Annotated in this window: 182 protein-coding genes, 2 tRNA genes and 1 pseudogene (1 of these 185 running past the window's edge); 100 read left to right on the forward strand and 85 right to left on the reverse strand. The window is 38.2% G+C overall.

The window, feature by feature from the left end:
- Positions 1 to 704, reverse strand: partial view of an alpha/beta hydrolase gene (locus tag LMC10_RS08645; protein WP_229269551.1) — the 5' portion only. Its footprint begins 262 nt before the window's first position; only the first 704 of its 966 coding nucleotides appear in the window; its start codon is at positions 702 to 704; its stop codon lies beyond the left edge, outside the window.
- Between the two features lies 1 nt (position 705).
- A complete protein-coding gene (locus LMC10_RS08650; protein ID WP_229269553.1) occupies positions 706 to 1,236 on the reverse strand; it encodes a DapH/DapD/GlmU-related protein in 531 nt (176 codons plus the stop codon).
- Between the two features lie 116 nt (positions 1,237 to 1,352).
- Between LMC10_RS08650 and LMC10_RS08655 the strand changes: the two genes are divergently transcribed.
- On the forward strand, positions 1,353 to 2,222 hold the full coding sequence (locus LMC10_RS08655) for a LysR family transcriptional regulator (RefSeq protein WP_229269554.1): 870 nt from the start codon (positions 1,353 to 1,355) through the stop codon (positions 2,220 to 2,222).
- 103 nt (positions 2,223 to 2,325) lie between these two features.
- On the opposite strand, the gene LMC10_RS08660 is transcribed toward LMC10_RS08655, so the two are convergent.
- From LMC10_RS08660 to LMC10_RS08680, 5 genes are all read right to left on the reverse strand, one after another.
- Positions 2,326 to 2,979: a hypothetical protein gene (locus LMC10_RS08660; RefSeq protein WP_228341177.1), complete on the reverse strand. Its 654-nt coding sequence runs from the start codon at positions 2,977 to 2,979 to the stop codon at positions 2,326 to 2,328.
- A 243-nt stretch (positions 2,980 to 3,222) separates the two neighbouring features.
- Complete coding sequence (locus LMC10_RS08665; RefSeq protein WP_229269556.1) at positions 3,223 to 3,708, reverse strand: flavodoxin; 486 nt, start codon at positions 3,706 to 3,708, stop codon at positions 3,223 to 3,225.
- A 106-nt stretch (positions 3,709 to 3,814) separates the two neighbouring features.
- Positions 3,815 to 4,687, reverse strand: a complete 873-nt coding sequence (locus LMC10_RS08670; protein ID WP_229269558.1) for an aldo/keto reductase — start codon at positions 4,685 to 4,687, stop codon at positions 3,815 to 3,817.
- A gap of 101 nt (positions 4,688 to 4,788) precedes the next feature.
- Positions 4,789 to 5,181: an NAD(P)-dependent oxidoreductase gene (locus tag LMC10_RS08675; protein ID WP_229269560.1), complete on the reverse strand. Its 393-nt coding sequence runs from the start codon at positions 5,179 to 5,181 to the stop codon at positions 4,789 to 4,791.
- Between the two features lie 167 nt (positions 5,182 to 5,348).
- Positions 5,349 to 6,161, reverse strand: coding sequence for a MerR family transcriptional regulator (locus tag LMC10_RS08680; RefSeq protein ID WP_229269562.1), 813 nt, complete (start codon positions 6,159 to 6,161; stop codon positions 5,349 to 5,351).
- A gap of 74 nt (positions 6,162 to 6,235) precedes the next feature.
- On the opposite strand from LMC10_RS08680, the gene LMC10_RS08685 reads away from it, so the two are divergent.
- The gene (locus LMC10_RS08685; RefSeq protein WP_229269564.1) at positions 6,236 to 7,087 is read left to right on the forward strand and encodes an arginase family protein; all 852 of its coding nucleotides are present in this window, start codon (positions 6,236 to 6,238) and stop codon (positions 7,085 to 7,087) included.
- A 47-nt stretch (positions 7,088 to 7,134) separates the two neighbouring features.
- Here LMC10_RS08685 and LMC10_RS08690 read toward each other — a convergent pair whose 3' ends face one another.
- A complete protein-coding gene (locus LMC10_RS08690; RefSeq protein ID WP_229269566.1) occupies positions 7,135 to 8,142 on the reverse strand; it encodes an NADP-dependent oxidoreductase in 1,008 nt (335 codons plus the stop codon).
- Positions 8,143 to 8,467: 325 nt separating this feature from the next.
- On the opposite strand from LMC10_RS08690, the gene LMC10_RS08695 reads away from it, so the two are divergent.
- The 5 genes from LMC10_RS08695 to LMC10_RS10555 all read left to right on the forward strand — a co-directional run bounded on the left by LMC10_RS08695 (position 8,468) and on the right by LMC10_RS10555 (position 12,785).
- On the forward strand, positions 8,468 to 8,788 hold the full coding sequence (locus LMC10_RS08695; protein WP_229269568.1) for a carboxymuconolactone decarboxylase family protein: 321 nt from the start codon (positions 8,468 to 8,470) through the stop codon (positions 8,786 to 8,788).
- A gap of 85 nt (positions 8,789 to 8,873) precedes the next feature.
- Entirely contained in the window at positions 8,874 to 9,716 is an 843-nt protein-coding gene (locus LMC10_RS08700; RefSeq protein WP_229269569.1) for a DUF3737 family protein, read from the forward strand.
- A 12-nt stretch (positions 9,717 to 9,728) separates the two neighbouring features.
- Positions 9,729 to 10,889, forward strand: coding sequence for a MalY/PatB family protein (locus LMC10_RS08705; RefSeq protein ID WP_153703035.1), 1,161 nt, complete (start codon positions 9,729 to 9,731; stop codon positions 10,887 to 10,889).
- Positions 10,890 to 11,003: 114 nt separating this feature from the next.
- Positions 11,004 to 11,792, forward strand: coding sequence for an SDR family NAD(P)-dependent oxidoreductase (locus tag LMC10_RS08710; RefSeq protein ID WP_229269570.1), 789 nt, complete (start codon positions 11,004 to 11,006; stop codon positions 11,790 to 11,792).
- 9 nt (positions 11,793 to 11,801) lie between these two features.
- Entirely contained in the window at positions 11,802 to 12,785 is a 984-nt protein-coding gene (locus tag LMC10_RS10555; RefSeq protein ID WP_229269571.1) for an AraC family transcriptional regulator, read from the forward strand.
- A 46-nt stretch (positions 12,786 to 12,831) separates the two neighbouring features.
- Here LMC10_RS10555 and LMC10_RS08720 read toward each other — a convergent pair whose 3' ends face one another.
- The 5 genes and pseudogenes from LMC10_RS08720 to LMC10_RS08740 form a co-directional block, all read right to left on the reverse strand.
- Positions 12,832 to 13,482: a PepSY domain-containing protein gene (locus LMC10_RS08720; RefSeq protein WP_229269572.1), complete on the reverse strand. Its 651-nt coding sequence runs from the start codon at positions 13,480 to 13,482 to the stop codon at positions 12,832 to 12,834.
- A gap of 98 nt (positions 13,483 to 13,580) precedes the next feature.
- A complete protein-coding gene (locus LMC10_RS08725) occupies positions 13,581 to 14,918 on the reverse strand; it encodes a sensor histidine kinase (RefSeq protein WP_229269573.1) in 1,338 nt (445 codons plus the stop codon).
- Positions 14,915 to 15,595 (reverse strand): annotated as a pseudogene (locus LMC10_RS08730) (response regulator transcription factor). The gene LMC10_RS08725 and the pseudogene LMC10_RS08730 overlap by 4 nt, the downstream one beginning before the upstream one ends.
- A 94-nt stretch (positions 15,596 to 15,689) precedes the next feature.
- Positions 15,690 to 16,184 carry a MarR family winged helix-turn-helix transcriptional regulator gene (locus LMC10_RS08735; protein ID WP_229269574.1) on the reverse strand — a complete coding sequence of 165 codons (495 nt, stop codon included), beginning with the start codon at positions 16,182 to 16,184 and terminating at the stop codon, positions 15,690 to 15,692.
- A gap of 36 nt (positions 16,185 to 16,220) precedes the next feature.
- Complete coding sequence (locus tag LMC10_RS08740; protein WP_229269575.1) at positions 16,221 to 16,904, reverse strand: FMN-dependent NADH-azoreductase; 684 nt, start codon at positions 16,902 to 16,904, stop codon at positions 16,221 to 16,223.
- Between the two features lie 141 nt (positions 16,905 to 17,045).
- On the opposite strand from LMC10_RS08740, the gene LMC10_RS08745 reads away from it, so the two are divergent.
- Positions 17,046 to 17,972, forward strand: a complete 927-nt coding sequence (locus LMC10_RS08745; protein ID WP_229269576.1) for an AEC family transporter — start codon at positions 17,046 to 17,048, stop codon at positions 17,970 to 17,972.
- Between the two features lie 101 nt (positions 17,973 to 18,073).
- On the forward strand, positions 18,074 to 18,781 hold the full coding sequence (locus tag LMC10_RS08750) for a dihydrofolate reductase family protein (protein ID WP_229269577.1): 708 nt from the start codon (positions 18,074 to 18,076) through the stop codon (positions 18,779 to 18,781).
- A 183-nt stretch (positions 18,782 to 18,964) separates the two neighbouring features.
- Here the strand turns inward: LMC10_RS08750 and LMC10_RS08755 are convergent, their stop codons facing one another.
- Positions 18,965 to 19,273 (reverse strand): hypothetical protein, encoded by a 309-nt coding sequence (locus LMC10_RS08755; protein WP_003665177.1) that lies wholly within the window; start codon positions 19,271 to 19,273, stop codon positions 18,965 to 18,967.
- A 537-nt stretch (positions 19,274 to 19,810) separates the two neighbouring features.
- Here LMC10_RS08755 and LMC10_RS08760 point away from each other — a divergent pair.
- The 6 genes from LMC10_RS08760 to arsC all read left to right on the forward strand — a co-directional run bounded on the left by LMC10_RS08760 (position 19,811) and on the right by arsC (position 24,303).
- A complete protein-coding gene (locus LMC10_RS08760) occupies positions 19,811 to 20,296 on the forward strand; it encodes a DUF3278 domain-containing protein (RefSeq protein WP_229269578.1) in 486 nt (161 codons plus the stop codon).
- Between the two features lie 558 nt (positions 20,297 to 20,854).
- The gene (locus LMC10_RS08765) at positions 20,855 to 21,916 is read left to right on the forward strand and encodes a GHKL domain-containing protein (RefSeq protein ID WP_229269579.1); all 1,062 of its coding nucleotides are present in this window, start codon (positions 20,855 to 20,857) and stop codon (positions 21,914 to 21,916) included.
- Between the two features lie 12 nt (positions 21,917 to 21,928).
- Entirely contained in the window at positions 21,929 to 22,702 is a 774-nt protein-coding gene (locus LMC10_RS08770) for a LytR/AlgR family response regulator transcription factor (RefSeq protein ID WP_229269580.1), read from the forward strand.
- 11 nt (positions 22,703 to 22,713) lie between these two features.
- Entirely contained in the window at positions 22,714 to 22,920 is a 207-nt protein-coding gene (locus LMC10_RS08775; protein ID WP_324294042.1) for a cysteine peptidase family C39 domain-containing protein, read from the forward strand.
- 142 nt (positions 22,921 to 23,062) lie between these two features.
- Positions 23,063 to 23,557 (forward strand): prolyl-tRNA synthetase associated domain-containing protein, encoded by a 495-nt coding sequence (locus LMC10_RS08780; protein ID WP_124216265.1) that lies wholly within the window; start codon positions 23,063 to 23,065, stop codon positions 23,555 to 23,557.
- A gap of 335 nt (positions 23,558 to 23,892) precedes the next feature.
- On the forward strand, positions 23,893 to 24,303 hold the full coding sequence (gene arsC, locus LMC10_RS08785; RefSeq protein WP_035169933.1) for an arsenate reductase (thioredoxin): 411 nt from the start codon (positions 23,893 to 23,895) through the stop codon (positions 24,301 to 24,303).
- 67 nt (positions 24,304 to 24,370) lie between these two features.
- Here arsC and LMC10_RS08790 read toward each other — a convergent pair whose 3' ends face one another.
- Positions 24,371 to 25,390: a serine hydrolase domain-containing protein gene (locus LMC10_RS08790; RefSeq protein ID WP_229269581.1), complete on the reverse strand. Its 1,020-nt coding sequence runs from the start codon at positions 25,388 to 25,390 to the stop codon at positions 24,371 to 24,373.
- 212 nt (positions 25,391 to 25,602) lie between these two features.
- Between LMC10_RS08790 and hpt the strand changes: the two genes are divergently transcribed.
- The 6 genes from hpt (at position 25,603) to LMC10_RS08820 (ending at position 30,208) form a co-directional block, all read left to right on the forward strand.
- On the forward strand, positions 25,603 to 26,139 hold the full coding sequence (hpt, locus tag LMC10_RS08795; protein ID WP_004562462.1) for a hypoxanthine phosphoribosyltransferase: 537 nt from the start codon (positions 25,603 to 25,605) through the stop codon (positions 26,137 to 26,139).
- A gap of 130 nt (positions 26,140 to 26,269) precedes the next feature.
- On the forward strand, positions 26,270 to 26,947 hold the full coding sequence (locus tag LMC10_RS08800) for an MgtC/SapB family protein (RefSeq protein WP_229269582.1): 678 nt from the start codon (positions 26,270 to 26,272) through the stop codon (positions 26,945 to 26,947).
- A 19-nt stretch (positions 26,948 to 26,966) separates the two neighbouring features.
- Positions 26,967 to 27,599 (forward strand): GyrI-like domain-containing protein, encoded by a 633-nt coding sequence (locus LMC10_RS08805; RefSeq protein WP_229269583.1) that lies wholly within the window; start codon positions 26,967 to 26,969, stop codon positions 27,597 to 27,599.
- Between the two features lie 130 nt (positions 27,600 to 27,729).
- On the forward strand, positions 27,730 to 28,452 hold the full coding sequence (locus LMC10_RS08810; RefSeq protein ID WP_229269584.1) for an ABC transporter ATP-binding protein: 723 nt from the start codon (positions 27,730 to 27,732) through the stop codon (positions 28,450 to 28,452).
- A complete protein-coding gene (locus LMC10_RS08815) occupies positions 28,449 to 29,567 on the forward strand; it encodes an ABC transporter permease (RefSeq protein WP_229269585.1) in 1,119 nt (372 codons plus the stop codon). Before LMC10_RS08810 ends, LMC10_RS08815 begins: the two co-directional genes overlap by 4 nt.
- Positions 29,568 to 29,587: 20 nt before the next feature.
- Positions 29,588 to 30,208, forward strand: a complete 621-nt coding sequence (locus LMC10_RS08820) for a TetR/AcrR family transcriptional regulator (protein WP_229269586.1) — start codon at positions 29,588 to 29,590, stop codon at positions 30,206 to 30,208.
- 45 nt (positions 30,209 to 30,253) lie between these two features.
- Here the strand turns inward: LMC10_RS08820 and LMC10_RS08825 are convergent, their stop codons facing one another.
- The 5 genes from LMC10_RS08825 to LMC10_RS08845 all read right to left on the reverse strand — a co-directional run bounded on the left by LMC10_RS08825 (position 30,254) and on the right by LMC10_RS08845 (position 32,686).
- Positions 30,254 to 30,577, reverse strand: a complete 324-nt coding sequence (locus tag LMC10_RS08825; protein WP_229269677.1) for a type II toxin-antitoxin system RelE/ParE family toxin — start codon at positions 30,575 to 30,577, stop codon at positions 30,254 to 30,256.
- Positions 30,552 to 30,818, reverse strand: coding sequence for a toxin-antitoxin system (locus LMC10_RS08830; RefSeq protein ID WP_182588639.1), 267 nt, complete (start codon positions 30,816 to 30,818; stop codon positions 30,552 to 30,554). Before LMC10_RS08830 ends, LMC10_RS08825 begins: the two co-directional genes overlap by 26 nt.
- A gap of 139 nt (positions 30,819 to 30,957) precedes the next feature.
- Entirely contained in the window at positions 30,958 to 31,611 is a 654-nt protein-coding gene (locus LMC10_RS08835; protein WP_229269587.1) for a glucose-6-phosphate 1-dehydrogenase family protein, read from the reverse strand.
- A gap of 72 nt (positions 31,612 to 31,683) precedes the next feature.
- The gene (locus LMC10_RS08840; RefSeq protein WP_003669460.1) at positions 31,684 to 32,007 is read right to left on the reverse strand and encodes a branched-chain amino acid transporter permease; all 324 of its coding nucleotides are present in this window, start codon (positions 32,005 to 32,007) and stop codon (positions 31,684 to 31,686) included.
- Positions 31,994 to 32,686 carry an AzlC family ABC transporter permease gene (locus LMC10_RS08845; RefSeq protein ID WP_122481644.1) on the reverse strand — a complete coding sequence of 231 codons (693 nt, stop codon included), beginning with the start codon at positions 32,684 to 32,686 and terminating at the stop codon, positions 31,994 to 31,996. The genes LMC10_RS08840 and LMC10_RS08845 overlap by 14 nt, the downstream gene beginning before the upstream one ends.
- Before the next feature lie 105 nt (positions 32,687 to 32,791).
- On the opposite strand from LMC10_RS08845, the gene LMC10_RS08850 reads away from it, so the two are divergent.
- Entirely contained in the window at positions 32,792 to 34,192 is a 1,401-nt protein-coding gene (locus LMC10_RS08850; protein ID WP_229269588.1) for an aminotransferase-like domain-containing protein, read from the forward strand.
- Positions 34,193 to 34,233: 41 nt separating this feature from the next.
- On the opposite strand, the gene LMC10_RS08855 is transcribed toward LMC10_RS08850, so the two are convergent.
- From LMC10_RS08855 to LMC10_RS08870, 4 genes are all read right to left on the reverse strand, one after another.
- Positions 34,234 to 35,805, reverse strand: coding sequence for an amidohydrolase (locus tag LMC10_RS08855; protein WP_229269589.1), 1,572 nt, complete (start codon positions 35,803 to 35,805; stop codon positions 34,234 to 34,236).
- 147 nt (positions 35,806 to 35,952) lie between these two features.
- Positions 35,953 to 36,825: an alpha/beta hydrolase gene (locus LMC10_RS08860; RefSeq protein ID WP_229269590.1), complete on the reverse strand. Its 873-nt coding sequence runs from the start codon at positions 36,823 to 36,825 to the stop codon at positions 35,953 to 35,955.
- A 72-nt stretch (positions 36,826 to 36,897) separates the two neighbouring features.
- A complete protein-coding gene (locus LMC10_RS08865) occupies positions 36,898 to 37,344 on the reverse strand; it encodes a MerR family transcriptional regulator (protein ID WP_229269591.1) in 447 nt (148 codons plus the stop codon).
- 20 nt (positions 37,345 to 37,364) lie between these two features.
- Entirely contained in the window at positions 37,365 to 37,712 is a 348-nt protein-coding gene (locus LMC10_RS08870) for an SDR family oxidoreductase (protein WP_229269592.1), read from the reverse strand.
- A gap of 105 nt (positions 37,713 to 37,817) precedes the next feature.
- Between LMC10_RS08870 and LMC10_RS08875 the strand changes: the two genes are divergently transcribed.
- Positions 37,818 to 38,654: a LysR family transcriptional regulator gene (locus LMC10_RS08875; RefSeq protein WP_229269593.1), complete on the forward strand. Its 837-nt coding sequence runs from the start codon at positions 37,818 to 37,820 to the stop codon at positions 38,652 to 38,654.
- A 236-nt stretch (positions 38,655 to 38,890) separates the two neighbouring features.
- Here the strand turns inward: LMC10_RS08875 and LMC10_RS08880 are convergent, their stop codons facing one another.
- Positions 38,891 to 40,120 (reverse strand): IS110 family RNA-guided transposase, encoded by a 1,230-nt coding sequence (locus tag LMC10_RS08880; RefSeq protein WP_229269594.1) that lies wholly within the window; start codon positions 40,118 to 40,120, stop codon positions 38,891 to 38,893.
- Between the two features lie 363 nt (positions 40,121 to 40,483).
- On the opposite strand from LMC10_RS08880, the gene LMC10_RS08885 reads away from it, so the two are divergent.
- Positions 40,484 to 41,359, forward strand: a complete 876-nt coding sequence (locus LMC10_RS08885) for a CE1 family esterase (RefSeq protein ID WP_229269595.1) — start codon at positions 40,484 to 40,486, stop codon at positions 41,357 to 41,359.
- Here LMC10_RS08885 and LMC10_RS08890 read toward each other — a convergent pair.
- From LMC10_RS08890 to LMC10_RS08980, 19 genes are all read right to left on the reverse strand, one after another.
- Positions 41,356 to 42,201, reverse strand: coding sequence for an alpha/beta hydrolase (locus LMC10_RS08890; protein ID WP_229269596.1), 846 nt, complete (start codon positions 42,199 to 42,201; stop codon positions 41,356 to 41,358). The two genes, LMC10_RS08885 and LMC10_RS08890, sit on opposite strands and share 4 nt — an antisense overlap.
- Entirely contained in the window at positions 42,188 to 43,489 is a 1,302-nt protein-coding gene (locus LMC10_RS08895; protein ID WP_229269597.1) for a PTS transporter subunit EIIC, read from the reverse strand. The genes LMC10_RS08890 and LMC10_RS08895 overlap by 14 nt, the downstream gene beginning before the upstream one ends.
- Positions 43,490 to 43,563: 74 nt before the next feature.
- The gene (locus LMC10_RS08900; RefSeq protein WP_229269598.1) at positions 43,564 to 44,601 is read right to left on the reverse strand and encodes a zinc-dependent alcohol dehydrogenase family protein; all 1,038 of its coding nucleotides are present in this window, start codon (positions 44,599 to 44,601) and stop codon (positions 43,564 to 43,566) included.
- Positions 44,602 to 44,787: 186 nt separating this feature from the next.
- Positions 44,788 to 45,213 (reverse strand): MerR family transcriptional regulator, encoded by a 426-nt coding sequence (locus tag LMC10_RS08905; protein ID WP_229269599.1) that lies wholly within the window; start codon positions 45,211 to 45,213, stop codon positions 44,788 to 44,790.
- Positions 45,214 to 45,251: 38 nt separating this feature from the next.
- Positions 45,252 to 45,599, reverse strand: a complete 348-nt coding sequence (locus LMC10_RS08910; RefSeq protein ID WP_182588500.1) for a MerR family transcriptional regulator — start codon at positions 45,597 to 45,599, stop codon at positions 45,252 to 45,254.
- Between the two features lie 12 nt (positions 45,600 to 45,611).
- Positions 45,612 to 46,064: a flavodoxin family protein gene (locus LMC10_RS08915; RefSeq protein WP_056983723.1), complete on the reverse strand. Its 453-nt coding sequence runs from the start codon at positions 46,062 to 46,064 to the stop codon at positions 45,612 to 45,614.
- A 67-nt stretch (positions 46,065 to 46,131) separates the two neighbouring features.
- Positions 46,132 to 46,794, reverse strand: coding sequence for a flavodoxin (locus LMC10_RS08920; protein ID WP_229269600.1), 663 nt, complete (start codon positions 46,792 to 46,794; stop codon positions 46,132 to 46,134).
- Between the two features lie 211 nt (positions 46,795 to 47,005).
- Positions 47,006 to 48,178 carry an MFS transporter gene (locus LMC10_RS08925; RefSeq protein ID WP_229269601.1) on the reverse strand — a complete coding sequence of 391 codons (1,173 nt, stop codon included), beginning with the start codon at positions 48,176 to 48,178 and terminating at the stop codon, positions 47,006 to 47,008.
- A gap of 117 nt (positions 48,179 to 48,295) precedes the next feature.
- A complete protein-coding gene (locus LMC10_RS08930; RefSeq protein WP_229269602.1) occupies positions 48,296 to 49,582 on the reverse strand; it encodes a ferric reductase-like transmembrane domain-containing protein in 1,287 nt (428 codons plus the stop codon).
- Positions 49,583 to 49,601: 19 nt separating this feature from the next.
- Entirely contained in the window at positions 49,602 to 50,225 is a 624-nt protein-coding gene (locus LMC10_RS08935; protein WP_229269603.1) for a flavodoxin, read from the reverse strand.
- Positions 50,226 to 50,244: 19 nt separating this feature from the next.
- Positions 50,245 to 51,072 (reverse strand): alpha/beta hydrolase, encoded by an 828-nt coding sequence (locus LMC10_RS08940; RefSeq protein WP_229269604.1) that lies wholly within the window; start codon positions 51,070 to 51,072, stop codon positions 50,245 to 50,247.
- A gap of 70 nt (positions 51,073 to 51,142) precedes the next feature.
- Positions 51,143 to 51,733, reverse strand: a complete 591-nt coding sequence (locus tag LMC10_RS08945) for a flavodoxin (protein ID WP_228340919.1) — start codon at positions 51,731 to 51,733, stop codon at positions 51,143 to 51,145.
- A gap of 96 nt (positions 51,734 to 51,829) precedes the next feature.
- Positions 51,830 to 52,708 carry an alpha/beta hydrolase gene (locus LMC10_RS08950; RefSeq protein ID WP_229269605.1) on the reverse strand — a complete coding sequence of 293 codons (879 nt, stop codon included), beginning with the start codon at positions 52,706 to 52,708 and terminating at the stop codon, positions 51,830 to 51,832.
- A 1-nt stretch (position 52,709) separates the two neighbouring features.
- Positions 52,710 to 53,594 (reverse strand): alpha/beta hydrolase, encoded by an 885-nt coding sequence (locus tag LMC10_RS08955; protein ID WP_229269606.1) that lies wholly within the window; start codon positions 53,592 to 53,594, stop codon positions 52,710 to 52,712.
- 40 nt (positions 53,595 to 53,634) lie between these two features.
- Positions 53,635 to 54,810: an oxidoreductase gene (locus LMC10_RS08960; protein ID WP_229269607.1), complete on the reverse strand. Its 1,176-nt coding sequence runs from the start codon at positions 54,808 to 54,810 to the stop codon at positions 53,635 to 53,637.
- A gap of 127 nt (positions 54,811 to 54,937) precedes the next feature.
- A complete protein-coding gene (locus LMC10_RS08965; protein WP_182588490.1) occupies positions 54,938 to 55,258 on the reverse strand; it encodes a carboxymuconolactone decarboxylase family protein in 321 nt (106 codons plus the stop codon).
- A 23-nt stretch (positions 55,259 to 55,281) separates the two neighbouring features.
- Positions 55,282 to 55,698 carry a cupin domain-containing protein gene (locus LMC10_RS08970; protein WP_182588489.1) on the reverse strand — a complete coding sequence of 139 codons (417 nt, stop codon included), beginning with the start codon at positions 55,696 to 55,698 and terminating at the stop codon, positions 55,282 to 55,284.
- A 117-nt stretch (positions 55,699 to 55,815) separates the two neighbouring features.
- Entirely contained in the window at positions 55,816 to 56,802 is a 987-nt protein-coding gene (locus LMC10_RS08975; RefSeq protein ID WP_229269608.1) for an aldo/keto reductase, read from the reverse strand.
- A 66-nt stretch (positions 56,803 to 56,868) separates the two neighbouring features.
- Positions 56,869 to 58,230 (reverse strand): MFS transporter, encoded by a 1,362-nt coding sequence (locus tag LMC10_RS08980; protein ID WP_229269609.1) that lies wholly within the window; start codon positions 58,228 to 58,230, stop codon positions 56,869 to 56,871.
- A 121-nt stretch (positions 58,231 to 58,351) separates the two neighbouring features.
- Here LMC10_RS08980 and LMC10_RS08985 point away from each other — a divergent pair, with 121 nt between their 5' ends.
- Positions 58,352 to 59,230 (forward strand): LysR family transcriptional regulator, encoded by an 879-nt coding sequence (locus LMC10_RS08985; protein ID WP_182588486.1) that lies wholly within the window; start codon positions 58,352 to 58,354, stop codon positions 59,228 to 59,230.
- A gap of 46 nt (positions 59,231 to 59,276) precedes the next feature.
- Here LMC10_RS08985 and LMC10_RS08990 read toward each other — a convergent pair whose 3' ends face one another.
- From LMC10_RS08990 to LMC10_RS09030, 9 genes are all read right to left on the reverse strand, one after another.
- Complete coding sequence (locus tag LMC10_RS08990; RefSeq protein ID WP_229269610.1) at positions 59,277 to 60,137, reverse strand: GRP family sugar transporter; 861 nt, start codon at positions 60,135 to 60,137, stop codon at positions 59,277 to 59,279.
- A gap of 21 nt (positions 60,138 to 60,158) precedes the next feature.
- On the reverse strand, positions 60,159 to 61,313 hold the full coding sequence (locus tag LMC10_RS08995; protein WP_229269611.1) for a low temperature requirement protein A: 1,155 nt from the start codon (positions 61,311 to 61,313) through the stop codon (positions 60,159 to 60,161).
- A 249-nt stretch (positions 61,314 to 61,562) separates the two neighbouring features.
- On the reverse strand, positions 61,563 to 62,231 hold the full coding sequence (locus LMC10_RS09000) for an NAD(P)H-binding protein (RefSeq protein ID WP_229269612.1): 669 nt from the start codon (positions 62,229 to 62,231) through the stop codon (positions 61,563 to 61,565).
- Between the two features lie 24 nt (positions 62,232 to 62,255).
- Positions 62,256 to 63,047, reverse strand: coding sequence for an aldo/keto reductase (locus LMC10_RS09005; protein ID WP_182588482.1), 792 nt, complete (start codon positions 63,045 to 63,047; stop codon positions 62,256 to 62,258).
- 101 nt (positions 63,048 to 63,148) lie between these two features.
- A complete protein-coding gene (locus LMC10_RS09010; RefSeq protein WP_229269613.1) occupies positions 63,149 to 64,183 on the reverse strand; it encodes a lactonase family protein in 1,035 nt (344 codons plus the stop codon).
- 6 nt (positions 64,184 to 64,189) lie between these two features.
- Complete coding sequence (locus tag LMC10_RS09015) at positions 64,190 to 65,125, reverse strand: YczE/YyaS/YitT family protein (protein ID WP_182588480.1); 936 nt, start codon at positions 65,123 to 65,125, stop codon at positions 64,190 to 64,192.
- Between the two features lie 95 nt (positions 65,126 to 65,220).
- Positions 65,221 to 66,009: a glucose-1-dehydrogenase gene (locus tag LMC10_RS09020; protein ID WP_229269614.1), complete on the reverse strand. Its 789-nt coding sequence runs from the start codon at positions 66,007 to 66,009 to the stop codon at positions 65,221 to 65,223.
- Positions 66,010 to 66,181: 172 nt separating this feature from the next.
- Positions 66,182 to 66,925, reverse strand: coding sequence for an SDR family oxidoreductase (locus LMC10_RS09025; RefSeq protein WP_229269615.1), 744 nt, complete (start codon positions 66,923 to 66,925; stop codon positions 66,182 to 66,184).
- Positions 66,926 to 66,944: 19 nt separating this feature from the next.
- Positions 66,945 to 67,805: an aldo/keto reductase gene (locus LMC10_RS09030; RefSeq protein ID WP_229269616.1), complete on the reverse strand. Its 861-nt coding sequence runs from the start codon at positions 67,803 to 67,805 to the stop codon at positions 66,945 to 66,947.
- A gap of 134 nt (positions 67,806 to 67,939) precedes the next feature.
- Here LMC10_RS09030 and LMC10_RS09035 point away from each other — a divergent pair, with 134 nt between their 5' ends.
- Entirely contained in the window at positions 67,940 to 68,815 is an 876-nt protein-coding gene (locus tag LMC10_RS09035) for a LysR family transcriptional regulator (RefSeq protein WP_229269617.1), read from the forward strand.
- A gap of 80 nt (positions 68,816 to 68,895) precedes the next feature.
- Here the strand turns inward: LMC10_RS09035 and LMC10_RS09040 are convergent, their stop codons facing one another.
- The 13 genes from LMC10_RS09040 to rpmH all read right to left on the reverse strand — a co-directional run bounded on the left by LMC10_RS09040 (position 68,896) and on the right by rpmH (position 83,054).
- Entirely contained in the window at positions 68,896 to 69,537 is a 642-nt protein-coding gene (locus tag LMC10_RS09040) for an NAD(P)H-binding protein (RefSeq protein ID WP_229269618.1), read from the reverse strand.
- A gap of 160 nt (positions 69,538 to 69,697) precedes the next feature.
- Positions 69,698 to 70,561 carry an aldo/keto reductase gene (locus LMC10_RS09045; protein ID WP_229269619.1) on the reverse strand — a complete coding sequence of 288 codons (864 nt, stop codon included), beginning with the start codon at positions 70,559 to 70,561 and terminating at the stop codon, positions 69,698 to 69,700.
- A 141-nt stretch (positions 70,562 to 70,702) separates the two neighbouring features.
- Positions 70,703 to 71,200: a GNAT family N-acetyltransferase gene (locus tag LMC10_RS09050; protein ID WP_229269620.1), complete on the reverse strand. Its 498-nt coding sequence runs from the start codon at positions 71,198 to 71,200 to the stop codon at positions 70,703 to 70,705.
- A 37-nt stretch (positions 71,201 to 71,237) separates the two neighbouring features.
- On the reverse strand, positions 71,238 to 71,843 hold the full coding sequence (gene lepB, locus LMC10_RS09055; protein ID WP_003665211.1) for a signal peptidase I: 606 nt from the start codon (positions 71,841 to 71,843) through the stop codon (positions 71,238 to 71,240).
- Positions 71,844 to 72,155: 312 nt separating this feature from the next.
- Positions 72,156 to 73,400 (reverse strand): carboxylate--amine ligase, encoded by a 1,245-nt coding sequence (locus tag LMC10_RS09060; RefSeq protein ID WP_003669474.1) that lies wholly within the window; start codon positions 73,398 to 73,400, stop codon positions 72,156 to 72,158.
- A gap of 17 nt (positions 73,401 to 73,417) precedes the next feature.
- Entirely contained in the window at positions 73,418 to 74,968 is a 1,551-nt protein-coding gene (locus tag LMC10_RS09065; RefSeq protein ID WP_229269621.1) for a UDP-N-acetylmuramoyl-L-alanyl-D-glutamate--2,6-diaminopimelate ligase, read from the reverse strand.
- A 141-nt stretch (positions 74,969 to 75,109) separates the two neighbouring features.
- Positions 75,110 to 77,029, reverse strand: coding sequence for an asparagine synthase (glutamine-hydrolyzing) (gene asnB / locus LMC10_RS09070; protein WP_229269622.1), 1,920 nt, complete (start codon positions 77,027 to 77,029; stop codon positions 75,110 to 75,112).
- Positions 77,030 to 77,227: 198 nt separating this feature from the next.
- Entirely contained in the window at positions 77,228 to 79,171 is a 1,944-nt protein-coding gene (gene mnmG / locus LMC10_RS09075) for a tRNA uridine-5-carboxymethylaminomethyl(34) synthesis enzyme MnmG (RefSeq protein WP_229269623.1), read from the reverse strand.
- Positions 79,172 to 79,182: 11 nt separating this feature from the next.
- The gene (gene mnmE, locus LMC10_RS09080; protein ID WP_229269624.1) at positions 79,183 to 80,571 is read right to left on the reverse strand and encodes a tRNA uridine-5-carboxymethylaminomethyl(34) synthesis GTPase MnmE; all 1,389 of its coding nucleotides are present in this window, start codon (positions 80,569 to 80,571) and stop codon (positions 79,183 to 79,185) included.
- Positions 80,572 to 80,727: 156 nt separating this feature from the next.
- Complete coding sequence (gene jag, locus LMC10_RS09085; protein ID WP_229269625.1) at positions 80,728 to 81,495, reverse strand: RNA-binding cell elongation regulator Jag/EloR; 768 nt, start codon at positions 81,493 to 81,495, stop codon at positions 80,728 to 80,730.
- Positions 81,496 to 81,590: 95 nt separating this feature from the next.
- Positions 81,591 to 82,424 carry a membrane protein insertase YidC gene (gene yidC, locus LMC10_RS09090; RefSeq protein ID WP_229269626.1) on the reverse strand — a complete coding sequence of 278 codons (834 nt, stop codon included), beginning with the start codon at positions 82,422 to 82,424 and terminating at the stop codon, positions 81,591 to 81,593.
- Between the two features lie 3 nt (positions 82,425 to 82,427).
- A complete protein-coding gene (gene rnpA / locus LMC10_RS09095) occupies positions 82,428 to 82,781 on the reverse strand; it encodes a ribonuclease P protein component (RefSeq protein ID WP_003665224.1) in 354 nt (117 codons plus the stop codon).
- Positions 82,782 to 82,919: 138 nt separating this feature from the next.
- Positions 82,920 to 83,054, reverse strand: coding sequence for a 50S ribosomal protein L34 (gene rpmH / locus LMC10_RS09100; RefSeq protein WP_003665227.1), 135 nt, complete (start codon positions 83,052 to 83,054; stop codon positions 82,920 to 82,922).
- A 495-nt stretch (positions 83,055 to 83,549) separates the two neighbouring features.
- Between rpmH and dnaA the strand changes: the two genes are divergently transcribed.
- Together dnaA and dnaN are read left to right on the forward strand one after the other, a co-directional pair.
- Positions 83,550 to 84,872: a chromosomal replication initiator protein DnaA gene (dnaA, locus tag LMC10_RS09105; protein ID WP_229269627.1), complete on the forward strand. Its 1,323-nt coding sequence runs from the start codon at positions 83,550 to 83,552 to the stop codon at positions 84,870 to 84,872.
- A gap of 175 nt (positions 84,873 to 85,047) precedes the next feature.
- Complete coding sequence (dnaN, locus tag LMC10_RS09110) at positions 85,048 to 86,190, forward strand: DNA polymerase III subunit beta (protein WP_229269628.1); 1,143 nt, start codon at positions 85,048 to 85,050, stop codon at positions 86,188 to 86,190.
- Positions 86,191 to 86,255: 65 nt separating this feature from the next.
- Here the strand turns inward: dnaN and LMC10_RS09115 are convergent, their stop codons facing one another.
- Complete coding sequence (locus LMC10_RS09115; protein WP_229269629.1) at positions 86,256 to 87,050, reverse strand: SDR family NAD(P)-dependent oxidoreductase; 795 nt, start codon at positions 87,048 to 87,050, stop codon at positions 86,256 to 86,258.
- A gap of 268 nt (positions 87,051 to 87,318) precedes the next feature.
- Here LMC10_RS09115 and yaaA point away from each other — a divergent pair, with 268 nt between their 5' ends.
- The 16 genes from yaaA to LMC10_RS09195 all read left to right on the forward strand — a co-directional run bounded on the left by yaaA (position 87,319) and on the right by LMC10_RS09195 (position 104,780).
- Entirely contained in the window at positions 87,319 to 87,540 is a 222-nt protein-coding gene (yaaA, locus tag LMC10_RS09120) for a S4 domain-containing protein YaaA (protein ID WP_003665230.1), read from the forward strand.
- A gap of 8 nt (positions 87,541 to 87,548) precedes the next feature.
- The gene (gene recF / locus LMC10_RS09125; RefSeq protein WP_003665231.1) at positions 87,549 to 88,673 is read left to right on the forward strand and encodes a DNA replication/repair protein RecF; all 1,125 of its coding nucleotides are present in this window, start codon (positions 87,549 to 87,551) and stop codon (positions 88,671 to 88,673) included.
- Positions 88,674 to 88,699: 26 nt separating this feature from the next.
- Positions 88,700 to 90,619, forward strand: a complete 1,920-nt coding sequence (gene gyrB, locus LMC10_RS09130; protein ID WP_229269678.1) for a DNA topoisomerase (ATP-hydrolyzing) subunit B — start codon at positions 88,700 to 88,702, stop codon at positions 90,617 to 90,619.
- 42 nt (positions 90,620 to 90,661) lie between these two features.
- Positions 90,662 to 93,166 carry a DNA gyrase subunit A gene (gyrA, locus tag LMC10_RS09135; RefSeq protein WP_229269630.1) on the forward strand — a complete coding sequence of 835 codons (2,505 nt, stop codon included), beginning with the start codon at positions 90,662 to 90,664 and terminating at the stop codon, positions 93,164 to 93,166.
- Between the two features lie 201 nt (positions 93,167 to 93,367).
- Positions 93,368 to 93,664: a 30S ribosomal protein S6 gene (gene rpsF, locus LMC10_RS09140; RefSeq protein WP_003665235.1), complete on the forward strand. Its 297-nt coding sequence runs from the start codon at positions 93,368 to 93,370 to the stop codon at positions 93,662 to 93,664.
- A gap of 37 nt (positions 93,665 to 93,701) precedes the next feature.
- Positions 93,702 to 94,265 carry a single-stranded DNA-binding protein gene (gene ssb, locus LMC10_RS09145; protein WP_003665236.1) on the forward strand — a complete coding sequence of 188 codons (564 nt, stop codon included), beginning with the start codon at positions 93,702 to 93,704 and terminating at the stop codon, positions 94,263 to 94,265.
- Positions 94,266 to 94,298: 33 nt separating this feature from the next.
- Positions 94,299 to 94,535, forward strand: a complete 237-nt coding sequence (gene rpsR / locus LMC10_RS09150) for a 30S ribosomal protein S18 (RefSeq protein WP_003665240.1) — start codon at positions 94,299 to 94,301, stop codon at positions 94,533 to 94,535.
- A gap of 140 nt (positions 94,536 to 94,675) precedes the next feature.
- Positions 94,676 to 95,329: a deoxyribose-phosphate aldolase gene (gene deoC / locus LMC10_RS09155; RefSeq protein ID WP_228341198.1), complete on the forward strand. Its 654-nt coding sequence runs from the start codon at positions 94,676 to 94,678 to the stop codon at positions 95,327 to 95,329.
- A gap of 99 nt (positions 95,330 to 95,428) precedes the next feature.
- Positions 95,429 to 96,364 (forward strand): sugar-binding transcriptional regulator, encoded by a 936-nt coding sequence (locus LMC10_RS09160; protein WP_229269631.1) that lies wholly within the window; start codon positions 95,429 to 95,431, stop codon positions 96,362 to 96,364.
- Between the two features lie 97 nt (positions 96,365 to 96,461).
- Positions 96,462 to 98,480, forward strand: coding sequence for a DHH family phosphoesterase (locus LMC10_RS09165; protein ID WP_153701428.1), 2,019 nt, complete (start codon positions 96,462 to 96,464; stop codon positions 98,478 to 98,480).
- 5 nt (positions 98,481 to 98,485) lie between these two features.
- Positions 98,486 to 98,938 (forward strand): 50S ribosomal protein L9, encoded by a 453-nt coding sequence (gene rplI, locus LMC10_RS09170; protein ID WP_229269632.1) that lies wholly within the window; start codon positions 98,486 to 98,488, stop codon positions 98,936 to 98,938.
- Between the two features lie 33 nt (positions 98,939 to 98,971).
- Entirely contained in the window at positions 98,972 to 100,360 is a 1,389-nt protein-coding gene (gene dnaB, locus LMC10_RS09175; RefSeq protein ID WP_072575215.1) for a replicative DNA helicase, read from the forward strand.
- Positions 100,361 to 100,481: 121 nt separating this feature from the next.
- Positions 100,482 to 101,684: an MDR family MFS transporter gene (locus LMC10_RS09180; protein WP_229269633.1), complete on the forward strand. Its 1,203-nt coding sequence runs from the start codon at positions 100,482 to 100,484 to the stop codon at positions 101,682 to 101,684.
- Positions 101,685 to 101,696: 12 nt separating this feature from the next.
- Positions 101,697 to 102,023 carry a hypothetical protein gene (locus tag LMC10_RS09185; RefSeq protein WP_229269634.1) on the forward strand — a complete coding sequence of 109 codons (327 nt, stop codon included), beginning with the start codon at positions 101,697 to 101,699 and terminating at the stop codon, positions 102,021 to 102,023.
- Positions 102,024 to 102,199: 176 nt separating this feature from the next.
- Positions 102,200 to 103,084, forward strand: a complete 885-nt coding sequence (locus LMC10_RS09190; RefSeq protein WP_019253766.1) for a PPK2 family polyphosphate kinase — start codon at positions 102,200 to 102,202, stop codon at positions 103,082 to 103,084.
- Between the two features lie 394 nt (positions 103,085 to 103,478).
- On the forward strand, positions 103,479 to 104,780 hold the full coding sequence (locus tag LMC10_RS09195; protein ID WP_228341204.1) for a Fic family protein: 1,302 nt from the start codon (positions 103,479 to 103,481) through the stop codon (positions 104,778 to 104,780).
- A gap of 41 nt (positions 104,781 to 104,821) precedes the next feature.
- Here LMC10_RS09195 and LMC10_RS09200 read toward each other — a convergent pair.
- Positions 104,822 to 104,894: transfer RNA gene (locus tag LMC10_RS09200), tRNA-Lys, on the reverse strand.
- Positions 104,895 to 105,043: 149 nt separating this feature from the next.
- Here LMC10_RS09200 and LMC10_RS09205 point away from each other — a divergent pair.
- Positions 105,044 to 105,478, forward strand: a complete 435-nt coding sequence (locus LMC10_RS09205; protein WP_019253763.1) for a MarR family winged helix-turn-helix transcriptional regulator — start codon at positions 105,044 to 105,046, stop codon at positions 105,476 to 105,478.
- Positions 105,479 to 105,565: 87 nt separating this feature from the next.
- Positions 105,566 to 107,287 (forward strand): ABC transporter ATP-binding protein, encoded by a 1,722-nt coding sequence (locus tag LMC10_RS09210; RefSeq protein ID WP_229269635.1) that lies wholly within the window; start codon positions 105,566 to 105,568, stop codon positions 107,285 to 107,287.
- Between the two features lie 95 nt (positions 107,288 to 107,382).
- Here LMC10_RS09210 and LMC10_RS09215 read toward each other — a convergent pair.
- Positions 107,383 to 107,455, reverse strand: a tRNA-Lys gene (locus LMC10_RS09215).
- 175 nt (positions 107,456 to 107,630) lie between these two features.
- Here LMC10_RS09215 and yycF point away from each other — a divergent pair.
- The 13 genes from yycF (at position 107,631) to LMC10_RS09280 (ending at position 120,781) form a co-directional block, all read left to right on the forward strand.
- Positions 107,631 to 108,338 (forward strand): response regulator YycF, encoded by a 708-nt coding sequence (gene yycF, locus LMC10_RS09220; RefSeq protein ID WP_011953351.1) that lies wholly within the window; start codon positions 107,631 to 107,633, stop codon positions 108,336 to 108,338.
- A 13-nt stretch (positions 108,339 to 108,351) separates the two neighbouring features.
- On the forward strand, positions 108,352 to 110,217 hold the full coding sequence (gene walK / locus LMC10_RS09225) for a cell wall metabolism sensor histidine kinase WalK (RefSeq protein ID WP_229269636.1): 1,866 nt from the start codon (positions 108,352 to 108,354) through the stop codon (positions 110,215 to 110,217).
- On the forward strand, positions 110,195 to 111,490 hold the full coding sequence (locus LMC10_RS09230) for a YycH family regulatory protein (protein ID WP_042746399.1): 1,296 nt from the start codon (positions 110,195 to 110,197) through the stop codon (positions 111,488 to 111,490). Before walK ends, LMC10_RS09230 begins: the two co-directional genes overlap by 23 nt.
- A gap of 12 nt (positions 111,491 to 111,502) precedes the next feature.
- Positions 111,503 to 112,345: a two-component system regulatory protein YycI gene (locus tag LMC10_RS09235; protein ID WP_229269637.1), complete on the forward strand. Its 843-nt coding sequence runs from the start codon at positions 111,503 to 111,505 to the stop codon at positions 112,343 to 112,345.
- Between the two features lie 17 nt (positions 112,346 to 112,362).
- The gene (locus LMC10_RS09240) at positions 112,363 to 113,169 is read left to right on the forward strand and encodes an MBL fold metallo-hydrolase (RefSeq protein ID WP_016496352.1); all 807 of its coding nucleotides are present in this window, start codon (positions 112,363 to 112,365) and stop codon (positions 113,167 to 113,169) included.
- A gap of 101 nt (positions 113,170 to 113,270) precedes the next feature.
- On the forward strand, positions 113,271 to 114,548 hold the full coding sequence (locus LMC10_RS09245; RefSeq protein ID WP_229269638.1) for a S1C family serine protease: 1,278 nt from the start codon (positions 113,271 to 113,273) through the stop codon (positions 114,546 to 114,548).
- A 107-nt stretch (positions 114,549 to 114,655) separates the two neighbouring features.
- A complete protein-coding gene (locus tag LMC10_RS09250) occupies positions 114,656 to 115,153 on the forward strand; it encodes a phosphatidylglycerophosphatase A family protein (RefSeq protein WP_011953352.1) in 498 nt (165 codons plus the stop codon).
- Positions 115,154 to 115,460: 307 nt separating this feature from the next.
- Positions 115,461 to 116,363 carry an ABC transporter substrate-binding protein gene (locus tag LMC10_RS09255; RefSeq protein WP_229269639.1) on the forward strand — a complete coding sequence of 301 codons (903 nt, stop codon included), beginning with the start codon at positions 115,461 to 115,463 and terminating at the stop codon, positions 116,361 to 116,363.
- Positions 116,364 to 116,831: 468 nt separating this feature from the next.
- Positions 116,832 to 117,311 carry a 23S rRNA (pseudouridine(1915)-N(3))-methyltransferase RlmH gene (rlmH, locus tag LMC10_RS09260; protein WP_011953354.1) on the forward strand — a complete coding sequence of 160 codons (480 nt, stop codon included), beginning with the start codon at positions 116,832 to 116,834 and terminating at the stop codon, positions 117,309 to 117,311.
- A gap of 143 nt (positions 117,312 to 117,454) precedes the next feature.
- Complete coding sequence (locus tag LMC10_RS09265) at positions 117,455 to 117,673, forward strand: hypothetical protein (protein ID WP_035170446.1); 219 nt, start codon at positions 117,455 to 117,457, stop codon at positions 117,671 to 117,673.
- A 67-nt stretch (positions 117,674 to 117,740) separates the two neighbouring features.
- Positions 117,741 to 118,283, forward strand: coding sequence for an NADPH-dependent FMN reductase (locus LMC10_RS09270; protein WP_065867140.1), 543 nt, complete (start codon positions 117,741 to 117,743; stop codon positions 118,281 to 118,283).
- A 218-nt stretch (positions 118,284 to 118,501) separates the two neighbouring features.
- Positions 118,502 to 119,674, forward strand: a complete 1,173-nt coding sequence (locus LMC10_RS09275) for an iron-containing alcohol dehydrogenase (protein ID WP_229269640.1) — start codon at positions 118,502 to 118,504, stop codon at positions 119,672 to 119,674.
- Between the two features lie 243 nt (positions 119,675 to 119,917).
- Positions 119,918 to 120,781, forward strand: coding sequence for a GRP family sugar transporter (locus LMC10_RS09280; RefSeq protein ID WP_172467919.1), 864 nt, complete (start codon positions 119,918 to 119,920; stop codon positions 120,779 to 120,781).
- Between the two features lie 114 nt (positions 120,782 to 120,895).
- Here the strand turns inward: LMC10_RS09280 and LMC10_RS09285 are convergent, their stop codons facing one another.
- The gene (locus tag LMC10_RS09285; RefSeq protein ID WP_035156678.1) at positions 120,896 to 121,672 is read right to left on the reverse strand and encodes a VOC family protein; all 777 of its coding nucleotides are present in this window, start codon (positions 121,670 to 121,672) and stop codon (positions 120,896 to 120,898) included.
- Position 121,673: 1 nt separating this feature from the next.
- Complete coding sequence (locus LMC10_RS09290) at positions 121,674 to 122,486, reverse strand: pyrroline-5-carboxylate reductase family protein (RefSeq protein WP_035156675.1); 813 nt, start codon at positions 122,484 to 122,486, stop codon at positions 121,674 to 121,676.
- A gap of 300 nt (positions 122,487 to 122,786) precedes the next feature.
- Here LMC10_RS09290 and LMC10_RS09295 point away from each other — a divergent pair, with 300 nt between their 5' ends.
- From LMC10_RS09295 to LMC10_RS09330, 8 genes are all read left to right on the forward strand, one after another.
- Positions 122,787 to 124,160, forward strand: coding sequence for an NAD-dependent succinate-semialdehyde dehydrogenase (locus LMC10_RS09295; protein WP_229269641.1), 1,374 nt, complete (start codon positions 122,787 to 122,789; stop codon positions 124,158 to 124,160).
- Between the two features lie 175 nt (positions 124,161 to 124,335).
- Positions 124,336 to 125,418: an efflux RND transporter periplasmic adaptor subunit gene (locus LMC10_RS09300; RefSeq protein ID WP_229269642.1), complete on the forward strand. Its 1,083-nt coding sequence runs from the start codon at positions 124,336 to 124,338 to the stop codon at positions 125,416 to 125,418.
- A 1-nt stretch (position 125,419) separates the two neighbouring features.
- Positions 125,420 to 126,118: an ABC transporter ATP-binding protein gene (locus LMC10_RS09305; protein WP_229269643.1), complete on the forward strand. Its 699-nt coding sequence runs from the start codon at positions 125,420 to 125,422 to the stop codon at positions 126,116 to 126,118.
- Positions 126,105 to 127,340 carry an ABC transporter permease gene (locus tag LMC10_RS09310; RefSeq protein WP_229269644.1) on the forward strand — a complete coding sequence of 412 codons (1,236 nt, stop codon included), beginning with the start codon at positions 126,105 to 126,107 and terminating at the stop codon, positions 127,338 to 127,340. Before LMC10_RS09305 ends, LMC10_RS09310 begins: the two co-directional genes overlap by 14 nt.
- Positions 127,341 to 127,479: 139 nt before the next feature.
- A complete protein-coding gene (locus LMC10_RS09315; protein ID WP_229269645.1) occupies positions 127,480 to 128,142 on the forward strand; it encodes a hypothetical protein in 663 nt (220 codons plus the stop codon).
- 188 nt (positions 128,143 to 128,330) lie between these two features.
- The gene (locus LMC10_RS09320; RefSeq protein WP_229269646.1) at positions 128,331 to 129,725 is read left to right on the forward strand and encodes a L,D-transpeptidase family protein; all 1,395 of its coding nucleotides are present in this window, start codon (positions 128,331 to 128,333) and stop codon (positions 129,723 to 129,725) included.
- A 289-nt stretch (positions 129,726 to 130,014) separates the two neighbouring features.
- Positions 130,015 to 131,319 carry a GHKL domain-containing protein gene (locus tag LMC10_RS09325; protein ID WP_229269647.1) on the forward strand — a complete coding sequence of 435 codons (1,305 nt, stop codon included), beginning with the start codon at positions 130,015 to 130,017 and terminating at the stop codon, positions 131,317 to 131,319.
- A gap of 7 nt (positions 131,320 to 131,326) precedes the next feature.
- Positions 131,327 to 132,085 (forward strand): LytR/AlgR family response regulator transcription factor, encoded by a 759-nt coding sequence (locus LMC10_RS09330; RefSeq protein WP_229269648.1) that lies wholly within the window; start codon positions 131,327 to 131,329, stop codon positions 132,083 to 132,085.
- A 687-nt stretch (positions 132,086 to 132,772) separates the two neighbouring features.
- Here the strand turns inward: LMC10_RS09330 and LMC10_RS09335 are convergent.
- The 3 genes from LMC10_RS09335 to LMC10_RS09345 form a co-directional block, all read right to left on the reverse strand.
- Entirely contained in the window at positions 132,773 to 133,201 is a 429-nt protein-coding gene (locus tag LMC10_RS09335; RefSeq protein WP_019252088.1) for an OsmC family protein, read from the reverse strand.
- 67 nt (positions 133,202 to 133,268) lie between these two features.
- Positions 133,269 to 134,264: an NAD(P)-dependent oxidoreductase gene (locus tag LMC10_RS09340; protein ID WP_229269649.1), complete on the reverse strand. Its 996-nt coding sequence runs from the start codon at positions 134,262 to 134,264 to the stop codon at positions 133,269 to 133,271.
- A 1-nt stretch (position 134,265) separates the two neighbouring features.
- Positions 134,266 to 135,453, reverse strand: coding sequence for an aminotransferase class I/II-fold pyridoxal phosphate-dependent enzyme (locus tag LMC10_RS09345; RefSeq protein WP_229269650.1), 1,188 nt, complete (start codon positions 135,451 to 135,453; stop codon positions 134,266 to 134,268).
- 504 nt (positions 135,454 to 135,957) lie between these two features.
- On the opposite strand from LMC10_RS09345, the gene LMC10_RS09350 reads away from it, so the two are divergent.
- From LMC10_RS09350 to LMC10_RS09360, 3 genes are all read left to right on the forward strand, one after another.
- A complete protein-coding gene (locus LMC10_RS09350) occupies positions 135,958 to 136,179 on the forward strand; it encodes a hypothetical protein (protein ID WP_003669553.1) in 222 nt (73 codons plus the stop codon).
- Between the two features lie 117 nt (positions 136,180 to 136,296).
- On the forward strand, positions 136,297 to 138,534 hold the full coding sequence (locus LMC10_RS09355; protein ID WP_324294044.1) for an ATP-dependent Clp protease ATP-binding subunit: 2,238 nt from the start codon (positions 136,297 to 136,299) through the stop codon (positions 138,532 to 138,534).
- 891 nt (positions 138,535 to 139,425) lie between these two features.
- The gene (locus tag LMC10_RS09360) at positions 139,426 to 142,281 is read left to right on the forward strand and encodes a hypothetical protein (RefSeq protein WP_229269651.1); all 2,856 of its coding nucleotides are present in this window, start codon (positions 139,426 to 139,428) and stop codon (positions 142,279 to 142,281) included.
- A gap of 82 nt (positions 142,282 to 142,363) precedes the next feature.
- Here the strand turns inward: LMC10_RS09360 and LMC10_RS09365 are convergent, their stop codons facing one another.
- The gene (locus tag LMC10_RS09365; RefSeq protein WP_229269652.1) at positions 142,364 to 142,948 is read right to left on the reverse strand and encodes a GNAT family N-acetyltransferase; all 585 of its coding nucleotides are present in this window, start codon (positions 142,946 to 142,948) and stop codon (positions 142,364 to 142,366) included.
- A gap of 139 nt (positions 142,949 to 143,087) precedes the next feature.
- On the opposite strand from LMC10_RS09365, the gene cls reads away from it, so the two are divergent.
- The 14 genes from cls to LMC10_RS09435 all read left to right on the forward strand — a co-directional run bounded on the left by cls (position 143,088) and on the right by LMC10_RS09435 (position 165,371).
- Complete coding sequence (cls, locus tag LMC10_RS09370) at positions 143,088 to 144,551, forward strand: cardiolipin synthase (RefSeq protein ID WP_229269653.1); 1,464 nt, start codon at positions 143,088 to 143,090, stop codon at positions 144,549 to 144,551.
- A 128-nt stretch (positions 144,552 to 144,679) separates the two neighbouring features.
- On the forward strand, positions 144,680 to 148,462 hold the full coding sequence (locus LMC10_RS09375; RefSeq protein ID WP_229269654.1) for a PD-(D/E)XK nuclease family protein: 3,783 nt from the start codon (positions 144,680 to 144,682) through the stop codon (positions 148,460 to 148,462).
- On the forward strand, positions 148,462 to 152,640 hold the full coding sequence (addA, locus tag LMC10_RS09380; protein WP_229269655.1) for a helicase-exonuclease AddAB subunit AddA: 4,179 nt from the start codon (positions 148,462 to 148,464) through the stop codon (positions 152,638 to 152,640). The genes LMC10_RS09375 and addA overlap by 1 nt, the downstream gene beginning before the upstream one ends.
- A complete protein-coding gene (locus LMC10_RS09385) occupies positions 152,641 to 153,576 on the forward strand; it encodes a LacI family DNA-binding transcriptional regulator (protein ID WP_229269656.1) in 936 nt (311 codons plus the stop codon).
- A 63-nt stretch (positions 153,577 to 153,639) separates the two neighbouring features.
- A complete protein-coding gene (locus LMC10_RS09390) occupies positions 153,640 to 154,818 on the forward strand; it encodes an acetyl-CoA C-acetyltransferase (protein WP_229269657.1) in 1,179 nt (392 codons plus the stop codon).
- A 309-nt stretch (positions 154,819 to 155,127) separates the two neighbouring features.
- Entirely contained in the window at positions 155,128 to 156,477 is a 1,350-nt protein-coding gene (locus LMC10_RS09395; protein ID WP_019252100.1) for an SLC45 family MFS transporter, read from the forward strand.
- 88 nt (positions 156,478 to 156,565) lie between these two features.
- Positions 156,566 to 158,818, forward strand: coding sequence for a glycoside hydrolase family 65 protein (locus LMC10_RS09400; protein WP_029507879.1), 2,253 nt, complete (start codon positions 156,566 to 156,568; stop codon positions 158,816 to 158,818).
- A gap of 18 nt (positions 158,819 to 158,836) precedes the next feature.
- Positions 158,837 to 159,499 (forward strand): beta-phosphoglucomutase, encoded by a 663-nt coding sequence (gene pgmB, locus LMC10_RS09405; RefSeq protein ID WP_003670263.1) that lies wholly within the window; start codon positions 158,837 to 158,839, stop codon positions 159,497 to 159,499.
- 76 nt (positions 159,500 to 159,575) lie between these two features.
- Positions 159,576 to 160,061 carry an Lreu_0056 family protein gene (locus tag LMC10_RS09410; protein WP_229269658.1) on the forward strand — a complete coding sequence of 162 codons (486 nt, stop codon included), beginning with the start codon at positions 159,576 to 159,578 and terminating at the stop codon, positions 160,059 to 160,061.
- A gap of 87 nt (positions 160,062 to 160,148) precedes the next feature.
- Entirely contained in the window at positions 160,149 to 160,769 is a 621-nt protein-coding gene (locus LMC10_RS09415; RefSeq protein WP_228341233.1) for a GTP pyrophosphokinase, read from the forward strand.
- Position 160,770: 1 nt separating this feature from the next.
- Positions 160,771 to 161,436 carry a response regulator transcription factor gene (locus tag LMC10_RS09420; protein ID WP_019253729.1) on the forward strand — a complete coding sequence of 222 codons (666 nt, stop codon included), beginning with the start codon at positions 160,771 to 160,773 and terminating at the stop codon, positions 161,434 to 161,436.
- Between the two features lie 11 nt (positions 161,437 to 161,447).
- Complete coding sequence (locus LMC10_RS09425; RefSeq protein ID WP_229269659.1) at positions 161,448 to 162,695, forward strand: sensor histidine kinase; 1,248 nt, start codon at positions 161,448 to 161,450, stop codon at positions 162,693 to 162,695.
- A gap of 2 nt (positions 162,696 to 162,697) precedes the next feature.
- Positions 162,698 to 163,879 (forward strand): chloride channel protein, encoded by a 1,182-nt coding sequence (locus LMC10_RS09430; protein ID WP_229269660.1) that lies wholly within the window; start codon positions 162,698 to 162,700, stop codon positions 163,877 to 163,879.
- Between the two features lie 151 nt (positions 163,880 to 164,030).
- Positions 164,031 to 165,371 (forward strand): glutamate--cysteine ligase, encoded by a 1,341-nt coding sequence (locus tag LMC10_RS09435; protein WP_003665336.1) that lies wholly within the window; start codon positions 164,031 to 164,033, stop codon positions 165,369 to 165,371.
- A gap of 140 nt (positions 165,372 to 165,511) precedes the next feature.
- On the opposite strand, the gene LMC10_RS09440 is transcribed toward LMC10_RS09435, so the two are convergent.
- Entirely contained in the window at positions 165,512 to 166,240 is a 729-nt protein-coding gene (locus LMC10_RS09440) for a gamma-glutamyl-gamma-aminobutyrate hydrolase family protein (protein ID WP_029507880.1), read from the reverse strand.
- Between the two features lie 117 nt (positions 166,241 to 166,357).
- Here LMC10_RS09440 and LMC10_RS09445 point away from each other — a divergent pair, with 117 nt between their 5' ends.
- Together LMC10_RS09445 and LMC10_RS09450 are read left to right on the forward strand one after the other, a co-directional pair.
- A complete protein-coding gene (locus LMC10_RS09445) occupies positions 166,358 to 167,224 on the forward strand; it encodes an aldo/keto reductase (protein ID WP_122481408.1) in 867 nt (288 codons plus the stop codon).
- A 131-nt stretch (positions 167,225 to 167,355) separates the two neighbouring features.
- Positions 167,356 to 169,143: a glycerophosphoryl diester phosphodiesterase membrane domain-containing protein gene (locus LMC10_RS09450; protein ID WP_229269661.1), complete on the forward strand. Its 1,788-nt coding sequence runs from the start codon at positions 167,356 to 167,358 to the stop codon at positions 169,141 to 169,143.
- Between the two features lie 52 nt (positions 169,144 to 169,195).
- Here LMC10_RS09450 and LMC10_RS09455 read toward each other — a convergent pair whose 3' ends face one another.
- Positions 169,196 to 169,693 (reverse strand): ECF transporter S component, encoded by a 498-nt coding sequence (locus LMC10_RS09455; RefSeq protein WP_019253722.1) that lies wholly within the window; start codon positions 169,691 to 169,693, stop codon positions 169,196 to 169,198.
- A gap of 269 nt (positions 169,694 to 169,962) precedes the next feature.
- Here LMC10_RS09455 and LMC10_RS09460 point away from each other — a divergent pair, with 269 nt between their 5' ends.
- Positions 169,963 to 171,312: an FAD-dependent oxidoreductase gene (locus LMC10_RS09460; RefSeq protein WP_229269662.1), complete on the forward strand. Its 1,350-nt coding sequence runs from the start codon at positions 169,963 to 169,965 to the stop codon at positions 171,310 to 171,312.
- Positions 171,313 to 171,371: 59 nt separating this feature from the next.
- On the opposite strand, the gene LMC10_RS09465 is transcribed toward LMC10_RS09460, so the two are convergent.
- Positions 171,372 to 172,346: a GMP reductase gene (locus tag LMC10_RS09465; RefSeq protein WP_122481405.1), complete on the reverse strand. Its 975-nt coding sequence runs from the start codon at positions 172,344 to 172,346 to the stop codon at positions 171,372 to 171,374.
- 195 nt (positions 172,347 to 172,541) lie between these two features.
- Between LMC10_RS09465 and LMC10_RS09470 the strand changes: the two genes are divergently transcribed.
- The 3 genes from LMC10_RS09470 (at position 172,542) to pyrR (ending at position 175,444) form a co-directional block, all read left to right on the forward strand.
- The gene (locus LMC10_RS09470; protein ID WP_003665344.1) at positions 172,542 to 173,840 is read left to right on the forward strand and encodes an adenylosuccinate synthase; all 1,299 of its coding nucleotides are present in this window, start codon (positions 172,542 to 172,544) and stop codon (positions 173,838 to 173,840) included.
- 109 nt (positions 173,841 to 173,949) lie between these two features.
- Positions 173,950 to 174,735: an immunoglobulin-like domain-containing protein gene (locus LMC10_RS09475; protein ID WP_324294045.1), complete on the forward strand. Its 786-nt coding sequence runs from the start codon at positions 173,950 to 173,952 to the stop codon at positions 174,733 to 174,735.
- Positions 174,736 to 174,907: 172 nt separating this feature from the next.
- Positions 174,908 to 175,444, forward strand: coding sequence for a bifunctional pyr operon transcriptional regulator/uracil phosphoribosyltransferase PyrR (pyrR, locus tag LMC10_RS09480; RefSeq protein ID WP_003670286.1), 537 nt, complete (start codon positions 174,908 to 174,910; stop codon positions 175,442 to 175,444).
- A gap of 94 nt (positions 175,445 to 175,538) precedes the next feature.
- Here the strand turns inward: pyrR and LMC10_RS09485 are convergent, their stop codons facing one another.
- A complete protein-coding gene (locus tag LMC10_RS09485) occupies positions 175,539 to 175,925 on the reverse strand; it encodes a hypothetical protein (protein ID WP_229269664.1) in 387 nt (128 codons plus the stop codon).
- A 716-nt stretch (positions 175,926 to 176,641) separates the two neighbouring features.
- Here LMC10_RS09485 and LMC10_RS09490 point away from each other — a divergent pair.
- A complete protein-coding gene (locus tag LMC10_RS09490) occupies positions 176,642 to 177,283 on the forward strand; it encodes a TetR/AcrR family transcriptional regulator (protein ID WP_219285691.1) in 642 nt (213 codons plus the stop codon).
- A 65-nt stretch (positions 177,284 to 177,348) separates the two neighbouring features.
- Here LMC10_RS09490 and LMC10_RS09495 read toward each other — a convergent pair whose 3' ends face one another.
- Positions 177,349 to 177,753, reverse strand: coding sequence for a hypothetical protein (locus tag LMC10_RS09495; protein ID WP_035153373.1), 405 nt, complete (start codon positions 177,751 to 177,753; stop codon positions 177,349 to 177,351).
- 138 nt (positions 177,754 to 177,891) lie between these two features.
- Between LMC10_RS09495 and asp1 (LMC10_RS09500) the strand changes: the two genes are divergently transcribed.
- From asp1 (LMC10_RS09500) to LMC10_RS09520, 5 genes are all read left to right on the forward strand, one after another.
- The gene (gene asp1, locus LMC10_RS09500; protein ID WP_229269665.1) at positions 177,892 to 179,433 is read left to right on the forward strand and encodes an accessory Sec system glycosyltransferase Asp1; all 1,542 of its coding nucleotides are present in this window, start codon (positions 177,892 to 177,894) and stop codon (positions 179,431 to 179,433) included.
- Position 179,434: 1 nt separating this feature from the next.
- Positions 179,435 to 180,937: an accessory Sec system glycosyltransferase Asp1 gene (gene asp1 / locus LMC10_RS09505; protein WP_229269666.1), complete on the forward strand. Its 1,503-nt coding sequence runs from the start codon at positions 179,435 to 179,437 to the stop codon at positions 180,935 to 180,937.
- A gap of 110 nt (positions 180,938 to 181,047) precedes the next feature.
- Entirely contained in the window at positions 181,048 to 182,889 is a 1,842-nt protein-coding gene (locus tag LMC10_RS09510) for a fibrinogen-binding adhesin SdrG C-terminal domain-containing protein (protein WP_229269667.1), read from the forward strand.
- Between the two features lie 182 nt (positions 182,890 to 183,071).
- Entirely contained in the window at positions 183,072 to 184,754 is a 1,683-nt protein-coding gene (locus LMC10_RS09515) for a glycoside hydrolase family 13 protein (protein ID WP_229269668.1), read from the forward strand.
- Between the two features lie 17 nt (positions 184,755 to 184,771).
- Positions 184,772 to 186,157 (forward strand): SLC45 family MFS transporter, encoded by a 1,386-nt coding sequence (locus LMC10_RS09520; protein ID WP_042746034.1) that lies wholly within the window; start codon positions 184,772 to 184,774, stop codon positions 186,155 to 186,157.
- Between the two features lie 77 nt (positions 186,158 to 186,234).
- On the opposite strand, the gene carB is transcribed toward LMC10_RS09520, so the two are convergent.
- The 5 genes from carB to rlmD all read right to left on the reverse strand — a co-directional run bounded on the left by carB (position 186,235) and on the right by rlmD (position 194,956).
- On the reverse strand, positions 186,235 to 189,405 hold the full coding sequence (gene carB, locus LMC10_RS09525; protein WP_229269669.1) for a carbamoyl-phosphate synthase large subunit: 3,171 nt from the start codon (positions 189,403 to 189,405) through the stop codon (positions 186,235 to 186,237).
- Positions 189,398 to 190,486: a glutamine-hydrolyzing carbamoyl-phosphate synthase small subunit gene (gene carA / locus LMC10_RS09530; RefSeq protein ID WP_229269670.1), complete on the reverse strand. Its 1,089-nt coding sequence runs from the start codon at positions 190,484 to 190,486 to the stop codon at positions 189,398 to 189,400. The genes carB and carA overlap by 8 nt, the downstream gene beginning before the upstream one ends.
- Positions 190,487 to 190,866: 380 nt before the next feature.
- On the reverse strand, positions 190,867 to 192,240 hold the full coding sequence (locus LMC10_RS09535) for an SLC45 family MFS transporter (protein WP_078009425.1): 1,374 nt from the start codon (positions 192,238 to 192,240) through the stop codon (positions 190,867 to 190,869).
- 162 nt (positions 192,241 to 192,402) lie between these two features.
- Entirely contained in the window at positions 192,403 to 193,413 is a 1,011-nt protein-coding gene (locus LMC10_RS09540) for a LacI family DNA-binding transcriptional regulator (protein ID WP_229269671.1), read from the reverse strand.
- Positions 193,414 to 193,549: 136 nt separating this feature from the next.
- Positions 193,550 to 194,956, reverse strand: a complete 1,407-nt coding sequence (gene rlmD / locus LMC10_RS09545) for a 23S rRNA (uracil(1939)-C(5))-methyltransferase RlmD (RefSeq protein WP_229269672.1) — start codon at positions 194,954 to 194,956, stop codon at positions 193,550 to 193,552.
- 255 nt (positions 194,957 to 195,211) lie between these two features.
- Between rlmD and LMC10_RS09550 the strand changes: the two genes are divergently transcribed.
- The 4 genes from LMC10_RS09550 to LMC10_RS09565 all read left to right on the forward strand — a co-directional run.
- Entirely contained in the window at positions 195,212 to 195,784 is a 573-nt protein-coding gene (locus LMC10_RS09550) for an NADPH-dependent FMN reductase (RefSeq protein ID WP_122481389.1), read from the forward strand.
- A complete protein-coding gene (locus tag LMC10_RS09555) occupies positions 195,784 to 197,034 on the forward strand; it encodes an NAD(P)H-dependent oxidoreductase (protein ID WP_229269673.1) in 1,251 nt (416 codons plus the stop codon). Before LMC10_RS09550 ends, LMC10_RS09555 begins: the two co-directional genes overlap by 1 nt.
- 2 nt (positions 197,035 to 197,036) lie before the next feature.
- Positions 197,037 to 197,963 carry an FAD:protein FMN transferase gene (locus tag LMC10_RS09560; protein ID WP_229269674.1) on the forward strand — a complete coding sequence of 309 codons (927 nt, stop codon included), beginning with the start codon at positions 197,037 to 197,039 and terminating at the stop codon, positions 197,961 to 197,963.
- A 232-nt stretch (positions 197,964 to 198,195) separates the two neighbouring features.
- The coding region (locus LMC10_RS09565; RefSeq protein ID WP_229269675.1) for a Rib/alpha-like domain-containing protein at positions 198,196 to 204,178 on the forward strand (5,983 nt) is incomplete at its 3' end.

Below are 204,178 nucleotides of genomic sequence, written 5' to 3' on the forward strand. Positions count from 1 at the left end.
GTGAAATTTCCGCGAGCATGAGCATGAAAACCACGAGGAACAGCATAGAATCGATTCCATTCATTAGTAATCGGATCGGTTTCTGGCAATGCATCAACATTCGGGTAAGGTTTAGTTGGGAAACTTGGCTTATATTCAGGAATCCCGCTTGCATAATCTTCCCAGCGTTGGTTAGCTAACTCTTCTTTCATTTTATTTAACTCTTCATCGCTTAGGTTCATCATCCCACGAACATCAGTAATATCATACATTGATGCGGTAGCAACGGCTTTAATCCGCGGATCTACCGCAGCAGCTGCTAGTGCAAAGCCACCAGAACCACAAATTCCAATAACCCCAATTTTGTTACGATCAACAAACGGAACGTCAACGCCAAGAAAGTCAACCGCTGCACTAAATGATTCTGCAAATAAACCTGGGGAGGAAACGCGTCGTGGCTCGCCAGCAGAATCCCCCATATTGGCTTGATCAAAAGTTAATACAACAAAGCCACGCTGAGCAAGTTCATTACCATACACGGCTGGTCCTTGTTCTTTCACCCCACCATATGGCGCACCAATAATTAGAGCAGGGTGCTTTTCTTTAATATCTAAACCTTTAGCGTAATAAAGGTCACCGGCTAATTCTAAGCCATAACGATTTTTAAAATTAATACTTTGCCGTTCTACGTTTTCTGATAATGGTGTAATGTATCCAAATGACATATTATTCTCCTCCGATTTTTTTAATTACTTTAGCAGGAACGCCTGCAACAACAGTATTGGCAGGAACATCTTTACTAACAACTGCTCCCGCTGCAACAACAGCATTCTCTCCAACTGTAACACCTGGTAAGATTGTAGCGTTTGCACCAAGCCAGGCATTTTCCTTAATAAGGACTGCTTTCAATTCAACACCGTGGCGCTTTTCTGGATCAAGGGGATGATTTACCGAAATAATTGTTACATTAGGTCCGACTAGAACTTTATCTTCCAATTCAATTCCGCCGAGATCAGTAAACATCGCACCACTGTTAATAAATACTTGTTTCCCAATTCTCAAGTTAGCTCCGTAATCGCTACGGATCGGCAAGCGAATTTCAACAGAGTCATCTATTTTTTGACCAGTTACATCATTGAGGATGTGGCGAATTTCTCTTTGCGATGCCGGTCGACTATTCAATTGTTGAAGCAAGTCTTGATTTTTTAAGGCCGTGGCCGTGATTGTCGCAAGTTCTTCTTTTTTAATCTCTTTCATTTTCATCCCTCTTTTGCCTGAAATTATTGTTTATATCTTATCGAGTTTTTATAATAATGTTAAATACTTATATTTAATAACATACTATAGTTAAAAAGCATATCGGGGTGATCAAAATGGAAGTTCGTGTACTGAGGTATTTTATCGAAGTAGTTCAAGAAAGAAACATTTCAAATGCAGCTAAAAGATTACATATTTCTCAGCCGACACTATCACGACAATTAATGGATCTTGAAAAGGAACTAGGGATCACTTTGTTTGAACGAGGACACCGGCAAATCAAACTTACCCAAGAAGGCTACTATTTATATGAACGGGCGCAAGAGATTACTGGTCTCGTTGACAAAACTGAAACAGACCTGCAATCGCAAAAGATCATTAGCGGAACATTAGATATCGGTGCTGGAGAAAGTACAGCTATTCAACCAGTAATGACTGTAATTGGTAACCTGCTCAAAGAATACCCAGATATCAAGATTAATTTAGTAAGTGGCGATAGTGACCTGATCTACCAGCGTTTAAATAACGGTACCTTGGATTTTGGAATCATAATGGGACCAGAAAAACTCCTAAATTATCATTCCATTAGTTTGCCACAAAAGAATATCTGGGGAATCTTAGTCCGAAAAGATCATCCGCTTGCAGAGAAGGAAAAGATTACTCCGCAAGATCTAAAGGGTGTCCCTATTATTACGTCAGCTCAATCAAAACAACAAGACGTTTTTAGAAGTTGGGCCGGTTCATTGATTGATCAGTTTAATTTCATTGGCCAGTACAATTTAATTTTTAATGCTCGTTTATTAGTCGAGACAGGAGCGTGCCTTGCATTAACCTATGAAAATCTGATCAATATCGCTGGAACTAATCTTGTCTTTCGTCCTTTAACCCCTACTATTACAGATCAAAATAATCTCATTTGGAATAAAAACCGTCAATTATCTAACGTTGCGCAGGTTTTCTTGAACCACTTAAAGGAAGTGCAATGAGTTTTACCATTACAAAAAAAAGCAAACGACCTTATCCTAAAACGAATAAGGCCGCTCAAACTTATATGACTGAAACTCTAAAATACCATTAAACTACTGCTGTCTATAGGTCTTGAAGTTCTTCCATATGGTCTGCTGTTTTTTGATCTAAGTCATTATGCTCATCAGTAAAATCATTGTAACTACCACTAATATTAGTTGCATGATTAGCAAAATGTTTTAAGTCTAAGTACGATTTATGGATAGTTTCCTTGTCGGATTTCTTTACAGAATCATTTTTCTGAATTTTTTGATCTAGGTCATGCAGGTCATTAACTTTACTATCAATTTCATCAATCTCGTCGGTATGATTACTTTGGATAGTCTCAACGGCAGATTCTACATCAAAATCATCAGAATTATCTATTGCATCACTCCATTCTTTTCCTTCTTGCTTTGAAAGATCTTCAACCTTAGAACCAAGTGTGCCGTATTGATCAATAAAATCTTCTTTATCGTCCTTATAATTTGATTTGTTCTTTTCCTGTTGTTCTGTAGCTTGTTGTTCTTGAGCTTCATCAATACTTCCCTGTGCCATTCCAGCAATTAATAGTGAAATAATCATTACTATAAGACTAATCCAAAAATATTTTTTATTTTTCTTAAGTGATTCATTCTCTTTATCTTTTCTTCCTTTAAACCACCTAACCCCATAGACAATTGCGACTATAAACGCAACAAAAAACACCAAATCAAATAACGTTACCAACATCTCCATAATATAAATATCCTCCTCAAATATACAAAAATGGTCAACCAGCGTAGCTAATTGCGTCGATTGACCATTTAGTTTTAAAACTCTTACATTTTACCAAAAATTCCTTAAACTGCATATATTTAATACAAGAACCACCACTAATTTGACTAATCGGATAAAATTTTAGATTAATAGTCAAAGTCTTCTTTTATATCATCAAAAAAGCGCTGAATAACTAGATTTCTCCAGCCTCAGCGCTTCTCTTTATTTAAAATTAAGTGAATCAATCCAACCATCAATTTGACGCGGGTTATTTAAAATTGCCCCTTGGTTGACCTTAGTATCATAGCCGTTTTCATTAACCGTTCGTTCAACATAGTTTTGTGAGCGATCATAGCTTGTTCCACCAGAAGTAGCAAATAATGCTAAATTCTTCCCGTTTAAATCAAGATGATCAATCACCGTACTAATCATCCGCGGCGGAATTGCCCACCAAATTGGATGACCAATAACGATATTATCGTAGTTAGTAATATCTGGTAAATCATCCTTAATGTCAACACGGCTATTATGCTCGTGTTGTTCAACCGTTGTCCGACTGTTTTCATCATGCCAATTAAGGTCAGCAGCGGTATATGGTTGCGCCGGATGAATTTCTGCCATATCAGCATTTAGCTTTTGCGCAACTTGTTCTGCAATCTTCTTAGTAGTGTTAGTTGCGGAATAGTATAAAACAAGGGTCTTTGCCATTATTGAGGGCCTCCTTTATCTTAAAACGCTGTATAAATTTTAACGTAAAAAAGCAATGATGAAAAATACTTATAATTAATTATTGTCTATGCTTTAAATGTATTTATTAATCATTAGCATGGATGTCATATGCATTTAATAACATTTCACCAACACCTGGCGCATCTGGATCATGCATTCCCTTACCCTTATCAAGCGCACGGATTTGATCCATTTCTTCATCCGTTAATTCGAAGTCAAAAATATCAAGATTACTCTTAATTCGTGCTTCGTGAACAGACTTAGGAAAGACAACAATTCCTTCTTGATTTTCAAAGCGGAGAATTACTTGACCAGCATTCTTACCGTATTTTTCAGCAATTGCTGTGATTACTGGTTCATGCAGTAAGTCAGCGTTACCTTGACCAAGAGGTGCCCAGGCTTCAAGGCGAACATCATCCTTCGCAAGAATTTCCCGTAATTCCTTTTGTTGGAAGTAAGGGTTAAATTCAACTTGGTTTACCGCAGGAGTTACATCAAAGTTCGGAACAAACTTGTTCCAAAGTTTAGGTGTCATGTTGGAAACACCGATTGAACGAAGCTTACCAGCCTTTTGTGCTTCTTCAACTGCCTTCCACGCTTCGTCAACCGCCCCATATGGTTGGTGAAGGAGGTAAAGATCAATGTAATCAAGCCCTAATTTGTTAAGGGAAGTTTCAATGGCCTTCTTAGCGTCTTCATATTTGTAATCTTGAAGCCACATCTTACTAGTAATCCAAATTTGGTCGCGAGGAATACCACTATCCTTAATTGCTTTGCCAACTTCTTGCTCGTTCATGTAAGCAGCCGCGGTATCGATATGGCGGTAACCAGCAGCTAGGGCATCCTTAACCGCATTGTATGTCGTGCCGTCAGCTGGGATTTGGAAAGTTCCAAAGCCGATTACTGGAATTTCATTACCATCGTTTAATTTGAAAGTAGGTACATTGTATTTAGACATTATTTTTCGTCTCCTTTGCTTTAATCATTGTCTAAATATTAGCACCAAATTTTCTAAACTAACATTACTTGATTATCATATCAGTATACTCTAAATGTATACTAACTGAATTTGATTAGTTTTTGCTGTAATTCTTCAACAACATCCCCCACTAATACAGGTTTAAACTTAGCTGAAAAGATTCCTAAGAACTTAAGTAAGGGAACATTCCGTGTCATTTTATCTTTCCGTCCCGCTCCATATACTAAAGTTGGTTCTACATAGGCTAATGGGACAGAGCTTGACTGGAGATATTTAATCAATTTCTTTTTCACTGTCGTAAATTTCTTAGGTCCCAAAATGCCGCCAATGAAGCCCATCGCTTTTGCATTCTTCTTTTCAGCAACTGCCCGCATTACGTGAGCGGGCTTCTGATTTAACGGTTCAAATTCTTGCGGGTCATTACTTGGCGCACCAACAAAATCTACACACATGTTAACCTCTATAATGCTCACTTTACTGATAAACTTCCTCGTCATTATGCTTTAGTAATGATTGTCGATGGGTTAATTGGCTTGATTGAAGCTTGGCTAAACAATCCGCATCCTGAAAGTGTGGAGCATTTTTCGCAAATTCTAACGGCTAGTCAATTGATTGCGCCACTGAATTTATTAGAAGAGAACTAGTTATCTAGCAATACTCTCAACTCCGCAATATAATTTTTACCCTCTACTAATTCAGTTGTTAGATAATTTAAAGGGTAGGATTCTTCGTAAATAAACTCGCCTTTAATAGGATAAGACAATAACTTTTCTAAATTATTAAGATATTCCCTAGTCGACCACATAAAATTAATACACAAATATTTTCCAGTTACGTCTTTGATTTCTAGCCCTGTTCCTTCCTCAGTTGGAAAAATAAGTTCTTTAAAAATACTCTGGTAGCAAATATCCTCAAGAGTTTGATAGTGAGTAGCTTTAAAACTAAAACCATATTCCAGATTGGGCGTTTGACCTGCTTTCATTAGTAATTGGTCTAATTGCGCAACTTCTTTATCCGGAAGACTTTTTGGTGTGATCTTTTCCTTGGCGGGAATAACGGCAATTTTTTTATTAATTTTCTTAACATAAGGTCCCTTTCCTAAGTGATCCTTCATTATTTCAATCGCATCTAATTGTCTTTGTTGAAACTTCGCGAGTTCTAATTTTTGTTGTTCTTGTTTAATTTGCTCTTGAATTATTTTTTCTTGTTGATTCCAAAAAGTAGTTAAACCTACTGTATCATTTTGCAACATTTCTTTTATTTCTTTCAAAGATAGATTGGTACTCTGTAAATACTTAATAAGGTTAAATAAAAAGATCTGATCTGTGCGGTAATAACGATAATGAGTATGAGGATCAATATAGGCTGCCCTGATCAACCCTTCTTTATCATATAGTCGTAAGGTTTGGACACTTGTCTGACATAGTTGCGCCATTTGTCCTATCGATAACATTTTTCTCCTCCTTGACTCTATACTTACTATAGAGTTTAAGATGAAGTTAATAAAAAGGAAAGGATGTCAAAATTATGAATAAACAAACTTTACGGCTAGTTGTTCCAGATTGGCAAGCAGGTAACAATCCGATCTATGCTTTAGGCGCAAAAATATTAGCAGCAATTGCTCCTGAAAATCCCCACCAAGAAACAGTCACTATTGATGTTCCAAATGTTACTAAAAAATTATCGCAAGAAAATAATGTTAATGGGCAGCCCCTCATTAAAAACACTTTATTGAAAACAAAAAACGCAATTGATTCTGCATCTCCCGCTAGAATTATTGCTCTTGGTGGTAACTGTTTAGTTTCACAAGCCCCAATTGATTATCTAAATGGTAAGTACGATGATTTAGGTGTAATTTGGGTTGATGCGCATCCAGATATTTCAACTCCTGACATTTTTGAAAATGAACATGCCATGGTTCTTGGAAATCTGCTAAAAAAGGGTGACCCCGTTTTTAATAATCTCGTGGCGCACCCTCTTCGTCCTAATCAAATATTTTATGCTGGCCTTCAAGAACCAACTACGATAGAAAAACAACTTCTTCAAAACGATAATCTCGAGTACCAACACCATGACAAGCTTTCAATTGATGAAGTAAAAGAATGGATTAAACAAAATAATTTTACCCACCTTTATATTCATTTCGATATTGATGTTCTCAATCCCCATAATTTTTATGCAACCTACTTTAATAATCCACATTTAACTGATATTCCGGAAAATGCTGCAATGGGACAAGCAAACGTACCAGAAACGTGGACCTTCTTAAAAGCACTTAACCAAGAATTTAATTTAGTTGGTCTCACTATTGCTGAATACATGCCCTGGAGCGCCCAACAGCTGGTTAGCTTAATGAATGGGTTAGAAATTTTTAAATAAAGATAAGAAATAAGACTAAGATTCGCTATCCTAGTCTTATTTCTTATTTACTTTTTACTCATATCGATAATTATTTTACCTTTATTATGTCCTTGCTGAACTTTTTCCATCGCTTGGGAAACTTCATTCAATGAGAATATTTTTCCAACTGCGGGGTGAATTTGATTTTTAACCAAGACCTGGCTTGCATCTGCTAATTGTTGACCATTGGCTGTAACAAATAAAAATTGATAGTCTATTTTCTTTTTGGCTGCTTCTTTTTCAATACTACGGGATGCAATACTAAAAAGGCCTTGTTTAAACTTGCTCATTTTCATTCGTTTAGCAAATTCCTTATTAGGTATTCCACGTAAAGATACGAGTTTCCCATGAGGACGTAAAATCGCCATCTGCTTAATTAACTCGGTTCCCCCTAATGTATCAATCACTAAATCAATTCCTGAAAGAACCTTTGTGTAATCTTCTTTGGTGTAATCAATAAATTTACTTACTCCAAGTTGTTCAACATATTGCTGTTTTTGTGGGCTACCGCTAGTAATTACTTTAAGTCCTTTTGCCACTGCAATTGGAATCGCCATGGCACCGAAACTCCCTGTCCCACCAGAAATAAATAGTGTTTGTCCTGGCTGTGCTTGTAACAATTCAAGAGCCTGAATTGCCGTTAAAGCAGTCAAAGGAACACTAGCCGCTTCTTGATCGGTAAGGTATTCTGGTACATGGGCAACTGCAGATTGATTAACTACTAATTCTTCAGCAAACGCACCAATATTATTTACTGGATTGCGCCCATATACGCGGTCACCTACCTTAAATTTAGTAACATTTTTACCAGCTTGTTGAACAAGTCCTACGAATTCATTTCCCAGTATTTGCGGCAATTTATATGGGGTAACTAATTTCAAATCACCATGCGCTATTAAATTGTCCAATGGATTCACGCCGGCCGCTTTAACTTCAATTAGTAGATCATCAGGTCCGAACGGCGGCAAAGAAGCATTGCTAATTAGTATTTGTGGAGTCTTTTTATTGTATTTAGTAAGTTGCGCTGCTTTCATAATAATCCTCACTTTTTCTTATCTTTATCAACCATAGCGAATTAAGAAAATAGCGTCAATAAAGTAGCTCTAACATGTGTTTCATATTTTAATTTTTATTTTTGCTTCCTAGTATTATATTTTTTAATGTCTTACTAAAAATGCATTAATTGCACTATTATTATTCAAAAGTTTTTGTCTTGCCTTATTTTATTAGTCAAAAATAAAAACTGCCAACTATTCATTTTTTGCATTATTACCTACTTAATATAGGTATTTTCAATTTCTTCTTTCTAGGCTTATAGTAAAAGTAATCAAAAATAACAGTTGAGAAAGGAAGATTTTCATGGCAAAGAAACAAACAGCTGGTCGCGACCAACTTGGTGATTTCGCTCCTAAATTTGCAGAATTAAATGATGATGTATTATTCGGACAGGTTTGGTCACGGGAAAAGGAATTAAGCCTTCGTGATCGCAGTCTTCTAACAGTTACAGCGTTGATTACAAAGGGTGCCTTTGAACAACTCCCTTACCACATGCAAACTGCTAAAAACAACGGCATTACAAAAGATGAAATTGCGGAAATTATTACTCAATTGGCTTTCTACGTTGGCTGGCCAAATGCTTGGTCCGCATTCAACGTTGCTAAAAAAGTATGGGGCGATTAAAAGATTAATTTAAAACGTGTCTTTATGGCGCGTTTTTTATTTTCGGCTTATTATAAAATTAATTAAGGATAGTGAGGTAATTAGGATGGAAGAAATTAAAGAAGCCTATTACGATGGTGAACGTCCACTTTATGGTCTCCAAGATGCTCATTTAGTAAACACTACTTTCGGTAAGGGTGAATCACCATTAAAAGAAACTGCTAACTTAACTCTCGATGGCGTGCTCTTCACATGGAAGTACCCCCTTTGGTATTCCAATCATATTAAAGTAACCAATACCATCTTTGAAGAAATGTCACGTTCTGGAATTTGGTATACCAACGATATTGAAATTACTGACAGTACAATTCAAGCACCTAAAGAATTTCGGCGATGTGATGGGATTGTTCTTAATAACGTTCATTTTACGGATGCTGCTGAAACAATGTGGAATTGTAAAAATATTAAGATGAAAAATGTCTATGCTACTGGTGACTATTTAGGAATGAATAGTGAAAACATTTATGTCGACCACCTTGATCTTGTCGGAAATTATGTTTTTGATGGAGCTAAAAATGTTGAAGTTCATAACTCACGCTTAGTATCAAAAGACGCTTTTTGGAACTGTGAGAACGTCACAATTTATGATTCTAAGATCAGTGGTGAGTACCTTGCTTGGAATACCAAGAACATTACTTTTATTAATTGCACAATCGAAAGCGATCAGGGATTATGCTATGTCGATCACTTAACGATGAAGAATTGTCGTGCTCTGCGAACTGACCTTGCCTTTGAATTATGTACTAATATTGATGCCGAGCTAAAAGGTACTATTATGAGTATTAAGAACCCAATTAGTGGTAAAATCACCGTTGATCACGCTGATGAAATCATTATGGATGATCCCAAAATTGATCCAAGTAAGATTCAAATAATTCAAAAGAAGTAAAGGGTGAAAAATATGAAATATGATTTTGATATAATTCTCGATCGGCGTCACACCAATTCTGAAAAATGGGATGTTAAGCCGAATGAGTTACCAATGACAACTGCTGATATGGACTTCAAAACTGCTCCTGAAATTATGGCCGCAATGAAAAAGAAGATTGATTCAGGTGCTTTTGGTTATGAATATCCGAATGAGGAATACTTTAATGCAGTTGCTTCCTGGTATAAAACCGAGCATAACGCGGAAGCTGATACCTCTTGGATGCAGTTCGCGACTGGTGTCATCCCTTCTATTACTGCCTGTGTTAATTATTTAAGTCATGAAGGTGATAACGTCCTGTTAATGGAGCCGGTTTACAATACCTTTTACAATTCTATCCTCAATAGCGGTCGTCATGCTTTTCCTACCCAACTAAAATACGATCAAGCTACATATACTTATTCTGTCGATTGGGATGACCTTGAAGAAAAAATGAGTAACCCGCTTACTACTCTGATGATTTTATGCAATCCTCACAATCCTACTGGTTATGTTTGGTCACGCGATGAGTTAATTCGGATTATTAAGCTAGCTCAAAAGCACGGCATCATTGTTATTAGTGACGAAATTCATGGTGATCTAGTATTAACAGGTCCAGATTATACCCCTACGTTCTCCTTACCAGAAGATTGTCGCCAAAACGTGGTTACATTAGTATCAACCAGTAAGACATTTAACGTGGCGGCCCTTCATGCCGCGACGGGAATCATTCCTAATCCTCTTTTGCGGGAACACTTTACGCGCGCAATCAATAAATATGAAGTAGCAGAACCAAACCTCTTAGCAATTCCTGGAACAATCGCTGCTTATACACAGGGTGCAGACTGGCTTCATCAACTTAAAAAGTATTTATTAGGGAACCGCGAATATCTTGTTGAATTTATTAAGAAGAACCTTCCTAAACTCCATGTTGTCCCTGGAACGGCAACTTATCTTGTATGGATTGATGTTAGCGCAGTAACTGATAACAGCGCTGTTTTGGCACAAAAGATTCGCGAACAAACTGGTTTAATTATTAATCCAGGAACCTATTATCATGGCAATGGCAGTCAATTTATTCGTATTAACATCGCCTACCCCCGTTCACAAGTCAAAGATGGTTTAGAAAGATTAGCAACCGCCATCAAAAATTAATTACTTGGCGCCATTTGATATCAGTTTGGCATCATATGATATTACTTATTCTCTTCTTCAGCATATACTAGAATCAACATCAAACGAAAGATAAGATTTTGAGGAGGAATTATTATGTCAAAAGAAACTGCTTTAATTACTGGTGCTACAGGTGGTCTTGGAATGGAATTTGTTAAGATCCATGCGCAAAAAGGTGGTAACCTTGTTTTGGTCGGTCGGAACCCACAAAAGCTTGCCCAACTCGAACACGATATTACTAACAAATACCATGTTAAAGTGATGACCATCGCTGTTGATTTCACACAGTTCGATGCTGCCGAAGAAATTTTTGAAAAATTACAAGAAACTAACACCCAAGTCGATTATTTAATTAATAACGCGGGACTTGGGGGACAAGGAAGTTTCCTCGATCGGACAATGGAACAAGATATTAATATGGCTAAGGTTAACATGATTGTTCCTACAAAATTAATGAAGCTAATCTTGCCACAAATGGTTAAACGAGGAAAAGGACATGTCCTAAATGTTTCCTCATCTGCTGCCCTTATTCCTGGACCATTACAAGCTGAATACTATGCGACAAAAGCTTATCTCACATCATTAAGCGCCCTTTGGTATGAATTAAAAGACACAGGGGTAACGGTGACAGCCTTAATGCCGGGCGCAATGGACACTGGATTTGCTAAAGCTGGTGGCTTAACTGATACAAAGATGTTTGCTAATGGGGTTAGTCCACAAAAAGTTGCCGAAGAAGGCTACCAAGCAATGCTCGACGGTAAGTTAAATGTATTTGCGGGTCTCACTAGCTGGCAACGGCCATTTGTTAGCTTGATGCCAATGATGCCTAAAAAGCCAACAATGAAGTTTGTGGCAGACCAGCAATCAAATAATAAAAAGAAATAGGTGAATTAGGTGGAAAAATTTATTATTGATGGCCGTTATGGACAATTATTAGCTGCTAATGGAATTAATCCTCAAGAAATTTTGCGGATTGTAAAACTACCAGTAGATACATTTGCTCGTCAGCAATTAAAATTAACTGAACAAGAGTACTTCGCAATGATCAATGCTATTGATTCGGTAACCGAAGATCCGCTATTCCCGACTAAATTAGTTGCCACTGATAATATTGAAACCTTTTCTCCACCTATTTTTGCTGCATATTGTAGTAAAAATGGTTATCAATTTCTTAAACGGTTGGCGCACTATAAAAAATTAATCGGTCCTGTTACTTATAACGGTACGCAAAAACCCGATACGTTAACAATAACTTTGACATCGCTTAGCGCAACGGAACCCTTACCTAACTTCTTTGTCAAAGGTGAGTTTGCGTTCATGATTCAACTAATGTCAGCCGCCACTGGTCAAAAAATAAAGCCGATTAAAATTACCGCAACTTTCAACGATGACCAGTCAGCAATTATTGATTACTACGGCGTTCCCTTTGAGCTAGGTACAGCTAATTCAATTACATTCAAAATGGCAGATTTGCTTGTCCCCTTCACTACGGAGAACACCTCAATCCTTGAATATCTCGAACCAGAATTAAAGAAAAAATTAGCTGACCTTGACATCGATGATTCATATGGAAAACGAGTTCGGAGTTCCTTAGTAGAATTATTGCCGCGTGGTGAAGCAGCAATTGAAGATGTTGCCAAATCGCTTGGCATTAGTAAAAGAACTCTCCAGCGAAAATTAAAAGCTGAGAATACTAACTTTCAACAACAATTAAATGCAACGCGAGAAATGCTAGCTAAAAATTATCTGTTGAATACAACAATGACAATCGATGATATTGCTTTTCTCTTGGCTTACCAAGAAACCAATTCATTTCTGCGTGCCTTTAATACCTGGACAGGAGTGAGTGCGCAACAATATCGCGAAAATCATCATTAAATATAAAATCCCCCGCATGCGGCTTTGACACATGCGGGGGATTTTATTAATGATCGTTTTCAACGTTTAATACTTTCTTCGAGCCAGCATCAATCTTAACTTCTTTAACTGTCCGGCCGTCTTTTACTTTAACTTCCCAAACAGCTTGATTTTCCTTTTCTTGTTCTAATTTCCATTCAATACTACTACCCTTTTTAGCTGCCTTTTCTGCAATTTGACTCGCCTCATCACGACTAATCGCCTTACTTGGATCTAAGGTGTATTTTTTATCATTTTTATCGAGTTTTTCCGACTTGCTGGAAATTACTTTACCATCCTTGGCATTAACTTTGACCTTATACTCATTTGTATTGTCAAAGCCCTTTACTTTGTATACATATTTTCCATTGTCGCTTTCTAATTCAACTTCATCGATTTGCTTATTTTGATACTTTTGATTAAATTTATCAATTGCTGCTTGCTGATCAATCTTGATATCACTCTTCTTGGCTAATTTTTCATGTTTGATGGCCGCTTCGATTTGGTCATGATGGTCATGCATTGCCACTACTCCAGCTGTTCCACCAACTCCTAAAATAATTCCACCGCAAATGCAAGCTGTAATAAGCATTTTTTTAGTCATTTGAGGAAATTTCCTTGTTTTTTTCTTGTCTGCGTTTGGCTGATGATCTTGTCTTTGTTCGATTTTTTCTGTCATTTTTATCCTTCCCTTCTTAACTTTAGTTGGTAATTTTATTTTACGAAATAATCTGCCAACTAAAACCAAGAACAGGTGAAAGTATGATGAAGAAATCTTCATTTTTGTTTAGGAAGATAAACTGTAAAAATTGTTCCAACTGGCTCATTGTCATGAATCGTAATTTCCCCATGATATTTTTCAATAATCATTTTGACAATTGAAAGTCCAATTCCCGAACCAGCAACCTTATTGGAGTGTGATTCATCTTCACGGTAGAATCTTTCAAAAACTTTTTGACGATTTTCTTTTGCAATTCCCTGACCTTGATCAGCAACTCTTAAAATTATGCGGCGATCATCTGTCGTTAACAGCACATCAATTGGTGAATCAATTGGTGAATATTTGGCCGCATTTTCTAATAAATTATGCACAAGACTTTGAAAGTCACCCTTTGTTATACGGTAAGATATATTCGGGTTTAAGTCCGTAATAAATTTCTGCTGATATGCGCCGTGGAGTGACTCAACTTCAGCAAGAATAATTTTCGATAAGTTAATTTCTGTTAATTTTTTAGTTTGATGTCCTTCTAGGATAAGCAATTCATTTATTAATTGACTCATTCGCTGTGCTTCTTGATCAATGTACTTTAATGATTTGCCAATTAATTCTGGATGTTTATCCCCATGCCTTCTTATCAAGTTTACATGTCCCAGAATTCCGGCAAGTGGTGTCTTCAACTCATGAGATGCATTTGCAATAAATTCTTTTTCTCGTTGCATCGCTTGATACTGCCGGTCTAATAACTGATTAAAAGACTGCGCAACTTTTCGTACTTCTAACGGCTGTTGGGGAACCATCAAAGTTTGTAATCGATCACTTTGAGGCGTGATTGCATCGATTTCATTATCTAAACTAGTCAATGGTCGGGTCCATCCTTTAGCCAACCGATGAATGATTGGGAGAGTAATGATGCTTATTGCAAGGTTAATTAACAAAGTCACTACCAAGAGCCAGCCTGTTAATTTGATTAAATCATCAACATTAATCGCTACTTTTACAATTCGCTGATGATGGACTTTTTGCTGCCGTAAATAATAGACCCCATGCCGGGTTAACTGTAGATTCTTGATCGCTAAATTTCGCTGGTCAATTCGTTTAAAAATTTTACGGGCTTTGGGTGAGGTATATTCTCGTTTACCATCAGTGATCTCGATTGCGTCATCGTCTTGACGAGCAACATAAGCATTCAAAAAAGTTTCGCGATTTTGATTTTCGGGCCAATCTTCCTCAATTGTCTCAATCACTTCTTCTGCCTGATCATCAGCATAACGATAGATTAAATTAGTGGCGGTAACCACAAAAAGAAGATTAATAACTACTAAAATCACTGCAAACAACATTAAGAAAAGACGAGTTAATTGCCGCGATGCAGTTACTGGATGTGTGTTACTCATTGCTCATCACCTAATACATAACCAATCCCTCGCACCGTTTTAATTAAGTCGCGGTATTTGCCTAACTTGTTGCGCAAAGCACGAATATAGACATCAACAGTATTGGTCTGACCATCAAAATCATACCCTCATATTTCATTAAGAAGATCATCACGGGTTTGAACGACTCCTGGTTCTTTAATTAGGGCAACCATGAGGGAAAATTCTTTAGGCGTTAAATGAACCTGCTTGCCATCAACCATAAATTGATGTTTCAGTAAATTAATTTCAAATGGTCCAAATTTATAATCATATTTCTCTGCTTTTTCTTGACCCAATCGTCGTAATACAACCCTAATTCGTGCTAAAAGTTCCTCAATCTCAAACGGTTTAGTAATATAATCATCTAATCCTTGATCAAGTGCCATACTAATATCAGAAGTTTGACTACGAGCCGTAATCATAATAATCGGCACATTACTTGATTGCCGAATTCGGCGTAGAACTGTGAGACCATCATAAATTGGGAGCATCCAATCTAATAAGATTAAGGTTATATCTTTCTCTTTAAAAATATCGAGTGCCTCACGCCCATCTTTGGTCCAGATGACTTCATAGCCTTCAAGTTCTAGTTCGGTTATTAAGAAACTAGCAAGACTTTCCTCATCCTCAACTAACATAATTACAGCTTTCTTCATTATTTTGCCTCCAATTATTTTGTCCTATATACTATTTTAGCTGTTTTGATTGAAGGAAAATAAAAAAGTTTCATATGAAACTTTTTTGCTAAAACTAAAATTTGCTTTCTAAATGATATAAATCATTCAGAAAACGCGCAACAATTTTTAAATCATCCATTGAGTATTTTGCGGTTAATTTATCAACCAATTCTCTCTTTATTGTTTCATGCATCTGATCATGGACTTTTGCTAGTTTCTTTCCTTCATCCGTTAGTGAATAATATATTTTCTTTTTATCGTCAGAATGTTTAGTCGCCAAAATTAAATCGTATTGAAGGAGTTTTTTTGCGGCTCGCGTAACTCCCCCTCGTGTAACATTTATTTTTTCAGCAATTTCTATCCCTGTCTGTTCGCCTGATTCAAGTGCCGACAGAATATGGAATGCGACAATCGACAAATTAAGTACTTCTTGCTTTAATTTTTCATCGGTTAAGTGTTCTTGAATCCACTGCTGTTCTTGTGAGCCATGAATATTACTGTGTTGTACGCGTAATAGTTCAATCGTATGGCGAATCTTAGTTATTGTTTCTTCGTTTACTTTATTCATTACTTGGCCTCACTATTTATTATTAAGGCCATTATATCAAAATACTTTCGCCATCGATTTTGCTTCTGCTAATGCATTATCAAGAATTTTTTGCCGTTGATCACGGTGAGCATCGGCACCCTCAACAAATAATTTTTCAACATCAGTAATTCCGTAGAACTTTAGCATATTCGTCAAATACATATCACCAAGATCCATTAATGCTGAACTTTCTTTGCTCTTAATTCCGAATGCCTTTTTAATTAGGAATTTAACGGTTCCCCACTTTCCACTTTTATGATATTCGCTACCGGCTGCCTGAATGTGAATTGCCTTTTTGCCTGTCAATAAACCAACTGGCCCATTGGAAGTATATTTAAATGTTTTGTGAGCAACTGCTGTAAGGTCTAAATATTGTTTCATTTCTGCTGGTAAGAAATGGTTATACATTGGATTGATAAATACATATTTATCGGCGCTAATAAATTCATCTAACCATTCTTCATGACGCTTTAGAAGATCTTTCTCTTCTTCTGTCATTGGTTCATCAAATTTTTGTTTTCGCCATGCTTCCATCGTCACATCATTTAACGGTGGGACGCCCTTGGCATAAAGGTCACGGATAATAACTTGATCGTTAGGATGCGTTTCCTTATAGGTATCAACGAATTGCTTCCCGACCGTTAAAGAAAGACTATTTTCAATATGTGGATGTGCTTGGATTACTAATAATGTACTCATAAAATCATTCCCTTTTCCATCTTTGTTGCTTATCAACATCTTTTTGATATATTTTACTCGTTTTATGTTGCTTGTCAACAAAAAGGGGAGATTTTTGTTATAAAATAGTAATTGTGATTTTTAACTGAAGGAAGTGGTGCAATGTCAATTGGGCAAATTTTTAACCAAGTCGTCATTATTTTCTTATTAATGCTTTTAGGGGCAGTTATTAGAAAGCTCGGATTTCTCCATCCACAATCAATTAATGACCTAACAAATATTACACTCTACTTTTTATCGCCAATCGTAATTATTAAGGCCTTTGAACAGCCGTTTTCGCGATCACGATTTTATCAATTATTACTATTGATTGCTGGTGTCTTTCTGACCTATTTTGTTTCAATTTTGATTGCAAAACTACTTTTTCATAAAGTAAAGGACCAAAATATTCGTCAAATTGCAACTTATGGAAGTATCTATTCTAATAATGGCTTTATGGGCGTTCCATTAGCACAAGGACTTTTTGGAAGCGTAGGCGTCTTCTATGCTGTCGCCTCAATGATTGGTTTTAATGTCATGTCGTGGACCCAGGGAATTGGAATTTTTCAAAAACGGCAGCCTCATGATTGGAGAACACAGTTAAAGAAAATTATTTTAAATCCTAATATTATCGCTATTATTATTGGCCTTTTCCTATTCATTAGTTCTTTTCGGTTGCCAAAATTAATTGCTGGTTTTATTGATTACACCAGTCCAGCGTTTACTCCACTATCAATGATTGTCATCGGAAGTAATCTTGCCAATCTAAGTATTAAAAATATCAAATTACCAACTGCACTCTGGGGAAGTCTCTTCGTAAGGAATATTTTCTTCCCAATTCTAGGGACAATTATCTTATTATTAGGAATCACCGGTGTTCCACTCTTCACCACAGTAATTCTTAGTGCATGTCCAGTAGCAGGATTAGTCGTTCTTTTTACCTTAGAATCAAATGGAGATGCACGGCCAGCAACCGTCTTAATGAGTATTTCAACCATTTTGAGTTTAGTAACTATTCCATTAGTCTATTGGTTTGCTGGTTTGTGGTAATGATATATACGATTTTTGAATAAAGCATTAAATATAATAAGCATTTCAAATAACAGCCTCCTTAATCTATGATGGAATTAGATATTAAGGAGGCTTTATAAATGAATAAACCATATATTATCGTCCATATGATGACATCAGTTGATGGACGAATTGATTGTGGAATGACGGCCCAATTAGCCGGTGAACCCGAATACTATTCCACATTGGACAGTTTAAATGTTTCTACAAGGATTAGTGGGCGTATTACTGCAGAAACTGAATTGACGCGCGGAGGGAAATTTAATCCGCAAAACAAAGAGATCCTTGGTAAAACTGACTTTGCTAAAAATGCAACTGCTGATAATTATAATATCGTTGTTGATACTAAGGGAACTTTACAATGGGGCACGGAAAATGGTAATAACTTCCCTCACCTCATTATTACGAGTGAGCAAGTTACTAAAGATTACCTTGATTACCTCAATCGGCAAAATATTTCTTGGATCACAACTGGGAAAGATCAAATTGACCTGGCTAAAGCGATGGAAATCCTTGCTGATGAATTTAACATTAATCGTCTAGCAATTGTTGGCGGTGGGAAAATCAATGGCGGTTTTCTTGAAGCTGGATTAGTTGATGAAATCAGCATTTTAATTGGGACTGGTGTCGATGGGCGAACCGGTCAACCAAGCCTTTTTGATGGCCGTCCAGAAAGCAGTCATCCAATCGCTCTGCAATTAAAAGATGTTGCAAGTTTTGATGATGGAGCGGTCTGGTTACGGTATTTGGTTAAGTACCTGAAATTTGAATGCATAGGATCGTGGTAATTTACTGTGATTCTATGCGTTTATGCTTTAAAAACAAGAAAACGCAAGAACTCTCACATATACTTTGAGTATTTAAACTAAAGTAACGAAGAGTCTTGCGTAATGAAATTTATAAAGTTGAAGTGCAAGATAAAAAGGTATGATTCCAGTATCCAACCGAGATCATAACTTTTATTCTCTAGATTATTGCTTTTTAAGTTTCTTTAGATAGAAAAATAAGATAAACAATCCTATTACTATACATGCTACTGCTCCCGGCCATAAATCTGCCCGAATAATTAAAATAAACACGGCATATGAGATTAGTGCTATCCCTCCTAAGAAAGAATATTTTTTCTTCAAACAACTAATCAGCCAAATTATTGCACCCAGTAAGGAATCGCTGGCCATAACAATGTTTTTATCATAAGCATAATATATACAAAGGCCAAAAAATATTAATATTGCAATTATATTCCATTTATTCTTTTTAAGAAAATCAATCAAAATCATTAAAACTCCCCATGATAGTCGAAACAATTTTTCCTCCGACTCTAACTATTCTAAAAGCCAGTTCATCCTCTAAAATAAAATATAAAGAAAATTATTCCAATTATGATCAAAATTACAGAAACTATCCATGTGCTTGGATGAACTATAAAAAGTAATAATCCATATATTATGAACAATAGTGCTTGCAGATATAAAAATTTCTTTCCTAGATTACTAATTAATAATGAAAGTCCACAAAAGATTGACATCGATATCATGCCAAAATTGTAATCAAATATTAAATACATAAAAGCTATGACAAAAAAATATAATGGATCAAACAAAATTTTTTTCATAATAATTTCCTTCTCAATTTCTATACTTTAAGCATAAAGTAAATTAAGACAGCTAAATAAAAACTTCTAATTTGTACAAATTACACTCATATCCTGCTTCAATATCCTAATATGCTAAAATTCCACTAAAATTAGAAGAAAATTATTAAAAAAGATAAATTATGTTATGGTAAAAACCAAACTTTTTAAGAGGAGTAAATTAATGAACAATAAACTTTTTCAATGGTTCTATAATATGCCCAAATTAACAAATCAAGATAATAAAGATTATATGGCGAAGATTAGTCTTAATATCGCTGTTAGCTTATTTCTTTTTAACCTCGTTGCTGTTCTTATTTCCTTTTTCATTGTTACTACAACAGAGAATTATAAATTGTCTTTTAATATTTTAGCTGGAGCGTTACTGATTTTTACTGTTTATATTGTTGGTGGCTATTCTATATATGCAAAACGTAAAATTAATAGAGTCGTGACTCATGATAACACACATATTGTAAAGAATAGTTTTACCTCAGCTGTATATATAACACTGATTATTTATTTACTTAATTCTCTTACAAATGCTCTTAGCTTTCATACTTCACTCATTAGCGAATTAAAAAATCCCATGAGTTATATAATCCCAACTATAATCGGAATTATATATGGGGCGCTTATGGCTATTATTACATGGTATAGGGGCAAATAATAAGTATGTTTTTAATTAAGGAAGATTAACTGAAAGCAATTTCCTTATTGAGAAGTTAAACAAAAATTTAACATTTATTATTTTTTACTAACAGAATAATCGGACTCATTTCTTATAGGATTTGAACCTTAAACAACTACTTTTGATTATTTATGATTTTTTTAATGCATCCTGTTAGAATAAATTACTGATAAAACAATAGGAGAGATGATATATTTATGAAAAAACTATCAATTCATCAACTGTCTTTACTTAAGAGTGGTTATATACTCACTTTTAATGCTGTAAATAATAATACATATACTTACACTAATAAAATTATAAATAACTTGCAAAATATCTTCCGTTAATTTTAATATGAATTTTTTTATTCAAATTATTTCAGTAATTCAAGGACTTACTTTTGAACTTTTCACATTCTTTTATCTCGTAAAAATTAAGATTACTAAACGAGATATATTTTTCTTAACTATTATTTTTACTATCGTATTCCTTATGATTGGCTTAGGTTATACAGGAGCATATCTCTCACCAATATTAGAGGGCGGGTTCCTATATTTGTATTTTAAAAACAGAACCTCTAATCATAAATTAATTGGTGCTATCCTATTAACCTTAACGACATCAATTGTAATTGATTTCTCAACCTTTACAATTGATAAAGTACTTTCACTACCAATCAATTATATTCTATTTATTGATCCATTCTTTTACCTAATCACTTTTATTATTCTCTACTATTATCATCCTCTTGATAAAATAGAAGAAGATAATACAACTATTAATTTATGGATCTTATCCTATCTTTTCATTACCTTAAATATCGCAGGATTTACCATTTTTACAACTCCACGGGTAACCCCAGCTTTTATTCTTATCTTTTGCTTACTGGTTCTTCAATGCAGTTTTACAGTCTTTGTATACCGAGTTAGTAAACAAATTCAACAAAAGAAACTCCAACTTCAAGAAAAGAAGAACTTATTACTTCTTATTCAAAACCTAGAGGAAAATCAATCCAAGCTAAAAAGGTTTAAACACGATTACCAAAACTTATTAAATAGCCTTAAACTAAGTGCTTTAAATGGTGATAATCAAACTTTACTTAATAAATTAGAAGCTTATTCTCGTGATAATCTTGGTGAAGATGCTCTTTGGCAGTTTCAAGATACTAAAAACATTAATAATGAAGTTTTGAGAAGTATTTTTATTAATAAATTAAATTCAATTTATCAAAAAGATATTAACTATCATTTTGAGTGTTTAACTGAAATTACAAGTCTTCCTAATATAGATCTATTTGATTTAATTCGAATAATTGGGATTGCTTACGATAACGCCCTCGAAGAATGCGTAAACTTAAGACACTCAGGAATAAATACTGTCGAAATCAATTCAATGCTATATCAAGACGCTCCTAATAAACTAGAATTTGAAATTAAAAATACCTGTCGAAATCAACTTATCACTAATAAACTCCACCAAGAAGGAATTACAAATAAAGCTAATCATGAAGGGCTAGGATTAGCAACTGTTAAAAAAATAGCTAACAAATACCGTAACGTATACATTGCTTACTCCTCTGATAATGGTTACTTTACATTCACCATCTCAATCGAATAGAAAGGAATAAATATGGACTACCATTTACTTGTCTGCGATGATGACAGGACTCAAGCAAAAAATATCGCTACACTACTTAAAATGTCATCAATTATTCTTGAAGAACAAGATATTCATCCGACCATTGATTTGATTGCAACCGACGCAGAGAGTGTATTAGATTACCTTGAGTTTAATAGTGATTTAAATAATATTATTGCCTTTTTAGATATTCAGTTAGATGAAAATTCTAATTCAAAAGGCGGTCTAGATTTAGCTCAAAAGATAAAAACACTTAGCGAAAAAGCACAAATAATCTTTATTACAACGCATGAAGAACTAGCTTTTCTCACCTTTCAACGTCGAATTAATCCGTTGGACTATATAACTAAAACTACAAACCAACGAGATTTACAAAGACGGCTAACCGAAACCCTAGAACTAGCTATAAGGAAACTGAATGAATTTAACTATATTAAAAAAAATACATTCAGTTATAAAGTTGGTACAAGGATTATAAATGTAAACTTCAGTAATATCCTTTATATCTCTACTACAAAATTCCCTCATAAATTAAAGATTGTTACATCTAATGGTCAAGGGGAATTCTCAGGTGATATTAAAACAATTGAACAAAATTATCCTCTATTTTTCAAGGCCTCTCAGTCTAGCTTAATTAACTTACAAAATGTTGAAACAATTAATACCAAAAAACGGCTTATTAAGTTTTCCAACAATGATTATCTTAAGTATTCTAGAAGCAGAGCTAAAGAATTAAATAATCTATATAAAAATCCAACTTGTTAACGAGGCACTTTATGTATAACTTTAGAAGACACTATATAAATCAAGTTGATGAAGCTGATTGTGGAGTAGCAGCACTAGCAATGATTTTTCATAATTACGGCTCTAAAATTTCATTAGCAACTCTGCGAAAATTTACAAAAACCACTACTGATGGAACTACTGCACTTGGGATTGTAAAAGCAGCAGAAAAGTTAAAAATGGATGTTGAAGCATATTAGTTTATTTGATTCAAAAGATGTAATTTATCCTTTTATTGCTCATCTCATGAAAAAGACAACCTCTCACTCCCTAATTTTGATGGTTTATCCTATAATTAATGTAAGCGTTTCACGACAAAAGATTTAATTAAGGAGCGAAATTATGACATTAGGAACCTATCAGCAAGTTAAAGATGCCCTAAAGAATTTCGGAATAACTGATTATACTGTGATTGATCACCCTGCTGCTCACACCACCGAAGAAGCTGATGCATATATCGCTGGTCATGAAGGTGTTCGCACTAAAACCATGTTTCTGAAAGGGAAGAAAAAGAATTTCTACATGGTTATTATGGATGATAAAAAACCAATGGACTTTCATGAATTTATGGCCCTAACTGGAGCTAAAAGGGTTTCAATGGCTCGACCGGAATATCTGCAAGAACAGCTTGGCTTAGCACCAGGAATTGTTTCACCATTTGGCCTCCTAAATAATGAAGCTCATAATGTAAAGGTATATTTTGACAAGGACATTGTCGACGAACCAATTCAGACTTTCCATCCTAACGAAAATACTCATACAATTTTTATTAAGACAGATGACTTGTTCAAATTTCTTAAGCAGATTGATTTTGAACCAGAAATTATTGATTTGTAACCACCAGTCGATTACTTATCGCGATTAGCCCCCTCTTTTTTGGGGGGAGTTTTTTTGTCTTGTAATGTTCTCACTAATAGCAAATAAGTTCAAGTAAAAAACAGAGCCACCTTCAGATATAAGGTGATCCCCCGTCAGGAAATTACATTGTGACATAACGTACCTATTAGGAATAAGTAACAAGCAATATATAAGTCTATTTTAAGCTCGTGTTCACTTTTACTAGTTTTCAACTTAAATTCCTAACTTTTTCATGTTATTACATCAGTAATTCTGCTTCTCTCTAGTCCCTCAGCCTACTTGATCCTAATTTTATCCCAGGAGATATTACTAAAATGAATAAAATTTATTTCTTATGTACTGGCAATTCTTGTCGCAGTCAAATGGCGGAAGGATATGCAAGAATTTTTCTGAAAGACAAGTACGAAATCCAAAGTGCTGGCCTTGAAGCTCATGGCGTTAACCCCCTAGCAATTGAGGTAATGGCAGAAGACAATATCGATATTAGTCACCAATATTCTAAAACGATTGATCCTCATTATTTTAAGACCGCCAATTTAATTGTAACCTTATGCGGAGACGCCAAAGACCGTTGCCCAGTCATCGCTCCTCCAACGCACAGTATCTACTGGCCTCTGCCAGATCCAGCACAAGCCACCGGAACTCCTGAACAGCAGTTGCAAATTTTCCGGCAAGTACGTAATGAGATTAAGCAGCGGATTTTAGCCTTAGCAAGCAACCCGTAAAATTATACTAATATCTAAAAATGCCTTCTGAGCAAAACTCATTTGTTTACTCAGAAGGCATTTATCGTTATTCCATATAATTATGGAGAATATCGTCCGAAGTTGCCTTTAATTTTAGATAATCAATATTATTAGAAAACAGCATAATCATTCGTTTCGTCTTGTAATCAGCGACAAAGCAACTGTTATATCCAGGAATACTCCCGTTGGCCCGGATTACATCCCCGTCAAAGTAGACCCCACCAAAATAGGCAACTTCTTGATGCTGCGCTTGTTGGTAGTATTCATTAATCATTTTTGGATCTTTCAGCACCTCATTATATACAAACTTCCAGTAATCGTTTGGCGATATAAATAGGTTCCCTGCCCCAAAGTCTGAGGAGGTCGTTACAGTTACCCGGTGCCAATCAACTGTTGGATCCATTGGTTGCGGAATTTCTTTTTTGGAAACCTCAGAAAAATCTTTAATTTGGTGAAGATGGAGCGGTTTAGCAAAGTTTTTTTGAATATAGGCATTATAGCTTAGATGTGTTTGCTTACTAATAATGGCTGCCAAGATTTCATAATCAACATCCTGATAATCCCACGTGTGCGTATGATCATACTTGAGATGTTTAAGCATATAAGCAATTTGTGCTTTTTGACCTCTAAGCGGTTCGAAGGGACGATCATTATTAATCAAGCCACTGGTATGATTAATTAATTCCCGAATCGTAATATCTTTACTACCATCAATCTGCGGATAATACTTACTTAGCGAAGTGTCCCAATCTAATTGCTTCTTTTGCTTTAATTGATAGACAGCGGTTCCCGTTACAATCTTTTGAAGCGATGCCGTGGGAAATAGTCGATCTGCTTTTACAATTTGATCCTTATTCGTGGTTTCATTATTCTCAATAGCAACCGGCTTCCCATCTTTGCCATTAACTAGCATCACCCCATTGATATGATGGTCCTTCATATAATCTTGAAGTTGATGTTGCGTTTGCTTGTCAACCACTTCTGCCTTTACCTTTGATGGCGTGGTTAATAAGAAGATAGCAAAGGAACAGAGCGTCAAAAAAATATATAAATTAACTTTTTTCATAATTATAAGTATCCCTTCCAGGCATCCGTTTAAAAAAATATCTACCTGTATTATACAAATTTTATGCCTCATCTTACAAAGCAGAACAAAAATCTGATTTTTCTTGCTAAAACACTTTAAATTCATTCGATTTATGTTAAAATTCTAACGTCAATAAATAAAAACCGCAAAAATAGTTCGTAAATAACGAACATTATCAAGGGAGAGCTAGAATGAATAACGACGTCGAAAAAGTTTTATATACTCAAGATCAAGTCAACCAACGCTTAGATGAACTTGCCAATACCCTTACTGAAAAATACCAAGGTGAATTTCCAGTTTTAGTTTCCGTAATGACAGGAGCAATGATTTTCACTAGCGAAATGATGAAGCGCCTTAATTTCAAGTTAAACGTTGATTATGTCGACGTTTCTAGTTATGAAGAAAGTTCAGAATCCACCGGAAAAGTTAAATTAATTCAAGATCTTTCCCATGATATTAAGGATCGGCCAGTTCTTATTATGGAAGACATTATTGATACTGGTCATACATTAAAGTATCTCGCTGATCTTTTCGCTAATCGCGGCGCTAAGAGTATTGAGATTTGCTCCTTACTCGATAAGCCAGACCGGCGTGAAGTTGATGTTGAAGCCGATTATGTTGGTTTTAAGGTTCCCAATGAATTTATTGTTGGATACGGCTTAGACTTTGATGGTCTCTACCGCAATCTTCCATTCGTGGGCGTCCTAAAACGTTCCGTATATGAATAATAATTAAAGGCTGAGAGAAAATGTTATTTCTTTCAGCTTTCTTTTTGGCTTTAAACATCTAAACGCGATATAGTACAGTTAGGCTAATAAAATTGATAATAATTGATTTTTGGTAAAGGAGGGGTAATCGTTGCTTAGGCTTGACTGGTGTTTACGAATGCTTATGGCTGCCTTATGTGGTGGAATCATTGGGTTTGAGCGAAAAAGCAAGGCTAAAATGGCGGGAATTCGGACCCATGCCTTAATTGCGGTGGGGGCAGCAATGGTCATGATTATTTCTAAGTATGGCTTTTTTGATTTACTGAAAGTTACCCATAGCAATTGGAACGTCGACCCATCACGGATTGCCGCTCAAGTTGTTAGCGGGATTGGTTTTTTAGGCGCTGGGACAATCATTAATCGCCACGATGAAATAATCGATGGTTTAACTACGGCAGCTGGAATTTGGGTTACCGGCGCAATCGGTCTTGCCTATGGTAGTGGTTTATACAGCATTGGGATTATCGGCACCTGTTGCGTTCTTTTAGCAGAAGTTATCGGAAAATATCTAGATCAGTTTGCACTCAGACAAGGTAAAGGATTCTCCTGTTTTATTCAATTAGAAGGAAATACTGATGATTTGCATGCGCTTATTACTCAGTTAAACAAAAAATATTTTGAAGTTCCGCTCAAATACTCGATCTATGATTATGGAGACGGAAAAATTTCCTGTCAACTTTATGGTGAATTAAGATCTGGCTTCAAATCAGAAAACGTCTTTACTGATCTTACTGAGCTAGGCAACATTAAAAAAGTTGAGCTAGAATAAAAACATAGGAAGTGACAAGATGGCTTATAATTTTAGAAAAGAGCAGAAAGAATTGTATGTCCCCGGAAAGAGTCCTAGCTTAATCAATGTACCAGTGATGAAGTATCTTGCTGTACGGGGACATGGGGATCCTAATCAGGAAAATAGTGAGTATAAAAAAGCAATTGAAAAGCTTTACGCTGTTGCTTATACCATAAAAATGAGCAAAAAAGGCACCTACCAAATTCCAGATTATTTTGATTTTGTTGTTCCTCCACTAGAAGGACTATGGTGGCAAGATGGCATTGTGGGAATTGACTATGCTCACAAAGAAATGTTCAATTTCATTGCGATGATTCGGCTTCCTAACTTTGTTACTCAAGACGTTTTCGACTGGGCAATTCAAGAGGCTAGCAAAAAGAAGCAACTTGATTTACATAACGTAGAATTCCTATCAATACAAGAAGGTCTCTGTGTGCAAGCACTTCATATCGGGTCATATGATGATGAACCTGCAACGATCGACAAAATACATAAATTTATTGAGGAACAGGGTTTACAAGTAGATATTAACGATGACCGTCATCACCATGAGATCTATTTGTCAGATCCCCGGCGGACCAAGGTTGAAAATCTAAAAACAGTATTGCGAATTCCAGTAAAAAACAATTAAAAACACTATTAATAGATAAACCTCTTACTAATAGTGTTTTATTTTTCGCCTTGACTAGTGAGTAAACACTCACTATAATGAAACAAAAAAGTAGGTGTTTACTCACTAGAAAGAAATGAGGGAATTAAATATGGCAGATCTTATTCAACTTAGTCACTTGAGTAAGAAATTCGGTGACCGTACCATTCTTCACGATATTGATTTAACTGTCACTCCCGGTGAAATTGTTGGGCTAATTGGGCCCTCGGGTTCGGGAAAGACGACCACAATCAAGACAATGTTAGGAATGGAAAAAGCTACTCAAGGAACTGCCCTTGTTCTTGGTAAAACGATGCCAAATCGAAAAGTGCTTAGTAAAATCGGCTACATGGCGCAATCGGATGCCTTATACGAAAGTCTTTCGGCTAAAGAGAACCTTGAATTCTTTGGCAAGATGAAGGGGGTAACTGGTAGAAGACTCTCCGAAGAAATTATCCATGTCAGTAAAGTTGTTAATCTTCAAAATTACCTCAATCAGCGCGTTAGTGGTTATTCTGGGGGAATGAAGCGACGACTTTCACTGGCGATTGCGTTGCTAGGCCAGCCAGAACTATTAATTCTCGACGAACCGACTGTAGGAATTGACCCTGCTCTTCGGCGGCAAATTTGGCAAGAACTTCTTAAACTTCGTAATCAGGGACAAAGTATTCTTATTACTACTCACGTCATGGATGAAACGGAACTTACCGACCGAGTTGCGCTACTTTTGCATGGAGATGTAATTGCATTTGCTTCACCAAAAGAACTAGAAAAGCAATATGGCGTGCCAACAATTGAAGATGTCTTTTTAAAGGCTGAGGAGGAAGAAGCATGAGGACCCTAGCAATTACTAAACGCGTTTTAAAAGAATTATTTCGTGACAAACGAACGCTGGCATTGATGTTTTTAGCCCCAATCTTAATTATGTGGTTAATGAACGTAATGTTTTCTGTAACTTCCAACACTAACGTTAATATTTCAACAGTAAATGTCAGCCAATCCATTGAACGTAACCTCAAAAAAGTGGACGGTGTATCTGTTACGCCTAATTCAAGTGAACATGCAAGGAAAAAGCTAAAAGATAATTCTACGGATGCCATCATCGAATATGATCAAGCAAAAAATAGATATAATGTGACCTATGCGAATACTGACACAGGAAAAACAGCATTAACAAAACAGGCATTGAATGCTGCGATTACCAAAACTACCATTAGCTCATTAGCAAATAGTATTCAACAATTACAAACAATTGTTAAAACAACAAATCCTAATCTGCCAATTGCTACAACTAATTCTGGAAGCTCACCAACGATCAGTAATCATTACCAATATGGGGATGCCGACACTGGCTTCTTCGCCAAAATTGTACCTATTTTGATGGGATTCTTTGTTTTCTTCTTCGTCTTTTTAATTTCTGGAATGGCCTTATTAAAAGAGCGGACTTCTGGTACTCTTGACCGCTTACTTGCGACTCCGGTAAAAAGAAGTGAAATCGTGTTTGGGTATATGTTAAGCTATGGGATCATTTCAATTATCCAATCAACTGTAATTGTCCTGGCAACTGTTTGGCTTCTAAAAGTAGAAGTTGTCGGAAACGTTTTTAACGTCATTATCATTAGTGTGCTCCTTGCCCTCGTTGCCCTCGCTTTCGGAATTTTAATGTCAACACTTGCTAATTCTGAATTTCAGATGATGCAATTTATTCCGTTAATTGTTGTTCCCCAAGTTTTCTTCTCTGGGATTATTCCGCTCGACTCCATGGCCCACTGGGTTCAATATATCGGAAAGATTCTCCCGTTAACCTATACTGGAGATGCTCTTACTCAAATTGTCATGGACGGAAAGGGATTAACTAGTCTTGGTGGTGATATTTTAGCCTTACTTATCTTCCTCGTCATTCTTCTATGGTTAAATATTATTGGTCTTAAACGATATCGCAAAGTATAATTTATTAAGAGGTGAATTAAATGACGCAAGTTTTAGCAAATTATGAAGAACAACTCGCCAATGCCAAAATGCCAGCTGGTAAAAAGAAAGTGCTAACCACAGCGTTAAAGCTTTTTGCAAATAATGGCTTTCATGCTACTACTACGGCCAAAATCGCTAAACAAGCTGGTGTTAGTGAGGGAACAATTTATAAATATTTCTCCTCAAAAGATGATTTACTTGCTAAGTTATTGCAACCTATTTTGATAGAAATTAAAAACAACTTTTTTAGTAATCTTGATGATAAAACAAACTTACCTTCATTAATAAGTTTTATTGTTACTGACCGAATTCACTTTATCGAGGTAAATTTTGATTTTATTCGATTAATCTTTCAAGAAATTCTAACAGGTCAATTAACAGATAAATCGTATCAAGACTTCTTTAGTGACAATGATGGCATTCTTGTCAAACTCAAAAAATTACAGGGACAATTCCCTGAAATCAATCCAAAATTAACCCCACTTCAACTCGCTCGTATTTTTATTGGCCCTATTCTCACTTATGTCTTGCAGAACAAATTATTAGGCCTACCAGTAAATAACGATGATCTTGACATTATGCAAGAACAAATTTTAGCGAATTTAACACTTAAATATTAACTAAAAAGGCACCAGAAGCTGTTAGTCATAACTTCTGGTGCCTTTTTAAAACTTTACTTTCACTTGCGCCGTACTGAAAATCGATCCAATTATAATAGAATTATTTTCTTTATCTATTCGATAGAAAATCTCGTAACTATGTCCAATCAATAACCGGTATGTAGTTTGATTAAACTGATAAAGGTCTGTTATATCTGTCCCCATTTGCGGAAAATCTGTTAATAAATCTATCTTTTGGCTAATATGGTCTGTAAAACAGCTAATAGTTATTGAAGACAATTGTAATTTATTTTGCCAATAATTAATAATTTGTTCTAAGGAATCTCCAAATTGACGTGTATACCTAATCTTCATGCTTTCCCCAACCATACTTGCCAAAACGTTCTTTCATTTCCTCAGGAGTAAATAATTTATCACTAGCAAAAGATGCTTCAATCATTTTCCGATCATGTTCAATATCTTCAGAACTGACAATAGGAGAATACATAATTGTTCCATCATCCTTTAACCTAGGTTCGAATAATGCATTTTCACTTACCTTAAATTGAGCAGGAATAGTTAATGTTAAAGACGTCCCTTGTTTTCGCGCTTTTACTGGTTTATATTGCATATAAAACACCTCGACATAATTATATCATAATTATGTCGAGACGTTTTAGCTTACTTAACATCCTTTGGTAGCATCCCCACTGGTTTTTCATTTAGTGCACCTACAATTCCATCTGCGGTGTATAATTCTTCCAAATTTTTCACTTCAATTCTTCGTATAGTGGGGTAAGGTGCCTAATAGCTGAATCGATATATTCTTCCATATCATCAACTTGATCTTTTCCCCGAAATGCAAACTTTCCAAGTAAGAAACTTGTTTGTCGGGCCTCAGTATTAAACTGTTGCTGAACATCATGATTATTAAGATATTTAGACAGTGACAGATGATCAGAAAATTCCATCTCATCCTTATCCCAAAGATACCAGTTAGTGGCGTCAATATTATCAGCCCATTCTGGTACTTTATCCAGTAATTCGTTGTATTCATCTGGTGTACCTTGTCGTTGCTCACTCTTATAATGTTGAAACATGAGGTAGACCTGTAACTGTTTTTTATCAAGCATCACCCCAATACAGGGATTATAGTCTGCTAATGATGCTAAACGATAAGAGGCCCAGTAATGATCACGCAGGTTCCAGCCATTCGTCCAACTCTCAACGTGAACCTTCGCAAATTCGCCCGTTGGCAGTTGACTAGCGACAGTTTGATTTACCTTCTTCCACACTTGCCAAACTGCTTTAGACTTCTCTTTTAGGTCTGCAACTTCTTCTGGCGAATGAGTTTCTTTAATCTTCTTAAAGGAAAATTCTGGTTGGTCAAAGATTGCAAACATATTTTCAGTTAATGCTGTCATATTAGCTCGCCCCTTTTTATTCAAGAATATTATAACTAAAAAAACTAAACTACGGATCATAATTTAGCTTCATTAAAACAAATTCAACATCACCATATAAAAGCCAGTTCCGACTAAGATTGATAGTGGCATATTTCTTTTCCAAAGGTGAATAAATAATGTTACTAAGCCGGCAACGATTTCTAATAATGCCTTACTAGGCTCAGCAAAAGAAATATTCCGATAACAATAGATTACTAATACTCCCATGATTGCTGCTGGGAGGAATTTCCCCAGTTCTTCCAGGTATGGTGATAATTCTTTTGACTGGTCAAAAATCAGAAATGGAATAAAGCGAGTCGCCATAGTTACAACTGCGGCGATTAAAATTGAAATAATTTGTTCAGTTAATGTCATTTTTTCTCCTCGTGATTAAATAATTTAATGAAAACAGCGCGACAAGTGTTACTAATGTCACTAATAGGAAAGCATTCTTATTGCAAAATAGTAAACAAATAATTGCAAATACTAAACCAATTAGAGCATCACGCTGAGTTCGGGCATTTTTCAACTGTTCTGTAAACAAAACAATGAAAAGCGCCGTCATTACAAAATCTAAACCAGCTAAGTTGAGATTAATCATCCCACCAAGAAGTCCGCCTAAGCCTGCACCAACTACCCAACTAAAATAGTTGAACGCGGTTATGTAAAAATAAACATATGAGCGATCGAGGCCAGCTGGTACTTTTAACGTTGCATTTAAGGAAAAAGACTCATCACACATTCCGAAAATAAGAATCGGCTTTAGCTTTCCCGTATTGGAATATTTTTTTAACATCGTAATACCATAAAAAATATGTCGTGAATTAACAAGGGCAGTTAAAATAAGAACAGTCAATGGCTGAAAACTCTGGACTAAAAGATTACCAATTACAAATTCGACTGATCCAGCAAAAATGGTCGCAGCCATTAATAACGGATATAAAAAATTAAAGCCCAGTTTATGCATATATATCCCATAGCTGGCGCCTAAAAATAGAAAGCCAAGCATTACCGGACTAGTTTTTTGAAAAGCGTAACGTACTTCCTTTCTCATGGTCGAATTCTCCCTCCTTAAAATAACTTGAATTTATTTTAAACAGGAGTATTTTATCCATACAAGGAATTAATTGTATGGATTACAATATTGGAGTGATTAACTATGCCTATTAATGATTTCTCCCACTATCAGCTTACCTGGTACCCCGACAAAAATAAGCTGACGCGACCAATTTATAAGAGCTTGCTTGACCAACTAAAGTCAGCGATTGAGCGTGGAATTCTTACACCCGGAACGAAACTGCCTCCGCAACGCGAACTCGCCGATTATCTCGACATTAATTTCACCACCGTTACTCGTACTTACAAATTAAGTGCGCAACTTGGTTTAACTTATGGAATTCATGGTAAAGGAACCTTTGTTAACTCAAATGGTATCGATCCGTTAACTGCCAATTCTCCTTTGAATCGTACCATCGACCTTGGCTTTGTTGCTTCCTTTGAACAGACAAACCACCTCCTTGACAATATTCTTAGCAACACCGTTAAGCAAGGCGCCTCGCAACTTCTAACCTATGATTCACCAACTGGGCGTCCGATTGATAAGGAGGCTTTTCGGCATTATCTTGACTGGCTTGGCGTGAGATTAACTCCTACTCAGCATATCCTTATTACAGCGGGAGGAGAAAACTCACTTACATTACTGTTAATGACCTTATTTTCAAGTGGCGATAAGATTGCTGTCGACGAATTTACCTATGCCAACCTGATTGCAACCGCGCAACTAAACAATCTCCATTTAGTAGCAATAAAAAATGATCAAGGCGGGATGAATATTGAAGCATTAAAACACGCTTGTCAAAACAACAATCTAGCTGGCCTTTATATCATGCCGGAATATAGTAACCCGACTGGCGCTGTTCTCTCGATAGCTCGCCGGAAAGAAATCGCAACGCTTGCGCAAGAATATGGGCTAAAAATAATTGAAGATGACTACTTAAGTTTTCTCAGTAAACTCAATCCAGAACGGCCGCCCAAAATAATGGAATTACTACCAGACCAGACTTGTTACGTTTGCAGCATGTCAAAAGTTCTTGCATCAGGACTCCGTGTTGGTTATCTAGTTTTTCCAGCACAATTAGCCCAGCAAATTAAAAATGGCTTCTTTAATACAACAGTCAAAACATCAACACTCAATACAGCAATTGCATCCACGGCAATAAAAGAGCATGTCGTCCAACAAATCATTCAAAATAAAGTTACCCTTGCCAAACAAGCTAATATCCTTTTTGAACAATATTTTCCGACTGCTCCTACAAACCAATTAACCGATTATGCCTTTTTTCGGCGATTACCGCTTAAAAGTATTCAAAATACAGCCAAGATCGAACAAGCCCTTGCTAATATAAATATCCGTTGTTTTGGCTCTGATCGTTTTCAAATTAACGCTTCTTCAAATGACCATTTTCTCCGTGTTTCGTTGTCCGCAAATAAGTCACTTGATGAGTTAGAAACAGGACTTAAAAAATTACGCAAGTTTTTGCAAAAAGCTAATTTAATTTAAAAAGTGATGTTAAGAATTTTTCCTAGCATCACTTCTACTTTCTATTTAACTCTCTTCCCTGCCATCCAGGTTTCATTAACGTGAATATTTTTAAGTTCGCTATGAGCAACTGTAAAGATATCATCATTTAAGATAACAAAGTCCGCGGCCTTTCCTACTTCAAGGGTTCCATTATCATCAAAGCCGCCAATCTTAGCACCATCCCGAGTATAACCAAGAATAGCTTGTGGAACCGTAATTGCTTCTTCTGCATTAACAACATCGTCATTAGCTGCCTTTCTCGTTACAGCCGCATAAATACTATAAAAGGGACTATCAGGTTCGGCCCATGGCGTACATGGAGCATCAGAACTTAACCCTAACATTGCTTGAGAATTCAGCATTGTTTTGACGCGGTAAGCTAATTTAAACTGGGCCGGTGAAAGATAATGACGATAGGATTCATCCTCCGCAAAGAAAAAGATTGGTTGTGTGACTAACGCATAGTTCATGTCACTATTGGCAATTTCTGCAAACATTTGATCAGTCATTAAAGATGCGTGTTCAATTCGTACGGATGGCATCGTTGTTAGCCACGGCTTCATATCTTTTGTTACATCAATTACTGTTTGAATTGCTTTATCGCCCATCGCATGCACAGCTAGTTGAAGCTTATTATCACGCGCCATCTCAACTGCTCGCTTAAGCTTTTCCACTGAAGTCAAACTAACTCCCATTTTTCCCGATGGATACGGATCAGTATTATAGGCCGTTTCACCAGAAATACTCCCATCCATAAAGACTTTAATTCCAGCAACGCGGAGTTTTTCATCCCCGCTTGGTTGCAGTCCAACCTGCGGATCAATTTCATCAAAAACATAGTAGATCGAAGCTTTAGGACCAAACCCTTGTTTAACTGCATCTTGGTATAGTTTTAAAGAAGTATATGGCTTCATCCGGCCCATCATTTCACCAATTGCCACAATTCCTTCTTTAAGATAGTGTTCGGAACTATTAACCATATTAGCTACGTCATTCTCATAGCTCTGTGCCGATTTAGCCCGAATAAGAAGTTGTGAGGCAGCTACTTCGCGCATAAAACCAGTTGGTCGGCCATCAGCAAATCGTTCAATTTTCCCACCAACCGGGTCAGGCGTATTTTCATCAATTCCTGCAAGTTCCAAGGCTTTAGAATTGCCAACAGAAGAGTGACAGTCAGAGCGATAAATAAAGATTGGTTGCGTTGTTGACACAGCATCTAAATCATCACGGTTAGGACTCCGATGTTCTGCTAATTTTGTCTCATCAAAACCCCAACCTTCAATCCACACATCTTCGCCTTGACCATATGCGGGAGAATTGCGAAGTGCTTCTTGCATTTCCTTGATACTATTAACATTTGGCGGGGTACAAGCAACACCATGGAGGGCATCAGCGATATATTTAGGATGGGTATGACAATCAATCAATCCTGGCAATACTGTTCGTCCTTGGAGATCAATAACTTCGCCTTCATTAGGTAAATTATCACCAATTTGTTTAACCGCTCCATCGTCAACTACCATGCTATTAACAAAATGGTCCTCAGTATCCCCAACAAAGATCTTACCGTTAATAAATGTTTGCTTAGGCATTAAGCTTAACTCCTTTCAGCTTCAGATATCCTTACCAAAGATACTTTTATTATAGAATGAAATCGCTTTAAAAATGACTATTATTTAAATAAAAAACGCCATGACACTTACTTAATCATGACGCTTTTAATCAATAATGTTTAATTTTTATAATTTTTCCTTAAAGAATGGAGTAATGTACTCAAACGCTTCGGTAACATAAGGATCTAGATCATACATATCAAAATGACCAGCTTCAGGAATAACGTGCATTTCCTTATCATCCGTTGGAACGGCATTAAATACTTCAGTAGAAGCATCTTTACTCCAAGCATTTTCACCGGTAATTACCAAGTAAGGTTTCTTCATCTCCTTCATGATAGCTGGCACATTGTAATTAATTAGAGAAAGTTGACTCCACGCTACCACTTGATTGCTCCAACGTGGCCGATTTCCACGCTTTGTAAAGTAATATGCCGCACCTTCAGCAAAATCACGTGGCATAAAGTTTAGACACTTAATCTCACCGTTGCCGTCTTCATAATCTTTTTTGGCTTTTTCAACTTCTTCTTTAGGAAGGAAGAATGAAGACATTGGGGATTTAGCAATATCCGCGATTGCTGGAACAATAGCAGTAATTGCTTTAAGCCGTGGTTCCTTAACACCAGCTACTGACATATATGAGCCTGAACCACAAATTCCTAATCCGCCAATTCGGGCACTATCAACGTATGGCAAACTAGTTAAATAGTCAACTGCCCCTTCAATATCACTTTCTTTTACTTCAGGAAGTTCTTGTTGCCGAGGAGTTCCTTCACTTTCACCGAAATAAGCTCCATCAAAGACAAGAGTTACATAACCGAGCTTAGCTAAACGAGAAGCATATACGCTTTGGGCTTGTTCCTTTACTGAAAGCATTGGTCCAGTTACGACAATGGCTGGATAATTTTCACTAAGATCAAAATCATCGGGTAACCGCAAAATACCCGCCAATCGTAAATTTAAATCCTTATTCGTAAATACAACTTTTTGTTCTTCCATGATAAAATATGCCTCCTTAACTATTTCTTTAATTTTAAACTATGAAGTACACTTCATAGCAAGAATTTTGTCTTATGAGTTACTATCTTTTTTAAACTTCTTCCATTTATTTTGATTTTCTTTAGCTTCAAGATTATTAATCCAACTTAAATACTTATCAAAATTATTAAGTTGCCACTGAAGAATTTTTTTCGTTTCTCTTAAGTCGGTTACCTTTGCCTCAAGCTCTTCTAGTTGTTCTCGTAATATTTCTTTTTGGGCCACATTATTGTTTTGTGATTGATGAAGAGTTAGATGAACAAACTCAGTAATCTTTTCTAAAGATAACCCCGCTTGTTTTAGGCTTAGTGCTATATACAACCAATTCATTTCAACATCTGTAAAAATACGATAGCCATTTTTATCACGACGGATTGGCGGAATAACTCCCTTACGTTCATAAAAACGTAGCGTATCTGGCGAAATCCCAAAATATGCAGCTGCTTCTTTTGAATTAAATCCGGTAATATTCTCTTTCATTTTCCTAATCCTAAAGAAGTTTATTTTAAGTGTCCATTGTTTGACAGGACTGCTAGTTCAGAAATCTCAACGTTATCTGGTTGCGATCCTGCATATAGACCCGTATTTGCAAATAATACATCTATTTTTCCGAATTTTTCTTTAGCAAGTTTTACTAATTGTTTAAGACTATTAAGGTCAGTAACATCTGACTTAAGGTAAACCGCATTATCAGTACCAATTTCATCTACTACTTTTCCTAAGCGTTCTTCACGACGAGCCCTTAACGCTACCATCGCTCCATTGTTAGCAAGCAATTTTGCTGTTGCTCCACCAATACCCGAAGATGCTCCAGTAATTAATACCACTTTATTTTGAACATTTTCCATTATTCACTGACCTCCTATTCTCCTAGTCTTAGTTTAAAACCTGCTAAAAAACCAGTAAAATAGCTAATAGTTAGAAAGGTATAAATAATAGTTATAGGTGAAAAAATGATTGAGTATTATCTCCTTGAACAACTCGTGGCAGTTGCCGATAATCGAACCCTCTCGATTGCCGCCCAAAAATTACATATTTCGCAACCAGCAATTAGTCGCTCAATGCAAAAAATAGAAGACCGAATTGGCGTACCACTATTTAATCGCTCTAAAAGCCACATTGAATTAAACGAAAATGGTAAAGTAGCAGTTAGGTATGCACGACGAGCGATTGCTGCTAATAAGGAAGTCATTCAACAAACTCAGCGATTTAATCGTAATGCACAGATATTGCGAATTGGAGCATGCACTGCTTTTATTGCAACCCACTTCATTACAAATTTACATAAAACATTTCCTGAACAAAAAATCCGCTTAACTGTTGCAGATGATTCAAAATTGCTTGATCAATTGGCTAACAACTCTCTTGATTTAATAATTTTACATAACAATTTAACCAAGTCAGGATTACTCAATAAATACTATCGAGACGAACGCTTAATGCTTACTTTAAAAAAGACTAGTCCACTAGCTAATAAAAATGAACTTCTTTTTGCCGATCTTAACGGGCGAAATATTCTTGGTCATCAAAAAGCAGCATTTTGGCTCGACATTATTAAGGAAAATATTCCTAATTTAAATTTAATTACACAAGAAAAAATAGAAACCCTTGAACAGCTAGTATTTTCCTCCGAACTACCTGTTTTTAATACGTCACTAGTTCGATACCAATATAAAGTTCCGCCTTCTAAAATTACTTTGCCTATTATGGATGACACAGCACTAGTAAAATATTATTTTGCTTTCCGCGAAGAAGAGAAATTACAGCTAAAGCAATTTTATGAATTATAATTTTTTCGATAAGTTTACGTTTTGCGCATCCTAATATAGAAAAATAGTAATTTCAATATTCCTTATTTGTTAATACAATTCTTTTAAATTAACTATAAGTCATGTGGTAATAAGTCAAGATAAAATTATCACTGACAAACTTGTTTTGACCAGATTTTTGACGCACTTAAATAAGCCTTGATCCCAAGGTGTTTTAAAAGCTAAGCGTCGAGAATCAGTTTATCTTCCTATACCAATTACCTCTTTTCCTGATAGATTTGATGATTTTTGAGTAGGAAGAAAATCACCCTAATAAGTTTACGTGCGGTAAGGACGAGAGCGCGTTTTGATGGGGTATGCTTTACTTCTTGATATTTACGCCGATAATATTCACCAAAAACTGGATCTTGGATTCTAACTCTGTTGGCAGCTTCAACCAAATAGTATCTAAGATAAGCATTACCAGTTCTCTTGAGCGGAGTATTATCACTAGCGTAAGCTCCGGACTGCTTTTCTCGCCAGGAAAGCCCAGCATATTTAGCCAATTTAGCTTCATTATCAAATCGTTCGATTTGACCAATTTCAGCTAAAATACCAGCAGCGTATACTGGTCCAATTCCGGGAATGGAGCGCAAAATCTGTTCTTCATCAGTTACTTGAACTACTTTCTCAATTGCTTTGTCGAGGTCTTTAATCATCTTCTGAAAAGCTTTAATTTCCTCGGCATAAACGGAGAGAACTGTATCAACTGAATTAGCAATTACTTTGTCTAAACGATAAGAAGCACGAACTGCCTTTTGAATTGTTTTCGCCAAGGCTTCAGGGTTCGCGAAGCGACCCCGGCCGTGTTCATTCAGATAATCGGCTAAATCAGTAATCGAAAGATTAAGTAAGTCATCAGTAGTCATATCTTCAGTTAGCAGACTCATCATCGTTGAACCAAAGATAGAAGTATTCAGTTCATCAGAAATTACTAATTTATTGAGCTTGTAGTATAGGTTCTCAATAAAGTGTTGCTTAGCCCGAGCTAAGCTTTGAACAAGCTCATATCGGGAACGCGTTAAGCGTTGCAGGGCAATGTAGTTCTCTTGACGAACAATCCCTACTGAATAGCGTCCAACACGTAGGAAGTCAGCAATGTAAAAAGCGTCGATTTGATCATTTTTATCTTCAGCGAAGACATCATGATAGCGCTTAGTTTTCTTAGGATCGATAACCACGGATTGTGTATTGAACTTTTTAAGGTCCGAGTCTTCTTGGAAAAACATTGCTGGGTGAAAGCTGTAAATGGAAGTGGCTTCCATGCCAATCACAACTTGGTCGAGATGATTTGAATTCGCCGTATCGATAATCATGTTTTTTAATTCTGTTGCGCCTTTCAAATCATTAACAAAGTTACCATGGAAAACAACTTCAGTTGTTTCTTCAGAAATCATTGAAGTTACTAAATCTTTTGAGCTAACGTCAATACCGACAAAAAGTTTCATTGGAATGGCCTCCTTTCATTAAAATTTACTGGTCTTAATCTGATCACTGCATGATAGCCCCTAATTACAATCACTAAAAACATCCTCGCAAGTATCAGTATTCATTGGTTAGAGAGTTAAAGCTGCACCTAATCCTACTCTGAATTAGTAAACTATCTAATCGATACAGCATGTGAGTTCGAAAATCAGTAGATTGGCTGGGCGGCAGACTTCATAAGTAGTTAAAAACTACAGGAGGTATTAACCTATACCAGTTGACCAAAGCCAATGATAATTAGAGGTTATCATGCGGTGACCAGAAAACAAGTTTTAATGTAGCAAAATCCGTAAGGATATATTTATAGAATACGAGGAGATATCATTATGAGAAAAAAGTTCTTATTGTTCATAACAAGTTTCTTCTCTTTCATTACTTTCGCCTTTCCGACTTATGCATCAAGTAATCGCCCAGCAGCTACATATACTATTAATAATCGGAAAGTCTATGTTTATGGTCGTCCTTCCACACTTCATCAAAAGCGTAAAGTACCACTAATTCTATTTATGCATGGAACTGGTGGAGATCCTCAAAAAGAAGTAATTGCTTCAGGTTGGGCTGCAAAAGCAAGACAATCTAATTTGATTGTTATCTCACCTAGTTACAACGATTATGTTACATATGATAACGTTCCATCTATTACTAGAGTGGTTCGTTATGCGCAACGTCACTATTCTGTTGACCAACATCGAACCTACTCACTTGGCTTTTCTAACGGCGGCGCAACTTCTATCGCAATGGCAAGTCGACATCCCCGTATGTTTGCCGGGATCGCTGCTTATGGATGGGCCAACAATATGGAAAGATCATCGTCCAATTATCCAATTCCATTTCAATTTATCTCAGGTTCCCGCGAAGCAACTGAACATACAAAAAACGGACATCCAATGGTTCGTGTAGATGTCCGTACTGCTATCCGGTCATTATTCCGTTATAATCAAATGTCCCAAGCAAATCTCAAAACCAACTATCGCCAAACTCCTTATTGGGGATACAGACCTGATAGTTCAACTCAGCAAATAGTTAATAATACTAAATGGACAATTAATAATTATCAAAAAGATGGTTATCGTTCGCCCTTCGCCCAATTTATCCTCATTAATCGAGCAGATCATCGGCCCCACCGCGCAGAGGCAACTTATTCTTGGGATTTTCTCAAACATTTTTCACGTAATTCAGCCGGACAAATTGTTGATAACTAATTATTTGGTCGTGCACGTTCAGGATGCGAATTTAAAATATACCTTCTAATCAAGCTTAAGACTTCTTGATTTTGTGGCAACGCTGAATGTTGAGCTAACTTTCCCGTCACCGTAATTTGTGTATAGTGGCGCACTTCTCCTTGATAAATATATTTTCCAGCAAGCACACTACTTAATGGTACTAACCCATCTTCAACATAATTTTCTGACCCAGCAATCGAGTACATTGTCAGATTGCTGGGTAATTTTTTACGGTTTTTAATGAAATCAGTTAGCATTTGCGTCCGCCGATTTGAGGGTTCTGCAAAGTTATACGGTGTCCCGATTGTCATTAATCGCTTTATCCGAATTTGTCGCTCATTAAAGTAATGCTCTAAGAAATACGTATAGATTAGCCCACCATTAGAATGACCAATGCCCTTAAAATTATTAAAATTATATTGCGCTTTTAACTGGTTAAAGGCTGTATTAAACATGCGGGCTTGCTTTTTGATGTTACTATAGCCATCATGATTATTTTCAAACCCGACGACAATAAAAGGTTCATTATCGCCTTGTCTGATCTGTCCAGTGTAAGTGATTTTACCATTGTTATAAACTTTAACTTTTAGCAAACTATGATTTTGCCGGTCACGTTGGTTAATCTTTGCCACCAGCGTATCAAACCGGTTAACAGTCGCGCTGCTTCCTGGAATCATAATTACTGGAGACATTTGCGATTGTTGCCGCTTTTCAAGAATGCTAACACTTTTTCGAGACCAGCAATAAGAAAACACTGTTAAAAGCACGAGAATGACTATTGAAGAAATAATAATTATTTTATGACGCTTACTTATCTTCATTTTGAAATTCCTCCTGCTCTTTTACTAAGCGTTCCTCAACTGCAAATGCTAATTTGATAAACGGAATATAAATTATTATATCCATAATCACTAATAAGATTGAGATTAAAAGGGCTCGCCAATCTCCACCAGTTCCAATGAATGGGATCAGGATTCCAGGTGTACCATTGGGGACTGGATAAACAATTGGCGGAATCGCATGAATAAAGATAAATACACTCGCAATCAACATATTAGCGATTGGCAAAAGGATAAACGGAAAAACATAAACTGGATTAAGGAAAACACGCGAGCCAAATAAGATTGGTAATCCATGATTAAAGATTGCAGGAAAAACACTTAACTTCGCTATTTCTTGCTGATTATTCTGTCGGCCGACCCATAAAATACCAATGACTAATGCTAAGGTAACGCCAATTCCGCCAAAGTTAGCAAAGCCATTATATAAAGATGACGGCGTAAAAGGATACGGAACAGCAAATGACTTATGGGTTAAAGCATAGATTAGATTATTTCGGACCTCATTACTATAAGCATCATTAGTAATGTTAACTGGCTCCGCAAATCCTAGCCAAACTAAAAGTGTATTGAAAAATGATAAAGTGATATTAAGAAAATAATTACTATGACGGCCAATTAGTGAAGAAATGTTTTGGGTCGTGATTGCGTCAAGATTAAATGTCCGCCAGACTGCATATAGGGTATGAAGGATGAAGGCCCCGCTAAAGGAAATTGTAAACGGCTTAAGATTTCGTAAGACTCTTGCCATTAACTTCCTACTCCCTAAGCGAATATCACTCAAAGTGAAATGATAGCCCCATTTCACAAAAATCAATCCAATGACATAACCCACAAGACTTCCAATAATCAACCACCCTGCGCCAAAATACCGCGTTTCAAGCGTCTGACCACCACGAACACTATGATAAAAGATTAATACATAGCTAATCATTGCACAAATACCCGCAATTAGATTTTCTCGTCGATAGCGGCGGGTGGTCATAATGGCACTGACAAATGCTGCATAAGACGCTAACCAGCCAACAGTAATCATCGTTGCATCATTAAATAATGCCCTAAAAAATTGGCGTTCTGGAAACCACTGCCGAATATATAATACATTCGCCAAAAAGCCATTAGGAGCTAAAAGATTATCGCTAATGATCCAAACAATGGTTCCAATTAAAGCAACGGGGAATAACATTATCATTGTTTCACGAAAGATTTCTACAAATGACAAGCGGTTAAACCACATTGCCCACTTAATTAGTTTTTCATTTTTATTCATAAGTCTTCCTCATTAAAAATTATCTTTAAACCACAAAAAGTCTGAGCCATTTATTTGGTCTCAGACTTTAGTTTTTATTCACTTACGATTACTAATGACTTAATTGCTTCACGCTTATCCATTGCTTCATATGCCTTTTGAATTTCATCAAGACTGAAGCTCTTAGTAAAGACTTTTCCGGGATGAATTTCACCCTTTAATACTGCATCAAGAAGGACATCACGATCATAAGTAGTTACAGAAGCGATTCCTCCCCGAAGGCCAATGTTCTTCCAGAAAAGATTGTTAGATGCAGGTTCAGTTTGTGGAACACCAACACGACCAATAATTGCACCTGGACGAGCTAACTTCCCAGCTTGTTCAATGGCAGATACGGCACCCACACATTCAAGAACAGCGTCGACACCATTACCATCAGTTAATTCAAGAACCTTCTTAACTGCATCATCGCCACGTTCAGCAACAATATCGGTAGCGCCGAATTCTTTAGCAAGCTTTGCCCGGTCTTCGTGGTGACTCAAAGCAATAATCCGCTTAGCACCACGTAATTTAGCACCAATTACCCCACAAAGGCCGACAGCACCGTCACCGATAACAGCAACAGTATCGCCTTCTTTAACTTCAGCGCTTGCAGCAGCGTGGTAACCAGTTGCCATAACATCAGCTAAAGTTAAGAGGTCATTTAATTGTTCGTCTGTGTAGTCTGATGGTTGACCAGGAATCTTTACTAATGCCCAGTTAGCGTTAGTAAAACGAAGGTATTCACCTTGGTAACCACCATTACCACCAGCTTCTTGGTTCATACAATTACCATCAAAGCCGGCTAGACAAGCAGCACAGTGACCACAACCATGAGTAAATGGTGCAATTACAAAGTCACCAGGCTTAACATCTTTAACGTCAGATCCAACTTCTTCAACAATTGCAATTGCTTCGTGACCAACTAATGATCCTTTTTCACGGTCAGCAATTCCACGGTACCACCAAAGATCAGACCCGCACACACAAGCACGGACAATCTTCAAAATTGCATCGGTTGGCTTTTGGATGGTTGGCTTCTCTACTTCATGAACTTCCATCTTACCAGGTTCCATAAATACGGCTGCTTTCATTTATATCTGCTCCTTTACGTTTTATCTAATTAACAATATACAATATAAACCTTCGAGTCGACTACAAGGCAAGAACTTTTTTTAATTAGGCTCTACAAAAATAACAGAATTCATATAGAAAAAGATTTAAAAAATGGCTAGTGAAACATAATCTTATTTTCACCAGCCACATGCTTTATTTATATTTTATTTTGTTTCACTTTTATCATCAAGCATCTTGTCTTTTCTCAGCTCATAGTAATTCTCTTCCTCTAAGAAAGGTATTACATGGTCCTCAAAATGATCAAGCTTATATGATAAGTAATTAAGGGTCTTGTCGAGCTCATTTCGCTTAGCTAAAAGAATATCATATTGTTCTTTTACTAAAGACTTTTGAACTTCACGACTACTTTTATGTTCATTATAAAGGTTAATAAATTCAATTAGCGAATCAACTGACATCCCTGCATTTCGCATGGCTTTAATGAAAAGAGCCCACTTAATTTCATTTTCAGTATAGTCCCGATAGCCACTACTATTACGAGGAACTTCCGGAATCAATCCGCTATTTTCCCAGTAACGCAATGTTTCTTTGGGAATATTTAAACGCTCACTTGCTTCTTTAATATTCATTTAGTTTCCTCCTGTAGTTTATTTTCTATTTTAACACGTTAAGCGAGTTCTTCTTCTTCAATCGTCTTTTCCATTTGATTGAGTTGATCAACTAAGCATTTGTGATCCTCTTTTAATTGGTCGACTTGCTCATTAAGGAGGCTTAGCCGCGCTGGAAGAGCATCCTTACCTAACTTCACTAACTTGACATATTCTATTTGAAAATCAGGAGAAACATTCATCATATTTAGTAGTTTAGCGTATTTAACCCATCGAACATCCGCATCAGTAAAGGTTCTTAACCCGTCACTATCGCGTGTAACAGGTGGAATCATTCCGAGACGTTCCCAACGACGAATTGTATCGGTAGAAATAGATAGTTTCTCCGCTACTTGTTGAATGTTCATTGTTTTACTCCTTTAATTTAATTCTTTAAGCCATGTTGCTAAATTATTTGATCCTTCATGTGCAGGGAGCACATTTAGTTTACCAGCCCATTGCTTAAATGTTTCTTCATATCCATTTGCCATTCCGGCATCAGTATAAAAAGATGCTACTTTACCAGAATAATTTTGGATTTTTTCAAGGAAGGTGTGAACTGGAGTTGCTGGTGCCCCTCGCCATACAGGACTACCAACTAAAATAAGATCATATTGGTCGGTGTTTGGCATTTCATTAACTAAATCAGGATATTGGTTATTGTTAATTTGTGCTGTCGCAATTTCATCAGTCTTATACATATCTTGATCGAAAGTATTATCAGGTGCCTCTATTTTATACATATCAGCGTCATCAATTATCTGTTTTAATTTTTGCGCAACACTTTCAGTTCGTCCTGACCAGGAATAAGTCGCTATTAATACTTTTGACATTATTTCGTCCCCCTTATCTAAACTTTGCTACTACTATAAACCCTGCAGTTAACTTTAAGGCAAGATATTAATTTAAACTTTTTAACCACCGTTCAATTTGATAATCAGAACGGTCAACCTTATTACCATCCACTACTAATGGGCGAGAATACACAGTAGCTTGTACTCCTTTTTGGCGGAGAATCTGTGAAATTCGCTGAACACTATTTCCCTGTCCATAACCGCCTTCAGACATAAAAGGAACAATTTGTTTTTGATTCAATAAATTTCCATAATCAAGCAGGAAGGAAGTCATTGGATGTGATAATGTCATTGCCCAAATCGGATATCCTAAATAGGCACGGTCATATTGACTTAAATCTGGTACCGACATTTTTAACTCTGGATAAGATTCAGTTTGGCGTTCAAAATTTGCTCTTGATAACGTTTGTCGATAATTTCCTGAATATGGTTCATCAACTACAATTTCTAGAATATCAGCTCCGGTAAGTTTAGCCAATTTGGCGGCTAATAACTCGGTACTTCCAGATCGTGAAAAATAAATAATAATCTCTTTTGCGTCTTTTGTTAATCGCCGAGTTGGCTTATTTTGACTATTAGTATCTTTTCCATCCGAAGAAACCCCATAGCCATTTCGCCATTGAAGTGACGGCATTCCTAATTGAGGTGCCTGAATCGGTTGACCATCAATTTTAGCTGTAATTTGTACATTTCGTTTAAAAAGCGCCATTATGTTCACTTCCTAACGTCTATTTGTCGTACCTGTACTCATGATTAAAAGCAGTATAAATAAAACACTAAGTCCAATTAATTGATTTACTATCATTTCCTTTCCTCCTTAAATTTTGCATTGATTCTCATTGATATTATGTAGGTACTATAAACCTTAAAGTTCGCTGTAAGGCAAGTGTTTTTTAGAAAAAATAATATTTTATATGATTTTAGTTTTGATCAACTGCACTATTTAATTTTTGACGATTCAAAATGAAAACCAATAAGATAATTGGAATTAAAATAAGCATTATTGGATAATACCAACGAATTGAGAAAATATTACTAATTAAGCCACCCAGAATAGGGCCTAATGCCATGCCAATATCAAGGCCAAGATAAAAAGTCGAGCTGGCAAGGCCTTGCTCTTCAATTGGTGCAAGCAAGAGTGATGTTGACTGACAAATTGAAAACATTATCCCATAGCCAAGCGCCATCATCCCTGCTGCAATTGCCATTTCGAAATTGTTATTCATAATTGTTAAAAAAATAATGTAGACTACTGTTGCGATAGTACAAATACCAAACCAGATCCCAAACCTAACAGTATCGAAATAATTTTTTAGCGAAATCCGAATAATAAACAAAACAATTGCATAAATCAGAAAATAAAGACTAATGGTAACATGTAATCCGCGTTGTGCAACATATTCTACAATATCAGCTTGCGTTGCAAAATAGGGGATAGAGAACAACGAGACGATTACTGCTACAGGTAAGGCATCACGTTGAAGGATTTTAAAGTGATTTGTCTTTTTTATAGTTGTTACTGGTTGAGCGCGGTTACCAATAAACTGAATCGCAATAACCATTAAAATAACAGCAACAGTTGAAATACTAAGCATCGCCTTATAGCCAATCACTTGGTAAAGACTAATTGCTAATGCTGGTGCTAGTGCCATTGAGGTTGCATTTAACAGACCATAATATCCCATGGCTTCTCCAACATGATTACGGGGCACAAGAAAAGCTAACCATGTAGCCATGCAGACGGTACAAAAGACGAACCCTGTTCCATTAATTAGCCGAAATAAGAGTAGTAATCCCGCTTTTGGCGTAAAAATGTAACCAATATTACCAATTGTACACAAAATTCCTCCAATAAGCGTCAATCGAAACTTTGAAACTCGATCAGTCAAGTTACCGGCAATCGGTCGTAGAAACATTGAGGTGATACTCATTATTCCAACAATAATTCCTGCAAATGCACTACTAGCGCCTAAACTTTTCGCATAACCATTAATCAATGGGTTGACTGACATCACACTAAACTGAAATAAAAATGTAGCAACCATAACTAAAACAATATCTCGCGAAAAGAACGAATCATTCTTTCTTCTCATTTAATCGCTTCTTTCTTTAACTTGTATCTACATGTGCACACCAAATAAGCGCCAATCATCCGAAGCTCCGAATGATTGGCGCTTATTTATAACTATCATTGTGACGACAAGGTTTTATCACATTGTCATCCGTTCATCCATTAACCGATTTTTTTCAAAGCCAAGTTTCCGTAATTTTCGACGTACATAAAGAATCCGTGCTGCAGAGCCAACGATAATCACATTAGCATTTTTTAATTCATTACTACTAATAACTTGAATTAAATCCTTTGGTGTAAAGCGATGAACTTGTGCATCTACCTTTACGCCTTTCTTTCTTAAATCAGTAAGTATTTTTTGATAATAAGGATTATTTACTTGTGGTCCTGACCAGATAAGATGTAACTGTTTTAATCCTGCATACTGTTGCGCCAAACTAATTAATGGTGCAACTCCTGACCCAAGGCCGTATAAGATAAGAGGGTCTTGACTATTTTTTACTTCACGGTTAAATAAGCCAAAAGGTCCTTCTAATTTTACTTCCGTCCCTACTGGAACATTGGCTATTTTTTGCGTAAAGTCTCCTAGACGATGAATCATAAAACTAACTTCATTCGGCTTATTCCGTGGCGCCGATGCAACAGAAAATGGATGCAGTTCTTTAGAGATTCCTTTTGCATTTCTGAATGATAAGAAGTAAAAATCACCAGCTTGGTAACTTTCATTATTATTTTCAAATTGCAGCGTTAACTCTTGCATCGATGGACCAAGTGAAACATTATTTTTTACTTTTGCTGCTGAATGATAACGACCAATTTTTAACTTCCACCAGCAATAGAAAATAACTGTTAGTCCGGTATAAATATCGAAAGTTAACCGAAATCCAGGAACCACGCCAAGTCGCGGAATTACATGTACATGAACCCAAATCAAAGCAATGACGACAAAGTTCAATCGATGAATCCACATTGTTACTTGGTGATTTAACAAATGACGTTCAATCCACACCTTTAGCCGATTTAAATTACGCAAGCGATCTACTAGCCAGCCTGATAAAAAGAGAACAGCATAAGCTAATAAAAAGATTTCCAAATACCAGGCAATATTTCCTGTTTGCTTAATTAACGGAAACATGGAAAAAGATGTAAATCGATGAATTGTTGCAGCAATTAATGCCATTACACCTAATGCCCCATGGATGGCGTATAATGCGGGCATGCCAATTTGTTGTGTTAGCCAATGAGGACGCGTTGACATCAAAATAATCATTAGCCACCAGACGTAAGCAACAACTCCCAAGTCATATGCTAGTAAGTGTCCAGGGGTATCAATTAAACCGCGATTTAAGATAATAATTAACGGAAACGGTGAAATTATTAGTACTAACCACGTTAAAGCTAGGTAAATTCGACGGCTTTTTTTCATCTTTTACTCCTGCCTAGTACTAGTAGCCCAAGTCGTCTAACCAACTATTTACTTGACTCCGTACACGGTTAGGATTGTTCTTAACCGTATTTCCAGTAGCAGTAAATCCTTGGCGAACCTTTGACTTAGGGAATTGCTTCTTCAAGACTTGGCGAGTATTTCCTAATCCTGAACCTTCGTTAGTGGTAAATGGAATTAACGTCTTTCCGTTCAAGCCACTTTCCTTATCAAGGAAGGTCCGAACAACCATTGGATATTCACCCCACCAAATTGGGCCACCAATGAAGACAGTATCGTACTTACTTACATCTGGTAACTTGCCCTTAATTGCGGGACGAGCATTTTGATTTTGTTCACGTTGAGCCACTTGAGTAGTTCGATCATAGCTCTTTGGATAAGCCTTCTTCGGAACAATTTCATAAGTATCAGCGTTAGTTTTTTGTTGAATAAAATCTGCTACCCGGGCAGTATTTCCACGTTTCAACCTGCCACCGTAAACACCTTGAGTTCGTGAGAAATAAACAACTAATACTTTCTTGTTGTTGCTAGCAGCTTGTGCACTACTGTTTGGATTAACCGCAAAGCTAGCTACCGCAGCAAATACAGTTACGACCACAGTAATAACTGACCAAAATTTCTTCATGATTTGACTCCTTCTTTCTTTAATTAAAGATTTGGTTCGCATAGTGATTAAAAATTTGCGCAATTGTTTGCGGACTATGGGTCCCATTTGGCGCTTGATAATACTTTAAGTTTTGCTTATCGAATTCTGATAAGCGGCGCATTGCATTGATCTGCGGTGTCATTGATCCAGACGTTCCATCATCAGCACCAACACCAGCTAAAATCTTAAATTTCATATTTGGATTGTCCTGCACTGTCTTTGCAAGACGTTGTGCAGTTCGTGTACTTGCGGCAGCACCACCGTCATCAGTAATTGTCCAACTATCACCAGCCATTGGAAGATAAGTACTAAAGTATGGCAATTGATATTCAAAAACATACCAAGTAGTGATGCTTCCCATTGAAAAGCCGCCAAATGCACGGTGGTTTCGTGAATTTCTTAATTCTGTTTTACTTGTCCCATTGGCATAAGTACTATAGTGACCTTCGACAGCTGGAATAAGATTATTAACTAATTCATTTTGAGCAAATGCGCGATTTAAACGATTATCGCGATAATAATTTGAAGTAACAAAACTTCTCGATGGATAATAGGTAGGGAATATAACAATCGTATCTTTTAAGCGTCCATTTTGATTTAACCGATCTAATAAGCGTTTAAATCGTCCATCGCGAAAGAAATCTTGACTACTTTCCGTTGATCCATGCAACAAATAAACAACATTATATTTTTTGGTATTGGTATAGTCTGCTGGGAGATAAACTAAAGCCTGCTTATTATATTGACGACCTTGGTATTCAGTCTGATACCGAATCATTTCTGTTCGAGAAGCCGCTTCAGCATGATTTGAATTAATTAAAATCATTAATCCTAAAACACCTCCAACAGTAAGTACTATTTTTAAGAGTCTAGCAAGCATTGGTCTTCCCTACTTTCTAGTTATTATTTTGTAGGAGACCATTACGTTGTAAGAAGCGCCGTAACTGAGCGTTGTTATTATCATAGCGGAAGCCCGACTTGATTGTTGCTCCATCAGCCTTCGCTAACCGACGCATCGTTGGCATTGAATCTTTCATTGGGGTACTCATGCTGGTAGTAAATGGAATTATCGTCTTACCACGGAAGTCATAAGTATCAAATAAGGAGTGGATTACCATTGGCGGTTGTTGCCACCATGTTGGGAAACCAATTAAAACCGTGTCATATCGATTTAAGTTAGGAATATTACGCTTAATTGCTGGGTGAATGTTTCGACGGCGTTCACGATCAGCTACCCGTGCATAATTGTCGTACCCCTTAGGATAAGCTTTCGCACGTTGCAATCGGACAATATCAGCGCCAGTATCACGTTGAATTTGTTCAGCTGCTTCTTTAGTTGTACCGGACATTGAGAAGTAAATAATCAATGTTCGATTATTTGAGGCAGCTTGAACTTGACGAGTTTGTCCAAAGCCAATAATCATTGCTAAAACTGTAACTACTGTTGTTAAGATGGAAATAATCCATCGGTTCTGCATTCGCATCATTACTCACTTCCTAAATTTATATTTGAGATTGTGAGTAGTATAGACCTTAAAGCTGACTTCAAGGCAATACCTTTTTTAAAATTTTTTCATGATATTTTAATCAGGCATATTAACTTCCCAGAAATTGATGGCGTCATTAATCCAACCTTCTGCAACTGTTCCTTCACCTAGTCCAAAACCATGGTTAAGTCCAGAATAGACATGAAATTCAGTTGGAATTCCAAGTTGCTCCAAATAAAAGAGACGTTGTTTCATAGTTCGCCAATTAGCAATCCAATCATTATCACCAACGCTAACATAAGTAGGAGCGTCAGCCGAGGATACCCTACTAAAGCCGGTATACTGCATAATAACTGCATCAGCTTGTGGAATATCTGAGCGACCAGTTAATTGATAAAGCACTTCTTTATTTCCGAGTTCGGCTGCCATTCGCGCTCCAGCAGATCCTCCCCATAACGAATAATGACGTGAATTCACTCCTAGTTCTGTGGCATGATCCTCAATAAAGCAAATTGCTTGGGCCAAATCTTCATACGGATTCGTTGGCCGATAGATTAATGCAAATGCATTGTAGCCATACTTACTAATCTCTAAAGCATGAGGGAAACTATCCTGCATTGCTGCTACATATGCAAAGCCACCACCTGCATTATTAATTGCAAATGGTGCTCCTTCTTTTCCACGAAAGAAATAAAGGCCAGTATTAGCTCGACTCGGATGAGCTGCGATTTCATCTTCAGAATAGATCGGGTAAAAGATTTGGTGCTTCTCTTGTTCTGCTGCCAAATAATTTAAAACTTCTACTGTTTTATTTGCCTTAATATTTGAATACCAAATGTAGTGAGCGCTGTTACTAATTTGCGCTAACGTTTCATTTGGATTAAATGGACGATCCACTGGAAATAGTAATCGGCCAGCAGTCCCAAAATAATTTTCTACATCATTGACTGTTGAGTTAAGGGTAAATTGAGCCATTTTAATTCTCCTTCCATAATTGAATTAAACAATTGTAAAAATCTTCGAGGGCATTTTCCGGACTATGTGTTCCACCAGGGGCAACAAGATAATATAAGTTGCCGTCTTTTTCGTTTCCCGCAAATTTAAACATCTCTTTATAGGATGCCATTGCTTGAATTTGGGCAGTAAACCCCGAATAAGCAAAATCCGCCGTCCCTGAAGCCGCAAAAATATAGAAATCAAAGGAACGATACCCTTGCTTTTTAACAAATTTTGCAAGAAGCTCGGCGTTTGCGGTTAAAGCACCACTAGACGGGAAAAAGTAGCGGAAATACCTTAAGCAGTATTGAAAAACATGCCAAGTAGTTACTGAACCCATTGAAAAGCCACAAAATGCACGATGATCTCGAGAATCAATCAAGCCTTGTTCTGTAACATTTTCAGCATAAGTACTAAATTCATTTTCAATCGCTGGAAGGAGGTCATTAGCAAGTTCATTGTGGTAATTATCAGTTAACTGCAACGCCAACCCATAATCACTACTATCTTGAACGCTTAGATTGTTATAAGTTGGGCATACCACAATCATGGGAGTAATCTTTCCTTCCGCAATCGCATTATCCAAAATATTTTTTAATGGGTGAGGATTGTCAGGAGTACCTAAATACGTAGTTTCGTCGCTCCAACCTCCATGCATTAAATAGAAAACATTGTATTCATTAGCTGAAGAATAGTTGTAAGGGAGGTATACAATAGCACGTTTTGTCAATTTTTGATTCTTCTGTTGATAGCTAAATGATTCATAGGTATCGTAGTTAAAACTAACAAGTTTTCCTGGTTTAGCATTATTTTTCTGTAAATATCGACTAGGAATTTTTTGCAGTTGAGTTGGAAATTGGAGCATTTTTACATTCACCTCTTCTATCAATTATTAAAAATATCGATTAATCTAAACCTGGTAATGGAATCCCATTACGATATGAAACTACTCGTGTTGACCCATCTTTATCTGCATAGTTATCTACGAATCCATCAGGTAGTCCAACAGCTTTAAGCTTTTCAATAGTAGTCGTATTAACAATTTCTTCTGGTCGGTCTTCCGCAATCTTTTGAACAAAATCAGGATCCATTAATAATTCACGACCAACGTATACCCCTTCGGCATCAGTTACAGCCGCCAATGCATCATCAGCTGTTAAAACATTACTTCCGATATAAATTGGACAATATCCGCGTAATGCAGCCCGATAATATTCAGGAAAACTCTTATCAGTTCCCTTTACTTTTACGTCATAACTTGGTCGCACACTATTAGAATAGTCTGCCGATAAGTTCAATGAAATGTTTAGATAATCAATTCCAAGCTCAGCGACCTTTTTAGTTTGGGCAAACATATCATCGACATCATAGCCAATTTCATCACCATGTTTTTCTTGTGGACTAATACGCCAACCCAGAATGAAGTTAGCGTTTCCTGATTCGGCAATTACTTTTTTTACTGCACGTTGGATAGCCAATGGTAGTGCCATTCGTTTTTCGCGCGAACCGCCCCATTCATCATTTCGGTGGTTTGCACTAGCAGAAAAGAATTGTTGCAGTAAGTCATGATTACAATTATGAATCTCAATCCCATCAAAACCGGCAGCAATTGCGCGTTTAGTTGCTTGAGCATAGTCCCTGATTACTTGCTCAATATCAGCAGTCGTCATCTCATCAACATCGTAATCAAGCCAAGGAAATGAAAGCTTACTTGGTGCATATACTCGATAACCTTTTGCTACGGAACCGCCAGCACCACGACCAGCATGCGAAAGTTGCAAAATAGCTTTCGCACCCCCAGCCTTCATTACCGTGGCCAATTTTGCTAAGCCGTTGATGTCTTTATCATGAGCCACGCTAAGTTGCCCCGGAACTTGGTCACCGGAATCATTAACATAGGCATAACCGGTAACTGCAATTCCTACATTAGCTGCACGCGTTTTCATATATTCAAGTTGCTGCTCTGTAACTTGTCCATTTTCTGCTGAATCATCGCACATTGGAGCAAGCATAAAGCGATTTTGTGCTTTAACTCCATTGCTAAAAGTAACTGGTTCAAATAACTTTTCATATTTTGTCATTATTAACTCACTATCCTCAATTTATTTGGTAATAGTGTAGACCTTGTAGTCGACTTTAAGGCAAGCGATAAAAACAAAAAATAGGAGTCTGAGAAACTCTTTACTTTTCTCAAACTCCTATTTTTAATTAATCATTCCAAATATCCTTTGCAATATTAAATGCAGACCAAGCATTTGGCCAGCCAACATAAAAGGCTAATTGAGTAATTACTTCAACAATCTCATCCTTAGTAATGCCGTGTTCTTTAGCTAACTTCATGTGTGCTGGAAGTTGAGTAAATGCACCCTTAGTAATCAATGCTGATACAGTAATCATACTACGATCACGAAGGTTTAATTCCTTTTCACGGGACCAAACTTCACCAAATAATACGTCATCATTTAATTCTGCAAACTTAGGAGCAAAATCCCCTAAGTTATCGCGTCCAGCAGTTTGTTTTTTTGCCATTCGAACTACTTCCCTTCCATATTTTATTTACCTAACTTATCGTATTCTTCATCAGTAACCGGACCAAACCATTCAGCTGTTCCCTTTGTAATCGCAATGTGGGAGAACCAACTATCTTTAGTAGCACCATGCCAATGTTTGATACCTTCGTGGATTGTAACCACATCACCAGGCTTCATTAATTGCGCTGGTTTTCCTTCTTCTTGGTACCATCCTTCGCCCGCAGTACACATCAGGATTTGATAACCATTATGGTGAATATGCCAATTATTACGGCAGCCAGGTTCAAAGTTAACATTAGCAACAGATATATCAATATTATCGTCACTTGGGACTAATCCATTAAGGTAACTTGTTCCAGTAAAGTATTTCGCAAAAGCAACATTCTTTTCGCCCAAACCAAACATATCGTTTTTAACTGCTTCTTCATTCTTACCCATTAAACATCAACTCCTTTATTTATGATCATAATAAACCATTGAGTATAGTCTAAGGCAAGAATTTAATATCATTAAAAATGAGCAGAAAATCTGCACTTTCCCGCTCATCTTAAATAATTACTTTTCAATTTTTGTCCCGCCAAATACTTCTGACATTGGTACAGCATCAAGTGCCTTATCAATTTGAGCAACTTCTTCAGGAGTCATCTTGATTTGGGCTGCCTTTAAGTTGTCTTCGATCCGGTTAAGATGACGACTACCTGGAATTGGCACAATGTACGGCTTCTTGTTGACCATCCATGCCAAGGAAATTTGTGCCGGAGTAGCATCGTGATCTGCTGCAATCTTATCAAGCAATGCTAATAATTCCTTGTTCTTTTCTAAGGCTTCTGGCGTAAATTGTGGCATTTTATTCCGTAAATCCTTATCGGAAAAACTACTTTGCTTAATTTGACCAGTTAATAAACCATTTGCTAATGGTGAAAATGCAACTAAACCAATGTTTAATTCTTCAAGTACTGGGAAAAGAGCTTCGTATTCCCGGTACATCATTGAATAACGGTTTTGCACTGCGGTTACCTTGCAAACTGCATTAGCACGACGGAGGTAATCTTCATTAGCTTCAGAAATACCCCAATGCGTAATCTTACCTTCATCCATCAATTCTTGCATAACCTTGGCAACTGTTTCCGGTTCAACATTTGGATCAATCCGGTGTTGGTAGTAAAGGTCAATATGGTCCGTGTTAAGTCGCTTTAGTGAACCTTCAACTGACTTACGGATCGTTTCTGGACTTGAATCAACTTTAATTCCGGTTCCTTCATGAGCCGCAATTCCAAATTTTGTAGCGATCACAACTTGATCACGCACATCATGGAGAGCTTTCCCAACTAATTCTTCGTTGTAATTAATTGAACCATCCGGATTCGTGCCTCGATAAATCTCAGCAGTATCAAAGAAACGGTAACCCATGTCATATGCGGCACGGATTGTCTTCACAGCTTCATCAACATCTGTTGGCTTACCATATCCATGAGAAAATCCCATACAACCAAGGCCGATTGCTGTTACTGTTAAATCTTTTCCTAATGTCCGTGTTTCCATAAAAACATCCCTCCATTTTTTGATATTGGTATTCTAAACCTTGAAGTCGACTATAAGGCAAGGACTTTATTTATGTGAACCATGTAAAATATTAAGACCAGCAATTAACATAATTACAGCTAGAACGACCATCCACATCTGAGCATGATCTATCATCGTTGCTGGGGAAGCAATTCCGGCAACCATCTCAGAAACGATTGATAATCCCACAGCTCCGCCAATTTGGTGCACGGTATTAACAACGCCAGAAGCTGCACCGGCAATATCGCCGGATGTATCAGCAACCCCGGCAACTGTTAATGGACTCATGATTAATCCCTGACCAATACCAATGAAGACCATTGGTAATGCCACGCCCAACCAATATCCTTGTTGGATGCCAATAATTGCGCCTAATGATAAACCCAATGTATCGATAATTGCCCCACTAATAAGTACAGCTGCATTGGAGAAACGGAAAGTCAAGCGAGCTACTAAGAGGGAAACGCCAAACTGAATTACTGTTAATGGTAAGAAAGCAATGGCAGCTAGCAATGGTGTAATGCCAAAGACTCGCTGTAGTGCTTGAGGCATTAGGAAGAAATAAGACATACTGGCACCCAACATAAAGAACCGGGAAACCAATGCACTTGCCCGTTGATTATCCTTAAAAATAACTAATGGCATGAGCGGATTCTTTGTGTGGGCCTCAATCAATACAAAACTTACTAATGCAACAATAGTAACAATAATTGCTGCACTACGGTATAGACTTCCATTAATACTGTAAACCAAAGCACTAAAGCCAATAATTGAGGTGATGGTACCCCACCAGTCAATCGTTAACTTATTTTGATAGTCAACAGTTGGATGGACGTAGCGCCAAGACATGATGATTAAGATTAATCCCATTACCATATCTAGATAAAAACCATTTCGCCAACTTGAATAGCTACTAATAATTCCACCAACGATTAAACCAAGACTCGTTCCAATACCAGCAGTAGCTCCGTAATAAGCGATGGCTCTTGTTAACATTGGACCAGAATAGTAGTCCATTAGTAAGGCCAATGTTGCTGGGGCTAATAATGCTCCACCAATTCCTTGAACTGCCCGCATTGCAATTAATATCGTTTGGTTTGGCGCGATTCCGACTAAGAATGACGCTATCGTAAAAATCCATAATCCTGTTAATAACACAGCACGTCGGTTTAAAATATCGCCAAGCCGAGCCCCAAATGATAGGAATCCACCAAAAGTTAAAGCGTATGCATTACTTACCCATGCAATCATGATGCTATTCATATGCATATCGCGGCTAATTTGAACAGTACTTGTAAATACTAATGAATTATTTAATAAAATCAAAAAGTAACTAATTAAAACAATCGGTAAAATAATCCCAAATTTACCAGAATCATTTACTAAATCATCGGTTTGATTTTCCAATTTCGTATCCTCCTCACAATTTAATTTATGTTGCTAATTGTAAGAGGATTGAGATTACTTGAAAATTACTACTTAACTATGGTAGGTTACGTGTGACGCAAGCTAAGAAAGGAAAAGAATTATGATCGATAATTATCTCTTAGAATATCTTGTTGCCTTTGCGCAAACCGGAACAATTGCTGGCGCTGCTGAGCAATTAAATATTACACAACCAACTGTTAGTCGAGGCCTGAAAAAATTAGAAACTCTACTGGACGTAAAGTTATTTGATCGTCAGCCACAAAAACTCTCTTTAACTGCCACTGGTAAATTTACCGCGCAACGAGCCCGTATCCTTTTACAACAGCAACATGATTTCAAAAAAGCTGTCCAACATTTTGCTAGTAAGAATGACTATTTACGAATTGCTGGAACTATACCAGGGCCATTATTATTACTAGAAAATATAATTGAACGTCTCGACAACCAGCTTGTTATTGAAACGAAAACAATTCTGTCAAATAACATTGAATCTCTTCTTCATAACCATAATTATGCCTTAATATTTAGTGCCCATGAAATACAAAATGCTGATATCGAATCACGATTTATTGGGATGGAGAAACTAGCAATCAAAATTACTAAGTTCAACCCGCTTTATCATCGGGCGACTGTCAATTTTAATGACTTAAATGGTCATGAATTTGTTCTTTCTGATAACATTGGTGAATGGCGTAAAATAATCGAACAGTATATTTCAAATGCACAATTTCTTTATCAAGCACAACCTGAAGCGCTTCGTGAATTAGTGCGCTATTCAAATTTTCCCATTTTTAAAACGAATATTACTAATTACCTTGATGAAAGATTAGCAATTGTTGATAGAAAGAGAAAATTTATTCCAATTAATGATCCCCATTCTGCGATTGAACTATATGCTACTTATTTAAAAAATGATCGCCAGAAAGTTACCCCTTTGATATCAGAAATGACAAAAATTTTGACACAGATATCAGATTAAAAAATGCCAGACCATGGATGCTTTTCATGATCTGGCGTTTAACTTTTTAAAAGACTGATGTAATAATTGCACCAACAACAATTAATACTAAACCAATACTGGTAAAGATATACCCGCGCTTACTCTTCCGTTCGTGAAGGAAAATAAAGCCACCAAGCGTTGAAATTACAACGGATAATTGTGAAACAACAAAAGCTGTATTAACCCCATTATCTCGAACACTGAGGATATAAGTAAGGGATGCAATTGAGAAGACAAACCCAATGATTAAACTACGCCAACTTGCCGGTTCACGTAATGCTGTAGTCCGGTGAGTAGCAAAGATATAGATCAATACACCAATCACCATCCCAACAGATTCTGGAAAGAAGATAGCGATTCCGGAAGTTGTTAAAGCCCGTGGAATGGCATTGTAAATAATATAACCGATGGTAGTTAAGAGAAGCATCAAAAGCGTTGTTGGCTTGCTACCATGAACATTATTTGCTTCTCCGTGGTCATTAATTGACGTTAAAACAGCACCAACAATCAAAAGGGCAATCCCAACAAAACCAGCAATCCGAGCAGTTGTCGTTGCCCACTCACCAAAAATGAATACCCCAACTAATGAGGTCCCAACTAACTGTAATCCTGTTGAGATCGGCATAGTTTGGGAAACGCCAATTCGTTGATAGGCAGTGTATTGTCCTAATTGACCAACAATCCACATCGCACCGGCAACAGCAGCCATGATAAACGTAGTAACTGATAGTGACGGCCGTAAAATAATCATCACAAAAATACTAACGATTAATGTTCCAACGGCAGTACCAAAAATTTGATTAACAACTTTACTGTTTGTTTTCACAACAATCAAAGGCAAAATACCCCAACCGATTGCTGGTAATAATAACCATAAATACTTCATTTGTATCCTCCTAAATTTTTACTAATTTAATAATCGACCTTGCGTAATCATGATTAGCAAAACAACAACCGCTCCACTTAAGAACCAGATTGTTGGTGCAAATGCAATTCCAACTAAAATAATGCCTTCAATGATTAAATACCCAGTGATTAATTTTTTATTTTCTTGTTTTTCTGTTTCTGTCCCAATAAAGACAATTGCGCGAATAACCGCTAAAAATAAAATCAAGCTCAATACAAAAGCTAAATTACCCATCATTTGACGAACAGTCCCTTCATAGCGAAGCACCATTTGAATCGTGACCCCCATATAAAATGAGAACATTATTGCAAGAATAAAGAGCCAACCAGTCAAAATAGTCGCAATTGATGAAGATAAAATAATGTGGAGTGTTCCAAGAACCTGGTAATAGATTGCGGCGATCAAGGCAATTAAAATAATACAGATGATAAAGCGAATAATTGTATCACTAGTGATTCGGCTATTAACTGTCTCATACAAACCAGCAATAATTTCACCGAGGGCAATCATTGTCATCAAGCCGTATCGCTCAATCATTGAATCTTTAATTTGGTGTTCCATCTCAGCTTGATCATACTCTCTAGCTAAGCGCGGATTGGCCGCAACAACATCAAAAATATTGAGTAATAGGCCGAAGCAAAGACCAATCACTAAGACAACATTACCGATAAAATACGTTATCAACATTATCGCTAATGAAAAAAGATGAACTGATCCCCACACTCGAGAAGCAGGACCATGGATATGATCAAAATAAGCTAAGCCGAACCAAACGGTTGCCATCAATAATTCAATCAGCATTAATACAATACTGATTCGAGTAAATTCACCGTCAATCGCTTCTGAAATAAACAATGACCCAATTCCTGTTAGAATCATTTCTGTATTAATAATGAGCACGTTAATAATTGAGTCATTTCCATGATTATCAAAATAGCCCGATACCTCATTCCAGCCCCAAATAAACCAGCCAAATATAAGTACTGAATACCCAATACTAGTAATCGTTAAATTTTCTAACAAACTATCAGTTAATCTAGCGATAACAACCGCAAAAATTAAATCGTAGAACAATTCTAACCAGCTTACTTTACGATTAGCGATTTGATGATTAATTGTTCGCGGTTTACCCAAAAACGTGAATATCTTATTCAATTCGGCTTCTTCCTTTCTTCCAAATTTGACTGTCAAAAGTATAGACCTTGAAGTCGACTGCAACGCAAGGCCTTTTTTTGTAATTAATTTCCACGATATCGTAACAATATTCGTATAAAAAAAGAGACTGTTGAAAAAACAAAAGTTTTTTCTCAGTCTCTTATGGGGATATGAAAGGTTATTGTATTAATGAATATTTACTATTTTTATTAAGGGAGTATTTATTCTTTTGGGAGAGAAAAATAAATATTAATATACTGGACGGTTGCTACCTTGAGTATCAGGATCAGCAATTCCTAAACTATCATTGCTACCAAACGTTGGATCAGCAACAATCTTCAAAACAACGTCAGCAATACTTTGACGCGAACCAGATACACCAACGTATTCATCATCTTTATGAGTGATAGTGTATTTAATTTCATCGCGGTCGTTAAGCCATGGTAAACGAAGCGTAGTGTAGTCTAATCCAGATTCGGCAGCTAACCGGTCTGATACTACAGCAGCGTTGTCATCTCGAACAGTTCCACCGAAGCAAGTATCACGGTTCCACTTACCAAATTCACCAGGAACTTCATCATAAATTCCAAGTAAGTTGGTAAGGATAAGACGGTTTACACCATCCTTCTTCATGGCATCAATAATGTTATGAGTTGGCCGATTATGACCAGCATCATCATGGTCAATAACAGCATTGAAGACCATATCTTGGCCGTTAACAGCCTTTTCAACATCCTCAGGGTTATTTAAATCTCCTTCAATAACCGTAACGCGAGGATTATCAGCTAGGTCACTGAGCCGACTGCTGTTACGTAAGAATAATGTCAATTCAACATCCTTAAATTTATCTTCGTTAAGAATACGATTTTCAACGATCCGGGCGATTTGTCCGTTTGCTGCTAAAATTGCTAATTTCATTTCTATTCCTCCACATCAAATTGATTAGTAATAACGCTTATTTTTGTTAACCTTGGCAATTTCTGCCATTTCTTCATCAGTTAACTTAAAGTCAAAGATATCGTGGTTGTCGTGAATATGTGCAGGGTTAGTAGATCCTGGAATTACAACAAATCCCATTTGAGTGTGCCAACGAAGAATAATTTGGACGTTGGACTTACCATACTTTTCTGCAAGCTTAGTAAAGATTGGTTCATTGATTAGGGAACGATCACCTGAACCAAGTGGGTACCAAGCCATCAGACGGGTACCATATGGTTCAAGGATTTCCCGCGCTTCTGTTTGTGGGAAGTATGGGTGTGCTTCAGCTTGAAGTACTTGTGGCTTAACTTCCGCAAAATCCATAATATCTTTTAATAATGAAGCACTTCGATCAAAGTTAGAAATACCAATTGCCTTAATTTTGCCATCTTTGTAGGCTTTTTCTAATGTCCGGTAAGCTGTCTTCCAATCACCAGTTGGTTGGTGAAGGAATAACAAGTCGATGTAATCAAGGCCTAGACGATCAAGGGCCTTATCAACTGCATCTGGATCATTATATGAAGTAGTCCAGAGCTTAGTACTTACAAACAAGTCTTCACGGTTTACCCCTGAGTTTTTAATTCCTTGGCCAACACCGTCTTCATTGTAGTAAGCTTCAGCAGTGTCAATTAAATGGTAGCCATCCGCAAGAGCTGCTTCCACTGATTTTTGAGCAGCACTAGATGACATTCTAAAAGTTCCTAAACCAACTTCTGGCATCTTTACACCATTGTTCAAAGTAAATGTTTCTTCCATCATTTTCACCTCATTATTTTTGATATCCTTTCAACAATTTATATCCTAATCCTTGAAGTAGACTATAAGGCAATACCTTTTTTCAAAAAAATCAAAAATATTTAGTAATGTTGAATACAAATAGGCTCGGGGCAAGGAATTTCAGCCTGTAATAAAGTTAATTTACCATTATTTGGATTACGCTGAAATAATGTCAGGCTATCTGAATTTTGATTAGCAGCAATTATAAAGTTTTCGTCCTGACTGAAATTAAAATCGCGTGGGTAGTCCCCTTCAGTATCTATTGACTGAAGATGCTTAACCGTATGATCAAGCAGGATCCGAAATACCGCAATCGTATTCTCTCCACGATTAGAAGTATAGAGATACTTACCATCACTTGAAATTCGAATTGCGCCTGCTCCGTTATGCTTTGTCCAGGTAGAAGGAATTGTCTTTAATATTTGAATCCGTTCTAACCGGGCGGTGTTTTGATCGTAAGTTAATACTTCTAATTCACTACTTAATTCATCAAGAAGATAGACCGTTTTTCCATCAGGATGAAAGACTAAATGACGTGGTCCACACCCAGGATCTGTTTGATAACGTGATACTTCTTTCAATGTACCATCGCTTAATATATCGTAAATCGTAACTAAGTCTAGCCCTAAATCACAGGTAATTAAGCGCCCATCAGGAGTTACGTCTGCATAATGTACATGTGGAATATTTTGTTCAGGACGTGGACCTACTTTACCTGTATGAGTAACACTATCAACTCGTTTTAAGTCACGATTATCTTCACCTAAGTCAAAAACATCAATTCGACTACCATGATAGTTAGCCCCGAATAATAAGTGACGTTTTTCATCTAAACCGACATAAGCAGGGGATGGTCCGTTAAATAATTCTTCTTTTACTAGTTGAGCATTAGCTGGGCCTTCATCCTTAAGTTCGTAAATAGCAACTCCTTTTTGACCGTCTATTTCCTTTTTAATTGTATAGACTAAGTGATTAGCCCCTACTTGTAAATATGATGGTTTTAGTAAGCGAACAGCCAAGCGGGGGAGCTTTAACTGATTATTTTCCAACGTTACACGGTATATCCCTTGACTTGTTTTATTTGTATAAGTACCAATTAGAAAATCTTCTGTCATTATCAATTAGCCTTCTTCTGTTTGATTTTTTACTGCTTTGGGACCAGTAGCTGCTTGCTTCTTTCGCCGTTGCAGTTCTGCTCTTAGCATATCATAACGCCGTTCAGAACTTTGATATGAAGCTTTGGCAATTTCCATGTTTCGACGGGTGATTTTTAATTGGTCTTCAATATCTTTAGGAGAATATTGAGATAATCGCCGTTGCATTAAGTTTGTTAATTCATATGAACGAGATACAAGATCATAACTACTTTTACCAAAACGAGTTAATAGATAACCCACGCGGCGTCCAGCAGACATATCTTGCGCATTATCAATTGTCCGGCGCATTGGTAAACTAACATGGTTATCCCAGAAAGTAATGAGGGGACCAGTAAAGAAGGCAACAATGACAGTACCAACACCAACGGGACCTCCAATAAAGTAAGCGACAATCATAAAGAGAATATCTTGTGCAATCCGAATTGTCCGGTATTGGGTATGCAAACGATCAGATAGAATAGGCGCAATCGCATCATATGGGGCAACCCCTAAATCTGCCCCCATATACATTGAAGCTCCTAACGTAAATAGAATTAATCCAATAATCAAGTCAGAAATAATGACAATGATATTAGCATGTGTTCCAAAGATTTGTTGATAAAGAGCAATAAACCATTGAACTTCAAAGCCAACTAAAACCATGTTTAATAAGGTTCCGATCCCAATTTTGTGCCGATCCATAATCAAAATAAAGATAAAGATCGCAGCATTTGCTAATAATTGATAAACTCCTAGACTCATACTTAAATGTCCAGAAATCCCTGTATTAGTAGCAGTAAATGGATCTAGTCCTACTTGACCACCACGTAAAAATGCTGTCCCTAACGATAAAATTGTAATTCCAACAAATGACATTAAAGTACGCCAGCCTAAATTTGATACTGAATGCTTCTTCTTCATAAATAAACACTTCCCTCTCAATATAAACTTATATGTAGTAAAAGCGCGGCGACTTGACGTCAACCGCACTTTTGATATTAATTAGATTTATGTTATTAACCCCGGCCACCTTCAAATGATGGGTAAAGTGTCATTCCACCATCAACAAACATGGTAATTCCAGTAACGTAACTTGATTCGTCAGATGCTAACCAAGCAGCAGCGGCAGCAACTTCTGATGGGTCACCAACCCGCTTCATTGGAATCATTGAAGTAGTAGTGGCAAGTTGTTCTGGATCAGCGAACTTCTTCGCGTTAATAGGGGTATTAATTGCACCAGGACCGATAGAATTAACCCGGATACCCTTATCAGCATATTCCATCGCAATTGTTTCCGTGAAAAGCTTTACCCCACCTTTACTTGCAGCATAGTGGGCAAATGTTGGCCATGGAATTTGTTCGTGAACAGATGACATGTTAATGATGTTACCCTTTTTATTATTCTTTAAGAAGTAATTCAAGGCTGCCTTGGCACCAAGAAATACACCAGTCAAGTTAACATCAATTACCCGTTGCCAGTCTTTCAGGCTCAACTCATTTGTTGGGTGTTGATTTTCCATTCCCGCATTGTTAATCCAAATGTCCAAGTCGCCAAAAGTATCAACAGCAGCATCTAATAATTTTTGTACGCCTTCTTCAGTGGAGATATCCGCTTGAACAGCAACTCCTTCACCACCAGCATTTTTGATTTGTTCAACTGCTTTATCAGCACCAGCCTTATCTGAATTGTAGTTAATAACTACTTTCATTTGTTCTTGACCGAAACGTTCAGCAATCGCGTTTCCAATTCCCTTAGAACCACCAGTAATTACTGCTACTTTACCTGCTAAATCTTTGTATAGCATACGTTTCACTCTTCTTTCCTTTAGTAATTGACAATAGTTTAATCCTTGCAGTCGACTTCAAGGCAAGAGAAAATTTCAAAAAAGTAGAAATAATTTTTAGAAAAAGTTGAGGCCACGGAATCACCGTAACCTCAACTTTTAAACGCATTGTATCACTTAGATTATTTATATCTTACATTTGTTGACTAGTTGGTCGAATAATTACTTCATTCCAAGCAGCATCTGCTGGTAAGTCGATCGATTGCTTAATGGTTTGAGCAATCCGATCAACGGGAATACTGAAGTTCTTGTAGAATTCTTCTGTTCCCTTCTTAACTTGTTCATCGGTAATTGAATCCACTAAGCCAGTATCAACCGCCCCTGGTGAAATCAAAGTTACCCGAACATTAGACTGAGCTTGTGCCATTTCTTGACGAAGGCCCTCACTGATTGCTCGAACTGCATACTTGGTTCCAGAATATACTGAACTCAATGGACCGACAATGTGACCAGCAATGGAAGCGATATTAATGATTTGACCACTCTTTTGCTTCATCATGTATGGCAAAGCAGCACCAATACCATATAATGTTCCCTTGGTATTGATATCAATCATCATATCCCAATCTTTAACTTTCTTTTGTGCAAGCAATGATTGAGGCATGATACCAGCAGAATTAATCCACACATCAATTCGACCAAACTTATCGATTGCAAGTTTTGCTAATGCTTCAACTTCATCATCATTAGTAACATCTGTAGCGGCATAAACTGCTTCTCCACCAAGCTTTTCAATATCCTTAGCTATTTCTTGAAGGCGGTTTTCACGACGAGCGCCAAGAACTAACTTGTCGCCACCCTTAGCAAGGAGTTTAGCAGTTGCTTCACCCATCCCACTCGATGCACCGGTAATTACTACTACTTTACTTTCTGCCATTTAATTTGCCTTCTTTCTTTTAGTCCCGTAATGCCTTTAAACTTGATCCAAAAATACTCTCAATCGCTGCTGGGTCGCGGTGGTCAAAGAATTGACTCTCATTCTTATCAAGGCTTGCCATTGTCTTCATATCTTCAGGACTAAGCTCAAAATCAAAGACATCAAAGTTTTCAGCCATCCGTGTCTTGTGAACAGACTTTGGAATAACCACGATTCTCCGTTGAATTAACCAGCGAAGAATTACTTGACCGTTACTCTTACCGTATTTTGCACCAATCTTAGCAATTGTTTCGTTGGTAAAGATATCATGTTTACCTTCAGCAAATGGTGCCCATGCTTCTGTTTGAACATCTTGTTGCTGGTTGAATTTAACAGCATTATCTTCTTGGTACCATGGAGAAATTTCAATTTGGTTGACAGCAGGCTTTACATTACTCATCAATTCCAAATTAATTAATTGGTCAGGCGCAAAGTTAGAAACTCCGATTGATTTAATCTTACCAGCCTGTTGAGCTTCTTCTAATGCGCGCCATGCTCCAGCAACATCCCCATATGGTTGGTGAAGAAGATATAGGTCCATATAATCAAGACCAAGCTTAGTTAATGAATCGTCAATCCCTTGTTTTGCTTTTTCATATGTAAAGTGATCAACCCATAGTTTAGAGGTAACAAAAATTTCATCTCGATCAATACCACTCTTCTTAATCGCATTACCAACTGCTGATTCATTACCATAAGCAGAAGCAGTATCAATTAAACGATAGCCAACTTCAAGTGCGTCACTAACGGCTTGCTCTGCTTGACTAAGATCTGGTACTTGGAAAACACCGAAACCTAATTGTGGCATCTTATTTCCATCGTTTAATGTTACATAATCCATATAAATCAATCTCCTTTGCAAACTCTGGTTTAACTTATCAACTTGGTTATAGTATAGTGAGCAAGCTTGAAAAAGAAAATTACTAATTAAGTATGTTACTATACAGATAACGAATAGTAGAAAGGTTGGATATTATGGTCGATTTAGAACTTCTCACCGAATTAGTTGCCTTCCATAAGTATGGGACCTTGAGTGCAACGGCTGAACATCTCATGGTTACACAACCAACCGTCACTCGTGGAATGAAAAAGCTGGAGCAAGAATTAGGCGTTTCCCTATTTAATCGTGAAATTAGTAATCGAATTTCGCTTAACGAAACTGGCCTTCTTGCAGCTGCCGAAGCTCAAAAATTACTTCAAGCAGAGAATAACTTTACCGAAAAAATCCTAAACTTTGACCGCTTAAGCCATAAAATAACAATATCGTCAATTGCACCTGGACCGATTAGACTTATTGATGCCTTTAAGAATCAATTTACAAGTCATTTAGAACTCAACCATCAATTAATAAAACTTGAGAATATCCTTACCAATCTCCAAACACTTAAAGAACGTTTAATCTTTACCGATAAAGAATATAACACTGATGAAGTTGAATCGATGTATATTGGAATTGAGTATATCGGTGTCGGAATTGACAAATTTCACCCATTAGCTCAGCATAAAAGTGTTTCTTTTAAACAGTTAGCTGGCCTTATTTTTTTGGTTGTTCAGGATACAGGACCTTGGGAAAAAATTATCGAAGAACACATTCCCGCTGCGAAATTTCTGTATCAGCAAGATCTCTCTTCAATGCGCGAACTTAGCCAATACTCGAATTTTCCTTTTTTCTATTCCAACCTAACAGAAGAAACACCAGCTACTTTTGAACGATTTAGTAATGGTAATCATACTAAACTACCAATTGTTGATAAAAATAATAAAATTGAGTTTTATGGAACTTATTTAAAAAAGGATCGACAATTAATCCAACCTTTCTTAAAACATCTTATTCAGATTTGGCCTAAATAAATCAACAATACATGAAAAGACGCCAATTATTCGAATCTAAAGTAACTCAATAATTGACGTCTTTTATTAATCATTTATTTTTAGTAAAAACTGGGCTTTGTCCATTCAGTATTTGGTTCACCGATACCAAGACTTTCGCGATGGTAGTCTTGCTTACCTGTAAGAAGTTCAGCCGCAAATTTAGCAACAGCTTCACGGGTAATTTGAGCATCCTTGAATGGTTCACCCTTCTTAGTAACATCTACTTCTGTCTTTGATGGGTCATTATATAACCAGGTTGTCCGCAAAATTACGTAATCAAGGTCTGAGTTTTCAACTGCATCAACGCTATCAACGTAATTAGTTTGCCATACTAAACCAGTGTGTTCACGATACCAAGCTTGGAAAGGACCAGCAACTTCTTGATAAACATCAGGAACTGACATTGCGATAAACCGCTTAACGCCAGCTTCATCCATTGTCTTAATTAGTGGCTTCATAATATCTGGCGTAGCAACATAAGCTAGGAATACTCCATCAACACCATCTATTGCTTTCTTTAAGGTTGCGGTATCCTTTAAATCACCATCAATAAGGGTTACCCGATCGCCAGCAAACTTACTCAAACGACTTTCGGCATTGTGTCCATACAATACCAAGTCAGCATCTGTATTATCTAGTAAATCTTGTGTTGTCATTTGACCGATTTGTCCGGTCGCAGCTAAGATTAAATATTTTGCCATAATTTACTTCCTCCTCATTTCTTTATAACTTATTTTAAGGAAGTAAACGGAATAAATAAATTATCTTTCATGTATATTACTATGCACGTTATGTATAGCAAAAAAGCAGGCCTATTTGAATGTAATCAGCACTCAAACAGACCTGCCATTTTATTTATCTTTACATTTTTCCACCATAAACTGGGAAGACATCAAAATCGCCGTAGTCTAATGGCTTTACTCGCCGTAATAAGTCCATATCAGCTTCAGAAATTTCAAAATCGATTTCAGCATTTTCCTTCATGTGCTCTGGATTAGCAGTCTTTGGTAAGACAATCATTCCTAATTGCCAATCATACCGAATGCATAATTGTGGAACTGAAACGTTGTACTTTTTCGCCATCTTTTCAATTACGGGATTGTCCAAAGCAGCGCCGTGAGCAACTGGTGAATATGCTTCAACCGCAATGTCGTGTTCATGAGTAAATGATAAAAGATTGAATGGAGTATGACCAATATGAGCTAAAACTTGATCAACAGCGGGAACAGTATCGCTATTCTTGATAATATTTTCAAGATCAGCTTTTTCAAAATTAGAAACCCCAATTGTCCGAATCTTACCCTCACTTACAGCATCTTCCATGGCCCGCCATGCCGCAAGATTTCCTTCAAGGTATCGATTGTCAGACTGATTTACTTCTTTCCATGGTTGGGGACTATGAATAATCATCATATCGATAAAATCAAGCCCCATCTTTTCAAGGGTCTCATCAATTGACTTCTTGGTTACATCATAGTCTTTGTGTTCGGCAGCCACCTTTGAAGTAACAAAGATTTTATCTCGATCTACGCCAGCTGTGCGGACACCCTCACCGACTCCCCGCTCATTTCCATATGCTTGAGCAGTATCAATGTGCCGGTAACCAATCTTAATTGCATTGCGAACTGCTTCGGCTGCTTGGTCATCATCAATCATCCAAGTTCCTAATGCAAACTTTGGAATTTTCACACCACTATTAAGAGTAATTGTCTCATCTAAAATCATTGTTCTCCATCCTTTCACATTTCAAGTTATCCCTACAAAGCTATTGTCGTCATTTTTTCCATAAATGTAAACTGGTAAGCCTTGACCAGAATAATAAAAAAGGAGGTTAAAGCTTAAAATTGCTCAACCTCGTAAAGTTTGCTACTCATTAAAATGCCTGCCCATCATATAAAGAGATCGCATTTGACCATTTATTTCAGAAATTTGTGGTAATGTGCCCCATTCTTTGTACCCACAGGAGGTAAAAAGATGATAGCTTGCTTGATTTTCAATATAAATATACGCAATTACGGTTCTTATATCTAGATGATCTTCAATTTGTTTTTGCGCATATGTTAATAAATCACGGCCAAGATGTTGCCGTCGATAGTCTTCATGAATATAAATAGCTATCTGTGCCGAATGATCATAGGCGGGATGCGGATAAAAATACTCAAGAGCACACCAGGCGATTACTTGGTCATCCATTGTTGCAACCCAAATTGGATGAGTACTGTCAAACTGCATAAACCATTCACGTCGATCAGCAACTTCGATCGGTGCACTCTCATCGTTGACTTGCAGCGGAATTGCTTGATTAAATATATCGACAATCGCTGGTAAATCATTTATTGTTGCTAACCGAATTTGGTAATCCATATCAAAGCTTCCTTACAGTATTTTTACCCACTAATTATTACTTATCATAGAAGTGCTGCCATTCTTTATTAACGTTTTCGCGAGTCGTCTTTGTCCCAGTCCATGATGGAACTTTTACAACCCCATCAATCTTACTCTTAGGTACAAATCCCCAGTAACGGCCATCGTTTGAAACGCTCCGGTGATCCCCAAGAACAAAGTATTCACCCTTCGGAACTTTTGTGGCACCATTATTCTTTAACCAACTGTTCTGAACTGAGATACTACGCAGTGTCCAGTTCCCAGTTCCGGTTGTTCGTTGACTCTTGCTAATGTAGTCTTGATTAATCTTTTTGCCGTTAACATAAATGTTTCCATTCTTAGAGCTAACAGTATCACCAGGAAGTCCAATTACTCGCTTAACATAATCAGTCTTGACCGATACTTGCGGATCAACACCATTAGCATCAAATACAACGACACTTCCATGATGGATCTTGGCAGTTTTCAAACAAAATACTCGTTCATTATTTTGTAAGTTTGGTTGCATGGATGGCCCATCAACCCGAACAATTTGGAAGAAAAACTGCTTAATTACTAATGCGATTATTAACCCGATTAAAATGGGAATAATCCAACTCATTGCTTCACGAAATGCTTTCATTATAATTCCTCAATTTCTTTATTTAACTGTTATTAATCATACAACTAGTAATAAAACCTGAAAAGTTATTTATAATAAATAATATATTATTTTCACATTTAATAACATCAAAAAGATATTAAGGGTCAAAAGGGAGCAAGACAGAAGGCACTTGTGACTTCGTTTTTCGACGCGGAGCTAGCCTCTGGGAGCCCCCGCAAGCAACAATAGGCCTCTAACGTTCGGTTTTGCCGGACGTTAGAGGCCATTGTTGTACTGCGTATTTGCTTTTTATGAAAGTAACTTAACTTATGTCACAGTCCCTTTTAATTTTTATTTCTTTTCGACAAAGTACTTTTCGAAGTTCTTTTGATAGTTATGATTAATCCGTTGTTCCATTAACCACCGCATGAAATTCATGTCCTTGTCATAATGGAAAGTTGTTCCATAGCGGCCTTCTTTAATAAGCTTCTCAGCCTGCTTTTTAATTTCATTATTTTTAGCATACTGAAGGAAGGTCTTTTTTGAAACCCCCAGCCATAACTTGTAGTTGCTTTCATCCTTGTTTCCATAAATCGTCTCTTGATCTTTTAAGCTATCAAAAACGTAATCTTCAACGGGGAAAGTAGCAAGTTGATAGCCATTTAATGAAACGAAGAAACTACTACGACCTTGGCGAGGATTGAGGTCAAATACCTTGAATTGGCCATCACGACGGTCATATTTCAAATCAAAGTTAACAAATCCAGTAAATTCAATACTTTCAAGGAAATTCTTGATGTTGTCATAGATTTGTTGATCATATGCTGGCATAATCGCAACATAATTACCAACATTTGCTGGATTACAATCTTCAAGTAGCGGGTGACCAAGACACATCATCTTTACCTTATGATCTTTATCGACATAACAATTGATGGTCCGCATATTACTATCATCACCAGGAATAAATTCTTGTAAAACGAGGTCACCATTGTATGGACTATGCTCATAGATAATCTCCAGAACTTCCGCTAATCTTTCTGGTGTCTTAATAATATAAGCCTTTTCGTATCCTTCAAAGTTTCCCTTATGCCATTGCACCGCATCAGCAGCCTTTAAAGCAATTGGAAATTCAAATGGTGATTTATAGTTCTTGTAATCAAGGTCTGGTTTTAAAATATCGGTTTTAGGATAAGGTAAACCATACTTTTCGCAGACATTGTAAAATTTCTCTTTATCCGTTAATGTTGCGACTTCATCATAATCAGCATACGGGCAGAACATGTGCTGCGAAAGTTCTTTACGATTTTTCGCAACTAATTCAGTATAGTCATCCCCACAACTAATTAAAACGGTCTTCTTACCCTGCTTGGCAAACTCATCTGCCGCTTCAATTAATACCTTCGTAAACACTTCTGGTGATTGTAATTGTTCATTATAGTGCAACTCGACAATTTTTGAATAACGGGTTGGTGCCAATGGTTGGCGCGCATATAATTGCGACTTAATCCCATATTTTTCATACATCGATCGTGCCATTCCGTAAGCGTTGAAATCACTACCTAGAATCAATGGAACAAAAGGTTGTTCACTCATTAGATCCCCACTCCTCTTTATCTTTCTAAATCATTAATATAATCACGTGCAATCTTCACATCAGTTGGGTAAGGGACATCTTCACCATTAATCTTCTGGTAAGGATCTTCACCCTTCCCTGCAAGGACTACAATATCATCATTTCCACTACCATCAATTGCCTTTTTGATTGCCGTTTCGCGGTCCATTTCAAATTGAATATGTTTAACCTTATCATGATCAATATAAGAATCTATTTCCCGGGCAATAGTCATCGGATCTTCAAACCCTGGATCATCAGTCGTCAAAATTACCTCATCTGGTTGTTCTTCAGTTAAAGCTTTTCCAAACCCTGGACGGCGCGAAATGCCTTTATCACCGGTTGCTCCTAAGACAACTGTTACTTTACCAGCATTAGTTTGTCGTTTTAAGAATGCCAAGAGTCGCTTCAAGCTAGCGTAATTATGGGCATAATCAACATAAATTGTTCCATGAGTATTACTGTTAATCATTTCCATTCGACCACGAATGTGAACATGATTCAACGTTTCTACGGCATCGTTAGCACTCGCCCCAGCTAATCCACTGGCAATGATTGCAGCGACCGCATTTCCTTCATTATAATCTCCAGGGACACTCGTTTTATAACGACCATCTAAGTTCAACTGCTTTGCTTTTTCAGTTAAGGCGGTTAACTCAAATTCACTTTCATGAAGATCTTCTAAATCATTTCGATATTCAAAATCTATTTGGGCATTATCAGGTAATTCGATGTTTGCTCCTCGCCGTGCAAATAAGAAAATGTCTTCTGGTTGTGTAGTTGCCTTAGCAGTGTAATAAACATCGGTAAACTTTTCAGTTTCTGCGTTGATTAAGCATTTAGCAGAATTTACTAATAATTGTTCCTTGCAGTGAAGGTAATCAGCAAAAGTTGGGTGCTCATTTCGTCCGATATGGTCTGGCGAAATGTTTAAGAAAATTCCAACATCATACTTCAAACCATAAATCCGGTTTTTCTTGTATGCTTGCGATGATACTTCCATTACTAAGTGTGTCATTCCATTATTAACAGCAACACGCATATCATGGAAAAGGTCTAAGGATTCGGGAGTAGTCAAATCAGATTTAAATTTATCTTCCGGCTTATTGCCTAAAATCCGATCAAGCGTTGAAAAAAGGGCAATATGATTATCTGTACTTTGGGCTAAAATATGGTCAGCAAAATAAGCCGTTGTTGTTTTGCCTTTTGTTCCTGTAATCGCAATAATGAACAAATCATTTTGTGGATAGCCATAAAATGCTGCTCCCAGCAAGGACATTGCTTTTTGTTCGTCGTTCACGATAATAGCTGGCAATCCTTCGCCCTCTGGATATTCTTTTTCAGCCACATACGCAACCGCACCTTTTTCTTTAGCGGATGCTAGGTATTTAGGCAAAAAATTCCCTTTACAAAAGAATAAAGTTCCTGATTTTACCTTCCGTGAATCATAAGACACGCTAGTTGCGGTAAAATCAGTCAAATTACTAACATGATCCAATAAATGGTGCTCGCGCAATAATGCTAAAGCAGGTGTAATATGCAATTCCATCTTGCAAATGACTCTCCTTCAATCTAATCTGCCCTATATTATTTCATTTTTTATCATAAAAATAAATAAGGGTTATCAACTAACAAAAAAGGAGACTTAGAAGAGTCCTACAGCCCTTCGCCAGCCTCCTTTAATATTTTTCTATGCTTCTGTTGTAGCCGTTTTTTGTGCGCGGTCAATTCCTGATTCATCAGGTTTGAAGTTATCAATGAAGTATAACTTATACCACGTTAAGAAAGTGTAGATTGTCCAAATCTTACGACGACCATCCACTTTGCCTTCGAAGTTATCATCGGCAAGTTTTAGAAGCTTTTCTTGATCAAAGAACTCTTTTACGAAGTCTTGTTCAAATAATTCACGTACTTCTTGGTAATACTTCTTTTCCCGAAGCCATGCACGGACCGGAGTTGGGAAGCCCATCTTAGGCCGCGTAGCCCATTCTTCCGGTAAATGCCGATTAGCAGCCATCCGGAATGCCCACTTTGTATCCTTATAGTTAAAGAGATACTTAGTTGGTGTTGTTTCAGCCACTTTCATTACCTCTTTATCAAGAAGTGGTACCCGGATTTCAACAGAGTTAGCCATACTCATCTTATCCGCCTTTAAGCAAATATCGCCAGGCATGAAACGGTGCAAGTCAATATACTGCTTCTTTGCGACTTCATCGATATCTTTATCTTCCATCTTATCAAAAAGTGGATTAAGAATGTCGGCAATACTTGGTCCGCAATCAAATTCTGGTTGCAAGTAGTCAGCAGCTTCTTCAGGACTAAAAATGTATGCTTGGCCAATAAAAGTATCCCGTGCTGGCGCTAAGTTGCGGTACATATGCTCTTGGCCGTGGAAGTGTTTTCCATCTAACCACTTAGCAAACTTATACCGACGTTCACGAGGCATCTTCTTTAATTGATCAGTTACCCAACGGATAAATTTAACTTTCGTATTAAAACCATAATCAATGTATCCCGCAAACAATTCATCGGCACCTTCACCTGAAAGAAGGGCCTTGTAGCCGTTATCCTTTGCCAACTTGTTCAAGAAGTATAAAGGAACAACAGATGGGTTAGAATCGGGTTCATCTAGGTAGTATTGAATCATTGGGAATGCGTGGAAAGCTTCTTCGTTAGTCAACTTTTCATCAGTATTCTTCAAGCCCATCTTAGCTGCTAATTCACGTGCTTGTTTGGTCTCATCGTAAGTACTATCAAATCCGATTGAGAACGTATTATCTGGACGCATCAAAGCCGTTACTAAACTTGAATCAACCCCTGCGGAAAGGAATGAACCAACCTTAATTCCTTTATCTGCAAAGGTATGTGCCTTAACAGAATTCTTAACAACATCGTCAATCTTGTTAACAGCTTCATCAAACGTCTCGTCTTCTGGCTCAAAGTTTTCGTCCCAGTATTGGGTCATTTCAAACTGACCGTCTTTATAAGTGAAGTAATGCCCTTCTGGAAGACGGTAAACACCCTTAAAGAAAGTTTCTTGAGTAACTGGGTATTGGAATGTCATGTATGGTTTAAGCGCTTCTTTATTAAGTTCCTTCTTAAAGTTAGGGTGATCAAGAAATGCCTTAATTTCAGACCCCACAAAGAAAGTACCGTTCATTTTAGCATAATACAATGGTTTAATTCCAAAATGGTCACGGGCACCGAACATTTCTTTAGTCTTAAAATCCCAGATAACAAAGCCAAACATTCCGCGCAGCTTGTTAACAACGTTCTTGCCCCATTCTTCATATCCGTGCAAGATTACTTCAGTATCGGCATGTGTCTTAAATGTGTGACCCTTACTGATTAATTCTTCACGTAATTCTTCAAAATTGTAAATTTCACCGTTGAATTCAATGGCTTTTGAGCTATCTTCATTAAAGATTGGTTGATTACCAGACTTAACATCAATAAAACTCAAGCGCCGGAAGCCAAGTGCTACATCATCATCCACATATTGACCTTCCGCATCAGGCCCCCGGTGAATAATCCGGTCCTTCATTTTTTTGATTAATTGTTCTTTAATTTGTGGTTTTTCATTATCAACAAATGCAACAATCCCACACATTATAAATTTCCTCTTCTTTCTCTTAAATTCACGGATCACAAAATAGTTATTTAAAATTCGTTATTAAAACTCGAACCTAAATTATACCATATAATGCCAAACTTAAGTATATTATCCCTTTGCTTTAAGAAAACCATAATAAAATCTGGAGAGCGGAGCCATTACTCTGTTTCTCCAGATTTTATTTCCCGGGAAATTTTATTTGCGATCCTTCTTGGAAAATTTCCCCTGGCGGACGTAAACACTCAAGATTGCAATATCAGCGGGGTTAACTCCACTAATTCGTGAGGCTTGGGCTAAAGTTTCTGGACGAATCTTTTCAAGTTTTTGGCGTCCTTCAGTTGCTAGACCGTCAATATCACCATAATCGATATCATCCGGAATCCGTTTAGCTTCCATCCGCTTCATCCGTTCAACCTTAACTTCCTCTTTCTTAATGTAACCAGCATATTTTAATTGAATTTCAACCTGCTCAATCACATGACGATCAAGTTCCTGTTCTGGTGCCGGAATGAATTCGGCCAACGTTTGGTAATCGAAGTATGGTCGCTTCAAGAGGTCAGCTGCCGCAATTCCATCTTTTAAGCGATTATCGCCGTGCGCTTCAATAAATTCGTTAACCTTATCATCGCTTGGCTTGAGCTTAATTTCTTCTAATCGTTTAATTTCAGCTGCGACTTGGCGCTTCTTCTCTTCCATTTTAGCAAGCCGCTCATCACTAACTAAGCCAACATGATGACCCATTTCCATTAACCGGAAATCAGCATTATCATGACGTAAAATTAGCCGATATTCTGCCCGACTTGTAAGTAAACGGTAAGGTTCTTTCGTTCCCTTTGTTACTAAGTCGTCGATCATCACACCGATATATGCGTCCGAACGCTTAAGGACAAATGGTTCCTTGCCTTGTGCCCGTAATCCTGCATTAATCCCCGCAATTAATCCTTGACCCGCTGCTTCTTCATAACCTGAAGAACCGTTTGTTTGGCCTGCAGTATAGAGATTCTTAATGATCTTAGTTTCCAGGGTTGGGTGAAGTTGGTACGGCGCAACTACATCGTATTCAATTGCATATCCAGGACGCATCATTTCAGCATTTTCTAACCCCTTGATTGAGTGCACAATCTTTTGTTGGATTTCTTCTGGCATTGATGTTGAAATTCCATCAAGATAGTACTCATCCGTATCCCGTCCTTCTGGTTCAAGGAAAACTTGATGCCGCGGCTTATCAGCAAAACGAACAATCTTATCTTCAATTGAAGGACAGTAGCGTGGTCCAACCCCCTTGATAACACCAGAGAACATTGGTGCCCGGCTAAGGTTTTCCCGAATAATGGCATGCGTCCCTTCATTTGTATAAGTTAACCAACAAGATAATTGTTCGCTAATTGGAATATAGGCACTATCAGAAGTATCAAAACTAAAGTGATGTGGTTCCTCATCCCCTGGTTGTTCTTCCGTTACACTATAATCGATTGTCTTTCCGTTAACCCGTGGTGGCGTTCCCGTCTTAAAACGTTCAAGATCAAAGCCAAGTTCTTCAAGGTTTTCCGAAAGTTTTACCGCTGTCTTAGAGTTATTTGGACCAGATTCATACTGTAATTCACCAATAATGATCTTTCCGCGCGCTGCAGTTCCAACAGTTAGTACAACCGTCTTAGCATGGTAACGAGCTCCTGTATTAGTAATAACACCTTTGCAGACACCATCTTCAACAATTAACTGGTCAACAGTTGCTTGACGGAGAGTAAGGTTAGGTTCTTCCTCAATCGTCTGCTTCATTGCACGGTGATAAGCATGTTTATCTGCTTGAGCTCGTAATGCACGGACAGCGGGACCCTTACCGGTATTTAACATCCGCATTTGGACATAGGTCTTATCAACGTTATGACCCATTTCACCACCAAGAGCATCAATTTCGCGGACCACGATTCCTTTTGCCGGACCACCAACAGAGGGATTACATGGCATAAAAGCAACCATTTCAAGATTAATTGTTACCAATAAGGTTTTATTCCCCATCCGGGCTGCGGCAAGGGCGGCCTCGCTTCCGGCATGACCCGCCCCGACAACAATTACATCGTATGATCCCGCTTCGTATTGAACGGCATCAGATGTTTGCAATGCTTCTGAACTCTTCATTCTTCTATTCCCTACTTTCCTAAACAGAATTGACTAAATAACTGGTCAAGTAACTCATCTTGGTAACTATCCCCAGTAATCTCACCTAATAATTCCCAACACCGGGTCATATCAATTTGAACTAGGTCTACCGGCATTCCATCATTAATTCCTTTTAAGACATCGCTTAAAGCATCATTAGCTTGGTGGAGTAAACCAATGTGCCGAGCATTGGTAACCATTACATTATTCTGGTTACTTTCAATCCCCTCGTTGAAGAACATGTGACCAATCTGTTTACCAAGTTGGTCCATTCCTTCATGGTTAACGATTGAAGTTTCAATAACGGCACTCTTGCCAGCTAGTGATTTCAATTCCTCTAAATCAACCTTGCGTGGAAGATCCGTCTTATTTAAGATGATGATCCGCTGCTTATCCTTGGTTGCTTCCAGTAATTGGCGATCCTCGTCAGTCAATTCATTTGAACTATCAATCAAGAGAAGTACTAAGTCAGCGGCTCCCAAGGCTTTACGACTCCGCTCTACCCCGATCTTTTCGACTTGGTCATTTGTATCGCGGATTCCGGCTGTATCAATTAACTTCAATGGCACCCCGTTGACATTGACGTATTCTTCAATTACGTCCCGGGTTGTCCCAGCAACATTTGTAACGATCGCCTTGTCTTCGTGAAGCAAGGAATTCAATAAACTTGATTTACCAACATTTGGCTGCCCGATGATAGCCGTTGCTAAACCATCTCGCAAAACCTTTCCTTGCTTAGCTGTTTTAAGAAGACCTTGGATTCGTTGTTGAATGTCCTCTGCTTTTTCTTTTAAGAGTTTCGTCGTCATTTCTTCAACAGCATCATATTCTGGATAGTCAATATTAACCTCTACCTGTGCTAATACATCCAAAATGTCTTGTCGCAAATTACGAATTAACCGCGACAAATCACCATCAAGTTGGTTCAATGCAACCTTCATCGATTTATCTGTCTTTGCACGAATTAGATCCATTACTGCTTCTGATTGGGATAAATCGAGACGACCATTTAAGAAGGCCCGTTTAGTAAATTCACCTGGTTCTGCCATCCGGGCGCCAAAGCTCAGTACCAATTGCAGAATACGGTTAGTTGCTAACAATCCCCCGTGACAGTTGATTTCAATCACGTCTTCCCGCGTATAAGTGTGAGGAGCGCGCATTACTGAAACCATCACTTCATCAACTTCCTGATCCGTATCAGGGTCGACAATATGACCATAGTTAATGGTATGAGTTGCTACTTTGGCGAGATCTTTTCCTTTGTAGATCCGTTGAGCAACTTTCACCGCATCATCCCCACTAATTCGGATAATGGAAATTCCACCTTCACCAACCGGCGTCGAAATTGCTGCAATCGTATCATTCTCGCTATTTGCCATCGCTACTTTACTCCTTTCTAACAAAAAAAGTGCCAGTCCATGCATAGTAATAAAAATATCACTAACATGGTCAAAGCACTTTCACTACTTTAACGAATATTAAATTTATAACCGCTCATATTCTAAGATCATTATCAGAAATTGTCAACAAATAAGTTAGTCCTTGGGCGCAATCACGATACTCCGGTAAGGTTCCCGACCGTGGGAGTATGTTTTTACGTGGTGATTATTCTCAAGTTCATGGTGAATTTGTTTCCGTTCGCGGGCGGGCATCGGGTCCATAAAAACTGCTTTCCCACTTGCAACTACTTCCATCGCTGCCTTTTGGGCCAGGCTGTGAACTGCTTCTTGACGCCGTTCGCGATAATTGGAAGTATCAAGTTCAACATTTACTTTTGCCGCTCCATGGTAATCCATGAATATATTACTAAGCTGTTCCATCGCATTGATCCGGCGACCGTGCTTCCCGATCACTCGTCCATTTTCCTCAGTTTGAAGATCAATTTTGAGGTCATGAGCTTCTAAATTAATAATCCGTGGTTCAACAGCAATCCCCAATTCCTTAAATACTGTTGTTAGATACTCAACCAATTCTTTACTAGTTGCTTGAACCTTTTTAAGATTGGCCTGTTGCCGCCGCTTGATTTCAGCAGGGTCGAGCTCATCTTCAGCGGAATTTAAGCTTGCAGGCTTTTGTTCTGGCTCTTTTGCCGGTTGCTCATCTTTTTCTTCCAGTGAGGGCATCGCAATTTCTTTATCTTTTATTACTGCATCCACTTGCGCTTGGCGTCGTCCAATTCCCAGAAAACCGTGCCGCGGCTGTTGAAGAACCGCAAATTCAATTGTCTGATTAACGGTTGGCTTCAATTGCACACGTGCCTTTTCTTTTGCTTCTTCAATTGTTGTTCCAGTAAAAACTGCCATTTTTATCCCCCGTGAATTTAATTAATTTCCACTCTTTAAATTTATTACTAAATAAAAAGGCTCGCAACAACTTTACTTGTCACAGCCTTAATAACTTATTTCCGCTGACTTTGGTAAGCGCGACGTTTTGCTTTTTCAATCTTGCGACGTTTTGCTTTCTCAGCCCGTTGCTTTTCTTCACGTTCACGACGAATCTTAAATGGATTCTGGATGATAAGCGTTTGGACAACTTGGAAGGCATTTGTTACTACCCAGTATAAGGTAATAGCTGAAGAGAATCCCAATGCCATGAAGAATACCATAATCGGCATAAACCACGTCATTGTAGTTGTCATTGAGTTTTTTTCGGGCATTGAAGCCATGGACAACCATGAACTAATAAATGTAAATAATGCCGCTAGAATAGGCATAATGTAGTATGGGTCCGGGTGACCTAACTGAAGCCACAAGAAAGTTCCATTCCGTAAGGCTGAGGTCCGCCAGATTGCTTGATAAAGAGCCCACATAACTGGTAGCTGAACCAGTAACGGAAGCATCGAAGCCCATGGATTAACTCCTGCTTCTTTATAGAGCTTCTGCGTTTCCATTTGCATCTTTTGCATTGACTCGCGATCACGTGATGAGTACTTTTTCTGAATTGCCTTTAGTTGAGGAGCAAGTTCTTGCGTCTTCATCATGGTCTTTGTTTGGTAGAACATCAATGGCAGTAAGATGATCCGGATGATGATCGTAAAGATAATGATCCCCATTCCATATCCGCCAAAGTGCTTTGATAACCAAATGATAAATTGTGAACAGTTATAGATAATGTAGTGGTCCCAGATACCAGTACTATGACTAGTAATTGGCTTATTGGAGCAAGCAGCTAAAAATAGGGTTAAGCTCATGATTGCTCCCAAGCTTAGGAATTTTTTTGTTTTCTTATTCAAATCCTAATCCTCACTTTTTTCATCTAACAAATGTGCTCGCTTTAAAACGTGCACTAGGTTTTTCTTTGTTTCTGCCATTGATAAACCATCTGCCGCTGACCGAGCAATAACCAAGAAATCAACATCAGACCGTAATTGCGGTTTCACCTCTAATAATGTTTGACGAATACGCCGCTTAACCCAATTACGATGCACAGCATTTCCAATCTTTTTTCCAACAGAAATACCGACACGAAAATGTTTTTGTCCTGGCTTTTCCATTTGATATACGACAAATTTGTGGTTGGCCACGGAATTATGGGTTTCAAAAACCCGTTGAAACTCACTTTCCTTTTTTACGCGATATGATTTTCTCATTTGTATAATCCCCAGCCTTAATTTAAGTAGATATAAAAATAGGGCCGGGCATACGACAACTTTAACGATTCAAATTGCTCGTCAAGCTGACTGCCCTGCCCCACACAATAAAAAAAGCCACTATAAAAGTGGCCGTGGTTATGCAGATAATACTTTTCTGCCCTTTTGACGCCGACGTGCTAATACCTTACGGCCGTTACTGGTGCTCATGCGCTTACGGAAGCCATGGACACGTGCACGGTGACGCTTCTTTGGTTGAAACGTGCGCTTCATACAATTGCACCTCCTATTAAATTCGAGTGGTTTGGTTTCTAGAGTCTAAAAGACGATCTCTTCAAACATACTTTGGTAGTATAACACACTTACCGAAATTAATAAACGGCGAATTTTTATTTAAATTTTTTTGATTATTAACAAAATTAGTAAAATAATCCACAGCGTTGTGTAAATTCATAATTTGTGGACAAGTTATCAACAACGTTTTTCAGAGATTATCCCCAGATTAACACCTGTTGATAAAGTTATCCACAAGCAGTCTTTTAGGTGTTGATAACTCTCTAGTTTACTGCTATATCAATAGCATATATCAACACAATTCTGTGGATAAGTGATGACGGAATCTCCTTTTCCCCATTTTTCACAGCAATATTATTAATTTACACACAGTGTTGTGTAAACTTTTTTATTATTATCCACTTGGTTGTGGAAAACTTTCCCATGTAATGATAAAATACCGTTTGTAATTTAATACTTTAGGAGGAAATTATTTTGACTGAGCTCGATTCTCTGTGGGAAGCGATCCAAAATTCATTTCGTCAGGATACCACTCCGGTTACCTTTGACACTTTGATTGCTCCGGCAAAAGCAATTTCTCTCTCTCAAAATCAACTGGAAATCGAGGTGCCCACTCCGGTGCACCGCGATTTTTGGCGCAAAAATTTAAATACGCAGCTTAAAGAATTCGCTCAACGGGAATTGGGACGCAATATTGAGCCGCATTATATTTTAGAGGGAGAATTTACCTATACAAATAAAAAAACAGAAGATGATCCAACTCCTTCTTTTGAGATGGATACTCCTCTTAATCCTCATTACAACTTTGGAACATTCGTTGTTGGAGAAGGAAATAAAATGGCACACGCTGCAGCATTTGCCGTTGCCGAAAGCCCGGGCAGCCTTTACAACCCGCTCTTTATTTATGGGGGGGTTGGTTTAGGAAAAACCCACTTAATGGAAGCGATCGGTAACCATATGCTTCAAGTTAATCCAAATTCGCGTGTCAAATATGTGACGAGTGAGGATTTTACCAACGATTATATTAATGCTATTCGTAACAATACGACTGAACAATTAAGAGAAGAATATCGTAACCTTGATCTCCTATTAATTGATGATATTCAATTTTTAGCCAACAAAGAGGGAACACAGCTAGAATTTTTCAATACTTTTAATGCCCTTCATGATCGCAAAAAACAAATTGTTATGACATCTGACCGGATTCCAAATGAGATTCCTGAACTGCAAGACCGGCTTGTATCACGTTTCAGATGGGGACTTACTGTCGAAATTACTCCTCCTGATTTAGAGACGAGAATTGCCATCTTGCGGAGTAAAGTTGAGGAAGATCATATTGATATTGGAAACGACACCCTTAATTATATCGCTGGCCAAATCGATACAAACATTCGTGAACTAGAAGGAGCCTTAACAAAGGTTCAAGCATTTGCTAATTTAAGCGGTGAGCGAATCACGCCAAGCTTAGCATCTCAAGCATTAAAGGGACTTCATCGCGTAGCCAAAAACGAAATATCAATCGCTACAATTCAAAAACAAGTCGCTGATTTTTATAATATAACTCAAGGAGATATCCTTGGTAAAAAGCGAGTTAAACAAATCGTTATGCCTCGCCAAATCGCTATGTATCTTTCTCGAGAACTCACCGATTACTCTTTGCCAAAAATCGGCAACGAATTCGGCGGCAAAGACCATACCACCGTTTTACATGCTATCGATAAAATCGAGGCAGAACTAAAAAAGGATACTGACTTACAAAACGATATTACAAAATTAAAAGCTAAACTACGATCATAAGCTGTGGATAAGTATAATAATTATCCTCAAACTTATCCACAAGTTATCAACAGGTGGATAACTCGCAATAAAAGGTGTTTAAATAGTTTTCCACAGTATTAACAGGCCCTACTACTACGACTATATTTTAAACTATTAAATATATTTATATACTTACACAAAAGGACTGAAACATATGAATTTTACAATTAACCGATCTGCATTCATTAGTCAATTAAATAATGTCTTACGTGCTATTTCATCTAAAACCACAATTCCAATTCTTACTGGATTAAAGATGGTCGTAAACGAAGACAACATTATGTTAACTGGTAGTAATTCAGATATTACAATTGAAAGTGTTATTAACGCTAATGATGCTGATAATGATTTAACAATTGAAGATACTGGAGCTATTGTGTTACCAGCCCGCTTCTTCAGTGATATTGTCAAAAAGTTACCAGATAAAAAAGTAACTATTGAAGTTACAAGTGGTTTTCAAGCAGATATTACATCTGGTTCAGCTAAATTCCAAATTAATGGTCAAGATGCTGAAAACTTTCCCCATTTACCAGAAATTGAAACTAACAAATCAGTAACTCTTCCTAACGACATCCTTAAAGAAGTAATTCGTCAAACCGTCATTGCGGTATCAAAGCAAGAAAGTCGCCCAATCCTTGCCGGGGTGCATATGACGTTAAAAGATGGCGTCCTAACAGCTGTTGCAACAGATAGTCATCGACTTGCACAACGGAAAGTGGTCCTCGAAAATATAGATAACGGCATAGATTTTGATGTGATCATTCCTGGAAAGAGCATGGAAGAACTTTCCGGAATGATTAGCGATGTCCATGAAGATGTACAAATGCAAGTAACCGAAAATCAAGTATTGTTTATTTTTGGTAATACTCATTTTTATTCGCGATTACTAGAAGGGAACTACCCTGAAACCAGTCAATTAATTCCACAAACTGCTGATACAACCGTTGAGCTAGAAGCTGGGACATTTCTATCATCAATTGAGCGTGCTTCACTTTTATCTCATGAAAGCCGTAACGATGTGGTTAAGTTAAGTCTAAAGCCATCAGAAAATCTTGTCCGAATTAGCGGTGATTCTCCAGATATCGGTACCGTTGAAGAAGAGGTAGTAACGTCTGCTCTTGATGGTAATGATCTTGAAATCTCGTTTAATCCTAACTACATGAAAGATGCTTTGCGTTCTTTTGGTCAGGCAACGATCAAGATTTCATTTACTTCACCATTGCGACCATTTACCTTGGTACCAACAGAAGATCAAGAAAACTTTGTCCACTTAATTACGCCAGTACGGACATTTTAAGCATAAAAAAGAGGGTGTTGAAATTTTTACAACATCCTCTTTTTGTGTAATTGTGAATTTAGATTTTAGAAGAGTGTCGGGACTAATCCACCGTCAAGTCGGAGTGCTTCACCGGAAAATGATGATGAATATGGACTAGCTACAAAAGCAGTAAAACGACCAACTTCTTCTGGACGAATTAATCGTTGAATTTGTGAAAGTGGACGGTGATTTTTCATGAAGTCACTTTCCCATTTATTTTCAGGAACATCTGTATTGCTATACATGTTAACAAGCATTTGTTGGACTCCTTCTGTAAGAGTTGAACCAGGCATTATAGTATTAACTGTTACATGGGTACCTTTAGTCAACTTAGATAAACTTTTTGCTAGTGACAAGTTCATTGTCTTTGTCAAACTATATTGTGGCATTTCGCCAGATGGCATAACAGCTTCTTCGCTGGCAATAAAAATAATTCTCCCAAAATCCTGTTCAAGCATTTTAGGCAAATAGAATTTAGCAAGAGCATTACCTGAATAGAAGTTAACATCGATAAAGTGTTGCCAAGTTTCTTCAGAAATGTCGAAGTAATCCATCGGTTTAAAAATTCCCATATTATTTACTAAAATATCAATCTTTGGGAATGCTGCAAATAATTCTTGACGTTGTTGTGATTGGGAAATATCGTATGCTGCCCCTTGAGGATTAGTATCTGGGAATTGCTCTTTAATTTCGCTAACAATGGTATCAACATCTGCTTTTTTACGACCATTGATAATAACATTTGTGCCTTCTTTTGCCATTTCAATTGCAATTGCTTTGCCAATTCCCTTAGTTGACCCTGTAATTAAAGCTGTTTTTCCTGTTAAACCTAAATCCATATTCATCTACCTCCAATAAATATTTATATAATTATATTTCACTGCTAACTTTTGACAAGTAAAATGCATTAGTATACTCAATTATAGTTAGACTGAGAATAATTTTAATTAACATTTTTGATTTATATTCAGATTTTTGACCATAGAGCAAATTTAACCGAATTTTGATAAAAAAGGCTAAAATAAGTTAATGCGCTCAGAAAGGCTAATAACGCAAAATTAGATCAAATAATGTGGTATAATAGAATTACAAAAGTAGGTGAAAAAAATGGAAGAAAAGTCAGTGTTGATTGATAGTCCATTTATTACACTCGGCCAGTTACTCAAAGAAGAGGGGATTATTCCTACTGGCGGAGCAGCTAAATGGTTTCTAAAAGAAAATACTGTATTAGTAAATGATGAGCCAGATGATCGGCGGGGACGCAAATTGTATCCCGAAGATAAGATTCAAATTCCTGACCACCAATTACTTGTTATTAAGAGTAAGTAGGGATAAGCATGATTCTGACGGAATTGCATTTACATCACTTTCGAAATTATCAGGATCTAACCGTTCACTTCAACCCTGGAGTGAACGTTTTAATTGGTCATAATGCACAGGGTAAAACGAATATGCTAGAGGCAATCTATGTTCTTTCCCTGACCAAGAGTCATCGAACAAGTAATGACCATGAACTTATTAATTGGCAAGAAAAATCAGCCCTAATAAGTGGTACGGTAGAGAAAAGTATTGGTAAGATTCCGCTTGAATTACAATTCTCAAGTAAAGGAAAAAAGGCAAAGGTAAATCATTTAGAACAAGCGCGATTATCACAGTATGTTGGTCAACTAAATGCAATATTGTTTGCCCCTGAGGACTTGTCGTTGGTAAAAGGGTCCCCAGCTTTACGGCGCCACTTTATGGATCGAGAGTTTAGCCAGATGAGTAGCAAATACCTCTACAATGCAGGCCAATATCGCACACTCTTACGACAAAAAAACAAATATTTAAAGCAACTAAAATATAAGCAACAAACTGATCGCGTCCTTTTAGGAGTCCTATCTGATCAGCTTGCTGCTTTTGGTGCGGAAGTAATTATTGCCCGTCAACATTTTTTAAAGCACCTTGAAGGATGGGCAGCTGATTTGCATCAAGAAATTTCACTAAATAAGGAATCATTACGGCTTGAATACGTTAATCAATTAAAGGTTAGTGATGATACTACTGTTGAAGAGGCTTATCAGGCACTTTTTAAGTTATATCAGGATAATGAACAGCGTGAAATCGAGCAAGGAACAACAATTTATGGTCCTCATCGGGATGATATCCGCTTTCTGGTAAATGATAAAAATGTGCAGGCGTTTGGATCGCAAGGACAACAGCGAACGACAGCACTATCAGTAAAACTAGCAGAGATTGATTTGATGAAAGAGCAAACAGGCGAGTATCCATTATTATTATTAGACGATGTGTTATCAGAACTAGATACAATTCGACAAACACACCTGTTAACAGCCATTCAGAATAAAGTTCAAACATTTTTGACGACCACTAGTCTGAGTGATGTTGCTCGCCAGTTAATTAATGAACCCACGATTTTTGAAATTGAGCACGGCACTTTGAATAAGGAGGAAGTAAAGTGAGCAACGAACAACAAAAAGAAACCAAGATGGAATTGGCTAGCGAGTATGATGCTAGTCAAATTCAGGTTTTAAAGGGATTGGATGCAGTTCGAAAGCGTCCCGGAATGTATATTGGTTCCACTTCAGCCCAGGGACTTCATCACCTTGTTTGGGAAATTGTCGATAACGGAATTGATGAAGCCTTAGCAGGATTCTGTGATGAAATTAATGTTGTAGTTAATCCAGATAACAGTATTACTGTTAAGGATAATGGTCGGGGAATTCCAGTTGATACACAAAAAGAAACCGGAAAGTCAGCCTTAGAAACGGTCTTTACCGTTCTGCACGCCGGAGGAAAATTTGGCGGCGGCGGATATAAGGTTTCTGGAGGTCTTCACGGGGTAGGGGCTTCTGTTGTAAATGCCTTATCCACTGAATTGGATGTTAAAGTTGCTCGTCAAGGTAAACGTTACTACATGGATTTTGATCATGGTCATGTTAAGTCTGCAATGAAGGTAATTGAAGAAGGACTTCCAGAAACTGAGCATGGTACAACTGTTCACTTTAAGCCGGATCCAGAAATTTTCCGTGAAACAACGACTTACAATATTAAAACTTTAACTGATCGTTTAAGAGAGTTAGCCTTCTTAAACAAGGGACTTAAAATCACGATCGAAGACTTACGACAAGCAGACCATGAACGGAAAGAATTCCATTATGAAGGTGGGATTCGTCATTATGTTGAATACCTTAATGAAGATCAAAATGTCTTATTTGACCCACCAATTTACGTGGAAGGTAAAGAAAACGATATTACTGTTGAAGTATCCTTACAATATGCAGATTCATATCGTAGCAACTTACTAACTTTTACTAATAATATTCATACTTACGAAGGTGGAACTCATGAGACCGGATTTAAGATGGCTCTTACACGCGTTATTAATGACTACGGCCACAAAGCAGGTGTTTTAAAGTCGAATGAGACCTTATCAGGAGATGATGTACGGGAAGGTTTAACTGCTGTTGTCTCCATTAAGCACCCTGATCCGCAATTCGAAGGACAGACTAAGACTAAGTTAGGAAATTCAGATGCACGAACAGCGACGGACCATGTCTTTGCGGCAACATTTAACCGGTTCTTATTAGAACACCCAGACGAAGCGCGGCAAATTATTGAAAAAGGTCAACTCGCTTCCAAAGCACGAGTGGCTGCTAAACGGGCACGGGAAGTTACTCGTAAAAAGAGTGGTCTTGAAATTAGTAATTTGCCAGGTAAGTTAGCTGATAACACAAGTAAGGATCCTGAAATTTCAGAATTATTTATTGTCGAAGGGGATTCTGCCGGTGGATCAGCAAAGCAGGGACGTTCGCGACTCACCCAGGCAATCCTTCCAATTCGAGGAAAGATCTTGAATGTTGAAAAAGCAACCCTTGATCGAGTTCTAGCTAATGACGAAATTCGTTCTCTATTTACCGCTCTTGGAACAGGTTTTGGGGATGACTTTGATATTACAAAGGCTAATTACCATAAATTGATTATCATGACTGATGCGGATGTCGATGGTGCCCACATTCGGACATTACTGTTAACCTTGTTCTACCGCTTTATGAAACCAATGATTACGCATGGGTATGTTTATATTGCCCAACCGCCGCTATATCAAGTTCGGCAAGGTAAATTTGTAAAATACATTGACTCTGATGAAGAACTAGAACAGGTTGTAAGCTCACTGCAACCAAGTCCTAAGCCAGTTATTCAACGTTACAAAGGGCTAGGTGAAATGGATGCTGAGCAATTATGGGAAACAACAATGGACCCAGAAAATCGGCACCTATTACGAGTAAAACTAGACGACGCAGAACAGGCTGATAAGATTTTCCCAATGCTAATGGGAACCAAGGTCGGACCACGGCGCGACTTTATTGAGCAAAATGCTAAGTTCGTTGAAAACCTTGACCTGTAATTAACTGTTGTTTACTGCTAACGCAAAAAAGGAGGAACGACATTGGGTGAACAAGATATGCCTAATCGGATCACGGATGTAAATCTTACGAGTCAGATGAAAAACTCATTCTTGGATTATGCAATGAGTGTTATTGTTTCACGTGCGCTTCCAGACGTCCGTGATGGATTAAAACCGGTACAACGCCGGATTCTATATGGAATGAATGAATTAGGGGTTACTCCAGATAAGCCTTACAAGAAGTCAGCCCGGATTGTCGGGGATGTAATGGGTAAATTCCACCCTCATGGTGACTCTTCAATTTATGAAGGACTTGTGCGAATGGCTCAAGACTTTAGTTATCGTTACATGCTTGTTGATGGTCACGGTAACTTCGGGTCGGTTGATGGTGATGGAGCGGCCGCTATGCGTTATACCGAAGCAAAGATGAGCAAAATTGCAGTTGAAATGCTTCGGGATATCAATAAAAATACCGTTGATTTCCATGATAACTATGATGGTACTGAAAAAGAACCGGATGTATTACCAGCTCGTTTTCCTAATTTATTAGTTAACGGTGCCTCAGGGATTGCCGTGGGGATGGCTACTAATATTCCAACCCATAATTTAGGTGAGGTTATTAATGGCCTGCATATGTTAATGAATAACCCTGATATTACAACGGAAGGACTAATGAAGGCTATTCCTGGTCCCGACTTTCCAACTGGTGGAGTAGTAATGGGTAAGTCCGGTATTCGTAAAGCTTATGAAACCGGTCGGGGAACTATTATTGTTCGAGCAAAAGTTGATATTGAAGAACAGAAGAATGGTAAGCAACGGATCATTGTTCACGAAATTCCATACATGGTTAATAAGGCAAAGTTAATTGAACGAATTGCTGAATTAGCTCGGAATAAAGATATTGATGGAATTACTGATGTTAACGATGAAACTGACCGTGACGGAATGCGAATTGTAATTGATGTTCGTCGTGATGCCAGTGCTGAAGTTATCTTGAATAATCTTTACAAGATGACCTTGATGCAAACAACTTTTAACTTCAATATGCTAGCAATTGTTAATGGTGCTCCAAAGATTTTAAGCTTGAAACAAATCTTGCAATATTATCTGGAACACCAAGAATCAGTTGTACGGCGACGGACAGAATTTGAATTAAAGAAAGCCCAAAATCGTGCGCACATTGTTGCTGGATTGCGGATCGCTTTAGATCATATTGATGAGATAATTAATATTATTCGTAATTCACAAACAAGTGAAGTAGCGAAAAATGAGTTGATGAATAATTATGGTTTATCAGATCGACAGGCTCAAGCTATCCTCGATATGCGATTAGTTCGGTTGACCGGTCTAGAACGTGAAAAGATAGAGGATGAATACCAAAAATTAATGGCAGCGATTGCCGATTACAAGGATATTCTTGCTCATCGCGAACGGATCAATCAAATCATTTATGATGAATTGATGGAAATTCAAAAACGTTTTGGGGATGAACGGCGGACTGAGCTTCAAGTTGGTGATATTACCAATATTGAAGATGAAGACCTAATTGAAGAAGAAGATATTATCGTTGCCTTGACCCACAATGGATACATTAAACGGCTTCCAGTTGATGAATTTAAGTCTCAGCATCGTGGCGGTCGTGGTGTTAAGGGAATGGGAGTTCATAAAGATGATTTTATTGAACAACTAATTTCTAGCTCAACTCATGATATGTTGCTCTTCTTTACTAATTCAGGAAAAGTATACTCAATGAAAGGGTATGAAGTTCCTGAATATGGTCGGGCTGCGCAGGGAATTCCAATTATTAACCTTCTTGGGATTAATAATAAAGAGAAGATTAGCGCTGTTATCAATGTTTCACATGAAACTAACGATGATGATAAATATCTCTTCTTTACTACCAAGCTAGGAACAGTTAAACGGACAGCAGTAACAGAGTTTAAGAATATTCGAAGTAATGGATTAAAGGCGCTTAATCTCCATGAAAACGATGAATTGATTGATGTAGAAGTTATTAGTGAAGATCAGCCAATGATTATTGGTACTCATAATGGATATGCTCTTAGCTTTAAATCATCAGTTGTTCGGTCAATGGGACGAAGCGCGGCTGGAGTTCGTGGGATTCGTTTACGAGATGAAGACTACGTAATTGGCGCTGCCCCTCTTAATTCTGATAGCAAGGTACTTGTAATTAGTGAAAATGGTTTTGGAAAGCAAACTCCTGCTTCTGAATACCCAATCAAAGGCCGGGGCGGACTAGGAGTTAAGACAGTTAATGTTACTGCAAAGAATGGCCCGCTAGTTGGTTTAACGACTGTCAATGGTGATGAAGATATCATGTTAGTGACCGACCAGGGAGTAATTATTCGTTTTGGCATTGAAAGTGTATCGCAAACTGGACGATCTGCGGTTGGTGTTCACTTAATTAAGATGGATAATGGTGCTCGTGTTGCTACGATTGCAAAGGTGGATAAAGAAGTCGATGAGGAGACTGAAGAAGTAACTAATAATTCCTCACAAGAAGAAAATCAACCAACAGAAAATTAAAAAATAAAGTGAGAAAGTAGATATTTTACGTATATATAGTTATAGTGACCGCAACATTTAGGATTTCTTGTTAGATGTTCCTTGTTTTAAATAGAATTTTATGCTATATTTTATGTCTGTGAGTATACGTAATGACGTCTACTTTCCTTGTTCTTCTCAAATAGCGAGAAGAGCCAGAGTCCATAAGGAGGTGTAACATTCATGGAAACACGCAAATATGAAATTACTTACATCATTCGTCCTGATATCGAAGAATCTGCAAAGAGCGAATTGGTAGACCGATTCGACAAGATCTTGGCGGACAATGGTGCAACTATCGCTGACTCAAAGGATTGGTCAACTCGTCGTTTTGCTTACCCAATCGCTAAGTACACTGAAGGTACTTACCACGTGGTAAACTTAACTACTGATTCAGATCAAGCTTTAAACGAATTTGATCGTTTAGCTAAGTTCAGTGATGATATCCTACGTCACATGATTGTTAAGCTTGATGCTTAATTAATTTGTCAATAAAGTAAAGAGAGGAGAGAGATCTATGCTTAATCGTGCAGTCTTAACTGGGCGTTTAACAAGAGATCCCGAGTTGCGGTACACAACCAGCGGGACAGCAGTTGTTTCATTTACGTTAGCTGTTGATCGGCAATTCCGAAACCAAAATGGTGATCGTGATGCTGACTTTATCAATTGCGTTATTTGGCGTAAATCCGCTGAAAACTTTAGTAACTTTACGCATAAGGGTTCACTTGTTGGAATTGAAGGGCGTATTCAAACCCGGAATTATGAAAACCAACAGGGTAACCGTGTATATGTTACCGAAGTTGTTGTAGATAACTTTGCATTGTTAGAACCTCGTCAAAATGGTGGTATGAACCAATCAGGCGTTCAACAGCCATTTAACAATAACCAACAATCGTTTGGTGCTCAGGCTCCACAATATGGCAGTCAACCACAACCTGGAAATAATGCTCCTCAAAGTAATCCGTCACCAAGTATGGACAATGGTTTCGATCCCAATCAAAATGCTGGCAACCAGTTCCCTGGAAGCAGTGATGATGGTGGTCAATCCATTGATTTAGCTGATGACGAATTACCATTCTAAATAAATTTTTACTCAGAATAGGAGGGTAATTTCATGGCACAACAACGTCGGGGCGGACGTCGTCGTCGTAAGGTCGACTTCATCGCCGCAAACCACATCGAATACATCGATTACAAAGACACTGATTTATTACGTCGGTTCATTTCTGAACGTGGTAAGATCTTACCACGTCGGGTTACTGGTACCAGTGCTAAGAACCAACGTAAGTTAACTATCGCTATCAAGCGTGCACGGATCATGGGTCTTTTGCCATTCGTTGCAGAAGACTAGTTTCCGCTAGTAATATTAATTAAAGAGACCTTTTTATAGGTCTCTTTAATTTTTAAATTATATTTTACAAATGTTCACATATGCTTGAACATTTGTAAAAGTGATATATAATTAAAATATAGAAAAGGAGTGACTCTAAGATGAAACTAAATAAATATATTGATCATACTTTACTAAGTCCCGAAGCAACAGAAGCACAAGTAGAAAAGGTTATTAAGCAAGCAATTGATAATCATTTTCATACTGTTATGATTAATCCATACTGGGTTGCTAAAACTCATAAAGCATTAGAAGGAACTGATGTGGTGACAGCAACTGTTATTGGTTTTCCTCTTGGAGCCACTACAACTGCAACAAAAGTTTTTGAAACTGAGCAAGCGATTAAAGATGGTGTTGATGAAGTCGATATGGTTATGAATATCGGCGAAATGAAAGGCAAAAATTATGATAAAGTAGCTGATGATATTAAGACAGTTGTTAAAGTTGCTCATAATGCCAATAAGGTTGCAAAGGTAATTATTGAAACAGCTTTGCTAACTGATGATGAAATCACTAAGGCATCTAAGATTGTTGCTGATGCAGGTGCTGACTTTGTAAAAACATCAACAGGTTTCTCAACCCGTGGAGCAGCAGTTCATGATGTTGAATTAATGTCAGCAGCTACTAAAGAAACTCCCACTGAAGTAAAGGCTTCTGGTGGTATTCATACAACCGAAGAAGCAGAAGCAATGATTAATGCTGGAGCTACAAGGTTAGGCGTTAGCCATAGTATGCAAGTTATTGGTAAAGAATAGAATAATGTTGAAAATAGTTCAGCGGTTGGTGAAAATCAGCCTCTGGACTATTTTAATGTTATTATAGATTAATAATAAAACATAAATGAGGGATTGCGAGTGGATAGTAAGCAACAAATTAAACAGGCCGTCCAGGTTAGTAAACTTTACTATTTAGATGGCGCTACCCAAGCAGAAATCGGAAAAAAACTAAATTTATCGCGACCAACAATTTCTCGATTACTTCAATTTGCACGCGAGAAAAATATTGTCAAAATTTCAATAAATGATCCGCTTAGCAATATTGAAGATCTGCAGCACCAATTAAAAGAAAAGTATCAACTAAAGGATGTCATTATTAGTACTCCAGAAAGCAATGAAACGGCTGAAATTTTATCATCTTTAGGCAAGGCCACAGCTCGTTACCTTGATAAAAAAGTTAAGGATAATGATGTTATTGGTGTTAGTTGGGGAAGGACACTGGTCAGCGTAGCACGTCAATTGATACCAAATGACCGTAAAAATGTTCAGGTGGTCTATTTGAAAGGAACAGTGGCGAACTCTACTCATAATAATTATGTTGTAGAGGTTACTAAATGTTTTAATAAATGCTACCATACCCAGGCGCAGATTCTTCCGCTTCCTTTAATTTTTGAAAATAAGCAAATTAAAGAGATGGTGATAAAAGATAAATTTATTAACGAGATTTTAGATACTGGTAAGCGGACAAGCGTGGCACTTTTTACGGTAGGAACGACGGAACAAGATTCAACGCTATTTGAACTAGGTTATTTTAATGGTCAGCAAATTAAAAGCTTGCAAGAGAAGGCAGCCGGGGACCTTGTTTCTCGCTTTATTGATGAACGCGGAAAAATCGTTGATGACCAGTTAAATGATCGCACAGTTGCTATTGCTTTAGATGGTCTAAAACAAGCTCGGGAATCAGTTCTTATCGCTGGCGGAATGAATAAATTAAAAGCAATCAAAGCGGCCTTAGCTGGAAAATATGCAAATGTATTAGTAACTGATTCACTTGTGGCTCAACACCTATTATAGTTACCCATTAGATGATATAATCTATTGACTAAGTACTTGATGTGATATGATAGATTTATCCAATTAATAATTTAAAGCTATTTTTAGGAGGACTAGCATGCGAAAAATTTTCAGTCGTGAGAACTGGGAGTTTTATTTTGAACACCCAGCCGTCCGCTGGAATGTCTGCTATATAGTGCTTTTAACAATCATTGGGCTTATTTTAGGGTTTATGGATAACTGGATTATTGGGCTAATTGTTTTAGTAATCGCAGTTATTGGTGGAGCTATTAGTATTCGGCGGTTAAGAAAATTAGTAGTCGATGCTCATGAATATTTAAATGAATTAACGTATAAAGTCCAACGTGGGCAACAAGAAGCATTACTGGAAATGCCCATGGGAATGATTATGTTAAATAAGCGTCATGAGGTTGAATGGATTAATCCATATATGGCGCGTTATTTTAATCTTGAAATTGTTGTAGGGAAGCCGATTGCAGATGTTGATGCAAAATTAGCGGAATTAATAAAAGATCATGCAGATGATAAGCAAACACAAGTAGTGACTTGGCGTGACCATCAATTTGAATTTTTGGTTCAGCATCACGGACAGGTAGTTTATTTATTAGATATTACAAAATATGAACAGATTAGTGCACAATATAAGGATGAACAAATCTTCATTGGTAATATTTACCTAGATAATTATGATGAGCTGATTCAAGGGATGAGTGATTCTGATGTCTCTAATCTTCATAATTACGTAACTTCACAAATAAGCGATTGGGCAGTTGCTAATCACTTATTGATGAAGATCATTGATGATGATAATTACTTGATTATTGGACATCAAGCTTCATTAAAAGAACTTGAAAAACAAAAATTCAAGATCCTTGATGTTATCCGTGAAAATACATCCAAGCAAAATTCGCCAGTTACTCTCAGCGTAGGAATTGCTTATGGCGAAAATGATCTGATAAAACTTGCTGATACGGCACAAAATAACCTTGACCTTGCGTTAGGTCGTGGTGGAGACCAAGTTGTTGTTCGTGCTCAAGATCAGGAAGCACGTTTCTATGGTGGAAAGACCAACCCGATGGAGAAACGAACTCGGGTACGAGCACGGATGATTAGTCAAGCATTACAAGAATTAATGGCCCAATCAGACCAATTATTTGTAATGGGCCATACCAATCCAGATATGGATTCAATCGGTGCTTGTTTGGGGATTCGACGGATTGCGGAAATGAACGGTAAAGAATGCTGGATTGTGATTGATGACGAGCATCCACACTCTGATATTCAACGTTTGATGCACGAGATTGATAATTACCAGACGATTAAGGACCATATTATTTCACCAGTCGAAGCGTTAGAAAAAGCGACAAATAACAGTTTATTAGTAATGGTTGATCATGCTAAGCGGGGAATTACCATTGCTCCTGAATTATATGATAAAATGCAAAACAGACTTGTTATCATTGACCACCATCGTCGTGGCGAGGACTTTCCTGAAAATCCATTACTTGTTTATATCGAACCATATGCCTCATCAACTTGTGAGTTAATTACGGAAATGTTTGAATACCAACCACGTGAAGGAAAAGGACTTAACAAGCTTGAAGCAACGGCAATGCTAACAGGGATTCAGGTTGATACAAAATCATTCACCAAGAGTGCTGGTACGCGAACTTTTGATGCAGCTAGTTACTTGCGTTCTGCTGGTGCCGATGGTTTAATGATTCAATCATTTATGAAAGAAAATCCAGAAACTTTTATGATGCGTAATCATTTGATTTCAAGAGCGGAAATAAATGATAAAATAGCATTATGTACGGGTGAAGAGGGACAGGTTTATGATCCTGTCACGGCTGCCCAGGCTGCTGATATGTTGCTCCAAATGAGTGGAATTGAAGCTTCATTTGTAATTTTTGAACGTGCTGATAACAAGATCGGAATTTCAGCACGCTCAATGGGAAATGTCAACGTCCAGGTAATCATGGAAAAAATGGGTGGTGGCGGCCACCTTGCAAATGCTGCTACACAAATCAGTGATAAAGATATTACGCAGGTCAAGCAAGAGTTAGTCGATATTCTAACTAAACCTGATAAAGAGCAAGACGATACAGAGGAGTGATCATAATGAAAGTTATTTTTACACAAGATGTACGAGGCCGTGGTCAACGTGGTCAAATTAAGGAAGTTCCAGATGGCTATGCTCAAAACTACTTAATTAAGCGTGGATTAGCAAAACAAGCTACTAAGGCGGCGATGAGCCAACTAAAGGGTCAACAGCGTGCTGAAGAAAAACATGCCGCTGAAGAATTAGCTGATGCCAAGCGGATAAAGAAGATCCTTGAAGATGATAATACAGTTGTTGAATTAAGCGGAAAAGCCGGTACAGATGGCCGGATGTTTGGTTCAATTTCAACAAAACAAATTGCAACTGCTTTACAAAAACAATTTGACCTTAAAATTGATAAGCGAAAGATTGAGTTGGCAGCCCCAATTAAGGCGCTTGGTTACGTTAATGTGCCAATCAAGCTTCACCCGGAAGTAGAAGCTCAAATTCGTGTTCACATTGCTGAAAAGTAATGAGGGTTAATAGATTTAAGGAGCGGTATCGTCATGGATAATGCACCAGTGCAAGAAGAGCCACGCGATATTGAAGCAGAAAAAGCAGTTCTTGGAGCTGCTTTTTTAAGTAAAAACGCGTTGGCTGATGCGATGGAATATCTTGAGCCGCAAGATTTTTATCGGAAGGCTCATCAAATCATTTTTGAAAAGATGGTCCAACTAAATGATGCGGACCAGCCAATCGATCCGTTAACGATGAAAAATGTCCTTGATCAGGATAATCAAACGGAAAATGTTGGTGGAGTTGCTTATATTGCTGAACTTGCAACAGCGGTTCCGACGGCTGCTAATGTTGTCTATTACTCAAAAATTGTTCATGATAAGGCGATTTCACGACGGTTGATCAATACTGCAACCAAGATTATCAATGATAGCTATGCTGGAAATGACAAAATTGAAGATCAACTTGACCGGGCTGAGCAAGAAATTATGTCAGTTTCGGAAAATAGTCGTCAAACTGGTTTTAAAAGTATTAGTGACGTTTTACAAGAGTCAATTAATCATGTCAGTGAGCTCTCTAGTCAAGATTCAGAGATTACTGGACTTTCAACTGGATATGCTCAATTAGATGAGATGACAACTGGTCTGCATAAAGACGAGTTGGTGATTATTGCGGCACGGCCTGCTGTTGGGAAGACTGCCTTTGTTTTGAATATTGCTCAAAACGTTGCAACTAGAACCGATAATACGGTCGCAATTTTCAGTCTTGAAATGGGTGCGGAGTCTTTAGCAAACCGGATGCTTTGTGCTGAAGGAAATATTAACGCTAACCACTTACGGACCGGACAGCTTACGCAGGATGAATGGCAAAGTTTATTTATTGCCACTGGTGCCTTAAGTAATGCAAGTATCTATATTGACGATACACCAGGAATCAAGGTAGCAGAAATTCGGGCACGTTGTCGGCGCTTAGCAAAGGAAAAAGGCAATTTAGGATTGATCGTAATTGATTACCTTCAGTTGATTGAAGGGAGTAATCCTGATAACCGACAACAAGAAGTTTCAGAAATTTCTCGACAACTAAAGAAACTGGCAAAGGAATTAGAAGTTCCAGTTATTGCCCTATCACAGTTGTCGCGGGGAGTTGAACAGCGACAAGACAAGCGCCCGGTTTTATCTGATATTCGTGAATCTGGATCGATTGAACAGGATGCAGATATTGTTAGTTTTCTTTATCGTGATGACTATTATGAGCACGATGAAGATTCGGAAGATAATAACCCGGGAAATAATCAGGATGACGATGGATCAAATGCTAGTGAAGTTGAAGTCATCATTGAAAAGAATCGTAGTGGTCCGCGGGGGACAGTTAAATTATTATTTGCAAAGTCTTATAATAAGTTCACTTCGATTTCCTATATTCCTGAAGATAATAATTAAAAACTAAATTTCTAAGAGGGCATTTCAGTAAAAACTGAGGTAGCCCTTTTAGTGCGCTTAAGACATTAAAAATGTTTTTAAAAAAATAAACGGTATGATAGTAATTGAGGAGGCGTAAACAATGAACCGTCAAGGCGTAGAATTAAAATGGCTTTTATTCGGAATGTTCCTTGGAAGTATTGGGAATAGTTTTGTCTGGCCATTAACAACAATTTATATTCACGATCAGTTGCATGAGTCATTAACTGTATCGGGAATCGTTTTACTCTTTTATTCGGGAGCAAATGTTGTCGGAAGTTATATTAGCGGAATGTTATTTGACCGAGCTAACCCGCGGAAATTAATGATTGGCGGGACACTGCTAGCGACAATCGTAATGGCTATTATGATTTTCTTCAATGGCTGGCCGATATATGGAATTCTTTTAACAGTTATTGGATTCTTCAATGGTTGGATCATCACAATGGTTAATTCTTTTGCGACTCGTTCAGGGCGAGATGGTCGTTATGTCTTTAATATGTTGTATTTTGCCAATAACTTGGGGATGGTGATTGGAACTACTATTGTCGGTCCGCTTTATCAGTATGCAGATGGCAATGTTTCACCAATGTTCTTAATTACGACAATCCTTTATACAATGTTCTCACTTGTTGTTATCTTTTTCTTTAAAGACAGTCAACAAACAGTTGCGAAGACCGAAAATACAGAAGATAAAGAAGAAACCAAGACAGTTGATATTAAGATGCCCCAAGCTAACTTATGGATTAACTGGATCTTCTTCATTGCCTTAGTTGTAATCTGGACAATGTATGAACAATGGGCAAGTAACTTATCAGTTTTCATGACTGATCAAGGAATCTCAATGACGAAATATAGTCTTTTGTGGACATTAAATGGGATTTTAATCGTTGTTTTCCAACTAGGAATTACTTGGCTTAATCGTTGGGTTAATCGACCATATGCGCAAGTATTTATTGGGATGTTTACAATTGGTTTCTCATTTGTCCTCTTACTTTACGCTCACTCATATAGCTGGTTTGTTGCGGCAATGGTCGTTTTGACAATTGGTGAAGCTACTGCTCTGCCAACGATGCCTGCTATTGTAAACAGCCTTTCACCGGTTGCTGTTAAGGGAAAGTACCAGGGGATTTTGAACGCATTTTCTTCTTTAGGAAAGGCAATTGGTCCTCTATTTGGTGGATTGATGATTGAAGCGACCTCTTATCATATCCTCTTTATTATTTGTGCGATTTCGATTTTTGTAATGGAAATAATAGTAATCTTTGTTATTAAGATAAAACAGGCAAAAGCAGTTGAATATTAAAGAAGTGATCAAATGTTTTACAATAATTTTGATAATGTCCATGGTGAAGACCGTTACGGAATGGTAGGGAAAACAGGAGATTCTTTTAGGGAAGAATGTGAACTAGGGATTTCTTGTTATCAGTGTCATGAACAGCCGTTAGTAATTGCGGAAAGAAATTGGATGGATACGAATAATGATGACTCGCAACGATACCAAATTGTGGTAGTTTGTGCGCATTGTGGTGCCGTTGATGAATTCATTGTTAATAATGGTCGCGAGCATCAAATTAGTAAATTAAAACGTAGTAAATACCAGCCAACAGAAAAGAATATTATAAATAAGGGAACTGTGGACTAGAATGTTCATGGTTCTTTTTTGATATTATTACATTTAATTAAATAAGCTCCTAAGATTGATATAGTGATCATAGAGCCTTAGCAGCTTATATATCTTTAAAAATTAGCTTTTATTAACCAAAGTTTGCCAGATTTGCTATGATGGTAGTTGAAATCAAATTAAAAGCAATGAGGTGAATGTTGATGAAAACCAAGAAATATCGTTACACTGGAAAAGACTTTGATATTAAGACGGCACCAACTAAGGTAAAAGATTCTGCTGATGACCTTAAGAAGATTAAAAAGAAGATCAAGAAAAATGTAAAGTCAATCAAAAATGCGCAAAAGATGATGTATGCCCGGCGTCATTATGGTGTTTTAGTAGTATTTCAAGCAATGGATGCGGCAGGAAAAGATAGTATGATTTCGCATATTTTTGCGGGCGTAAATCCAGTTGGGTTTAAGGTGGCTAATTTTAAACAACCAACAGGCCGCGAATTACGTCATGATTATCTCTGGCGAATCAATCGTGAATTGCCAATGCGTGGTGATATTGGTGTTTTCAATCGATCTTATTATGAAGATGTTCTTGTTTCACGCGTTCATCCTGCTTTAATTTTGCAATCTAATATTCCAGGAATTGAGTCTGTTCATGACGTTAATAACAAATTCTTTGATAGTCGCTATGAAGACATTCGCCAGTACGAAAGTTATCTAACACGGAACGGTTACTTAATTGTAAAATTCTTCCTCCACGTATCAAAAGAAGAACAGAAGAAGCGTTTCTTAGCACGGATTGATACGCCAGAAAAGAATTGGAAATTTTCAGCAGCTGATATTCGCGAACGTCAATATTGGGACGATTATCAAAAGGCATATGAAAAGGCGATTAATGCTACCGCCACAAAGGAAAATCCATGGTATGTTATTCCGGCTGATGATAAGTGGTACTCGCGTTTAATTGTATCTGATATTTTGACAAAAAAGATTAATAGTTTGCCATTAGCTTATCCTGAGGTTTCGCCAGAACAAGAAATGAGCTTACGCCAAGCACGAAAAGAACTAATAGCAGAAGATAAGTAAATAAAAAGGACGTTCGAATGGCGTCCTTTTTATTTACGTGGTAAAGATGCACTTGTGAGTAAAGAAGTAGATTGCTAATGTAGAACAAAGAATTAGAATGTTAAAGTGTTTGTCAGGTAAGGCTAAGTTCTTTGCATTGAACTGTTCACCAAATGACATATTAATTTACTCATCGTTATTAGTTAAATTAGATTGTTCATTCAAAAAAATAAAAAAACAGTTTTCGAATATATGTTTAAGTATATAAGCCCTCAAAAATTGGTTTTTAGCATTTATATATGAATTTCTAATGATAATAACCCCCGAAAATCGATTTTCAGGGGTTATTATGTTAGTATTTTAATATAATAACACCAAAAAATAGCTTTTTAGCTTTAAGGAGGGAAGATAAATAATGAAATATATACCATTATCTAAATATAAGTATTTTATTGAAGATAAGACGAATGACCCGGCAGCAATTGAAAGTGAATATCAGAGTCGACTGAACGGGTATACAAGCCAGAAGACAACTCTGTTTCCTCTTCTTAACTATCGCGATGGTGCACAAACAAGTAAATATCCAATTTTCTATCTTCCATTACCGGAAATTCAAAACCTGGCGGATCAGCTTAGACGTAATTCTAATATGATTGAGGATATTTCAGTAACGCTTCCCCAAGTTGCGATTAATCAATTTTTGAATTCATTATTACTCTCTGAAATTTTCTACACTAATGATATTGAAGGTGTAAAAACGAGTCGTGTTGAAATTAGTACTGTTATTCAGGAAAATAACCACCAAATAAATGGTGATGATCATATATCAAAGAAAAGGCTTGGTTCAACTATAAAAATGTACCAGCGCACACAATCAGGGAAAAAAGTTGAAATCAATGTTCTTCAAGACTATAGAAAAATCTATGATTCATTGTTAAAAGGCGAACTTAATGAAGATCGACTGCCTAACGGAAAAATATTTCGTGATAAGCTTCCTAATAGCGAAGTGCTTTCGATTGGGGATGGCATTAAAACAGTTCATCGGCCGCCAACCACGGAAACTGCAATCAAGAGTGCCCTTACAGCTTTAATTGAATATATGAATAATGATGATACCCCTTCAATATATAAAGCTCTTGTAACTCACTTTTTCTTTGAAAATACTCATCCGTTTCTTGATGGTAACGGTCGAATGGGGCGTTATCTTTTGTCGTCATATATTGCTAACAAATTTGATCGCTTTACTGGCTTTTCTGTGGCTACTGCAATTCATAATAATGTTCAGCAATACTATAAGGTATTTAAGGATGCCGATAATGCGGAAAATAGAGCTGATTTAACATTTTTTATTCAAAAATTATTAATGATACTTGTTAGTCAGCAGGAAAAAGTAATTAAGATTTTGAGTCAATCTCGTGAAAAGCTTGATAAAGCCAATGAAATTATTAGTCAGTGGGTCAATGAACACCATCATCAATTAACTGCAACGTCTGATAGTTTGTATTGCAATATTCTATATCTTCTTGCACAATCGAAGCTATTTACTAACCAGTTAGATTTAGGAATTAAAGATAACGATATTATTGAAACTTTGAAGAAGAGTAATCGCCGTTATCCAATGACAAAGACTAAGGCAGCCATTGAAGAATTAGAAGCACTTGGCGCAATTGAAATTGTTTCGAAACGTCCTAAACAACATGTAATTACAATTTTATAACAAAAAAAGACCACCGATTACTCGGTGATCTTTTTTTATGATGGGCAGTCAGGGGATCGAACCCTGGACCCACGGATTAAGAGTCCGTTGCTCTGCCAGCTGAGCTAACTGCCCATGTCTTTGACAACATAAATAATAATATCAACTTTCGATCATTTTCGCAAGTGTTTTTCTGAATTTATTTAATAAATTTTCAAATCCATATTTTAATTAGATGCCTAACTGTTATAATTAACAATAAAATTAAAATTGGGAGTAATTTCATGGCATTAAAAAAAGATAAATTTGAGCAAATGAACCGTTTATTGCGGAACTATATGATTAACATGAAGCATTTTTATACTGAACTTGCCCCTGAATTAGATATAACTCCACAGCAAGCTCATACGCTTTTTTATATAGAAAAACACGCTGGTCTTATTCAACGAGAATTAGGTGATCATTTCCATTTACGGAATGCTAGTGTTACCAGTATGGTGAAAAATCTTGAACGCGACGGGTATATTATCCGGAAGGCGGATCAAGAGTCAGCACGAATTAAGCGTATTTTTCTTACCAAAAAAGGTGAAGAAAAGACTAATGAGGTTAAAGAAATATTTGATAAAGCTTATTTGCAGATTATTGCCCGTCTCGATGAAAGAGATATTGATGCAATAGTTAAAGGGATGACTAATATTAATAACAATCTAAAAAAATAAGTTAGACCCTTGACAGTTAGGTATCTACGTGTTTAAATATTCATCATCATTAAAAGTTAGATATTTAACTTTTAGGAGGCTTATGCTTTGAACAGAAATAAATTTAGTTTTCGAAGTTTCTTTAGTTTAATAAATCAATTACATCCGCAGTATATTAAGCTTTTTGTGGGAATCTTACTAGGTTTTATCTCCACGGGTGCTAACCTATTTGTTCCTCAACTAGCGCAAAAGCTAATTAATAATTTTAAGAGTATTAGTCCAACATTGGCAATTTTAACAGTTGTAATTTTTATAGCAGGATTAATTACAAGTGCGTTATCAGGGTTATTATTAGGAATTTTTGGTGAAAATGTTGTTTCTAAATTACGGAAACAATTATGGCAAAAACTACTTAAAATGCCTGTAAAATATTTTGATGATGTTAAAACAGGTGAAATCAGTTCACGATTAGTTAATGATACGTCACAGGTGAAGGATTTACTTGCTTCAACATTACCAAATGCAATGACATCGCTTTTACAATTCGTTGGTGCACTGGTTATTATGTTAGCAATGGATTGGCGAATGACATTGTTGATGTTTGTGGCAGTTCCTTTAGTGATTTTAGTCATGCTACCAGTGATGAATCAGTCGCGTAAGATTGGTCGGGTTCGGCAAGATGAATTAGCAAAATTTGCTAGTGATTCCACCGATGTATTAGGTGAGGTCCGATTAGTTAAGTCTTCAAACGGTGAAGAACATGAACTGGCAAAGGGAAATCGCCGCATCGACAATTTATATCATGTCGGAAGAAAAGAAGCGCTGATTAACTCAGTAACGCAACCAATTACAAACATGCTCATGATGATAATGTTTCTTGGGATTCTTGGTTACGGAGCAATTCGTGTTATGAATGGTGCAATGACAATGGGCGCCTTAGTTTCGTTTTTAATGTATCTTTTCCAGATTATTAGTCCCGTTGTTGTAATTAGTCAGCTCTTTAATAATATGGCAAAGACTAGCGGAGCCACGGAACGTATCCAACAAATCTTAACTGAACCAGAAGAATTTGCTGCTGATAAAGCAGAAAAAGATATTGCGAGCGCACCATTGAAATTTGAGAATGTTGATTTTGCATACGAGGAAGGCAAGCCAGTCTTACGAGATGTTAGTTTTGAAACCAAACCCAATGCAGTGGTAGCTTTTGCCGGCCCATCTGGTGGAGGAAAGTCAACTATTTTCTCATTGATTGAACGATTCTATCAGCCAACAGGTGGAAAAATTTTGATCGGTGAAGAGAATATCGAAAGTGTAGACTTAGCCAAGTGGCGTGAACAAATTGGTCTCGTAGGTCAAGATGCCGCGGTAATGCCAGGAACTATTCGTGATAATTTAACTTATGGGTTACGAAGAGAAGTCTCGGATGAGGAACTTTGGGACGCGTTAAGAATGGCTTATGCAGATGGTTTTGTCAGTGAAATGGAAGATCAGTTAGAAACTGAAATTGGTGAACGAGGGATCAAACTTTCTGGAGGACAACGGCAACGAATAGCGATTGCGCGGGCTTTTCTCCGCGATCCAAAAATCTTAATGCTTGATGAAGCCACTGCTAGCTTGGATGCTGAATCAGAGGCGATGGTTCAAAAAGCATTGGGAGACTTAATGCAAGGAAGAACAACACTAGTAATTGCGCATCGCTTGAGTACGATTGTCGATGCCGATAAAATCTACTTTATCGAAAATGGAACAGTATCCGGCGCAGGAACCCATCAAGAATTATTAAAGACAACACCACTATATGCACAGTATGTTAAGGATCAGTTTAAATAAAAATAAAGACTGCGAAAAGATAAGATTTTCGCAGTCTTTATTTTAAGTATGAAAAAAGCGACTGAGATCAAATCTCAATCGCTGTAAACCTCTGATGGGCAGTCAGGGGATCGAACCCTGGACCCACGGATTAAGAGTCCGTTGCTCTGCCAGCTGAGCTAACTGCCCATATCCTTTAACAGAATACTTAAACAGTTTAACCTGTTATTGATCAAATGTCAAATATTTTTCATAAGTTTTTAGAAAATATTTATGGAACTTTTCCCTGTGCTATAATAGAGGCACTGATATATAGCAGATTTAAAGTAATTAATCAATTAACCCAATGGAGGGAATCATTGATATGGCAAAGAAAATTTTAGTTGTTGATGATGAAAAACCAATTTCTGATATCATCAAATTTAATCTTGAAAAAGAAGGATATGAAGTTGTCGTCGCTTATGATGGCGAAGCAGCTTTAGAACAAGTTGAAGCAGAAAATCCTGATTTAATTATTCTCGACCTAATGCTGCCGAAGATCGATGGACTTGAAGTGGCCAAGCGGGTTCGGGCTAAGCATACCATGCCGATTATTATGGTAACCGCTAAAGATTCGGAACTAGATAAAGTGCTAGGGCTTGAACTTGGGGCCGATGATTATGTTACTAAGCCATTCTCCAACCGCGAACTAGTAGCACGAGTAAAGGCTAATTTACGGCGTCAAGCAACTCTGAAAGCACCAGCAGAGGAAGAAAATAATACCGATATTCAAATTGGCGACCTTACGATTCATCCTGAAGCTTACACTGTAACTAAGCGGGGCGAAAATATCAATTTAACGCATCGTGAATTTGAGCTTCTCCATTATCTAGCTCAACATATTGGACAAGTTATTAACCGTGAACACCTTCTTCAGACTGTATGGGGTTATGACTATTTTGGGGATGTTCGGACAGTTGATGTGACCGTTCGTCGGCTTCGTGAAAAGATTGAAGATAACCCGAGTCACCCCCAATGGTTAATTACCCGGCGTGGTGTTGGCTATTACCTAGCAAATCCTGATCAGAATTAGAGGCTGAACCATTGTGAACAGCAAGTTAAAATTTTATCAATCGATTCGCTTTAAAATCGCTCTCGTATTCGTGTTAATTTTGATGTTAACACTTGAATGCGTTGGGGCGGTTTTTGTGCGTCAATTAGAGCATCAAAACCTTAATACGTTTAAGCAAACCATTGAATTACCGTCTTACGTTGATAATTCTTTAGCAGAGCAGCTATCACGATCAAATACTAAAAAAGCAAACAAACAAATTAACCAAATCCTTTCAGAAGTTAATAACAATAACATTTCTGAAATCCGGGTGGTTGATAGTAAGAGTATTGTACGGGGAACAAGCAACGCTGATAATCGGAGTGCAATCGGTCAGAAAACAACTGACCAAGCAATCAAAGCAACCTTACTAAATAACAGGTCGCATACCGAAAATTTATACGATAATTCAAATCACACGCGCTACTATGTCAATGTGATTCCCCTCGTGGATAACAGTAATAATAACGTTGTCGGAGCTGTTTACCTGCGAGCTAGTCTGGAAAGTGTCTACTCTAATATTAATAATATTACGTTGGTATACTTATCCGCGGCGATGATTACTATTGTCTTGAGTCTGATCTTGGCAATTATTATTTCCCAGGAAATTACCCGCCCAATTGAAGAAATGAGGAAACAAACATTACGAATTGCCCGAGGAGACTATTCTGGTCAAGTAAAAGTATTGGGAAATGACGAGTTAGGACAATTGGCAGGGGCAGTTAATAATCTTTCTGTCCGGGTTGAAGAGGCACAGGAGTCAAGCGATTCTGAGCGACGGCGGCTTGATAGTATTTTATCCCATATGTCAGATGGGGTTTTAGCCACTGATCGTCGAGGGAATGTGACAATTGTAAATAATATGGCGTTACAGTTACTGGGTGTCGAAAATGAAGACGATTTAATTGGTAAATCAATTATTGATGTGTTAGATATTCGTCATGACTATACCGTTCGGCAACTAGTAAATGGTGAACAGCGCGAGATGATTATTGATATGTCAAACTCTGGCAATAATTTGATCTTAAACGCCTACTTCTCGCCAATTCAACGCGAATCTGGCTTTGTCAGTGGGCTTGTGTGTGTCCTTCATGATGTAACGAGCCAGCAAAAAGAAGAACGCGAACGGAAGCAATTCGTTTCAAACGTCTCACATGAGTTACGGACTCCATTAACAAGTGTTAGAAGTTATGTCGAAGCATTAAGTGATGGTGCTTGGCAGGATAAAGAAATTGCCCCTCAGTTTTTAAAGGTTGTTCAGGATGAGACGGACCGGATGATTCGAATGATCAATGACCTGTTGAGTCTATCACGGATGGATTCAGGGACAACGAAGCTCAATCTGGAATACGTAAATATCAATGAGTTATTTAACTATATCTTGGATCGTTTCGATATGATTATTAAAAAAGAAGAAGATCCAAAAAAGAAAAAGTATACCATTGAACGATACTTTACTAAGAAAGATTTATGGGTTGAAATTGATACTGATAAGTTTACCCAGGTAATTGATAATATTATGAATAACGCGATTAAGTATTCTCCAGATGGTGGTGTAATTACAACACGATTACTGGAGACACATAATCATGTTATTTTAAGTATTTCTGACCAAGGCCTAGGGATTCCACGAAAAGATCTTGGACGTATCTTTGATCGATTCTTCCGCGTTGATAAGGCAAGAAGCCGAAAACAAGGTGGAACGGGTCTAGGATTAGCTATTTCCAAGGAAGTTATCAATATGCTTGGTGGACAAATTTGGGTTGATAGTGTAGAAGGCAAGGGTTCAACATTCTATATTTCCTTGCCATATGTACCTTATGAGGAGGAAGACTGGGATGATGAAGAAGCTGAAAAGTAATTGGCAAGCAATCGCCTTAACGGTTGTTGTGCTTCTTAGTTTATTCATTTCATGGATTGTCTGGACCAACCCATTTCCTTTTGAGGGAGCACGACACGAAAATTTCAATAATAACCAATCACAACAATATACACCGCAATCAATGGGCGATGTTTATCTTCCAACTAAAGCAGTTGAGACAAGTGAAAAAGGAACTCAGAATCAGCTTTATAGCCCTAAAGCTAATTTAATTCTGAGCGTGAAAAAAGAGTTAGAGGATTGGAAATTAGGCCGGACAAATGTTGTCAAACAAAATAATAGTGATGTTTACCTGAGTTATTTGCGACGGCGGAACTCGTTAATGCTGACATATCCTGATGAGGTACCAAGCTCAGTCTTCAACGAAACATTTTCCCAGTCAATTGATACTGACCGGGTTAATCAGATTAACCATATTGTTATCCCATTAAACGGGCAACATGAGATTTACTTACTTGGTGACCACCATTATAGTGTGTACCGAGTACGGGTAGAGAAAGGAAAATTTAACCGCATTCGGCAACTCTTAAAGTCGATGGATCGAATCCCGGTTGACCATAAGATTATTAACGGTGTAGCGGTAATGATGTATCCGCGATCCTTTGAATTACCAGCATTAGGATATCAAATTACTGCGCAAAATATTGATACCCTTAGTGCTAGTCTAATGAGTACTAACCAACACACAACAATTACGGCAAATCGGAATGGCAACGAGACTACCTATACGGATGGAACCAATCGTCGGCTGATATTTAATCGCCAAAATGGAACGCTTAAATACGAAAACTACCTTAGTAAGGACGATCGGGAATCAACAAGCCAGATTTTCCCACACTTCTATAATAAGTTGACGACAATTGGAATTCCGCTTGATAATTTGCGCTATGATGAGGTGAGTGAGCATGGTCGTCGGTTAAACTATCGGGCTTATGTTAATAGCTTTCCAATTTTCAATAGTGATGGTTATGGGGAAGTAACGCTTGAATCCACAAGTGGCGGGAATGAACGCTTCTGGCTAAGTCTTTATAGCCTTCAAGTGCCATTGCCAATTGATCACCAGATGGTTAAACTCCCATCAAGCGCAGATGTGATTAACCAATTACATGCAACTAACCGGATGCGTGACATAAAGGACTTGCGTGTCGGATATATTTGGAAAACTGATAAAGATAGTCATGTTGTAAAGCTAGTACCAACATACTTTATTAAGTATCGCGGCCACTGGGTTGAATATACCGAGTTAGAAAAGTAGGAGGGTTAAAGAATGAATTTTAAACGTATTCAATGGATCTTTATCCTTGCCTTTTTGCTTTTTGATATTTTTGTTGGAAGTTCATTAATCTTAGAAACTAAATTTACCGTTTCTAATGGTCAGCAAAATCGCCAATCAACAGTGTTAAAAGAAATGCGTAATGACTCGATTAGTTATGGCGACCTTTCTAACAAGCAGCAAACTGGATATTATATTGCTGGGAAAAAATCATCAGATGGCGGAGTACTAGAACAGGAAGCCGGGAAATTACGTAATCAAAATTTTCGGCTATCTTCAGGAACACTGACTAGTGAGTTTGATAAGCCAATTAAAACGACTAAAAATAATGATATTAGGCGTGTTGATCGGTTGCTAAAAAATAAAAAGATGGTAAGTTTGGGAAATCATTATCGTTATAACAAGGAATTATCGGACAAAAATACCCTTGTTTATACGCAGATGCTAGAAGGAAAGCCGCTATTTTCAAATGATGGGCAAATTCGTTTTCGGATAAACTCTGACCATGAGATAACAGGTTATACACAGACTTACTTGCAAGATGTTGAAATTCTCCGGCAACGGTCAAATACGATTAGCCAGCGCCGAGCAATTACCTGGTTGTATAAACATAATCAGATTCCTAATAACTCCCGCATTAGGTGGTCGGTGCTCAGTTATTCTAAGCTCCTTAACACTACTACTGATGATAAAGCAGTCTATGTGCCAACGTGGACTGTTGAAATCAAAACTAAAAACTCAGGAGCAATTCAACAATTACAAGTTAACGCATTTAATAGTACAGTTATGAAGGAAACGCCAGATAGTGTGAATACGAACTCGTTAAATAATAAATAATTGAGGAGGAACTTTAAGTGACAGAAACGGATCCATTACGTTATAGTGTACTTGCGAGCGGGAGTACTGGGAATGTAACTTATTTGGAAACGCGCAACCACCGGATCTTAATTGATGCCGGTTTAAGTGGGAAGCGGATTGAAAATTTAATGAAGAAGATTGATCGATCATTAAAAGACGTCGATGCAATTTTTGTAACGCATGAACACAGTGATCATACGCATGGTGTTGGTGTCTTGGCACGCCGTTATGGAATGGATGTATATGCCAATGAGGGTACCTGGCAGGCAATGGCCGATAAAGTTGGTAAAATCCCATTAGCACAAAAGCATATTATTGCACCAAATACTGTTAAGGATTTGGGAGACATGGATATTGAAAGTTTTGCGGTATCCCATGATGCTGCGCAACCGCAATTTTACCAAGTTCACCACAATAATAAGACCTTCTGTATTATTACGGATACTGGTTATGTTTCTGATCGAGTTGAGGGAACCATTCGAAATGCAGATGCCTACGTAATGGAATGCAATCATGATACAGAAATGTTGCGGATGGGTCCTTATTCATGGCCATTAAAGCAACGAATATTAGGGGATGAGGGCCACCTTTCCAATGAGGAAGGTGCTGATGCATTGATGAGCGTTGTTGGGCGACGAACCAAAGAGATTTTCCTTGGTCACCGTAGTCAACACAACAACATGCGTTCACTAGCCCACTTAACAGTTGCAAGTTTGATGGAGCAGCATGACTTTGGCGTTGATCATGATTTTAAATTGCAAGATGCTGAACCAGAAGAACCAAGCAAGCTAATGACGTTATAATAAAAGAGATCACGGTTTTTATCGACTTTATTCAATGATTTTTCATATTTAAATTGTAACTTGAAGATAGTGATTCTTTAACTTAGTGGAGGGTTTAATTGATGAATAGGATAAAACAAGCTTTTAAAGATCGGTTGTGGCTAGGCGTAATTATTGTCGGCTTATTTGCTGGTCTTATCGGTGGTGGAATTGCCTTAGGAATTAATAACCTGGTACAACATCATGAAGAAGTAACGAGTACACGGGTCCCAGCTGGCTCTAATAAGTCTGGTGGTACGAAGGTTAATAAGAATAAGGCGGACTTAAACGGGGAAGCGTCCCAAGCTTATAAGTCTGTTCAAGGAGCCGTTGTTAGTGTTATTAATAAACAAAAAGTTCAGCAATCAAGTGGGACACTAGGAATTTTTGGTTATGGCAACAGTAGTAACGGCAGCAGCAGTGATTTGTCTAGTGATAATAAATTAGAAACCGCTAGTGAAGGATCAGGAGTTATTTATAAGAAGAGTGGTAATTCGGCTTATGTTGTAACTAATAACCACGTTGTCAAAGGCTCAAACGCGCTCCAAGTAATTCTAAGCAATGGTAAAAAAGTTAATGCTGATTTAGTTGGTGCTGATTCTGCAACCGACTTAGCTGTATTGAAGATTAACGCTACAAATGTTAAGACAGTTGCATCCTTTGGTAACTCTAATTCGATTGTTCCAGGTCAGGATGTGCTAGCAATTGGTTCACCAATGGGAAGTGAATATGCTAATACAGTAACGAAAGGAATTATTTCTGCCAAAGATCGGACATTAAAAGCTGGTACTGATGGAACTTTGACATCGGTTATCCAAACGGACGCCGCTATTAACTCCGGTAATTCAGGTGGTCCATTAATTAATATGGCAGGTCAAGTTATCGGAATTAATTCAATGAAACTTGCTTCTGATACACAAGGCTCTTCAGTTGAAGGAATTGGTTTTGCCATTCCAAGTAATGAAGTTGTGACAATTATTAACCAGTTGATTAAGAATGGTAAAATAACTCGTCCATCACTCGGAATTAGTATGGTGGATCTTAGTAATGTTACTTCTGATCAACAGCAATCAGTCTTAAAACTACCAACAAGCGTAAGCAAAGGGGTAGTGATTATGGATGTGAATAGTGGTTCAGTTGCTGATACTGCTGGATTGAAAAAGTATGATGTCATTACAAAGCTTGGTGATACTCAAGTTACAGATGCGGGTTCATTAAAGGCGGCCCTATATAAATACAAGGTTGGACAAAACGCTAAAGTCACTTACTACCGTGATGGTCAACAGCATACCGCAACTTTGCATCTAACAAAGAGTGCTGATACAACATCAACTGATGACTCACAACAAGATAATAATTAATGAATGAATTAAGATTGGGGATGGACATTCCTGATCTTTTTTCATTAAAAGCCTCTTAATTAAAAGGGGTATAATATTAGTTATCAATATAAAGGATGGTGGGTAAAATGAATAATCCACGGTTTAAATACCCAGATACAAAGGCATATGAATTTGTAGTACATCGTTTAGAAGAACGCGGAGTAAACTTAGAAGAGCTTGCTAAGATTGTGTATGAGACACAAAAGGGCTTTGAACCAGATTTGACGTTGGAAATATGTCAAAAATTTTTAATTGATACGATGCATAAGCGTGAATTATTAAATAGTGCAATGGTAGCACTTGAACTTGATCGGTTAACCGAAGAGGGAAAAGTAGATGAACCTTTAGCAGGTATTATAAGAAATGATGCTGGGGTGTTTGGGGTAGATGAAACCCTAGCTTTACAAATTGCTAACATTTATGGAACAATTGGGACGACAAACTTTGGTTACTTTGACCGGGTTAAGAGTGGGATTATTGCCAAATTTGACCATGATAAGGTTCATGTAAATACATTTATTGACGATATTCTCGCGGCGATTGTGGCGGCTGTTTGCGGAAAGATTGCCCACCAGTACGCTTGATTAAAAAAATCTCATTGACTTTTAAATGATTTATCATTAAAATGAACGTAATTCGTTTAGAGGAGTAAAGCAAATGAGTTATCAAACTTTACAATTAAATCATAGTTGGCAAAGCCGGTAACTCAGGGATAGCTGTAGTACAGATATGACCTGGGTTTATTCACAGATTATATCTGTACCGGCTGCTTTATCATGTACAAATAAGGCCTGTACGGATTTCACGTACGGGCTTTTTCTATTTCACTGGATAAATAGTGGGAGTTCCGAAACGTGGAGCTCCTTTTTATTTTGAAAGGTGGAGATAGGGATGAAACGAATTATGGGCTATATTATTATTGGAATTGTTGTGATTGGTGGTTATTTTGGGCTTTTAAGGCTTCATCAACAGACCACAAAACCGGTGGTAGGGATTTTAACGATGATGCATCATCCGGCATTAGATCAGATTCAAAAGGGAGTCGTTGCCGGATTAGCAGAAGAAGGATACCAAAACGGAAAGAATATCAAAATTGAATACCAGAATGCGAATGGTGATCAAGGAAACTTAAATACTATGGCGAATAAATTAGTGAATGATCATGCGAAAGTAATCGTTGGTATTACCACCCCAGCTTGCCAAGCACTTGCTAATGCGACCAAGGATATTCCAATTGTGATGGGCGGAATTGGTGATCCGGTTGGTGCCGGTTTAGTGAAGAATGAAAGACATCCAGAAGGAAACGTTACAGGAGTTCATGATGTGAATCCGAGTGAACAGCAGATTGCCTTAGTAAAGAAATTTATACCAAATATTAAGACCCTAGGAGTAATTTACACATCGAGCGATACCTCTTCTGAAAGTCAGTACCAAACGATGGTAAAAGCAGCGCATAAATTACATGTAAACTTAAAAACTTATACAATTGCTGGATCAATGGGAGTATTGGTGAAAAATGCAGATGCGGTCAATAAACCCGTTTTCCCTAGTGCTGATACAATGGTAAAAGATGGTGGAGTAGCTTCGATTAGTCTTAGCCAATATGGACAAGGAAAAGTAGCCGGAAAAATGGCAGCACGTATTTTAAAAGGTGAAAAGCCAGGACAGATGGCAGTTAATAATTACCATCATGGAGAACCGGTTCTTAATTTAAAGCAGGCACGTAAGTTAGGAATAAAAGTTCCAGCAGATTTTCAACGAGAAGCAGAACAACATGGAACAGTTTTTAAGTAAGATAGTGGGAAAATTCCGAATATTAAGAAAAATTGAAGAAGCTAATATTCGCTAGGTAACATTCCGTTGTATATTTGCCACAGATTGTGTTGTAAATCGTTAGAAATACGTTAAAATAATAATGTGAAATTGCTTGTGGATAAGTCAGTGGATAACTAACAGTAAATTTAAAGTAATTTTATAAATGTTGGTATATCAATAAAATTTATTGTTCAAAACTTATCCACAAGTTGAATGTGTATTTGTGGATAAGTGGAATTCTTTATATAATTCCTGCAATAACTCTTACGGGCCCAAGGGATAACGAAATTATTGCTGAACGATTGTTCCTGTAGATAACTGTGGATAAGTAATTTTTAAGAAAACGCTTTTTTAACCAAAAATTAACCGAACATTCGGGAAAAGTAAAAAAATCTACACTGGCTTGTGGATAACTTTGTGGATAAACTGTGGAAGGTAGTGGATATCTTGAATATAAAAATTATTGGTGTGGGTAAGTTAAAAGAAAAGTATTTTAAAGCGGGAATTGCTGAATATGCTAAACGACTTGGACGTTATTGTAAATTTGAAATTGTTGAGGTTCCTGATGAAAAAGCACCTGAATCTTTAAGCCAAGCAGAAATGGATGAGGTAATGGCAAAGGAGGGGGAACGGATTCTTGATAAAATCAAAGATCGCGAATATGTGTATGCTTTAGCGATTAAAGGTAAAGAACGTTCTTCTGAAGAGTTTGCAAAAGAGATCAATAAATTAACAACTTATGGTCACAGTGATATTACTTTTGTGATCGGGGGTTCGTTAGGCTTAAGTCCAGCAGTATTAAAACGGGCAGATGCTCAAATCTCGTTTGGGCGTTTTACCTTGCCTCATCAATTAATGCGTTTAGTTTTAAGTGAACAAATTTATCGTGCTTTTACCATCATCAATGGCCTTCCATATCATAAATAAAGAATTTCTTGAGTTTTGTTTAGATTATTATTTATCGTTGTTAACGATGGTATAGTAGTAAATATAAAGTGTAATGGCATAAGAATTAAAGGATTTGATTTAAGATAGGCATACGAGGTTATCAAGTAATTTTTTTAGGAGTAATGGCAGGAATATGCATTTTAGTGATGCAAGGAAAAGCAAGTGCAAGGATAGTGAATGAAGCACGGCTGACATTGCCTAATGAAAAAAGAATTGAGCATGATGAATTTGAACGTTACCAGTTTCGGGCAAAACAGTTACGAACTTGGTGGCAGTTCAAGCGACCGAAATATAAAATTGATTGGTCATTTTATCATAAGAAACGAGGATACTGGGATTAGCTCAGGTCCTCGTTTTTCTTTTAACTTTTCAAAAAAGCTATTAAAATGAAGATATTAAAAGGAGGCAATGATAATGAAAAAAGTTGGGATTATTGTCGGCAGCGTTCGTCCAAATCGGCGGAGCATGCAAGTAGCAAACTGGTTAAAAGTTCAATTAAAGAAAAGTACAAAGGTGCAATTTGACATCATCGACCTAAAAGAAGTTAATTTACCGATGATGGATGAACCTAAAATTCCTTATTTGGGTTTATATGTTCACGAAAAAACGCGTAAATGGAGTGAGTTAGTACAAAGCTATGATGGTTTTGTGTTTGTTTTTCCGCAATACAATTGGGGCTATCCAGCAGTTTTGAAGAATGCCATTGACTACTTAGGGAAAGAATGGCAAGGAAAGCCAGTTAGTTTAGTAACATTCGGTGGACATGGCGGCTCGCAAGCACAAATTGCAATGAAATTGGTTGTAACCGGCTTAAAGATGGCGGCTCTTCCTGTTGATTTACAAATTAACTTGATGCCGGATGATTCAACTGCGACTGCTGATCGGAAGTTGAATACTTATAATACGCAAGCAGCGTTATTAATGACTGCTTTTGAAAATGAGTTAAGCTAGCTTGTGATTAAAGTAGCAAATTATTGTGGGACATTAATATAAAATTGGTTCAATTTGTGAATATTATGACAAGCATCGTGATATTGTAGCGGATTAGGCAAGATTATTATTACAAATTGGGCGATAATGAATAAAAAATCAAAATGTTTCTATTGCAAAAATAAAACGCTTGCATGATAATGGAATCGTATTCAAATGCCATGAGGAGGGTATTTTTAATGAATAGACAATTTGATTTCTTAGTGCCAAGTGTGAACTTCTTTGGTCCTGGTGTTATTGCTAAAATTGGTGATCGTGCAAAGATGCTCAATATGCACAAACCATTGATTGTTACTACTGAAGGTTTGTCCAAGATTGACAATGGTCCTGTAAAGCAAACTATTGCTTCCTTGGAAAAGGCTGGCGTTGACTATGCCGTATTTACTGGCGCTGAACCTAACCCTAAGATCCGGAACGTTCAAGCTGGTAAAAAGATGTACCAAGATGAAAACTGTGACTCAATTATCACTGTTGGTGGGGGTTCTGCTCACGACTGTGGTAAGGGTATCGGTATTGTTTTGACTAACGGTGATGATATTTCCAAGCTTGCCGGAATTGAAACATTGAAGAATCCACTTCCACCATTGATGGCTGTTAACACTACTGCCGGAACTGGTTCTGAATTAACTCGTCACGCTGTTATTACTAACGAAAAGACTCATTTGAAGTTTGTTGTTGTTTCATGGCGTAACATTCCATTGGTATCATTCAACGATCCAATGTTGATGCTTGATATTCCAAAGAACATTACTGCTGCTACTGGTTGTGACGCGTTTGTTCAAGCTATTGAACCATACGTTTCTGTTGACCATAACCCAATTACTGATAGTCAATGTAAAGAAGCTATTCAATTAATTCAAACTGCTTTACCAGAAGTAGTTGCTAATGGTCACAATATTGAAGCACGGACTAAGATGGTTGAAGCTGAAATGCTTGCCGGAATGGCTTTCAATAATGCCAACTTAGGTTATGTTCACGCAATGGCTCACCAACTCGGTGGTCAATATGATGCTCCTCATGGTGTTTGCTGTGCCTTGCTCTTGACCACTGTTGAAGAATATAACTTAATCGCATGTCCAGAACGGTTTGCTGAATTGGCTAAGGTAATGGGCTTTGACACTACTGGCCTTACTCTTTACGAAGCAGCACAAAAATCAATTGACGGTATGCGTGAAATGTGCCGGCTTGTTGGTATTCCATCATCAATCAAGGAAATCGGTGCTAAGCCAGAAGACTTTGAAATGATGGCTAAGAATGCCCTCAAGGATGGTAATGCCTTCTCTAACCCACGTAAGGGTACTGTTGAAGACATTGTAAAGCTTTATCAAAAGGCTTACGATGGCATCTACTAATAATTAAATAAACACAAAGAGGCTGGAAATCAGCTCAGTCTCTTTACTGTTTTACGTATTAAACTGCCAGCCAACCTTACGGAGGTGGGACTATGAACTAGCCAAGCTAATTCTGTCCCCCTCTTTTTTTGTCTACTTTTAATTCTTAATATTTTGAATTTTTTTCACAAAGTTACTTGCAAGCGTATTCTTTTGAAACTATAATAAAAATTATTCTAAGAGAGAATAAGAGGAAAAGAGAAAATGATATATTTACTTGCTTTAATTCCAGCAATTGGTTGGGGTGCGATGCCATTAATTACTGGTAAAATTGGTGGTTCACCAGTTAATCAAATGTTTGGAATCGGTGCTGGAGCTTCAATTGTGGGAATTATTGCATGTTTGATAACAAAACCAACCGTCAGTGTAACTGCTTTTTGGTTCTCGCTAGCGATCGGTTGTTTATGGACAATTGGACAGGTTGGTCAGTTCATCTCGTTTAAACATATGGGAGTTTCAAATACGATGCCCCTTTCTTCAGCATTTGTGTTAGTTATGACGTCGTTTGTCGGCATCTTTTTCTTTGATGAATGGCAAGGAGCCAGAGCATTAAGTATTGGGTTGACAGCGTGTGTAGTTGTAATTATTGGGGCTGTTTTAACCTCGATTTCGGACGGAACATCGGATAAAAAGGTTTCGACTAAGTGGGTATTATTTTTATTAGTAACAACAATTGGTTACTGTGCTTATTCGATTTTTCCTAAAATGCCACAGGTTGCTCATGAAAGTAGTCAGGGTATTTTCCTACCAGAAGTATTAGGAATTTTACTTGGTTCAGTAATTTATACTATTTGTTCGGGTAACGCTAAAGCATTTAAGCAAAAAGAACAATACTTAAATATTTTAGGAGGACTTTCATGGGGGATTGGTAACTTTGCCTATGTTTTTGTTGGTAAAGCTCTTGGAGTAGTGACTGCTTCAATTTTTGGTCAAATGAATGTTATTATTTCAACATTTGGTGGTATCCTACTTTTGCATGAAACCAAGACCAAGCGAGAAATGATATATACAGTAGTTGGAATTATCCTAATTGTAATTGGTAGTATTTTAACAGTAATTGCTAATTAATTATTGAAGATTTTAGGTAATATCAATAAATGAGAGAGGAAACGCGCAAAATCAGCTTTTTAACCGATTTTACGCGTTTTTTTAGTCTTATATTATTTCCCAGGTTATATTGTGCTATTTCTTATCAAGTAGATCAAACCTAATTTGTCCAAGTTGGAGTTTTTCAGGTTGCTTTGCGCCGTGAAAGATAAGTTTAAATAATCGGTTTTCAACGCCAGCCGTGAAGACAAGTTGCTTATTTCCAATATTGATTGTATAGGTATCACCCTCGCTCACTACTTCTGCTTGTAAGAGGGCTGACCATTGCTTAGCTGCTTCTTCTGGGTCGCTAACATTAAAGATAGCTTGTTTAACAAAGAGGTCGCCAGCTGGGTGGAATTTGATTAATCCCTGTTTCTTTAGGTCTTCGCGACGTTTATCATCATCTTCACTCCATTGAATAAAGAATGGGGCAGGCAAATGATTAACAAGTTCGTCATCAACATAGAAAATCTTCCATTGAATGAGTTTGCCAGCAGGATCAACCCGTTTTCCATCAGTAATATCACCGACATTAAGGCCCAGTCCCTTTAGTCGTCGGTGGGTTTCTTCGATGTTATCAGTCCGAATGGCAATTGTTGTGATTCGCTGAATACCAGCAAAATAATCCTCAACAGCATCATGAATTGCTGAGTTGTTTTCATATGGAAATGCCTTAGCTTTTTCCTTATTGGCAACTGTTAAGAGTTCAATATAGTTAAGTCCAAAATAATCTAGTGCGTTTTTGGTTCCCCAATATTCATGATGACCACCAGGGGTAAAGGCTAAACCTTTAGAGTTGAAATAATCAATTGCATCTTGCAGATTAGTTACATCGACCATTGTATGATCCCAATTTAATGTTTCTGTCATTTTAATCACCCTTATTCTGTTTGCCTAATTCCTTTGTTCGTTTAACAGCAGCAAGGACAGCATTTTCGATTCCGGCTGAAAAAGAGCTTTTGTCTAACTCGTGCTGAGCTGTGATACCCACTCCGCCAGCAGAATTATTAATATCAAGTAATTCGGCAGGGTGTTTACCACTTTGTTCTACAAATGCAGCGGCTGCGCGTAAATTTTCAAGAGCAAGTTTGTTTGCTTGTTGGCGAGGCATTCCGGCAAGCACGCCTGCGTTTGTAAAACTAATTAGAAAGTTATAGATATAGTTTGGCCCGGCCACGCCATATCCAGTAAATACATCTAGCAAGGATTCATCAATGTAATCGACTTTTCCAAAACTATTTAGAAATTCTTCAATGACAGTTTGATTAGCTCGATCGTTTTTAACGACGCCGCTATAACCCATGGCAACGTCAGTCAAGGTATTGGGGATAATCCGTGTAATTGCAAAAAGATCTTCCTGTGATGAAAGTTGCGCAACTGTTACGCCAGCAATAATTGAAAGTACGTCCTTTTGGTAGTGATGGGCGACAAGTTCTTTCATAATCTCTTGCCAATTATCTTGTGGACGCACTCCTAGGATAACAAGATCAGCATTCTCAACAGCAGTCCAATCAGGTTGTTGACTTGCTTGAATATGATAAGTATCTGTTAAATAATTAACTCGATCTACCGAAATATCCGTTACGCCGGTTGTTTCAGGAGTGATTACTCCCTTCTTTAAGGCAGCCCGCAACATTGCTTCCACCATTTGACCACCACCAAATGAGTAAATCTTAAGTGTCATTGAAACATCATCCTTTCTATATGTACCTAGTTCAATCGTAGCGTATTTCAAACTAAGACGCTAATTTAAACACTTCTTTCAAAAAAATAAATTCACAAATTGGTATACTTGAAATTAAATTAACAAGAAAACGTTTCCTGTATAATTAAATTATTAGTTAGAGGTAGAATAAAAGAGCTTTTATTTGTTAAAAAACAAACTTTTCAATATAAGGTAATTTGATTTTGATGGAGTAATATTAGTTGAATTGGTCTATTAAACAGTTGTAAAATGTAAGCGTTTATTTAAGGAGGAACCATAATGGCATATCAAAGTATCAATCCATTTACGAACCAAGTAGAAAAAACGTTTGAAAATACAACTGATGAAGAATTAGAACAAACATTGACTACGGCGCATCAATTATATTTAGATTGGCGGAAATATAATGACCTTGAAGAACGGAAACGTCAAATTTTAAAGTTAGGTCAAATATTACGTGAACGGCGTGTTGAATATGCGACAGTTATGAGTAAGGAAATGGGAAAACTAATTAGCGAAGCAGAAGGCGAAGTTGACCTTTGTGCTTCTTTCTGTGATTATTATGCAGCCCATGCAGATGAATTTATGCAACCAAAAATTATTGCGACGACAAGTGGACGCGCCAAAGTTTTGAAGCAATCATTAGGAATTTTAGTTGCGGTTGAACCTTGGAATTTCCCATTCTATCAAATTGCCCGGGTATTTATTCCTAACTTTATTGTAGGAAACCCCATGATTTTGAAGGATGCATCGAATTGTCCAGCATCAGCCCAAGCGTTTGCCGATGCCGTTAAGGAAGCTGGTGCGCCAGCTGGCAGTTTAACTAATTTGTTCCTTTCATATGACCAAGTAAATAAGGCAATTGCTGATAAGCGGGTAGCTGGCGTTTGTCTTACTGGTTCTGAACGCGGCGGTGCAACCGTTGCTAAAGAGGCTGGGGCTAATTTGAAGAAGAGTACTTTGGAACTTGGTGGTAATGATGCCTTTATTATCTTAGATGATGCAGATTGGGACCTTGTTGAAAAAGTTGCCCCGGCAGCCCGTCTGTATAATGCCGGACAAGTATGTACATCATCAAAACGTTTTATTGTACTTGAAAAGGATTATGATCGTTTCTTAAAGATGATGAAAGATGCGTTTTCTAAGGTTAAAATGGGTGATCCGCTTGATCCATTGACAACTCTTGCTCCACTATCTTCTAAGAAGGCTAAGGAGAAGCTCCAAAAACAAGTAGATACAGCTGTAGAAAACGGAGCCAAAGTTTACTATGGTAATAAGCCGGTAGATATGGAAGGACAATTCTTTATGCCAACGATCTTAACTGATATCACGCCAGATAACCCAATATTTGATACGGAAATGTTTGGGCCAGTAGCTTCAGTTTATAAGGTTAGTTCCGAAGAGGAGGCAATCGAATTGGCTAATAATTCAAGCTATGGGTTAGGAAACACTATCTTTAGCAATGATTCCGAACATGCAGAACGAGTAGCAGCGAAGATCGAAACTGGAATGAGTTGGATTAATGCGGGCTGGGCTTCATTACCAGAATTACCATTTGGCGGTGTTAAGAATTCAGGTTACGGTCGTGAACTCAGCAGTTACGGAATTGATGAATTTACTAACAAACATCTAATTTACGAAGCACGACAATAAAATTTAATTAAACGACGCAAATAAAGGGATCGCAAGTTTGGATTGCGGTCCCTTTAGTATTACCTGGGAAATTATTAAATTCTTTTCAATACAATCTTGCAATATCGTCTCACTGCTTATATACTTAGTTACACAAGTGATTAACTATAAAATTGCTATTTGGAGGAACGTTCATATGACTGCGAAAAGAAACAGCCATCATAAATCTCGATTACGACAATTATTTGCAACACGTCGACGTCGGTGGATTGGCATCGGTGGCCTAATTGTAATTATAATTTTTGTATTAGTTTCAATTCGACATGCAAGTGAGGAAAAAGCAACAGAAAAAAATGAATATAATATTCTACGGGTTACTGAGCAATCAGATTTTAATCTGACAGGAAAGATTGAACCAGTCCAGACGCAAACATTAACCTTGCCATCTGGTAACCTACAAAATCTTAATGTGAAAAACGGGGATCACGTTGCGCAAGGAGAAGCGATTTTGACCATGCATAATGATAGTACACAAGATAGTGTTACTGAACTGCAGGGAGATCTTAGTAAAAGTCAACGAACGATGAATGCCCAACAACAGACGATTAATAATTTACGCCAACAGTTGAATGGGATGGGGCAAGGTGATGAAGGGTACAATGACCTGCGCAATCAGCTTACCGAAGCGCAAAATGCATATGCAGACGCACAAGCAAGTGTTGCTGCCACTCAACAACGGCTTAACACCGCTTCAAGCAAGGTTAATCAAACATTAACAGCACCTTTTGCTGGTTATGTTACGGTTGACCAATCAAAGCAAAATGCTCCTGTAATTACTCTTTACTCAGATACGCTTCAATTTGTCGGTCAAGTTTCGGAATATGATTATAGTAAACTTCATCAAAGTGCTGATCTAAAGGTGAAGGCCCTAGCAACGAACCGGACTGCTAATACTCAGGTAAGTTATCTTTCAACAATTCCAACTAAAAATAGTGGAAATAATACCAAATATGAAGTAACTGCTAATGTTAGTGCTAATAAATTTATGGCTGGGCAAACAGCAAAAGCTTCTATTAAACAAGATGGGGTTCAAATTCCCAAATCGGCAGTTCGTCATGGGAAGGTATTTGTTGTTGATTCAGATAATCGAGTTCGCGAGACAGATGTTAGTGGCCGGGCAGTCAACAGCTCTTATATTGTGACAGACGGTGTTGATGCTGGTGATCGGATTGTGACTAACCCTAACAGTAAGTTGAAAAATAATGCAAAGGTTGATTAATATGATCAAGCTAAAGAACATTAATAAATATTACCGTCAAGGTAGCCAACGTTTTCATGTTCTCCATGATATTAATGTTGACATTGAGCAAGGAGAATTAGTAGCAATTATCGGTGAATCTGGGTCAGGAAAATCAACCTTGATTAATATTGTGGGCTTTCTTGATGATGATTTTGAGGGGACATACTTCTACCAAAATCACCCAATCCATGATTGTTCGCGAAAGCAATTTTCAAATTTACGAAATCAAAATGTCGGTTTCGTTTTTCAAAATTTCAAACTGCTACGTGGATCAACTGTTGCAGATAATGTTGGATTACCCTTGCTATATGCAGGAAAACGACGCCGTGAAATTGGCGAACGTGTTTCTGAAGTCTTAGAGCAAGTTGGTTTAGCCGGATATGAAAGTCAATTTCCTAAAAATATGTCTGGTGGACAACAACAAAGAGTATCTATTGCCCGGGCAATATCAACGAACCCGAAATTTTTAATTGCTGACGAACCAACGGGAGCACTCGATACGGAAACAAGCCAAGAAATTATGAATCTTTTTAAGCGATTGAATCATGAAGAAGGCACAACGATTATTATGGTTACCCATGATCCCCATGTCGCTGAACAATGTGACCGAGTAATTAAAATTATTGATGGTCGAATTGTAAGTGACAGTAAAGGCGGTGAATATCATGCAGACAATTGAGTTGATCAAATCAGCTATCCAGTCATTAAAGGCGAATAAAAAGCGGAGTTTCCTAACGATTATTGGAATTATGATTGGTATTGCTGCGGTTATTGCTATCCTTGGAATTGGGGACGGGATTACGAAAACGATGTATGATAAGTTCGGTAATAATGCTAAGCAGGGCCAGCAAACGACCGAGATCGTCTACAATCCTGATAATATTAATTCGACCGTCAATGGTTTCACTCAGGAACAAATTGCTGATATTAATACTCAATTTGGTGGTGAAATTAAAAAGGCTGAGATTGAGCAGGAATCAGATAATCTGTCAACGCATGCAGATATTGGTGATGCAACTAAATCAGTGACATTAAGCTTATTAAAGGAACCAACCCATACGGTAAAACTTATTGCGGGTCACAACTTTAGTAAACGAACTTTTGAACTAGGGGAAGCTAATGTCCTAATGAGTGAAAAAGTAGCTAAACGACAATATGGTTCAGCACAAAATGCGCTTGGCACAACTGTAACAGTTAATAATGTGACATATAAAGTAACAGGTGTATACAAAACACAGGCACAATTCACTGATGATGGGAACCAAAACTCATATGGGGTTGATCTATTACTACCGAAAAAAGTTTACTATCAAGGAGATAGTGCTAAAGAAGGAAATACGCTTAAATTAACCTTTAGCCAGGGTGTAAATGCCAGTGCTATTTCCCGCAGAGTCGCAAAGTACTTAAAAAATAATAGTTCAGCAGCGACTCAAGGAACCTATCAGTACCTAGACATGGAAAAAGCCCTTAAGCAATTCTCTTCTCAAATGAGTATTATTACTACTTTCATTAGTTTTATTGCGGCGATTTCTCTTTTCATTGCCGGAATTGGGGTAATGAACATGATGTATATTTCAGTTTCTGAGCGGACACAAGAAATCGGAATTCGCTTAGCTGTGGGGGCCACACCATTTAACATCATGATGCAATTCTTAGTGGAAGCAGTAATTCTTACCATGACAGGTGGATTATTAGGCTTTTTAGGCGGCGCAGGATTGGCGCACTTACTAGCACCGCTTTTATCAAGTGCGATTGGTGGTGGCGGCATTCATATTCACGCCCATATTTCGCTTAATGCTTTCTTGTTGGCATTTGGAACATCGGCAGCTGTTGGTTTGATTTTTGGAATCTTGCCAGCACGCCAAGCAGCTAATAAGAATTTGATCGATATCTTGAGATAAGAAAATCCTCAGTTTTTTGCTGAGGATTTTTTACGAATTCTGCAGAAAACACTACGAATCCTGCAAAATGTAAAAAATATCAAATTATCGAGTATAATAAAAAGATAAATTAAAGTGAAATATTAGGAGATAGGAAAAGATGAGTAAAAATAGGGGTAAATTAACGGTTATTTCATTGCTAGTTGTAATTATTGTGGTATGTGGAGGATACATGTTACTACACCCATCTTCATCAAAGAAAGTTGCTAGTGAAAAAGCTACTAAGACTGAGACAATTACAAGTAGCAGTTCATCTAAAAAACATAAAGCAGCCAAAGAAGATAGTTCAGATAAAGTTAAGGACGATGATTCTGATGATACGTCTTCAGTAGCTGATACCAATGATAGTGAGGCAACTTCTGCATCTGCCGCAGTAAGCAGTGGTAATCAAACAGCCCAACCTGCACAAAATCAAAATACAACTCAAGCAACGGCGGTAAGTAATTCTAATCAAACTGCTAGTCCTAAAGCTGCCACGAATAACTATAAGGGAAATCGCAGTGTCGCCAACACAAATAACCGGCGGACAGTAAGTCGAAAGACAACCCAAACTGCATCAACTCAACAACCTGTAACAGTGGAAGATGGGATGAACTTTAGCTACCGGGCTGCGCAAAAAGCTGGTGTGATTGATAATAATACATCTGTTGAAGAGTTTTACAAAAATGCCAAGGAAGGTAATGGTTCTGTAACCTACAACGGTCAAACTATTTACTACAAAGCTAAGGGTAATAATCAATATCAAGTTACAACCGCTAAATAGTTTGGCTACTAAAAAGTGTCCGGTATTTTTGCCAGACGCTTTTTTAGTAAAAATACTATGAAAAATGTAAAATATACTAATTGTTTACGCTTTAGTATATAATGAATGAGCGTAATGAATATGTTTACTGAGTGATCATTCAGTATAGAAATTATACTTAAAGATTTGGATGTTATTGGAGTACTTTTATGCAAAAACTATCTATTAAACAACTAATAATAATCACATTGTGCTTATTAGTGCTGGTGGTTGGCTGCATGACTATTCACCAGCGTCGTCATTTTAATAAGAACGTTAAGATTGATAATGTGTCGGTTGGTGGATTGACTGCTAAGCAAGCATTAAAGAAGTTACAAGATAATCCACAATCACCAAAAATTTATGTTAACAATGAATTAGTATTTAAGGATAAGCAATCAGTAGCAAAGTTTAGTAGTGCTGACGAACAAAAAATTAAAAATGCATTACATAGTCAGTATACTTTCTTCCCATCATCTAAGGCAAAGAACATTGCGATTAAGCCTCAAAGCATTAATCAAGATGAAGTATCAAAGATTGATCAAGCAGTCAGTCAAAAGGTAACAGAATTAAATAATGGTCGAAAAGCTCCTGTTGATGCTTACGCTGTATACGAAAATGACCGAGTACAGGTAAAACCAGCAGTTGGTGGGACTCAATATAGTTTGGATGGTTTGCATGATAAAGTTGAAAATGAAATTGCTGGGGGAACAGTTCACCTGAAGCCAAAATATACGACTCCACTTTCTGCAAATAGTAAAACTGTTCAGAATGAAAAAGCAAAGCTCGAAGAATTATCAAAACGATCTGTAACATACCAAGTACAAAACAAAAAGTATCAATTAAATTGTGGTGAGATTATTACCAGAGCAACATATCAAAATGGAAAATATCACTTTGACACTGGAGCAGCTAATTCAAAGATTGATGAAATTAATAATACCCAAGCAACTCTTGGCAAATCATTTGAATTCAAAACACATGATGGATCAGTGATCAAAACAACAGATGCTGGTTCATATGGTTGGAAGATCAGTAAGAAACAAGCTGGAAAGACTCTTACGAATGCATTGGTTGCAAATAAGCAAACAGTAAACGCCAAAAATGATATCTATGGTAAAGGTTATAATCAACAAGGAACTGGGTATAATACTACAAGCAACAATGGTATAGGGGACACTTACGCCGAAGTTTCACTAGCCGACCAACATGCCTGGTTTTATAAAGATGGTAAGTGTGTTCTTAGTACTGATATTGTTAGTGGGACGAATAATAAAGGAAATGAGACGCCAAAAGGTGTCTGGTATATCATGTACCAGCAAACACCGTCTGTTCTTCGAGGACTTAACGATGATGGTTCAAAATATGCAAGTAAGGTCCAATATTGGTCACCGTTTACTGATAGTGGATGTGGATTTCATGATGCAAGCTGGCGTCACGATTGGTCAAAACAGGCTTATCTTGCTAAAGGCGGTGGATCGCATGGTTGTATTAACATGCATCCAGATGTTGCCGGCCAAGCCTTTCACGACTTACAGAAAAATGAGCCTGTGATTATCTACTAAAGGAGAATTTATTATGCGCCCAAGTGCTGAACGCTCAATAATGATTGCGGTTGTTTGTTTTATATTAACAATTATTATTTCATTCGCCTTGTCTGAGGGATGGATAAAGTAGGGATTTAACGATGGACTTAGAAAAGAAGAAAAATTTGGTAATTATTAATCTATTTTATGTTGGATTAATTTTGATTTACTGCATCTTGCATGCAGGACCACTGAATTTAATGGTGTTTTTGGGTATGTTAGTGGTTGCAAATTTAATGGGGATGTTAATTAAATAATGGTTTAGAAAATGATTGATTTAACTTTACCACAAGCATTCGTTTCGGACTTTTTAAATATTTTTGAACTAATTATTATTTATAGGTTAGTAACGGGTTATTTGAACAGGAAAATTATTTTGATTGATTTCCTTGCAAGTTTAGTTATTGTTTGCGTTCCTTTTCTAGAAACTTCATTAAGATTTCCATTAATAATGATATATTTATGGCTGTTTGATAGGAAACATGATCGTCCGCAAATTATACATGATAATATTATTGCTATGTGTACGATAATTGTAATGGTTTCACTTATTGATTTAGGTGATCATTATATGTATGAAATTTTTTTGGAAGGTAGAAAGAATATTTCGTTATTAGGATGGATATTACCAATTACAGATCTTATCATCACTGTTATAGTAGGAATCTTGATAATACTTTTTATTGCTCCCAAAGTTCGTGAAGTTAGTATACAAATTTTGAATCCCGTTCCACTTTGGAAATTAGTCGGGGTATTCTTTATTTTATATTTTCTTCTTAATGTTGTTGCCGAAAGAGAAGGAATAGCAAATAATTATGCTCCATTACTTTTGCTAGTATCTTTAACGATTATTTTGATAGGTGGGAGTAGTTTATTTAGCATAATTAGAAGCTCTATTCAGATTCAGAATCAACAGCGGTTAATTGATATCTATAAGTTGCAAATTTTAAGCGCACATGAAGTAAATAAACAATATGACCAAATTCGGCGTGAACGCCATGATACGCGTAACATGCTACTTAGTATTCAAGGATATATTCGTGATCATAAAGATAAGGAAGCGGCGGAGTTATTATCAACATTTCTTCAAAATGATATAGCAGAAAAGCATTATAATGAAATTGATAATGCCCTAGATAAAATTAAAATTTCAGGATTACATAATCTTATTAAGGAAAAGGCTTATAAAATAGTAGAAAAAGGTATTCCATTTTCATTTGAAGTTAATGCTGAGATCGACGAGTTGCCGGGTTCAGAAATAAAAACTGCTAGAATTATCGGAATTTTAATGGATAATGCAATTGAAGCAACCTTCAAACAAGCTAAACCATATATCCAGTTTGCGTTGCTTAAGCACAGCTCAGAAGTTTATGAATTGGTAATTGCTAATTCGATTGAGCAAAAACTTAATATTAATACTGCACTAAAATTTGAACATTCGACTAAAGAAGGACATCAAGGGATTGGTCTTTCAAATGTGACACAGTTGGTAGAAAATGATGACCATTATTCTTTTTCAGCGGAAGTTAAAGATAAGGTAATTATTATGACTTGTTTTATTCAGGGAAAGTGAGAATAAAATGTTAAAAGTAATTATTTTAGAAAATGATGATTATCAAGCTGATTATATAGAGCGCCTAGTTTCTCAGCGAAAATTGATTAATCCAACTCCACGTAGTTATGATATGAAAATCTACTTACGAACGAGTGATCCTCAGGAGGTAATTGACAAGATTACAGATGAGGAATATTTAGCGGTCTTAGATATTGAATTAGATAGTCAACTTAGTGGAATAGATGTTGCTGAGCAGATTCGAAAAAAGGCCGAATTTGCCGAAATTATCTTTGTAACTGCTTATCAAGAATATTTACCTTATACTGTTTCACGACGAATAGAGCCATTTGACTATATATCAAAAAATAATCAAATTGAATCTGTTAAGGATCGACTTCGAACAGATATCGATGAAGCATATATTCGCTATCAAAATTATGTAAATGCTAATTCAAAACACCAAGAAAAATTTGCTTATGAACCAATCCATGGTGTAAAACGTCAAGTTAATTTTGATGATCTTTATTATATCGAATCAGTTAAAAATGCTAATCGACGGCTACGAATTGTTGGAAAGAATATGCGGATTGAATATCATGGTGAACTAGGAAAAATAGTAGATGATCGGTTATTTCGAGTAAATCAAAGTACGTTGATTAATCCTTTATCCATACAAAGATTTGATAAAAAAGAAAGAATAATATATTTTGATAGTAATGAAGTGAAAGTTACAGTAAGTTATCGGAAATTAAAGTTACTGACTAACTTTCTGGAAAATAAATAGGAGTGTCTTAGGCTGTGATGCTTAGGATACTCCTATTTTAATTTTATTTTTTAATGGTTAAGCTACTAAATAATGCATAGACTGAATAGATTAGAAAGGCACCGCTAACCAAAAAATCAATAGATGAGATAGGAAAAAGGAAAGAGATAAACCACAGAATAATAGTAAAGACTCCAAAATAAAAATCTAGGCTTCGATAGTATTTCCTGTTGAATTTATAAGACATTAATATCACTCCTTTTACTCTTTCATCTCTTTATTCCGATTTAATTATAATCCTAATGTTATCATTTTTGACATTTTGCAAAGTTCGTTTAATTTTTTGCAGAATTCGTTAATCTTTATTTATATAACTTACGAATTCTGCAAAAAAACCGACAGATTTTGCAGAATGAACCAAATAAGATTTTATCTTTTATACTAACAATATAAAGAACATTAACTTAATAGAAAGATGGTGTCGGCAATGAAAGTAAAGTTTAACCGTAAGTTTTATACTGATCCTAGTTTTTATATCTATTTTATTGTTACATTCTTTTGGATTTTAGATATTCCGGATGCAAGCGATGTTTATGAAAAAAGTATCTGTATTGTTTTTACAGTTATTGGAATTTTTGCTACTATCAAGATTTTATTTAAAAAGTAAATGGCTGGGAAGAATTTTTTTCTCCTCAGCCATTTTTTCAACTAATCAACTTTTACAAATCCATCTTGAACAAATTTCGTTCCGTAGGTCAGAGTGTTCTCCACGGGACACTTTGCGGCAACGTCAGCGAGAAACTTCTTAATGTCTTCATCAGACTCGTTGCTGCGAAGGTGTGGTTGGTAACGGATTTCAGTAAACTTACGAACATTCTTGCCATCAGCAACGTCTTCACGACCAAGATCACCCTCGATTGTTACCCAAAAAGCTCGTAAATCAAAGTTACGCTTTTTAGCTAATGCTTGGGCAGTGATTGCTTGGCAGGCACCAAATGATGCAAGGAGAATTTCTACTGGATTCATCCCCGTATTAGTACTTTCTGGTTCATCAAATGTAATTTCAAAACCACGGGTACCTGCTGAAACCTGCATCCCCGTTGTTGTCTTAGTTGCTGTTACTTTATATTTACTCATAACCGTTCCCTCCTTTAATACCCATAGTGTAATCGAGACGATACTTTTGGTCAATGAGGGTGCTCAATTATAAGGTGATTTCATGTGGTGATTTTTCGCTATTAAGGATTGTCATCACATCATCAAGTGAAATATCCACCATGTTTTTGACTGCTAAATTAGTAAAGAAAGCAATGTGGGGAGTAATAATGACATTATCCATTTCATGTAATTCTTTAACAAGGGGCTGATCATCAAGTCCTTTTTCTCGGCGGTCCGCAGCTGCAACTGTTTCTTCACCTTCAAAGGTATCGAGGGCGGCCACGGCGATTTCACCAGCTTTTAATGCTGTGACGAGGTCAGCTGTATTAACGACTGGACCACGACTAGCATTGACCAAACCAGCAGTTGTTTTCATCATTGCAAAGTCGTTAGCGGTCAGCAAACCTTTAGAAGTTGGGTTTAGATCAACGTGGAGACTAACAACATCGGCTTGCTTTAGTAATTCTTCTTTAGAAACGAACTGGACAATTCCATCGAGGTCAGTGCGCGGATTCGTGTCATAACCAAGAACAGTGGCACCGAGGGCATTGAGAAGTTTAGCAAGTGTTCCGCCGATACGCCCGACCCCAATAATTCCAATCCTTGCCGTGTGAATTTCGATTGACTGTTCATCGCTAAACCAGCGGAAGTCATTTTCGGCGACTTGGTGGTCAAAGCGGTAAGTTTTCCGAAGTAACCGGAAAATCTGCATTAATGCAAACTCGGCGACACTCCGCGGTGAATATGCTGGTACATTGGTTACGACTAAGCCATTTTCGTTAGCCTTTTTGATGTCGACCATGTCAAAACCAGCTGTCCGCGTTGCAATCTGTTTGAGCCCATTGGTATGGAGCTTTTCATAAATATCAGCCGGAACTTTACTGCGTTGCTGAATCACGAGTCCATCAACATCGGCCGTTAATTCAACAGCATCGTCAATCAATTTCGGCGTTGTGATGATTTCGATATTATGTTCTTTCGCGTATTCGTTAATGGCGGTTTGTTCATCGTCCCGCACACTAGTCATCAAGATTTTCGTCATGCTAATCCTCCTTATTAATGAAGGCCGCAATGTTATCAAGAGCTCCGGTTAGATTTTCCATACTGGTGGCGTAACTAATTCGAACATATCCTTGGCCGCCAGCTCCAAAGAAGGAACCAGGAATCACAGCAACTTTTCCTTCATTAGCAAGATCTGTCGCAAATTTAAGGTCATCATTACCATATTGTTCAGGAATCTTAGCAAAAACGTAGAAGGCTCCTCGAGGATTAATCAGCTCGAATCCTAATTTTTGGAGGCTATCAACAACAAAGTCTCGTCGTTGCTCATAGGCATCTTTCATTTCTTGAGTAGCTGCTTTTCCTTCGTCAGTACCAAATGCGGCGACTGCAGCGGCCATTGCTGGATTAGAAGCAGCGGTTACTAACATTGCGTGAATGGCACTGACCGATTTCATCAATTCTTGCGGCCCAGCGATAAAACCAATGCGGTAACCAGTCATTGCGTGTGATTTTGAGGCACCATTTAAAATTAGCGTTTGTTCGGGGATGTAATTAGCGATTGAAGTATGAGTAGCTCCGTAAACAAGTTCAGAGTAAATTTCATCTGCAATTACAATCAGGTTAGTTGATTTAATCGTATCGGCTAGTGCTTTAATTTGATCTTGGGTGTAAGTAACACCAGTTGGGTTGGAGGGGTAGTTAAGAACTAGTCCCTTTGCATTAGGATGTTCTTCTAGTACGCTTTGGAGTCTTGCGGGTGTGAGAACAAAATCATCGCCGCTTGTATCAACTTCAATCGGAATCCCACCAAGAATCTTTGTAACAGCCATGTAGAAGGGGAAAGTTGGGGTTGGAATGATAATTTCGTCGCCAGGATTAATAATAGTAGAAAGAGAAGCGAAAATTCCTTCTGTTGCGCCAACTGTAACAGCAATTTCGTTTTTTGGATCGTATTCCAGTTTGTAACGATCTTGCATGAAGTGAGCGATTGCTTGACGAAGTGCGAAAGTCCCATTTCCCGGAGCATAGTGTGAATCATTGGCATTGATGCTATCGATTGCGGCCTGCTTCATTGCGGCTGGCACATTAAAGTCTGGTTCACCTAATGTTAGTTTAATGATGCCAGGGATTGCGCTGACTTGATAGTCAAATTCGCGGATCCCACCAGGAGTGAGTTTAGCGAAATTATTGTTAAGACGATTGAGAATTTCTTTTTTAGTAGTTGGCATGATAAATTCCTCCTATATAATATGTAGATTTAGAAAAAAGAAGCCCTGAATGCTATAGGAAAAACATCCAGGGCTTCTTGATCAGATTGGAATGAGTATAAAAGAGGCTCTCGGATGTTTGGGGGTCATCCGGGAACATCACAATGATAAAATCACTGCTGGTTAGCGGACGGTAATCGCGCTAAACCAGAAGACATACGCTTGATTCAAGTGAATTGTCGCAGAGCTCATCATTGTGTCCTCCTTTTGATTAACTGATTATTAATTATTCTAATTGTTTTTTAATCTTTGTCAAGGGTTGATTAAGAAAAAATATTAATTACAAAATTATTTATTGATGACAAATGTAAATATAATGAAATGCGAAAATGTTTGTGATTATTAGTTCGCCTTTAATTTAATATTAAATTTATATTCTACAATTTTTTTTATTTTTTTGTGTCTTTTTTGTTGTCTTACTCCACAAATGTGATATAATATTAATCGTAAAGGAAGTGGGTAGCAATGCGGATCGACATCAAACATTATTTGGAAGTTAACCACTTGACCATTTATCAAGTTTCCAAGCGTTCCGGTTACGGCTACACGACTTTACACAAATCGTTTAACAAACCACAGTCTAGTTCGACCTCGCTTAACCTGCGTGATCTTGATGCCTTGGCTCGTGCTCAGGACAAGAGTATGTGGGAGGTCCTTAAAGAACTAGAAGAGCATTACCTCGAATGAGATTGTGGCTTTGCTGTAGCCACAGGAAGTTAAATGCGTTAACTTTTAACTTCTAGAATACTTAGACTACGAAACTTAGAAAATAAAATATTATATTTAATTGAGGAGGGATTGCATATGGCTCAAAACCCAATGAATCCATTTGACAACGACATGAATGACATCTTTAATCAATTAATGGGTGGCATGAATGGTTTCAATTCTGATAATCGGCGTTACCTAATCAATGGTCGTGAAGTAACACCAGAAGAATTTGCTGAATATCGTAGAACTGGTCAATTGCCAGGCGGTGCAAATCCTCAACAAGGTGGGCAACCTGGCCCTCAACCTAATGCAGGTAAGGACAGTATCTTACACAAGTTAGGTCGAAACTTAACTCAAGAAGCTCGTGAACATGAACTTGATCCTGTTATTGGTCGGAACAAGGAAATCCAAGAAACAGCTGAAATTTTAAGCCGGCGGACAAAGAACAACCCTGTATTAGTTGGGGATGCTGGTGTTGGTAAGACTGCTGTTGTTGAAGGTTTAGCACAAGCAATTGTTTCCGGCGATGTACCAGCTGCTATCAAGGACAAGGAAATTATCAGTATCGATATTTCTGGCCTTGAAGCAGGTACTCAATATCGTGGTAGTTTTGAAGAAAACATGCAAAAGTTGGTTGATGAAGTCAAGAAGGCTGGAAATATCATCCTCTTCTTCGATGAAATTCACCAAATTATTGGTGCCGGTTCAACTGGTGATTCTAGTGGTTCTAAGGGTATGTCTGACATTATTAAGCCAGCATTATCCCGTGGTGAACTAACGGTTATCGGTGCAACTACTCAAGATGAATATCGGAACACTATTATGAAGGATGCTGCATTAGCACGGCGGTTCAATTCTGTTACTGTTAATGCTCCAAGCAAGGCTGATACAGTGGCCATCCTTAAAGGTATCCGTGACTTGTACGAACGTCACCACAATGTAAAGTTACCAGATGACGTTCTCCAAGCTGCTGTTGATTACTCTGTTCAATACATGCCACAACGTGCATTACCTGACAAGGCTATCGACTTAATCGATATGACCGCTGCTCACTTAGCAGCAAAGCACCCAGCACGTGATGCTAAGGCAATTGAAAAAGATATCGAAGCAGAAGAAAAGAAGCAAAAAGCGGCTGCTAAGAAAGAAGATTACAAGGCTGCCCAAGATGCAAAGGAAAAGATTGCTGACTTGAAGAAGCAATTGAGTGAAAACTCTGAATCTGAAAAGGTTACTGCTACTCCAGAAGACGTTGCTAAGGCTGTAGAACAAATGACTGGTATTCCTGTTTCTAAGATTGGTGCTAGTGACGTTGAACGCTTAAAGGACATGGACAAGCGGCTTGAAGGCAAGGTTATTGGCCAAGACAAAGCTGTTGAAGCAGTTGCTCGTGCTATTCGTCGTAACCGTGCTGGATTTGACGAAGGCGATTCACCAATTGGTAGTTTCCTCTTTGTTGGACCTACTGGTGTTGGTAAGACTGAACTTGCTAAGCAACTAGCCCTTGATATGTTTGGTAGCAAGGATGACATTATTCGGTTAGATATGTCTGAATACTCTGACCGGACAGCCGTATCTAAGATGATCGGTGCTACTGCTGGTTATGTTGGTTACGAAGACAACGGTAATACCTTGACTGAAAAGGTTCGTCGTCACCCTTATTCAATTATTCTTCTTGATGAAATTGAAAAGGCAAACCCACAAGTTATCACCCTCTTGCTTCAAGTACTTGATGACGGTCGGTTAACTGATGGACAAGGTAATACTATTGACTTTAAGAATACTGTTATCATTGCTACATCAAATGCCGGCTACTCCAACGATGCTCCAGTTAAGATGGGCCGGAACGAAGATGAAGAAGACTTAATCAAGAAGTTGACTACTTACTTCCGTCCTGAATTCTTGAACCGGTTCAACGCTATTGTTGAATTCCACAGCTTGACTAAGGAAGACTTGAAGCAAATCGTTGACTTAATGCTTGCTGAAGTTAACCGGACATTAGCTAAGAAGGGCATGAATGTTAAGGTTACTGATACTGCAAAGCAATACCTTATTGATGAAGGTTACGATGAAGCCATGGGTGCTCGTCCTCTTCGTCGGGTTATCGAACGTGAAATCCGTGATAAGGTAACTGATTACTACCTTGACCACCTCGATGCAAAGAACCTTGTTGCTGAAATGAAGGATGGCCAACTTGTAATTGTTGACGCTAAGGACGCCTCAAAAGACGATAGTAAAGAATATACTTCACCATCTGAAAAGAAGGATGAAGAAAAAGACGATAAGAAGGAAGAAGACAAGAAGTCTGACGAAGATAAGAAAGACGAAAAGTAATTTTCCTTTAATGTAGAAAAAGACATAGGATGACTCTGAAATGAGTTAACCTATGTCTTTTTTTGTTTTAAATAATAAACATTATTAATGATCTAGGCAATCACTATGGAGGATAAAAACTAATTAGGATAGTTGAAAATTGATGGTAAGATCTGATTTTATGCATAAAATTATTGGGATTAAGGTTAAAGCGAATTGCCTAAAAATATCGAAAAAATAGACAAAAATAAGTGAAAAATAGTCTGTTTTGGTGATTGGCTTATCAATCCATTTATTCAGACGACAAATATATTAGCAAATTATGATTAGTTAAATAATCAATAGACCACAAGTGCTATTATATCAACGTTTGTTCGAATTACCAGCTGTTAAATAAGGGCTGAATAGTGATTGTTTATTACCTCACTTTATCTGTATCATCTTTTCACAATTGTCTCTCAATGAGACGTTTAGACAAAAATGAAACGGGGATAATTTACTGATTTTAGTGTAAAGATAAATTCGTTTAGTAACTTATAATTATCGTGGGAACAGGTTTGAAAAAATTTAAATTTTTTGAGGGCTTTTTAAAATAGTTTTAAACAATAAAAATGAAATATTGATACATACTATTTGCTAATTGCTTGATTAGTAATTAAACGTTGATATAAAGGGGTTTTAACCACAGCTATAAAAATATTCGTCTGATTAATGAATGGCTATTTCGCTAATAAGGAAAGCAACTTAACAGGTGAATAGTTAAAACGCCAAAAGGATCTTTTCGAAAATTGTCTCTCTTGTAATCCCTAAAAACCTTGATATAGTAGGAACTGTTAAGTCATTAAGCAATAAACCTTGCATGAATAATTTATTTTCTTTTGAATATTTTTTCATAAACGGGGGTTTATTAAAATGAGAAATTCGAATACAAATAATTGGCGTTCAACTGCTTTGATTGCGGGGGCAATCTTGACAGCAGGTGTCGTTACCACCACTTCAACGACAGATGTACACGCTGATAATAGTCAAAACAATGCACAAGTAAGTAATGACCAAGTTACTTATAACCAAGTTCGAGCAACTGCTGATCAGCAACTTGCACAATTGCAATCAGCTAATGATAGTAAAGAAGCTCAACAAGCTACGGCCAATGAGCAATCAAATGCTGCGGATCTTGCACAAATCAACGCACAAATTGATCAATTAAAAGCTAGTCATGCTGCTCTAGAACAAGAACAAGCCGGTGCTATTGCACAAGCACAAGCTTCTACTGCTGCTTCTATTGAAGCACAAACTTCAGCTGCTAATGCTGAATACCAACAACAAATTAACGCACAACAACAAAACGAAGCCACTCAACGTGCAGCAAATGATCAACAGTACGCACAAGCTGTTAGTCAAGCTGCTGAAAATCAACAAGCTATTGCTGATATCAATGCACAATATCAACAAGCTTTAAGTGATGCAGCTAATACGCAGACAAGCCAAGCACAGGCTGCTGTCAATAATTACAACTCAGCTGTTGCTAAGGAAAATGATGCTTACCAAGGTAAGCTATCTGCTCAACAAGCAACTAATGCAGAAAATGTTAAAAATGCTGAAGCATCTCTTGCAACCGCAACTGCTAATGCTAACAAGTCTTATGAAGTCGCAACTACTAATGACGTTGCTGTTACTGGCCGAGTTGCTAAACCACAAACAGATGTTAAAGTTCCTGATTATGTAGCAAAATACGGAATTCATCTAGAAGTTCGTGGCTACAATGGTGCTATTCCTGTATCTGATTATACCTATCCTGAATTTGCTAATACTTACTATGGTGAATATCCTGATAGTGCAGTAATTACGAACAAGGCTGCTGACTCAACTCCACATGATATTTCAGAGATGCCATTAGATTTCCAACCAGGTCTATTAAGTTACGATGCTAAAAATGATCATTCAGAAAAAGTTTCTGCTGATGGATTAACAGCTGCCCAAGTTCAGGTATTACGAGCATTAGCTCTTTCATGGGAAAATGGATTCCGTAACAATGTTTTCCAAAACTACCGTGAATTTTACAATGCGGTTAATAAGAACGATGGCTTTGTGAACGTTGCTCCAGTTGATTTAGTAAGCACTGACTTTGCTGATAACATTGCTAACCAAGTTGTTGCTAACCGGACAAAGTACAATGTTGATAATAATAGTCATACTGTTATCAGCAGTGGAATGCCTACTGAAGCAACTTATAGTAGCATTATTAATAATGCTACCCAAAACTTGCAAAAGAGTTTAACAAGTGAATTTAATAGTAAGACAGTTTACACTGACGTTAATGAAAACTTAACTACTATGCAAGCTGGAACGCCAACTCTTTTAAATTACGCTATTAATCTCTACAACTCAATGCAGGGTATGTACTATGGTGAATTGGTAAACCCAACACACATCGGTGGACATGCAGTCAATCTTCTTCGTGCTGGTGTTCGCACTGTGGGAATTGGCTTCCAAAAGCTAACTGATGAAATGACTGCTAAGAATGGTTCAGGTGTTTCTGATCGCAAGAACCCATCATATGCTGTAACATTTGATCATGTCGGATTTAACATTGATCACGATGCTAACTTAACTAAAGAAGTTCAAAATCGTAATGTATGGGGAACTTCAACTGTAGATGCACAATTAAATGCTATTAAGACTGCTCAATATCATGTTAATAAAGTACCAGGGACAAAGACAGTTACGCCAACTGCTACTGATGTGCAAAAAGCTACTGCTAGCGAACAACAAAAATTAGCTGATGTTAAGGCACAAGCACAACAATCTCTTGATGCATTAACTAGTGCCCACCAAGCTAACTTAAATAAGCTTGAACAACAATATAATGATGCGAAGGCTCAAGTAAAAGCTAACTATGATGCTGCAGTTACTAAGGCAGCTAGTGTTCGTGATGCTGCTCTTAAGGCTACTGGAGCTGTTGACCTTCAAGCTTACAAGGCTCAATTAGACAGTGCCTACCAAAACTTAGTAAAGGCTGATCAAGTAGCCGCACAAAAGCTTGCTGCTGATCGTGACGCTAAGATCGCTAATATCAAGAAAACTGAAAATGCAAAACTTGATGCTAAGATTAACGAACTTGTTCCAAGCATTGACCCACAAATCAAGCAATTGCAAGATCAACACCAAGCAGTTATTGCCCATGGTGATGCTGTTCTTGCTGAATTAAAGGCTGAAAACAAGGCTGCTTATAACAAACTTGCTGAACAATTCAACGTTCAATTAGCAGCTATTCAACAACGTGAAGATGCTAAGAGAGCTAATGAAGTTCGGTTAGCAAATAATACTGTTGTTCTTCCTACAGCAGTGAAAGCAACTAATGACGGCAATGTTGATACTGTTGCTTTCCCAACGGTTACAAACCGTCTACAAGCTGAAACTACTGGACGCGTTCAACCAATTTCAGCACCATCGATTGTAAAGACAGCTACGCAAACGCCAATTGCAGTTGCACCAGTTGTAACACAAACAGCTGCAGTTGCTGCTACTACAAATAATGGTACACAAACACCGGTTGCTTCTACTGCTGATAATAAAGCCACTAAAGCAGACAACAATGAGAAGTCAGTTGTAAAAGCTGATACTGTTGCTAAGAAGCAAGCACCTGCTAAGAAGAGTGAATCATCACAAAAGGTAGATCGATCTTCTATGTCAATTGTTGCTTTAGCTGCCACTGCATTACTTGGTACACTTGGTATCACTTACAGCTCAAAGAAGCGCCACAACTAATCCAAAACGGTTAATAAATACAAAAAGAGGCTGGGAACTCCCCAACCTCTTTGTTGTTTTAAACTGTCATTTTTTGTGCGTCCTATAGTTTATCAATCAATGGTTGCATAAAATTATTATTGATTCGAGTAAGCTTATGATGGCTTCCTAAGTTTAGTTCATATGCTAATCGCTCGGGATCATTTTGGTCATTAACTTTAATGATTCCTCGTCTTTTAAAGTTGAAATTTTCGACAATATGTTGCATCGCTTTATTGTTGCGGTGAGTGTCAACCCGAAAATTCTTAATTCCTTGCATTTGGCCAACTGTTAGCAAGTTAGAAAAGAGTAATTTACTAAGTCCTTGCCCACGATAATTACTGCTGATGGCGACCCGGTGAATGGTAGCGTAAGGTTCATCTGGTTGTTGCCACTGTCCCTGTATAATATTACGGTAGGTCGGTTCTGGGGTGAGCTGAAGAGTCGCAGTTGCCGCTACTTTATTACCATTAATTAATACCCAGTTTGTTTGCGTTGCAATATCTTGAGCAAAAGTTTCTCGATTTGGGTAACCGTTTTGCCATTGCGGACTGCCATTTTTCTTTAGAAGGTTCTTTGCATCATCAATTATCTTCATGATTGCCGCTAAGTCTTGGGTCTGGGCGCGGCGCAAATATATTTCTGCCATTAGTATCCTCCCTTGATTAATAATATTTCTATTGTACGACATTTAGCCTTATTCAGCGGAGAAAATAGGCGAGATTATATTTCAGAAAGAAGTAGTTTGCGTTAGAATGAAAAGCAATGAGATGAATGGAGGATAAGCGATGGCATTAACATGGACAATTATTTGGTGGTGTTTGCTACTGGTTATTCTCGTCAATGAAATTGCAGCCATTTATACTGTTTTCCGTGAAAAACGGGATATTGCCGCAACTTGGGCATGGCTGTTGGTGTTAATGCTGATTCCTGGGGTTGGTTTTATTCTATATGCTTTCTTTGGGCGAAAATTACCGCATAAACAATTAGCCCGAATAAAATCACAAACGCAGCTAAAATTAAAACAAGCACTAGAAAAGCAGAAGCAGCAATTCATCAATATGCCGAAGCCCAAAGACCAAACCGTTCAGATTTATCGACGAACCATCATGCTTTTTCAAAGTATTGATGACTCGTTTTTGACGCGGCACAATACCGTTAATATTTTTACAAATGGCAATGTGCTTTTTAAGCAAATGTTTGATGATATTGCAGCAGCGAAAAAGAGTATCCATATTGAGTTTTATACAATTTATAATGATCAAATTGGCAATGAATTACGAACTCTGCTTGAACAAAAGGCGGCTGAGGGAGTAGAAGTACGAGTTCTTTACGATTCATGGGGATCAATGGGAGTCTGGCCAAGCTTCTATGATCATTTACGGGAAGTCGGTGGTTATGCAGCCCCGTTCCTGATGTCCCGAAGTAATTTCTTTGATTTTCGGATAAACTACCGGGACCATCGGAAAATTGTTGTTCTTGATGGTGAAATTGGGTATGTTGGTGGTTTTAATGTTGGGGATCAATACCTAGGACGCGTTCCTAAATTTGGTCCATGGCGTGATACCCATCTTCGAATTGTCGGCGGTGGCGTTTATGGTCTTCAGCGACGGTTTATCGGCGACTGGAATGCATCAATGAAAAAGGATAAAGATAAGATTGTGCATTACCATCCTTACTTTCAACCAATTAGAGTTCATGGGGATGTTGCATTGCAGACTGTCTCTAGCGGTCCTGAAGCGCCTTTGGAAAAAATTAAAATGGGATATTTACGGCTAATTAATGCAGCGCAAGATCATATTTGGATTCAAACTCCTTACCTGATCCCCGACGATAGTATTTTGGATGCATTAAAAGTAGCGGCTCATTCAGGAATCGATGTACGGATAATGATTCCGTCCATGCCTGACCATGCCTTTGTATATCGGGCAACACAGTATTATGCTCGTGAGCTCGCTAATCATGGTGTAACAATTTATTACTATCAAAAAGGTTTCCTTCATGCCAAAACAATGATGATTGATGGTCGGATGGCTTCTGTTGGATCTGCTAACCTTGACTTTCGGAGTTTTAAATTAAACTTCGAAATTAATGCCTTTATTTACAATCAAAATACGGTAGACGATCTTGAGCAGATTTTTGTTAATGATATTCGTGAATGCCGGGTAATTACACCTGCAATGTTTGCTGAGCAACCGCGCTGGTTAAGAGTTAAGCAAACGGTTTCACGTCTGCTGTCTCCAATTTTATAATGATAGAGGGAGCGAGACAGAAGTCACGAGTGGCTTCTGTCTCGTTCCCGTTTTTTAGCTAAAGAATATATGTTCGTTTTATGATAAAATTAGAGGAGCAATTTAAGCGATAGAAAGGATTAAAGATTATGGGAACACTGGGATTTGTTTTAGGAACAGCAGCGATGGATCATCAGCAAGTGTTGATTGATCAATTAGTTGACCAGATAAAGAATGCATCTGCTGATGAGAGCTTTTATTATTTGGTGCCTAACCATATTAAGTTTGAAACTGAAATTAATGTCCTTGCTGGTCTTCGTGATCGTCAAGGACTTAGCGGAAGTGACCGGTTCGCCTCTTCACGCGTACAGGTACTTTCGTTTAGCCGGCTTGCTTGGTACCTTTTACGAGATACTCCAGCATTTCAAAAACAACACCTTTCTAAAATTGGGATGACGATGCTCACTTCCCAAGTTGTTCAAGAACAGGCAAGTGAGCTCCGTTTATATGCGAGCGAAATAAAACAAGCTGGATTTATTCAAAAGATGACAGCCCAGCTTGAAGAATTAAAAAATGCCAACATAACCGCTGATGACTTAACCGATATTATTTCCCGGGTGAAGTCAGCGAATGATCCAGCAGCTAATCAGGCGTGGCTAGCTAAAATGCATGATGTTGAAATTATATATCATGCTTATGAAGATCGGTTACGGGACCGGTACATTGGTAATAGTGAGTTATACCGGCAATTAGTGTCTTACCTTCAAAAATCACCAGAAGTTGCTAAGATGCACTTCTTTATTGACCGTTTTGCTCAATTTACTGCAAATGAACAACAGGTAGTGGATGCATTAATTACGAATGCCGCATCGACAACTATTTCTTTAACTCTTGATCGTGGATACCCAGACCAGAATCATCCAAATCCCCAGGAACTTCCTCCTAAAAATAATTTATTCTATTCCTCCGCGATGCAATTTCACCGTTTGTGGAAATTTGGCCAAATGCATCAAAAAGAAGTGAAGGTTTTGCAAAATGTAGCGTTTGCGACGGCTCCTCGCGTTGATGCGGAATTACAACAGGTTGATTCGTATTTTAAGCGTTATGCAAGCGAACCAATTGGCCCCGGCGAGCGGGAAGAATTTTCTTGTCCCCAAAATATTCAATTTATGACAACCACCAATCGGATGACTGAATTGAATAATGTGGCTACCCAGATTCGCCAATTAGTTGCTAGTGGTAAATATCGTTATCGTGACTTCCTTATTCTTAGTCGCCACCTTGACGGCTATCAAACAATGATTGAACCGGTTTTTGCGGCACATAATATTCCAGTTTTTAATGACCATGAACGCTTGATGGATAATCATCCGCTAGTAACGCTCCTCACAACATTATTAGAATTACCGCAGCGAGGCTATCGAACAGCGGATATCATCCAATTGCTGAAGACATGGTTACTTGTTCCACGGACAGGCACTGGTGATCTGATGGGACTAAGTGATTTCCAAGCAGCAGTTTTTACTACTGAGAATTGGTGCCTTAAGCAGGCAATTGAAGGAAAAAGTGCTTGGACAACTAATGATCCAGAAAAGATTAAGCAATTATGGCAGGCGCCAGGAACGAACCTGACAGATCCAAAATATGAACAGTCACGTTTAAAAAAATTAAATGACCAGTTAGCCTTTGTAAAAGATTTTGTTGCAAACCACTTACTCCCAGTTTTCGACCAGTTTAAACAAGCACAAACAGGACAAGAACTTGCTACTGCATTATACCAGTTCTTAGCTGCCATGGGAGTTACAGACCGGTTATATGCTTGGCAACAATACCAAAGTACCCGGGATTTAGACCTCGCGCGCCAACCACAACAAGTCTGGGCTACTTTTTGCCAAATTCTCCAAGAATATGTAGAAATTTTAGGCCAACAAGAACTGCGGAATGGAACTAGTGAGGTTCTTGCAGATTTTAGTGAATTGCTCCAGGCAGGGTTTGCGGCGGCTCAGTATTCCCAGATTCCGGCAACGTTAGACCAAGTGGTAGTCTCTGAAACTGGAATTGTCCAAAGTGAAAACCGAAAAGTAGTTTTTATGATTGGGTCAACTGATGATGTGATGCCTGAGATGCAAGAAAGTGATAGTTTGCTAACGGACCAAGATAAGGATATTTTGAGTGCTTATCTTGATGAAGATTTCCAATACCTTCCTGGAACGGCAATTGACCAACTGATTGATGAGCCATTTGTCCACTATACTGGTTTTATGAATGCTAAGGAACAGTTGATTTTCTCGGCACCGCAAACAGATAGTAATGATAAGGAACTCAGTATATCGCCATATATGCACGACATGGCTCGCTACTTTGGTCAATCGGTTCGTGAATATCCATTAGCTACTAGCAAGGCCGGACAAGAGAATGCTATTGATTTTGTTAGTGCCCCGCTTGCAACAATAAACCGGTTAGTTGAAGTTAGCCGGCAAATTCGTGATGAGCAAGGGGTTGGCATTGATCGTCAACCGGTCATGCCCGTTGGATGGCAAACAGTTGCTGAATCGTTGGTTAAGTTAGCTAAGCAATGGCAACAATCAGCGGATGCTAAGGTTCAAGCAGAAGGAATATCACTAGGTCAGCGTCTATCTTTAGTTGCTGCTGGTTTCCATTATCAAAATAAGATTGATTCCCTGGGAAATAAATTGGCTCAGGCACTTTATCTCCGGGCAGCTCCAGATGATGAGCGCGGGCGGGTATTATATGCCTCGATTTCGCAGTTGCAAGATTTTTATATTAATCAGTACGAATATTTCCTTAAGTATGGCTTGAGGTTGCAAAAACGAGATGAGTTAACCTTATCTAATGACCGTATCGGTACCTTCTTCCATAAAGCAATGGAGACTTTTGTTACAACAATTCGAGAAAATAATTTGTCGTTTGCAGACCTTGCCCACAAAGATAATCAGATGCAACGTGACCAGCTGATTGACCATGCATTAGTTACAGCGCAAGAGAATCAGCCAACTTTATTGCGTCTCATTAATTCTTCAGCCCAAGCCCAATTCCAATATCAGCAATTAACCGCCATTGTTAAAACAATGTTAATTACATTATGCCGTCAAGCTGAATATACCGGCTCACAACCAGTTAAAACCGAAGTTCAGTTTGGACGAATTGGTAACCAACAGCCGGGCAACCTTGGTTCTCTCGATTATCCGCTTAAAGATAATCATCATATTTATCTGCGGGGGCGAATTGACCGAATTGATAATCTTAAGCAAGGAAACAATAATTTCTTGACGGTCGTTGACTATAAGTCGAGTAATCATCTTTTTGACCTCACTTCGGCTTATTATGGACTCTCTCTCCAACTTTTAACCTACCTTAACGGGTTACAGGCAAACTTAACTGAATTGGAAACGAATAATCCTCGACTGGCAGGGGCATTATATCTTCGTTTGAATAATCCGACAATTAAGGCTGCCGAGTTAAAGAAAAGTTCCCTTGATGATTTGAAATTAAAAGAGCACCAATACAAGGGAATCCTCTTGAATGATCCACAATTATTGCGGGAGTTAGATAAGAGCTTAGATAAACAAGCATTCTTATACCCACTTAAGGAATATAAGAATGGAAAAATCAAAGCTAATAAAGAAGCGCTTCTCGTTACTCCGCAGCAACTTGATTGGCTGCAAAACATGAATAAGGAACTTGTAATTAATGCGGGTAATCAAATTTTGAGTGGTGACTTGAAACTGAATCCTTACCGGTTATTAACTGGAAGCAACCGCCGCACAGGACTTGATTATAGTGACTTTTTAGATGTATTTCAGTTTGATAATATGCTTGACCAGCAAAACTACCGCGACTTAAATCCTAATTTAGCAAAAGAAGCATTTGATAATGTAGTCCAAGACGATGATGAGGAGGATAAGAAGTAATGGCTGGATTTAAACCAACGCCTGCTCAATCCAAGGCGATAAATGACCGTGGCGAAAATATCCTAGTTTCAGCTTCCGCGGGATCAGGAAAAACGGCTGTGCTAGTAAATCGGACAATTGAATTGATTAAAGAAGGGCAAAGCATTGATCGAATGCTGCTCGTAACATTTACGGACGCAGCAGCAAAGAATATGCGGGATAAAATCAGGGCAGCCTTGCAGAAAATAGTACAAGATTCCGCTAATCCCAAAGATTTACGTGACCGGATGAGTAATCAAATTAACCGGCTTGCGGCTGCAGATATCAGTACAATTCATGCTTTTTGTTTAAAGTTAATAAAACGCTACTACTACTTGATTGACCTTGATCCACAATTTCGGCTCTTAACTGATGAAACGGAGCGATTGTTACTTCAAGAAGATGTCTGGCATGAAGTTAGCGAAGAACTATATAAAAATGCTGAAGAAAAAGTTTCGGGAAGAGCTTCCTTTAGCGAACTAGTTCTCAACTTTTCTAGTGACCGTGATGACCAAGGACTCGACGACTTGATTTTACGGTTATATGAAATTGCTAATGCCCAGCCTGATCCCGAAAAGTGGCTCCAAAAATTACCAGATAATTATGATTTAGGGTCGGGCTCACTATTAGAATCTAATTTTTATCAACAACAGCTAAAGCCCCTGGTCATCGAAAAGCTCAATCAGTTCATTCAAGATTATCGTGAATTAGCAACAAGAGCTAGTGATAACGGACTAGACCAAGCAGCCGAGGTTATTAAGAGTGATGAAGAGTTAATGCACCAACTTCTTTCTTCACTAGGGGGGATTACCGTCAGTGATGTTTGCCAAATGATGGCGCAGCAAAAGTTTGGTAGTTTTAGGGGACGACCAGTGGCAGATGATCCACGGATTGATGTATTTAAAGACATTCAAAAGCAGCGTAATCAGCTAAAGAAACAGTGGGAACAAATGGTTAGTACTTACTTGGGAAAGCAGGAAGCACAGGAACCAATTGCAAAAGAAGAGCTGCTAACTAAGCTAACGACTTTCAGTGATCAATTTACAGACTTGTTAAGCAAAGCAACTGAAAGTCAATTAGACGCTAAAACTGTTGATTCATTGCAAAAAGACCAGCAGATGATGCAGGAGCTTTTAGACTTATTGCAGCCACCTACTTGGAATACTATTCGGGACTTATTTGCTAATGCTAAATTTGCACGAATGGGTGGTAAACCGAAAGACGATGAGCTAGCTGAAGAAGTATATAAATCACTGGGAAGTGCTCGCACAGGGATAAAAAAGCAATTTGATCAGTTAGTCGATCGCTTCTTTAATTACCGTGAAGACCAATTTCGATTAATTTCAACGCATGCCCAGGAACTTTTACGCGAATTGAGCGCGGTAACGATTAATTTCCGTCGGCGGTACCAACAAACTAAGCTGAATCGGCATGCCCTTGAATTTAGTGACTTGGAGCACTACGCGTACGCCATTTTAACGCCACCAGACGACCAGCCAAACTGGCAAACCCTTGTCAAAGATCTACAAAATCATTATCAGGAAATTATGATTGATGAATATCAGGATACGAACCGCCTTCAAGAAAGTATTCTGATGAAATTGACATCTCCTGAACGCAAGAACCTATTTATGGTGGGGGATGTTAAGCAATCGATTTACCGATTCCGTGAAGCTGATCCAACATTATTTCTCGGGAAATATCAAAACTATCGTCAAGGCAACGACGGGGAAGCAATTGTTTTAGGGGAGAATTTCCGATCGATGACTAATGTGACGAGCTTTACTAATGTCCTTTTCGAACAACTGATGGATAGGGAAGTTGGGGAAATTGATTACGACGAAGATGCCCATTTAAAATATGCGGCAACTTATTACGAAGAAAATCAAGATAATAAGGTTCAACCAACAGAAGTGTTATTATATGACGCCAATGCCCTTGATACAGAAAAAGAAGATATTGAACACGAGGATGATAAATTAGCTGGAGAATTTCGGATGATTGGGATGCGAATTAAGCAGATGGTCGAAAATCAAGAGTTAATTTTTCATCCCGAAGATGGGCAGATGCATCCGATTCAGTACGGTGATATTGTTTTGCTTGAACGGACAAAGGCAATCAATAATTCACTGATGGAAGAGTTTAATAAACTTAATATTCCATTGACGGTTCATGATGTTGAAAGCTATTTCCAAGCTACTGAAGTGCGAGTAATGATGTCCTTGTTAAAGATAATTGATAATCCGCAACAGGATATCCCATTAGCTGCAGTTCTGCGGTCGCCGATTGTCGGGTTAACTAACCAAGAATTAGCTTTTATCCGTCTTCAGAATCGCTCTGTCGATTACTACGCTGCCCTGCAATCATTTATGGGTAATTATCAGCGAAAGGCGCTTCGCCATCAATCGCTACTTACTTCTGAACAGGTAAGTGCCCTCTATGAAAAAGTAGACCACTTCTTAGGCTTGCTTCGTGTCTTTCGACAAACAGCCCAACAACAAACTCTTGTTGACTTGATTTGGCAGATCTATGACCAAACAGGTTACCTTGATTACGTCGGAGCAATGCCAGGAGGCCACCAACGGCAAGCAAACCTCCATGCCCTTTATCAACGTGCACATTCCTATGAACAAAGCAGTTTTAAGGGCCTTTATCAATTTATTCGCTTTATTGAGAAAATGCAGGAACATGATAAAGATTTAGGCGTAGCACCGACACAGTTAACTGCAAATACGGTTAATGTTATGACGATTCACGGAAGTAAGGGTCTGCAATTCCCTGTGGTATTTCTAATTGATGCTACACATGGCTTTAACAAAGGAGCAACTCGTGAAAATGCAGTTGTCGATGCCGTTGCGGGGGTAGGAATTCGTTATATGGATGATCAACGGGTTATTTATGATACGCCACAACGGCAAGCAGTGATTGAAGAAATTCAACGCGGCGAACGGGCAGAGGATCTTCGGGTTCTCTATGTTGCACTGACCCGTGCGGAACAACGATTAGTTATTACGGGATCCTTTAATGAAGAAATGCGGACACAAAGTCTTGCTGGGTCATGGCAGCGGTGGCAAAAAGCTTATCAGAGTAAGAATTTACTAATTGGCCCGCAGCCACGGATCACTGCAAATTCATTTATGGACTGGGTCGGCCTTGCCCTGGCTCGTTATCCAGAATTTAATGCGCAACAATTGAGTCGTGGAAATGTCACGTTAGAAGAAAGCACTCTTGCTGATACTAAAGTTACTGGTTTGGCGGCTGATCCTCACTTTATTGCAAAAACATATACCGCACTTGATGTTAGCGATGGATTGGCAAAAATTGGGCAAAATGCTAGTGCTAATATAACGGAAAAGAACAATACAGTTGCAACTGATGCTTCTGAACAAAAGATTGAGCAAATTTTGCGCTATCGTTACTCCCATCTTGTCGCTACTAAAACAACTGCTTACCAATCTGTTACAGATGTAAAACGAGTCTTTGAAGATCCTGATACACGTGATATGGTGCGGTGGGATTATGATCAACAACAAAAGGTAAAGACACAAGGAATTTACTTAAATAATAACTTTGATGTCCCGGCTTTCATCCAACAGACTACTCATGAACCAGTAGCAACAGAAATCGGAACAGCAACGCACCTTGTTTTCCAAAAACTCCCACTTGATAAAGGTCCGATTAACGTTGAATTTGTTGACCAAGAAATTCAAAAATTAGTAGGAGAAAAATTGATCAATCCGGTTGTGGCAGCACGAATCAATCGTGAGGGAATAGTGGCCTTTTATCAAACTGCTGTTGGTCAGAAGATCTTAAAGCATCCAACAGATTATCATCGCGAAGTTCCGTTCTCAATGATTATGAATGGTCATGAATTATTTAAAGGGGTAAATGTTAGTGATGATGAACGTATTTTAATTCACGGAATCATTGATGGCTACTTAAGAACTGACGAGGGAATTATTCTAGTTGACTATAAGACCGATCACCTTAATAAAGATTACCGCGACTTTGATTTGGCACGGATAAAGGACCGATATCGGGGACAATTAGAGCTCTACAAAGAAGCTTTGAACCTAATGGAAGGGATTCCAGTTGTCCAAATGGGGCTTTACCTGTTAGAATTAGGAGAGTTCGTGTTATTTACAAAAGAGGGTGATTAGTTGGCGACAATTAAAGATATTGCACACAAAGCAGGGGTATCGGTTTCAACTGCTTCTCGAGCTTTAAACCATAATCCACGAATTAGTGAAAAAACACGACAACGAATAGCGACGATTGCTAAAGAGTTGGGTTATCAACCAAATTACAATGCACAGAACCTAACACGGGGCGAATCAAACATGGTTGGAATTATTTTTCCAGTAACCAGTGATACTGCGCCTGCCAACCCGTTCCATATTGACTTATTACGGGGAATTAGCATGGCATTAAAGCCAATTCACTATGAAATGGTTGTGGCAATTGCGCCAACTAAGACCGATCTTTTACAAAGCGTAAAATCGATGGTCGAACAGTCCAAGGTGCATAACTTTTTAGTACTTTATACGGTTAAAGATGACCCCATTACTAATTATCTGCGCCAAAATAACCTTAATTTTGTGGTAATCGGTCACCCGGATAAGGCCCAAGATCGGTTTGTCGACAATGATAATGTAGCGGCAGGGCAAGCGGCGACTGATTATCTGATGGATCATCAGGAGGTCAGTCACCCCATCTTTCTTCAATCTGCAAATAATTGGGCATTTGAACAAGATAGACATCAAGGTTATGAGCAGAGTATGCAAAATCACCAACTTCCTGCTCTTAGCTGGCAATATTCACCAACCGGGACCGTAGTTAAAGATTTTATTAAACAACATCCGCAAATCGATTCGATTGTTTGTGTTGATGACTTGTTGCTGGTACGATTAATACGGCAACTACAAGAATTTAATTTACCAACTATTTGTTTTAACAATAGTCGGTTGATGGGGATGTTAATTAATCAAGAAGAAAAGGTTGACTTACAACCCCGCAAATTGGGTCAGCAAGCGGTCGAATTGCTTTTTAATCCAGAAGAGCAGTATCGGATTGTTGATTTTAAAATAAATAGTTGATAGAAAGGACCACGGAATTACTTGCCACGGTCCTCTCTTACTTTTACATGGAGGGAAATCGGAATGGAGAAGGTTTACATTGTTGCTGCTCAGCGAACACCAATCGGTAAGTTTAACGGTCGGTTAGCTTCAAAGTCTGCAGTTGGATTAGGAGCGATTGCAATTAAAGCGGCTGTTGAAAAGGCAAAGCTCAGTGGAAACGATATTGACCAAGTGTTAATGGGGAATGTTATTCAAGCAGGGACTGGACAAAATCCAGCGCGCCAAGCATCAATGGCCGCTGGATTAGGTGAGCAGGTTCCGGCAATAACGATTAATGACGTCTGTGCGTCGGGAATGTCCAGTGTTGACTTGGCAGCAAGTTTGATTCGCGCAGGACAGGCTAATGTAATTGTTGCCGGGGGGATGGAAAGTATGTCTCAAGCTCCTTATGTTCTTCCTAAGGCACGGAATGGCTATCGATTTGGGAATGGAACCTTGCTTGATGCGATGCAAAGTGATGCATTAAATGATGTTTATGGCAGTTATCCGATGGGAATTACTGCTGAAAATATCAATGATAAGTATCAGATTACTCGTCACCAGCAAGACGAATTTGCTTTACTGAGTCATCAACGTGCAGTAAAGGCTCAAAAAGCAGGCTATTTCGATTCAGAAATTGTGCCAGTTGAAGTTAAGCAGAAACGAACCACCGTGACTGTAACGGTTGACGAAGCACCACGACCAGATACTTCACTAGCGGCTTTAGCGAAACTAAAACCAGCCTTTAAATCTGACGGAAGTGTGACTGCGGGAAACGCCTCGGGAATTAATGATGGAGGAGCTGCTCTGGTTCTTGCTTCTGAGAGTTCAGTCAACCGATTAGGATTAACTCCATTAGCTGAGTGGCAAGGATCTGCACTTGTTGGTCTGGATCCAGCATTAATGGGTCTGGGACCATATTATGCAATCAAGAAGCTCTTAAAAAATCAGCAGATGTCGGCAGATGACGTAGAAACTTACGAAATTAATGAAGCGTTTGCGACCCAAGCCCTTGTTTGTCAGGACTTGCTTCATCTTGATCCTAGTACTGTCAATCCTTGGGGTGGAGCAATTGCGTTAGGCCATCCAGTTGGGTGTTCAGGCGCACGAATTATCGTCACGATGATTAATGAAATGCATAAGGATAATCATGAACTCGGCATTGCTTCACTGTGTGTCGGGGGTGGGATGGGTGAAGCGGTTCTGCTTAGGAAAATTTAGTATTAAGAATAACTTTCATTGTAAAAGGCAAGTAATTGAGGAAGTTTGATTTTTCTCAATTACTTGCCTTCTTTATTTTATTAAGCTAAATATGTTTTAAATAATTAACTATAACGGGCCTGCTTTGCGGAAACTGAACAGCAATAACTTTAAATTATAAAAATCTGCAACCGTTTTCTAAAATTTTGCGCAAGCGGTTGCACAACAATTTTAAATTTGATATTATTAATATTGCAATAATGTATGAAGCGCTTACAATAATCATAAGTGTCTTTTAGAACTATTTTATAAGTTAAGGAGTTGTTAGCAATGAGTCAAGAAAAGTCCACGGGGGCTGGATTACCTACTCTATCAAAGAGTACCATCTGGATGATCAACTTTGGATTCCTTGGTGTTCAGACAGCTTTTACTCTGCAGAGTTCTCAAATGAGTCGGATTTTCCAAACTATTGGGGCCGACCCTAACAACCTTGGCTGGTTCTTCATCTTACCACCATTAGCTGGTTTGATTGTTCAACCAATCATTGGTTATTATTCAGACCGTACATGGGCACCAAAATTAGGTGGTCGGCGGTTGCCATACTTACTATTGGGAATGATTGTAGCTGTTATCGTTATGATTTTGCTTCCTAATTCAGGAAGTTTCGGTTTCGGGTATGGTTCGCTTGCTGCCCTTTGGTTCGGTGCAATTACTGTTGCTTTACTTGACCTTTCATCAAATGTGGCAATGCAGCCATTTAAGATGATGGTTGGTGATATGGTTAACGATGACCAAAAGAGTTATGCCTATGGGATTCAGAGTTTCTTATCTAACACAGGTGCTGTGTTAGCTGCCGTTTTCCCATTCATTTTAACTGCTTGGTTTGGGGTTCGTAACACTGCAAAACGAGGCGTTGTTCCGGATTCAGTTATTATCGCCTTCTACGTTGGGGCAGCCTTGTTAGTTGTTACTAGTTTATTTACAGTTTTCCGGGTTCATGAATATGACCCAGCAACTTACGCAAAGTACCATGGTATTTCTGAAGATGATAACAAAGAGGGTGGAAATTGGTTCACACTCTTAAAGCATGCACCAAAGGCATTCTGGACAGTTACTCTTGTTCAATTCTTCTGCTGGTTTGCATTCCAGTACCTCTGGACGTACTCAGCTGGGGCTATTGCCAAAAACGTTTGGGATACTGTTGATGCTACCTCTGCTGGTTATCAGGCTGCTGGTAACTGGTACGGTGTGCTTGCGGCTGTTCAATCAATCGCTGCTGTTATTTGGTCATACGTTTTAGCTAAGGTACCAAACAAGTACCACAAGCTTGGTTACAGTGGTAGTTTACTTCTTGGTGCTCTTGGGTTCATTTCAGTGTTCTTTGTTCATGATCAATGGACGTTGATTGTTTCATACACCCTTGTCGGAATTGCTTGGGCTGCGATGAACACTTACCCATTAACAATTGTTACAAACGCATTGACTGGTAAGCACATGGGTACATACCTTGGATTATTCAACGGTTCAATTTGTTTACCACAGATTGTTGCTTCATTATTGAGTTTTGCTTTATTCCCATTATTTGGACACTCACAAGTTCACATGTTTATCCTTGCTGGTATTGTAATGGCTCTTGGGGCTCTTTCAGTTGCCACAATCAAGGAAACCTATGCTGAATAGGAGTTATTTAATAAAATAAATTAATTAAGTTATAATAAAGGCGGGTTAAAGACTACCTTTATTTCAGATGAAAGGAATTGAGATTTCAATGAAACGTACATTTGATATTGCCCCTTGGCATGTTGCTACTCACAAATGGGACCCACAAGATAAGCGTTTACAAGAATCAATGACTAGTTTAGCCAATGAAAATCTTGGTATGCGTGGCTTCTTTGAAGAAGGTTACAGTGGTGACCATATGGAAGGTATTTACCTCGGTGGAGTTTGGTTCCCTGACAAGACTCGTGTTGGTTGGTGGAAGAATGGTTATCCTAAGTACTTTGGTAAGATGATCAACGCTGTCAACTTCATGAAGTTAATCATTAAGGTTAATGGTGAACAACTCGACTTAGCAAAGCAAACACCAAAAGACTTTAAGCTTGATCTTGACATGAAGCGTGGTGTCTTAGAACGGCGCTTTACTGTTGAAATTGGTGGTACTGAAATGTACTTCAATTTTGAACGTTTTGTTAGTGTTACCCAAAAAGAATTAGTTGGTCAACGTCTCCACATTAAGAACCGTGGCGACAGTGATGCTAAGGTTGAAATTACTAGCATGATTGATGCTGATGTATACAACGAAGACGCTAACTACGATGAACAATTCTGGAACGTTTTAGGCAAGTCTGCTGATGGCGAACATGCTGAATTAACTTCTATGACTAAGAAGAATGATTTTGGCACTCCACAATTCATCGTTGGAATGAAGACTACTTCAAAGACTAACCTTGACCACGTGGGTGACGGCACTGACGAAAAGCACGCTTACAACACATTTGCTGGTACTGTAGCTGCTGGTAAAGAAGTTAACTTTGAAAAGCGCAGTATCGTAATGACTTCTCGTGATTACGACTCCCAAGCAGATATTGAAAAGAACTTGGATGTATTAGGCGACCAACTTGATAATCAAAGTTTTGACGATTTACTCGATCCACATATTAAAGAATGGGCAGATCGTTGGGTTAAGTCTGATGTTGAAATTGAAGGTGACGAAGGAGCTCAACAGGGTATTCGTTTCAACCTCTTCCAACTCTTCTCTACTTACTACGGTCAAGATTACCGTCTTAACATCAGTCCAAAGGGATTCACTGGTGAAAAGTACGGTGGTGCTACTTACTGGGATACTGAAGCTTACTGTATTCCAGTTTACCTTGGGGTTGCAGACCCAGAAGTTGCACGTAACTTATTAATGTACCGTTACAAGCAATTAGATGGTGCCTTTGTTAACGCTAAGGAACAAGGACTTGATGGTGCATTATTCCCAATGGTTACTTTCAACGGTATCGAATGTCACAACGAATGGGAAATTACCTTTGAAGAAATTCACCGTAACGGGGACATTGCCTTTGCTATTTACCTTTACACTAAATACACCGGCGACAAGTCATACGTTCTTAACGAAGGGGCAGAAGTTCTTACTGAAATTTCTCGTTTCTGGGCTGACCGTGTTCACTACTCCCAAAACAAGAACAAGTACATGCTTCATGCCGTAACTGGTCCTGATGAATACGACAACAACGTAAACAACGACTGGTACACTAACCTTCTTTGTCGCTGGACTCTTCAATACACCCTTGACATCTTAGACCAAGTAGATGAAAAGGTAGCTAAGAAGCTTAATGTTTCAGAAGACGAAAAGCGTAAGTGGAAGGGTATTGTAGATAACATGTACCTTCCTTACGACAAGGAAAAGGACATCTTCCCAGAAAACGATGGCTTCATGGACAAGGACTTGACTCCAGTTTCTGAAATTCCAAGTGACCAATTACCACTTAACCAACACTGGTCATGGGATAAGATCTTGCGTTCACCATACGTAAAACAAGGTGACGTTATCCAAGGTCTCTGGGACTTCATTGATGACTTTACTAAGGAAGAAAAGAAGAACAACTTTGACTTCTACGAACAATTTACTGTTCACGAATCAAGTCTTTCTGCTTCCGTTTACTCAATTATCGCTGCTGATATTGGTTACGAAGACAAGGCCGTTGAATTGTATGAACGTTCAGCACGTCTTGACCTTGATAACTACAACAACGATACTTCTGATGGACTTCACATCACTTCAATGACTGGTTCATGGCTTGATATTGTTCAAGGATTTGCTGGTATGCGTGTTCGTGATGGTCAATTGCACTATGCACCATTCTTACCTAAGAAGTGGGATTCATACCAATTCCGTCAAATGTTCCGTGGTCGGATCTTGAAGGTTAAGGTTGACAAGCATGGTACTAAGATCGATCTTGTATCAGGTGACCCAATTACCATCGACCTTGACGGTAAGAAGCTTGAATTAAAGTAATTCTTGGAGGCATTTGAGATGAAGTTTGAAGATTTGAAAGGTTTTGCATTTGACCTTGACGGTGTTATTGCTGACACTGCTCGTTTTCATGGTCAAGCATGGCACCAATTAGCTGACAAGGTTGGAACTGAATGGACTCCAGAATTGGCTGACGCATTAAAGGGTGTTAGTCGGATGGATTCTTTGGAATTAATCTTGAAGGCTGGCGGCCATGAAAATGACTATACTCAAGAAGAAAAAGAAGCTTTGGCAACTGAAAAAAATGATAACTATATTAAATTAGTTGAAACTCTAACACCTGCCGATATTCTTCCAGGAATGAAAGACTTCTTAGATGAATTGAAAGCTAATGGTTACCACATTGTATTAGCTTCTGCTTCTAAAAATGCGCCAAAGGTTCTTAAGTATTTGCAATTAACTGATTACTTTGAAGGAATCGTTAATCCAGCCAACTTAAGCCATGGTAAGCCAGATCCAGAAATTTACCAAGAAGCAGCTAAATTAATGGATCTTCCAGCTGACCAAGTAGCAGGACTTGAAGATGCCCAAGCCGGAATTGAATCAATTAACCGTGCTGGTGAATTATCAATTGGTTTTGGTGCTGATTTGCAGGATGCTGATGTTAAGTTCGATAAGACTGGCGACGTATCCTTAGCTGCTATTAAAGCGCAAATGAATTAAGATCCAATTTCTCTCTTTTAACAATCCGTAAAGACGTACTTAGAATAATCTAGGTGCGCCTTTTTTATGTGAAATTATGAAAAGAAAAATCGTTATAATAACAACCATCATTCTAATTAGTTGCTTATGGGTAGTATTTGCAATTAACTTTAATCGGCCGTCCCTTCAGCCAGTTCAAGATGAAACACAGTCAAGTCAACAACCACGGCCAAGATTTACCGACCAACAAATTGGGGTTTTGGCGGGAGTGGCAATATCTCCCGACTGGTTAAAACAAAATATTGCTGCAAATCAACTCGTTTATGGAATTGTTAAGCCCTCTGATACCGTTCCAGCAGGAGTAAATGATTATAGCTATTTAGTAGCCACTGACGATCAAGATGGAACGGCAATTTTCTTTAAAGTTGAAGGCCAAACTGTGATCATAAAATATACTTCTCAGCGAAATGCAAAATTAAAAACAAAGGAATTAACCTTGGCACAACTAAGAAAAGAATTCTACCAAACGAGGTCACAAAAAAAGCAAGTAGATAACTATGTAGCAGGATTGCGGACCGAGTAAAATTTAAGTCATCTTAAAAATGCTATTTTTAGAGTATTCTTTAGTGATGAGTACTGTATAATATTCAAATTAAAGGAGGAAACTGTGATGTCAATTTATGGCCCATATGAGCAGATTTTGTCAAATATTCTTTCCCTCACAACTGATCGGATCAAAGAGCTAAATCAGCAAATAGTGCAGGATAAGCAACCAAAACTTTATGAACATTTAATTGCCCGGGTGAAGACTTCCGAGAGCATGGCAGAAAAATGCCAACGAAAAGGCTATCCGGTCTCTACCGAATCGGCCTTACGAAAATGTCGCGATGCAGTTGGAATCAGAATTGTTTGTAATTTCATCGATGATATTGACCGTTGTCTTTACCAATTACGTCAAGCTGACTGGTGTGAGGTAATTAAGGAAAAAGATTATATTACAAATGCAAAGCCAAATGGGTATCGGAGCTATCACGTCATTATTGATGAAACAGTTCCATATCAAGATATTGAAGGAAATAACCCCGGACATTTTTACGTTGAAATTCAGTTACGAACGATCGCAATGGACTCATGGGCAAGCCTTGAACATGAGATGAAATATAAACATAATATTAAAAATCCAGAACGAATTGGCCGTGAACTTAAACGTTGTGCTGACCAGTTAGCATCATGCGACGTTCAAATGCAAACAATCCGGCAATTAATTAATTCTAGTGAGGAAGGCGAATAAAATGCGAATCCTTGTAGCAGAAGATGAACAGCAGCTATCTCATGTATTAAGTTCAGCGATGACAGCGAGTGGTTATCAAGTTGATATTGCTAATAACGGCCAAGAAGCGGTTGAGCAGGCGAAAGAAAATGCTTATGATGTCATAATTTTAGACATCATGATGCCTGTTAAATCAGGACTGGAAGCATTAAAAGAAATTAGAGCAACTGGTAATCGTACATATATTATGATGTTAACGGCAATGGGTGAAGAAGACGATAAGGTAACTGGTCTTGATGCCGGTGCTGATGATTACTTAACTAAGCCATTTTCGTTAAAAGAACTACTTGCTCGGTTGCGCTCCCGTCAACGCCGAGATGATTCTTACCAAGTAGATGTTCTTGAATTTGGTGATTTGACTCTTAATGGTAACGATCAATCGCTTGAAAGTCGCAATTCGATTAGTTTAACGAATCGGGAAAATCGTTTACTTCAGTATTTTATTTTGAATGCCAATAAAGAACTATCAGTAAATGAACTTATCAGTCACGTTTGGGATGAGAATGACACCGTTGATCAAGAAGATCTCTGGATTAATATCTGTTATTTACGGCAAAAATTACAGGCAATTCAATCTCAAGTAACAATTAGTGGTGAAAAAACTGGACCGTTTATGATTGCATGCTAGGGGGTCAAGGAATGATTCAACGTTTTCGCTATAAATTTATTGCAATCTCAACTGCGGCATTATTATTTGTAATTTTGACAATTGTTGGCAGTATTTGCACCCTCACTTACTATCAATCGCACCAAGAAATTGAACGAGTATTGACGATTTTGGTAAATAACGACGGCCAAATTCCCCGAAAAGGGATCCGGACTACTAACAATAGTCAACCTCAATTTTCACGTGAGGGCCTTCATCAATATCGTTATTTTGCTGTACTGGTCGATAATAAAAATCAAGTAACGGAAGTGCAAGACGATCATATTGCAACGGTTACGCCGCAGGATGCCCGAGCAATGACAGACCGGCTTATAAGAAGAAAGGTGCATAGTGGGCAGTTACTATATCGAGGGGTAAATTATGCTTATAAGATTCGGAATAAAGACGGTGAGAAAGTAATTGTCTTTCTTGATGAATCACTCCTCATGGCCCGGACACGATCACTAATGCATACAGGGTTGATCTTAGGGGTAATTGTTTTAGTTCTGTATACCATTGTTTTAACCCTTTACTCGCGTCGTGCAATTCGGCCAATTATTGAAGCAGAGCAGCGGCAAAAAGAATTTATAACTAATGCTAGTCACGAATTAAAAACGCCATTGACAGTTATTTCAGCGAATAATGAAATGCAAGAGATTATCAATGGTGAGAATGAATGGACAACAAGCACCAAGCAACAGGTTACTCGCCTGACAAAGTTAATTAATAACCTGGTGTCACTTGCGCGCATGCAAGAACAACCGACATTAACGATGGTGCCGGTAAATGTAAGTCAAATTGCCGGGGATGTGGCTAGTAGTTTCAAGAGTGTGATTTCAACTGAGCAGAAACAATTCAATGTACAGATTGATGAAGGCTTGGTAGCAAACGCTGATGAAAATACACTGCGGGAACTGTTGAATATTTTGCTTGATAATGCGAATAAGTATTGTGATCCTCAGGGTGAAATTGATTTTACAGTGTCCTCGTCTAATCATAGTAAAAATATAGTTATTACGATTGCGAATAGCTATAAAGATGGTAAAAGCCTGGATGTTAAAAAATTCTTTAACCGCTTTTACCGGGTTGATGAATCGCATACTCAAGGAAAAAAGGCAGGCTTTGGTATTGGGCTTTCGATGGCTCAATATATCGTTAAACAATTCAAAGGGAAAATTACGGCGAAGTATACAAATGGTAAGTTAGCTTTTATCGTAACGTTAAAAGAAGTAGGAAAGTAAGAATGAAATTTTGGCGACTTAAGATTGGAATATATGCAGTTGTTTGGAGCCTAATAATTGGTATGCTAACAGCAGCGTATTTAAACTTAGTTAACTGGGTAATTGATTTAGTTTGGCATCAATACCTAGATCCGACAGTTAGTAGTAAATGGTATCCGTTTTTAGTGTGTATTCCATTGGGATTTTTGATTGGTTTCTTGAATAAACGATGGGGTAATTACCCGTTAACGATTGAACAAGTGCTGACGCAGGTAATGATGAAAGGGCAATTAAATTATCATAATTGGTGGAAGTCTTTTATTCTTGGCTTATTGGCCCTCGGAGCAGGAGGAAGCATCGGGCCGGAAGCTTCTACAACAGTCTTAACTAGCAGCATGATTAATTGGCTTGGTGATCGTATGCGCTGGGCAACTTCAATGCGCCAGAAAGTTTCTCTTTGGCATGGTAAAATGCAAACGCAAGATTTAGCCCGTGCTCCTAGATTCAGTCAGCTTTTTAAAAATAAATATCAACGAATTCTTGTTATTTCAGGATTGGTTGGGATTGGGATAATAGGCGCGGCGATTGTTTTTAAGCTTTTTCCTGAAGAAGGTGTTTTTGGGATTCATCACCGGACCATTAATTGGGAGTGGATCAATTTATTAACGAGTATTCCAACGCTTATCATCGGAATTGCTTTTGGGTGGCTGTTTGTTCACTTAGAAAATTGGGCTGCACTGATAATTAATGCAAAAATAAGTAAGATTTGGCAAGGTGGGATTTTTGGGCTAATTTTAGCGGTTAGCTCGTTGATCACAAGCGATATTATGTTTTCCGGTGAATTTAGAATTGTTCCTTTTACCCATGAAGCCTTTAACCATTCAATCACTTTCCTATTAGTTGTAGCGCTCGTAAAAGCCGTAATGAGTAATCTGGGTTTTGCAATGGGATGGCGGGGAGGAACTATTTTCCCGGCTATCTTTTCGAGTGTCGCGGTAGGAACTGCCTGTGCGATGATGTTGCCCGGAGACGTACGAGTAAATGCAATTGTTGTAATTGCGGCAAGCCTTACCTTTGTTTTAGAAAAACCGTTATTAACAATTGTCCTGCTATTATTATTAGTGCCGATTGAACTAGCTCCTGTAATCATTCTTGTTTGCTTTTTAGTAGGAAGGATTATTAAACTTTTTCCTGCTGGTGAATAGGAAATCTTTAATATCTTTTGTATAACAAGGAAGATCGAGTACTTGCTAAGCGTGAAAAATTATTTAAATTTCGTTTTATTAATATCTAGTTGTTTATATGAGAAAAGTCCTGTATCTTTATTAAAAAACAATTAGAGGATGGGGCGATAATGTGTTTAGCAGAATTGGTCAATTAATATTCGATAATGAAGCTGTTGCAAAGACTTCTGATTTTACAATGGGTCTCGAGATTGAAATGCAACGAGTAGACGAAGATGGCAACCTAAGCCTTGAGCCATATCCGTCAGCGATTGGGGATGAGAAGACTAATCCATGGATTACCAATGATTTTTTAGAAACAATGGCTGAAATGGTAACTCCTTCTGCCCAACATGCTCTTGATGCAATGCATTATTTGTATGTTATCAATAATACATTGCGATCAGCTCTTGCTCCCGGCGAGTTATTATGGCCGTTATCCATGCCCCCACGACTTCCTAAAGATAAGACTAAATTGCGGTTAGCTAAAATGGGACCGAAAAAAGAAGCTTATTTGAAGGAATGGGCAAAACGTCATGGGTACTCGCAAGGAACGCCTTGTGGAGCGCATATTAACTTGAGTATTGATCAGCACATTATTGAACTAGTACTTAATGCTTTCCCAGAACGCTTTAATAGTGAGCGTGAAGTGCGGAATTATTTATATACTATCTTGGCACAAGGTTTTGTCCGATATCGATGGCTCCTTACGTATCTTTATGGTGCAAGCCCAATTGTTGAAGAAAATTATTTTGAACCGGGAAAAGAGTTGCCTCATCCGATTCGGAGCGTGCGGCAAAGTCAATACGGCTTTGGGACCAAATTTACCGGTGATTTTACTAATCTCGATCGTTACATTGCACGGATTGAAGAAGGAGTTAAAGCAGGGATTTTAACATCGGATTACGAATTTCATGGTCCAGTGAGGTTCAAAGGAAACACGGATTTAAAAAAGTTGCCTGAACATGGAATTGAGTATTTAGAATTACGAATGCTTGATTTAGATCCTAGCAGTTCAGTAGGGGTTCGAACTGGTACACTAAGATTTATTCGTTTGTTAGCAAGCTACTTGATCATGCAGCCGCCATTAAAAGAAAACGAAGTAGAAGAAATGTTGGTGACTGCCGATAAAATGAATGAAGTTGTGGCCGAGGAAAATCCCCAAGCAACTTGTAGATATCAGGCCAAAGCTCGTGCTGTCCTCAAAAGTTTAGAGCGGTATGCCAATCAAATCCAACTCGGTCCAGAATATTCCGAAGTTCTGGAAGACTTAGAAGATCGGGTCGAGAATCCACTAACTACCCCGAGTGCTAAACTTTTAAACTATGTAAAGGATGGCTCGCTCACCGAGTATGCGTTACGTCGTGCTAAACGTTACCAACAAGCGGCACAGGAAACAATCCATCCTTTCAAAGGGTTTGAAGATGGACGAATCTATACTGCTGATGAGCTTCGAAAAGAATTAACATTGTAACCTTTTCAAGGAGAAGCTAGCTCTAGTAAGCAATAATAGGCCTCCAACGTTCGGTTTTACCGGGTGTTGGAGGCCTATTGTTGTACTGTGTTATTTGTTTTTTGAAAGTAACTTAACTTATGTCACAGCCGATCCACTATTTATTTAACCGCTTTTTTCGCTCTAGCAATTAAATCAGCAAAAATAGCGCGTGAATAATCATAATGTTTAAACATGTTTTCTGGATGCCATTGAACTGCTAAGATTTGATCTGAGTTAATGGTTTCCACGGCTTCTGGCACCTGATCATCAGCCCATGCCGTTACATGAAGTGGTTCAGCAATCTGATTTAGTGATTGATGATGACGTGAATTAACATATGGTCTGGGTCCTACTAAGTTAAATAATCGACTTGCCTTGTCTGTATTAACGTGGTGGGAAGGAAAATTTCCTGGGGCATCTTGAGAATGCTTAAGTGTTTGATGGGGATTTTCCGAAAGATCTTGGTATAAAGTCCCGCCAAGCGCAACATTTAATACCTGCATTCCACGGCAGATCCCCATCATTGGTTTTCCAGCATTGAATGCAGCTGTAGCAAGACTAATTTCAAATTGATCTCGTTTAAGATATGTGGGACCTAATTTTTGGTGCGGTTCTTCGTTGAAAAAGGTTGGATCGACATCACTTCCTCCAGCAAAGATAATCCCATCAAAAAGATCAAGGTAGGATGGTGCTAGTGAAGCAGCAACACTAGGAAGAATAACGGGTAATCCTCCTGACTTGATAATGGCTTCTATTAATGGGCGAGGTGCGAAGGCAGCATTTCGCTCGTTAATGATGTTTGTAGCTTCAGTTAATGTATCTGCAGGAATAGCAATTCGTGGATGCATATAACCCCTCCTCATTTAGTTCTCATGATATTATAATCAAAGCATAATTCATTTGGAATAGCAATCAATATTTTTAATAAAAAAGATATAATAGAAGATGAAAGAAGGAATGTAAAGATGCTTGAATTAACTAATATTAACTCGACGTTCAACTTAAATAATGGAGTCAAGATTCCCTGTGTGGGATATGGTACATTTAGGACTCCTGCAGATGTAGCTGAACAGGCCGTGAAAGAAGCAATTGAAACTGGTTATCGACACATTGATACTGCGGCAGTTTACGGAAACGAAGAAGCAGTAGGAAAGGGTATTAAGGATTCAGGAATTAAGCGTGAAGACCTTTTTGTAACTAGCAAGTTATGGAATACTAATCGTGGCTATGAACAAACGAAGAAGGCTTTTCAAGAGACGCTTGATCGTTTACAGATGGATTATTTAGACCTTTACTTAATTCACTGGCCCGCTAATGAAAAGCAGTTTGGAGATGATGCTGCTAAGATTAATGCTGAAACATGGCGCGCAATGGAAGATCTTTATAATGAAGGTAAAATTCGGGCGATTGGGGTAAGCAATTTTATGCCTCACCATATTGCAGAATTAATGAAAACGGCCAAAGTAGCGCCAGCAGTTGATCAAATTGAGGTTCATCCAGGTTGGCCACATACGGAAGAAGTTAAATACTTACAAGCACACAATATCTTAGTTGAGGCATGGGCTCCTTTAGGTGGTCAAGGTGCTAAAGTATTAACTAACCCAACCATGATTCAAATCGCTGATAAGTATCAAAAGACGCCAGCGCAAGTCTGCTTACGTTGGATTCTCCAACAGGGGATTCTTCCATTACCGAAGTCTGTACATAAAGAACGGATGGTAAGTAACCAAAATATATTTGATTTCGAATTAACGGATGAGGATATGCGCAAGATTAGTTTATTGCCAAACCTTGGCGGTCAATGTGCTGATCCAGATGAGGTTGATTTTTAGGAAATATGAAATTGATGCAGTAATATTAGGTATCCAGTCAAATTAAAATAGTATGCTAAAAAGTCTCGAGCCTTCACGGAAGAGGCTTTTTTGATATAATTCTTTTAGCTAATAACGAGGAGAATTTGAAAATGAAAAATGCTTATCGCGCTTTTCACCAATATTCTTGTCAGTTCAGGAAAAATTGGCTTGAATATTTAATATTATTTGGTGGTCTTGATATTGTAAATCAGTTTCTGGTAATCCCCTTTTTTCGCTGGATAACTACCTTTGTCCTGCAGGCAGGAGAAATTCCGTTTATTTCATATCAAAATATTGTAATTATTCTGACCCATCACCCATTAGTGGTAGTAAGCCTTTTAATTGAATTAATATGCCTAATGGTAATCATTTATGGTGAATTTATGCTCTTGTTGACGGGCTTTCGTGAAATTGGCTTGCCAGAGTTTAGCTGGCGCCGGATGTTTAGACAAACGCAAGAAACTTTATCGTTGTTAAATTTTGGATCGTTAATTTTATTATTAGGTTACTTCTTGCTTATTATTCCATTTGCGGATATCATCTTTCGAACTCCCCTGCTGGCGAAAATTCAAGTTCCTCAGTTTATTGTTGATTATCTTACCCGTAATGTGTGGCTTATTGGTGGATTGACCTTGTTCTATCTTTTGATGACGATGATCGGTATTCGTTTGATATTGACAATGCCATTAATGGCTTACCAACACTTGCGGTTAAGAACTGCTATGTCACAGAGCTGGCAAATGACAAGTAAGCTAAGATGGTTGAAATTTTTGATTCAAATTGTACTGATTACAATAATTGTGGGTGTTATAACTTTTATTTTTTACCTCATGATTTACCTTCTCCAAGTTGCTCTGGACTTATTACCCGGGAAATTATCCTTGATTACTGCTATCTTTAACCTGTCGATCTTACAGCTTGGTGGTGAAGTACTAGCGGTATGGGCAGGAACAATTATCTTACTGGTAGTCGTTAACCCGTTAACTAGCATTAGTGAACTGGCGACAAGTCCTGAACATCCATCACGAGGTTTGCTTACCTCCTTTATGCTTGTTTTTCTTGTAATTGCTTTGGCGACCCTTGCAAATAATACTTTTTACATGATGGGAACGGGGATTAAACGCCCAGTGACTATCTCTCACCGAGGGGTTGCTGAAAAAAACGGGGTGCAAAATACTATTCCAGCAATGGAAAAAACAAGTAAACTTAGGCCAGATTATATTGAAATGGATTTGCATGAAACAAAGGACCACCAGTTTGTTGTGATGCATGATGAGAATCTTAAAGAACTAACAGGAGTAAACAAAACACCTCATGAGCTAACATTGAAGCAATTAACACGACTAACAGCATATGAAAATGGCTATCATGCTAAGGTTGCGAGTTTTGATCAATATTTAGCAGCGGCTGAGAAACATCATCAGAAACTTCTGATTGAGATAAAAACAACACCACATGATTCAAAGCAGATGCTCCAGAATTTTAATCGCCGGTATGGGAAGAGAATTTTGCGAGACCATGACCAAGTTCACTCACTCGACTACAGTGCTGTGACTAAGTTAAAAAAGATTAATCCGCGGTTAACAGTCTTGTATATTCAACCTTATAATTTGGGTAATCCCCAGGGAGTTGCTGACGGATTTTCGATGGAATATTCAACATTAAATCAGGACTTCATTACTCAAGCCCAGTGGCAACATAAACCGGTATATGCATGGACAGTTAATGACACAGATTTAATGAAACAGACTATGTATAACCATGCTGATGGGATAATTACCGATAATTTAGGGGAATTAAATGCAGCAATTAAAGATTTTACTGGTAAGCAAAGTTACGCTAATCGAATTTTAAACTATATCATTGTTGTTCCTACAAGCGGAGGAATTGAACCGTAAAAAACACTCGAGAACTAATCGCCTTAGTGACTTAGCTGTTCTCGAGTGTTTTTTATCCAACATGATGCTTCTTTAGTTGCCTAATAACAATTAACGCCACTATTCCACCGATCATTCCTTGGATAAAGTTTGAGCCTAAACTCAAAAAACCGGTGATTACATGGTACATGACGGTATTGCAGATAAAGTAGATTGCAATCATTACAATTGTTCCGGCTAAGATTGCGGTCCATTTACCCCAGGTGGTGTTGCCATATTTTTTGTAAATCCAGCCACTGATAAATCCTTCCAAACCATGAGCGGCAAATGAAAATAAGGCATCTTGCGGAAAGCCAGAGATAAGGTCAAGGAACATCCCGCCAAAGCCACCGACAATTGTTCCGGCTCCTGGCCCTAAAAGCATGGCAGCGATGAACACACCAGCATCACATAAGTTGACGTTACCATGTGTCCATGGAATAGGGATAAGAAAGAAACGACCGAGGACAAGAGTTAGTGCTAATAACATTGCAGCAATGATTGAGCGACGCAACCGAAAAGTAGATTCCATATTTAAAACTCCTAACATAGTCAATTGTGAGTAATTTTACAATGATTTTTAAAAAATTTCAGAGAAAAATCGCACCGTTATTTATCTGTTGATATAAATAAAAATTAACTTAACATCTTGTACAATAGTAATTGTGTTAAAACGTTATGTAATAAAGGCGATAATTGATTTTCAATCGATAATCAATATTCCTATTTTATATATTGATTAAATGAAAATAATGCGTATAATGAATTGTGAAAATTGGAACATGATATGAGGTGTGTTTTATGAAGGTTATTATCGTTGGTTGTACACACGCGGGAACGATCACCGCTACTCAAATTTTACAAAATCATCCAGAAACAGAAGTCGCAATTTATGAACGGAATGATAACGTTTCATTCCTCTCGTGTGGGATTGCTGTTTACTTGAGCGGGGATGTTGGTGATCCAGATGCGATGTTTTATTCAAGCCCCGAACAACTTGCTGCCATGGGTGCAACAGTTCATATGCAACATAATGTAACTGATATTGATCCTAAGACTAAGACGGTCACAGTGACAGATCTTGTGACAGGTGAAACAAAGACCGACCATTACGACAAATTAGTTGATACTACAGGTTCTTGGCCAGTAATTCCACCAATTGAAGGTGTAGATGGGCCTCATGTTTATTTATGCAAGAATTACCACCATGCTAAAGAATTATTCAACGTTGCTAAAGATGCGCAACGAATTGTTGTAATTGGTGGAGGCTATATTGGGGTTGAATTAGTAGAAGCTTATACTCGTCAAAACAAGGATGTTACATTGATTGATGGTTCACCACGGATGCTTCATAAGTACTTTGACCGCGAGTACACTGATCGGATTCAACAAGAATTTGTAGATCACGGAGCTAGTTTTGCCTTTGACCAACGAGTAACCGGATTTGAAAATCATGAAAATGGTGTAACTGTTAAGACAAATAAGGGCAACTATGATGCAGATATTGCTATTCTTTGTGTTGGTTTTCGTCCGAATACTGACCTCTTAAAGGGTAAAGTGAAGATGCACGATAATGGGGCAATCATTACGAATGAATATATGCAATCATCTGACCCAGATATTTATGCTGCCGGTGATTCAACAGCTGTTCATTATAACCCAACTGGTAAGGATGCGTATATTCCATTAGCTACTAACGCTATTCGGCAAGGAACAATTGTTGGAACAAATCTCTTTGGCAATACGATGCGCGATATGGGAACCCAATCTAGTTCTGGATTAAACTTATACGGGACAACGATGGTATCATCTGGATTGACTTTGGAGAATGCCAAAGAAGCGGGCTTTGATGCCGCCGCGGTAACAATTGAGGATAACTACCGTCCCGAATTTATGCCGACAACAACTCCTGTATTAATGACATTGGTGTGGGATAAGAAGACTCGACAAATTCTTGGTGGACAGTTTATGAGTAAGCATGATGTTTCTCAATCTGCTAACATCATTTCCTTATGTATCCAGGATAAGCACACGATTGATTATTTAGCATTTGTTGATATGCTATTCCAACCACACTTTGATCGTCCGTTTAACTATGTAAATATTCTTGGTCAAGCGGCGGTCAAGAAGCAGGCTGAATTAGAAAAATAATCGTAAAAAAGATGAGGCTCAGAAAGAACAAAAAGTTTTTTCTCTGAGCCTCGTTATTTTTAAAAATCGCCGTTCATAATTGAATCTTTTACAATCATATAATCAACCTTCCGAATAGCTTCGAGGTCGCGACCACCCGAGTAAGAAATAGCTGATTGGAGATCTTCCTGCATTTCAGTTAAGGTGTCCTTGATGGAGCCGCGGTAAGGAACGAGCATCTGCTTTCCTTCAACATTTCGATAAGCACCTTTTTGAACCTCAGATGCAGAACCCCAGTATTGCTTGTATTGTTTTCCATCAATGGTGATGACATGTCCTGGTGATTCGAGGTGACCGGCAAGCATTGATCCAATCATCACCATTGAAGCGCCAAAACGAACAGACTTAGCAATATCTCCATTGTGTCTGATGCCACCGTCAGCGATGATTGGTTTCCGCGCGGCTTTAGCACACCAACGAATAGCGGATAATTGCCAGCCGCCAGTACCGAAACCAGTCTTTAGCTTAGTGATGCAGGCTTTACCAGGACCAACTCCAACCTTAGTAGCATCTGCCCCTGCATTTTCAAGGTCGCGAACAGCTTCGGGAGTTGCAACGTTCCCCGCGGTTACAAAGGTATCTGGGAGCTTTTCTTTGATGTATTCGATCATTTTAATTACAAAATCTGAATGACCGTGAGCAACATCAATCGTAATATACTCTGGATTTAATTGTTCGGATTTTAGCTGATCAATAAACTTATACTCATCGTCCTTAATCCCGACCGAAATCGAAGCAAATAATCCTTTTTCGTGCATCATTTTAACGAAAGCTGCTCGTGTCTCTGGATTAAAGCGGTGCATCACGTAATAATAGTCATTTTGGGCAAGCCAAATTGCTAAATCTTCATCGATGACGCTCTCCATATTTGCAGGTACAACAGGGATCTTGAATGTGTGCGGGCCAAACTTGACGCTTGTATCTGCTTCCTTACGGCTCTTGATTACACATTTATTTGGGACCAACTGAATATCATCATAATCGAATGTTTTCATTAGGGCAGCTCCTTTTTAAAAAATTACCGTAATTATTATGCGCTAAAATGTATGAAGCGTCAACGAAAATAGCGTACATTTATTAGACTATATCAAAAAATAGTTCGATAAACTGTTGACGCCAAGAACTTAATCCGGTAAAATAGCGAAGTAAAAACGTTAATTTTAGAAAATATAACTATGAGGTGAAAATAAATGTCATCAGTTGTTATTGTTGGTAGTCAATGGGGCGATGAAGGAAAGGGTAAGATGACCGATTACCTAAGCCAAGAAGCGGACGTGGTAGTTCGTTCACAAGGTGGTAATAATGCAGGTCACACAATTGCATTTGATGGTAAGAAGTTTGCCCTTCGTCTAGTACCATCAGGGATTTTTGCTAAAGACAAGTTAGCGGTGATTGGTAATGGAGTGGTTATTAATCCACCAGCATTATTAAAGGAACTGCATTATCTTCAAGACAACGGGATCGACATTTCTGGTTTACGGATTTCTAGTCGTTCACACATTACCTTCCCATACCACATTCTTCTTGATAAGTGTCAAGAAGAGGCAAAAGGTGATCACAAGGTGGGTACGACCAAGAATGGGATCGGCCCTACCTACATGGATAAGGTTTCACGGGTTGGTATCCGGATGTGCGACTTGCTCGAAAAGGATACCTTTAAAGAAAAACTTGAACGTAACTTGGCTGAAAAGAACGAATTATTCACTAAGTTATACCATGTTGACCCAATTAACTTTGATGACATTTTCGAAAGTTACTACGAATACGGTCAAGAATTAAAGCAATACGTTACTGATACAGCTCAAATTGTCAATGATGCCCTTGATCAAGATAAGAAGGTCCTCTTTGAAGGCGCACAAGGGGTTATGCTTGATGTTGACCAAGGAACATATCCATACGTTACTGCTTCTAACCCAATTGCGGGAGGAGTATGTACTGGTGTTGGCGTTGGCCCTAATAAGATTGAAACTGTTGTTGGGATTTGCAAGGCTTACTCGACGCGGGTTGGTGCTGGTCCGTTCCCAACCGAATTAACTGACGAGATCGGTGACCAGATTCGTGAAACAGGTCATGAATACGGAACGGTTACGGGTCGGCCACGGCGCGTTGGTTGGTTTGATAGTGTCGCAATGCGTCATGCACGGCGGGTTTCAGGAATTAGTTGTCTTAGTCTTAACTTGCTTGATGTTTTGACTGGTTTGAAGACCGTTAAGATTTGTACCTCATACAAACTTGATGGTAAGCAAATTGATTACTATCCAGCTAGTTTGAAGGAACTTGAACGTTGTGAACCAGTTTATGAAGAACTTCCAGGATGGGACGAAGATATTACTGGTGCGAAGAAGTTTGAAGACTTACCAATTAATGCACAAAATTACTTGAAGCGGGTAAGTGAATTATCAGAATCACCACTTGCAACTGTTTCCGTTGGTGCTGATCGGATTCAAACGATTATCGTTAAGGACCCTTGGGAATTAGCACATAAATAAATAGATGAAAGCTTCTAATGTTTGAATAATCTTTAAGCATTGGAAGCTTTTTATTTTCTTGGTTCCCTCTATGGTATAATCGAGGCAAATAAACGTTATAGGGGGTAAGATGATGACACAGCCAACACTAACAGTAGAAAAACATTATTTGAATTGGCCACTTAACCGTCCTTTAAATCAAGCTGACATAATGCATGAGTTGGGTGTGCATGCATCTGATGAAACGGGCCAAGATCTAACAAGTAAGGTCATGATGAACCTAACCCAAGTAGATGTTAACAAAGCAGGAGAATACCCTGTGATGTTAAGTGTAATGGATAATAACGGACAAAGTACTCAGGTAAGCATCACCCTAAATATTCAACCGATGCGGACACAGAATGCAACTCAGAAAACTGCAGCGCCCCAAAAGTCAAGACGGGGATGGTTATGGGTTATTATCGTAATCGTAGTTATCTTATGTGCATGGTGGGCAATCAGCGCTCATAACCAGCAAGCAGCTAATCAAGCGGCAACTGATAGTCAGCAGAGCAGTCAAATAAGCAATAATTCAAGCAGTATCAGCGATCTAACAAAAGATAATCAACGTCTCGCTAACCAAGTGGCAGAACTTAAAGGGGCAACTCAACAATACCAAAAAGACCACGATCAACAAGCATTAGAAAGTCGCCTTGATAAGATTCAAAGTCAAACTCAAGACTTGCAAAATCAAGTGCAAAGCAACAGCGTGAAACAAGATTTAAACCAAGTTAATGAAACCGTTAATGAAGTACGGGAAAACCCAGATAATGGGACGAAAATTGTCAATAACTTAAAGAATAAGGGTGATTTTCAAGAAATCTGGGGAAACATTAGCCAAGAAGTCCAGAAGTGGCTAGATGAATTTGCTAATTAGTGAGTTTGACAGCGGCAAGATAGACCCTTAAAATGGTAATAATAATTAGCGAGATTTCCCGTTAAGTTGTTAGGGATGATGGGAAAACTCAAGTAAATGCTGGATCCTTCCTTAGATTAGCGGAGGGTCTTATTCTTTTGAAAGATTTTAAATTAATTAAGGAAGTGACATGATGGCTCATGAGATCTTAGACGGCTCAAGTATGCAACGTGCATTGACCCGGATTACTTATGAGATTATCGAACAAAATAAGGGTGTCGATAACTTAGTATTTGTTGGAATTAAGACGCGAGGAGTATATTTAGCAAAGCGCCTCGCCAAGCGACTAAATCAGTTGGAAAATGTAGAAATTCCCGTGGCAGCACTTGACGTCTCTCTTTACCGTGATGACCGTCATGTACCAGACTATACTCAAGAACCAACCGTAAAAACTGATCAATTAGATATTGATATTACTAACAAACATGTTATTTTGGTTGATGATGTACTCTTCACTGGACGAACAGTTCGGGCGGCCTTAGATGCCTTAATGGATATGGGGCGGCCAAACCGAATTTCATTAGCGGTCCTTGTCGATCGGGGACACCGTGAATTACCAATTCGGCCAGATTTTGTCGGGAAGAATATTCCAACTGCAATGAATGAAACTGTTCATGTAGCAGTTGAAGAATATGATGGCCATGAAGATGTAACAATTGAGCATAATTAAAAGAAAGGGAGCCACGAAAAGCCCCCGTAATTAACAACAGGCCTCCATCGTTCGGTTTTACCAGACGATGGAGGCCATTAATGTACTGCACTGTTTATCTTATCTTCCGCCACCAATCCACCGTTGAATGCTCATTAAATACCCGGGTACCAAATTTTTTCTGAAACCACCGGACTTGTTGGGGAGTAAATCCTCGAAATACTAATGGTAAGTTTTTCCAGTGAGAATAAAGGGCATAGAGAAGAAGGATGTATTGTTCTTTACTAATATCATCTACTGGAATCTCACTAACCATGGTCATTGAAATTCCTGTCCCTAGTGCAGGAAATGTATCAAGACTAATCTTGTAGATTGGATGGTGACCGATATTGGTAGTAAATACTATTAATGCTTGTTTCTGTCGCGGACGATAAATTTTTTCGATCCGCTTATTGATCTTGTGAACTTGGCGCTTCGTTGGATTAAGAATTATATTTCGCATATAAAAGCCTCTAATCGAACATCTGTTTAGGAAATAGTATATCATACTTAGAAATAGAACAAATCATGTAAGGTTTTTTTGCTGATATGATTTTATTTATTCTTTTCGTTGTAATTACACTATTTTTATTAATGCGGTATGATTGGATTAGTGAGTTTAGTATTAATCGTGCAGGATATCTAATGTCAAACTGGTTTGCAATCTTATTTTGGTTAATGCGACGTGAGTGAGCTGAAAATAATTGGAGGAATAGAAAAAACGCCCAATGACTGCACAAATCATTGAACGCATTAGTTTAGAGAATAATAGTAGCTGATATCGCACATTATCTGCTACTAGTAAAATGTTAAGTCTAATTGAGGCAAATAACTAAAAAACAACTATTGGCACCACCCTAGAAGAAAGAACAATTTAATCTTGGGAGTTTATTTAGGTTATGTCCTTATTAAAATGAGAAAAAGTTAAGGATACTCTAGAAGTCATTAAGCAATAAAATTGATCTCTTCACAAATTGCTTTTGATGTTAAAGCTTCAATTCGTTGATATTTTATCAAGTAATTTATCAATAGTTAATAGTTTTACGAGATTATGCACTCACTGTGTACAAGTGATACCAAGAATATACTTTGTTCTAATAAGAGTGTTATTTTACTATATTTTTACTAATTGCTTATATTAAGATAATATAGTTTGGAGTTTATATAGGAGAGAAAAAGATGGATATTCGTAAAATTAATACGTTAAATAGAATTAAGGAAGGATTTATTACTGTTTTAGATACCAAAAAGCTATCAGAATGTACTACTAATGATATTGTGAATAGCGCTGAAATCAGTAAGAAAACCTTTTACAATTATTATCAAAATAAGCAGGATCTTCTTCATGAAATTGAGAATGATCTATTGGAAGGTCTGAAAGAAGCTCTCGTAATTGATCGGGAGGAACTAAAAGTTGTCGAGCATTTACCAGGTGCAGATGAAATTAAGGAATTAGCAGAAGTTGCTTTTAATCATACGTTAGCTTTTTGTAATGAGAACAAGCATGCATTGTCAAATTTGCTTTCCTCAAATGGGGACATGCAGTTTTATCAAATGATTGTTGAAGTAGCAAATAATGAATTTGATGCGCGAGTTCCGTATTTATTTGGTGACATAAATATTAAAGAAGCTAATGTGAAGTCGCCATTGCCGTTTTCATTTATTAAAACCCTCTATATCAATACAATTGTTAACTTGTTAATGCTTTGGGGTGCCGCACCAGACTCTTTAAGCATTAACGAAATTAAGTCAATTGCAGGTTTGATCCAGACAAAGTCACCAGTTGAATTGATTCAAATTTATAAATCATATTTAAACTAGAAAATGAGGAGCCGAAAAAATTTTTTCGGTCTCCTCATTTTTCTTTATCTGAAATTCTTTTTAAATTAATTGCCTTTCCAATACCGTGCCCGGGTAAGTAATTCCCGTGAACGTTGGTCAGCCGGTCGATATCCTTTATTAAATAGATGGCGGAAATACATCATATTGTAAAAGAAAGCGAAGAAAACAGATGGCCAAGGGAATTGAAGCAAGCTAGTTAACCCGAAAAAGAGGGCAACTAAAGCATAATCCATAGTTAATACGATCATTAAAATAAAATTATAGTAGTCAGCCCGAAAAAGTGCTGGCAGTGGCCCGAACCAAAGAGTTGTCCAAGAAAAGCCGACTTTGGCGATTCGGATATCCCCCTGGTCATTAACGATTTTAGCGTAATTTGGTGGGAGGGGGAGATTGTTTAAATTAAACGGATTTTGGTTATCATTATTGTTATTACCAAATGGGTTTTGCATATCTCGTCCACTTCTTTCTATAAATAATAATATTAACACAATGAGTAATGGATAGGAAACGTCTCTACCAGGCTTTCAAGGAATATTAACAATTATATGGTAAACTCAAAGTGATAACCATGAAAGGGGAAATAGAGGATGCTTTTTTTCCTAAACGATAATATTCAACGAAACAAATCAGGAATTGAGCATGCGCAAATTAAGCGTCTGCATCTGTTTGAAAAATATCATCAACCGGCTAAGATTGTTACCCGGCAATATTCTAATGAATTACACTTGGTAACAGCAGAAGCAGGAATTGATGATCGTAACTTTATTAACTTGTTTGATTATTTTCAGGAGGCTTGTGAAGTCCCGCAAAGGAATATTCGAATTAAAGATATTCCGGTTAACCCTCATTGGGAGCGCAAGGCCGATGGGATTAATTATAATTATTATCAAAATGGCAAACGTATTCTCTATATCCGTCGGCGCAGTGATACTGATCGGCGGGTAATTAATATTCAATATTTTGATCATTATGGAAAGCTTCTCAAAGTTAGTTGGTTTGACAGCCGCGGTTTTATCTCGGTTGAACAACTTTATGACTGGGATGGAAAAATGGCAACGGAAAACTATTACCGTCCAGATGGGACCTTAGCAATCCAGCTAGCCCACCAGCAGGATAAGCGGGGAAAGGAAATTAAAACTTACCATCTTTTTAATTACCATGGTCGTGACTATCAATTCAGCGGTTTTGACCAGTTAACCCGGTTTTTCCTCGATGAGTTGGTCACGGACAAGCAAATCTGTGGTGAAGGTCCGGTTGGCTTTATCGTTGACCGGGTTTATGAACTAGGCTGGGCAGTTTTGCAAATGAAGCACCGGGTCTTTCGGGTTCTTCAACTGCATAATGACCATGTCAATAATCCTAATGATATGCTTCATTCTACCCTTAATTATAACTATGATTGGGGACTTAAGCACCTCCAAGATTGGGATGGGGTTATTGCCCTAACTCCGCAACAACAAGAAGATCTTCAAGACCGGTTTGGCAAGTTTGGTGTGAAGATATACCGGATTCCCGGTCCGATTGTTCCTGCGGCAGTTATTAATAAGCGTCATGTTCCTTTTAAAAAACGAACGAAGAAACAAGTTGTCATGGTTGCCCGCTTGTCTCCTGAAAAACAGCAAGATCACCTATTAAAAGCATGGCCACAAGTACTAGCGGCTGTTCCAGATGCCAAACTCGATTTTTGGGGTTATGCTAATGATGATTTTGATAAGACGCTCAATAAAATTGTCAAAGAGGAAGCGATTAATAGTTCTGTGACCTTCCATGGGTATACGGATGACGTCAATTCGGTTTACGAAGACGCGCAATTACTTATTTTGCCAAGTCGGGCTGAAGGGTTACCGCTATCCTTAGTGGAGGCCCAGTCTCATGGGTTGCCGATTATTGCTAATGACATAAAATATGGCCCTTCCGATGTCGTTATTGATCAACAGGATGGATTGCTGACCAAGAACGGTGATATTGATGGGCTGGCGCAAGCGATCATTCACTTATTGCAAAATCAAGAGCAGTTAGCGCAGATGAGTGAAAATGCTTATGCTGATAGTGAGCGTTATTCTGAACCAAACGTGATGAAGTTATGGAATGAATTAGTTGCTGACATGAAGGAAAAGGGGGAAGAGTAAAGTGTACTTTTTTGTAAACCAATACTTATTAAGTAACAATTCCAGTGTTGAACATGCTGAATTAAAACGACTAGCCCTATTTAAAAAGCATGGCGGAGAAGCTAAATTGGTGACTCGTGACTTCGACCTCGTTCTTCATGATACCATCAAAAAATTTGGTTTAACTAACGACCAAATTGTTAATATGTATGATTTCTTTGCAAACACGACTGATTACCAAGGTGAAAAGCTCCACACTGAGGATTTACCTTTACCAATTGACTATCAAGTAGGAACTGGAAATAACTATCGTGAAGTAAAAGACGGTGACCGCCTCGTTTGCGAAGTTCACTTTGCGGCTGGAACGATTGGGCAAGTTAACCATGTTGATTACTTTGATATTGCTGGTAATATGACTCTTCGCCAACAATATGATATTCGTGGCTTTAAAGCAGCTGACGAATTCTTTGGTGAAGATGGACAGGAATACTATGCGCGTTATTATCGCCCCAATGGAGAAACGTATCTTGAACGGTATTTTGTAAAATCGGTTGAAAATACCCCGATCAATTCTCTGAATGTTTTACGTAATTATCAGGGACAGGATCGTTTCTTTGATTCTTTAGAGGACCTCTTTATCTTCTTTTTAGATGAATTGAATAAGGCGAATGGTGAGGACAATATATTTATTGCTGATCGGCCAGCAGTTGCGATCAAACCGGTTCAATCAATGATGACAAAAGCAAAGAAGTTCTTATGGCTTCCGATGAACCAGGTTAATGATGGTCAGGACTTAATAAATGGTCCCTTAAATGCTATGCTACAAGACCCTGTTACTACGGATGCGGCCAAGTGGGATGGGGTAATCGTCATGACTGCAAAACAAGCTGAGATTCTCCAGCAACAAATTCACAATGCTGTGCCGATCTATGTAATTAATGGGGCCCCAGTTCTTGCTAACTATGCACGGATTAATGAAGCTGATCGGACACCAGGAAAGTTGATTTATGTTGGGAGATTGGCAGAAGATAAGCAAACTAGTCAACTAATCAATATGTTTGCGCAGATTCATCATCAAGTTCCTGAAAGTAAGCTAACTTTCTATGGTTATGGCACTAGTGAAGATATGGATAACTATAAAAAGCAGGCTAAAAGTCTTGGATTAGATAAGGCGATTGAGTTTGCTGGTTACCAGATATCATTAGATGAGGCATATGATCAAGCTCAATTATTTGTCGATGCAAGTCGAATCGATGCGCAACCATTAGCGATGGGCGAGGCCTTAAACCATGGGGTACCAGTGGTTTCTTATGATTACCTTTATGGACCACGTGAAATGGTAACTTCAGGTAAAAATGGCGAGATCATTCCTTTGAATAACCAGGGACAGTTCATTCAAACCGTCGTCAAATTATTACAAGACCAAGATAAACTGCAAAGCTTGAGTACTGGTGCCTATGACAATCTAGATGAATTGGCAGAAGAAAAAACTTGGAAGCAATGGCAACAACTATCAGCTATTTAGTCAAAATTGGTTATAATATATTCAGAAGACGAAAAGCAGAAAATAATCAAATGTTTTTGAAGCCTTTGGTCGTTATCTATTGATAATCTAAAGACGAAAATGAGGGCGGAATGATGGATAATTATCAAGCAATGAATTTTTACTATGGACTTCTTAATTTACGTGCCGGTTTCTTTAAGGCTAACTTATGCGAAATACTAATGGCGATCGCACAGAGCATACCTGATGAAAATCAACAATCAGCAACGGCATACCATACTGTGGACAAGGATCTAAGTCAAGACCGTGAACAAGTGAAGCATGATCAAGTTGAATTTGGATCATTTTATGAAGATGGTCATATTTTACATAATGTCAAGATTAATACCCAATCAGACTTTTTCCTCGATCCGACCCGGGAAGATACCGTCAAGTGGCATGTTAGTTTCACGGTTGCTAAAGATGTCCGACCAGCCGATCAATTTACTGTTCAGCTATCATCAAATTTGATGGTTGCGCCTAATGGTCATCCTGAAAAACCAGTTCCTGACTTTAGTGATCAAGATGGGGTTGTTATTGCGATGGGGGCCTATGACCGTGATAAACACGAACTTGTCTATACTTTTACCAATTACGTAACCGAGCATCGACAAATAATTGGTGAATTAGAGGGAGAACTAGCAATTGATCCACTAACAACCCCAGAGAACGAATTTGGCTTAGAATGTTTTATAAGTGTTGATGATTACCGAAAAGACTTTACGATTGATATTGACTATCCAGATCTTGCTAACGATATGTTTCTTGGGATTTCTAGTCGGATGATGCATTTTGATAAGGATCAGCAGCTCTTTGAAGATATTATCTATGTTAATCCGGCACAAAAAGACCTTAATCATGCCTATATTGTCTTTAACACGAGTGATCTAGTGGAAGAATTATCTAATGCCATCGTCAAACCGTCAACAATGCGGATTGAAATTTATCGTAATTCACGGGGATTAAAGTTGCCTCAATCATATGGGGTAAACCTCCAACGACTACGGGATATTTCTAATCGATTCCCAGTAGTGGAAGGTGATCACCTTGTCGAGACGCCTTATACAATGTCTTTTGCTGATAACAAGATGCGTTTGAATTTTGGTGCGGATCAGACTAATGAGTCCTATATTATTAGGGTGGTTGGCCAATATAATGATGAGCTTGATGGAACAGTACGATTGCGGGCTCGTTTATTTGGGATGGACCAGCAAAATGTTTATATGAGTAATTCTACGGCTGCGACAGCTACTGGAACTTCGATGGTCGCAAGTGGTCATGCTATTTCTAAGGAGAAATTAGCAGAGGCGGCAGCGGTCACAACAGAAGACTTGAAGCAAGAAGAACCTTTTGAATCTTCAGCAATTGAAGGAGTGGCGGAAGATGTTGATATTTCCTTTGCTTCTGATCATCAGGAGCAGTTTACTAGTTCTCAAGCGGAAGAAGAGGAAATACCAATCGAAGAAAACCAAGAAAATATCCCGATTAATAATGTTGCTGTGGAAGAGCAAGTTGAACCTCAAGAAGATTTTCCACAAAGTGCAGTTTCAGTTCCAGATGATGCAGCCGTTGAAGAAGAATCTGACTCATCAGCTTATATAATTTCATTTGATTCAGATGAAGAAGAGGAGTTGCCTACTGCTACTGAACAAGAAGGAAATCAGGCGGAAGCTCCTACAGTCAGTGCAGCAGTTGGTGGGGATGAATTATCAATCTCCTTTGACATCACGCCGCAAGCGGCACCAACAGAACCTACTCAGACATTATCTGAAGAATCCGCAATCCCTGAGCCTGCTGTTGAAATTAAAGTTAGTGAAGAGGAGACAAGCGCAGCACCATTACCAATGCCAGGACGACGACCACCTCGTCGGCACAGTCGTTTTCAAAATACAGCACGGTCGAATCATTCGTTGCGTCATTTGCGGAGACGTTAATAAAAAAATGAAGTGTCAGGAGAGATCATCCTGGCATTTTATTTTTACTAAAATGTAATCGTTTACATAAAATGCTTGCAATTAAAAATATAGGTGTTAATATTTAATTGAAGTTGAGTAAACGTTTACATTAATAGTTAAAGTGAAAATTATAGTAGTTTTATGGAGAGAGGTTTTATTTTATGGAAAACAATCATTGGTGGAATAAATCGGTTGTTTATCAAATTTATCCCAAAAGTTTTCAAGATACCAATCATGATGGTGTCGGTGACCTTCGTGGAATAATTGATCGTCTTGATTATATTAAGAAATTAGGTGTTGATGTCATTTGGTTAAACCCCATTTATGAGTCGCCACAAGTTGATAATGGTTATGATATTAGCAACTATGAAGCAATTAACCCAACTCTTGGCAACATGGATGATTTTCAAGAATTGATTGATGGCATCCATGAACGTGGAATGAAATTGGTCATGGACTTAGTTGTTAACCATACTTCTGACCAACATGACTGGTTTAAGGAATCACGAAAGAGCAAAGACAACCCATACCGTGATTATTATATTTGGCGTGACGGTAAGGATGGTGAAGAGCCAAATAATTGGGGTTCCTACTTCTCTGGAGCTGCTTGGAAATATGATGATGAATCCGGCCAATATTACCTTCATCTTTTTGCACCAGAGCAACCAGATCTAAATTGGGAAAATCCGAAAGTTCGGCACTCTGTTTATGACATGATGAACTGGTGGGCTGCCAAGGGTGTCGATGGTTTTCGGATGGACGTTATTAACCTAATTTCTAAGCCGGATGGATTGCCAGATGCTAACAAGAACGAAGATGAGAAATACGCCAATGTTGAACCGTTAGTATCAAATGGTCACCGCATTCATGAGTTCTTACAAGAAATGAATAAGAATGTTATGAGTAAGCATAAGATGGTGACGGTTGGTGAAACACCGGGTGCTACACCGGAAGACGCCGAGAAGTATGCCAGTCTTGATAATAAAGAATTAAATATGATTTTCCAATTTGAACACATGGGCCTTGATAGCAACCCTAATCCAGCCCTTGGTAAGTGGGATGATCGCAAGACGAGCCTTAAAGATTTGCGGGCAAACTTAACGAAGTGGCAAGAAAAATTGTACGGCAAGGCTTGGAACTCCCTTTATTGGAACAACCATGACCAGCCACGGGTTGTATCACGGTTTGGTAATGATCAGACCGAAGATTATCGAGTTAAATCTGCCAAGATGTTAGCGACTATGACCCACATGATGCAAGGAACGCCATATATTTATGAAGGAGAAGAAATTGGCATGACTAACGCCTATTTCCCAAAGCTTGAAGATTACGTCGACCTTGAATCGATTAATGCCTATCACCAACTTGTCGATGATCAACATTTGATTGATGGCAAGACGATGATGAAGTACATTGCAATCCATTCACGTGATAATGCGCGGACACCAATGCAATGGGATGATAGCGAATATGCAGGATTTTCCGACCATACCCCATGGGAAAAGGTTAATCCAAATTACAAGCAGATTAATGTCAAAAACGCATTAGCTGATAAGAATTCAATTTTCTATTATTATCAAAAATTGATTGAACTACGACACTCAATGCCGGTAATTACTAATGGAAAGTATGCGTTAGTTCCTGGTAATGAAGATGATGAACAGATCTTTGCATATACACGGCAAGATGATAACACTACTTTGTTGGTAATCTTGAACTATACTGATGAGACTGTTAACCGCCATTATAATGTGCCAGCTGATGCGAAGTTACTAATTAGTAATTATGAGGATGATCAAAATGATACTATCCGGCCATACGAAGCTAAGGTTTATCAATACTAGAGTGGGGATGAATAATCATGGATAAATCACTTTCGAATTCGAAACAAAAAGTTGAAACGAAGCAGGTTGATCTGGATACAGGGATGCCAGATTTACCAAAGAAAGAGCTATTTGCGATTACATTTGCTTTTCTGGGAATAAACATGGCTTTCTCACTGCAGAGTTCTCAGATGAGTCGGATTTGTCAAACGATTGGGGCAAATCCTAACAACCTTGGCTTCTTCTTCATTTTTCCACCATTGATGGGAATGATTGTGCAACCGATTATGGGGAAGATGTCAGATCGGACGTGGAATCGCTTTGGTCGCCGGTTGCCCTACCTATTATTCGGGACACCGATCGCGGCATTAGTTTTGATTATGCTACCATTCTCTGGTTCACTTGGCTTCGGCTATGGTTCAATGGCTGCAATGATTTATGCTGCGACGGCAGTATGTTTGATGGACTTATTTAGTAATATTTGTATGCAGCCATCACGAATGATCGTTGGTGACATGGTTAATAACAAGCAGAAGAACTTTGCTTGGTCCTGGCAACAAGTCTTTTCCAATGGTGGGGGAATTTTAGCAACGATCTTACCGTTTATCTTTACGATGTTCGGGATGTCCAATACTGCTAAACGAGGAGTTGTGCCAAACACCGTTATCTGGTCATACCTTTGTGCAGCGGCGGTTCTCCTGTTCACTGGATTATGGACGGTCTTTAATGTTAAGGAATATGATCCGGAAACATATGCAAAATACCACCACATTGATCCCGAAGAACAAAATAAGTCAGTCAGCCTTTGGAAATTAATTAAGACGGCACCGCGCGCTTTCTGGGAAATCAACTTGGTTCAATTATTTAGTTGGTTTGCGATCATGTATGTTTGGACATACACAACTGGCACCTGTGCTCGTAATATTTGGCATACGTCTGATGTAACTTCTGCTGGTTATCAGGCTGCTGGTAACTGGTACGGGATTTTAACTGCCGTTTATAGCATTGCCGGTATTGTTTGGGGATTAATTTATGCTCATGCCAAGGCTGGCTCACGGAAGAAGTGGTACACATTTGGAATGATCGTCGGTGGTTTAGGGTTAATTTGGATGACTTTTGTAACAACTAAGACAACTTCAATTATTGCAATGATCATGTTTGGTATTGGTAACTTCAGTATCAACACGATTCCATTTACCCTTCTTACCTCATCTTTGAATGGTAAAAATGAAGGTGCCTACCTCGGGCTTTTTAATGTTGGGATCTGTGTTCCACAAATTGTTGCATCGTTATGTAGTTTCTTCCTCTTCCCTCTTGTTGGTCACAATCAACCAATGATGCTTTTGCTTGGTGGAATTTCTCTTCTTATTGGGGCTTTAGCTGTCCAAGCAATTCATGAAGGGGTAACTGTTAAAGAAGCATGACACTAATTAAATCTCTCCTTAAATATAGAATAGTTGAAAAGCGGGACTGGAAATCTATCCGGTCTCGCTTTTACTATCTATTTAATTGTTATTGCTTCCAAAGATTGATCTTCTTTAACGTGCAGCAACGCATTGACTGTATCAAGTGAGGTCATCAGTGGTACGTTTTGCGCGATTGTACTTTGGCGGATCTGAAAGCCAAGTGAATCTTGTTCATAATCATGGCGCATAGTGTTGATAACAAGGTCGATTTGCCCAGCTTTTAAGAGTCGGTTGAGTTCATCAATGTTGGATATTTTTTGATGGACGTGAATTCCGTTATCCTTAAAGTGCGATGCTGTTTGCGGGATAGTGAAAATTTGGTAGCCAATTTGAGCAAACCGTTTTGCTAGTAGGATAACGTCTTCTTCATCCTCATTTTCAATCGTAAAGAGAATTTTGCCATTGTTAGGAACTTGAACGTGTGCTCCAGAAAAGGCTTTATGAAGTGCTTTTGCATAGGTAGTATCTGTACCCATCACTTCGCCTGTCGATTTCATTTCTGGACTGAGGTAAGAATCAACGTTCGCTAGCTTGTTAAAACTAAAGACAGGAGCTTTAACATGAATAGTTTGTGGCTCTGGGTAAAGCCCGTTAGTAAAGCCTTGATCAGCAAGGGACTGTTCAAGGATAACTTTGGTAGCGACTTGGGCCATTTCGATTCCTGTAATCTTGCTGAGGAATGGCACTGTTCGACTAGCTCGCGGATTAACTTCAAGGATGTACACTTCATGATTATGAACAATAAATTGGATATTCATGATACCGATACATTTAAGCGCAACTGCTAATTTTTCGGTGGCAGTAACGATTTGTTGTTTAATATCGTCATCAAAATGTTGTGGAGGATAAACTGCCATTGAATCTCCCGAGTGAACGCCCGCATGTTCAATATGTTCCATAATTCCAGGGATAAGGACGTCCTTTCCATCGCAAATTGCGTCTACTTCACATTCCCGTCCTTCAAGGTAGGCATCGATTAAAATAGGGTGATCAGCAGTAATGGAGGCGTTTTGTTGAAGGTATTGTTCCAGTTCTTCTTGATTATAAACAGTCTCCATGGCCTTGCCACCGAGAACATAACTTGGACGAACGAGAACGGGATAGCCGATTTTTTCAGCCGCTTTGATAACGGTGGAGTGAGTAGTCGCGGTTAAACCGATTGGCTGCTTAAGATTTAGATCAGTAATAACTTTATCGAATACTTCTCGATCTTCCGCGGCATCAAGATCTTCAACGGTTGTTCCGAGAATATTAACCCCGTTTTTAACAAGACCTTCTGCTAAATTAATCGCCGTTTGTCCACCGAATTGAACAATCACGCCCACTGGTTGTTCGAGATCAACCACGTTTAGGACATCTTCAAGCGTGAGGGGCTCGAAGTAGAGTTTATCGGAAACCGAGAAATCTGTTGAAACGGTTTCTGGATTCGAATTGATGACAATTGCTTCATAGCCAGCCCGTTGAATTGCCTTAACGCTATGAACGGTCGCATAGTCAAACTCAACTCCTTGACCAATCCGGATTGGCCCTGAACCAAGAACAAGGATCGATGGTTTCTTTGTTTGTTGGCTTTCGTTTTCATGGTCATATGCGCTGTAGAAATAAGGGGTTGAAGAAGCAAATTCGGCAGCACAGGTATCAATCATCTTATATACTGGGAGAACTTCATTTTGTTTTCGGAATTTACGAACTTCTTGTGAGGAAGTATGCCAAAGGCGGGCAATTGTTGCATCGCTAAAACCGTATTTTTTGCCAGTTATCAGTGTTTCCACATCAAATGGCTTGGTACTAAGATCGTCTTCGAGTTCCACCAAGTGTTTGACGATATCGAGGAAATAAGGGGAAATCTTAGTTAAGTCATGAGTTTGCTGAAGGGAGTACCCACGCCGAAATGCTTCTGCTAAATAAAATAACCGATCATCTTGGGGATAACGTAACTTCTTTTCAAGCATATCTGTTGGCGCATGATGAGCTTCTGCTGAAAAGAGGTCTTTTTCATCAATTTCAAGTGAGCGGACAGCCTTATGGAGGGCTTCTTCAGCTGTCCGACCAATTGCCATTACTTCTCCGGTGGCTTTCATCTGACTACCCAGGTGTCGGTCAGCTTGAGCGAATTTATCAAACGGCCAGCGGGGAATTTTGCAGACAACGTAGTCAAGTGCTGGTTCAAATTCAGCAAAAGTCGTCTTGGTAACGGGATTCTTAATTTCATCGAGGGTAAGGCCAACCGCAATTTTAGCAGCCATTTTAGCGATTGGATAACCAGTTGCCTTCGAAGCAAGAGCAGACGAACGGGAAACCCGTGGATTAACTTCGATAACGTTATACTGGAAACTTTGCGGATCAAGAGCCAGTTGGACGTTACATCCCCCTTCGATTTTGAGGGCACGGATTAGCTTGAGCGCGCAATCACGAAGCATCTGATATTCGCGGTCGCTAAGGGTCTGATTAGGGGCAAATACGATGGAGTCACCGGTATGAATTCCCACCGGATCAAAGTTTTCCATGCAGCAAACGACCATTACATTGTCAGCCGCATCTCGCATTACTTCAAACTCGATTTCTTTATAACCAGCGATTGACTTTTCAATTAAACATTGAGTGACAGGGGATAATTCCAAGCCATTCTTGGCAATAGCATGCATTTCTACATCATTATGGCAGATTCCGCCACCTGTACCACCCATGGTAAAGGCTGGACGGACGATTACTGGATATCCACATTGGTGTGCGAATTCGACTGCTTCATCAACAGTATTAACTGTCTGCGAGGCGGGAACAGGTTCACCAAGCTCATTCATTAATTCCTTAAATTTTTCTCGGTCTTCTGCTTCATCAATCGAATCCAGCTTAGTTCCGAGAAGTTCAATTCCTAATTCGTCGAGGAGACCAGTTTTAGATAAGGAGACAGCTAAGTTGAGGCCAATTTGTCCGCCAAGGGTTGGTAAAATTGCATCAGGATATTCTTGACGAATAATTCGAGAGAGGGAGTCAACCGTTAATGGTTCGATGTAGACATGATCAGCAATTTCCTTATCAGTCATGATTGTTGCTGGATTAGAATTAACAAGGACGGTTTCGTATCCTTCTTCACGGAGGGCGAGACAAGCCTGTGTGCCGGAATAATCAAATTCAGCTGCTTGGCCAATAATAATAGGACCAGACCCGATGACAAGAATTTTATGAATATCAGTTCGTTTAGGCATAGGTGAGGACCTCCTTATTACTGTCAATTAATGCCATGAATTTATCAAAAAGCTGTTCAGCATCGTGGGGTCCTGGCGCAGCGTCTGGGTGGAATTGAACGGAAAATGCAGGATACTTTGAATGCTGGAGTCCTTCAACCGTGCCATCGTTCACTTCAAGGTGGGTGATTTGGAGGTCAGTATCATCAATGGAGGATGGATCAACCGCAAAGCCATGATTTTGTGAGGTGAATGCGATCTTTCCTGTTTGGAGATTACGGACGGGATGATTAAAACCACGGTGGCCAAATTTCATCTTATAAGTTTTGGCACCATTAGCTAGGGCAAAGATTTGATGGCCCATGCAAATGCCGAAGATTGGGACATATTTTTCTAATTTCGCGACGGTTGCAGCTGCGTTTGTCATTTCGAGTGGATCGCCAGGCCCGTTGGAAAGGAGGATGCCATCTGGATTGAATGCCATTATTTCACTAATTGAGGCGTTATAAGGAAGGACGATCGCATTGCAGTCTCTTTTATTTAATTCACGGAGAATGCTACTTTTCATCCCGAAGTCAAGAACAACAACAGTTCGCTTAGTTCCCGGATTAGCGTAAGATTCCTTAGTAGATACTTTGCTAATAATGTTATGGGTTGGCGAAGTTTGTTTTAATTGTTCAAGCTTATCTTTGATATCGGTAATATTATCGGTCATGATTCCGCGCAATGTCCCATATTGACGAAGCTTACGGACTAGTTCACGTGTATCAATTCCTTGGAGGCCAGGAATTTGGTGCTTTGCTAAGAAGTTAGGGAGTGAGTCAGTCATGCGCCAGTTGCTGGGAACACGAGCAACATGATGACAAACTACGCCCTTGATTTGGGGATGCAATGTTTCGTTATCTTCACTATTAATCCCATAGTTACCGATGAGAGGATTGGTAAAGACTAAAATTTGATTGGCAAATGATTGATCGGTAATTGCTTCTTGGTAGCCGACCATCCCTGTTGTGAAGACGACCTCACCAAGAGTTGCCTTGGTAGCGCCAAAACCTTCACCGGTATAGACAGTACCATCTTCTAGAATTAAATATCGTTTCATGAGTTTCATCCTTTCTTGCAAAACCCTTCCACTGATCACATAAACTAGTTGCGCGTTGTAAAAAAGTTTAATAAAAAACGCTTAAACCATTGGTGATGGGCTTAAGCGTATACGAAAAATTGAATATATATGTATAATTCAATGTTAGTAATACAACGCTGCCCTTGTTAGCCTCACGGGACCAAATTAAAGGATAATGATTGATACTAAACTACTGTAAATTTATACTTTTGTCAAGTTTTTGATGTATTTTTATACAAAAATATGTTTATTATAAACGAAAAACTGCATAAAGACTTTTAGGTATTATAACAAATCTTATTTAAAATAAAAGTAGGGTCTGCAAATATTGTCTGCAAACTCTACTCTATTTAGAATAATTAAGCTTGGTAAGTTTCTTTGATAAAGAGAACTGAAATTGCACCTAAGAGGGCAGAAATCCCAGTAACAAGCATCATGTTGACTTGGGAACTACCAAGTAATGGGAAGAGACCAAAACTAAGTAGTGAGGCAACCATTTGTGGTACACAGATTGAACCATTAAATAGGCCAAGGTAGGTACCCATGTGTTTACCAGACAAGGCATTTGTAACCATTGTTAATGGGTAGGTGTTCATTGAAGCCCAGGCAATTCCAATCAAAACGAAGGAGAAGATAAGGGCGTTTTGTGAATGGATAAAGAAGATTGATGTGTATCCAATAGCCCCGAGTAAAAGACTGAAAGCATAGCCAGCTTTGTGGTGATTATTAGGAACTTTAGCCAAAACATATGACCATACAACTGCCGCAATTGATTGAACCGCAGTCATAACACCGTACCAGTTACCGGCAGCTTGGTAGGCAGCTGAAGAAGCATCCGTTGTTAACCAAACATTCTTAGCGATGGCCCCCACAGCATAAGTTGAGAGGTACTGGAAAGAGAACCAGCAGAAGAATTGAACTAATGCGACATTCCAAAATACCCGTGGAGCATGCTTTAAGAGGGTAAACCAGTTTCCGCCTTTTTTATTATCTTCTTCTGAAATGCCATGGTAACGAGCATAAGTTGCAGGATCATATTCGTGAACCCGGAAGATAGTAAAGAGACAGGTGATGACTAAAATAACCGCGCCAACGTAGAACGAAATTACAACTGATTGGGGAACAACACCCTTTTTAGCAGTGTTTGATACACCCCACCATGTCAAAAGGAATGGGAAAATGGCTGCTAATACGGCACCAGTATTACAAATTAAACTTTGAATCCCGTATGCATAACTCTTTTGGTCATCATTAACCATATCACCAACCATCATCTTAAATGGCTGCATCGCCATATTTGATGAAAGATCAAGGAAGGCAACGGTAATAGCACCAAACCAGAGGGCGGCTAATGAACCGTATCCAAAGCCGAAACTTCCTGAATTAGGCAGTAAAATCATAACGATGACGGCAATGACCATCCCGATTAACAAGTAGGGAAGACGCCGTCCTCCAAGCTTGGGCGCCCATGTTCGGTCAGAATAATAACCAATGATTGGCTGCACAATCAAGCCTGCAAGTGGTGGAAGTAAGAAGAACCATCCCAAATTATTAGGATTAGCACCAATTGTTTGGAAAATCCGGCTCATTTGCGAACCTTGTAACGTAAAGGCGATTTGAACCCCAAGGAAACCAAAGTTAATCATCCAGATGGTACTCTTTGGTAAGATTGGTAATCCACTCGTCGAAGTTTCTTGGTCTTGGTTAAGTACAACAGACTCATCTTGACTCATGAAAAAACAACTCCTAACGAAAAATGTATAAAATAATTGCAATTTGAGCTTATGTAAGCTCTTACACGATTAATATAACAAACTTATCATTTTTGTGCAACCGCTTGCAAAAAAAGAATATTAAAAAGGCGCGATTTGTTTCAATAAAAGATCGCGACCTTTTTAATGCTCTAATGATTTTTCGCCTAGGAATCTTACGCTATTTCGCGGTGTGATATGGATTGGAATAAATTGTGAGTCATCATCGTTCAATAGGCTCCTAACCGCGATTAACCCCATTTGATAAAAGTCTTGGGTTACGCTTGTAATGGTTGGAATGGTGATGTCACAGAGAAAGGTTCCGTCAATACTAATAAATGATAGGTCTTTCGGAATATCAAGGCCTAGTAAATGAGCCTCTCTGATCATGCCAACGGCCACCATATCACTAGCTGTGATGATCGCATCGAGGTCCTTATCCATTAGTGTTTTGAGCATGTTTTGTTGAGGACCAAAACTGTAATCGCCATATTCAATCCACTCCATATGAGGGATCAAGCCGTGTTCAGTCATTGCCCGTTGGTAGCCGTGAAGTCGTTGCTTACCGGTTGAAGAACGATCGATGCCGGCTAATCCAATCCGTGAGTGTCCCCGTTCAATTAAATAGTTAGCGGCTGAATAACCAATTTCCTCGTTATTTGAACTTGTGAATTTAAATCCAATATATCGGGGATCCGTTTCGTCATAGACCGATACTAACCGACAAGGGGTATTGCTTTCTTGTAAGGTGCGAGCGGCTTGTTCATCGAGGGAGGTTGCGACTAGCAGAATACCGGCAACGTGTCGTTCGAGGGCAACGCTAATTGCTTGATTAAGTAGTCGGGCATCGTGGTTTCCAGCATAAAGAATAAACATTTGGTAACCAGCTTTGTCCGTTTCTGCTTGAATAGCAGCGATGATATCATTTGAGAAATTCGTTTGAGTATTATTTAAGATGACGGCAATTAACATACTGCTGTTGGCAGCTAATTCAGCCGCTGCAAGGTTTTTCTTGTATCCTAGTTCTTTAGCGATTGCTTCAATCTTAGCCGCAGTTTCGGGACGGTAGGATTTCGCCTTTTTGGATAAAACACGAGAAACAGTGGCCGTTGAAACGTGGGCCCGTTGAGCAATATCTTTAATTGTTGGCTTCATAGGCGGGCTTCCTTTATTGTTTTCTTATTAAACCTATTATAATGAAATTGTAATTTTTTGTAAACGTTTTCAATTGGGCTTAATCATTATTTAAAACAAAAATAGGCCGAAAGAAAATTTCTTCCAGCCTACATAGCTATTCCTTATTTCCGTTTCGCAATGATAATTTCACGACTGCTTCACAACGCGCCGTTTGAGGCATCATGTCAATTGGTTGAATGTAGTCAACGTGATAGACACTAGTTAATCGCCGTAAGTTACGGGCGAGAGAAGCCATGCCACATGAAACATAGGCAAACTTTCGCGGCTTAACTTTTAAAATTTGCTTGATTAGTTGGTCATCTAACCCAGTTCGTGGAGGATCAACAACAAGAGCATCAAAGTTGAGACCTTCTTTTTGCCAGCGGGGAAGAACTTCTTCCGCTTTGCCGACTTCATATTTAGCGTTAGTAATATTATTTAGCTTGGCATTTTCGTTAGCATCGGCAACTGCTTCGGGGATGATTTCCATTCCGCGAACAGCTTTTACCCGCGATGCAAGGGAAAGACCGATTGTCCCGATCCCGGCGTATGCATCAATTAAGGTATCATCTTTGTCTAGTTCAAGGGCCTTAGAAGCTTCTTCGTACAATACCTCTGTTTGTTCAGGATTTAGTTGTAAGAATGAGCGTGCCGAGAGTTTAAAATCAAGTCCCATCAGGCTTTCAAGAATTGAATCTTTTCCAGCAAGGTGGATCATTTTATCACCCCAAACTAAGGGTGTATCACCCGGGTTAACGTTTTGCATAACTGAAACAACTGCTGGTAGTTCTTTTTCAATGCGTTCAAGCAGTTCGCGTTTATGAGGAAGTTTAGCAGAATTAGTAATGAAGGTTAATTGGACTTCCCCAGTTGACCATGATTCACGAACTGCTAAGGTTTTGATGATGCCGCTATTGTGCTTTTCATCATAAACTGGGATTTGCAAGTCTTCGATCATCTTTGTAACGGCTCGAACCGTCTCCATTGTCCGGGGCATTTGAACAGCACAAGTCTCCATATCAACAAGGGTATGACTGTTTGGTTGGTAAAGACCGGTTGCTACTTTGCCGTTGACCATTCGGACTTGAAACTGGGCCTTGTTACGGTAACCGTATTCTTCAGGGGCTGCAATAGTTGGGCGAACATCGTAATTACGGTAGCCGTATGGTTGAAACTTTTCGAGACTATCAATGATTACTTGCCGTTTAAACTTTAATTGTTGTTGGTAAGCGAGATTTTCAAGTTCAAAACCACCAGCGATATCAGCGTATTCATCTCGTGGTGTTACCCGATCCCGACTCTTTTTCCGGATCCGGTGAATTTTAGCTTCAAGGTAGCGTGGGAGAACGCGTGTAACTTCCGCGACCACGACTTCATTTGGCAGGGCACCAGGGACAAAACATACCTTGTGCTTATAGTAGCCGATTCCGTGCCCGTTAACGCCAAGGCGACGAATCGTGAGTGGAAATCGTTTCCCAACCCATACATCAACATCTTGTTCATGCTGTTTAGTTTGTGTCATATTATTTCTCCGTTCTATTAATTCAATGTGTTTAATATTTTAGCACATCTCCAAATACCACTGGACAAATATGTCGGGGATGAAAAATCGCGTAATTAATTTTGAGAATGATGACTTAGCCAAACTTATAATCAATTGTTATGGAAATAGTCAATTAAGTGTGCATATTACTAATAATATGTTTTTTGATCGAGTAAAATATAGTAGAATAATAATGTGAAATGTTGCATAAATAACTTAAAGGAAGTGACACGTTTGAAAATTGCTGCAATTGCCGGGTCAAATGCTAATCATTCATACAACCGGATGTTATTAGAATTTATTGCCCGTCATTTTAGTGATGATGATATTGATGTGATTGATATTCGTCAAGTGCCAATGTTTAATGAAAATTATAAGGGAAAGATTCCTGAGGTTGTTGCTGATATTGATCGTCGTGTTTCAAGCGCCGACGCTGTTATTATTGCCAGCCCAGAATACAACCACTCTGTTACGTCTGCTTTGAAGAGTGTAATCGAATGGCTTTCCTATGAAGTTCACCCATTAGAAAATAAGCCGGTCATGATCATCGGTGCTTCTACCCATGACCAAGGTTCATCCCGTTCCCAAGTTCAATTACGAGATATTTTAATCTCACCAGGTGTTAATGCTTATATTTTCCAAAACGAAGAGTTCTTTATGAGTGATGCTGCTAATATCATTGATAAAGATGGCGATATTACTAACGAAACCACTATTCATTTCTTAGAAAAATGTATGCGTGAATTCAAACACTACGCCAAGGCAATCAATCGCATGGTTGCCGAAAAGAAGGAGGCGAACAAGTAATGAAAATCCTTGCTTTAGTTGGAACAAATGCCAATTTCTCATATAACCGGATTTTGCTTAAATACATGAAAAAGCACTTCCGTCAAATGGCTGATATTGAGATCGCTGAAATTAGCCAATTGCCAGCATTTAGCGTTGATACTCCTCTTTCTGAACAAACAGAGGTATGGAAGTTAAAGCAAAAGGTTAAGGCAGCTGATGGGATTATCTTCTCTACTCCTGAATATGACCATGGTATTCCTGCGGCCTTGAAGAGCACGGTTGAATGGCTTTCCTACAAGACCGATGTGTTAAAGCACAAGCCTGTTATGGTTGTTGGTGTATCTTATGGACGTCAAGCTTCTGCAAGATCGCAAGTTCAAATGCGGCAGATCTTGGTTTCTCCTGATTGTGACGCTAACTTGTTGCCAGGAAATGAAGTTTTGATTGGTAATGCTAGTCATTCTTTCTCAAAAGATGGCCGATTAGTTAATGCGGAAGCACGTGATAACCTTGAAATCTGTTTTACCCATTTTGTGGAATACATTCAAATCTTTGAAAATGCAAATAAGGAGGGACTGGATATGTCCATTAAACAACCAACGATCAGTGAAGCGTACATTAGCTTCCCAACTGGTCGGTTGACATTAAAAGAAGTTCAACAAATCTTCAGTACAATCCCATTTGAAATTGACTTAATCGACAGTACTGACCATTTCGCATGGTTCTCTGACAAGCCAAATCGGGAACACGTTCGGAATATAGCTTCTCTCGGAGAAACTGTTCAAGAATGTCATCCACCATTGGCTGTTCCGGCTGTTATGAAGATTATTAACAGTTTCCGGAATGGTGAAAAAGACGTTGTTACCCGTCCATTATGGATGAATGGTCACCGTTCATTGATCCAATACTACGCTTTACGTGATGTTAATGGTCATTACCTTGGAACTATCGAATTTACTGGTAGTGTGGAATATATTCTTAACCTCTTCGAAAATGGTGCCTGGAGTACTGATGGTAACACTGGTGCATCTAAGCATGAAGATGCTAATGACAACAGTGAAGAAGCTGACAGTGTTGACGCATCAACTGGTGCTTCAGAATCAAGTGATGATGATAACGCCGATAATGCTAGTGAAGTGGTTGCGACCCCAGCACCAGCAGCAAACGATGATACTGATGCGGACGCTACAACTGGCGCATCCGATGCAGGCAGCGTAGACGCAAATGATGATGAGGCAGATGCGACAACAGGTGCATCCGAAAACTAATTATGAATAATGAATTGATGGCGCAACGGCATGTGATGACTCATCATGCTCTCGGAACTCGCATAAATTTAACGATTTTTGGTAACGCATATTTTTCGCTGTTAAAGAAATCGATGGACTTAATTGACCGCTATGAAGATCAACTAACGGTTAACCGTAATGAATCAGAAGTAATGTCGGTGAACCATGGTGCAGGTAAAACCCCGAAAATGGTATCGTCAACGACTTTTGACCTCATTGAACTGGCAGTGAAATATAGTCGTGAAAACTTTGGCTTTAACGCTTTGATTGGCCCGTTAGTAAAACTATGGAAAATCGGTTTTGCAGGGGCGCAGGTGCCAAGTGATGCTGAGATCAAAGAGCGGTTAAAGTTGATCGATCCTTATAAAGTATTGTTAAACCGAGACGCACGGACGGTATATTTAGAAGAGCCGGGGATGGAATTAGACCTTGGCGGGATTGCAAAAGGCTATATTGCGGACCGTATTCGTGATCTTTGGATTGAAGCTGGCGTTCCCGCGGGAATTATCGACTTAGGGGGAAATCTCTTATTTGTTGGTAAGTCGCCACGGCGGGATGATGGGCAGTGGATCATTGGTGTGCAGGATCCGCAATTACACCGTGGTGAAAATCTGGCAACTGTTCGCGAGCCTGCTTGTTCGGCAGTTACATCTGGGATTTATGAACGATTTTTGATTAAAAATGGTCGTCGTTATCATCATTTACTAGATCCGCGGACTGGATACCCGTTAGAGACTGATTTGAGCAGCGTGACTGTTTTTACTGATCAATCGGTAATGGGTGAAATTGAGGCTAAGCGACTTTTCTTCAATGGCGAACCAATTGCGGGCTGGGAAACGCGTCCTGGCAACCGTGGTGCTATCTTTATTCGTAATGATGAATCAATGGTAAATGTTGGTTTTGAATAAAATTTAATTTCATTTAAGTGTAGGTAAGCGAAATGTTTACCTACACTTTTTTGTTTATTACATGATTACTTTTTCATGTAATGGAATATTTTTTAAAATTCTTTCTCCTTACTCTCGCAATAGTTCTATAAATATCCGCGAGGCTTGCCGATTGAAAAAAAAAAAAACGCATATAATTTATGGCGTAAACTAATAAATTAAGTTATAGATTATTATTTGGAGGGACAATTGTATGTTATCGAAGAATAATCGAAAGGAACAATTCCGCAAGCAAGAGCCGAAAAAGCAACGTTTTGCAATTAAAAAGCTCACTGTCGGGGTTGCTTCAGTCCTTATTGGTTTTACATTCATGGGGATGAATGCTTCTGCTGATACAACTGCAGAAGCAAATAATGAAGCTGGGAGTCAACCAGTAGCAGAAACACAAAATAGTGCTTCTAATCAGGCTAACAGTCAAGCAACATTAACTACTCCAAACTCACAGGGTATTCAATCAAGCGATAATCAAACTGTTTCTGCTGCACCTGCTTCAGAAACAGCTGCTCAAAAGTATGAAAATGCTGTTTCAGATGCAATTGAGCAAGCTACTAAGGCTGCAGCTGCAAAGAGTGGTGACGCTTCAGTAACAACGCCAGCTTCATCTTCTGCTGCTTCAGCAAGTTCGGCAGACGATCAGCAAACATCTAATACGGCCAGTGCTAACGAACAAAATCAAGCTTCTGGTAATGAATCAAAAGCTACTGTTGCTACTAGAGCTAATAAATTAAGAAGCACTGATATGTTTACTATTTTAGCTACTGCAAATCCCAGCCAAGGTCAAACCCAAGAGGTATCTGACTGGAATTCATTTGGTGCAGCTTTAATTAACCAAAATGTTGGTAACATTGTCTTAACACACGATATTACCGCTGGCGGTGATGTTGCCAATGCGATTAATGATTACTACGGTGAATTAGATGTAACTGCAAAGGATATTGCCCGTAAGGTAACTATTGATGGTCAAGGCAAGTTTGCACTTAACTTTGGTGAAAAGTTCTTAGCCTTTACTAACGCTAACCAAGGCGATAATTATCCGGCATGGGACTTAACTTTAAAAGATATTACTGTTAATGGTGATGGTTACAAACGCACTATTTATGGTGGTGGTTATGGTACCTTCTATTTCGGTAATGTAAATACTACTAATGGCCAAAAAGATACTATTACTTTAGATGGTGTTACTGCTAACATCAAGCAAGGACCATTTATTGCGGGTGCTAGCCATGCTGCCTTAGATGTTGGTGCTTATAAATCTGTAATTAATGTCGTATTGAAGGGTGACAACACCATTAATAACAATGGTGTTAATGCTGACAATAGTCAAAATGTTAACTATGGTTCAACTATTCAAACTGGTAATTTAACGGTCGAATCTGGTACTACCACGATGAATGTTGGTACTTACAAGACTAATAATATGGCTAACCCTGGCGGTAATATGATTGAGGCCGACCTTGGTAATGTGACTATCAATGAAGGCGCAACTCTTAACTTAAACGCCAAAGCTTTAGATGATGCTGCAACTACTACTGATGTTAAAGGTATTGTAACTGGACAATTCCTTAATGGATCAGTTACAGTTAATGGTAATTTAAATGCTAATATGGGCGCTGGTCACTCATCTGCAATTATTACTGGTGATATGACAATTAGTAAGAGTGGTAGTGTAGCTATTAACACCAAGCAAGATAATAACGGCGTAGCATCAGTTCCTAATGGAGTAACTGATTATAATGGGTACCACTATGCTCCAATCAGTCTGGCTGTTGGATATGCAGGTAGTACTGGTAGTCACGATTCTAGTTTAATTAACGAAGGTAGTTTAACAATTATCCGTAATACTACTGATGCTAGTGGAAAGATTCTAACAGCAGTACAACCATTAATTTCCTTTGGTTCAGGTGGTGTTAACAACGATACTTATACAGTAAAAATTGGTGATGGCGCTACTTTAGACTTACAAGATAATGCAGCTATTCCTTCTGGTTCTAACTGGATAGCTATGGGATTGAACAATCCAAAGATTCCTCGATACGGTTTAGTCACTTTATTTGGTACGAGTAATGAAGCAATTTTAGATATTACTAACCCTGCATACTTAAACTTCCAACGCTTAAATAGCGATTCTGTTGGTAACTTCATCCGTCTTGAAGGTACAGTTAACGGCGCTTACTTGAATTATAATGGTGTTCAAATTAACAGTGATAAGGATAAGATTTTAGGTACTGCATCAGGAGAATACAACACGCCAATTGCTCAATGGGAACAAGGTAATACTAGTGACGCTCCATCCTATGTTTGGTACTTGCAAAACTTGATGACAACCAACAACTGGGGAAACTATGCAGATGCCTTTACCCCTGGTACTTCTCAACCAACAGCTAGCCAAGGTACTGATAAGCTAATTAACTCTGATACTAACGCAGTTACCCTCGGTAAGAATCAGGGTGGTCAAAGTATTACTAGCGGTGTTGATTTGAATAACTTATCTGATAAGACAGTTCAAATGCTTTACATGAACCAATTGCTAAACAACTTTAGTTGGTGGCAACCACAACGTTTGGCAATGGGTACTAAGTTAAACCAAGACCAAAACATTAAGGATAATATCAAGTACCAACCAACTGTAAAGGAAATTGATACTAATACTCAACATAAGTTAGCTGACTTTACAGTTAAAGATGGTATTGAAAATATTCAAGGACCAGATGGTATTGTTGCCGGTGCTTTGGATAATGATAAGACTGTAGATTGGACTAAGACTCACTGGTATGATGCTTCTACTGATGGGAAAGAATTCAACGACCAATACAAGAATTACCCATTGATTCAACCAAAATCTGTTCCAACTAGCAGCAATGGTAATTTAGAAGTAACTGGTACTACCCCAGCATACCAAACTGCTACAGTTGTTTATGCTGATGGTTCAATTGATTTCGTTGATATTCCATTTGTAGTAACTAATAAGACTGATGCAGAGACTTACACTCCATCATACAAGCCAGTAAATGTTGAGCAAGGTCAAACTGCTACTGATGATCCATCATTTACTGATCAAGATGGTAAGGATGTAACTGCTCCAGCTGGAACTACCTTTACCACGGGAACTGATACACCAGATTGGGCTTCGATTGATCCAGCAACTGGTACTGTAACTGTTAAACCAAAAACTCCAGGTGCTTACAATATTCCAGTAACTGTAACTTATCCAGACAAGAGTACTGATGAAACTACTGTGCCAGTAATTGTCACTAAAGCTGGCCAAACTGTAACTTGGGGTGATAAGGGTGCAGTTGTAACTAGCGTTGACACTTCTAAACTTAACGCTCATGAAACTACTGAAAATTCACAAGTTCTATCTGCTGGTGGCATTGTAACTGCAGAAGGTTACGAATTAATAGATGGTAAACTTTCGACTACGGCAACTCCAATTACCATTGATCCATCAACTGTAAGTTGGACTACAGTTCCAGATACTAACGTTGACACCGCAACTGCAGTAGGTAAAGAAATTACTACTAGTGTTAATGTTGACTTCACTAATAATGATGCCGCTAAAAATATCCTTGGCTCAAAGAATGGTGTTGTAACTACTAATCCATTCACCATTGATGCTAAAGGTGCTGGTGCTAAGAATGTCACTACTCCAGTTGAAATTAAACTTGGCTCAGATTTAACTAGTGAACAATTTGGACAATTAGTAGATAACAATATTCCAACTGATGAAATTGCAACTACTACTTGGGCAACTAAACCTAATGCACAAGGTCAAAATGGCGTAATTAAGATTACCTTTACTGATAAAGATGCTAATGGCAATCCAACTTACTTGGACATCAACATTCCAGCAAGTTCAATCAAGGTAACTACTGATGCAGAAACCAATACCCCACAAGGGCAAGATGTTTCAACTAAGGTTGGAGAAGTTCCTGATGCTGAAAAAGGTATTAAGAACCCTGGTAGTTTACCAAGTGGTACAACTTATACTTGGCAAGACACTCCAGATACTACTAAACCAGGTAAGAAACCAGCAGTTGTTGTCGTGACTTACCCAGATGGTTCTAAAGATACAGTTTCAACTAATGTAATTGTTAACGCTAATCCAGAAATTAAGACGATTACTACAACTGTTGGTGGAGATCCAGCTGCTACTGAAGGTATTGCCAACTTGAATAATGGTGGTACTACTCCAGTTGATGGTTATCCAACAAGTGCAACTTGGACTACTAAACCAGATACTTCAAAGCCTGGTGCAACTACTGGCACGGCAACTGTAACTTATCCAGATGGTACTACTGAAACAGTAACAATTCCGGTTGCTGTAAATGGTCAAGGAGATGTTACTGTTATCGATAACGGCCACGTCTTCAGCTTGCATGCCAATGATGTAGTAACTCACAAGACTTCTGACAAGAACATCATTGGTGAGCCCGTAATTGAAAACTTCAAGTTAAGCTACTACCAAGGTGGTCAAAACTACAGTAAGCCATACATTTACACTTTAAATGACGACAAGACTGCATATGTTCTTACCCAAACTGGTGATAATCCAGCTGGTGTAACTGTTGATGCTCCACAATCTATTAATGCTAGCGACATTAAGATTAGTTGGACTGAAGCAGGCAATGTTCTATTCAATAATGCATTAGGTGCAATCAAGGGTAATGGTCAACCAACAAGTTTGGACTCAGACAACAATGGTGGAACCAAGACTATTACTTATACTAACTGGGTCAATAATCAATTTGGTTATCCTAAGTATTCAGCTGTTGTTAACAGCTCAAGTGTAAACTGGCCAATTTATGGAAAAGGTCCAGTATCAACTTATCCATTCCCATCAGTTTATATTTACGGTGCAGAAGCTAACGGTACTATTCCAAGTGTTAACTCTGATACTACTGATTTGAAGGCTGCTTTAGGGGATGCTGCTAAACTTGTAAACACTAGTGATTTAACTGCTGACCATAATGCTGAAATTAGTTCAATTGACTGGCAAACTTTACCAAGTCTTACTGAAGCTAATGCTAAGGCTCCTGCAACAGTAAGAATTAACTTCACTGATGGCAGTTATCTTGATGTTCCAGTAGCTGTAAATGTAATCAAGGTTGATCAAGGTGTTGATGACAAGACTAACCACGATATTTACCGTGATATTACTCGTACGATTAATGTTGAAGGTGAAAGTGCTCCAGTTATTCAACACGTAATTTACAGTCGTGCTAAGATCACTGACCTATCTAAGCCAGCAGATCAACAAATAAGTTACACTAATTGGGCACCTGCCAAGAATAGTGAAGGACAAGAAGTAACTAACTTCCCACAATATGAAGTAACTAAACCTGGCTACACTGCAACTGCCACTGGAGCAACTATTGAAACTGTTGATGGTAAGCAATATGTTCCAGCTTCAGGAACTATTGCCCCAGATTCATCAAATGAAACTGTTAATGTAACTTACACTGCTAACGAACATACTTTAGTAATTAATTATGTTGACGGTGATGGTAATGTGGTAGGTACTTACAATGTTCCAGGTAAGACTGATGAAACTGTTAATGTTGATGTACCTGGAAATGTTCCAACTAACTGGAAACTAGTTCCAAATCAACAAGTTATCGGATCTTACAAGTTCGGTTCAGATGATCCACAACCTGTAGATTACAAGGTTGAACACGGTACTGAAAATGTTCCAGTTGACAAGTCCAATAGGGATACTTACCGTGAAGTAACACAAACTATTTACGAAGTTCCAGCAGGTAAGACCGAAGCTGATAAGATTACTGTGAGAACTACTACCGTTCCATTCCAACGCACTGGTGTGAAGGACTTAGTAACAGGTAATATTAGTTGGAACGCATGGCAAGGTCCAGAGGGATCTAAAGTAGTAAATAATGTAACTACTTATGAAATTGGAGCTTACTCAGTACCTCAAGTTAAGGGCTACGACAGTTACGTAAATGGTGTTAAGGCAACAGAAGGAGCAGCAGTAACAGTAAATCCAGATTCGAGCGATATTACTGATACCATTACTTATGTAAAACAAAATGCAACTCCAGTGCCATATGATCCTTCAAACAAGGATATGAATATGTCAGTAACTCGTACCATTAACTACGAAGTACCAGCAGGACATGAAGCCATCGCCCCAGTAACACAAACTGTAGAATACACTCGAG

Source organism: Limosilactobacillus reuteri subsp. simiae (genome assembly GCF_020784875.1).
Taxonomy (GTDB): Bacteria; Bacillota; Bacilli; order Lactobacillales; family Lactobacillaceae; genus Limosilactobacillus; species Limosilactobacillus reuteri_H.

What these genes read in the sequence shown, in the direction of transcription:
- LMC10_RS08920 (WP_229269600.1), bottom strand. Translation starts at nt 46,794, where the DNA reads ATGGCGCTTTTTAAACGAAATGTACAAATTACAGCTAAAATTGATGGT.
- LMC10_RS08825 (WP_229269677.1), bottom strand. Translation starts at nt 30,577, where the DNA reads ATGGTTGGGGAAAGCATGAAGATTAGGTATACACGTCAATTTGGAGAT.
- LMC10_RS08720 (WP_229269572.1), bottom strand. Translation starts at nt 13,482, where the DNA reads ATGACAGAAAAAATCGAACAAAGACAAGATCATCAGCCAAACGCAGAC.
- deoC (WP_228341198.1), top strand. Translation starts at nt 94,676, where the DNA reads ATGAAACTAAATAAATATATTGATCATACTTTACTAAGTCCCGAAGCA.
- LMC10_RS09265 (WP_035170446.1), top strand. Translation starts at nt 117,455, where the DNA reads ATGGCAGGAATATGCATTTTAGTGATGCAAGGAAAAGCAAGTGCAAGG.
- LMC10_RS09445 (WP_122481408.1), top strand. Translation starts at nt 166,358, where the DNA reads ATGCTTGAATTAACTAATATTAACTCGACGTTCAACTTAAATAATGGA.
- LMC10_RS08790 (WP_229269581.1), bottom strand. Translation starts at nt 25,390, where the DNA reads ATGAAAAAAGTTAATTTATATATTTTTTTGACGCTCTGTTCCTTTGCT.
- asnB (WP_229269622.1), bottom strand. Translation starts at nt 77,029, where the DNA reads ATGTGTGGGATTGTTGCATTTGTTGATAATGAAAAACCACAAATTAAA.
- rplI (WP_229269632.1), top strand. Translation starts at nt 98,486, where the DNA reads ATGAAAGTTATTTTTACACAAGATGTACGAGGCCGTGGTCAACGTGGT.
- hpt (WP_004562462.1), top strand. Translation starts at nt 25,603, where the DNA reads ATGAATAACGACGTCGAAAAAGTTTTATATACTCAAGATCAAGTCAAC.
- LMC10_RS09245 (WP_229269638.1), top strand. Translation starts at nt 113,271, where the DNA reads ATGAATAGGATAAAACAAGCTTTTAAAGATCGGTTGTGGCTAGGCGTA.
- LMC10_RS09400 (WP_029507879.1), top strand. Translation starts at nt 156,566, where the DNA reads ATGAAACGTACATTTGATATTGCCCCTTGGCATGTTGCTACTCACAAA.
- cls (WP_229269653.1), top strand. Translation starts at nt 143,088, where the DNA reads ATGGCATTAACATGGACAATTATTTGGTGGTGTTTGCTACTGGTTATT.
- LMC10_RS09355 (WP_324294044.1), top strand. Translation starts at nt 136,297, where the DNA reads ATGGCTCAAAACCCAATGAATCCATTTGACAACGACATGAATGACATC.
- LMC10_RS09050 (WP_229269620.1), bottom strand. Translation starts at nt 71,200, where the DNA reads ATGGATTACCAAATTCGGTTAGCAACAATAAATGATTTACCAGCGATT.
- LMC10_RS08780 (WP_124216265.1), top strand. Translation starts at nt 23,063, where the DNA reads ATGACATTAGGAACCTATCAGCAAGTTAAAGATGCCCTAAAGAATTTC.
- LMC10_RS09230 (WP_042746399.1), top strand. Translation starts at nt 110,195, where the DNA reads ATGATGAAGAAGCTGAAAAGTAATTGGCAAGCAATCGCCTTAACGGTT.
- LMC10_RS09440 (WP_029507880.1), bottom strand. Translation starts at nt 166,240, where the DNA reads ATGCATCCACGAATTGCTATTCCTGCAGATACATTAACTGAAGCTACA.
- pgmB (WP_003670263.1), top strand. Translation starts at nt 158,837, where the DNA reads ATGAAGTTTGAAGATTTGAAAGGTTTTGCATTTGACCTTGACGGTGTT.
- LMC10_RS09540 (WP_229269671.1), bottom strand. Translation starts at nt 193,413, where the DNA reads ATGAAGCCAACAATTAAAGATATTGCTCAACGGGCCCACGTTTCAACG.
- LMC10_RS08960 (WP_229269607.1), bottom strand. Translation starts at nt 54,810, where the DNA reads ATGACAAAATATGAAAAGTTATTTGAACCAGTTACTTTTAGCAATGGA.
- LMC10_RS09115 (WP_229269629.1), bottom strand. Translation starts at nt 87,050, where the DNA reads ATGGATTTAGGTTTAACAGGAAAAACAGCTTTAATTACAGGGTCAACT.
- LMC10_RS09465 (WP_122481405.1), bottom strand. Translation starts at nt 172,346, where the DNA reads ATGAAAACATTCGATTATGATGATATTCAGTTGGTCCCAAATAAATGT.
- LMC10_RS09185 (WP_229269634.1), top strand. Translation starts at nt 101,697, where the DNA reads ATGTTTTACAATAATTTTGATAATGTCCATGGTGAAGACCGTTACGGA.
- LMC10_RS08910 (WP_182588500.1), bottom strand. Translation starts at nt 45,599, where the DNA reads ATGAACATTCAACAAGTAGCGGAGAAACTATCTATTTCTACCGATACA.
- LMC10_RS09025 (WP_229269615.1), bottom strand. Translation starts at nt 66,925, where the DNA reads ATGGCAGAAAGTAAAGTAGTAGTAATTACCGGTGCATCGAGTGGGATG.
- rpmH (WP_003665227.1), bottom strand. Translation starts at nt 83,054, where the DNA reads ATGAAGCGCACGTTTCAACCAAAGAAGCGTCACCGTGCACGTGTCCAT.
- LMC10_RS09255 (WP_229269639.1), top strand. Translation starts at nt 115,461, where the DNA reads ATGAAACGAATTATGGGCTATATTATTATTGGAATTGTTGTGATTGGT.
- gyrB (WP_229269678.1), top strand. Translation starts at nt 88,700, where the DNA reads ATGGAATTGGCTAGCGAGTATGATGCTAGTCAAATTCAGGTTTTAAAG.
- LMC10_RS08670 (WP_229269558.1), bottom strand. Translation starts at nt 4,687, where the DNA reads ATGTCTAAATACAATGTACCTACTTTCAAATTAAACGATGGTAATGAA.
- lepB (WP_003665211.1), bottom strand. Translation starts at nt 71,843, where the DNA reads ATGAAAGCATTTCGTGAAGCAATGAGTTGGATTATTCCCATTTTAATC.
- LMC10_RS08935 (WP_229269603.1), bottom strand. Translation starts at nt 50,225, where the DNA reads ATGAAGAAATTTTGGTCAGTTATTACTGTGGTCGTAACTGTATTTGCT.
- LMC10_RS08770 (WP_229269580.1), top strand. Translation starts at nt 21,929, where the DNA reads ATGGACTACCATTTACTTGTCTGCGATGATGACAGGACTCAAGCAAAA.
- arsC (WP_035169933.1), top strand. Translation starts at nt 23,893, where the DNA reads ATGAATAAAATTTATTTCTTATGTACTGGCAATTCTTGTCGCAGTCAA.
- LMC10_RS08710 (WP_229269570.1), top strand. Translation starts at nt 11,004, where the DNA reads ATGTCAAAAGAAACTGCTTTAATTACTGGTGCTACAGGTGGTCTTGGA.
- LMC10_RS09390 (WP_229269657.1), top strand. Translation starts at nt 153,640, where the DNA reads ATGGAGAAGGTTTACATTGTTGCTGCTCAGCGAACACCAATCGGTAAG.
- LMC10_RS09250 (WP_011953352.1), top strand. Translation starts at nt 114,656, where the DNA reads ATGAATAATCCACGGTTTAAATACCCAGATACAAAGGCATATGAATTT.
- LMC10_RS08915 (WP_056983723.1), bottom strand. Translation starts at nt 46,064, where the DNA reads ATGTCAAAAGTATTAATAGCGACTTATTCCTGGTCAGGACGAACTGAA.
- LMC10_RS08655 (WP_229269554.1), top strand. Translation starts at nt 1,353, where the DNA reads ATGGAAGTTCGTGTACTGAGGTATTTTATCGAAGTAGTTCAAGAAAGA.
- LMC10_RS09395 (WP_019252100.1), top strand. Translation starts at nt 155,128, where the DNA reads ATGAGTCAAGAAAAGTCCACGGGGGCTGGATTACCTACTCTATCAAAG.
- LMC10_RS08870 (WP_229269592.1), bottom strand. Translation starts at nt 37,712, where the DNA reads ATGGAAAATGTTCAAAATAAAGTGGTATTAATTACTGGAGCATCTTCG.
- addA (WP_229269655.1), top strand. Translation starts at nt 148,462, where the DNA reads ATGGCTGGATTTAAACCAACGCCTGCTCAATCCAAGGCGATAAATGAC.
- LMC10_RS08725 (WP_229269573.1), bottom strand. Translation starts at nt 14,918, where the DNA reads ATGAGTAACACACATCCAGTAACTGCATCGCGGCAATTAACTCGTCTT.
- LMC10_RS09005 (WP_182588482.1), bottom strand. Translation starts at nt 63,047, where the DNA reads ATGGAAGAAACATTTACTTTGAACAATGGTGTAAAGATGCCAGAAGTT.
- LMC10_RS09415 (WP_228341233.1), top strand. Translation starts at nt 160,149, where the DNA reads ATGTCAATTTATGGCCCATATGAGCAGATTTTGTCAAATATTCTTTCC.
- LMC10_RS08830 (WP_182588639.1), bottom strand. Translation starts at nt 30,818, where the DNA reads ATGCAATATAAACCAGTAAAAGCGCGAAAACAAGGGACGTCTTTAACA.
- LMC10_RS09335 (WP_019252088.1), bottom strand. Translation starts at nt 133,201, where the DNA reads ATGAGTAAATATAAAGTAACAGCAACTAAGACAACAACGGGGATGCAG.
- LMC10_RS09190 (WP_019253766.1), top strand. Translation starts at nt 102,200, where the DNA reads ATGTTGATGAAAACCAAGAAATATCGTTACACTGGAAAAGACTTTGAT.
- LMC10_RS09015 (WP_182588480.1), bottom strand. Translation starts at nt 65,125, where the DNA reads ATGAAGAAGAAGCATTCAGTATCAAATTTAGGCTGGCGTACTTTAATG.
- LMC10_RS09375 (WP_229269654.1), top strand. Translation starts at nt 144,680, where the DNA reads ATGGGAACACTGGGATTTGTTTTAGGAACAGCAGCGATGGATCATCAG.
- LMC10_RS08970 (WP_182588489.1), bottom strand. Translation starts at nt 55,698, where the DNA reads ATGGGTAAGAATGAAGAAGCAGTTAAAAACGATATGTTTGGTTTGGGC.
- ssb (WP_003665236.1), top strand. Translation starts at nt 93,702, where the DNA reads ATGCTTAATCGTGCAGTCTTAACTGGGCGTTTAACAAGAGATCCCGAG.
- LMC10_RS09165 (WP_153701428.1), top strand. Translation starts at nt 96,462, where the DNA reads ATGCGAAAAATTTTCAGTCGTGAGAACTGGGAGTTTTATTTTGAACAC.
- LMC10_RS08895 (WP_229269597.1), bottom strand. Translation starts at nt 43,489, where the DNA reads ATGAATAAAAATGAAAAACTAATTAAGTGGGCAATGTGGTTTAACCGC.
- LMC10_RS08855 (WP_229269589.1), bottom strand. Translation starts at nt 35,805, where the DNA reads ATGCCTAAGCAAACATTTATTAACGGTAAGATCTTTGTTGGGGATACT.
- LMC10_RS09555 (WP_229269673.1), top strand. Translation starts at nt 195,784, where the DNA reads ATGAAAATCCTTGCTTTAGTTGGAACAAATGCCAATTTCTCATATAAC.
- LMC10_RS08805 (WP_229269583.1), top strand. Translation starts at nt 26,967, where the DNA reads ATGGCTTATAATTTTAGAAAAGAGCAGAAAGAATTGTATGTCCCCGGA.
- LMC10_RS09485 (WP_229269664.1), bottom strand. Translation starts at nt 175,925, where the DNA reads ATGCGAAATATAATTCTTAATCCAACGAAGCGCCAAGTTCACAAGATC.
- LMC10_RS09325 (WP_229269647.1), top strand. Translation starts at nt 130,015, where the DNA reads ATGATTGATTTAACTTTACCACAAGCATTCGTTTCGGACTTTTTAAAT.
- LMC10_RS09010 (WP_229269613.1), bottom strand. Translation starts at nt 64,183, where the DNA reads ATGACAGAAGATTTTCTAATTGGTACTTATACAAATAAAACAAGTCAA.
- LMC10_RS08665 (WP_229269556.1), bottom strand. Translation starts at nt 3,708, where the DNA reads ATGGCAAAGACCCTTGTTTTATACTATTCCGCAACTAACACTACTAAG.
- LMC10_RS09330 (WP_229269648.1), top strand. Translation starts at nt 131,327, where the DNA reads ATGTTAAAAGTAATTATTTTAGAAAATGATGATTATCAAGCTGATTAT.
- LMC10_RS09205 (WP_019253763.1), top strand. Translation starts at nt 105,044, where the DNA reads ATGGCATTAAAAAAAGATAAATTTGAGCAAATGAACCGTTTATTGCGG.
- LMC10_RS08750 (WP_229269577.1), top strand. Translation starts at nt 18,074, where the DNA reads ATGAATAAACCATATATTATCGTCCATATGATGACATCAGTTGATGGA.
- LMC10_RS08985 (WP_182588486.1), top strand. Translation starts at nt 58,352, where the DNA reads ATGATCGATAATTATCTCTTAGAATATCTTGTTGCCTTTGCGCAAACC.
- mnmE (WP_229269624.1), bottom strand. Translation starts at nt 80,571, where the DNA reads ATGGCAAATAGCGAGAATGATACGATTGCAGCAATTTCGACGCCGGTT.
- LMC10_RS09000 (WP_229269612.1), bottom strand. Translation starts at nt 62,231, where the DNA reads ATGAAATTAGCAATTTTAGCAGCAAACGGACAAATCGCCCGGATCGTT.
- LMC10_RS09560 (WP_229269674.1), top strand. Translation starts at nt 197,037, where the DNA reads ATGAATAATGAATTGATGGCGCAACGGCATGTGATGACTCATCATGCT.
- recF (WP_003665231.1), top strand. Translation starts at nt 87,549, where the DNA reads ATGATTCTGACGGAATTGCATTTACATCACTTTCGAAATTATCAGGAT.
- LMC10_RS08745 (WP_229269576.1), top strand. Translation starts at nt 17,046, where the DNA reads ATGTCAATTGGGCAAATTTTTAACCAAGTCGTCATTATTTTCTTATTA.
- LMC10_RS09475 (WP_324294045.1), top strand. Translation starts at nt 173,950, where the DNA reads ATGATGACACAGCCAACACTAACAGTAGAAAAACATTATTTGAATTGG.
- LMC10_RS09350 (WP_003669553.1), top strand. Translation starts at nt 135,958, where the DNA reads ATGCGGATCGACATCAAACATTATTTGGAAGTTAACCACTTGACCATT.
- yaaA (WP_003665230.1), top strand. Translation starts at nt 87,319, where the DNA reads ATGGAAGAAAAGTCAGTGTTGATTGATAGTCCATTTATTACACTCGGC.
- LMC10_RS08760 (WP_229269578.1), top strand. Translation starts at nt 19,811, where the DNA reads ATGAACAATAAACTTTTTCAATGGTTCTATAATATGCCCAAATTAACA.
- LMC10_RS08900 (WP_229269598.1), bottom strand. Translation starts at nt 44,601, where the DNA reads ATGAAAGCAGCCGTATTTATGGAACCTGGTAAGATGGAAGTTCATGAA.
- LMC10_RS09510 (WP_229269667.1), top strand. Translation starts at nt 181,048, where the DNA reads ATGATGGATAATTATCAAGCAATGAATTTTTACTATGGACTTCTTAAT.
- LMC10_RS08950 (WP_229269605.1), bottom strand. Translation starts at nt 52,708, where the DNA reads ATGGCTCAATTTACCCTTAACTCAACAGTCAATGATGTAGAAAATTAT.
- LMC10_RS08905 (WP_229269599.1), bottom strand. Translation starts at nt 45,213, where the DNA reads ATGAATATTAAAGAAGCAAGTGAGCGTTTAAATATTCCCAAAGAAACA.
- LMC10_RS09030 (WP_229269616.1), bottom strand. Translation starts at nt 67,805, where the DNA reads ATGGATTATGTAACATTAAACGATGGAAATAAGATGCCACAATTAGGT.
- LMC10_RS08940 (WP_229269604.1), bottom strand. Translation starts at nt 51,072, where the DNA reads ATGATTTTAATTAATTCAAATCATGCTGAAGCGGCTTCTCGAACAGAA.
- LMC10_RS08850 (WP_229269588.1), top strand. Translation starts at nt 32,792, where the DNA reads ATGCCTATTAATGATTTCTCCCACTATCAGCTTACCTGGTACCCCGAC.
- LMC10_RS08955 (WP_229269606.1), bottom strand. Translation starts at nt 53,594, where the DNA reads ATGCTCCAATTTCCAACTCAACTGCAAAAAATTCCTAGTCGATATTTA.
- LMC10_RS08740 (WP_229269575.1), bottom strand. Translation starts at nt 16,904, where the DNA reads ATGAGTACATTATTAGTAATCCAAGCACATCCACATATTGAAAATAGT.
- LMC10_RS09455 (WP_019253722.1), bottom strand. Translation starts at nt 169,693, where the DNA reads ATGGAATCTACTTTTCGGTTGCGTCGCTCAATCATTGCTGCAATGTTA.
- LMC10_RS09235 (WP_229269637.1), top strand. Translation starts at nt 111,503, where the DNA reads ATGAATTTTAAACGTATTCAATGGATCTTTATCCTTGCCTTTTTGCTT.
- LMC10_RS08685 (WP_229269564.1), top strand. Translation starts at nt 6,236, where the DNA reads ATGAATAAACAAACTTTACGGCTAGTTGTTCCAGATTGGCAAGCAGGT.
- LMC10_RS08890 (WP_229269596.1), bottom strand. Translation starts at nt 42,201, where the DNA reads ATGAAGATAAGTAAGCGTCATAAAATAATTATTATTTCTTCAATAGTC.
- LMC10_RS09305 (WP_229269643.1), top strand. Translation starts at nt 125,420, where the DNA reads ATGATCAAGCTAAAGAACATTAATAAATATTACCGTCAAGGTAGCCAA.
- LMC10_RS08735 (WP_229269574.1), bottom strand. Translation starts at nt 16,184, where the DNA reads ATGAATAAAGTAAACGAAGAAACAATAACTAAGATTCGCCATACGATT.
- yycF (WP_011953351.1), top strand. Translation starts at nt 107,631, where the DNA reads ATGGCAAAGAAAATTTTAGTTGTTGATGATGAAAAACCAATTTCTGAT.
- LMC10_RS08680 (WP_229269562.1), bottom strand. Translation starts at nt 6,161, where the DNA reads ATGTTATCGATAGGACAAATGGCGCAACTATGTCAGACAAGTGTCCAA.
- LMC10_RS09345 (WP_229269650.1), bottom strand. Translation starts at nt 135,453, where the DNA reads ATGCCAACTACTAAAAAAGAAATTCTCAATCGTCTTAACAATAATTTC.
- LMC10_RS08945 (WP_228340919.1), bottom strand. Translation starts at nt 51,733, where the DNA reads ATGATGCGAATGCAGAACCGATGGATTATTTCCATCTTAACAACAGTA.
- mnmG (WP_229269623.1), bottom strand. Translation starts at nt 79,171, where the DNA reads ATGAAGAGTTCAGAAGCATTGCAAACATCTGATGCCGTTCAATACGAA.
- LMC10_RS09425 (WP_229269659.1), top strand. Translation starts at nt 161,448, where the DNA reads ATGATTCAACGTTTTCGCTATAAATTTATTGCAATCTCAACTGCGGCA.
- dnaB (WP_072575215.1), top strand. Translation starts at nt 98,972, where the DNA reads ATGGATAATGCACCAGTGCAAGAAGAGCCACGCGATATTGAAGCAGAA.
- LMC10_RS08755 (WP_003665177.1), bottom strand. Translation starts at nt 19,273, where the DNA reads ATGATTTTGATTGATTTTCTTAAAAAGAATAAATGGAATATAATTGCA.
- LMC10_RS09270 (WP_065867140.1), top strand. Translation starts at nt 117,741, where the DNA reads ATGATAATGAAAAAAGTTGGGATTATTGTCGGCAGCGTTCGTCCAAAT.
- LMC10_RS08840 (WP_003669460.1), bottom strand. Translation starts at nt 32,007, where the DNA reads ATGACATTAACTGAACAAATTATTTCAATTTTAATCGCCGCAGTTGTA.
- LMC10_RS08700 (WP_229269569.1), top strand. Translation starts at nt 8,874, where the DNA reads ATGGAAGAAATTAAAGAAGCCTATTACGATGGTGAACGTCCACTTTAT.
- LMC10_RS09495 (WP_035153373.1), bottom strand. Translation starts at nt 177,753, where the DNA reads ATGCAAAACCCATTTGGTAATAACAATAATGATAACCAAAATCCGTTT.
- LMC10_RS09300 (WP_229269642.1), top strand. Translation starts at nt 124,336, where the DNA reads ATGACTGCGAAAAGAAACAGCCATCATAAATCTCGATTACGACAATTA.
- asp1 (WP_229269665.1), top strand. Translation starts at nt 177,892, where the DNA reads ATGCTTTTTTTCCTAAACGATAATATTCAACGAAACAAATCAGGAATT.
- LMC10_RS09195 (WP_228341204.1), top strand. Translation starts at nt 103,479, where the DNA reads ATGAAATATATACCATTATCTAAATATAAGTATTTTATTGAAGATAAG.
- pyrR (WP_003670286.1), top strand. Translation starts at nt 174,908, where the DNA reads ATGGCTCATGAGATCTTAGACGGCTCAAGTATGCAACGTGCATTGACC.
- LMC10_RS08695 (WP_229269568.1), top strand. Translation starts at nt 8,468, where the DNA reads ATGGCAAAGAAACAAACAGCTGGTCGCGACCAACTTGGTGATTTCGCT.
- LMC10_RS09180 (WP_229269633.1), top strand. Translation starts at nt 100,482, where the DNA reads ATGAACCGTCAAGGCGTAGAATTAAAATGGCTTTTATTCGGAATGTTC.
- jag (WP_229269625.1), bottom strand. Translation starts at nt 81,495, where the DNA reads ATGGCAGTTTTTACTGGAACAACAATTGAAGAAGCAAAAGAAAAGGCA.
- LMC10_RS08835 (WP_229269587.1), bottom strand. Translation starts at nt 31,611, where the DNA reads ATGACAGCATTAACTGAAAATATGTTTGCAATCTTTGACCAACCAGAA.
- LMC10_RS08880 (WP_229269594.1), bottom strand. Translation starts at nt 40,120, where the DNA reads ATGAAACTTTTTGTCGGTATTGACGTTAGCTCAAAAGATTTAGTAACT.
- LMC10_RS08820 (WP_229269586.1), top strand. Translation starts at nt 29,588, where the DNA reads ATGACGCAAGTTTTAGCAAATTATGAAGAACAACTCGCCAATGCCAAA.
- LMC10_RS09020 (WP_229269614.1), bottom strand. Translation starts at nt 66,009, where the DNA reads ATGCTATACAAAGATTTAGCAGGTAAAGTAGCAGTAATTACTGGTGGT.
- LMC10_RS08660 (WP_228341177.1), bottom strand. Translation starts at nt 2,979, where the DNA reads ATGGAGATGTTGGTAACGTTATTTGATTTGGTGTTTTTTGTTGCGTTT.
- LMC10_RS09295 (WP_229269641.1), top strand. Translation starts at nt 122,787, where the DNA reads ATGGCATATCAAAGTATCAATCCATTTACGAACCAAGTAGAAAAAACG.
- LMC10_RS08775 (WP_324294042.1), top strand. Translation starts at nt 22,714, where the DNA reads ATGTATAACTTTAGAAGACACTATATAAATCAAGTTGATGAAGCTGAT.
- LMC10_RS08650 (WP_229269553.1), bottom strand. Translation starts at nt 1,236, where the DNA reads ATGAAAGAGATTAAAAAAGAAGAACTTGCGACAATCACGGCCACGGCC.
- LMC10_RS09410 (WP_229269658.1), top strand. Translation starts at nt 159,576, where the DNA reads ATGAAAAGAAAAATCGTTATAATAACAACCATCATTCTAATTAGTTGC.
- rlmD (WP_229269672.1), bottom strand. Translation starts at nt 194,956, where the DNA reads ATGACACAAACTAAACAGCATGAACAAGATGTTGATGTATGGGTTGGG.
- LMC10_RS08810 (WP_229269584.1), top strand. Translation starts at nt 27,730, where the DNA reads ATGGCAGATCTTATTCAACTTAGTCACTTGAGTAAGAAATTCGGTGAC.
- LMC10_RS09310 (WP_229269644.1), top strand. Translation starts at nt 126,105, where the DNA reads ATGCAGACAATTGAGTTGATCAAATCAGCTATCCAGTCATTAAAGGCG.
- LMC10_RS08875 (WP_229269593.1), top strand. Translation starts at nt 37,818, where the DNA reads ATGATTGAGTATTATCTCCTTGAACAACTCGTGGCAGTTGCCGATAAT.
- carB (WP_229269669.1), bottom strand. Translation starts at nt 189,405, where the DNA reads ATGCCTAAACGAACTGATATTCATAAAATTCTTGTCATCGGGTCTGGT.
- LMC10_RS09360 (WP_229269651.1), top strand. Translation starts at nt 139,426, where the DNA reads ATGAGAAATTCGAATACAAATAATTGGCGTTCAACTGCTTTGATTGCG.
- LMC10_RS09515 (WP_229269668.1), top strand. Translation starts at nt 183,072, where the DNA reads ATGGAAAACAATCATTGGTGGAATAAATCGGTTGTTTATCAAATTTAT.
- LMC10_RS08930 (WP_229269602.1), bottom strand. Translation starts at nt 49,582, where the DNA reads ATGAAAAAAAGCCGTCGAATTTACCTAGCTTTAACGTGGTTAGTACTA.
- LMC10_RS08965 (WP_182588490.1), bottom strand. Translation starts at nt 55,258, where the DNA reads ATGGCAAAAAAACAAACTGCTGGACGCGATAACTTAGGGGATTTTGCT.
- LMC10_RS09450 (WP_229269661.1), top strand. Translation starts at nt 167,356, where the DNA reads ATGAAAAATGCTTATCGCGCTTTTCACCAATATTCTTGTCAGTTCAGG.
- LMC10_RS09340 (WP_229269649.1), bottom strand. Translation starts at nt 134,264, where the DNA reads ATGACGAAAATCTTGATGACTAGTGTGCGGGACGATGAACAAACCGCC.
- LMC10_RS08845 (WP_122481644.1), bottom strand. Translation starts at nt 32,686, where the DNA reads ATGAGAAAGGAAGTACGTTACGCTTTTCAAAAAACTAGTCCGGTAATG.
- LMC10_RS09290 (WP_035156675.1), bottom strand. Translation starts at nt 122,486, where the DNA reads ATGACACTTAAGATTTACTCATTTGGTGGTGGTCAAATGGTGGAAGCA.
- LMC10_RS08885 (WP_229269595.1), top strand. Translation starts at nt 40,484, where the DNA reads ATGAGAAAAAAGTTCTTATTGTTCATAACAAGTTTCTTCTCTTTCATT.
- LMC10_RS09285 (WP_035156678.1), bottom strand. Translation starts at nt 121,672, where the DNA reads ATGACAGAAACATTAAATTGGGATCATACAATGGTCGATGTAACTAAT.
- LMC10_RS08990 (WP_229269610.1), bottom strand. Translation starts at nt 60,137, where the DNA reads ATGAAGTATTTATGGTTATTATTACCAGCAATCGGTTGGGGTATTTTG.
- carA (WP_229269670.1), bottom strand. Translation starts at nt 190,486, where the DNA reads ATGAAACGATATTTAATTCTAGAAGATGGTACTGTCTATACCGGTGAA.
- LMC10_RS09045 (WP_229269619.1), bottom strand. Translation starts at nt 70,561, where the DNA reads ATGATTTTAGATGAGACAATTACTCTTAATAGTGGTGTGAAAATTCCA.
- LMC10_RS09315 (WP_229269645.1), top strand. Translation starts at nt 127,480, where the DNA reads ATGAGTAAAAATAGGGGTAAATTAACGGTTATTTCATTGCTAGTTGTA.
- LMC10_RS09470 (WP_003665344.1), top strand. Translation starts at nt 172,542, where the DNA reads ATGTCATCAGTTGTTATTGTTGGTAGTCAATGGGGCGATGAAGGAAAG.
- LMC10_RS09060 (WP_003669474.1), bottom strand. Translation starts at nt 73,400, where the DNA reads ATGAGTGAACAACCTTTTGTTCCATTGATTCTAGGTAGTGATTTCAAC.
- LMC10_RS09520 (WP_042746034.1), top strand. Translation starts at nt 184,772, where the DNA reads ATGGATAAATCACTTTCGAATTCGAAACAAAAAGTTGAAACGAAGCAG.
- rnpA (WP_003665224.1), bottom strand. Translation starts at nt 82,781, where the DNA reads ATGAGAAAATCATATCGCGTAAAAAAGGAAAGTGAGTTTCAACGGGTT.
- LMC10_RS09275 (WP_229269640.1), top strand. Translation starts at nt 118,502, where the DNA reads ATGAATAGACAATTTGATTTCTTAGTGCCAAGTGTGAACTTCTTTGGT.
- LMC10_RS09065 (WP_229269621.1), bottom strand. Translation starts at nt 74,968, where the DNA reads ATGGAATTGCATATTACACCTGCTTTAGCATTATTGCGCGAGCACCAT.
- dnaN (WP_229269628.1), top strand. Translation starts at nt 85,048, where the DNA reads ATGAATTTTACAATTAACCGATCTGCATTCATTAGTCAATTAAATAAT.
- LMC10_RS09420 (WP_019253729.1), top strand. Translation starts at nt 160,771, where the DNA reads ATGCGAATCCTTGTAGCAGAAGATGAACAGCAGCTATCTCATGTATTA.
- LMC10_RS09430 (WP_229269660.1), top strand. Translation starts at nt 162,698, where the DNA reads ATGAAATTTTGGCGACTTAAGATTGGAATATATGCAGTTGTTTGGAGC.
- LMC10_RS09460 (WP_229269662.1), top strand. Translation starts at nt 169,963, where the DNA reads ATGAAGGTTATTATCGTTGGTTGTACACACGCGGGAACGATCACCGCT.
- LMC10_RS08705 (WP_153703035.1), top strand. Translation starts at nt 9,729, where the DNA reads ATGAAATATGATTTTGATATAATTCTCGATCGGCGTCACACCAATTCT.
- LMC10_RS08865 (WP_229269591.1), bottom strand. Translation starts at nt 37,344, where the DNA reads ATGAAAGAGAATATTACCGGATTTAATTCAAAAGAAGCAGCTGCATAT.
- LMC10_RS08925 (WP_229269601.1), bottom strand. Translation starts at nt 48,178, where the DNA reads ATGAGAAGAAAGAATGATTCGTTCTTTTCGCGAGATATTGTTTTAGTT.
- rpsR (WP_003665240.1), top strand. Translation starts at nt 94,299, where the DNA reads ATGGCACAACAACGTCGGGGCGGACGTCGTCGTCGTAAGGTCGACTTC.
- LMC10_RS09280 (WP_172467919.1), top strand. Translation starts at nt 119,918, where the DNA reads ATGATATATTTACTTGCTTTAATTCCAGCAATTGGTTGGGGTGCGATG.
- LMC10_RS09320 (WP_229269646.1), top strand. Translation starts at nt 128,331, where the DNA reads ATGCAAAAACTATCTATTAAACAACTAATAATAATCACATTGTGCTTA.
- LMC10_RS08975 (WP_229269608.1), bottom strand. Translation starts at nt 56,802, where the DNA reads ATGGAAACACGGACATTAGGAAAAGATTTAACAGTAACAGCAATCGGC.
- LMC10_RS09040 (WP_229269618.1), bottom strand. Translation starts at nt 69,537, where the DNA reads ATGGCAAAATATTTAATCTTAGCTGCGACCGGACAAATCGGTCAAATG.
- rpsF (WP_003665235.1), top strand. Translation starts at nt 93,368, where the DNA reads ATGGAAACACGCAAATATGAAATTACTTACATCATTCGTCCTGATATC.
- LMC10_RS08690 (WP_229269566.1), bottom strand. Translation starts at nt 8,142, where the DNA reads ATGAAAGCAGCGCAACTTACTAAATACAATAAAAAGACTCCACAAATA.
- LMC10_RS09035 (WP_229269617.1), top strand. Translation starts at nt 67,940, where the DNA reads ATGGTCGATTTAGAACTTCTCACCGAATTAGTTGCCTTCCATAAGTAT.
- LMC10_RS08815 (WP_229269585.1), top strand. Translation starts at nt 28,449, where the DNA reads ATGAGGACCCTAGCAATTACTAAACGCGTTTTAAAAGAATTATTTCGT.
- LMC10_RS09490 (WP_219285691.1), top strand. Translation starts at nt 176,642, where the DNA reads ATGGATATTCGTAAAATTAATACGTTAAATAGAATTAAGGAAGGATTT.
- LMC10_RS09365 (WP_229269652.1), bottom strand. Translation starts at nt 142,948, where the DNA reads ATGGCAGAAATATATTTGCGCCGCGCCCAGACCCAAGACTTAGCGGCA.
- LMC10_RS09535 (WP_078009425.1), bottom strand. Translation starts at nt 192,240, where the DNA reads ATGAGTCAAGATGAGTCTGTTGTACTTAACCAAGACCAAGAAACTTCG.
- LMC10_RS08860 (WP_229269590.1), bottom strand. Translation starts at nt 36,825, where the DNA reads ATGGAAGAACAAAAAGTTGTATTTACGAATAAGGATTTAAATTTACGA.